This is a genomic window from Streptomyces sp. NBC_01341 (assembly GCF_035946055.1).
In the GTDB taxonomy this organism is placed as follows: Bacteria; Actinomycetota; Actinomycetes; order Streptomycetales; family Streptomycetaceae; genus Streptomyces.
The window spans coordinates 7,088,580-7,319,265 of the sequence record NZ_CP108364.1 but is presented as its reverse complement, the minus strand read 5'-3'; the positions used below and the strand labels follow the sequence as shown (position 1 = coordinate 7,319,265).

168 protein-coding genes, 1 tRNA gene and 21 pseudogenes (1 of these 190 running past the window's edge) are annotated in these 230,686 nt (G+C 69.0%); 80 read left to right on the top strand and 110 right to left on the bottom strand.

The genetic code is table 11. The annotated features are described in order from the left end of the window. Both OG206_RS32050 and OG206_RS32045 read right to left on the bottom strand, forming a co-directional pair. Positions 1–187, bottom strand: partial view of an ATP-grasp domain-containing protein gene (locus OG206_RS32050; RefSeq protein WP_327122075.1) — the 5' portion only. It extends 1,085 nt beyond the left edge of the window; 187 of the gene's 1,272 nt are visible here — the first part of the coding sequence; its start codon is at positions 185–187; its stop codon lies beyond the left edge, outside the window. A 2-nt stretch (positions 188–189) separates the two neighbouring features. Continuing rightward, positions 190–1,374 (bottom strand): hypothetical protein, encoded by a 1,185-nt coding sequence (locus tag OG206_RS32045; protein ID WP_327122074.1) that lies wholly within the window; start codon positions 1,372–1,374, stop codon positions 190–192. A gap of 317 nt (positions 1,375–1,691) precedes the next feature. On the opposite strand from OG206_RS32045, the pseudogene OG206_RS32040 reads away from it, so the two are divergent. Further along, a pseudogene (locus tag OG206_RS32040) lies at positions 1,692–2,605 on the top strand (transposase family protein). Positions 2,606–3,282: 677 nt separating this feature from the next. Here the strand turns inward: OG206_RS32040 and OG206_RS32035 are convergent. Together OG206_RS32035 and OG206_RS32030 are read right to left on the bottom strand one after the other, a co-directional pair. Then, positions 3,283–4,260, bottom strand: coding sequence for an NmrA/HSCARG family protein (locus OG206_RS32035; protein ID WP_327122073.1), 978 nt, complete (start codon positions 4,258–4,260; stop codon positions 3,283–3,285). 521 nt (positions 4,261–4,781) lie between these two features. Continuing rightward, complete coding sequence (locus tag OG206_RS32030; RefSeq protein ID WP_327122072.1) at positions 4,782–5,120, bottom strand: hypothetical protein; 339 nt, start codon at positions 5,118–5,120, stop codon at positions 4,782–4,784. A 368-nt stretch (positions 5,121–5,488) separates the two neighbouring features. Here OG206_RS32030 and OG206_RS32025 point away from each other — a divergent pair, with 368 nt between their 5' ends. Then, positions 5,489–5,974 carry a DUF1877 family protein gene (locus tag OG206_RS32025; protein WP_327122071.1) on the top strand — a complete coding sequence of 162 codons (486 nt, stop codon included), beginning with the start codon at positions 5,489–5,491 and terminating at the stop codon, positions 5,972–5,974. A gap of 18 nt (positions 5,975–5,992) precedes the next feature. On the opposite strand, the gene OG206_RS32020 is transcribed toward OG206_RS32025, so the two are convergent. From OG206_RS32020 to OG206_RS31995, 6 genes and pseudogenes are all read right to left on the bottom strand, one after another. Next, on the bottom strand, positions 5,993–6,868 hold the full coding sequence (locus OG206_RS32020; RefSeq protein ID WP_327122070.1) for an IS5 family transposase: 876 nt from the start codon (positions 6,866–6,868) through the stop codon (positions 5,993–5,995). A gap of 475 nt (positions 6,869–7,343) precedes the next feature. Next, positions 7,344–8,144 (bottom strand): maleylpyruvate isomerase family mycothiol-dependent enzyme, encoded by an 801-nt coding sequence (locus OG206_RS32015; RefSeq protein ID WP_327122069.1) that lies wholly within the window; start codon positions 8,142–8,144, stop codon positions 7,344–7,346. Positions 8,145–8,458: 314 nt separating this feature from the next. Continuing rightward, a complete protein-coding gene (locus OG206_RS32010; RefSeq protein WP_327122068.1) occupies positions 8,459–9,052 on the bottom strand; it encodes a transposase family protein in 594 nt (197 codons plus the stop codon). A 138-nt stretch (positions 9,053–9,190) separates the two neighbouring features. After that, positions 9,191–9,737 (bottom strand): annotated as a pseudogene (locus OG206_RS32005) (GNAT family N-acetyltransferase). Between the two features lie 278 nt (positions 9,738–10,015). Beyond that, a complete protein-coding gene (locus OG206_RS32000; protein WP_327122067.1) occupies positions 10,016–10,153 on the bottom strand; it encodes a transposase in 138 nt (45 codons plus the stop codon). A gap of 64 nt (positions 10,154–10,217) precedes the next feature. Continuing rightward, positions 10,218–10,592, bottom strand: a complete 375-nt coding sequence (locus tag OG206_RS31995) for a TetR/AcrR family transcriptional regulator (protein ID WP_327122066.1) — start codon at positions 10,590–10,592, stop codon at positions 10,218–10,220. Between the two features lie 174 nt (positions 10,593–10,766). On the opposite strand from OG206_RS31995, the gene OG206_RS31990 reads away from it, so the two are divergent. The 4 genes and pseudogenes from OG206_RS31990 (at position 10,767) to OG206_RS31975 (ending at position 14,804) form a co-directional block, all read left to right on the top strand. Then, positions 10,767–11,009 (top strand): hypothetical protein, encoded by a 243-nt coding sequence (locus OG206_RS31990; protein ID WP_327122065.1) that lies wholly within the window; start codon positions 10,767–10,769, stop codon positions 11,007–11,009. A 185-nt stretch (positions 11,010–11,194) separates the two neighbouring features. Beyond that, entirely contained in the window at positions 11,195–11,563 is a 369-nt protein-coding gene (locus OG206_RS31985) for a hypothetical protein (protein ID WP_327122064.1), read from the top strand. A 351-nt stretch (positions 11,564–11,914) separates the two neighbouring features. Continuing rightward, positions 11,915–12,752: pseudogene (locus OG206_RS31980) on the top strand (IS5 family transposase). Positions 12,753–13,375: 623 nt separating this feature from the next. After that, positions 13,376–14,804: pseudogene (locus OG206_RS31975) on the top strand (NF041680 family putative transposase). A gap of 13 nt (positions 14,805–14,817) precedes the next feature. Here OG206_RS31975 and OG206_RS31970 read toward each other — a convergent pair. The 3 genes and pseudogenes from OG206_RS31970 to OG206_RS31960 all read right to left on the bottom strand — a co-directional run bounded on the left by OG206_RS31970 (position 14,818) and on the right by OG206_RS31960 (position 16,593). Next, positions 14,818–15,255, bottom strand: coding sequence for a pyridoxamine 5'-phosphate oxidase family protein (locus OG206_RS31970; protein WP_327122462.1), 438 nt, complete (start codon positions 15,253–15,255; stop codon positions 14,818–14,820). Positions 15,256–15,579: 324 nt separating this feature from the next. Further along, positions 15,580–16,029, bottom strand: a pseudogene (locus OG206_RS32670) (GNAT family N-acetyltransferase); the annotation flags it as partial. 264 nt (positions 16,030–16,293) lie between these two features. After that, positions 16,294–16,593, bottom strand: coding sequence for a hypothetical protein (locus OG206_RS31960; protein WP_327122063.1), 300 nt, complete (start codon positions 16,591–16,593; stop codon positions 16,294–16,296). 211 nt (positions 16,594–16,804) lie between these two features. Here OG206_RS31960 and OG206_RS31955 point away from each other — a divergent pair, with 211 nt between their 5' ends. Further along, positions 16,805–17,503 (top strand): hypothetical protein, encoded by a 699-nt coding sequence (locus tag OG206_RS31955; RefSeq protein WP_327122062.1) that lies wholly within the window; start codon positions 16,805–16,807, stop codon positions 17,501–17,503. 282 nt (positions 17,504–17,785) lie between these two features. On the opposite strand, the gene OG206_RS31950 is transcribed toward OG206_RS31955, so the two are convergent. From OG206_RS31950 to OG206_RS31940, 3 genes and pseudogenes are all read right to left on the bottom strand, one after another. Then, positions 17,786–18,205 carry a DUF6924 domain-containing protein gene (locus tag OG206_RS31950; RefSeq protein WP_327122061.1) on the bottom strand — a complete coding sequence of 140 codons (420 nt, stop codon included), beginning with the start codon at positions 18,203–18,205 and terminating at the stop codon, positions 17,786–17,788. Between the two features lie 111 nt (positions 18,206–18,316). Beyond that, positions 18,317–18,993: pseudogene (locus tag OG206_RS31945) on the bottom strand (ATP-binding protein); the annotation flags it as partial. Between the two features lie 209 nt (positions 18,994–19,202). Next, positions 19,203–19,394, bottom strand: coding sequence for a type II toxin-antitoxin system RelE family toxin (locus tag OG206_RS31940; RefSeq protein ID WP_327122461.1), 192 nt, complete (start codon positions 19,392–19,394; stop codon positions 19,203–19,205). A 135-nt stretch (positions 19,395–19,529) separates the two neighbouring features. Here OG206_RS31940 and OG206_RS31935 point away from each other — a divergent pair, with 135 nt between their 5' ends. Both OG206_RS31935 and OG206_RS31925 read left to right on the top strand, forming a co-directional pair. Beyond that, positions 19,530–19,940, top strand: a complete 411-nt coding sequence (locus tag OG206_RS31935; RefSeq protein WP_327122060.1) for a hypothetical protein — start codon at positions 19,530–19,532, stop codon at positions 19,938–19,940. 1,024 nt (positions 19,941–20,964) lie between these two features. Then, entirely contained in the window at positions 20,965–21,357 is a 393-nt protein-coding gene (locus OG206_RS31925; RefSeq protein ID WP_327122059.1) for a hypothetical protein, read from the top strand. A 256-nt stretch (positions 21,358–21,613) separates the two neighbouring features. Here OG206_RS31925 and OG206_RS31920 read toward each other — a convergent pair whose 3' ends face one another. Together OG206_RS31920 and OG206_RS31915 are read right to left on the bottom strand one after the other, a co-directional pair. After that, positions 21,614–21,823 (bottom strand): hypothetical protein, encoded by a 210-nt coding sequence (locus OG206_RS31920; RefSeq protein WP_327122058.1) that lies wholly within the window; start codon positions 21,821–21,823, stop codon positions 21,614–21,616. A gap of 183 nt (positions 21,824–22,006) precedes the next feature. After that, complete coding sequence (locus OG206_RS31915; RefSeq protein ID WP_327122057.1) at positions 22,007–22,369, bottom strand: hypothetical protein; 363 nt, start codon at positions 22,367–22,369, stop codon at positions 22,007–22,009. A 758-nt stretch (positions 22,370–23,127) separates the two neighbouring features. On the opposite strand from OG206_RS31915, the gene wrbA reads away from it, so the two are divergent. Together wrbA and OG206_RS31905 are read left to right on the top strand one after the other, a co-directional pair. Further along, positions 23,128–23,817, top strand: coding sequence for an NAD(P)H:quinone oxidoreductase (gene wrbA / locus OG206_RS31910; protein WP_327122056.1), 690 nt, complete (start codon positions 23,128–23,130; stop codon positions 23,815–23,817). An 802-nt stretch (positions 23,818–24,619) separates the two neighbouring features. Continuing rightward, positions 24,620–25,337, top strand: a pseudogene (locus tag OG206_RS31905) (hypothetical protein). 447 nt (positions 25,338–25,784) lie between these two features. On the opposite strand, the pseudogene OG206_RS31895 reads toward OG206_RS31905, so the two are convergent. Further along, a pseudogene (locus OG206_RS31895) lies at positions 25,785–26,030 on the bottom strand (transposase); the annotation flags it as partial. Positions 26,031–26,108: 78 nt separating this feature from the next. Continuing rightward, positions 26,109–26,687, bottom strand: a pseudogene (locus tag OG206_RS31890) (IS3 family transposase); the annotation flags it as partial. 325 nt (positions 26,688–27,012) lie between these two features. Here OG206_RS31890 and OG206_RS31885 point away from each other — a divergent pair. Continuing rightward, positions 27,013–27,909, top strand: coding sequence for an LAETG motif-containing sortase-dependent surface protein (locus OG206_RS31885; protein ID WP_327122055.1), 897 nt, complete (start codon positions 27,013–27,015; stop codon positions 27,907–27,909). Between the two features lie 685 nt (positions 27,910–28,594). Here OG206_RS31885 and OG206_RS31880 read toward each other — a convergent pair. Next, positions 28,595–29,029, bottom strand: coding sequence for an Hsp20/alpha crystallin family protein (locus OG206_RS31880; protein WP_327122054.1), 435 nt, complete (start codon positions 29,027–29,029; stop codon positions 28,595–28,597). A gap of 129 nt (positions 29,030–29,158) precedes the next feature. Between OG206_RS31880 and OG206_RS31875 the strand changes: the two genes are divergently transcribed. After that, positions 29,159–29,827, top strand: a complete 669-nt coding sequence (locus OG206_RS31875; protein ID WP_327122053.1) for an HSP18 transcriptional regulator — start codon at positions 29,159–29,161, stop codon at positions 29,825–29,827. Between the two features lie 805 nt (positions 29,828–30,632). On the opposite strand, the gene OG206_RS31870 is transcribed toward OG206_RS31875, so the two are convergent. After that, positions 30,633–30,965: a hypothetical protein gene (locus tag OG206_RS31870; RefSeq protein WP_327122052.1), complete on the bottom strand. Its 333-nt coding sequence runs from the start codon at positions 30,963–30,965 to the stop codon at positions 30,633–30,635. Between the two features lie 418 nt (positions 30,966–31,383). On the opposite strand from OG206_RS31870, the gene OG206_RS31865 reads away from it, so the two are divergent. Then, the gene (locus OG206_RS31865) at positions 31,384–31,752 is read left to right on the top strand and encodes a hypothetical protein (protein WP_327122051.1); all 369 of its coding nucleotides are present in this window, start codon (positions 31,384–31,386) and stop codon (positions 31,750–31,752) included. A gap of 328 nt (positions 31,753–32,080) precedes the next feature. Here OG206_RS31865 and OG206_RS31860 read toward each other — a convergent pair whose 3' ends face one another. After that, the gene (locus OG206_RS31860) at positions 32,081–32,980 is read right to left on the bottom strand and encodes an SDR family oxidoreductase (protein ID WP_327122050.1); all 900 of its coding nucleotides are present in this window, start codon (positions 32,978–32,980) and stop codon (positions 32,081–32,083) included. Between OG206_RS31860 and OG206_RS31855 the strand changes: the two genes are divergently transcribed. The 3 genes and pseudogenes from OG206_RS31855 to OG206_RS31845 form a co-directional block, all read left to right on the top strand. Further along, complete coding sequence (locus tag OG206_RS31855) at positions 32,924–33,622, top strand: hypothetical protein (RefSeq protein ID WP_327122049.1); 699 nt, start codon at positions 32,924–32,926, stop codon at positions 33,620–33,622. The genes OG206_RS31860 and OG206_RS31855 overlap by 57 nt on opposite strands. Positions 33,623–33,659: 37 nt before the next feature. Continuing rightward, positions 33,660–33,767: pseudogene (locus OG206_RS31850) on the top strand (IS630 family transposase); the annotation flags it as partial. A 162-nt stretch (positions 33,768–33,929) separates the two neighbouring features. After that, positions 33,930–34,497: pseudogene (locus OG206_RS31845) on the top strand (IS630 family transposase); the annotation flags it as partial. A gap of 77 nt (positions 34,498–34,574) precedes the next feature. Here OG206_RS31845 and OG206_RS31840 read toward each other — a convergent pair. From OG206_RS31840 to OG206_RS31825, 5 genes and pseudogenes are all read right to left on the bottom strand, one after another. Then, a complete protein-coding gene (locus OG206_RS31840; RefSeq protein WP_442805927.1) occupies positions 34,575–35,000 on the bottom strand; it encodes a DUF6924 domain-containing protein in 426 nt (141 codons plus the stop codon). Positions 35,001–35,103: 103 nt separating this feature from the next. Further along, a pseudogene (locus tag OG206_RS32665) lies at positions 35,104–35,360 on the bottom strand (Tn3 family transposase); the annotation flags it as partial. A 118-nt stretch (positions 35,361–35,478) separates the two neighbouring features. Continuing rightward, a pseudogene (locus OG206_RS31835) lies at positions 35,479–36,078 on the bottom strand (transposase); the annotation flags it as partial. 9 nt (positions 36,079–36,087) lie between these two features. Next, positions 36,088–37,011, bottom strand: coding sequence for an aminoglycoside phosphotransferase family protein (locus OG206_RS31830; protein ID WP_327122047.1), 924 nt, complete (start codon positions 37,009–37,011; stop codon positions 36,088–36,090). Between the two features lie 106 nt (positions 37,012–37,117). Then, positions 37,118–38,194, bottom strand: coding sequence for an alpha/beta fold hydrolase (locus tag OG206_RS31825; RefSeq protein ID WP_327122046.1), 1,077 nt, complete (start codon positions 38,192–38,194; stop codon positions 37,118–37,120). 240 nt (positions 38,195–38,434) lie between these two features. Between OG206_RS31825 and OG206_RS31820 the strand changes: the two are divergent. Then, positions 38,435–39,436, top strand: a pseudogene (locus OG206_RS31820) (IS630 family transposase); the annotation flags it as partial. 19 nt (positions 39,437–39,455) lie between these two features. Here OG206_RS31820 and OG206_RS31815 read toward each other — a convergent pair. Further along, positions 39,456–39,845, bottom strand: coding sequence for a hypothetical protein (locus OG206_RS31815; RefSeq protein ID WP_327122045.1), 390 nt, complete (start codon positions 39,843–39,845; stop codon positions 39,456–39,458). A gap of 236 nt (positions 39,846–40,081) precedes the next feature. On the opposite strand from OG206_RS31815, the pseudogene OG206_RS31810 reads away from it, so the two are divergent. Beyond that, a pseudogene (locus tag OG206_RS31810) lies at positions 40,082–40,305 on the top strand (helix-turn-helix domain-containing protein); the annotation flags it as partial. Between the two features lie 311 nt (positions 40,306–40,616). Here OG206_RS31810 and OG206_RS31805 read toward each other — a convergent pair. Further along, entirely contained in the window at positions 40,617–41,744 is a 1,128-nt protein-coding gene (locus tag OG206_RS31805; protein ID WP_442805978.1) for an NADH:flavin oxidoreductase, read from the bottom strand. A 183-nt stretch (positions 41,745–41,927) separates the two neighbouring features. After that, the gene (locus tag OG206_RS31800; RefSeq protein WP_327122043.1) at positions 41,928–42,557 is read right to left on the bottom strand and encodes an NADPH-dependent F420 reductase; all 630 of its coding nucleotides are present in this window, start codon (positions 42,555–42,557) and stop codon (positions 41,928–41,930) included. A 606-nt stretch (positions 42,558–43,163) separates the two neighbouring features. Between OG206_RS31800 and OG206_RS31795 the strand changes: the two genes are divergently transcribed. The 5 genes from OG206_RS31795 to OG206_RS31780 all read left to right on the top strand — a co-directional run bounded on the left by OG206_RS31795 (position 43,164) and on the right by OG206_RS31780 (position 45,545). After that, the gene (locus OG206_RS31795) at positions 43,164–43,430 is read left to right on the top strand and encodes a TetR/AcrR family transcriptional regulator (protein ID WP_327122042.1); all 267 of its coding nucleotides are present in this window, start codon (positions 43,164–43,166) and stop codon (positions 43,428–43,430) included. Positions 43,431–43,484: 54 nt separating this feature from the next. Beyond that, positions 43,485–43,727, top strand: coding sequence for an SbtR family transcriptional regulator (locus OG206_RS32660; protein WP_442805926.1), 243 nt, complete (start codon positions 43,485–43,487; stop codon positions 43,725–43,727). Positions 43,728–44,178: 451 nt separating this feature from the next. Then, positions 44,179–44,505: a DUF6221 family protein gene (locus OG206_RS31790; protein ID WP_327122041.1), complete on the top strand. Its 327-nt coding sequence runs from the start codon at positions 44,179–44,181 to the stop codon at positions 44,503–44,505. Further along, positions 44,502–44,927, top strand: a complete 426-nt coding sequence (locus tag OG206_RS31785) for a DUF6221 family protein (RefSeq protein WP_327122040.1) — start codon at positions 44,502–44,504, stop codon at positions 44,925–44,927. The genes OG206_RS31790 and OG206_RS31785 overlap by 4 nt, the downstream gene beginning before the upstream one ends. Then, positions 44,928–45,545: an IS3 family transposase gene (locus OG206_RS31780; RefSeq protein WP_327122039.1), complete on the top strand. Its 618-nt coding sequence runs from the start codon at positions 44,928–44,930 to the stop codon at positions 45,543–45,545. Between the two features lie 260 nt (positions 45,546–45,805). Here the strand turns inward: OG206_RS31780 and OG206_RS31775 are convergent, their stop codons facing one another. Together OG206_RS31775 and OG206_RS31770 are read right to left on the bottom strand one after the other, a co-directional pair. After that, complete coding sequence (locus OG206_RS31775) at positions 45,806–46,777, bottom strand: hypothetical protein (RefSeq protein WP_327122038.1); 972 nt, start codon at positions 46,775–46,777, stop codon at positions 45,806–45,808. Positions 46,778–46,930: 153 nt separating this feature from the next. Next, the gene (locus tag OG206_RS31770) at positions 46,931–47,830 is read right to left on the bottom strand and encodes a helix-turn-helix domain-containing protein (protein WP_327122037.1); all 900 of its coding nucleotides are present in this window, start codon (positions 47,828–47,830) and stop codon (positions 46,931–46,933) included. 132 nt (positions 47,831–47,962) lie between these two features. On the opposite strand from OG206_RS31770, the gene OG206_RS31765 reads away from it, so the two are divergent. The 5 genes and pseudogenes from OG206_RS31765 to OG206_RS31745 form a co-directional block, all read left to right on the top strand. Next, a complete protein-coding gene (locus tag OG206_RS31765; protein WP_327122036.1) occupies positions 47,963–48,487 on the top strand; it encodes an SRPBCC family protein in 525 nt (174 codons plus the stop codon). A 2,495-nt stretch (positions 48,488–50,982) separates the two neighbouring features. After that, positions 50,983–52,665, top strand: a complete 1,683-nt coding sequence (locus OG206_RS31760) for an ISAzo13 family transposase (RefSeq protein WP_327122035.1) — start codon at positions 50,983–50,985, stop codon at positions 52,663–52,665. Between the two features lie 277 nt (positions 52,666–52,942). Continuing rightward, on the top strand, positions 52,943–53,341 hold the full coding sequence (locus OG206_RS31755; protein ID WP_327122034.1) for a copper chaperone PCu(A)C: 399 nt from the start codon (positions 52,943–52,945) through the stop codon (positions 53,339–53,341). 28 nt (positions 53,342–53,369) lie between these two features. Next, positions 53,370–53,747: a hypothetical protein gene (locus tag OG206_RS31750; protein ID WP_327122033.1), complete on the top strand. Its 378-nt coding sequence runs from the start codon at positions 53,370–53,372 to the stop codon at positions 53,745–53,747. A 346-nt stretch (positions 53,748–54,093) separates the two neighbouring features. Further along, a pseudogene (locus OG206_RS31745) lies at positions 54,094–54,234 on the top strand (isochorismatase family protein); the annotation flags it as partial. 149 nt (positions 54,235–54,383) lie between these two features. Here OG206_RS31745 and OG206_RS31740 read toward each other — a convergent pair. Further along, positions 54,384–56,354 (bottom strand): discoidin domain-containing protein, encoded by a 1,971-nt coding sequence (locus tag OG206_RS31740; protein ID WP_327122032.1) that lies wholly within the window; start codon positions 56,352–56,354, stop codon positions 54,384–54,386. Positions 56,355–56,614: 260 nt separating this feature from the next. Then, the gene (locus OG206_RS31735) at positions 56,615–57,022 is read right to left on the bottom strand and encodes a DUF6193 family natural product biosynthesis protein (protein WP_327122031.1); all 408 of its coding nucleotides are present in this window, start codon (positions 57,020–57,022) and stop codon (positions 56,615–56,617) included. Positions 57,023–57,088: 66 nt separating this feature from the next. On the opposite strand from OG206_RS31735, the pseudogene OG206_RS31730 reads away from it, so the two are divergent. After that, positions 57,089–57,950: pseudogene (locus OG206_RS31730) on the top strand (IS5 family transposase). Between the two features lie 9 nt (positions 57,951–57,959). Here OG206_RS31730 and OG206_RS31725 read toward each other — a convergent pair. From OG206_RS31725 to OG206_RS31710, 4 genes and pseudogenes are all read right to left on the bottom strand, one after another. After that, positions 57,960–58,112: a hypothetical protein gene (locus tag OG206_RS31725; RefSeq protein ID WP_327122030.1), complete on the bottom strand. Its 153-nt coding sequence runs from the start codon at positions 58,110–58,112 to the stop codon at positions 57,960–57,962. Between the two features lie 434 nt (positions 58,113–58,546). Continuing rightward, positions 58,547–58,933, bottom strand: coding sequence for a hypothetical protein (locus tag OG206_RS31720; RefSeq protein ID WP_327122029.1), 387 nt, complete (start codon positions 58,931–58,933; stop codon positions 58,547–58,549). 482 nt (positions 58,934–59,415) lie between these two features. Further along, complete coding sequence (locus tag OG206_RS31715; RefSeq protein WP_327122028.1) at positions 59,416–60,447, bottom strand: CU044_5270 family protein; 1,032 nt, start codon at positions 60,445–60,447, stop codon at positions 59,416–59,418. 147 nt (positions 60,448–60,594) lie between these two features. Then, positions 60,595–60,765, bottom strand: a pseudogene (locus tag OG206_RS31710) (IS5/IS1182 family transposase); the annotation flags it as partial. A gap of 7 nt (positions 60,766–60,772) precedes the next feature. Between OG206_RS31710 and OG206_RS32655 the strand changes: the two are divergent. Beyond that, positions 60,773–60,973, top strand: coding sequence for a DUF6193 family natural product biosynthesis protein (locus OG206_RS32655; protein ID WP_442805977.1), 201 nt, complete (start codon positions 60,773–60,775; stop codon positions 60,971–60,973). A 403-nt stretch (positions 60,974–61,376) separates the two neighbouring features. On the opposite strand, the gene OG206_RS31705 is transcribed toward OG206_RS32655, so the two are convergent. Continuing rightward, entirely contained in the window at positions 61,377–61,832 is a 456-nt protein-coding gene (locus tag OG206_RS31705) for an SRPBCC family protein (RefSeq protein WP_327122027.1), read from the bottom strand. Positions 61,833–61,938: 106 nt separating this feature from the next. Between OG206_RS31705 and OG206_RS31700 the strand changes: the two genes are divergently transcribed. Genes OG206_RS31700 through OG206_RS31690 form a run of 3 tightly spaced genes read left to right on the top strand, consistent with a single transcriptional unit; the run spans position 61,939 to position 64,015 of the window. Then, entirely contained in the window at positions 61,939–62,814 is an 876-nt protein-coding gene (locus OG206_RS31700) for a hypothetical protein (RefSeq protein ID WP_327122026.1), read from the top strand. Next, positions 62,787–63,533 carry a hypothetical protein gene (locus tag OG206_RS31695; protein WP_327122025.1) on the top strand — a complete coding sequence of 249 codons (747 nt, stop codon included), beginning with the start codon at positions 62,787–62,789 and terminating at the stop codon, positions 63,531–63,533. Before OG206_RS31700 ends, OG206_RS31695 begins: the two co-directional genes overlap by 28 nt. Next, entirely contained in the window at positions 63,530–64,015 is a 486-nt protein-coding gene (locus tag OG206_RS31690; RefSeq protein WP_327122024.1) for a cupin domain-containing protein, read from the top strand. Before OG206_RS31695 ends, OG206_RS31690 begins: the two co-directional genes overlap by 4 nt. A gap of 508 nt (positions 64,016–64,523) precedes the next feature. Here OG206_RS31690 and OG206_RS31685 read toward each other — a convergent pair. The 12 genes from OG206_RS31685 to OG206_RS31630 form a co-directional block, all read right to left on the bottom strand. Continuing rightward, a complete protein-coding gene (locus OG206_RS31685) occupies positions 64,524–64,835 on the bottom strand; it encodes an SCO5918 family protein (RefSeq protein ID WP_327122023.1) in 312 nt (103 codons plus the stop codon). 57 nt (positions 64,836–64,892) lie between these two features. Continuing rightward, positions 64,893–65,297 carry a CBS domain-containing protein gene (locus OG206_RS31680; RefSeq protein ID WP_327122022.1) on the bottom strand — a complete coding sequence of 135 codons (405 nt, stop codon included), beginning with the start codon at positions 65,295–65,297 and terminating at the stop codon, positions 64,893–64,895. Between the two features lie 46 nt (positions 65,298–65,343). Then, positions 65,344–66,840, bottom strand: a complete 1,497-nt coding sequence (locus tag OG206_RS31675; protein ID WP_327122021.1) for a DEAD/DEAH box helicase — start codon at positions 66,838–66,840, stop codon at positions 65,344–65,346. Between the two features lie 294 nt (positions 66,841–67,134). Continuing rightward, positions 67,135–67,338 (bottom strand): cold-shock protein, encoded by a 204-nt coding sequence (locus OG206_RS31670; RefSeq protein ID WP_327122020.1) that lies wholly within the window; start codon positions 67,336–67,338, stop codon positions 67,135–67,137. 554 nt (positions 67,339–67,892) lie between these two features. After that, positions 67,893–68,525, bottom strand: a complete 633-nt coding sequence (locus OG206_RS31665) for a carbonic anhydrase (protein ID WP_327122019.1) — start codon at positions 68,523–68,525, stop codon at positions 67,893–67,895. A 303-nt stretch (positions 68,526–68,828) separates the two neighbouring features. Then, a complete protein-coding gene (locus OG206_RS31660; RefSeq protein WP_327122018.1) occupies positions 68,829–70,106 on the bottom strand; it encodes a cation:proton antiporter in 1,278 nt (425 codons plus the stop codon). 389 nt (positions 70,107–70,495) lie between these two features. Continuing rightward, positions 70,496–71,362, bottom strand: coding sequence for a MurR/RpiR family transcriptional regulator (locus OG206_RS31655; RefSeq protein WP_327122017.1), 867 nt, complete (start codon positions 71,360–71,362; stop codon positions 70,496–70,498). A 127-nt stretch (positions 71,363–71,489) separates the two neighbouring features. Then, positions 71,490–72,782 carry a cyanophycinase gene (locus OG206_RS31650; protein ID WP_327122016.1) on the bottom strand — a complete coding sequence of 431 codons (1,293 nt, stop codon included), beginning with the start codon at positions 72,780–72,782 and terminating at the stop codon, positions 71,490–71,492. Positions 72,783–72,921: 139 nt separating this feature from the next. Continuing rightward, the gene (locus OG206_RS31645; RefSeq protein WP_327122015.1) at positions 72,922–74,136 is read right to left on the bottom strand and encodes a M20 family metallopeptidase; all 1,215 of its coding nucleotides are present in this window, start codon (positions 74,134–74,136) and stop codon (positions 72,922–72,924) included. Then, positions 74,133–74,885 (bottom strand): amino acid ABC transporter ATP-binding protein, encoded by a 753-nt coding sequence (locus OG206_RS31640; protein WP_327122460.1) that lies wholly within the window; start codon positions 74,883–74,885, stop codon positions 74,133–74,135. The genes OG206_RS31645 and OG206_RS31640 overlap by 4 nt, the downstream gene beginning before the upstream one ends. 5 nt (positions 74,886–74,890) lie before the next feature. Beyond that, a complete protein-coding gene (locus OG206_RS31635) occupies positions 74,891–75,850 on the bottom strand; it encodes an amino acid ABC transporter permease (protein WP_327122014.1) in 960 nt (319 codons plus the stop codon). Between the two features lie 2 nt (positions 75,851–75,852). Continuing rightward, positions 75,853–76,806 (bottom strand): ABC transporter substrate-binding protein, encoded by a 954-nt coding sequence (locus tag OG206_RS31630; protein WP_327122013.1) that lies wholly within the window; start codon positions 76,804–76,806, stop codon positions 75,853–75,855. Between the two features lie 334 nt (positions 76,807–77,140). Here OG206_RS31630 and OG206_RS31625 point away from each other — a divergent pair, with 334 nt between their 5' ends. Beyond that, entirely contained in the window at positions 77,141–78,574 is a 1,434-nt protein-coding gene (locus tag OG206_RS31625) for a pre-peptidase C-terminal domain-containing protein (RefSeq protein WP_327122012.1), read from the top strand. Positions 78,575–78,777: 203 nt separating this feature from the next. Here the strand turns inward: OG206_RS31625 and OG206_RS31620 are convergent, their stop codons facing one another. Next, positions 78,778–79,083 carry a hypothetical protein gene (locus tag OG206_RS31620; protein WP_327122011.1) on the bottom strand — a complete coding sequence of 102 codons (306 nt, stop codon included), beginning with the start codon at positions 79,081–79,083 and terminating at the stop codon, positions 78,778–78,780. Between the two features lie 146 nt (positions 79,084–79,229). Here OG206_RS31620 and OG206_RS31615 point away from each other — a divergent pair, with 146 nt between their 5' ends. Continuing rightward, entirely contained in the window at positions 79,230–79,604 is a 375-nt protein-coding gene (locus tag OG206_RS31615) for a hypothetical protein (protein ID WP_327122010.1), read from the top strand. 146 nt (positions 79,605–79,750) lie between these two features. Here the strand turns inward: OG206_RS31615 and OG206_RS31610 are convergent, their stop codons facing one another. From OG206_RS31610 to OG206_RS31600, 3 genes are all read right to left on the bottom strand, one after another. Beyond that, positions 79,751–80,716: a hypothetical protein gene (locus OG206_RS31610; RefSeq protein ID WP_327122009.1), complete on the bottom strand. Its 966-nt coding sequence runs from the start codon at positions 80,714–80,716 to the stop codon at positions 79,751–79,753. Next, positions 80,713–81,303, bottom strand: coding sequence for an RNA polymerase sigma factor (locus OG206_RS31605; RefSeq protein WP_327122008.1), 591 nt, complete (start codon positions 81,301–81,303; stop codon positions 80,713–80,715). Before OG206_RS31605 ends, OG206_RS31610 begins: the two co-directional genes overlap by 4 nt. A gap of 731 nt (positions 81,304–82,034) precedes the next feature. Further along, positions 82,035–85,703, bottom strand: a complete 3,669-nt coding sequence (locus tag OG206_RS31600; protein WP_327122007.1) for a S8 family serine peptidase — start codon at positions 85,701–85,703, stop codon at positions 82,035–82,037. A gap of 1,307 nt (positions 85,704–87,010) precedes the next feature. Here OG206_RS31600 and OG206_RS31590 point away from each other — a divergent pair. Beyond that, the gene (locus OG206_RS31590; RefSeq protein ID WP_327122006.1) at positions 87,011–88,303 is read left to right on the top strand and encodes an alkaline phosphatase; all 1,293 of its coding nucleotides are present in this window, start codon (positions 87,011–87,013) and stop codon (positions 88,301–88,303) included. A gap of 386 nt (positions 88,304–88,689) precedes the next feature. Here the strand turns inward: OG206_RS31590 and OG206_RS31585 are convergent, their stop codons facing one another. After that, on the bottom strand, positions 88,690–89,616 hold the full coding sequence (locus OG206_RS31585) for a LysR family transcriptional regulator (RefSeq protein WP_327122005.1): 927 nt from the start codon (positions 89,614–89,616) through the stop codon (positions 88,690–88,692). A gap of 604 nt (positions 89,617–90,220) precedes the next feature. On the opposite strand from OG206_RS31585, the gene OG206_RS31580 reads away from it, so the two are divergent. From OG206_RS31580 to OG206_RS31570, 3 genes are all read left to right on the top strand, one after another. Next, complete coding sequence (locus OG206_RS31580; RefSeq protein ID WP_327122004.1) at positions 90,221–90,871, top strand: hypothetical protein; 651 nt, start codon at positions 90,221–90,223, stop codon at positions 90,869–90,871. Positions 90,872–90,905: 34 nt separating this feature from the next. Continuing rightward, positions 90,906–91,370: a hypothetical protein gene (locus tag OG206_RS31575; protein ID WP_327122003.1), complete on the top strand. Its 465-nt coding sequence runs from the start codon at positions 90,906–90,908 to the stop codon at positions 91,368–91,370. A gap of 286 nt (positions 91,371–91,656) precedes the next feature. After that, positions 91,657–94,968 (top strand): S8 family serine peptidase, encoded by a 3,312-nt coding sequence (locus tag OG206_RS31570; RefSeq protein ID WP_327122002.1) that lies wholly within the window; start codon positions 91,657–91,659, stop codon positions 94,966–94,968. A gap of 172 nt (positions 94,969–95,140) precedes the next feature. Here the strand turns inward: OG206_RS31570 and OG206_RS31565 are convergent, their stop codons facing one another. The 4 genes from OG206_RS31565 to OG206_RS31550 form a co-directional block, all read right to left on the bottom strand. Next, complete coding sequence (locus OG206_RS31565) at positions 95,141–98,206, bottom strand: alpha-mannosidase (RefSeq protein ID WP_327122001.1); 3,066 nt, start codon at positions 98,204–98,206, stop codon at positions 95,141–95,143. 97 nt (positions 98,207–98,303) lie between these two features. Then, on the bottom strand, positions 98,304–99,287 hold the full coding sequence (locus tag OG206_RS31560) for a LacI family DNA-binding transcriptional regulator (protein ID WP_327122459.1): 984 nt from the start codon (positions 99,285–99,287) through the stop codon (positions 98,304–98,306). Between the two features lie 188 nt (positions 99,288–99,475). Then, complete coding sequence (locus OG206_RS31555; RefSeq protein WP_327122000.1) at positions 99,476–100,480, bottom strand: ROK family protein; 1,005 nt, start codon at positions 100,478–100,480, stop codon at positions 99,476–99,478. Continuing rightward, a complete protein-coding gene (locus OG206_RS31550; protein WP_327121999.1) occupies positions 100,477–102,189 on the bottom strand; it encodes a class I mannose-6-phosphate isomerase in 1,713 nt (570 codons plus the stop codon). The genes OG206_RS31555 and OG206_RS31550 overlap by 4 nt, the downstream gene beginning before the upstream one ends. 286 nt (positions 102,190–102,475) lie before the next feature. On the opposite strand from OG206_RS31550, the gene OG206_RS31545 reads away from it, so the two are divergent. The 5 genes from OG206_RS31545 to OG206_RS31525 are packed head-to-tail and all read left to right on the top strand — an operon-like array spanning position 102,476 to position 110,027. Next, entirely contained in the window at positions 102,476–103,789 is a 1,314-nt protein-coding gene (locus tag OG206_RS31545; RefSeq protein WP_327121998.1) for an ABC transporter substrate-binding protein, read from the top strand. Further along, a complete protein-coding gene (locus tag OG206_RS31540) occupies positions 103,786–104,748 on the top strand; it encodes a carbohydrate ABC transporter permease (protein ID WP_327121997.1) in 963 nt (320 codons plus the stop codon). The genes OG206_RS31545 and OG206_RS31540 overlap by 4 nt, the downstream gene beginning before the upstream one ends. Positions 104,749–104,750: 2 nt before the next feature. Beyond that, a complete protein-coding gene (locus OG206_RS31535) occupies positions 104,751–105,611 on the top strand; it encodes a carbohydrate ABC transporter permease (RefSeq protein ID WP_327121996.1) in 861 nt (286 codons plus the stop codon). 52 nt (positions 105,612–105,663) lie between these two features. Then, a complete protein-coding gene (locus OG206_RS31530) occupies positions 105,664–106,842 on the top strand; it encodes a glycoside hydrolase family 76 protein (RefSeq protein WP_327121995.1) in 1,179 nt (392 codons plus the stop codon). Between the two features lie 56 nt (positions 106,843–106,898). Beyond that, the gene (locus OG206_RS31525) at positions 106,899–110,027 is read left to right on the top strand and encodes an alpha-mannosidase (RefSeq protein ID WP_327121994.1); all 3,129 of its coding nucleotides are present in this window, start codon (positions 106,899–106,901) and stop codon (positions 110,025–110,027) included. A 95-nt stretch (positions 110,028–110,122) separates the two neighbouring features. Here OG206_RS31525 and OG206_RS31520 read toward each other — a convergent pair. Both OG206_RS31520 and OG206_RS31515 read right to left on the bottom strand, forming a co-directional pair. Continuing rightward, positions 110,123–110,299: pseudogene (locus OG206_RS31520) on the bottom strand (MarR family winged helix-turn-helix transcriptional regulator); the annotation flags it as partial. Then, positions 110,298–111,476, bottom strand: coding sequence for a L,D-transpeptidase (locus OG206_RS31515; RefSeq protein ID WP_327122458.1), 1,179 nt, complete (start codon positions 111,474–111,476; stop codon positions 110,298–110,300). The pseudogene OG206_RS31520 and the gene OG206_RS31515, both read right to left, overlap by 2 nt. A gap of 206 nt (positions 111,477–111,682) precedes the next feature. On the opposite strand from OG206_RS31515, the gene OG206_RS31510 reads away from it, so the two are divergent. Genes OG206_RS31510 through OG206_RS31490 form a run of 5 tightly spaced genes read left to right on the top strand, consistent with a single transcriptional unit; the run spans position 111,683 to position 117,401 of the window. Beyond that, positions 111,683–112,855, top strand: a complete 1,173-nt coding sequence (locus OG206_RS31510) for a lipid II:glycine glycyltransferase FemX (RefSeq protein ID WP_327121993.1) — start codon at positions 111,683–111,685, stop codon at positions 112,853–112,855. After that, on the top strand, positions 112,852–114,519 hold the full coding sequence (murJ, locus tag OG206_RS31505; RefSeq protein ID WP_442805925.1) for a murein biosynthesis integral membrane protein MurJ: 1,668 nt from the start codon (positions 112,852–112,854) through the stop codon (positions 114,517–114,519). Before OG206_RS31510 ends, murJ begins: the two co-directional genes overlap by 4 nt. 46 nt (positions 114,520–114,565) lie before the next feature. Beyond that, positions 114,566–115,249 (top strand): response regulator transcription factor, encoded by a 684-nt coding sequence (locus OG206_RS31500; protein ID WP_327121992.1) that lies wholly within the window; start codon positions 114,566–114,568, stop codon positions 115,247–115,249. Further along, positions 115,246–116,769 carry a sensor histidine kinase gene (locus tag OG206_RS31495; RefSeq protein ID WP_442805924.1) on the top strand — a complete coding sequence of 508 codons (1,524 nt, stop codon included), beginning with the start codon at positions 115,246–115,248 and terminating at the stop codon, positions 116,767–116,769. Before OG206_RS31500 ends, OG206_RS31495 begins: the two co-directional genes overlap by 4 nt. Then, complete coding sequence (locus tag OG206_RS31490; protein WP_327121991.1) at positions 116,766–117,401, top strand: hypothetical protein; 636 nt, start codon at positions 116,766–116,768, stop codon at positions 117,399–117,401. Before OG206_RS31495 ends, OG206_RS31490 begins: the two co-directional genes overlap by 4 nt. 291 nt (positions 117,402–117,692) lie before the next feature. Here OG206_RS31490 and OG206_RS31485 read toward each other — a convergent pair whose 3' ends face one another. After that, positions 117,693–120,221 (bottom strand): alkaline phosphatase D family protein, encoded by a 2,529-nt coding sequence (locus OG206_RS31485; RefSeq protein WP_327121990.1) that lies wholly within the window; start codon positions 120,219–120,221, stop codon positions 117,693–117,695. A gap of 333 nt (positions 120,222–120,554) precedes the next feature. On the opposite strand from OG206_RS31485, the gene OG206_RS31480 reads away from it, so the two are divergent. Next, on the top strand, positions 120,555–121,091 hold the full coding sequence (locus tag OG206_RS31480; protein ID WP_327121989.1) for a hypothetical protein: 537 nt from the start codon (positions 120,555–120,557) through the stop codon (positions 121,089–121,091). A 343-nt stretch (positions 121,092–121,434) separates the two neighbouring features. Continuing rightward, on the top strand, positions 121,435–122,346 hold the full coding sequence (locus tag OG206_RS31475; protein WP_327121988.1) for a hypothetical protein: 912 nt from the start codon (positions 121,435–121,437) through the stop codon (positions 122,344–122,346). Positions 122,347–122,510: 164 nt separating this feature from the next. Here OG206_RS31475 and OG206_RS31470 read toward each other — a convergent pair whose 3' ends face one another. From OG206_RS31470 to OG206_RS31455, 4 genes are all read right to left on the bottom strand, one after another. Then, positions 122,511–122,951, bottom strand: coding sequence for a VOC family protein (locus OG206_RS31470; RefSeq protein WP_327121987.1), 441 nt, complete (start codon positions 122,949–122,951; stop codon positions 122,511–122,513). Between the two features lie 350 nt (positions 122,952–123,301). Beyond that, positions 123,302–123,375, bottom strand: a tRNA-Ala gene (locus OG206_RS31465). Between the two features lie 125 nt (positions 123,376–123,500). Further along, complete coding sequence (locus tag OG206_RS31460) at positions 123,501–125,453, bottom strand: APC family permease (RefSeq protein ID WP_327121986.1); 1,953 nt, start codon at positions 125,451–125,453, stop codon at positions 123,501–123,503. Positions 125,454–125,785: 332 nt separating this feature from the next. Then, the gene (locus OG206_RS31455) at positions 125,786–126,466 is read right to left on the bottom strand and encodes an HAD family hydrolase (RefSeq protein WP_327121985.1); all 681 of its coding nucleotides are present in this window, start codon (positions 126,464–126,466) and stop codon (positions 125,786–125,788) included. Positions 126,467–126,998: 532 nt separating this feature from the next. Here OG206_RS31455 and OG206_RS31450 point away from each other — a divergent pair. Both OG206_RS31450 and OG206_RS31445 read left to right on the top strand, forming a co-directional pair. Continuing rightward, complete coding sequence (locus OG206_RS31450) at positions 126,999–127,661, top strand: ScbR family autoregulator-binding transcription factor (RefSeq protein ID WP_327121984.1); 663 nt, start codon at positions 126,999–127,001, stop codon at positions 127,659–127,661. Positions 127,662–127,887: 226 nt separating this feature from the next. After that, positions 127,888–128,259 (top strand): annotated as a pseudogene (locus OG206_RS31445) (antibiotic biosynthesis monooxygenase family protein); the annotation flags it as partial. Between the two features lie 227 nt (positions 128,260–128,486). On the opposite strand, the gene OG206_RS31440 reads toward OG206_RS31445, so the two are convergent. From OG206_RS31440 to OG206_RS31420, 5 genes are all read right to left on the bottom strand, one after another. Further along, positions 128,487–128,777 (bottom strand): hypothetical protein, encoded by a 291-nt coding sequence (locus OG206_RS31440; protein ID WP_327121983.1) that lies wholly within the window; start codon positions 128,775–128,777, stop codon positions 128,487–128,489. 284 nt (positions 128,778–129,061) lie between these two features. Then, positions 129,062–129,943: an alpha/beta fold hydrolase gene (locus OG206_RS31435; RefSeq protein ID WP_327121982.1), complete on the bottom strand. Its 882-nt coding sequence runs from the start codon at positions 129,941–129,943 to the stop codon at positions 129,062–129,064. A 370-nt stretch (positions 129,944–130,313) separates the two neighbouring features. Beyond that, a complete protein-coding gene (locus OG206_RS31430) occupies positions 130,314–131,762 on the bottom strand; it encodes an FtsW/RodA/SpoVE family cell cycle protein (RefSeq protein ID WP_327121981.1) in 1,449 nt (482 codons plus the stop codon). 365 nt (positions 131,763–132,127) lie between these two features. Further along, positions 132,128–132,865 (bottom strand): SRPBCC family protein, encoded by a 738-nt coding sequence (locus tag OG206_RS31425; protein WP_327121980.1) that lies wholly within the window; start codon positions 132,863–132,865, stop codon positions 132,128–132,130. After that, the gene (locus OG206_RS31420; RefSeq protein ID WP_327121979.1) at positions 132,862–133,536 is read right to left on the bottom strand and encodes an ArsR/SmtB family transcription factor; all 675 of its coding nucleotides are present in this window, start codon (positions 133,534–133,536) and stop codon (positions 132,862–132,864) included. The genes OG206_RS31425 and OG206_RS31420 overlap by 4 nt, the downstream gene beginning before the upstream one ends. A gap of 196 nt (positions 133,537–133,732) precedes the next feature. Between OG206_RS31420 and OG206_RS31415 the strand changes: the two genes are divergently transcribed. From OG206_RS31415 to OG206_RS31405, 3 genes are all read left to right on the top strand, one after another. Beyond that, on the top strand, positions 133,733–134,428 hold the full coding sequence (locus OG206_RS31415) for a response regulator transcription factor (protein WP_327121978.1): 696 nt from the start codon (positions 133,733–133,735) through the stop codon (positions 134,426–134,428). After that, the gene (locus OG206_RS31410; protein WP_327121977.1) at positions 134,421–135,542 is read left to right on the top strand and encodes a sensor histidine kinase; all 1,122 of its coding nucleotides are present in this window, start codon (positions 134,421–134,423) and stop codon (positions 135,540–135,542) included. The genes OG206_RS31415 and OG206_RS31410 overlap by 8 nt, the downstream gene beginning before the upstream one ends. A 155-nt stretch (positions 135,543–135,697) precedes the next feature. Beyond that, positions 135,698–136,687 (top strand): endonuclease/exonuclease/phosphatase family protein, encoded by a 990-nt coding sequence (locus OG206_RS31405; RefSeq protein ID WP_442805976.1) that lies wholly within the window; start codon positions 135,698–135,700, stop codon positions 136,685–136,687. Positions 136,688–136,793: 106 nt separating this feature from the next. On the opposite strand, the gene OG206_RS31400 is transcribed toward OG206_RS31405, so the two are convergent. Beyond that, positions 136,794–137,633: a maleylpyruvate isomerase family mycothiol-dependent enzyme gene (locus OG206_RS31400; RefSeq protein WP_327121975.1), complete on the bottom strand. Its 840-nt coding sequence runs from the start codon at positions 137,631–137,633 to the stop codon at positions 136,794–136,796. 267 nt (positions 137,634–137,900) lie between these two features. Further along, a complete protein-coding gene (locus tag OG206_RS31395) occupies positions 137,901–138,530 on the bottom strand; it encodes a YceI family protein (RefSeq protein WP_327121965.1) in 630 nt (209 codons plus the stop codon). Positions 138,531–138,803: 273 nt separating this feature from the next. Here OG206_RS31395 and OG206_RS31390 point away from each other — a divergent pair, with 273 nt between their 5' ends. Further along, a complete protein-coding gene (locus OG206_RS31390) occupies positions 138,804–139,031 on the top strand; it encodes a hypothetical protein (RefSeq protein ID WP_327121974.1) in 228 nt (75 codons plus the stop codon). A gap of 223 nt (positions 139,032–139,254) precedes the next feature. Here OG206_RS31390 and OG206_RS31385 read toward each other — a convergent pair whose 3' ends face one another. Continuing rightward, complete coding sequence (locus OG206_RS31385; RefSeq protein WP_327121973.1) at positions 139,255–140,844, bottom strand: ABC transporter substrate-binding protein; 1,590 nt, start codon at positions 140,842–140,844, stop codon at positions 139,255–139,257. 1,301 nt (positions 140,845–142,145) lie between these two features. Here OG206_RS31385 and OG206_RS31380 point away from each other — a divergent pair. From OG206_RS31380 to OG206_RS31370, 3 genes are all read left to right on the top strand, one after another. Further along, the gene (locus tag OG206_RS31380; RefSeq protein WP_327121972.1) at positions 142,146–146,144 is read left to right on the top strand and encodes a non-ribosomal peptide synthetase; all 3,999 of its coding nucleotides are present in this window, start codon (positions 142,146–142,148) and stop codon (positions 146,142–146,144) included. Further along, positions 146,141–155,467: a non-ribosomal peptide synthetase gene (locus tag OG206_RS31375; protein WP_327121971.1), complete on the top strand. Its 9,327-nt coding sequence runs from the start codon at positions 146,141–146,143 to the stop codon at positions 155,465–155,467. The genes OG206_RS31380 and OG206_RS31375 overlap by 4 nt, the downstream gene beginning before the upstream one ends. 100 nt (positions 155,468–155,567) lie before the next feature. Continuing rightward, the gene (locus OG206_RS31370) at positions 155,568–156,440 is read left to right on the top strand and encodes a TauD/TfdA dioxygenase family protein (protein ID WP_327121970.1); all 873 of its coding nucleotides are present in this window, start codon (positions 155,568–155,570) and stop codon (positions 156,438–156,440) included. A gap of 220 nt (positions 156,441–156,660) precedes the next feature. Here OG206_RS31370 and OG206_RS31365 read toward each other — a convergent pair whose 3' ends face one another. Continuing rightward, the gene (locus OG206_RS31365) at positions 156,661–157,221 is read right to left on the bottom strand and encodes a hypothetical protein (RefSeq protein ID WP_327121969.1); all 561 of its coding nucleotides are present in this window, start codon (positions 157,219–157,221) and stop codon (positions 156,661–156,663) included. 628 nt (positions 157,222–157,849) lie between these two features. Here OG206_RS31365 and OG206_RS31360 point away from each other — a divergent pair. Next, complete coding sequence (locus OG206_RS31360) at positions 157,850–159,055, top strand: glycosyltransferase (protein ID WP_327121968.1); 1,206 nt, start codon at positions 157,850–157,852, stop codon at positions 159,053–159,055. A 1,196-nt stretch (positions 159,056–160,251) separates the two neighbouring features. Here the strand turns inward: OG206_RS31360 and OG206_RS31355 are convergent. The 4 genes from OG206_RS31355 to OG206_RS31340 form a co-directional block, all read right to left on the bottom strand. Further along, positions 160,252–163,833: a phosphodiester glycosidase family protein gene (locus OG206_RS31355; protein ID WP_327121967.1), complete on the bottom strand. Its 3,582-nt coding sequence runs from the start codon at positions 163,831–163,833 to the stop codon at positions 160,252–160,254. Between the two features lie 239 nt (positions 163,834–164,072). Continuing rightward, positions 164,073–164,228 carry a hypothetical protein gene (locus tag OG206_RS31350; RefSeq protein WP_327121966.1) on the bottom strand — a complete coding sequence of 52 codons (156 nt, stop codon included), beginning with the start codon at positions 164,226–164,228 and terminating at the stop codon, positions 164,073–164,075. A gap of 811 nt (positions 164,229–165,039) precedes the next feature. Beyond that, positions 165,040–165,669, bottom strand: a complete 630-nt coding sequence (locus OG206_RS31345) for a YceI family protein (protein WP_327121965.1) — start codon at positions 165,667–165,669, stop codon at positions 165,040–165,042. Positions 165,670–166,025: 356 nt separating this feature from the next. Continuing rightward, complete coding sequence (locus OG206_RS31340) at positions 166,026–166,712, bottom strand: SDR family oxidoreductase (RefSeq protein ID WP_327121964.1); 687 nt, start codon at positions 166,710–166,712, stop codon at positions 166,026–166,028. Positions 166,713–166,824: 112 nt separating this feature from the next. Between OG206_RS31340 and OG206_RS31335 the strand changes: the two genes are divergently transcribed. Then, complete coding sequence (locus OG206_RS31335; RefSeq protein ID WP_327121963.1) at positions 166,825–167,382, top strand: TetR/AcrR family transcriptional regulator; 558 nt, start codon at positions 166,825–166,827, stop codon at positions 167,380–167,382. Between the two features lie 83 nt (positions 167,383–167,465). Here OG206_RS31335 and OG206_RS31330 read toward each other — a convergent pair whose 3' ends face one another. The 3 genes from OG206_RS31330 to OG206_RS31320 form a co-directional block, all read right to left on the bottom strand. Continuing rightward, positions 167,466–169,019 carry an MFS transporter gene (locus OG206_RS31330; RefSeq protein ID WP_327121962.1) on the bottom strand — a complete coding sequence of 518 codons (1,554 nt, stop codon included), beginning with the start codon at positions 169,017–169,019 and terminating at the stop codon, positions 167,466–167,468. 223 nt (positions 169,020–169,242) lie between these two features. Continuing rightward, positions 169,243–169,881, bottom strand: coding sequence for an HAD family hydrolase (locus OG206_RS31325; RefSeq protein ID WP_327121961.1), 639 nt, complete (start codon positions 169,879–169,881; stop codon positions 169,243–169,245). 259 nt (positions 169,882–170,140) lie between these two features. After that, complete coding sequence (locus OG206_RS31320; protein ID WP_327122455.1) at positions 170,141–172,480, bottom strand: M4 family metallopeptidase; 2,340 nt, start codon at positions 172,478–172,480, stop codon at positions 170,141–170,143. A gap of 600 nt (positions 172,481–173,080) precedes the next feature. Between OG206_RS31320 and OG206_RS31315 the strand changes: the two genes are divergently transcribed. Both OG206_RS31315 and OG206_RS31310 read left to right on the top strand, forming a co-directional pair. Further along, the gene (locus OG206_RS31315; protein ID WP_327121960.1) at positions 173,081–177,277 is read left to right on the top strand and encodes a carboxypeptidase regulatory-like domain-containing protein; all 4,197 of its coding nucleotides are present in this window, start codon (positions 173,081–173,083) and stop codon (positions 177,275–177,277) included. Positions 177,278–177,476: 199 nt separating this feature from the next. Beyond that, complete coding sequence (locus OG206_RS31310; protein WP_327121959.1) at positions 177,477–178,469, top strand: endonuclease/exonuclease/phosphatase family protein; 993 nt, start codon at positions 177,477–177,479, stop codon at positions 178,467–178,469. 22 nt (positions 178,470–178,491) lie between these two features. Here OG206_RS31310 and OG206_RS31305 read toward each other — a convergent pair whose 3' ends face one another. Beyond that, entirely contained in the window at positions 178,492–179,118 is a 627-nt protein-coding gene (locus OG206_RS31305; protein WP_327121958.1) for a class I SAM-dependent methyltransferase, read from the bottom strand. Between the two features lie 298 nt (positions 179,119–179,416). Here OG206_RS31305 and OG206_RS31300 point away from each other — a divergent pair. Then, a pseudogene (locus OG206_RS31300) lies at positions 179,417–180,055 on the top strand (lysophospholipid acyltransferase family protein); the annotation flags it as partial. Positions 180,056–180,228: 173 nt separating this feature from the next. On the opposite strand, the gene OG206_RS31295 reads toward OG206_RS31300, so the two are convergent. The 5 genes from OG206_RS31295 to OG206_RS31275 all read right to left on the bottom strand — a co-directional run bounded on the left by OG206_RS31295 (position 180,229) and on the right by OG206_RS31275 (position 184,868). Continuing rightward, positions 180,229–181,092: a hypothetical protein gene (locus OG206_RS31295; RefSeq protein ID WP_327121957.1), complete on the bottom strand. Its 864-nt coding sequence runs from the start codon at positions 181,090–181,092 to the stop codon at positions 180,229–180,231. A gap of 98 nt (positions 181,093–181,190) precedes the next feature. After that, positions 181,191–181,622 carry a hypothetical protein gene (locus tag OG206_RS31290; protein WP_327121956.1) on the bottom strand — a complete coding sequence of 144 codons (432 nt, stop codon included), beginning with the start codon at positions 181,620–181,622 and terminating at the stop codon, positions 181,191–181,193. A gap of 219 nt (positions 181,623–181,841) precedes the next feature. Next, positions 181,842–182,846 carry a helix-turn-helix domain-containing protein gene (locus tag OG206_RS31285; RefSeq protein WP_327121955.1) on the bottom strand — a complete coding sequence of 335 codons (1,005 nt, stop codon included), beginning with the start codon at positions 182,844–182,846 and terminating at the stop codon, positions 181,842–181,844. Between the two features lie 711 nt (positions 182,847–183,557). Further along, the gene (locus tag OG206_RS31280; RefSeq protein ID WP_327121954.1) at positions 183,558–184,280 is read right to left on the bottom strand and encodes a histone protein; all 723 of its coding nucleotides are present in this window, start codon (positions 184,278–184,280) and stop codon (positions 183,558–183,560) included. 336 nt (positions 184,281–184,616) lie between these two features. Then, positions 184,617–184,868 carry a hypothetical protein gene (locus OG206_RS31275; RefSeq protein WP_327121953.1) on the bottom strand — a complete coding sequence of 84 codons (252 nt, stop codon included), beginning with the start codon at positions 184,866–184,868 and terminating at the stop codon, positions 184,617–184,619. Positions 184,869–185,166: 298 nt separating this feature from the next. Here OG206_RS31275 and OG206_RS31270 point away from each other — a divergent pair, with 298 nt between their 5' ends. The 4 genes from OG206_RS31270 (at position 185,167) to OG206_RS31255 (ending at position 187,344) form a co-directional block, all read left to right on the top strand. Continuing rightward, positions 185,167–185,484 carry a hypothetical protein gene (locus tag OG206_RS31270; RefSeq protein ID WP_327121952.1) on the top strand — a complete coding sequence of 106 codons (318 nt, stop codon included), beginning with the start codon at positions 185,167–185,169 and terminating at the stop codon, positions 185,482–185,484. 32 nt (positions 185,485–185,516) lie between these two features. After that, positions 185,517–185,804: a hypothetical protein gene (locus OG206_RS31265; protein WP_327121951.1), complete on the top strand. Its 288-nt coding sequence runs from the start codon at positions 185,517–185,519 to the stop codon at positions 185,802–185,804. A 316-nt stretch (positions 185,805–186,120) separates the two neighbouring features. Further along, the gene (locus tag OG206_RS31260) at positions 186,121–186,396 is read left to right on the top strand and encodes a GlsB/YeaQ/YmgE family stress response membrane protein (protein WP_327121950.1); all 276 of its coding nucleotides are present in this window, start codon (positions 186,121–186,123) and stop codon (positions 186,394–186,396) included. Positions 186,397–186,630: 234 nt separating this feature from the next. Continuing rightward, positions 186,631–187,344 (top strand): SDR family NAD(P)-dependent oxidoreductase, encoded by a 714-nt coding sequence (locus OG206_RS31255; RefSeq protein WP_327121949.1) that lies wholly within the window; start codon positions 186,631–186,633, stop codon positions 187,342–187,344. Positions 187,345–187,375: 31 nt separating this feature from the next. Here OG206_RS31255 and OG206_RS31250 read toward each other — a convergent pair whose 3' ends face one another. Next, positions 187,376–188,071 (bottom strand): type 1 glutamine amidotransferase domain-containing protein, encoded by a 696-nt coding sequence (locus OG206_RS31250; protein WP_327121948.1) that lies wholly within the window; start codon positions 188,069–188,071, stop codon positions 187,376–187,378. A 307-nt stretch (positions 188,072–188,378) separates the two neighbouring features. Between OG206_RS31250 and OG206_RS31245 the strand changes: the two genes are divergently transcribed. From OG206_RS31245 to OG206_RS31235, 3 genes are all read left to right on the top strand, one after another. Beyond that, a complete protein-coding gene (locus OG206_RS31245) occupies positions 188,379–188,936 on the top strand; it encodes a TetR/AcrR family transcriptional regulator (protein WP_327121947.1) in 558 nt (185 codons plus the stop codon). Between the two features lie 158 nt (positions 188,937–189,094). Further along, positions 189,095–192,532, top strand: coding sequence for a multifunctional oxoglutarate decarboxylase/oxoglutarate dehydrogenase thiamine pyrophosphate-binding subunit/dihydrolipoyllysine-residue succinyltransferase subunit (locus OG206_RS31240; RefSeq protein WP_327121946.1), 3,438 nt, complete (start codon positions 189,095–189,097; stop codon positions 192,530–192,532). 324 nt (positions 192,533–192,856) lie between these two features. Continuing rightward, on the top strand, positions 192,857–193,540 hold the full coding sequence (locus tag OG206_RS31235; protein WP_327121945.1) for a hypothetical protein: 684 nt from the start codon (positions 192,857–192,859) through the stop codon (positions 193,538–193,540). Positions 193,541–193,561: 21 nt separating this feature from the next. Here OG206_RS31235 and bla read toward each other — a convergent pair whose 3' ends face one another. After that, on the bottom strand, positions 193,562–194,515 hold the full coding sequence (bla, locus tag OG206_RS31230) for a class A beta-lactamase (protein WP_327121944.1): 954 nt from the start codon (positions 194,513–194,515) through the stop codon (positions 193,562–193,564). A gap of 216 nt (positions 194,516–194,731) precedes the next feature. Next, the gene (locus tag OG206_RS31225) at positions 194,732–195,994 is read right to left on the bottom strand and encodes an amidohydrolase (RefSeq protein ID WP_327121943.1); all 1,263 of its coding nucleotides are present in this window, start codon (positions 195,992–195,994) and stop codon (positions 194,732–194,734) included. A gap of 164 nt (positions 195,995–196,158) precedes the next feature. On the opposite strand from OG206_RS31225, the gene OG206_RS31220 reads away from it, so the two are divergent. Then, positions 196,159–196,329, top strand: coding sequence for a thiazolylpeptide-type bacteriocin (locus tag OG206_RS31220; protein WP_327121942.1), 171 nt, complete (start codon positions 196,159–196,161; stop codon positions 196,327–196,329). A gap of 78 nt (positions 196,330–196,407) precedes the next feature. Here OG206_RS31220 and OG206_RS31215 read toward each other — a convergent pair whose 3' ends face one another. The 11 genes from OG206_RS31215 to OG206_RS31165 form a co-directional block, all read right to left on the bottom strand. Further along, positions 196,408–198,330 carry a TOMM precursor leader peptide-binding protein gene (locus OG206_RS31215; protein WP_327122454.1) on the bottom strand — a complete coding sequence of 641 codons (1,923 nt, stop codon included), beginning with the start codon at positions 198,328–198,330 and terminating at the stop codon, positions 196,408–196,410. 29 nt (positions 198,331–198,359) lie between these two features. Further along, entirely contained in the window at positions 198,360–199,115 is a 756-nt protein-coding gene (locus tag OG206_RS31210) for an ABC transporter permease (RefSeq protein WP_327121941.1), read from the bottom strand. Next, complete coding sequence (locus tag OG206_RS31205; protein ID WP_327121940.1) at positions 199,112–200,089, bottom strand: ABC transporter ATP-binding protein; 978 nt, start codon at positions 200,087–200,089, stop codon at positions 199,112–199,114. Before OG206_RS31205 ends, OG206_RS31210 begins: the two co-directional genes overlap by 4 nt. A 44-nt stretch (positions 200,090–200,133) precedes the next feature. Further along, positions 200,134–201,261, bottom strand: a complete 1,128-nt coding sequence (locus OG206_RS31200; RefSeq protein WP_327121939.1) for a metalloprotease — start codon at positions 201,259–201,261, stop codon at positions 200,134–200,136. Beyond that, the gene (locus tag OG206_RS31195) at positions 201,258–202,400 is read right to left on the bottom strand and encodes a lantibiotic dehydratase C-terminal domain-containing protein (protein ID WP_327121938.1); all 1,143 of its coding nucleotides are present in this window, start codon (positions 202,398–202,400) and stop codon (positions 201,258–201,260) included. The genes OG206_RS31200 and OG206_RS31195 overlap by 4 nt, the downstream gene beginning before the upstream one ends. Further along, positions 202,388–205,159, bottom strand: coding sequence for a lantibiotic dehydratase (locus tag OG206_RS31190; RefSeq protein WP_327121937.1), 2,772 nt, complete (start codon positions 205,157–205,159; stop codon positions 202,388–202,390). The genes OG206_RS31195 and OG206_RS31190 overlap by 13 nt, the downstream gene beginning before the upstream one ends. Positions 205,160–205,171: 12 nt before the next feature. Next, complete coding sequence (locus tag OG206_RS31185) at positions 205,172–206,797, bottom strand: nitroreductase family protein (RefSeq protein WP_327121936.1); 1,626 nt, start codon at positions 206,795–206,797, stop codon at positions 205,172–205,174. 44 nt (positions 206,798–206,841) lie between these two features. Beyond that, positions 206,842–208,767 (bottom strand): TOMM precursor leader peptide-binding protein, encoded by a 1,926-nt coding sequence (locus OG206_RS31180; protein ID WP_327121935.1) that lies wholly within the window; start codon positions 208,765–208,767, stop codon positions 206,842–206,844. Beyond that, positions 208,757–210,997 (bottom strand): TOMM precursor leader peptide-binding protein, encoded by a 2,241-nt coding sequence (locus OG206_RS31175; RefSeq protein WP_327121934.1) that lies wholly within the window; start codon positions 210,995–210,997, stop codon positions 208,757–208,759. Before OG206_RS31175 ends, OG206_RS31180 begins: the two co-directional genes overlap by 11 nt. 172 nt (positions 210,998–211,169) lie before the next feature. Continuing rightward, positions 211,170–213,089: a BTAD domain-containing putative transcriptional regulator gene (locus OG206_RS31170; protein ID WP_327121933.1), complete on the bottom strand. Its 1,920-nt coding sequence runs from the start codon at positions 213,087–213,089 to the stop codon at positions 211,170–211,172. Positions 213,090–213,155: 66 nt separating this feature from the next. After that, positions 213,156–213,407: a hypothetical protein gene (locus tag OG206_RS31165; protein WP_327121932.1), complete on the bottom strand. Its 252-nt coding sequence runs from the start codon at positions 213,405–213,407 to the stop codon at positions 213,156–213,158. A 280-nt stretch (positions 213,408–213,687) separates the two neighbouring features. On the opposite strand from OG206_RS31165, the gene OG206_RS31160 reads away from it, so the two are divergent. Further along, positions 213,688–214,695: a helix-turn-helix domain-containing protein gene (locus OG206_RS31160; protein WP_327121931.1), complete on the top strand. Its 1,008-nt coding sequence runs from the start codon at positions 213,688–213,690 to the stop codon at positions 214,693–214,695. Between the two features lie 74 nt (positions 214,696–214,769). On the opposite strand, the gene OG206_RS31155 is transcribed toward OG206_RS31160, so the two are convergent. Continuing rightward, positions 214,770–215,648 carry a Bax inhibitor-1/YccA family protein gene (locus tag OG206_RS31155; protein ID WP_442805975.1) on the bottom strand — a complete coding sequence of 293 codons (879 nt, stop codon included), beginning with the start codon at positions 215,646–215,648 and terminating at the stop codon, positions 214,770–214,772. Positions 215,649–215,902: 254 nt separating this feature from the next. Between OG206_RS31155 and OG206_RS31150 the strand changes: the two genes are divergently transcribed. Both OG206_RS31150 and OG206_RS31145 read left to right on the top strand, forming a co-directional pair. Next, positions 215,903–216,481, top strand: a complete 579-nt coding sequence (locus OG206_RS31150) for a CGNR zinc finger domain-containing protein (protein ID WP_327121929.1) — start codon at positions 215,903–215,905, stop codon at positions 216,479–216,481. A gap of 250 nt (positions 216,482–216,731) precedes the next feature. Continuing rightward, positions 216,732–216,911 carry a hypothetical protein gene (locus OG206_RS31145; RefSeq protein WP_327121928.1) on the top strand — a complete coding sequence of 60 codons (180 nt, stop codon included), beginning with the start codon at positions 216,732–216,734 and terminating at the stop codon, positions 216,909–216,911. A 798-nt stretch (positions 216,912–217,709) separates the two neighbouring features. Here OG206_RS31145 and OG206_RS31140 read toward each other — a convergent pair. Together OG206_RS31140 and OG206_RS31135 are read right to left on the bottom strand one after the other, a co-directional pair. Then, on the bottom strand, positions 217,710–218,423 hold the full coding sequence (locus tag OG206_RS31140) for a hypothetical protein (RefSeq protein ID WP_327121927.1): 714 nt from the start codon (positions 218,421–218,423) through the stop codon (positions 217,710–217,712). 251 nt (positions 218,424–218,674) lie between these two features. Continuing rightward, positions 218,675–219,097 (bottom strand): organic hydroperoxide resistance protein, encoded by a 423-nt coding sequence (locus OG206_RS31135; RefSeq protein ID WP_327121926.1) that lies wholly within the window; start codon positions 219,095–219,097, stop codon positions 218,675–218,677. Between the two features lie 528 nt (positions 219,098–219,625). Between OG206_RS31135 and OG206_RS31130 the strand changes: the two genes are divergently transcribed. Both OG206_RS31130 and OG206_RS31125 read left to right on the top strand, forming a co-directional pair. Continuing rightward, positions 219,626–220,036 carry a hypothetical protein gene (locus OG206_RS31130; protein WP_327121925.1) on the top strand — a complete coding sequence of 137 codons (411 nt, stop codon included), beginning with the start codon at positions 219,626–219,628 and terminating at the stop codon, positions 220,034–220,036. A 581-nt stretch (positions 220,037–220,617) separates the two neighbouring features. Next, positions 220,618–220,878 carry a hypothetical protein gene (locus tag OG206_RS31125; RefSeq protein WP_327122453.1) on the top strand — a complete coding sequence of 87 codons (261 nt, stop codon included), beginning with the start codon at positions 220,618–220,620 and terminating at the stop codon, positions 220,876–220,878. Between the two features lie 85 nt (positions 220,879–220,963). Here OG206_RS31125 and OG206_RS31120 read toward each other — a convergent pair whose 3' ends face one another. Continuing rightward, entirely contained in the window at positions 220,964–223,201 is a 2,238-nt protein-coding gene (locus tag OG206_RS31120; RefSeq protein WP_327121924.1) for a SpoIIE family protein phosphatase, read from the bottom strand. Between the two features lie 116 nt (positions 223,202–223,317). Next, on the bottom strand, positions 223,318–226,875 hold the full coding sequence (locus OG206_RS31115) for a S8 family peptidase (protein ID WP_327121923.1): 3,558 nt from the start codon (positions 226,873–226,875) through the stop codon (positions 223,318–223,320). Positions 226,876–227,712: 837 nt separating this feature from the next. On the opposite strand from OG206_RS31115, the gene OG206_RS31110 reads away from it, so the two are divergent. Continuing rightward, on the top strand, positions 227,713–228,546 hold the full coding sequence (locus OG206_RS31110) for an SDR family oxidoreductase (RefSeq protein ID WP_327121922.1): 834 nt from the start codon (positions 227,713–227,715) through the stop codon (positions 228,544–228,546). Positions 228,547–228,660: 114 nt separating this feature from the next. On the opposite strand, the gene OG206_RS31105 is transcribed toward OG206_RS31110, so the two are convergent. After that, on the bottom strand, positions 228,661–230,382 hold the full coding sequence (locus tag OG206_RS31105) for a cytochrome c biogenesis protein CcdA (protein ID WP_327121921.1): 1,722 nt from the start codon (positions 230,380–230,382) through the stop codon (positions 228,661–228,663). Positions 230,383–230,686: the final 304 nt, after the last annotated feature.

Here is a 230,686-nt window from a genome sequence, read left to right as displayed (position 1 = left end):
GTTTCTCAAGGTCTCCGTCGTTGACGAGGGTGTGGCTGAATCTGGAGGTGTCAACGGGCAACACCGCCGGCAGAAGCGCGACTGTGCTCCTGACCTGAATGACTTCGCCACCGATCGCGCTGAACGTGTCTGTGTAACGGAAGCTGGTCGCGAAGGGGTCGACAACGGCCACCTGGAAGGCTGACATCGTCACTTGGTCCTTCCGTCCGTCGGCGTCTGTCCGCGTGCTGCGACGCTTCGGCGAGCCTCCAGCAGCCGGTACACCGAGTTGACGAGCACGTTATGCACACTGAAGCCGGACGTGCCGGGATTGTGGTCGTCGAGGATGTCCGCTTCGCCGGTCTGTCGGGCGATTCCCTTCTTGGTGACCACACTCCCGGGCGGGAACGCCTCCGGGATCGTCTTACGGGTGACGCCGAGATGCACCATGCGGAAGTCCGCAAACTTGTCGATGACATCCAGCAACGTAGCGGCGGCGGCGTCGTCAAGCTTCAGCCTTCCGTCGAGAACCGCGTCGACAACGTTGTCTCCCTGACTGGACGCCTCCCGCCATTCCGCGATCAGAGGGCGGGACCAGTCCGGGAAGTAGGCCATGGACTGGTCGAGGTAGACCTCATACTCTGTTGTCGGCGCGAGGAGGACCAGCTCCAGCAGTTGAACACTGGGCATGAAGGCCCCGCTTGCGCCTCGGGGGCCGCCCGGGTGCCCCATGTGGTACTGGCGAAACGAGTTGAACGCGTCCCTGGTGAGCTTGCCGTATTGCGCCATGTACAGCCTGAACTCCTCCAGGCTTCGCAGGACCGCGCCCAGCGTCTCGGCCGCATCCACGCCGTCCGCCTCCTGGAGAAGCGTGCACAGCAGCTCGAAGGCGGACCGCACGGTGGGCTCAGCCAGATGGTGCCCCAGGTAGAAGTCCCGCTCCAACCGGCCGAGCTCTCCCTCGGTGAACACCCTTATGTCGCCGCTCCGGTGCCATTCGCCCGCGTTGACATCGATGAGCAGCTCGTAGCTCATGTGGGGATCGAGAGAGGGAAATCGGGCGCACTGGGCCGCTACAGCATCCGACAGGTGGCGCGGAACTACTTCAGGGCCGCCGGGAAGGAACCCGTTGATCATAAAGAGGAGATCGAGCTGAATCACCTGCGCCACGGCGAGGTCGTCGACGCGGAGAGCGTGCGGCCCAAGTGAGGACAGAAGCTGCCCCTGCTTGTCCGCAAGCTCACGGTACGTCATACGACCCGCAGCAACAGCGCTCAGATCCACCGGCAGACTATCGAGTAAGTAGGAGCGAAGGGGCGACACCATCGAGGCATCAACACTCACCGCATCTCTAGGCGGGTGCCCCAGTCCGGTGAACAGCTGGTCCTTCTTCACTTCTTCTCCAGTATTTCGGACAGGCTCGCCGCGCCACGGGAAGCGGACGTGTCGGCGGCACGTGGTGCGCGCCCCCTCACACCCAGGGAAAGCAAGAGCGCGGACAAGTCACGCCACTGACGCAGCGTCACTTATGAAACGGTGTGAGATGTCCATAGGTTCACGCACCACTGATGTGGCGACGGGCAGCGAGCTGATAGTTAACCGGCCGGTACACCGAGCTGCCCGTGCCGCGCCACTTGGGTTCTCGCGAGCTGGTGCGTGATTGCGGGTGAGGTGTTCTTGCTGGTGGGTGGCATGATCCGGTTGTGGCGATCATGGTCAGTCGGACGGTTCTCGCGCATCAGGTGTTCACGGGGGTCTCCCGGGGCCATCTGGCCTGCCTGGTTGAGGAGTTGGCCGATCCTTGGCAGGCCGTGGTCGAGGGCCGGCGTTACGAAGCTCGCGGCGGGGCCAGGAAGCGTGGGGCAGGAGCGGGTGTCCGGCATCGGCTGGTGTTCGTCGACCGGGTCGTGGCCACACTGATTCATCTGCGGCATGATTTGCCGCATGCAGCGTTGGGGCTGCTGTTCGGCGTCGACCGCTCCACGATCACCCGTGCGATCGGTGAGACACGAGGGCTGCTGGCCGAGCGGGGATGCGCGGTCCCAGACCGGCCCGGCCTGCGGCTGCGGACCCTGGCGGATGTGTTCGCATACGCCAAGGCTGAAGGCATCGCACTGCGGCTGGACGCCACCGAAGTCCAGGTCCGCCGGCCCCCGGCCAGCCGCGGCGGACGCCGTTCCTTCGTCTCGGGGAAGAAGAAGCAGAACACGATGAAGGCCACCGTCATCGCCGACCATCAGGGCCGCACACTCTGGACCGACACCCTGCGACCAGAACGGATGCATGACGCGACCGCCGCACGCAATGAAGACATCGGCACCTGTTTCCAGCACTTCCCGACGTGGAAGTCCTCCTGGACCACGGCTACCTCGGACTCCATCGCGACCACCCCGGCCAAGCGGTCACCCCGCCCAGGAAGGGAAACAAGGTCAGCCCACCCGAGGTCCTCGAAGCCCGCCTACGAGCCCGACACCGGCACTCTTCAAAGCGCATCACCGTCGAACACGCCCTCGCCGACCACAAACGCTGGAAGCAACTGACCCACTGGACCCACCGCCGGGAGAACCTGCCCGCCACCTACCGGGCCATCGCCGGCCTCGTCTCCGACCACAACACCACCGACTGACACAAAGCCCCAGGTCAGGTCAGGCACCCACGTCTCCAACGCAATCACGCACCAGCTCGTAAGAACCTCGGTGGTCTCATCCATGGTCGAGATCATGACAGTTCCCCGCAGAGACGTTCGACACTGCCCACGACCAACCAGTCACAACCACTTTGCCGACCGCCAAATGGCGCACGTTTGTCCGCACTCACCACAGCAGGTCAGAGCGCTGCCGGTTGCCCAGGCTGCCCCGGGAGCGCAGCCTGGAAGTGGTTCCGCACACGGACCAACCAGAGCGGTCCGTGCCCCCCGGTGGGCACGGACCGCTCACCCGTGAGATCGGCTACTCACCACGGCAGGTCAGCGCCGGGTGCGGCCACTCGCCACGGTGCGATCTCTCCGTTCTGTGACAGCGGAGTGAGAGGCGGTGAGGTTCTGTGCGTTGGTGCAGGTCGGTGCCGGTTTCCGAATGGGAGCGCGCTGTCATGGGTGTGAGAGATCGCGGCGATGCCACTGCCACAGGGCGGTATTCCTGCAGGTGGTTCACTGCCACGAAACCGAGAGATCGCAGTCGGTGTCGTGCCCGAGGGGCCGGCCACCCCGGCGGCCCTTCTTGTTCCGGTTGGCGGTCTTCTCCGGGGATGACGGACGGGGAGCAGCCGCGGACCCGACAGGGCCGCTCCCTCGTGGTGCGGCGATCAGGCGTTGAGCGCGCGAAGGGCAGCCCGGTTCTTCCCGATCCAGGTCTCATAGCTTTCCAGCTGGGGGTTGAGGTTGTGGGTCAGCTCGATGTCCCGCAGCTCCGTGTCGTCCGACCTCTCGGCGAGGAACTGAAGTCCGTTGGCGACCGCGACCGCGTGCGGGATGGGCAGACCGCGGAACTCGGGCCAGCTGTAGGGCTGATAGGTGACCTTCTCGCCGACGGCCGCGGAGAGCATCTCGGCGAGCTGTTCGCCGGTGACGTGTTCTGCCGCAATGGACACCGTTTTACCGATCCAGTCACCGGCGGACTTGAAGATGAGGTGCACCGTGCGGCCGATGTCCTGGGCTCCGATCACTGTCATCTTGCGATCAGCGATGGGAATGGAAAGGACCAGCTCGCCGCGCGGGTTGCGGACTGGTCCCATGCCGAGGAAGAGCGTCTCGTAGAAAAACGGCAACCGCAGGTAGGTCGTGGGCACTTGCAGTTCGGCAAAGATCGCGTCTGCCTGGGCCTTCACATCGAAGTGAGGTGCCGTGTAGCCACCCTCGACCCGGGGAACCGTGTCTCCTGTGCCCTCGAAGTGGGGCCGTGTGTCCTCCAGGGTCGACCACACCACGTGGCTGACGCCGGCGGCCTTGGCCGCTCGCGCCGCGTTGGCAGCCTGCTCGAACTCCCTGACGGGTCGGGGCCTGGCCGCTTCCTGTTCGGGAGTCAGCGGGGACCAGAAATCCGTCACGACGAAGGCGCCATGTGCTCCTGCGAAGGCCTGGGCCAGGCTGGACTCACTGTCCAGATCGGCTTCGACGACCTCCACGCCGCGTGCCACGAGATCCTCCGCCGCGCGCGAACTCGAGTCCCTCGTCAGGGCACGCACCACGAACGGGCTGTCCGGATCGGCGAGGACCGCGTCCACCAACCCCCCGCCCTGCTTGCCCGTGGCACCGACCACAGCAATGATCTTCTTGATCTCCACGCGAACTCCATGTAGTTGATTTGGCAAGTACTTTGGCAGTCTACAGGCCGCCACCCACCAGGCAACGGCTCTCGAACGGGAGAATGACATCGCCCGGTCCGCGTCCTCCTCAGCGCTGCGAACGCCGGTCGACTTGCCGAGCGGAAAAGGGCGTTGGGCCGTCGGGCAGTTTGCACAGGACGGCCTCAAAGCCTCTCGGCAAGCCTGTTCCAGCGGACGACCCCAGGTGCGCGCCGCTGCGGTCCAGGGGGAGGCGGCCTGCACCGCTACACACATCGGAGTGCGCTCTCCACGATCGCGTTGATGACGACGTCAGGCTGCAACTCGCGGCAGCCCTCCGTTCCTACGACCTGCTCGCGGCGCCGATAGTGACGGCGCGGACTGCCCGCCTCGATCTTTCTTCATGGTCCACTGACGGAGTCGGCGGACCAACTTGTTGCGGGTGGCGGAGGCTGGACAGGCTGAGGGCCCGAGGCCGACGCGGGCTAGGGCCTGTTTCAAAAGCCCGCTTCGAGTAACGGTCAGTCAGTGGCGAGGGCGTCGGAGAGGCTGACAGCAGGGCGGCCGAGCGTTGCTGTCAGCACGCGCTGCTGGCGCTCAGTCAAAGACGCTATGAAGATCACCGCGTCGGCATTGGCCTGGTCGCACGCCTGAGCTACCTCGCGGACCTTTCCGTAGCTCAGCAGGGTCCGCGAGGAGTAGGGCAGGCTCATCTTCTGAACTCCGCCGTCCGAGACGCCTCGCCGCTGCACGATCTGCACGACCACATGAGCGCCCCGTGCTGCCAGTTCTTGGGCTGCCGAGGTCATGAGGGATTCGAAGTCCTTCTGCTTCGCAGAGAAGTACCCGACCAGCACCACGTCAGCTCCGGCGGCCGTAAGCTGCGAAGACTGGCGTCGCGCTCGCTCCGGTGGCTTGCGGCGAGCAGGGCGCCGGTCGTGCCGTCTGGGCTGATACATGGACCACAGGCTAGAAGCCCGGCCACCTGCAGCGATACCTCGTTTCCGCTGGCCCGGGCCGACCCGGGAGATCAGAGCCATTCGTTGATGACGGCGATGGTGACTGTGGCCTCGTAGCGAACGGTGAGCTTGTCGTACCTAGGCCGTGTACCGAAAGTCCTGCCAGATGGTGCGAGTCGATCTCGACGACACATGGCTGTCAGCGCCCTCAAGTAGATTCTGTCCGTTCGACCCGTCGGGTGGGTCGTCGAGCTGAGGGATTCATCGTCATGAGCATCTACCTGCACTTTCGTGCCGCGGCGGAGTCCGAGATTCGGGACGATCACACCTGGCTCGCCGCGTTCATGTCTGAGGCTTGGGAAAACGACGAAGCCGAGTACGCAGCAGGCATTGCCCACTCGATCAACAAGAGCTGGAACGCTGTCAACGACCTCTATGCCGCGGCCGATGCCCTCTGCACAGACGCCGACGAGCCTTGGACACTGCCGATCTACGGCGGCCGCCCCGTGCCCCACAGCACTGATGCAGACCCCTCCGACCCGCCGCTGATGCTTCTGGAGCCGTCTGGAGTGTCACAGGCCGCGCGTTTCCTTGCGACTGTCTCTTTCGACGATCTGTGGAACGTTGTCGATGCCAGGTTCACTCCCCTCGGCTGGACCAGGCAGGAGCACCTCGAACATCACCGGGACTTGCAAGCGTTCTACGGGCAGGCGGCTTCGGCAGGCCACGCCGTGGTCAAAGCGGTGTGGGCTTGACGCGTGATCACGTGCCGGTCATAGCCATTCGTTGATGGCTGCGACCAGCACAGTCGCCTCGTAGCGGACCGCGAGCTTGTCATACCGCGTGCCGACAGCGCGGTTCCTTTTGAGACGGTTGATGCCGCACTCGACCGCGTGGCGCTCGCGGTAGTCGACCGGGTCGAAATGCGGCGGCCGGCCACCGCGGGAGCCGCGGTTTTGGCGGTTGCGCGCCTGGTCGGCCTTGTCCGGGATCGTGCAGCGGATCCCGCGGCGGCGCAGGTAGGCGCGGTTCTTCCGGGAGGCGTACGCCTTGTCCGCCCGCACCCGGCCGGGGCGGACGCGTGGCCGCCCCGGCCCAATGCGGGGCACTCGGACCTTCTCCAGCACTGGTTCGAACTGCGGTGAGTCCCCGCGCTGTCCTGCCGTGATCACGATCGACATGGGTTTCTGGCCCTGCTCGACTGCCAGGTGGAGCTTGGTGGTGAAACCGCCACGTGATCTTCCCAGCCCGTGATCACGGGGCTCGGTGAAGATGCCGCCCGGCGGCTCCTTCTGCAGGTCGCCCTGCCTGCGGGCCCCGGCCGCATGCTGATGGGCACGGCAGACCGTGGAGTCAACGTTCAAGTCCCACGTGATCGCACCCTGCGTGTCGGCCAGGGACTGGAGACAGGTGAGGATCCGCTGCCAGGTGCCGTTCCGCTGCCATCGGCGGAACAGGTCGTAGACCCGGCTCCACGGTCCGTACTCGATGGGGACGTCCCGCCACGGAACACCGGTCCGGACGCGAAAGCGTATGCCGTCGATCAACCGCCGCCGAGGCCACACGGGCGGCCGACCCGCCCTGGCACCCTTCGGCAACAACGGCTCCAGCACCGCCCACTGCTCGTCCGTGAGATCTCCCCGCCCCATGAACCGTGATCATTCACAGCCCAAGATTCACTTTCGATACACGGCCTAGTGAGCGATCCCGGCGACGAGGCCATTCATGACTGGGGGCGTATGCAAGAGTACTTCCACGAGTTCGTGCTCATTGACCGCTCAGATGGACGGATCACTCTCCTCGTCGCAGCGGACGACTGAGTCAATCGGCATGGCTGCCGTGGAAGGGCGTTCGAGGGATCAGGGGCGGAGCCACAGGCGAAGCGCGGCCAGAGTCACCGTGGGGTGATGGCCTTCCGCTCCCGTCCGGCGTTGAACCGCGTATGATCCACCCTTACGAGCAAGACCTCGGCGCCCTCTACGTGACCCGCGCTCCGGCCCACCTGGACGACGATGTCGCCGCCCTGGCGCTGATCGCGCACTGCCCCGACATCAGCGCCGCCCGCATCACATACGGGCTCGCGTGGCGAAGAACGCGAACAGCAGCTTGCCGGGCCGATACGTCCTACTTAACCTCCGGCTCCCAGGCGCGGAGCAGGTCGAGCAGCCCTGCGTCTCCGTCAACGTGCAAGGAGGCGGCCGGGATACGGTCGTACAAGTAGAGGACCAACTCACTGGCCGTGCCATGGACGGAGGCGCCGGCTACGTCCGAATCCTCGTCGGTCGCGGCAGTGTCCGCGGGGATGCGGGTGACGCGTGCGCCGTCGCCATCGACCGTGAGGCGCCAGGAGCGGCCCTCCGCGGCGTGGAAGGCGAAGGCCGTGGGCTTGTGCGGCCAGGCACTCGGCGTCGCGCAGACGGTGAACAGGAACTCCTCCACACCGTCGAGTGCCACCTCGACCGGCAGCGGTTGCGAGGCGGCCCCGGCGAGCTGGGCGTCGTACGTGTGCACCGCGGTCTCCTGTGCCCGATGCCGGGCGATACCGCCGGAGGTTTGCGGTGACTGCGACGCAGGCCACCACGTCCAGCCACCGCTCTCCGGTCCTGCCTCGCGCAGGGCGCTCACCAGAAGCTGCGTCGACGCGGCCAGCCAGGCCAGCAGGACCTCACGCTCCCGCGGCACTTCCAGAGCGGCGCGCGCAGCGGTGGCCTCGGCCGGGGGAGCGTCGGCGGGCCCCGCGCCGACGATGGCGGCCCAGAAACGGTCTCCCCCACCCAGGTGCTTCACCAGATCGAGCAGCGTCCACCCGGGGCAGGTCGGCACCTGCACATCGAGGCTGGGAGCGGCGGCGACCGCGGAGCGGAAGGCCCCCGACCGTTCGTCGATGAGTCGCAGCAGGTCGGGGAATGCCAGAGTGTTTTGCACGCCGGATGTCTATCACTGCGTCCCGTGCGACCGCACGCGGATTTTCACAGCCGACGCGGCGGGCGCGCGGCACGGGATCCGACAGCTCGTCCTCCAAGCCCCGGCTCCCGTCATCACGAAGGCACTGGGCTACCACGACAAGAAGCCACCCGCCTGGCCACCGAAGCTGGAGGAACCGGGAGCCGATACGCTCCCGGCGACCACACACGGTGATTGCGCCTGAGCTCGGTTCGCCGCTCCACAGGCTCACGAGATTAACGAGCTCGTGCACGGATAGCGGTGGGACGTCGGTGGCGTCGGTGGGGCCTTGGTGCTCACGTCTGCCGAGTCGGGATCCGGTCTGCGGTCTGCTGCTGGGACAGTAGGCCGGCGATCGCTTGGACGGTGTCGTCCATGTGCTCGCGGCGGCCGAGGTGACGGGCCAGCGCCCGCCAGTTCTTCAGGTGGGCGATGCCGTGCTCGACCCGGATGCGGCGTGAGGAATGCGCCTTGCGCTGGCGCTCGTGCATCTCCTCGTACCAGTCCGGGGCATTCTTCTTGAACTTGCGGTGCGGCGGCGTCACGACGCGTCCGCCGGTCTGTGCTCCGAGTCCCTGATAGCCGGCATCGGCAAGGATCTCGACCCCTGCACCGTCGGCCAAGAGCTTGACCAGCCCTAACTCCCGGGCGTGGGTGATGTCCGCGCAGCTTCCGGGCTTGGTCGGGCTGCAGAACAGCAGCCGCCCGTCCCCGTCGGTGAACACCATGGCCTTCACGGCGTTCTGCTTGTTCTTGCCGGAGATGAACCTGTCCCGGTCCTTGCGGCCGACAGCCGGGCGGCGGACACGGATCTCGGTGCCGTCGATGATCCCGGTCTTCGCGGCCTGGCCGAGATGGTCAACAACCTCAGCCAGGGTTCGCAGCCGCACGCCGGGGCTGATGGGGAATAACGCGGCTCTGTCCGCAGTTCCGTGAGCCCGTTCACAACGACCTGTTTTGCCACCGGGAAATAGAACCGCGGGCGCAACGCCCCCGCGGCTGAAACGCGGGGGCGTGGACGGGCGCATTCAGGCGGGCAGCTTCTTCAGCATCACCGCGTACACCGGGGAGTCGGCGAAGGGCTGCTGCTCCCCCACCTTCGCGTAGCCCCACGTCTCGTAGAGCTCTTGCACCTTCGGGTGGGTCACGTCGACCAGGAGTACGGCGAGATCCTCGCTCCGCTCCGTCAGCAGCGTCTCGTGCAGACGGTCCGATATGCCCTGCTTCCGCCACCGCGGGCGCACCATGACCTCCGAGACGGCGAAGGTCATGGTGTGGCCGTCGTCCGGCTCGAACTCCGTGGAGCGCCACCATTCACGCCCCGGCTGCAGCGGGGCGCCGTAGGCGAGGCCGGTCGGTTCGTCCCCGTCGAAAGCGACGACGCAGGCGTAGCCGTCCATTGCGGACCAGTGGTCGACGAACCAGGGAAACCGCTGGTTGAACTCGTTGTCACATGGCATCGGCGTAGGAGTCGGCGTGTACATCGATCAGCATCTCCTTGAAGCCTTCCGGGAGGCTTCCCCGGCTGTAGTGCCGCAGATCGATCACCCTTGTCGTCGTCACGCTCGACTCCATTCAGTTCGCATACGTTCTGCCCAGTCTGTTGGACCTGGCGAGGGGCCCGGCGGCGGGGTTTGAGGGTTGTCGCGGTCGACGGCACTCCGCTGCCGGTCCCGGACTGCCCGGCCAACCTGACGGTATTCACTCGCCAGCGACTCGGCAGCGGGACCTCGGGTTACCCGCAACTGCATCTGACCGCGCTGGTGACCTGCGGGACCAGGTCGGTCCTCGGGGCCGTGTTCGGCCCTGCCACGACCGGCGAAATGGAATACGCCCGCCGCCTGGCCGTGGATCTACGGGCTGGCGTGCTCCTGCTGGGCGACCGGAAATTCCCGGGCGACCGCGGTGACCGTCCTGCCAGAGGAGTCGACGAGCGCGATCGCGTCCCGCTTGAACTCCTCGGTGTACCGCTTCGTGTACTTGTTTCCCACCTCGCACTACTTCCTCTGGAACCTCAGGTCCCAGTCTCCAGGTGTCCACGATCAAGGGGAAGCTTCACCAGAGGGCCTCACCGTCTTCATGAACAGGCAATACCTTGCGGATGGCTTCATGAACGGCGTGCTGGTTCTCGTTGCCCGCCCGCGTCCCTTTCGCCAGTGCCCCGATGACCATGTCCGGGGTACGCAGGGCGAGCATGTCCTCGGCGGCCTGCCGGTAGCCCGACGCCGCCACGCCTTGGTCGACGATCCGGTTCAGGATGTCGCTCTTGCTCCCGACGCTGGCGAACACGGTCTTGGGTGCGACCCCGGCCGCGAAGGCGATGTCGGCAACGGCCACTCGCCCGTAGCCGCGGGCGGCGAACAGCGCCGTCGCCTCGCGAAGGATGAGCTCACGGGTGCGGGCCGCGCCCTGCTCACGCAGCGGGGACATATAAGGGCGCTTGGTCTACATAATCCGATGCTAACACCGTGAATTCATTAGGTAAGGTGTTACCTGAACGTGCTTCGAGGGCCGCTGGCCGTGTGCCGGCGGGATCTGGGCCGCACTGTGCCCAGTCGAAGCCCGCAGCGCCGATCGCCGACGAAAGGCTTGGCCAAAATGGGAATGGACGCTTCGGAACTGGGTCGCGGCCTCTTCCGCATCCTTGAGACGGGTGACCGGGCCCTGGCGGCGGACGTGGTGCACGCGGACTTCCGCAACCGCGAGGCCGCCGTCTCGCCAAGGGCCTGTTCGATCCCCGGGCCGGCCGGCGTGCTCCGCATGGTCGGGTGGCGGCCGACCGGGCGGGCCAAGCGCGCCGCGGAGCTCGTGACTGCGCAAGCCGCCGAGGCCGCCGCCCAGGTGTAGACGTTCCCTCACACCGTCCGGGCGGTCCGGGGCGACCCGGCGAGGATGGAACAGCGTCCCGTGACACAGCGCCGCGACTCACAGAGGTTCCAAGCGCGTGCCCGCAACCGCGACGGCACGCGAGGCAACCTCTTCCCCACCACACCCCACCAAGAGAAGTTCACCCCTACACCGAAAGCAGAGAGATGCACGCCAACAAGAACGATGAAGCCGTCACCGTCGAGACCCCGGGCTACGTGGGCAAGTGGTCGGAGTTGGGCGACATGCACTTCGCCTTCGAGACCTGCACCGCCGGATACAGCATGGACGACCTCCTCACGGCCTTCCCCGACCGCGCCTGCCCCGTCGAGCACTGGGGTTATCTGTTCCGCGGAGAGGTCCGCGTCGAATACACGGACGGAACCGAGGAGTTCCTCACCACGGGGGACGCCTTCCACATCAAGCCGGGCCACCGGCCCTACATGACCGCCGAGACCGAGCTGCTCCAGCTCACCCGCGCCGCCGACCACCAGCACCTGGTGAAGACCTTCAGCGAGGCCGGGCTGCTCGGCTGACAGTGATGATGTTCGTGGTGACGCTGCGGGTGGGTCTGACCCCTCGGCTGACTGACGTCTCGACTGTCCTGTTTGGGATTCGTCGGCCCGCCGGGCGTCACCACGCACACGGCCGGACGGGCGCTGTGACTTTGAAGAGCGTTTTGTCCCGGCGGGGGTGTTTGGTGGGCTCTTGGATGAGTGGAGTGCCTGTGAAGGTTGAGGCTGGCGGTCACTTTCGTGGCACCTGTTGCGGGTGACGACGGTCGAGGGTCCGTTTGAGCCCCTTCGCTCCTGTCTGATCCCAAGACGCCCCCACTCACACCTGTTTGCGCCCTGTGGTGGGATGCCGCTTGACGGAACTATCGAAACATGTCTCGACAGCGGCCGTATCCGAGTGACCTGTCCGATGCCCGATGGGAACTGCTTGAGCCCATTGTGTCGGCCTGGCGGGCCGAGCGGCGAGGGAAGGGCCTGGATATCGGGCGGCCGCCTGAGCACGACCTGCGCCGGATCATGGACGCGGTGTTGTATGTGGACCGGACCGGGATCCCCTGGCGCTATCTTCCCCACGACTTCGCTCCGTGGGAAACCGTCTACGGATACTTCGCCGCCTGGCAGAAGGACGGCGTGTTCGACCAGCTCAACGGCCTGCTCCGCCGACTTGTCCGGGAGGCCACAGGCCGGGACGCCGAACCGAGCGCATACGTCCTGGACGCCCAGAGCATCAAGACGTCCGCCAACGTCCCGGCCACCGGCCAGGGCATCGACGCGGGCAAGAAGATCGCGGGCCGCAAGCGCCATATCGGCGTCGACACCCTCGGCCTCCTCCTCGCGGTCTGGGTCACCGCGGCCAGCGTCTCCGACAACGTCGGCGGGATCCACCTGCTCTCGCGCATCGCCAAGGCCCACCCCAGAATCACCAAGGCATGGGCCGACAGCGGTTATCGAACCAAGGCCGTCGACCACGGCGCCACCCTCGGCATCGACGTCGAAGTCACCCGCCGCGACCCTGGCCAGAAGGGCTTCAAGGTCATCCCCCGGCGCTGGGTCGTCGAGCGGACATTCGGTGGCTCATGAATCACCGCCGCCTCGCCCGCGACTACGAAACCCACCCGCACCGCTCCGAAGCCATGATCGCCTCGCGATGATCGACCTGATGAGTCGCAGGCTCACACGAGAGTCGACTACGAACTGGAAGCACTCATAGCCGCCGAGCCACGCTGACCCGCGCGTCCTTACCCCTCAACGCCTGCGGCCAGCGGCCATCAATGACACCCGCCATATCCCGGCAGGCGCCACAAGCGTTCTCCCGCCCTGGCAGCCCCCAGTAATCCGACGATGACATGCCGGCGACCTGGATTCCGCACAGCGTCCTGTCGAAGATGCCGAAAGCATGGGAGACGTCAGCGGTGAGGCCGTCCGCGACGGCCCGCTCCCAACGCATGCCCACGGGCAAGTACGGCGGCCGCGCAACCTCGAACCACTCGCCACCCACATGGGTGGAGGCGTAGCACCAGGAACAGGACCAGATCTCCTCTTCCCAGACTGTCGGCAGTGTCGGCCATCGCCACATCGCACGTCCACACACATCGCACTCCACGGACGGATCCTCACACGCCGCCGCGCGCGCCCCAACCCGCCTCACAGTGCGCGACATATCAAACACCCCCGCCGGGACAAAACGCTCTTTAAGCTTGTTCTTTTTCTTCCGGCCTCGAACGGTGTCTTGAACTGAGTCGCTCACCTGGGGATTCGCCGGACACGGGGGCGGCCTTCGTCTGACCATGTGCTCCGACCAAGGTGCACGTGACCAAGACGAAGGCCGTGAGGGTGAGTCTGCTGCCTGATGCCGTCCGGAGGGAAGCGTCACGCTTCCGGGAAGAGTTCTACGAGTGTCTGACCGCCCGGCGGGATGAGTCGTTCGAGCTGGTGGACGCGGTGCTGTGTGCGGACGGTGCGGTGAAGTCCCCGGTGGACCTGACGCTGTTGCCCGAACATCGTCGTGGACACGGAGCGATGTACGGCGGCTTGAACCGCGGCCGCATCGACACCGATCGGCTGCGGACGGTGCTGGCCGGGCTGTCGCTGCCGCGTTTCGACGGCGGGCGCCTGGTCCTGGCGGTCGATGTGTCACCGTGGCTCCGCTCGGACGCGCCGTGCTCGGCCGAGCGGCTGTTCTGCCACGTCTACGGCCGTGCGAAGACCGCCTCGCAGTTCATCCCGGGCTGACCCTACTCCTTCGTCGCCGTGCTGGAGCCGGGTGCCACGTCCTGGACCGCGATCCTGGACGCGGTCCGGCTCGGCCCGGCCGACGACGCGACCGCGATCACCGCCGCCCAGCTCCGAGGAGTAGTTGAGCGTCATCGCCGCGGGCCAGTGGCAGGACGGGGACCCGCATATCGTGGTCGTGAGCGATGCAGGCTATGACGTCACCCGTCTGGCCTGGGTCCTGCGCGACCTGCCCGTTGAGCTGGTGGGCCGGGTTCGCTCCGACCGTGTGATGCGTCTGCCGAAGCCGCCGCGGACGCGCGGAGTCAACGGCCGGCCGCCCAAGCACGGCCCGGAGTTCCGCTTCACGAAGCCGGAGACCTGGCCTGAGCCCGAGATCACCACCGTCACCGACACCACCAACTACGGCAAGGCCGAGACCCAGGCGTGGGACCGGGTCCACCCCCGGCTCACCCACCGCTCATCCTGGCTCGATCACGACGGTGAACTCCTGCCGGTCGAGGGGATGTTGATGCGGTTGAAGGTCGAGCATCTGTCGAAGGAACGGGATGCCCCGCCGGTATGGTTGTGGTCTTCCAAGACGGGCGCCACCCCCAACGATGTGGACCGCTTCTGGCAGGCATTTCTCCGCCGCTTCGATCTGGAGCACACCTTCCGCTTCGCGAAACAGACCCTCGGCTGGACCACCCCGAAACTCCGTACTCCCGAAGCGGCGGACCGCTGGACCTGGATCCTGATCGTCGCCCACACCCAGCTCCGGCTCGCACGTCCCCTCGCCGAAGACCTCCGCCGGCCCTGGGAGAAACCCACGAGCTCCGACCGGCTCACTCCGGCCCGGGTCCGCCGGGGGTTCAGGAACATCCGCGCTCACCTCGCCTGCCCGGCCCGTGTTCCCAAACCCCGAGGCGCCGGCCCCGGACGGCCACCCGGCGCCAAGAACAAACACCGAGCACCCCGCTACGACGTCGGCAAGACCGTCAAACGCCCCGAGACCCTCAAGGCCATCGATAGACCCGGCAGGTCCTGGTAGGCAGAGCACGAGATCAGTGAGCGACCGTATAGCTCAGATCGCGGGCTGTCACAGATGAGGGGGACAGCCGCAGCCATACCGTGCCGCGCTCATCAGGATCATCATGCAGGTAGCGGACAAAACGCGAATCCCAGCGTGATTCATCCGCGCCCAGGTAGCGGATCAACTTGCGGCGCCCGCGTGGGACGTCGAAGCCAACAAGTTCGGCCCGGCCACGGGCAATGACCTGGCGAACAAGCCCCGTAGTGATGTCACATACGTCCACCACAAGAGCGATCTGCGGGTCCGCACTCACTCGGTGAAACAGCTTGGTCCAGGGGCCGGTCAGAACCCAGAAGGCACCCTCCTCCCATAGAAACCACACAGGTCGTACGCTCGGCCCGTCGGTAGCGATGCGCGCGGTGAGCGGCTGACTGAGGAAGGCATCGATATCAAAGGGAGCAGGTTCCATGTCTCCATGCTCGATCTTCCACACGCCGCGGAACACCCCGACCTTCGACCTAGGTCGAGCTATCGGTAGATCCTGGTAGATAAAGAACAAGTTAAGCCCCCGTGCCCGCTCCCCACCGACGATCCCGAAGAGCTCCTCGCAGCCAGTGAGCCCGCTCACCGTCACGGGTGGACGCTCGCGCAAGTGCCAATCTTCACGGGAGAGACGGAACCGCTGGGACTCGATGACCTTGCCGTGCATGGCGTCACGCGTGATGCCGTCGGGGCGGTAGCCGAGTTTCAGCGACACGGAAACCGAGGAGAGGTTGTCAGTGAAGGACGTCGATGTCGCCGACGCGGCACCCAGTTCCGCGAACGCGAGGTGCAGCATGGCAACGCGCATCTCGGTCCCAAGTCCCCGACCCTGGTGGTTCAGCCCGATCCACCGCCCGAGACGATCTCTTGGCGGACGCCGAAATCCACGGCTCGCATGTCCTGAACGCCCACGGGGCGCCCCTTCGAAGAAGGCGACGAGTTCCAGCGCCCAGTTCTGCGGCGTCCACCGTCCCAGCCGACTCCAGTGCAGCTGCATGACATGCCGTGCGCGCTCGGCTGGCGGCAGGTCGGTCCAAGGCGTCAAGAAGGGCCGGGCGTTCGGCCCGTGGACGCCCCGCGCGGCGACATCGGCAAGCTCCGCCAACCCGCCTCGGATGGAAGTCGCAACTCCAGACGCGGAGACCGTACGCGTAGGCCTTTCAACGGCCAACGATCGATAAGCACGTCCGCCAGTCTGCACAGATCGTGCCCGGACCACACAACCTTTCCCCCTGGGAATTGGTCCTCAGTAGCAAAAACTGTCGAACCAGCGCTCTTTGCTCCAATCGAAGCAACCCCATCGGTAGCTGAGGGCGCGCCGTGACCACGGACGCGCTGGTGGCGTTGCCTGCCGCCCTGGTACCTGCCCGCGCCTGCGTCAGGCGGGTACCGGGCACCCCCGTCCGCTACATCACGCTCCAACACCAGCCGCGGAGCACTTCGGGTGAGTCTCGATAGGTTCTGTTCAGGCGATGGGCCGGCTCACTGGCTCCTCAGCGGAGTCGTGGACCAACTCGGCAAGCTGAACGAGGTAGTTGTACTTCCCGGTACGCCCCTGTAGACGCAGGAGGTAGGAGCGGTCGGAGCACTGGTAGATCTCGCGGCGGCGGACTTTCCAGCGGGTGTGCGTGTACGTGTGCGCCGCGTGGAGGAGAGCAGCCGTGGCTTCTTCGCTGGTGCCCTCGATTTCCGTGACGGTACGCGCTTCGGTGTTTGCCTCTGCAATACCGCCGACAGGTATGGCCAGCACGATCCATCGGGTCATCGCGCGATCAGTTCCTTCCCCTTCGGCGTCGCACCGCCGCGACCCCGCAGTGCCCAGTGTGACAGTGTGCAGCGGCACTTGGGCAGGAGACGGTGGGCAGCGGAGCGCTCCGGCGGGCCGCCGGAGCCCTGCACGCGAGTATCGGCGCACGCCACCGCCACAGGGCTCCGACATCGGGTTCCTCGACCGGTGCCGGGGCGACGGCCAGCGCGTGCGCGAGAAACGTGACGACACCGGCGTCCTGCTCGGGTACGCGGTGGCGCTGCCCGGCGACCGCGCCGACCGGGGAACCCGCCCGGTCTGGTTCTTCGGAAGCAAGCTGGCCTACGACCTCTTCCTGCCCCGGATCCGCGAGCGTTTCGACCTTCCCGCGGGCCCGGTCGACTGGACGACGGCAGAGGCCCTGATCCGTGAAGCCGCCACCCTCCCGGGCGCCGCGGGACGTGCTCCGGGCGCGGGCGATGTCGCCGCCCTCGGCGACCTGTTGGCCGTCGCGGCCGCGTACTCCCCGGCCCTCGTCCGCGACCGCCTCACCGCCGCGGCCGCAGCGTTCCGAGCAGGCCGCCCGCACCCCGGAGCCCGCACCCTGGAAGGCCGCGCCCGCGCCGACTGGCGTGCCTCCGCCCGCGCCCTGCAGCAGGCGTCCCGCCGGTGGCACGAGGCGACCGAACACCCGCGCAGGCACGCGCGGCCGCCGACGCCACAGTTCTGCTGCGGGAAGCGGCCACCGCTGCCGGCGTCCCCACCCGCACCACACCCCGCACGACGGCCAGGACCACGGCCAGGACGGCGTCGAAGTCGGCGTCGAACCGGACGGCCGTGGCCCGGCGCCCGTCCCGTCCATTACCCGGATGCCCCCGCGTACTGGCCTACTGGCCCGGACCGGCCGGCCCCGCCCCCCACCCACTGATCCCGAAGGAGGACCTGTTCATGGCCACCCCCGCCGTCTCGCGGTTCTGGATCTACAGCCAGCCCGATCTCCGCGACCGGATCCAGCAACTGCGAAGCCTTCGGGCCGACGCGGACACCGTCCGGAACACCGTCACCCGGGCCAGCGACGACGACTCGCTGAGACAACGACTCGTGCTCGCGCACGACCGAATCAGCCGACTGCGCGAGGAGAACCAGCAACTCCGCGATGCCCTCGCACCGCCCACGGCCAGCTTCGGGCAGCCCGTCTCGGCAGCAGCGGTCAGTAGTCAGAACCTCGGTAGATCCATCCCGGATCATCCTCGTCGGCATAGTCGGCGACGTCCAAGTTCGCGATGGTCAGGTTCGCGGAGACCTCGGCGAAAGCAGTCGGCGCGACCCGGACCGTCTGATACGGCGGACTGAACAGGTCGACCATGAGCAGCGCGTGTTCGCCGCCACCCAGCGCGACGGCGTCTGCCACGAACACGTGACACACCTTCGCGTCGTCGTCAGCCGCGTCATCCGCGTCGATCAGCGACTGCACAGTCGCGCCGTCATAGGCCGGATCGCTGACATAGGTCGCTTCGCCCTGTTCGTCTTCCGCATCGATCGCCGCTTTCAACGTCTCCCATGCCGCGTCTTGGCTGAAATCAGTACGCAGGACAAGGCTCGAATCTTCGCGGGGCAGAGGCAGGCTCATGCCGGCATCCTCGCATCGGATGCCGACAACCCGCTCAAGAAGACCGTCAAAGAACAACCGTCCACGACACAAAGATGCAGGTCAACCGCTGAGAACGACCCTCGAAGGTGAGATAAGCGCGGAGAGGTGGGGGTCTGTGAAGGTCTTGGGCCGGCCGCCGAAGGACTCGTTCGAGGCGATGGCGACGCTGTTCTTCTCCTCACGTTCCGTCAGGACCTGGAAGAGAAGTTCGGCGCCGCGGCGGTCCAGTTCCATGTAGCCGAGTTCGTCGATGCATAGCAGGTCGACGCGGCCGTAGCGGGCGATGGTCTTGTTCAGCTGCTTCTCGTCGGCCGCTTCGACCGGCTCGTTCACCAGTTTCGTGGCGAGCGTGTAGCGGACGCGGTAGCCCTTCGTGGCCCGCTTCGGTGCCCAGGGGCGATGAGGATGTGGGACTTGCCGGTGCCGGAGTCGCCGATCAGGCAGAGCGGCTGGCTCTTCTTGATCCATTCGCTGCCGAGGGTGTGGATGGTGGCGGCGGCGATGTTGGAGTTCGCGTCGAAGTCGAAGGCTCGCAGAGACTTCTCCCGCAGGAATCCGGCCGCCTTGATCCGCCTCTCCGAACGGCGACGGGACCGGTCGTCGCACTCGGTCATCAGCAGCTCAGCCAGGAAACCTCGGTAGGTCTTCTCTCCCTTCATCGCCCGGTCGGCGATCTCGGAGAACTCGTTGCGAATCGACGGCAGCCGCAGAAAACGACAGGCGCTGTCGATGGCGGCGTCAGCAGCCTCCTCGGTCAAGCCTCGCACTGCCCCTCCGCGACCGGGGGTAGGAGGGTCACCATCCAGGGCCGGATCGTCGGTCCCGCCCACAAAGACCTGGACTTGGTGGAGTTTCTGCGCCGGGTCCGGTCTGCCCGACTCCGAGCAGTTGCTGAACGATCCGGCCTGGGTGCAGTGGCGCGGTGGTCGGGCTCACCGGTATGAAGCGGCGTAGCCCGCGCGCGGAGGGGTGCCGGTCAGCTGAGGCGGCCGACGTGGATGACGACGATGGTGACGCTTACGTCGGTGATCTCGTAGAGGACCCGGTGGCGGCCCACGTGCATGCGGCGCAGGTCCGGTAACCCGTATTCGGCGCTGCCGGGGAGGTCTGTGGCTGCGCATGAAGGCCGTGCCCCAACAGTCTGCGCGGTGTGCTCATGGCAGGTGATCGTACGGTCAACCCCGAGAAGCCCGGGCAGTGTTGTGGAAGGTAGGGCTCTGCTTCATGGACGCACCTCCTGGGGGATCGGATGCACGGCTGCTCGGCTGCGAAGTGCACACTCGGACCGCTATGGTGACCGGCCATGTCACCGATAGCACGTACCCTGCAGATCGTCCTGATGCTCTCCGGCTTTGCCCTACTCGCCTACGCCGCCCTATGGGACATGGACGACGCCACCGGGTGGCAGTGCCGGGCCACGAAAATGGGACAGGAACCGGTGCAGATCTGCGGCACCGAGGACGGCCTGCACACTCCGATCCTCCTCGGCATGGGCGGACTCGCTCTTGAGATCGCGGGCGTCTCCGTCGTGGTGGGCGCCCGCAAGGAGGTCTCGGCCGAGGCCGCGCCGTCAACCGTCCCGACCTCGTTCGCACCACCGCCCCTTGGTGCGGCGCCCTTCGGCTCAGCGCCCTTCGGATCGGGGCAGACACCCCCTGCGCCCAACCCGTGGCCTTCCCAGGCGCCCCCACAGGCTGGACCCGGACAGCACTGACGGAAGCCGGATAGCGCCGGCGTTGCCGACGCTGTCCCCGTCCGGGAAGAGACTTGGGCCGAAGCGCGATAGGTGTCGCCTTCGGCCTATGCTGACCTGCGGTTTCGACCCGGCAAAGCACGATGGTTGTCACCAGGGCAGCGCGCTGTCTGTCACCAGCAGCGCGCAAACAGGATTGGTGTCACCGGCTCCGGCGTCCGTCGGTTGCCTGAGCTGCGGGCAGACCGGCGGATAGCTTGTCATTTATCCAGTCGGCGGGGCTTGGTGCCCTTCTTGTGATAGGCGGGTCTGGTGTACGCCTCGCCTGTTGCGAGGACCCGTCCCACGTCATGACGGGTTGCCGAACGGCTGTTTCTTGAACCGAGTGGGCGGCCGGGGCCAGGTCGGGAGGGTTTGGGCGCACGCGCCGGCGTCGGGGTCTGACCGTGGTGGCTTCTGAACCCGGTTCAGGCGGGGGTCGTGGTCACCCGCGAAGTGTGCCGCCCGGCCTCGGCGGTCCGGGCCGGTTCACCGGCGGTAGCAGTGGCTTAACCGCTCTGTTCTGGTGAGCTGAAACAACCAGCCTGGCACTGCTGGCCAGGGCCAGAGCACTATCACCGCTGATAGCGGCCTGGCCCCAACCCGCAGCGCCGGACTAGGGATCATGACCGACCGTCGACCGCTCTCGCTGCCCGCCTTCTCCGAGCCCGCTTCCGTACCGCCCAGGCGGATGGGCGCCGGCTGATGCCGGTCGAGCAGGACGCCCAGTTCCGCCAGCCGCCCGGCGAGACCGAGCCCGACCCCGCCGCGGCCCGACGTCCGCCCGCCCCCGGCGGCCTCACCTTCTCAGACCAGGACCGCCATATCTGAGCGCTACCACCACGGGTTGCGCCACGTCCATGACCAGCTCACCACCTAGCCCCACCGCCCGGTGTGCCTCCACCTGGACAGTGGCCGTAGCGGGCCCGGCTCCCGCCTCGGATACCGTGTTCCTCAACGGGGTGCCATAACGGATGTGACGCCCCCCACCGGAGGTAGTCAGCGTATGAGTTCAAAGCGCAGCAAGAATCCAGCCCTGCCCGTACTTGACGACGCATTCCGACTCGCGTCGGTCAAGGACGCCGAAGAGTCCACCCGTGACTTGGCCGCGCGGCTGGCCACCACCGAGCTGCGCCGCGTTTCCCACCCGGGCCGGCTCACCTGGGAGCCCACCGATCAGGCCGAGCCCGTACCGGTCCCGCCGACTGTGGTCGACGGTGACGGGGACCTGTGGCTGCGGGACCGGGGCACCGGCACCTGGACCATGCCCGAGTTCAACCCGAAGGAGTTCCCGGCCCGCTGTGGCGAGGTTCTGACCTGGAACCAGCTTGCCTGCGAGTTCGGCCCGCTGACCGCACTGGCCGACGACCGCCGCATCGGCGGCGGCCGGCGTCGCTGACCGCGCAGCCTTCTGGGATGACCGCGCCCCTAAAGCGCCCGTTACGGGTAGTGGGGAGCTCCAGCTACCCGCCGAGCTCGACAATGGCGGCGAGCAGATGAGCGTGGTTGTGGCGTGCGACGGCCTCGAGCAGCGTGGTGCAGGCCTGGCGCCACCCGATGTCCTCGGTGCGGCCGGCGTCGGTGGACCAGACGGGTAGCGGTCGGCTTTCAGTTGCCGTGCTGAGCGCGCGGCCCAGCTCGCCGATCGACTGCTGTCAGTCGGCCAACTGCCCGTGCACGCCGCCCTGGCCGCTTTCGACGGCGACCGCCGGACCGGCGCCGAAGGCCCGCGCTTCTGCGGCGGACTCGGCAGAGACGTCTTCGTCCAGGTCCTCGAGGGCCTCACGCCGCGGAGCGGCCGCAGCGTCGAAAGCGGCCAGGGCGGCGTGCAGCTCGGCGTCGAGAGCGGCGGGCGAATACGGCAACGGGGTGCTGATGAGGCGTAGTGGGGCCTTGCGTCGGTGTCGACGCATTGCTCGTACACAGCCCAACGAGGCCGCGAGCTCCGTCATCGCCTCCTGGGTGCGCTCGTCGAGGTCCAGGATCCTCGTCCGCGAGCCGCTCGGGATCCTGGACCTCGAGGCGCCACACGGCCCCCTCGAAGTCGTTCAGTCCGTCACGCGCACCGGCCCCCCAGCGCGACAGTGCACCTCGTGCTGTACCCGGCCGACATCCCGCTCCCCTGCGTCCGCGGCGGGCAGCTGGTAGTCGGCGATCTGCTGCTCGGTCACCGCCAGGCGCTCGAAGACGACCTCCGTTCCCGGGGCGTCCACGGCAGCGAACGCGGTGACATCCTCGGCCAGAGCGGAAAACAGGTGGACCCCGCTCGGGTCCGAGTCGAAGACGACGAAAACCCTTACCGCGCGGTTGCCGTCAGCAGCCGCGCGCAGCACAGCTCCCCGTTTCGCCGGCAGCCCGTTGAAGCCGCTGCCCGACCCGACCGGCGCACCGAACGGGTCAGCGACTGCCACCAGCTGTGGAACTTTCCCGGCTGTCTCACAGACGATCTCCAGGCGTACCGGCCGGCCTGCCCGCCGGTCCAGCCGGTAATCCAGCGCGGCCTGGCGCAGCCCAGCCCTGAAGTCCTCAGGTCCGTCGTAGGCGACGGGTTCGGCACGGATTTCGGTGTCGTCACGCAGCGTTTACCACGGATGCGGCCCGAGTGGCGGGCCATCTCGTGGAGCTCCACCGTCTGTTTGCAGGTGCGCTCTTCCTTGACCAGCACACCGTCGGAGATCAGCGAGTACCCGACCTGCCGGATCGTGAGCGGCAGCTGAGCCGCGTACCACTCCAGGATTCCGGTCCACGGCCGCCAGCAGTTCGCACGTGCGGGCCCGGGGCTTCCACTGCGGCTGATTTCCGGGAGGCCGCCGGTCCGGCTTGACAGCGCCTCCCGATTGGCTAGGACGCCAAGGCGTCCCTTTCCAGGATCCCGCCACAGGCCGTGCCGCGGCAACGCCTCCGGGCCAGTGCCGCGCCCTGGCAGGTGCCCCCGCGGTGGTGCGCAGCCACCGCGACCGTGTGCACCACCCGGGCCGCAGGGGGATGAGCGGCAGCCCCGGTCGGCATGCTCGGGCAGCGACCGGGTGTGCTTCGCCACACTCCCCACTGCCCCTTTGACAGATGCCGACTGATCGTCTACTTTTTTATAGACGACCGGTCGTCTTAATCTGAGGCATCGGCCACCCCCTGCGCCTCACCTACCAACAGCGAACGGAAATCGCCAATCATGACCACCCCCGTGAAGCTCGCAATCGTCTACTACTCCTCCACCGGCACCATCACGGAGATTGCCAAGGAACTGCACGACGCCGGCGTCAAGGCCGGTGCCGAGGTCCGCCTGGTCAAGGCGGGCGAACTGGCCCCCCAGGACGCCATCGACTCCAACCCCGCCTGGGCCGCCAACCACGCCGCCACCGCAAATGTTCCCGAGGCCACCCCCGCGGACATCGAATGGGCGGACGCAGTCATTTTCGGCACCCCCACCCGCTTCGGCAACGTCTCGTCCCAGCTCAAGCAGTTCATCGACACCCTCGGCGGACTCTGGGCCGAGGGCCGCCTCACCGACAAGGTCTACAGCGGCTTCGTCTCCTCCGCCACGGCTCACGCCGGCCAGGAGTCGACCCTGCTCGCCCTGTACAACTCCGTCCACCACTTCGGTGGCATCGTCGTCACCCCGGGCTTCACGGATCCGGCCAAGTTCGTCGACGGCAACCCCTACGGCACCTCCCATGTGGACGGCCAGGGAACCAACCCCGTCAACGACACCACCCGCACGGCTGCCCGCATCCAGGCCGAGCGCGTCGTCGCGATGGCCGCGAAACTCAAGGCGTCGGCCGAGGCCGCGTCCCGTGCCGAGGAAGATGCCCACGTCGAGGAGGAGCGCCCGCGGCGCTGGTGGCAGCTCCGGCGCAAGTGACGAAGCGCTGTCCTCCCGGACTCTCCACAGCGAGCAGGCTGCGGGGATCTGGGGACGACCTCCCCGGGGATCAGCCGACGGCAACACGGTCCAGGACCGCGTAGTCGCACGGACCGCAAAGCCCCCGGACCAGAGGGAAGGCGACCACCGACGGCCGTGCCACCCGGGCACGGCCCGAAGATGCTCCGAGATCTGTAACGGCGGGATCCGGGCGGATCTGGCATTCCGTCCTGCCGCCGAGGCGCGACGTACGACCCCAATCTCCGGCGCTGGTGTTCTGCGACCCATGCGGGACACCGGACACCTCTCACCCACCGGTGGACGTGCGGTCAGCATCGCCGCGCTCTGGATTGAGAACATCCCCGTTCTGGAACCCGGCGGGCGAGCCACAGTTCGCCTCTTGCCCCTCACCCCCACCCACTGGACGCCCGGCCAGCAGATCACCATGCACGAGGACCGAACCGCGGCGGCACCACGGTCATCCTGGAAGTTCCTCGTCCTGCCACCGCTAGGCCCTCGGAATGACGTGACTTGCTCGCTCACAGGCTCCCGGCTGGTGCACGTATCTCCGTACTTAATGACCTTGTTCTTTATCTTCCGGCCTCGAACGGTGTCTCGAACTGGGTCGCCCACCTGGGGATTCGCCGGACGTGGTAGCGGCCGTCGCCTGATCATGTGCTCTGGCCAAGGATGAGCTTGCTCCGGGGCAGCGCGGGGACCTGGTCGCCGCTGAGGCGCGGGGCTGCTATGCCCTCGGCGAATCGGGGCTGCCCGGTCCTGGGGATCATGTTTCAGTGAGTCGATGAAGATCTTGGTTTTGGGTGGAACGGCATGGGTCGGCCGCGAGTTGTCGCGGCAGGCAGTTGAACGCGGGCACCGGGTGACGTGTCTGGCCCGCGGTGAGAGTGGAGGCGTCGCGGCCGGCGCGGGGTCGCCTGCGAGGAGGCTGCGGCGGCCGTGCTGGGGGATCGGCTCCTCAAAGCACGGCCGGGCATCATCGGAGGGCCCGGTGACCACAGCGGCCGCTCCGACTACTGGGTCGCCCGCTCGGCCCGCGAGCCGCGCTCCCCGCTGCTGGTGCCGGCCTCTTCGGGACCGGCGACACAGGTGATCGACGCACGGGACCTCGCAGCGTGGCTGCACGACTGCGCGGAGCGAGGGACGACCGGGACATACAAGGTCGGGCCGGCCGTGTCCCTCGGGAAGTGGATCACGCTGTCGCGGGAGATCGGCGGGCACACCGGAGCGGTAGTGAGGTCGGACGACGACTGGCTGCTGGGGCAGAAGGTGCTCCAGGCCATGGGCCCGGAGTCCCTCGCCTTGTGGGTGGCTGATGCGGGCTTCGCCGTTTCGGCGCCCGCAGCGGCGCCGCAGCGACGGTGGCCGGCCTGCGCCATCGCACGCGGGCAGACCTGCTGGAGGACACCCTGCGCTGGGAACGCGAACAGGGCCTGAACCGGCCCCGCCGGGCCGGCCTGAGCGCGGACCGCGAGCAACAACTCCTGCAGGCACTCACGTAGCTCCACGCCGAGGACATTCGCCTGTCGGCGAGGGTGACCAGCCGTCAAGCTGCCACCCCGCCCGCTGTTCCAAGGCAGACGGCACGCGCCGCGCCTCGCACGTGCCGGATACGGGAGAACAAGAGCGGGCTAGAGATTCTTGGCCTGGTCTCTATCTACCGGTCTCGACGAGACCCCATGGCGAGGTCTCGTCGCCCGCCTGGCGGAGATGGTGCAGGAGGTGAGGGCCTGGGCCGCTCGCGCGGCGGGTTCACCACCAAGCTCCACCTGAGCGCGGACGACCGCTGCCGCCCTCTGACCCTGATCGTCACACCAGGCCAGCGGGCGGACTGCACCCAGATCCAACCGGTGCTGGAGAAGATCCGTGTCCCGAAACCCGGCATGCTTCGCCGAACCCCTGCTGACCTGCAGGCTTCGGCGAATGTCCTGCTCATGTACTGCTCGCACTCAACTGATCGTCGCAACACCAGCTTCCTGGAGGGATAGTAGGTGCTCGTTTAGGGCTTCGGCGGGCGTCTTCCATCCGTAGGTCTTGCGGGGTCTGTTGTTAAGGGTGGCGACGACAGCTTGGAGCTCGTCGGCGCTCCAACGCGACAGATCGGTGCCCTTGAGGAAGTACTGCCGCACCAGACCGTTCGCGTTCGTGCCTCGTTGCCAGGGGCTGTGGGGATCAGCGAAGTAGACCTGAAGCCCTGCGTCGAGGCGGAGTTGGACGTGCTGGGTCAGCACTGTGGTGGTGCGGTGCCGGCGGCGCAACCCGACACCTTCGGTCCCGGTCGCCTGCATGGTCCTGGCGGCACGCTCGTGGTTGACCGCCTCACCGTTCGTCTCGCGGAGCTCGTCGGTGATTCTTGGGGCTCCGTAGGTGCCGTCCGATTCCTGGTGCACCGCCCTTGTCCGGGCGGCCAGCCGTGCGTCGGCCGCCTGCCGGGCGGCCCGGTCCGTGACTGTCAGGCGCCAGTCGTAGAAGCTCGAGCAGCTGACACCGAGGACGCTGCAGAGCCGCTTCACGCCGTAGCGGCGCTGTTGGCCAGCGACGCACCGGAAGTGTTTCACCAGCGCATCGCCCCGGCGAAACACTTGGCGGCCTTCCTCGGGCTCTCGCGTTCCTCCTCGAGCTCCCGGACCTTCCTCCGCAAAGCCGCGTTCTCGGCCTCCAGCGGGGTCGGCGGCTGGGCCGCTTCCTGCGTCAGGGTCCCTTTGGACGGCTTGCTCCGGCAGCCCGGCCCAATTATGCAGGGTCTCTGGATTGATCCCCGGATCGGCGGCGAGCGACCTGATCGCCGCATCGGGCCGCGATTCGTACAGCGCGACCGCGTCTGCCTTGAACTCCGGCGGGTAGTTCTTCATGACCACGAGATGTCCGTTCTCAGATCCCCAGGATCCAGTGTCTCGTGTGTCTACTCCGGCAGCTGACGTGCCAACATGTTTTCGCGGGCAGCTTGGACAGGAGACACAAGATCGAGTAAAAGTGGTCTCGAGTTGCTCACTACGGCAGGCCTGGCAACCACTCAGAAACGTCACCTGCCGACTCAACAGCTGTTAAGACCCGGTTCCGTTGCCGGAGTCCGGCACTTCGCCCGTGCGGCTACGTGCGCCAGGCACGCCGAGGGCGTCGAAACAAGATGGGGATCTATTCATGTTTGCAGCACGTCATGGGGTCCTGCGGGCCCTCATGACCACCACCACGGCCGTGCTGGCCGTGACCGCGATAGGCGCGACCACGGCACACGCTGACGGCCACCGGACCCGCGGGTCCGACCACACCAGGTATCAGTCCACCCCGACCGCGGGCAAAAATGACGCCGCCTTCTGCCAGTTCTCGCCCGACGGCGACACCTGGATGTCGGCGGCCGAGTACAGGACCAACGCGCTGAGGACCGGCACCGACGGGACGGTACAGATCGGTGTGCGTGGGATCCGGAGGGATCACCCGTGCACGGTCTCACTCGCCTCCTACGGAGCCCACGGGGCGACCTGGCAGACGTCCGGCAAGCAGGCGTTCCAGGACTTCGACACCGTCACTGTCGGCCGCCACGAGCACGCCACGCTCGACATCACTGTGCCCGCCCCTGAATGCTTCGCTCAGGTCGACCTTTACGTGGGTAACACCAAACACGACGGCAAGAGCGGCGACCTTCCCGAAGGACCCAACCACCCGGTATTCGGCGACAACCTTATCGCCGCCTGGCACGGGGGAACGCGCACCTGCGAGGCCGCGCCCACCAAGCCCCCGGCGACGGCTCCGGCGACGACACCCCCGGCTACGGCTCCGGCGACCACACCGCCCGCCACAGCACCCGCAACCACACCGCCGGCCACGGCCACTGCCCCGGCGACCACGCCGCCGGCCACGACCACGGCTCCGGCGACCACGCCGCCAGCCACTACCCCGGCGTCCTCCACGGCAGCGGCCGCACCAAGCACATCGGACAGTGGAAACGGCTCGCTCGCCCACACCGGCAGCAGCAACGCCGTCCCTGTGGCGGCCGGCACAGCAGCAGTCCTTCTTGCCCTGGGAGGCGGCCTGTTCGTTACCGCACGCCGCCGCAAGGTCGCCCGCGAGCACTGATGACGACCGCCCGGCCCAAGGCGAAACACCTTTGGACTGTTGGCTGAACCGGTGCAGGTTCGCCCCGCTGCGCAGTCGCGCAGCGGGGCGAAGCGCTGTGGGCCCGAAGGGTTGCGGGGCTCATGGTCTGCGACAGCTCGGAAACCGCTACCGGCCCACCTTCAGGACGAAGAGGAAAGGCACACACGCCGGCGGGCACCACGCCGGCAACGGCAGACGCGGCTCCGCTCCGTGGACCCGGAGATCCACGACTCGTGGACCTCCGGGGCATCCGCGAGAACACACTTCGGTCCGGACAGGCGCTGCAGGTGGCGGAGGTCGACGCTGGCGACCCCCAGGACGCCGAACTTGTCGCAGTCGCCGATCGTGTCCGGCAGGTGCGGTGCCTCGAACGCCTCCCCGTTGAGCCACTAGGCCTCGTTGACGAGGAAGGTACGGGGGTGAGGACTCCCCGGGAAGCTTCAGTCCCGGCGACACCCCCAAGGGGTATTCACTGGGTGACTGGATGCCTTTCCCCGTCCCGCGGAGTGCCCAGGAAGGCGGTCCGCGGGTCGGGGCAAGAGCGTACAGCGCAGAGCGCGCGCCGTGGGGTGCGGCCGGCGTGGCGGCCGCACCGTCACGCGCACAGAAAAGTGCTGGGCCGGGCGCCCGAAGGCCACGTTCAGGCGCGGTGAGCAGATCCGGTTCAGGTAGAGATCTGCCGGTGGGTGGCGTCCGCGCGGATGGCGATCTTGCGGGGCTTGGCGCGCTCGGCGATCGGGATGCGCAGGGTGAGGACACCTGCGTCGTAGTCGGCGTGGATGCGTTCGGTATCCAGGGAGTCGGCCAGGACAATCTGCCGGGAGAAGACACCCAGGGGCCGCTCGGAGAGTTCCACCTTCACGGTGTCGGCCTTCGCGACCGGGCGGCGTTCCGCCTTCACGGTCAGCATGTTCCGCTCGACGTCGACGTCGATCGCGTCGGCGCTCACGCCGGGGAGATCGAAGGCGATCACGTAGTCGTCGCCCTCGCGGTAGGCGTCCATCGGCATCACCGACGGCTTTGACCAGGTCCCGTAGGTACCGGACATCTGCTGGACGATCCGGTCCATCTCGCGGAACGGGTCAGTGCGCATCAACATCGCGAAACACCTCCAGTTGGTTCAGGCAGAAACTGCCAATGCGCTTCAACGTGCATCCGTTGTAGCATGTCATCGAAGTGATGACAAGCAAGGAGTCATCGGGAGGATGACATAGCGACGGAGAACCCCATGAACGAATCCGCCCCGCCCACCTCACCCATCCCCTTCCCTGCCGCCGCGGCTGCCCTGGATGCCATCAACCAGTCCGTGAAGGACGCACAGGCTTCCTCCGCCGGGACACCGACAGCCACAGCGCCGCCCACAACCGACTCCGGCCCGCACCCGGCACTGACCGCGCTGCTGATGCTGCGCAACATCCGCGAGGAGCTCGCAGGCTGGGAGAGCGCACTGATCGAAACCGCCCGCGAGCAGGGCGCGAGCTGGGCCGACCTCGCCGCACCCCTCGGCGTCGCCAGCCGGCAGGCTGCCGAACGCCGCTACCTGAGGCTGCGCCCCGGCACCGCCGGGAGCACCGGCGAGGAGCGTGTCCAGGCCACCCGCGACACCCGCGCCGCCGACCGCACCGTCACCGCCTGGGCCCGCGACAATGCCGCCGACCTCCGCCGCCTCGCCGCACAGATCACCGCCCTCACCAACCTCCCCGACAGTGCCGCAGAAGCTGTCGGCGACCTGAACCTGGCCCTCGCCGACAGCGATGCCGCCCGCCTCGTACGACCCTTGACCGGCTTCCGGGCCCACCTGCAACCGGAGGACATTGGCCTCACCGAACGCATCGAGGCCCTGACCCAGCACACCGACCAGCTCCGCCAGCACACCCACGACCGGCGCAGCACGTGAACCGCCGCTCATGGGTCACCCAGGCCAATCGTGCCCAGGGAGGAGGGCCGGCCCCGGCCGGGAACATCCATACGGCCGGGTGAGACCCGGCCCCGCCTCACCGCGTCGAACGCCGAAGCCGGGCTTCGGCGCGGGAAAGCCCTTAGCTGTACAGGAAAGTTGACAATCCGATTGGGGGATTGAGCGCAGTCCACCCTCGTCTCCTGTGGCGGAGCCGGCTCCCGGCGCTGTCAGCGGCGTGCCGCAGGACAGCGGTGTCCTGAGCGCGGACTTGGCCGGTCGGGCCAACTACAGCACTCGGTCACACCGTTGCAACTGTGCGCGATGGTTGACGCTTGGGCGACAGATGGCATGCAGGGCAGCGGGATAGTGAGCGCGCTGCTCGCGCTGGGGCCGACGGCACTGGGAGCGGACCCGTTCGAGCCGCACAATACGGCTGAGCGCCGCCGACCTCGAACGCCGGAACGCCCTCTGGCGAGGTGGTTCTGGCTCGCAGAGTTCTCGGCCCTCAGCTCGCCCGCCACGTGAAGTGCGCGGGTGGGTAGCCACAAGCAGGGCTTTTCTTACCCGTTGGAGTGATCTCACCGCATTCCGATAGGAAGCGGGCGTACGCGTCGGCACGAGGGCGGTGATCGCCATGATCATCCGCACTGCCGAGGAGACGCCGAAACATGTCCAAGCCTGTCGTCAATATCTGGGGTACCTCTGAAGAGGCTTCCTCCGCAGCCGCACCGCCGCCCCCTGGGACACGAAGTGGGACCTGGAGAGCAGGACCACCACCGGGACCGCCTGGATCTTCTGCAGCTCACCCGGTGAGAAGGTGCTCAAGCGTCCGGTCATCATCGCCGACGGCTTCGCCCCCGGCGGGACCAAGGTCGACGATCTGTACGACGGCCTGCAGAACGGCCAGTACCCGTTCGTCTCCACGCTGCGCGAGGCCGGCTTCGACGTCGTACTTCTGGGCTTCGCCGACCGCACCGCCTCCATCCTCGACAACGCCGAAGTCGCGATCCAGTGCATCATGCGGACGATCGCCGAGCGCGAGGGCGAGCACCCACTGACCGTCGGTGGCTTCAGCATGGGAGGGCTGATCACCCGCTACGCCCTGACCAAGCTGGAGCGCCAGCGGATTCGCCACGAAACCGCCACCTACCTCTCCTACGACACCCCGCACCGCGGTGCGGGGCTGCCCCTGGGCGTCCAGGCGTTCGCCCACTACGTGAAGGACAACTGGGGAGGCCCCGGCAAGCCGGTCCTCAACTCCTTCTCCAACCTGGTCAACAGCCCCGCCGCGCGCCAGATGCTGCGCTGGCACCTGGAGAGCGCCACCGGGACGAACCTCGACGTCGCCGGCGGCCAGCACCAGGACCGGACCGACTTCCTGGAAGCCCTGGAGCGGATGGGCGACTGGCCCCAGATTCCCCGCCTGCTCGGCGTCGCCAATGGCACCGGCACCGGGAACAACATCCCCGCCGGCGACTGCGCGATGGAAGCCTGGACCGCAGCTGATCGGTCGGCTCGACGCCCAGGGCACGGGCTCGCAGATCGTCGCCCGAATGGACAAGCCTGGTCAGGAACCGACAGAGATCCGCACGACCGGCTTCCCCGAACTCGGCGGTGCACCTGGCGGACTCTTCCCCAAGGCCCCCGCCTTCAACGACGCCGCCAACTTCGGCATCGCTGCCATGCTCGCCGGCCTCGTCAACAAGACCGAGGCGGAACTCACGCACAACGCCTCCACCTTCGTCCCCACCATCAGCGCAGTGTCCTCAGCCCGCATCGACAACCCCGACGCCCTCTACAGCAAGATCGACCCCCAGCACAGCGACCTCCACGCCTACCACTGCGCCACCACCAACGAAGGCCACACCACCATGACCCGCGAACTCGGCGAGTGGATCGTGAACAAGCTCAAGGAAGCGTGACCCCCGGCCAACCGCCGACGAAATTGATCCCCTCGTGGGGGTTCGGGACCGTACGGTCGCGAACCCCCACGAGGTACGAATGCGCGCCACGTCCGGCCTCACACAGACCGGCGGCTCGCCCTGCGGGCCGAACATCTCGACAGACCGACCCGCGCCCACTGGCCACCACGAGTTCCCCGCGGCTGAGCTGAGCACCACCCACGGACAACTGCCCCACACGTACGGGGCCCACGCGCAGGAGTACCTCACTGAGCACGTGAGCTGACGAGTGGTGCCAACGGTGATGCTCAGTCACAGCCGTGTGTGAGTTGGCTGGTGAGCGGGAGCGCTACTTGCAAGCGGGCATCGCCGGGCTGGGATACGACGAGGGTGCTTCCGTGGCTCTGGTGCGATGGCGCGCCAGGAGCGGTCCAGGCCCGGTCCAGTGCCTCGCCGCTCCAGTCCGCCGCCGGGCCCCGTCAGGCGGCCTCGTACTTGAGGGAGGGACCGAGAAGCAGGCCTCCGCGATCACGAACTCCGATCCGGTGGCGAAGGACGCCTCGTCGGAGCTGAGGAAGAGCAACGCGCGGGTGACGTCGGAGGGCTCACCCAGTCGTGGTATAGCGAATGGTTCGGGGGTGTAGAAGTCCGAAATCGGGACGGCGCTACCGACGGCGGGCTCGGTGATGAACGGCGTGGCGACGACCCCGGGGTGGATGGCGTTGACGCGGATGCCGTCGCGGCCGAGTTCCAGGGCGGCGGTCTTCGTCAGACCTCGGACCGCCCACTTGCCCGCCACATAGGGGGCGTAGAAGGCCGTGCCGCCCATGCCGGAGGTGGAGGCGATGTTGACGATGACACCGCCGCCGTTGCGGCGCAGCGAGGGGACGGCCGCCTTGATGCCGAGGAAGGTGCCGGTGAGGTTGGTGTCGAGGATGCGGTCCCACACGCGCCGGTGGGTGGATTCGACCGGCGCTGCGGGGTTCTGCACTCCAGCGTTGTTGACCAGGACGGATAGCGGGCCGAAGCGCTCCTCGGTCGCCTCGATCGCGGCTCCCCAGGAGTCCTCGTCGGTGACGTCGAGGCGGACGAACAGCGCGCGGTCGCCGAGTTCGGCGTCGAGGGCGCGCCCCCGATCCTCCGAGATGCCGGCGATCACGACGTTGGCGCCCTCGTGGTGGTACGCGCGGATGTGGCACTCGGCGGTGAACTGACCCGGCTCGCCGTCGATCACCAACTGCCCGGCCACGAGGTCCTTGGACGGCTGATCCGGCTCCAGGCATGCGCGGGCTCGGGCGACCTCGCGGCGGCGGACGCCGAGGCCGAAGAGATCGACCGGCTCGCGCACCGCAAGGAAAGGCCGCTCGCCAGGGTGTTCACGTCCTGGTACCGGGCCCTTCGCACCAGCGAGACCGATGGCTGGAGGGCAGCCAGCCCCCGGTACGCGGAACTCCTCGACACGACGGCGAACTGCGGTATGCCCGGCCTCACGCGGGGAGCGGCCGTCCTCGTCGCCCTGGTCCCAATCATGCGAGGCGACGCCCTGCCCGAACCCGAGGTCCTCGCCAGCCTCCACGCCGGTCCCTACCAGCCGTGGCTCGCCCCCCTGATGCTGGCCGCCTCCGGCGCCGCGGAGCAGGCCAGGCAGGCGCTCACCGTTGTTCCCCGCCCTCCGCACGACCTCCTCCAGGAAGCTCTCTGGTGCCTACTCGCCCGGGCGGCGGCGGCCGTGGGGCACGAGCCGGTCCTGCGCCGAGCCCACGACGAACTCCGTGCGGCAGCCGACGAGTCGGCGGGCGCCGGCAGCGGCCTCGTCTCCTTCGGCCCGGTCGCACGCCACCTCCGGGCCATCCGGAGCGCGCTCGACGCGGGCGTCCGGCCCACCGCTTGAGTGGAGACGCACGCAGCCGCCGGATCTGGAAAAATTCGACCTCAAGCCCCACCTGCAGGATTCGTTCAAAATGTCCACCGACCCGCATTTCGTCGCTAAGGTCGTCGACGTCGTCGGCCTGTATCACCACCCGCCCGAGAAGGCTATGGGCTGTCCCGTTATCCCTAATGGATCAGCGCGCGGCGTCAGATGCGGTGCATCGCAGGGCGGAGGGACGTGCGCAGACTGGAGGTATTCGGGCGTTCCGACAACGCGGCGAGGTGCCGTAGCTGTCGTCGCGCGCCCGCCAGGGATTACGGGACAGCCCTTGGTGCTCTGCGTGGACGAGAAGTCCCAGATTCAGGCTATGGACCGCTCTCAGCCGGTCTTGCCGATGATGCCGGGCATGCCCGAACGCCGGACCCAGGACCACTACCGGCCCGGCATCACCAGCTTGTTCGCCGCCTTCAACATCGCTGACGACACGGCCATATCGGCGCTGCACCGCCGCCACCGGGCAATCCAGTTCAAGAAGTTCCTGATCCGGATCGACAAGGCGGTGCCCGCCGAGCTCGAGGTGCACCTGGTGTGTGACAACTACGCCACCCACAACAAGACGTGGCTCGGCAAACACCCACGTTTCCACGTCCACTTCACGCCGACCGGTTCCTGGATGAACCAGGTCGAGCGGTGGTTCGGCCTGCTGACCGACAAGGGTCATCCGCCGGGGCGTCCACCGGTCCGTGAAGGCACTGGAGGACGACATCGCCGCGTGGATCGACACCCGGAACGAGAATCCACGGCCCTTCACCTGGACCGCCGACGAGATACTCAACTCCCTCGCCGGCTGCCTCGCCAAGGTCGGAACCACCAACCAGCAAACAGAGCAGAAATAGCCATCAGGATTTCTGGCGCATCACACTAGATATGCACGCTGGGGTCGTGATCCGTCGCAAACGCCTGTCGCCTCAGATCAGAAGCCCCGGAAGACGCCGTCGTCGTCCGCGGCCTCGACGAATGACTCCCAGTCCATGTTGGCCATGGAGATATTGTTCTCGATGGACCACAGTTCCTCGGCTATGACTCGCAGTTCGCCGTGCTCCTGCTCTATGTCGTCGTCATCCTCGTCGTAGGGCAGGACAGCGAGCAGCGGCATCTCCGGCGTGGTGAGGGCGGTCTTGTCGGCCACGATCAACAAGAAGCCCCCGGCGGGGGCCAGCGAGGTGACCTGCTCGGTCGTCAGCTCGCTGTAGGCAGGATCGTCCACTATGTGGACATGCGCAAGGAAGTCGTCCTCGTTCGGCGTCGTGATTGCCGTGTGGAGGGCTTGCCAAGCTGGCTGGTCGGAAAAGTCAGTGCGGATCAGCAGGGTGTTTTCCGTCTGCGGCAGGCTCTTCAATGGAATTCTCTCTCGGCGAGCGTGTTCGGCGGTGCAACGGGCTGTGACAGCCCGGAAGCGTGCCCTCAGAGGTAACGCTATCCGTCGGGTCTGACAGCACGACTCACTGCTCGCTGCCAGTTCCCGGGTCTCGTGGGGGCCGAAGTCCCCCGGGCAGGTCGGGGAGCTGGAAGGAGTACCGGCCGAGCACGGTCATGTGGTGCCGCGCGAACGGCGAGAGGCGGGCCACATCCTCATCGCGGACGTCGAAGCCGTCCCCGCGCAGCTTGATGACCGGGCTTCCATGTAGCGGGTGTTGAAGAGGACGACGGCGTTCGACGCCCAGAAGCCCTGCTCGGCGACAAGGGCTACGGCTCCAACGCCCACCGCGACGAACTACGCCACCGGCGGATCCTGCCCGTCCACTCCCGCAACGGGTCCCCGGACATCGCGGGCACGGACAAGCTCCGCTACGTCGTGGAACAGGCCTTCGCCCTGCACGCCATCTTGATCCGGCGCCCCCGGACCATTTCGGTCAACACCACGGGCTGAGGTGAGAAGCAGCGGTAGTAGGCGAGTTCACCGGTGGTGCGGTTGCGACGAATCAGGAGCTGGCAGCGGCCCGGCGCCGCCTCGGTGAGATCGATGACGGCCCAGTCGGTGAACCGTTGTCCCTTCGCACCGCGTCCGGCCGAGAGTCTCTGCCAGGCTCGCTTCGGCACCTTCTTCATCAGGGCATCGGCGCGGAAGGTGCTGCACCGGTGGTCCCTTCGGCCGAGCAGGACACCGCAGGGACGTAGCCGATGCCGCGTCCCTCCGGAGCCGTGCGCAGTTTCGGGTGGCCGCCGTAGACCTCGTCCCGGTGACCCAGCCCACGCGGTGTCCGGCGTCCAGGAAACGTTCGATCATCGTGTGGGCCAGTTCCGGATTGGTCGCGAAGACGGTGTCCTCACCGCCCGCTGCCCGGGTCGCATGTCCAGGAGCGCGGGATGCACAGTTCCCGGTCCAGCGCCGCGCGTCCCCGAGCGCCGGCTTAGACGAGGTCGACGAGGTCGACGAGGTGAACGGCGACCTGGGAGTTCTCGATCCGTCCGGCTGTGTACGAGCGTTAGGTGAGCAACTCAGCCAGGCGGTCGGCGAATTCGGTGAGCCAGTCCAGCCGCGGTCCGCTGCGGGCGAGACGAAAACCGTGGCGGCGGCCCCAGATCGAAGCCTGGACGACATGGAACTGGGCCCAACGCTGGACGCGTTCACGGTCGAGTTCCGCGGCCTCGGCGAAGACGTCCAAGACCCGATGGACAGCCTTGCGCAGGTCATCCGCTTCGAGGAGTGCCAGCGCGCGGGACTTCAGCAGTGTGCCGCCGTCGTAGGCGGGATCTCCCACGTATCCCTTGGGGTCGACCGCCAGCCACGGCTCGCGCCCGGCACGCAGGATGTTCCGGGCATGGAGGTCGCCATGGACGAGCGTGTCCGGCTGTACCCGTCCCAGCTCCCGAACGGTCGCCACGGCGGCATCCAGCACCTGACGCGGCAGTGCATGCGTCAGTTCCTCGGCACCCTCGCGCAGCTGCTCCTCCCAGGCATCGGCCTGCTCACGCAGCCGGGGCAGGCCGGGCGGAGCGGAGATGGCCAGGCGTCGATTGAGCCGCCCGGCGACCGTCGCGACCTCGTCGCCGTCCTCGACCTCCGCCAGGGTCGACGGCTGGACCCGCTCCAGGAGCATCGCGAACCTCTCGTCGTCGCGCTCATGCAGCAAGACGGCACCGCACCCGCCCCACGCAACAAACGCGTCCGGCTCATGGACGTTGCCCGGATGCGGAAACGACACCTTCAGCACGGCGCTCTCCCCAGCCCGCCGCCGTACCGGAACGATGACACCGACTCCCCCGTGCATGACCTCGCCATCCGGCACGCACCCCCAGCGCCCCAGCAACTCCGCAACGATCCCGGGCAGCTCGGCGAGCCACGCGGACCCTGCCACCCCCTCGCGGTTGACGGTGCTCTGTGCGAACTCCTCTGGCATCGCGATCATCCCGGCACCCTATGGCTACCAAAACCAAGCCGGCCGCTGCCGCCCGGCAGACCGTCACTACGAAGATCGCGATCTACAGCTGGAGCATTGGGCTCGAGGAGATCGGCTACTTTCCCGATCCCTCAGCTTTAAGAGAGAGACTGTCGGCATCGACGACGGCCTGCGCGAAGGCCTGGGGCGCTTCCTGCGGCACGTTGTGGCCAATGCCCTTGAGAGTTCGATGCGAGTACGGACCGGTGAACTTGTCCCGATAGGCGGAGCCGTTTCCCGGGGGAGTGAAGGGATCCAGTGCACCGTCCAGTGTGACCGTCGGGACCGTGATCACGGGACTTGCCTGAAGCTTTTGCTCGACGGAGGCATAGCGCGGATCGCTCTTCGACAAGCTGAGCCGCCAGCGGTAGTTGTCAATCACGATGGGAACGTAGTCTGGATTGTCGAAGGCGGAGGCGGTGCGATCGAAGGTTGCCTCGTCGAATCCCCAAGTTGGCGAGTTGAACTTCCAAATGAGCCTCGCCAGATCCTTCCTGTTCTGTTCGAGGCCGAGCCGCCCTCGCTCCGTGGCGAAGTAGTACTGGTACCACCATGCCCATTCATTCTTGGGGGGCAATGGCTTCTTATTGGCGGCAAGGTTAGTGATCAGGTAGCCCGTCACGGATACTAGAGCCTTAACCCGCTGAGGCCAGAGCGCTGCGATGATGTCGCCCGTCCGCGACCCCCAGTCGAAACCACCGAGGATCGCCTTATCAATGCCCAAGGCGTCCATGAGGGCGATGATGTCGAGAGCGAACGCAGCCTGCTCCGCCGTCCTTGGCGTCCCGCCCGACAGGAATCGGGTCGTGCCGTGTCCGCGGAAGTACGGGACGATGACGCGGTAGCCCTGCTCCGCGAGCAGCGGCGCGACCTTCTCGTAACTGTGGATATCGTAGGGCCAGCCATGCATCAAGATCACGGCGGGCCCTCGCCGAGGTCCCTGCTCCACGTATCCGACGTTCAGTTCGCCCGCCTTGATTTGCTTCAGCGGACCGAAGGTCGTCTCCTCCCCCGGGGTCTCCTGACCCGGACCGCCGCCAAGGGCACGGCCCGCGTCGGATGTGCCCGTCGCGCAACCGGTGGTGAGGCCGGCGAGAGCCGCCGCCCCTACTCCCGCCCCAAGAGCCGTGCCAAAGGTGCGTCTGTCAATCATATGATTCTCCGAGAACGATGCGCGTCGCATTTCGGGGAGTCCGTTCGCTGACGCAAGGCACCTTTGCCCGCTTCATCGCCCACTCGCCACCGCCAGGGGCGATATTCAGGCCAACGGACCACACCACGTAGCTCGAAGACAGGCCACAACCTGACAGGCCCCACCGCTGCGACGTTGAATAACGGCGTCATGTGGTTCGTCCGCTTTGGCAACCGCTTATTGGTCAGGATCGTGAAGGACCTGTCGTCCGGCGGGAACCGGGCCCCGGCGATCGCGAAGCTGGTCCAGGCCGACGAGGACACCGTCCGCGATGTGATCCACCGGTTCAACGAGATCGGCCTGGCCTGCCTGGACCCTCAGTGAGCGGGAGGCCGTCCCCGCCTGCTCAGTCCTGACGACGAGGACTTCGTCATCCAGACGGCCACCACCCGCCCGACCAAGCTCGGCCAGCCCTTCACTCGCTGGTCCATCCGCAAACTCTCCGCCTACCTGCGCCACGTACACGGCCGTGTGATCCGGATAGGCCGCGAGGCGTTACGGTGCCTGCTCGCCCGTCGCGGCGTCACCTTCCAGCGCACCAAGACCTGGAAGGACTCCACCGATCCTGACCGCGATGCCAAGCTGGACCGGATCGAGCACGTCATGGACCATTTCCCTGACCGCGTCTTCGCATTCGACGAGTTCGGGCCGCTCGGCATACGCCCGACCGGCGGATCCTGCTGGGCCGAGCAGGATCGGCCCGACCGGGTCCCGGCGACCTACCACCGCACCCACGGCGCGACCTACTTCCACGGTTGTTACTCCATCGGCGACGACACCCTCTGGGGTGTCAACCGCCACCGCAAGGGCACCACCAACAGCCTGGCCGCGCTCAGGTCAATCCGCGCCGCTCGCCCCGACGGCGCCCCGATCTACGTGATCATGGACAACCTCTCCGCCCACAAGGGCGCCAAGATCCGCCGGTGGGCGTGGAAGAACAAAGTCGAGCTGTGCTTCACCCCGACGAACGCCTCCTGGGCCAATCCGATCGAGGCGCACTTCGGGCCGCTGCGGCAGTTCACCCTGGCCAACTCGAACCACCCCAATCACACCGTTCAGACCCGCGAGCTGCACGGCCATCTGCGCTGGCGCAATGCCAGCGCCCGCCACCCCGACCTCCTGGCCGCCCAACGCCGCGAACGAGCCCGCATCCCCAGCGAGAAGGGCCTCCGCTGGGGCGGCCGATCGTTGGCCGCGGCCTGAGGCTTCCCGCCATGACGGCCTACTCGGCCATCTCCTCGGGAGAAAGACGAGTGATCTTCTTTCCCGCCTCGGTCTCGACAAGGGTCAACGCGCCAATCCAGTTGCCATCTTCGGGATACTCCCAGTTGGCCGCGTCTTCGAGAATCGCCGGAAGCTGATCACGAGGCACCAGCTCGCCGGGCTGGAAGCCGTTCTTCCCGGCGGGGGAGGTCCACGGCGCGAGTCGGCGGACCTCGATCCACCCGCGATCGATGAGATCGAGCAAGATTCGCGCCAGCTCGTTGACCGGTCGAGACTGGTCGGCTTCGTCGAGATCGCCCCAGACACCAGGCAGGATGTCGATCTCATAGGAATTGACCATGAAGGCTTCTTCAGACTTGGTCAATGTGTCCCACTCTTGCTTGCTCACTCAGCAATCGTCGCAGAGCGGGGGCACGACAGGCTCCCTCCACCGCTGACCAGACCATCCCAACTCGGAGCTCACCCTGACCGCCGGGACCCGGTGAACCTTCGCGGTCACAGCAGGTGTTCCGTCCACGGAGGTTGGGTGCGGCGGCAGTGATCACAGTTTGGGGATCTTGAACGAGTGAGGGCCTTCCGGGTTCGGTGTGGATTGCGACGTCTACACCAGCGCGAAAGGCCCTCATGCCCCACCGTAATGCACCCCTGACCGAGACCGGACGTCTGCGGCAAGGCCCGCTGCGTGGTCGATGACGGATGAGCCCCTGCGCCGGGCGGCCGAGCGGTTCCAGGTCTCGCCAACCGCGGTACAGCGGTGGGCCGGGCGATACCGCAAACTCGGCGAGGCGGGAATGAGCGACCGTCCCAGCCGCCCCCACCACAGCCCCAGGTGCACGCCGACCCGGACCCGGTGATGTTCGCCCCTTGCCGATGTCCAGGCCGAGGTAGGCACCGATATCGCTGGTGGCTATCCCGGCCGTCCCGCGGCACCGATCGCCACATCCATATTGCAAAGAGCCTCCCGGCCTGCGAAGACTTCGGGGACGGCCGGCGCTCAGTTCGTACGCCCGAGAGGCATGTGATCCGGCGGTGCCTGTGGCTGGCGGGTTGCCTTCGGCCGCTGCGGTTTCGGTACCGCAGTCCCGAGCTCACTACGGGCAGCCGGTCCCAGCCCAGGCTGCCCGCGATCGATGGCGTTCGACGCCGCCTTTCGCCGGGATCAGAAAAGTGTCTTCTCCGCCTCGGGTGTGAACGGAAGGAAGCCGTCGACCCGGCTGTCCAGGACCTTCCGTGCCCACTCGTGGTCGACCAGGAGCGCCCGGCCTATTGCTACGAGGTCGAACTCATCCCGCTCCAGCCCTTCGACCAGTGCATCCAGACCGTCGGTCCCCGCGCCGCCCTGCAGGAAGTCGGCGTTGAGGCCGACCGAGCCGACCGTGATGGCTGCCTGCCCGGTGAGCTTCTTGGCCCAGGCTGCGAGGTTCAGGTGAGAGCCTTCGAACGCCGGTTCCCAGTACCGCCGTGTGGATGCGTGGAAAGCTGTGACTCCAGCGTCCACCAGGGGGTCGAGCACCGCCTGCAGTTCGTCCGGGGTGTCGGCGAGGCGGGCATGGAAGTCACTGGCCTTCCACTGCGAGAAGCGGAAAATCACCGGGAAGTCCTTGGAGACCCGCTCGCGGATCGCCTGCACGACTTCGGCGGCGAACCGTGTCCGCTCGACAGCGTTGCCTCCGTACCTGTCCGTGCGCCGATTGGTGAGGGACCAGAGGAACTGATCGATGAGGTATCCGTGCGCGCCGTGGATCTCGATTCCGTCGAAGCCGATCCGCTCGGCCTCCCAGGCCGCTTGAGCGTAGGCGCCGATGACATCGTCGATGTCCGCGCTCGTCATGGCACGACCGCCTCGTTCCACGCCGGTGAGAGTGAGGCCGGACGGTCCGATCGGAGGTGAGTCGGGAAAGGGGGACTGCCCCGGTACCCGCACCATGCCGATGTGCCACAGCTGCGGGACGATGCGCCCGCCCGCAGCGTGCACGGCATCGACCACCCCGGTCCAGCCGGTAAGTTGCTCCTCCCCGAAAAGACGAGGAACAGCTACGTCATCGCCGGCCGACGGGTGGTCGATGTAAGTGCCCTCCGTGATTATCAGGCCCACTCCAGCCGCTGCGCGGCGGGCGTAGTAGGCGGCTACGTCGGCGCCCGGGATCCCGTCAGGTGAGAACGAGCGGGTCATGGGAGACATGACGATCCGGTTGGGGACGGTCAGTCCTCCCAGAGTGAACGGACGGGACAGAGCTTGGGCTGCGGATAGCGCCACTGCGGTACTCCTGTGAAGTTGATGGGTGATGCACGTACTGAGCCGCGGACGGCCGGGCGAGGCCGCGGGGCTTCGGTGGAGCCACCTCGCACCCTGACGATCGGGTTCGCTGCCGGCGGCGTTCTGCCCCCCCTTGCGGTCCTGCGCTCGGCACAACCCGACCAACCTGCTTGTCGCCGGGGCCGGGCATCGACGGACGGTGTCGCTCAGGGCTCACATCTCGATGAGGTTCCTGATGATGAGCGGACCATTGCGGGGGGCGTGCATCTTCCCGCCTTCAACGAGCCCGCCGAGGGCGATCCCCGCGTAGCCGAGCCGTTTCAGGAGCGCACCCACCGACTCGTTCGCAGACTCGTCGTCGCCCGAGTAGAAGAGCACCCTGTTACCTCCGGCGACGCGAGGATCCTCACCGAGCAGTGCGGCGGCGAGGTGGTTGAAGGCCTTGACCACCCTGGCTCCCGGTGCGTGGGATGCCACGATTTCGCTGGACGTGCGACCCCCGAGGTCAGGAGGTGTCTCCCCGGGCGGGGCGTAGTTGTTCGTCGCGTCGATGAGGATCCTGCCCGTCCAGTCGGGCACCTCGGCCAAGGCTTGGGGAACCTGTTGCCAGCCCACGGCCAGGATCACCAGGTCGGCTTCACTCGCTTCCCTGACGGTGCCGGCGCGTACGCGGCCGTCGAACTGTTCCACGTACAGTGCCAGGGACTCCGGCCCCCGGCTGTTGGAGACGGTGATGTTCTCGATGCCTGCTGACGCCAGACGCGCGGTCAGAGACTGACCGATCGCGCCGACGCCGATGATTCCCACGTGCATGTTGCATGTCTCCTTGCGCATTCGCGTCATGTGATTACCGACTCGGGCGTCGACCTGCGCCACGGGTTCGCCGTGTCCTCAGCGGGAGTTCCGCACACTACGAGCGGCCCACATCGGCCCCGACCGTGACGTTGCCCTTCCGGCCCTCCACGCGGCACAAGCGGGCGGCCAGGCTTGTCGCGGACTTCTGGGGCTCGAGAGGTGATTTTCATGCGGGTCAGATCGACGACGCCGTCAGGGAGAACGTCGTGCGGCTTGAAAGGCGCGAGGCGTCTGGGCAGGGCAAAAGAATTCAACTTCGACTCCCTTTTCGCCATGTCGGTGCTGCAGTCGGTTGGCGAGCGCGGTGCACCGTTCAGCGGACAAACGGCAAGCCGATCCCGTGCGGAGGTGTCTGGCGCTTCACCTACGACCGCCCTCCCCCGGGTGGCAGAAGTCAGCGCTGCCGTCCGCGTAACCGATGGCTCCCGTGACCAGCTCTCTTCCGCTACGTCGGTTCATTCTTCGGACGGGTCGCACACCGGTGCGCCGCTCCGTAAGATGACGGCGACCGGAGCGCCGCTCCGGATGGAAACCATAGCGGAGCACCGCTCCGGCAGTCAACGGAGCACCGCTCCGCTTCATGGAAGGTACTACTTGCCGTCGCCCGCGCGCGCCAACGCGCTCAGGATCCGCGATCTGCTACTGGCCGCTTCGGGCGAGGTCATCACCGCACACGGCACCGAGGCGTCGCTGCGGGACATCGCGCGCCGCGCCGGTCCAGGCATCGGCACGCTCTACCGCCACTTCTCCAATCGCGAAGTGCTTCTCGAGACTCTGCTCATTGCCAACTTCGGCGCACTCCGCAAGCGCGCCGAGAGCCTGTTCACGTCGCCCGATGCCGGGGCCGCGTTCTCGACGTGACCGAGAGAGCTGGCTGCCGGATCGGCCACGTACCAGGGGCTGCCGTAGTCGATCATGGAAGCCCTGGCCAACGAGCAATCGGGGCTGCACGATGCCTGCGAACTCACGAAATCGGCCGGCGGCCGACTTCTCGAGCGCGCACAGGAGACGGGTCGGATCCGCCCCGACCTGACGATCCGCGCAGCCATAGCTCGGTCGCGCTCGGCCTCTCCTGGGCAGATCCGCACTCATGCGATCTCGCGGGCCAGGTGGACCACCTGCTCTCCCCCGCTCGGGACGGCCGACACGAATCGATGACGTGGAGCCGCGAACCCTGGAAAGCCCGTGGACGCAGGGCCCGCAGCGCGGGGCCCCCGACACCGCCCTCCGGTGCACGACCCCCGCCGGCCGATGCCGTCCATCGCTCGTGGCCGGCCGGGAGTCAGGCCGTTGCACCGAGCTCTGCTCGAGCGGAGAGCCGACAGGTGCGTGATCCGGTTTGCCGACACGTCATAGGCTCGCCCTGCACTGTCAGGTCGGGTCGGGGGTGTCGGATACTGAAGTTGCTCGCCGCGCAGCACAACGACCACCCTTGCCGCCAAGGGCAACGCTGCCGTGACAGTCGAAGAGATGATTGACCAATTCAGGAGTCCTGCGTGATCGAGACCGACCAGATCTACCAGCCGATCCATGCCGGCCTCGGCATGGAGATTGGCGTGGAGCGGATCAGCCGAGTGCGGGCCAGGCTCAGCGCCTCAAGGAGCTGCGTATGACCGTCGAACTGGTGGCTTTTGTACGGGCTCGTTTCAACGAGGAGCTGGAGAAGGCCCACTTCGCCAGCAATGTGGTGGTCACGCAGCCTGAGCGCTTCGGCGTCGAACCCGAGGACGCCGCCAAGCACGCTCGCTTCTCTGTCGCCGCCGCTGAAGCGCGCCTCGCGTTGCTGGACGACACCGTGGTGCCGTATCTGGGAACCACTGGGCTGGGCGCCCGGAACGCCGAATTTCAGCTTCGGCTGCTTGCCGCGCCCTATGTCGAGCATCAGGACTACCCGCACGACGAGGAATCCGCCGACCAGCCCGGGAGCCCTGCGTGATCGCCGACCTGCTGGTCTTCTTCCATGCTCGTCTGGACGAGCAGGAGGCAGCCGCTGTTGCCGCCGGTGGCACGAGTGAGGGCTGGCAGGCATTGGGGACGGGCGTCTATTCCGCGGCCTCGGTGGACGACGACGTCCCGCCACTGGTCACTGTCGGCCCGGAAGTCGGCGGGTCCGACAAGGACGCCGCCCGCGCCGAACACATCGCCCTGCACGACCCGGCACACGTGTTGCGTGAGGTTGAGGCGACACGGGGCCTGCTGAAGCAGTACACGGCGCCGGAGGCCAGCAAAGGTCTTCCCGGCGCATTCAATCGCTACGCGGCCAGCACGCAACGCATGGCCGTCGAGATGGCAGTGCGGCACCTCGCGCAGGCGCACGCCGACCACCCGGACTATCGGCCCGAGTGGCGCCCCCACTAAGTGCACGAGCACGGCATCCAGGGAGCTCACCGCCGCAGGCGGCGGTCGCTGACCCGGCCGGACAAGAAGGCGAAGCCGGCCCCCGATCTGATCGGCCGCGACTTCCACGCCGAGATCCCCGGCACGAACCTGGTCGGCGACATCACGGCCCTGCCCACCGGCGAGGGCTGGCTCTACCTCGCCTGCTGGCTGGACCTGGCCACTCGCGAGGTCGTCGGCTACTCGATGGCCGACCATCACCGCGCCGACCTCGTCGTCGACGCGCTGAGGATGGCCGCCGGACCCGGCCGTCTCCAGCCCGGCTGCATAGCGCATTCGGACCGCGGCAGCGAATACACCAGCAGCCTCTTCCGCCACCACATAAGCGCGATGGGCCTCCTGCAAAGCTGCGGACGCACCGGCTCCTACTTCGACAATGCCGCTGCGGAGAATTTCTGGGCCCTGCCCACAGAAGAGATCAGCGCCCGCGTCTGGCCCGACCGGGCCACCGCCCGCGCCGAGGTCTTCGACTTCATCGAGACGTTCCACAACCGCCGCCGCCTGGGCAAGCACAAGATCTTCGGCCACCTCACTCCAGCCGAGGCTCGACAGCGGCATCAACACGACCTCGCGGCATAACCATCGAGTGTCCGAGATCATGGGGAAGCTTCAGGAGTAGAACTCACCCCGGAAGCATGACAGTCCCGCAAACGGATCCTGCCGGACAGCATGATGCGACAGACTCATCCCCACGGCCTTCGCGCTGAGCTTGTGTGTTCCGGTCGGATCACATGCTCAGCCGAAGGCCGCCCGCATTTACAGCAGTTACCACTCCGAGTGATCACGTACGACGCACCGTGCGGATCTATAGGTAAAGATCAAGTTAGGCACTGAGGGTTCTACCGGTGGCTCTGCATACGGGCGAGCAGGAGGTTGGGGTCCTTGGCCGTGGTGTAGGCGGCGTTGAGGACGTACACCTCCTTGCCGCGCAGCGCGACGGAGGTGGGGTTCTGCAGCCCGTCGCCGGTGTCCAGAACAGTGGTGTGGGTGCCGTCGGGCCGGATGAGTACGACCTTATTGGGAGCGTTGAGGGTGGCGAGCACCTCGTTGCCGCGGCCGGTGAAGGTGAAGTCGTCGATTCCGGTCAGGCCGGTCGCCTTCACCCGCGGGACACCCGCCCGGCTTCCGGGACGAATCGGGATGCGCACGAGGGTGCCCTTGTCAAGGTTGGTCACCCAGAGTGCGCCGTCGTGCACCTTCGCACCGTTGGCTCCTAGGAAGCCGCTCGCAGCGAGCTCGGGCGCGGTGGACCAAGCGGTGGGCCGGCCTCCGGAAAGGGGGACAGCCCACACGGTGCCGAGTGCCGAGTCGGTGATGTAGAGCTGGTTGCCGTGTGGGTCGAGCGCCAGACCGTTGGGCAGGCCGTTTGCGGGCAGTGCGGCGATGCGCTCCGGTGCCTTGCCGGGGGCCAGCCGCCACAGGCCCGTCAGCTCAGCGGTGCCGGTCGCGTACAGCGCGTACGTGCTTCCGTCCGGAGCCTGGACGATGCCGGTGGTGAGGGGGAATCCGAGGGCGGGAGTCTTGACTCCGCCGTCGGCGGGTGCCGGCAAGGTCGCCAGGATGCGGGTGCTGCCGCCTGGGGCGATCTGGGCGATCTGGCGGCTGCCGGCGAAGGTCACGTTGGCCGTGCCGTCGGGCAGTAGTGCGATGTTCTCGGGCATCTGGCCCGCGGCCAGGTCGAAGTGGTTGGCGATCCGAACGTGGCCCAGGTGCTTCGGGACCGCCAGGGTGGCGTCGGCCGGAAAGGCCACTGCGAGGGTCGCTGCGGCCACCGCCGCGGCTGTTGCGAGCAGACTGATTCGCTTGCGCATGGGTTCCTTCTCTGTTTTCAGGCATGCGGGCATGCCGCAGCCAGGGGTGTGTCGGGAGGTATGCGGAGCCCGACAAGTGGCGGGACGCGGTGCCTGTGCCTGCGCTGAGGGCGTCCTTGGCCGGACAAAGGTCTTGCAGAGGGGCTTCTCAGGTCAGGAGAAGCGGGATTGGGCGTCTGTGCGATCTTGGGCTGTCTCGGTCGGCCCGCTGGCGTGGGCCAGGAGACCGAGGGCTGTCGCGGAGGGGGACCCCGCAGTGGCCGTGACGATCACCACGGTTGGCCCGTCTCCTTGCGGACTCTGCAGTGTCTGCTGGGTGACGGTCAGGATCCCGACCGTGGGATGGTGCATCTCGTAGTCGGCGACGTCGCAGCCCAAAATTCGGTGATCGGCCCACATGGCCGCAAACTCCGGGCTGCGCATGGTCAGTTCGCCAACGAGTCCGGCCAGCAAGGAGTCCTCCGGGTACCGGCCGGCCGTCAGGCGCAGGTTGCCTACCACGGCTCTGGCCTTGGCGAGCCAATCGGTATATAGGTCCCGGGTGTGCGCGTCGAGGAACACCATCCTCGCCATGTTCGGCCGACGGCCCGGTTCAGCGGGGCTGTCCCGGTCGACATGGCCGGCAAACAACGCATGCCCCTGCGTGTTCCAGGCCAGAACGTCACTACGGCGGCCCAGGACGATGGCGGGTGTGCCTTTGAGAGCGGACAGCAACGCGCGGGTAGCTGGTGGAACACGCTCGGGACGGGGGCGAGGGACGCCTTTGCCCCGCTTCGGCGCACCGGCGAGTTCGTGCAGATGGGCCCGCTCGGACTCGTCCAGACGCAGGGCAGTTGCGATCGCGTCGAGTACCTCACGCGAGGCGTTGCGCGACTTACCCTGCTCGAGCCGAGCGTAATAGGGCGCGCTGATGCCTGCGAGCATCGCCAGTTCCTCCCGCCGCAACCCGGGGACCCGGCGCCGCTCGCCGTAACTCTGCAACCCGACATCCTCGGGGTGTAGAAGGCCCCGGCGTGCCTGTAGGAAGTCGGCGAGTTGCCCGTGCTTGTCCATGGAACGAGTATGCGCAGCGCCACCGAGCCCCGCCTCACCCTGCTGGGGTGCGGATCCGTAGGGTCTGGCTGCTCTCCGTACCGTCCCCCACGATGGGCCGTCTGCCCCTATACCGTCTCTTCGGGAGAGCCGATGAACAACACAACACAGAGCGCTGCCCCCGGCCCACGGAATTCACTGGTCGGCCTTGATCTGACGCCCTTCTCCTTCACCAGGCGGTGCTGGGTCGACTTGCTGCCGGCCTCCGTGTATCCACTCATCAGCGACGTGTCATTGATCGAGACGTGGAGCCCGAGCGCCAGAGCAGTGATCTACGAGCCGGGAGACGGACCATGGGTCGGCGCTCGCTTCAACGGCCGCAACCGCCGCGACGGGCGCGAATGGATCACTCACTCCGAAGTGGTGCAGGCCGATCCGGGTTCCGTGTTCGCCTTCGTCGTCGGCGGAGCCGAGCACGGCATCGTTCGCTGGGCCTGGCACTTCTCCAAACAAGGCACCGGCAGCATCGTCCAGCAGAGCTGGCAACTGCTGCGCACCGACCCCGTTCTGGGCGAAACGCCCGAGGAGCTCCATGCCCTCCGGGACCACATGGCCACCAGTGCGGAGACCACCCTGCTCTCTCTGACAGAGTGGATCGCGGGTCACCGCTCCCAATGACGGCGGGTCTACCGCACCCCCATCCCCGAAGGCCTTTCCTGACATCGGGTGCCAAGGATGTGCGGGACATCGCGGGCGCCCCGCACCCCCTTGTCCGGGTGGCTTCCTCTGGGGGGGCGCAGCCTTGCATGCGGCTCACCCGAACACGGGGGCCGTGACCGTGCCGGTCGTACCGCGATCAAGGGGACCGGCCCTCGCCATCCACGGCGAGCCCAGCCAACCCTGGCCCCCGTGCGCCACTCCGCCTGCAGGTGCTGAGCGGTCGCCGCGCGCCCTCGGGCCCGCAAGGGCATGCCCCTGCCCGACCTCCGGGTCCGCCCCGACTGCATGGCGCATCGTAGTGCGGGCCCGTCCAGGGCGTACGGGTGTGGCCAAGCAGTTCGACCTGCCCGAAGTACGCAAGGCAGGGCGGCGGCCGCCACGACCGCAAGAGGTTCACCCCCCGTCGTCCGTGCCGTTGTCGTCCTCGAACTCGCCACCTGATCAATATGGAAAAGGCTGAGTGCTACCCATCGCCGAAATTCCGGCTTGATTCAGGCCGATGCCGCCCCGCGGTGTTTCATAGTTACGAGTTGTGGCGAAACTCCCTGCGCCCATGCCTGTATTCAGAAATCAGTGCATCGGCATTTTCATAGGATGGAGCGGTCTGCGGATTCAAACCCGCCGACTGTCCCCCCTCTTCCTGCCAGGCACTCAACAGCTGCGCTTGCTGTTCCTCAGGAAGATTCTCAACCCAGTTCCGATTCTCCGAAGAAAGTCGTTCCAAAAAGGGGTCCATCGGGAGCGACATCCATGCCCCAATCTCTGCGATCGTATCGATGTCCAGCGGCAGGCCGGACTCTGCGGAGGTAACCGCTGCAACCTTCGCTTTCTCCTCGCTTATCCGGATAGCGACGCGCGCCGTTGCGGTGCTTGAATCACTCCACCAGACCCGGACCTGATCTTCCGGGACGGTGGCTCACCACGAGGCTTGGCCCGTGGCTCAACCTGTGTGGAAGCGTGCCCGCTCTTTGAAGAGCCCGCCAACCTCACTGCTACCGAGCCCGGCGAAAATGCACGGGCGGCATCACCTGTCAGCCCCTCGCGAACGGGCGTACGGCCAGACTGCGGGGAAGGCGATTCATGCCCGGTCGACAGCATCGCCCTGCGAAGTAGCATGACTGGCTTCATCGACGTCCACTGAACTTGATCGGGTGCTCGGGCTGTTCGCCAGACGGTTCCCAGTCTGCGCCGGCATGCGGACAGGCCCCAATCCCCGTGGCGGGACGCAGTACGACCGGGACCTCCGAACCCGGTGGCAGCGGACGGGAATGGCTCGGTCACCGGCCTGCTTTCGGCACGCTTTCCCCGCCGTGCCGACTCGCGCCGAACGGGGCTATGCCTGCTTCCTTGCCGACACCATCCGGGCCGCTTCGAGCGGCACGGACGCGGCGCCGTCCGTACGCGAGATCGGGGCAAGCCCAGATTGCCTTCGACGAACACATCGCCTCCCGACGCCCACTGAACCTGTCCCCTTGAGACCTTGGCTGCACGCGTTCTACGGCGCGGCGAAGACGGACCCTACGCTCCTGAATGCTGAGGCAGTCGTTCGCGGACGTTGCGGCGGGATTTCATGATCCAGCCGAGGTTGCGTTCGGCTTTGCAGCCGACGGGACAGGACGGCGAAGCCCCTCGCCCCGCGGGGCGGACACCATGTTCAAGGTCATGTTCAGGAAGTCGTCGGACCCGTTGATGGGCTGGCCGGCGCATGCGGAGTCGGCCCAGATCTGGGTGACCTGGGGTTGCATGAAACGTTGGCGCCAGAGGAGTTCGCGGGCCGCGTCGCGGTCGGTTAAGTCGGCGGGCGTCACCATGATCATCACGGAGGGGCAACGCGTACCAGCGGGCGAAGTGGCAGTAAGCCGCCTGCCGGCGCGGGGTGGTCAGCGGGCAGGGCCCACCACTTCACTCCATTGTCGACTACGTAGCGGATGGCGACGACGATCTCACGGCGGTGTCACCTCCGGCTCAGGTAGTGTCAGGTCCCGTTCCAGTTGCGGTAACCGAAAGCGGCCGACTGGCGGGTCACAGTCCCGGACGAGCAGTAGGCGTCCAGCTCCCCCCTCGATCGTGTAGCGGCTGGGGCCTTCCGGGCTGACAGTGGCGTTGAAGCGGACGTCGTACTGCGTGTTGCCCCAGCCGTCCTGGCTGAGGTAGGAGACGTGCGCCTGGATCGTTTCGGCGCTCGCCGGAGCGGCCGACGCCATCGGCAGGAGAGCGGCAGCGGCGAACGCCGCCACCAGCCCGGCTACGCGACGGCGGAACGAAGAACGGAGCAGGGAGCAGGTTCCTTCCAGAGAAGCCGCAGGCCATCCGAGCGGCGCCAATATCCAACCTCACTCTACGGCCGACAACAGATAATAAACCCTTAAATCAGCACAAATAGCTAAGGTTCGCACTTAGGGCTTGCCGGGAATCAAGTCGTGGCTTCCAGCTGTCGGCCTCGTTGTTCTGGTATGGGGAGACCGGAGGGGGCCGAGGATGTCCTGGCGGCGAAGTTCCAGGTGTTGTTGCCGTATCTCGATGAGCGTCAGCGTCGGCTGGCCATAGGGGCGGAAGCACTGTCGCTGGGGCACGGTGGGATCAGACTCGTTGCCGCCGCGGCCGGGGTTCGGGAGGGCACAGTCTCGCGCGGAGTGGCCGAACTGGAGTCTGGTCAGGTGTTGTTGGGGCGAGTTCGTCGTCCTGGTGGGGGCCGGAAGAGGGCAGCGGACCTTGATCCCGGGCTGCGGCCGGCTTTGCTTGGGTTGGTCGAGCCCGACGAGCGGGGCGACCCGATGTCGCCGCTGCGGTGGACGACGAAGTCGACCCGGAAGCTGGCAGCGGAGCTGACCCGGCAGGGCCATCGGGTCTCCGCCGACACGGTCGCCGGCCTGCTGCGGGAGGAAGGCTTCAGTCTGCAGGCCAACGCCAAGACCATCGAGGGTGCTCAGCACCCCGACAGGGATGCCCAGTTCCGCTACCTCAACGAGCGGGCACGAGACCACAGGGACGCCGGTGACCCGGTGATCAGTGTGGACAGCAAGAAGAAGGAACTGATCGGCGACTACAAGAACGCCGGGCACGAATGGCAGCCCGCAGGGCAACCCGTCAGGGTCAAGACCCACGACTTCCCAGGCCAGGCCGAGAAGGCGATTCCGTACGGGATCTATGACATGGCAGCGAACACCGGCTGGGTCAGCATCGGCACCGATCACGACACTGCTGCGTTCGCCGTCGCCTCGATCCGACGCTGGTGGCAGGCTCGCGGCCGACACGACTATGCCCGTGCCCGCCGGCTGCTGATCACCGCTGACGGCGGGGGCTCCAACGGCTACCGCACCCGCGGCTGGAAGGTCCACCTCGCCGACCTCGCTGCAGAGACCGGCCTTGAAATCACGGTGTGTCATCTGCCGCCCGGAACCTCTAAGTGGAACAAGATCGAGCACCGGCTGTTCTCCCACATCACCATGAACTGGCGAGGCAGACCCCTGACCAGCCACGAAGTCATGATTCAGACCATCGCCGCGACCACCAGCCGCACCGGTCTCACCGTGCATGCCGAACTCGACAGCGGCGAGTACCCCACCGGCATCCGCGTCAGCGACGACGAGATCGCCGCCCTGCCCATCAACCGCCATCGCTTCCACGGCGACTGGAACTACACCCTCCACCCCCAGCATCCGATGGACACGGCGACCGCCAGCAGCACACCGGGCGAGGCCCTGGCGAGCAGACCGACTCACCTCACGCGGCATTCACTCCAGGACCCGGAACTGACCGGGATGGCCCGCCGACAGCTCAGCGAACTCATCGACTCATTGACACCAGCGATAGAGGACCAACGCGAACAAGTGCTCCGCGCACGCCGGGGCCACGAGCGCCTGGTGGCCCCCGGCACCGGTGCCAAGGCCAAGCTCACCTCAGCCGACCGGGTCCTGGTCACCGTGCTTCACCTGCGAAAACTCGCAACCATGGACCTCCTGGGGCAGCTCTTCAACACCACCGCCATGACCATCAGTCGCGCAGCGAAAGACGTCCGCCCCCTCCTGAAAGCCCACGGCATTCACATCCCTGCCTCGACCGCCCGATTCCGCACACCAGTCGACATCGCGAGGTTCCTCGACCTCGACACGACCAAGATCAAACCGACGTGTTGATTCCCGGCAAGCCCTTAGTTGACACCCGGCATCCCGGCCTGGGCGGAACGCCGTCCGCGGGGCGCGGCGGCACCCGGGATCCGCGCCACCGAGCCGGCACGGTCCGACTCCGCGAGCGAGGCGGGGGCGGCGAGTCCCACCAGATCTGCCGATCATGATCGCGAGGGGCTTCCACCGGATCGGATGACCTTCCGCGCACATCACCATGTGCGATCGAGTGACCACTTAAAGTCGCCATCGGATGGGTCGAGGGACCCTACGGAAGGAAGTCGCATCGATGGCAAGGACGCCCGTCTCCACCGATATCACGGCCGCGCAGAACAGCACGTGGGTCCGCTGGTTGCCCAACGCGCTGCCCGCGGCCGGCTACATCGGGCTGCGAAACTCCGGTGACAAGGACATCAAGGTCACCAAGATCACCAGCCCCGACTACAAGCGGATCTCGGTCTACCAGGCCGTCACCGACTCCGAGGGTTCCAGGATGGTCAAAGTCCCGGACTTCGCCGTTCCCGCCAAGGGTGAGTTCGCGCTCGCGCCGGGCAGCTTCCACCTGATCCTGGAGAAGCCGACCCGCTTGATCACTCCGGGTGACAACGCCCGGGCCATCTTCTTCCTGGACAACGGAACCGTCTTCAAGGTCCGGATGCCTGTCCGCACCTCGCCCGAGCTGTACTGACCCGCCGACGCCACCAGGAGAACCGGACATGAACGCGTACTACCTCGACCTCGGCAACCAGCAGGCCGAAGCCCTCGACTCCGTCACCAAGCTCACCATCACAGGCACCGAAACCGACATCGACTACTTCCTCACCTCCGGATCCAAGGCCCCGGTACCCCTGTGGGGCAACGTCGTCCTCACTCGCGGCGACACCCGCAACCCGGCCACCACCACCTGGGTCGAGGACGTCGAGAACACCGACACCCACCAGGACGTCATTCTCATCGCCGGCGACCCCGCGGCCCCCACCTCCCGCCGCGTCCGCCTCGCCGACGCCTACGCCAGTGCCAGTTACCACCTCGACGAGGACGACGACCCCGACGCCTTCGTCATCAACTTTGCCGACATCTCGATCGAGAAGTAGCAGCGGAGCAGGCCGAACGCCCGTAGAAGGATCACCGGCCCGGCACGGCCACGCCGGCGGAAGGACAACACGGCCCGGCCGCCGAGACGGTCGGCGGCCCTCCCCTGGCGACCGGCCGAGCCAGTGATCCGTTTCGTCAGGTGAACCGGTGCCGCGATCGGGTGATGGAACATCATCGCCCCCTCCGCCCGGCAGGAGGCGGCTGCTGCACGTCCCGTGATGATCTCCCTGCTGCGGCGCGGCCTGCCCGCGCTCGCCACCGTGCCCCTGCTCGCCACGACCGGCCCCGCCGGTGGCGTGATGGTGCCCACCCCGGTGAAGGACCTGCCCTCCCTCGTGCACCCCGGCCGGCTTCGAAGACACCGACGAAGAAGGGACCTCCCTCACCGACTGGCTGCACACCCGCGGAGTGGACCATGTCGACGTGGTAGCCATCGCCACAGACCACTGCGTACGCGCCACGGCCCTGGACGCGGTGAAAGCCGGCGTCCTCGAGAGCCTGCGGAAACGAAGACCACGGCGATCGCGCTCACCGGCCCGGTGACCGAGAACGTGCTCGCCAGACTTCACCCCGCGAGGGTTCGGTCACGCACGGCCGGAACGGGTTGTGTCGCGGCACCTACGCTCGAGGTTCGATCACGCGCCGTACACCCGCAACTCCGAGAGCTGGCCAGCCGGCCAGCCGGTGTTGACGGTGAAGATCAGGCGCAGGTAACGGGTAGTCGCGCCGGTGGGCAGGGTCAGGGTAGCGGTGTTCCCGGTGGATGGGTCGAAGATATACGGGGAGGCGCCGAGCAGGGAGATATAGGACGTGCCGTTGATACTGCCCTGGACCGTGATGGTCTGGGTGCGGGTGGCCCAGGCGGTGGCCGGGGGGAGGGTCAGGACGATGTCGCGGGCGCCGGTGGCGGTGCCCAGGTCGACCTCAAGCCACTGGGGGAAGGCATTGTTGGCACTCTCCCAGTATGTGTGCGGGCTGCCGTCGACCGCGTTACCCGGGCCGTAGGACTGGGTGGAGCCGCTTGCAGTCGTCGGCCGGTGCAGAGCCAGGTTGACGTTGGCGGAGCCGTTGGTGGTCACGCTGACCTGGGGCGACGGCTGCGAGACGGTGCCCGCCGCGTCCACGGCCTGGACGTCGAAGGTGTACGAGGTCGAGGCGGTGAGCCCGGTGACCGTGAACGCGGTGACGTTCGCGGGGGCGGTACCGATCGGGGTGGCCACGCCGTCGGTGATCCGGCGGATGCGGTAACCCGTCACACCCACGTTGTCGGTGGAGGCGGTCCAGACGAGCGCCACGGTGGTATCGGCTACTGCGGTCACCCGGAAGTTCCCCGGGGCGGTCGGCGGTACGGCGTCGCCACCGGGAACCGGCAGGGTGGGCCGGAGAGGGGTGAGGGGGGTCTGGCCCTTCAGCATCCGGCCGCCGTCGCCCGTCAGGCGCAGGTAGTAGTCGGAGGAGCAGGCAATTCCGTCCTCGTCGAGTGCAAGGAAGCCTGAACCGGCCGGTACCGAGGCCTGGGACTCGGCGGTCTTGGCAATCTGGTTGCCCTCGTTGTACTCGTCGAACATGGAGATGTAGACGCTCGGCACCCCGGCCCGGCCCATGTTGTAGAACTGCCGCCACATGAAGTCACCATGAGCGCGCTGGCGTTCGGTAACGCCGCCGGGCAGCACGCACGGCTGGTAGTCGATGCCATGGGCGACGCACTCGGCAAGGTCGGGCACGGTCGCAACGTTGTAGAAGTGGTCGGCTTCTCCCGCGTTGCTGATACGGCCGACCAGCCAGGGCGAGAGCATGTCGAAGGCGTGGTAGACGCCAGAGAACCCCGGCCGGGAGTCCCTGTCACCCGTCCGCCACCAGGTCGGGACGCCGCCGACCACATAACATCCCTGTGATTTAAACCAGTTGATGACATCAAGGCACTGATCCGGAGCGAAGGGGCGCTGGGCGTCGTTGAAGCCGAAGCCCCAGATACAGACCACCGGCTTGCCGTTCTGCTTCGCGTAGGCGGGCGAGGCCGTGTGGGATCGCATCTTGGCGGTCCAGTCGGCCTTGATGTCGCTCTGCATGGTCGTCCAGTCCGAGACGTCATACATGATGTAGAACTTCACGCCCTGGGACTCGGCTGCGCTGCGCACTTTGCCGGCCATTGCGTCGCGGGTCGGGCCCTCACCTCCGGTGGGGTTGAAGCGCTGGAGAGCGGCGGTGTCGATTCCGTACTCCCTCATCCAGCGGAAGTGCAGGTCGACCGTCGACTGGTCGTAGGAGGAGAACAGCGAAGCCGGCTGCCCGTTGCCCAGGTTACTGAAGGCGGTGCGGTAGGTGGTCGGATAGTCACGCACATCGGGCCAGGCGACGATGGCCTTGTTGCTCGTGGACGGTAACTGGCCCCAGTTCTGGGCCCAATGCCACCAGCCGTTGATCGGAGCGCTGTCCCCGGCGCAGGCGAACCATCCCTGGTACCCCACGGTCACCTTGCCGACCACGTCGCCGGGCGGACTCGCCGCGACGGCAGCGCAGGCCGGTGTGGTCTGCCCCAGCCCCACGGCACCTACGACCCCTGCCGCAGTGGCCGCTTGCAGGATCGCACGACGTGTAACACCCATCTGTTTCCTCCGGCTATGACGAACTGGCTGCCGGCCGACTGGATCGTTCATGCCGACGAGGCAAGGCGATGACACGGAAGCGTATTCACAGAGACACAGGGACGCAATAGACCGCGGGGAGATGTGCAAGAAGACGCGGGAATCGAGAAAAAGTTGGGCCTGCCCGTCTGACCACCAGGCTGCGGACGGAGGAACTAGAGCCCCTCTTCAAAGCCGTTTAGAACCGCGATTTCTGCTTCCGCGAGGCCGGTGAGCCCGCCCTACTTGCTGTCTCGTGCCTTCTCGTAAGCGGCCAGTTCCCCCGCATTGCCGATGAAGGCCGGGCCGCAACCTGGCGGCAGGCGATCGATGACCATCGCTACTGCGGCCTGCGCGCTGTCCGTCTCGGCGATCCGAGGGCTGCTCCGATGCGGTCCTTCGACGTAGTACCGGCCGTCTCGCAGCGTGCCGATGTACGGGATGTCCCAGGTGTAATCCATCTCCGTACACCTGCTGAAGTGCAGCTCCCACATACCGGTCCACGGGGAGAGCTGGCGAAGCAGCGGTTCACCATGCGCTACCCGCACGAGCTTTGCAAACGGTTCCAGAAGCGGTGATGCTTCCGGCCGGAACGGTTCGCCGTAAGTACTCAGGACCTTGTGCCAGGCTGCGTCGACGATGTTGGTCATACCGCGATTGTGCGGGGCCCTTTCGGCCTTGTCATCAAAGATCATCCGCCAGTGGATCATGGTCGGATGCAGAGACATGAACTCACCGATCAAGACTGGGATTTACTCGCTCCGCTCATACCCTCGGCCTCGACTGGCCGGCCCAGGGTGGACGACCGGCGGGTCATCAATGGGATGGTGTACAAGATCCGCACGGGCCTGCCGTGGCGTGACCTGCCCGACCGCTACGGGCCGTGGCAAACGGTCTACACCCGCTTCCGCCGCTACGCGTTGAGCGGCGTCTTCACCCAGGCCCTCCAGCAGATCCAGGCCCAAGCCGACGCGGCCGGCGACATCGACTGGCTCGTCCAGATCGACTCCACCATCGTCCGCGCCCACCAGCACGCCGCCGCCACCGGCCGAAAAAGGGGACCCACCGGCCGGACGAACCATACGATCACGCCCTCGGCCGATCCCGAGGAGGACTGACCACCAAGATCCATCTCGCCTGCGACGGGAAAGAACGCCCCCTCGCGATCTTGCTGACACCCGGCCAACGCCACGACAGCATCTGCGCACGCCCCCCTCCTGGAACGCATCCGCGTCCCCCGCGACGGCCCCCGGCCGGTCCCGATCCAGACCTGATCGGGTCATGGCCGACAAGGCTTACAGCTCCCGGGGTTTCCGTGCCTACCTGAGCAAACGCGGTATCACGTGCACCATCCCGGAGAAGAGCGACCAGCGGCGCCACCGACACAACCGAGGCCGCCTCGGCGGAAGGCCACCGGCCTTCGACCGGCAGGTCTACCGCCGACGCAATGTGGTCGAGCGCTGCTTCAACCGCCTCAAGGGCTTCCGAGGCATCGCCACCGGATACGACAAGACCGCCACCTCCTACGAAGCAGCGGTCAGTCTTGCGTCATTCCTGCTGTGGGCAAAATCCGTTTGAAGACGGACCCTAGTCATGGTCGATCCGCCGCATGAGCTCTTCCCTAAGTTGGATGTATCGCTCGCGTGGCATGTCCCAGTTGGCAGGAGCCGGGAGCAGTTCGGCGATCTCCTCGACCTCGATGCGCCAAGTCTCCTGACTGCTGGGGCGGTTGTTAGTCATGTGGTGTCGTCCTTAATGGCACGGCCGCGAGTGCGTCCTCACCCAATACCTCTCCACGGCGGGAGTTCGGTTCCATATTCGTTTCTTCCCGGTCTGTGAGCTGACGACCTCGTGCATGGCTGAGGAAAGCCGTGTTGCGTGTGCGGTCGGCGTTCTGGTCGCCCCGCAGTGACGGGCAGTACGAGTGCCTTCGTGTGGTGGGCTGCTTGTTGGTCGGTAAAGACGAGGGCCCTCCAGTTCTTGAGATGGGCGACGCCTCGTTCGACGGGGATTTAGGTCGAGGAGTGGGCGAAACGGGCATTCTCGTGGTGTGCCATCAGCCCTTCAGATGTTCGAGGTGTCTGCCGCGTCGTTTGCGCGGCGGGGTGACGACCTGGCCGCCGTAGAGTTTGGCCGCCCGGCTCTGATAGCCGGAGTCGGCAAGGATCTGCAGGTCAATTGGTGTCGGCGAGCAGGTTGACCAGGCCGGAGTCACGAGCCTGAGTAAGGTCGGCGACGGAGCCGGCCCGGACCACGCCGCAGAACAGTGGTCGTCCGCGCTGGTCGGTTACGACGAGCGCTTTCGTGGCGTTGATGCGGCTCTTGCCTGAGATGAACCGTCTGCGTCCGCTGCGTTGTGCGCCCAGGCGACGGACTCGGATCTCGGTGGCGTCCGCCAGTGCGGTCTGGTTGGTGGCGCCCAGACAGGTGATCACATCGCCAAGCGTGCGAAGTCGCAGACCGCCCTCGACACGACAGCCCCGGTCGCCGATCAGGGGTCGGATCTCGTCGACCGCACGCGTAATGGTCGACCGGAAAAAACGCCCCGGACCGGTACGCACGAGCGCTAGCGCAAGGCCCACTCCTCACGCCGTATCCGTGTGGAGCACGGCATCGCACACCTGAAGAACTGGCAGGCGCCGGCCCGCCACCTTGGCCGCCGGGAGCACATGGACGTTACCGTCCAAGCCCCGGCCGGCCCGCTGTCCCAACAGCAGACCGCGGACAGCAGGCCGGTCTTCCATACGTGAGCAGCCGAGCCCCACAGAACTCTCCCACGTCCAACCGCTGCCCGTGCGCGAGCTCGTTGGGTCAACTTGCTGGTCCGCGCCAGGTCGGCGCCCAGCGCACGGTACCGATGGGAATGCCTGAACTGTCCGCGGCTTAATGGCAGCCAAGGCCCGACCACCCGGGCCGGCCGGCGCCAAGCCCAGGCAATAGCGACCTCGTCGTAGCAGCGGACCGAAGGGCCGACGGAGTGATCCACAGGCCCTTCGGTTTGGCATGCCATCGGCGTTCGACGGCCATCGTTCTCGGGGCGTTGTCAGCCGGCTGTGTGCGCGAGCGTCTCTCCGGGCTGTTCGACGATCCCGCGCTCCATGACGGCGTCGATGCCGAACAACACGTCGTTCTCCGCATCTCGGGATGCGGCCCCGCCACGGACGAAGTACGCCTGTGAGCCGATATAGGCGAGGGTGTGCTTGTCGAAGATCAGTACGGACCGGGTCGCGGAATCGTCGTCCCTGCGGGTGATGCCCATGCCGTGCCGTCCCGCCGCGTCGACGACGTCGGGGATCCGCGTGATCCCGGGAATGAGGGCGGCAGCTTCGTACAGGGCCGATGTGGTAGCCGTGGGCATTGTCACACTGCTCAGCAGGTCGCCGATCGTCCTGAAGACGGCCTCGTCCTTCGACTCACCCTCCTCGACTTCGGTCTGGTCGTAGAGCAGTTCGCGCATGGCGGCGCGGTCGGTGGGCAGTGAGGCCATCCATGCGTAGGTGGCGTACCAGAGGCCGGGCCGCACTGGGTTCGAAGACGTGCACGGCACCAGTTGACCGGGCATGACGGCGTCCTTGCCGCTTGAGCGGATCCAGCCGGTCAGGGTCGTCGGGCCTGGCTTCTGAGCCGTCCAGATCTCCTCCTTGTGCAATGCACCGAGCATCACCCGGTCGCCGTAGGTCCCCTTGTTCTCGCGCGCCAAGCGCTGCACGTACACGAACTGGTCCTTCTTCACAGGCGCCGCGTCCCTCTCCGTAGCTGCGGTGGCGATGCGGCCGAGAGCGATGGTCGCGCTATTCGCCTGGGCTGGCGCAAAGGCGGCCGACCCGGCTACCGGGGCGGAGCTGTGGTCACCGAGGGAGAACGTGAGGGTCAGGGCACCGACGAGGGCCGCGGACACGGCAGGCAACGCCAGAGCCAGGCCCGGCAGCCTGAAGGGCGACCGGGCCGGCGTCGAGGCGGAGGGGTAGTGGTGATCGTGGTCGAAGCGCTGCATCAGGGTGTCCTTGTGATGGATGTGGCGGCTCGGCGAGTGATCCCGGTGGGCAGGAGCTGCCGACCGATCTCTCCACCTCACCTCGGGCAGAGCCGACCTTCGCGTGCGCGCGCAGGTCGCTCCCCTTCCAATGGGCGAGGCTCCAACTGAGGCCTCACTCCTTTCCTCTCCGCGACCCTCACTCGGTTCCAATCTTTTTCGCCCTCCAGGATCTGCTAGGGTCCGTCTTCAAACGGATTTTGCCCACAGCAGGAATGACGCAAGACTGACCGCTGCTTCGTAGGAGGTGGCGGTCTTGTCGTATCCGGTGGCGATGCCTCGGAAGCCCTTGAGGCGGTTGAAGCAGCGCTCGACCACATTGCGTCGGCGGTAGACCTGCCGGTCGAAGGCCGGTGGCCTTTGGGACATCCCGTACATCGGCACGCTGCGAGATGGCCGGTACTACGTCGAAGGACCGCATCGGAGCAGCCCTCGGATCGCCGAGACGGACAGCGCGCAGGCCGCAGTAGCGATGGTCATCGATCGCCTGCCGCCAGGTTGCGGCCCGGCCTTCATCGGCAATGCGGGGGAACTGGCCGCTTACGAGAAGGCACGAGACAGCAAGTAGGGCGGGCTCACCGGCTTGGCGGAAGCAGAAATCGGGGTTCTAAACGGCTTTGAAGACGGGCCCTAGATGCTGCGGAAGGGGAGTTCGTGGCGGCTCGGCACGTTCGGCATCGCCCGCCCGCACTGCCTCGCCCTCCCCGTCCGGGTGAGCCCCGGCTTCCTGGTCCTGCACACAGCACAAGAAGGCTCCTGCGGCGGATCACTGTCTGGACCCGGGCCAGGGTTCAGCGTTCGTCCTCGAAGCCGTGCACTGAGGGGCCCTTGCCGAGTTCCTCCCCGAGCACCGTGAAATCTCCATCGGAGACGGCCGGGGAGTTCGCCGGACACACGGAACGGCGATATTCGATCGGATTTGATGACTTCTCACCCTTCGACGTTCGAATTATCATCTAGATGATTTCCCGTCAGGGCGCGGCGATCCTTCCAGGCCTGATTTCGGCAGGGCTCAGCGCTGCGATTCCGTTTCGAAATACATCGTTTGCGAATAGGAACCTCAGCCGTGGCCCGTCGGCGGGGTCATGCGGCTCGAACGTCGCCGTCCAGGTGACCTGACAGGAGGCGCCGGCGCCCGATTCGGACACCTCCACAGTCGCGCAGTAATTCTTGACGGGAAATGGACTGGTCAGGAACGCGTACGTGAGTCTGCGCCCCTCGGTGTCACACGAGATCAACTCCTCGCGGACGGCTGCCCCGTCGAGTGTCGTAAGGGCCCTCACCACCCCGCCTCCCGGCCCGGGCATGCTCTCCTGGATGCTGCGGGAGATCAGCGGATGCCATTGCGCGATGTCGCCGAACGCCATAATCCGTCCCCATACGACCGAGGCCGGGCATGCGACATCTCCCTGGACCGTTACCGTCATGCGGTTATCCAATTTTCACACCGACTCTTACGTGTTTTGCGGTTGAGGGCTTCACCCGAGTAGAACAGATCAAGATTCAACGCCGAACGGATCGAGAATTCAACACGTGACCATCCGACGTCCGGACCAGCCCGAGCCGGCGCCCGTAAACGGCCTTGCCTCCTTTGCCTCGACCGCGGTCGCTCTTACCGCCGCCCCCGAGGATGGCCCCCACCTCCTGTACCGCGCGGCCCGGCGCCTGTGTGACGCCGGCGGCCGGAACGTTCTCCTCGGACAAGCCGCGGGCGAGCTCACCGCACACCTCGAACCCGGTCTCCACGCCCGGATGTTCTTCTCCACCGAGATGCGCGGCGAACAAGCCAAAACGTCCCTGCTGCACCTCAACCTGAGACTGTTCACCACCACCGGCACGCCGCCGACCGCCTCCCTGGGGCGCTGGGCGGACGTCTGGCACCGCCAACCCCTCACCGCACAGGAAACGCAGCGGGTGGCGGGCGAGCTACCCCTGATGAGCGCCACCGTCCAGCGGCTGCGTGACGGCAAGCCGCTCGCGGGCTTCGCGCTGATGGTCACCGGGCATTTCCTCACCGACCTGGTCCACTTGGTCGGCTGTCTCGCCGAACTGGGTGCTCCGCTGGAGGCCATGACGGTCCTGCGCAAGGACTACGCCTACCAGTGGAGGCACCGGGTCCACGGCCACCTCGCCGACCTCGGCGTGAGCGTCTGCGACGCGACGGATCCCGAAGCGGTCGCCCGGCACACCGCCTTGGCCCGCAGACAGGGCCTGCGCTGTCTGGCCCTGGACGACGGCGGATACGTGGTACCCGCGCTGCTGGACCAGGCCCGCTCCGGCCGCGGGCCGGACAGTGCGGCCGGCCTCTGGGCCGGGGTGGTCGAGCAGACCATGTCCGGGATCTACAACTTGAAGGCCACGAACACGACCTGCCGTTCCCGGTGTTCTCCGTCGCCCAGTCCAGACTGAAGGGGCGCATCGAGTCGTACTGGATCGCTGAGAAGGCCGTTTCCACAGCGCTGGAGTTGCTGCCCGCGGTGAAGATCGAGGGCCAGCCCGCCCTGGTCATCGGCTACGGCCAGGTAGGCGCACAGATCGCCGTGCTCCTGACACAACGGCGCATGCGGGTCGCGGTCCACGACGCCGATATCCTCCACCTCATCGACGCCCACGAGAGCGGCTACATCACCGCTCGTGAACTCGGCGCGCTCCTCACCGGGCACGCACCACTCATCATTTTCGGAGCCACAGGCCGCACCAGCATGTCCACCCACGAGTTCCAGGCCCTCAAGCGGTCCGTCTGCCTCGCCAGTGTCAGCAGCCGCGACATCGAGTTCGACCTCCCCGCCCTCGCTGCCCTGGCCGCCCCGGCCGAGGCGGCCACCCCCGACCACTTCCGGCGCACCCACCGTCTACCAGGTGGTGTGGACGTCACGGTCCTGGCCGGGGGCCGGCCCGTGAACTTCCACGAGACCGACAGCATCAGCAACCTCCACTCCGACCTCGTGTACGCCGGCATGCTCACCGGCGCCTGCACCATCGCCACCTGGCCCGCCCCCAGGGGGCTGGACCCCGCCTGGGCCGACACCGTCCTGGAGGACTGCGGACTCCTTCAGGACTACTACGAGCGCTACGGGCCGCCCGCCACCCCCGAGACCAGAGTCCCGACCGGAAGCTGCCACCGATGACTGCCCGTCCTGAGACCGCCCGCGTCCTCGACCTCGAGCCCCACCCCGAAGGCGGCTGGTACCGCAGGATCTACACCTCCTCCATTACCGTTCCCCACCCGACCGGCACCGGTCACCGGCCGTTGGTCACCCTTATCCACTACCTGCTGGCACCGGAGGAACGCTCCCAGTGGCACATGGTGGCAAGCGATGAGATCTGGCTCTGGCGCGGCGGAGGCCCCCTGGTTCTGTATGTCAGCCCGCCCGGACCGGCACCGACCGCGGTCACCGAACACCGCCTGGGAGCGCAACGTTCCCCTGGCACCGAGCTGGAGGTGTGTGTGCCGGCCGGCTACTGGCAAAGCGCCCGCCCTGCCGGAGACGGTGAGGTTCTGGTGAGCTGCCTTGTGACACCCGGCTTCGACTTCGCCGACTTCACTCTCCTCACCCCGGCGCAAGGCACCGACTGCCAACGTGCGTCTACGGGGCAGGGGGGTACGTAACGGGATTGCCGCCGCAGCGGGCCGCAATGTCGTACAGGCGGTCCTGCTCGTTATGATCGACGGCGAGCTGCTATAGGTCGGGAACGTTGATCTGGCTGAAGGTTGAGCATCTGTCGAAGGAACGGGCTTCTCCGTCGCTTCGATCTGGAGCACGCCTTCCGCTTCCTGAGCCTGTTCTTAACCTACGTCCGGATCCTGGCAGGTGGCTGGCAGGCCTGGGGTGATCAGTTCAACGGGATGCGCCGACCCTCAGGGTGGTTGCGTACTCAACAGATGGCCCTGTTCTCCGGTCGGTTCCGGGATCCGCGCAGCAGCGAGTACTACTTCATCAGCTCGATCATGGTGTGGTGCCTCACCGACCAAAGTGCACGTGACCACGACGAAGGCCATGAAGGTGAGTCCGAGAGGGCCGGGGTCCGGACACTTCGGTACGCGGTGAGGGTCCGACCGGGGGTGCGCCGGTCGGACCCTCACCGCTGCTTGCTGACGGCTTGCGCCTGCCCGCCGGTCAGGCGGCCGCAGGAGCGCCGAGCATCGCGGATGCGTGCTGCAACGGGTTGAGAGCGCGAGCGGGTGCGGGGGCATGGGAAACGCCGCGGCAGGTAAAGCCGAGCTGGGTCATGGCCCGGAGGACTTCGCCGGCGCTGAAGTCACGGCGGTCCTGGCGTGTGACGATCTGGCCCACCTGTTTGACGGGGTAGGTGCGTCGGCCGATGATCACGGACTCGCCGGGGGCCTGCTCGGGCTTGATGCCCTTCATCGATGCCAGGACGCCGCTCTTGGTCAGGTCGAACGGGAAGCGGGCGATGACACAGCGCATGATGCCTCACAGGGAGAGGGACGGAGAAGGAAGTGGCTCTGGCTCGGTGGGGACGGCTCAGCGGGCAAGGGCGAGGACGCCCAAGGCGCTGCCGTGTTCGTCGACCACGGGCAGGGCTTCGACGTGGCTGGAGCGCATCATGTTCCCGGCTTCGGTCATGGTGGTCACCGGTGAGGTGAACGGTCCGCGGTCGCCGAGGATGTCCCGCAGCCGAACCCTGTCCGTGTAGGCAGAGCCGTCACGGGCGGCTGTGAGCTGAGTGTGTGTGACCAGTCCGGTACACAAGCCGCTGTCGTCGCAGACGAGCAGATGCCCGGTGCGGGCACTGGCCATGACGGACAGGGCCACCTCGACGGTCATGTCGTCACAGACCTGAGGTCCGGCGGTGTCCATGGCTTCGGCCACTGTCCTGCCTACGGTGGTGGCATTCGTTGAGCGGGGCTGCATCTGGACCAGCGTCAAAAGGTGCCTCCTGCAGAGATGGGTGAGTTTCCGCGTCACGGAGTTCTCAGGCCGCAGCGTCGAAGGAGGACCTATGTGCGGTCACGCGCCGGGCCGCGGAGGCGGGGCTCCGCCGGCCGCGTGAGGATGTGCTGCGTTGACGCCGCTCGACCACCGGTGCGGTGATCGTCACAGGAATACCTGAGGGGGCCTGGGCGCCGGTGATGCGGCCGAGTGCCTCTTCGCCGGAGCGGACCTGGGTCGTCTGGGGCACGATGCCGGCGGCGGCCATGAGGCGGGTCATGTCTCGGCGCTGGTTGGGGGTGACAAGGGTGACAACGCTGCCGGACTCCCCTGCCCGCGCGGTTCGGCCGCCGCGGTGGAGGTAGTCCTTGTGGTCGGTCGGCGGGTCGACGTTGACGACGAGGTCGAGGTTGTCGACGTGGATGCCGCGGGCGGCGACGTTCGTGGCCACGAGCACGGTGACGTGCCCGGTCTTGAACTGGGTCAGGGTCCGGGTGCGCTGCGACTGTGCCTTCCCGCCGTGCAGGGCGGCGGCCCTCACACCGCTGGCCAGCAGGTGGTCGGTGAGCTTGTCCACAGCCCGCTTGGTGTCGAGGAACATGATGACCCGGCCTTGGCGAGCGGCGATCTCGGTCGTCGTGCGGTGCTTGTCGGTGCCGTGGACGTGGAGGACGTGGTGCTCCATCGTAGTGACCGCGCCTGCGGACGGGTCGACGGAGTGCACGACCGGGTCCGTGAGGTAGCGCCGGACCAGGCGGTCGACGTTGCGGTCCAGGGTGGCGGAGAACAGCATCCGCTGGCCTTCGGGGCGGACTTGGTCCAGGAGCGCGGTGACCTGGGGCATGAAGCCCATGTCGGCCATCTGGTCGGCCTCGTCCAGGACGGTGATCGCGACCTGGTTCAGCCGGCAGTCACCGCGGTCGATGAGGTCCTTGAGCCGGCCCGGCGTCGCCACGACGACCTCGGCGCCACCGCGCAGGGCGTTAGCCTGCCTGCCGATCGACATTCCGCCGACGACGGTGGCCAGGCGCAGCTTGACCGAGCGGGCGTAGGGGGCCAGGGCGTCGGTCACCTGTTGTGCCAGCTCGCGCGTCGGGACGAGGACCAAGGCCAAGGGCTGGCGGGGCTCGGCGCGCTGACCGGCGGTGCGCGCCAGCAGAGCCAGGCCGAAAGCGAGGGTCTTGCCGGAGCCGGTGCGTCCACGGCCCAGGGCGTCGCGGCCCGCGAGGGTGTTGGGCAGGGTCGCGCCCTGGATCGGGAATGGGACGCTCACGCCCTGCGCGGTCAGCGCAGCGAGCAGTGGGGTGGGCATGTCGAGGTCGGCGAACGCCACGACGGCGGGCAGCGCGGGAGTGACTGTGACCGGCAGTGCGAACTCGCCCTGGACCGCGGCGGGCCGTCGCCCCTGACTGCCCGAACGGCCCGGACCGCCCGAACGGCTCGGGGCGGTCGAGTTGAAACGGCTTCCCCGGCCCGTACCCACGCCGGATTCGGCGGTGCGGCTGCGGGCGGAACGGTTGTTCGTACGTGTGGGGTTCATTCAGAACCTTCCTTGATACGGCACGTATCAAGGATTCCTGCAGCGGAAGAACAGCGCGGGGAATCACAAGAACGGGCCGAGAAGAATGCGAAAGTAGATCAGGTCCGCAGCTGACCCGGAGTGGGGTGCAGACCAAGAAAAATGGGTGACGTCACGTGGACGTGAAATCCAGAACGCCGAAATGGCGAAGCCTCGAGCATCGACATGACTCTGTGCGCTGAGGGTGCGCAGGTGGCACGAGTCCGGCAGGGGCCCGCACCCCGGGGGACGCGGGCCCCAACTGCGAAGTAGGCGTCAGGCGGGGACGATGTTCTCGGCCGTCGGAGACTTCGGGCCCGGCACGATGTCGAAGGTGACCTTCTGGCCTTCGAGCAGCTCGCGGAAGCCCTGGGCGGCGATGTTCGAGAAGTGGGCGAACACGTCAGCGCCGCCACCGTCCTGCTCGATGAAGCCGAAACCCTTGGCCGCGTTGAACCACTTCACAGTGCCGGACGCCATGTCATATCTCCTTCGGGGCAGGTACGCCGGGATCCGTGATGCACGGACGCCGCGTCGCCGCGATGATGCCCCGCCCGGAGAAAACCGGAACCAAGAAAGCTTGCACTGAAACGCCAGCACAGAAGCTTGAAAATTTGGGAACCACAACTGCAACCGAGATCGACAGTAGCATGCCGTAATGGCCTGCGAACGGTAAATAATTCCACTCTGTTGCCTGTGGCAAAAACACTCCCGGCGCGGCGCGTTGAACCCTGACGCCGTGGCCATAGATATTGGCCCACCCCGAGCACAGCGTTGCAGAAGGGTTGCCGTACGCCCGTTACGGCGCAGGGTCTGGGGCGCACGTGTGGCCGGTCACCCCGAGGGAGAGGCCGCTCTCCTGAAGTGTGCGTCCCCTGTTGCCCATGCCCTGCAGGTCGAAGCAGCAACGGCGGCTCACAGGTCGCAGTCGGTGTTCGCCGCAGGGACGGCAAACAGTCCGGGCTCACCCGCAGACACGGCTTCCCGGAGGCCGGCGTCGCGGACCGTCGATCGGTGCGGCCGAAGCTGCCGAGTCATGAGCCTGCCTCCTCCCCTACCGTGATGTCGCCGCGTGACGTGACAAGCCGTGCGCTGCCTTCGGCGAGCTGGTATCCGAGTCCGACGACGGCCACTTCGCCTGCATCGACCTGTTCCGAAAGCAGGCGTGAGCGGTCGAGCATCAGGTCGACCGTGTGGCGGATGTGCTCGTCCACATCGCTCTGGGCGGCGAGTCCGGCCGCACGGGCTGCGAGAATGCTCGGGGTGACGCGTTCGACGACATCGCGGACGAAGCCGCCGAGGGAGAGGCCGTCCTCCACGGCTGCGCGGGCGGCCGCGACGGCGCCGCACGAGTCGTGGCCGAGGACGACGACCAGGCGTGCGCCGAGCACACTGGTCGCGTACTCCACGCTTCCCAGCACTTCCGCACCCAGAACGTGCCCGGCAGTACGGACGACGAAGAGGTCTCCGAGCCCTTGGTCGAAAATGATCTCGGCGGCCAGCCGCGAGTCGGAGCACCCCAGCACCACGGCAAAAGGGTCCTGCCCGGGAGCAAGCTCCGCACGCCGGGCGGCGTCCTGGTTGGGATGCCACGGCATCTCTGCCACAAAGCGCTTGTTGCCGGACATGAGGGACTCGAAGGCCATGGCAGGCGACGTTCTCGGCATAGCGTAAGCATAAGATCCAACCCCCCGTCGGCACACCGAAGGGTGCCTCGCGCGGGCCACACGGGGGCACGGAGGGCGCCGGGCCCGTACCGTGCCTCCTCTCTGCTGACCGGGGCGTTGGATTCCTGTCAGCTCCCTGGATCCCCTGAGGAGAAGCTCCGCGATCCGGACACCCGGTCTCCTGGAGCGGGAACGCCCAGGGCAGTCCTCACCACGGGACGCAACGCAGGGAGGCGCTCTCGCCGTGCGCGCGGCCTGTGATCGTGGAGCAGGAGTAGGGCTCGAAGCGGTGACCCGATCGCCTCACTTGCCGGTTGACAGCATGTTCTCGCGCAGGTCGGGTTCTGTGCCGAGCGTTCTGGCGAACCAGGCGCCGTACCGCTTGCCGAGGAACGGGGCCGAGGCGCCGTGCAGGAGGACGCTCAGGCCCACGGTGATCGCGACGGTGTCGCTGAGCACGGCTGTCCCGGGCAGGTGTTCTTCGAAGGCGAGAAGCCCGAACACCAGCGAGGCCAGGCCGCGGGGGCCGAACCAGCCGACGTAGGCAATGGATGCCGGGCGCAGGCCTGTTCCCACCAGGGCCAGGGCGACGGGCAGCATCCGTACGACGGTGAGGCTGATCAGCGCGTAGACCGCAGTCCGCCAGGTGAGATGTTGAAGGGTGGGTCCCAGGATGACCGCGCCGAAGACAAGGAAGCTGAGAGAGGTGAGCAGGAGTCCGAGGCGCTCGGTGAAGGTCACGCTCCGGAGCGGCTCGGAGTTGTCCTCCTGCGGGGTTGGCCCGGGCAGCGCGCGGCGCAGGCCGGTACCGAGGGCAAGGCCCGCTGCCCAGGCGCCGATGAACCCGCTGCCGTCCACCGCGAGGCACAGTCCGTAGGTGACCGCCGGGACGGCGAGGGCCAGAATCGGCCGCCAGTCGGGGCTGCTCCAGCCCCGGGCTACCGACCAGCGCAGTGCGCGCGCTCCGGCCCATCCGACCAGGAGGCCGATCACGCTGCTCAGCAGCAGTGCCCGTAGGAATGTCTCGACGACGCCTGTCCGGCCGTAGTCCTCCCCGGCTGCGGCCAGGGCCAGCACGAAGAAGGGCAGGGCCAAGCCGTCGTTCAGCCCCGACTCGACCCCCAGCCCACCGCGTACCAGCGCCGGTACCCGTTCGTCGGAGATCGCCTGCTGTCCCAGGGCTGCATCTGTCGGCGCCAGAATGATGGCGACCAGTGCCAGTTCCCACACGCCCAAGCCTGGCAGGAGCGGCCACGCCACGAGCCATCCCAGCACGATGGTGGCCGGCAGCCCCACCACGAGCAGACGCACCGGGAGGAATTCTTCTCGTCGCAGGTCTTGTGTGCGGATGGCGGCCGCATCGGTGAACAGCAGAAGAACCAGCGCACCCTCCAGTAGCGCCCTCGTTACTTCTGGCTCCTTGGCCCGGCTCAGTAGGTCCAGGCCCAGTGGACCGACGGCCAGACCGGCCACTACGAACACCAGCGGCCCGGACGCCGGGGTCGTCGACAATCGGCGTGAGAAAATGCCGTAGCAGGCCAGCGCGCTGCCTGCCACCACCACGGCCCACTGGCTACTCATCGTGCTCCTCACGAAGGCGAAACTGCACACCACAGGTCCCCGGGCGGTCCTGGCGGGGCTCGCCACACCAGCACTGCCACCCACGGCGACCGCCTTGTGACTTTAGGTGAACACGGGTGGTTCGATCTCGTTGGCGATGCCGAAGACGCCACATCACAAGAAGACCAGGGCGAATCCGGTAGCCCAGCGACGCCGGAGCAAGTGGCGCGGCCGGGTGCGCCGCGCGCCTACGACGTGGACGAAGATGACCCGGCGGCGCCGGAGATCGGCTTGCTGGGCCGGCTGCAGGTCAGCGGCAAGGGTCGCCGCCCTGAAGGTCGACGAGACAGGCGAGCCGCTGGTCCAGCAGCGCAAGCAGATCGAGGCGGCGTACGGGGACCAGGCGTCGGTCAGACCAGGCCCACGCGCTGGGCTACGCCCTCGCCGTGCCGCAGGCGCTGGTGTGCGGCCTCGCCCAGCGACGCGATGACCGCCGCAACGACGGTCTCGATGACGGCCATCGTGGGGACGAGACTGTCGTAGGGGGAAGGGGACGTGACCTGGCTCGGCAGGACGACCTCCGCGTGCGCGGTAGCCGGGGAGAGCCAGGTGTCGGTGAACAGGACGACCTTCCCTCCCTGCTCGCGCACGAGCTGGGCCATGGCTACCTTGTCCTTCTCGTAACGGCGGTAGTCGAAGACGACGAGCACATCGCGGCGGGTCAGTGCGGCCAGCACGGCCGTGCGTTCCACGTCGCGGTCCGGCAGAAACATGACATCGTCGCGCAACTGCATCAGATGCAGCCCGAGGTACTGCGCCAGGAGGTGCGTGAACCGCCCGCCGGCGAGGACGATCCGCCGTTTGGGATCCGCCAGAAGCTGGGTGGCCCGGTTGACGTCATGCGGCGGGAGCTCCGCGAGACTCTGGGTGAGCGCCGTGGCGAAGAGCCGGCTGCCGAGCTGCAGCAGCGACTGGTCGTCCTCGTCCCCGAACGTGGTGTGCACGGCGGATTCGTACAGGGAAAGCGGGGACGCGCTGCGCTCGTCGAGTTCGGTACGCAGGGCGGCCTGGAAATCGGGATAGCCTCGGAAGCCGAGGCGTCCGACGAACCGGAGGACGGTCGGCGCGCTGACCGCCGCGCGCTCGGCGATGGTCGCGATCGTCTCGAATCCCGCTGCCGGATAGCCGGCCAGCATGACCCGGCCGACCTTGCGCTCGGCAGGGCTGAGCTCGCCCAGCTTGAGCCGGATCTCGTCGGCGAGCGTGCCAGAAGCCATCGTGAAATTCCCTTCCGGGCCGCGAGGGCCTTGTCGGCGAAGCCTACCGGGCCACCGGCACCCACATGTGCTCGAAGGTCCCCGGGAGTCACCGGCAGGCCCCGGCCGGTTGATCCGCGCTCCGTTGCTATGCGGGGTCGACGGACACATGCATACCGATCAGCGTGGCCGCTTCCGTTCCGTCGCCCGTCAGGGCGGTGAAACGCCGGTCCTTGGCGAACGTCACGGTGAACCGCGGTCCGGACTCGAAGGTGGACGCGGTGGCCTCACGCTGCACGGCCGACGAGGCCAGGGCACGTGCCGTACCCAGGAAGCTGTACGGCACGCCGTCGGCGTTGGCCAGGGAGTAGAACACGTCGTTGTTCTCGGGCACCGCGGTCTGCTCCCGCGGACGCAGGCGCGTTTTGTCCGCGGCGGGACGCACGCGCCAGTGCCGGGGGTCGTAGCGGTCACCGTCGGTGAGGTAGCTGTAGTCGGCCCCGCTCAGTGACCAGCCGGCAGCTCCCTCGCGGGTGCGGGCGTCTCTCAGGTCGAACACGGCGAGGCCCTGAGGACCCACGACCCGCATGCTCTCGACGCGGGAGCCTGCGCGCTCGACGACGAGAGCGGTGTTCTCCTCCAGCGCGTAGACACGCTGATGGCCGGTGTCGGCGGCCAGTCGCAGCGAGCGGCCTTCACGGCCCGACGTACCGGTGTGGGTGTCCAGCAGGCCTGAGCGCAGAAAGCCGAAGCCGCCCTGCGGCAGGTAACCGAGTGTGGACGCGTCCTCGAAGTAGCCCGCACGACTGCCGTCGCGCAGACCTTCGTAGGACTCCCCTCCGGTGATCATGTCGGCACCGGCCATGATCTGGGCTCCCGCGCTCGACCCCGCGACGACCGCCCCGCGCGCGAGCTTGGCACGGATGGCTGCCAGCACCTTGGAGTCGGTGTGGGCCGCGCCGTGCATCAGGCTCGTCACGTAGCGGTACTGGTCGCCGCCGCCGAAGAAGAATCCGGTCATGCCGTTGATCTGCTCGACGAGGCGGTCCGAGTCCGCGGCGGCGACGTGCTCGATGTCGACGGGGATCCACTGTGCGTCGGCCGCGCCGTGCCGGGTGAAGAGGCCGGCGTAGTAGGCGCCGTTGCAGGCGGAGTTCGAGCACGTGGCCGGATCACCGGCGTGGGGGTCCTGGCTCTCCGGCACGGAGGCGGCGGTCAGCACACCGATCCGCGCGTGCCCCTTCCCGCCGGCCCGGTCGATGATCTCGCCGTACACCTGGTCGTTGTCGTCCTTCAGCCCTCCGCCCACCAGGACGAGCGAGCCGGCGGAGCGGTGGTCCGCTGCGGGGTGTGCCATGGCCGTCGGCGCGGCGGCGAGGGCCAGCAGGAGTGCGGTGCTTCCTGCCAGTACGGTACGGCCGGCTCTGTGCGGAACACGCATGAGTGATGCCTCCATGGAGGGGACGGGGAAAAAATGGCCGGAGCCGTGCCGGGGGGGGTGCCCCCGGGCTCCGGCCGGGCCGGGGGGCTTCTGTCGTCCGGACCAAAGCCCCGCGTCCGGTCGGTGGGACAACGCTGGTTCAGTGGTTCCGGCCGTCACCCAGCTCGGCGATCAGTGCGGCGAGAAGGGCGACACGGGGCGCCACCGTGGTCGTGTCCAGCCATTCGTCGGGGCTGTGGTCACCGCCGCCCACCGGACCGAGACCGTCGAGTACGGGGACTCCGGTACCGGCGATGAAATTCGCGTCGCCCACGCCCCCGGTCGCCGCGGCACCGAAGGGGAGGCCCAGTTCGCCGCCGATGTTCTGGGCCGTGCGCAGGATCTGCCGTGAGGCGTCGGTGTCCTCCATGGGGGGGCAAAGGTCGAGTTGCTCGACCCGGACGGTGGTTCCGGCGACGGCGGGGCGTGTGGCGATGTCCTCGATCGCCTGCCGGGCCCGGTGGATGCCCTTGAGCGTGGCCGAGCGGACCTCGACGTGCAGTTCGGCCTTCGGGCAGACGATGTTGGTCCTGGTGCCCGCGTGCACCATGCCCACGTTGACCGTCACCTCGTCCCAGTGGTCGTTGAGCGCCTGGAGGGCGACGGTGAGGTGGGCCGCCGCGAGGGCCGCGTTGGCGCCTCTTTCGGGTTCGATGCCGGCGTGGGCGGCCCGCCCGGTGACGGTGAGCCGGAAGTCGGCCACTCCCTTGCGGGCGATGACGACGTCCCCGTTCTCCCGGGCACACTCCAGGGCCAGGGCGTAGTGCATGTCCCGGGCGACCTCCTCGGTGACGGGGCGGCTCGCCGGTGAGCCGATCTCCTCGTCGGGTACGGCCAGGAACACCAGCTCCGCGTACTGGTCCAGGCCGGCCTCCTCGAGTACGCCCAGCGCGGTGAGCCCGCAGACCAGGCCGCCCTTGTCGTCGCTCACCCCGGGCCCGCGGGCATGCGATCCGGTGAGGCTGAACGGCCTCGCCGCGGCGGTGCCGTCCTCGAAGACCGTGTCCATGTGGGCGGCGAGCAGGATCCTGCGTCCTCCCTCCCGGACCGGCAGCGCGCCGCGCTTCCGACCGATCAGCAGCTCACCGGTTCTGCGGTCGCCCACCGGCGGCAGCCTGATGTGTTGCGTCTCGAAGCCGAGACCGTGCAGCCGCCGGCCGACGAGGGCGCCGACGCGGTCGACACCGGCCGGGCTGTAGGAACCGGAGTCGACCGCGACGAGCTCGGCCAGTGCTTCGAGGTAGTGCGGCTCGCGGGCCTGTGCCAGCGTCAACAGGGCAGCTGTGCGGTGCTGCTGACCGGTGCGGGTGCTCACAGGACCTTCGACAGGAAGCCGCGGGTGCGTTCCTGCTCCGGTGCGACCAGTACCTGCTGGGGGTCTCCCGCCTCGACCACCGTCCCCTCGTCCATGAAGACGGCGGTGTCACCGGCCTCACGCGCGAAACCGATCTCATGGGTGACCACGATCATGGTCATGCCGTCCGCGGCCAGTTGCCGCATCACGTCCAGGACCTCGCCCACCAGTTCCGGGTCGAGGGCGGAAGTCGGCTCGTCGAACAGCATCAGCTTGGGCTTCATCGCGAGCGCTCGCGCGATCGCCACCCGCTGCTGCTGACCGCCCGAGAGCTGCGCCGGGTAGTGCCCGGCCCGGTCGGCGAGACCGACCCGCTCCAGCAGGCGCGTGCCCTCCTCCAGGGCCTGGTCGCGGCTGACGCCGGCCACCCGCACCGGGGCCTCGACCACGTTCTGCAGAGCGGTCAGGTGGGGGAAGAGGTTGAACCGCTGGAAGACCATCCCGATGTCCCGCCGCCTCGTGGCGATTTCACGTTCCCGCAGCTCGTGCAGCCGGTTGCCGTGTCGTCGGTATCCCACCAGTTGGCCGTCGACGGAGAGCTTTCCGCCGTCCACCGTTTCCAGGTGGTTGATGCATCGCAGGAACGTGGACTTGCCCGACCCGGAAGGCCCCAGGAGGCAGCACACCTGTCCCGCCTCCACGGTCAGATCGATTCCCTTGAGGACTTCGAGCTTCCCGAAGTGCTTCCGTACGCCTTGGGCGTGCACCATGGGGTTCATCGGTCCGACTCCTTCTTCCCGCGGCCCGCCGAGGAGGCGCCCGCGAGGATGCGCCGCAGAGGGGATCCGTCTGCGCTGCGTGCGGTCCCCCGGCCGTAACGGCGTTCCATCCATGCCTGCGGGATGCTCAGCAGGCTCACCAGGGCCAGGTACCAGATGCTGGCGACCGCGAGCATCGGAATGACCTGGTAGTTCTGCGCGTACACGTCCTGGATGTTCGACATCAGATCGTGGGCCGCGATCACGGAGACCAGCGCCGTCATCTTGAGCATGTTGATCGTCTCGTTGCCCATCGGCGGGATGATCACCCGCATGGCCTGGGGCAGGACGATTCTGCGCATCGTGAGGACGGGACGCATGCCCAGCGAGTGCGCGGCCTCCGTCTGTCCGATGTCGACCGACTGGATACCGGCGCGCACGATCTCGCTGGCGTACGCGGCCTCGTTGAGGCCGAGGGCCAGGAGGGCGGCCACCGCAGGCGTCAGAAGGGTGTTGGTGTCGGCCTGGACGAACGTGATGTGTGTGAAGGGGATCCCGATCATGACGTTCTTGTAGAGCGCTGCGGCGTATCCCCAGAAGATGATCTGCACCAGCAGGGGCGTGCCGCGGAAGATCCATACGAAGAGCGAGGAGAGCCCGTAGAGCACGGGGTTGGGCGAAAGGCGCATGACCGCGATGACGGTTCCGAGCCCGAGGCCGAGCACCATGGCGGCAATGGTCAGCCAGAGGGTCGTCGCCAGCCCGTCGAAGATGAGGTCGGCGAAGAGGAAGTGGCCGATGACGTCCCAGTGCAGGTTGGCGTTCTTGGCCAGGGAGCCGATCAGCCCGGCGACCGCGGCCACGGCGGCCACGGCGGCGAGCCAGCGGCCGTAGTGCCGGACGGGCACGATCTCGATGCCGGCCGGGGCCGAATCCTCGTGGGTACGGGCGTCGAGGGGGGAGGTGAGGGCGGGCATGGTCAGTCCACCGCCGCGTTCCGGGTCGCTTCCTCGACCGCGATGGAGGCGACACCGTACTTCTCGTAGATCTTGGTGACCGTGCCGTCGTCGAGGAGCGCCTGCAGTGCCTTCTGGACCGCGGTGGTGAGACCGGGGAGCTTCTTGCTGACGGCTATGCCGTTCGGCGAGGCGTTGTAGCCGCCGGGAGCCTGCGGGTCCTCGACGAGGTCGAAGGCCTTGCCGCCGTCCGCCGTCTTCGCCGTCCAGCCCGCGGCCGGCTTGGTCGCCACGTCGGCGACGACCTTGCCCGAGCGCAGCGCCAGCTGGGCGTCGGAGTCCTTCGGGTAGGTGGAGATGCTGATCTTCTTCTTGCCCGCCGCGGTGCACTTCGCCTGCGTCCCGGTGAGCAGCTTCAGCTGGTTCGTGGCGGCCTGCACCCCCACGCGGTTACCGCACAGGTCGGTCAGCGTCGTGATCTTCTTCGGGTTGCCCTCCGCCACGAGGATGCCGGACCCGGACTGGGAGTAGTCGACGAAGTCGACGACCTTCTGCCGCTCCTTGTTGTCCGTGATCGCCGACATGGCGACGTCGAACTTGCCGGCCTGAAGTGCGGGTACGATTCCGTCGAACTTCTGCGGGCTGAAGACGAACTCCACCCCGAGCTTCGCACCGATCGCCTGCCCCAGGTCGTAGTCGAGACCGGTCAGTTCCTTGCTGCCCTCACTGACGAACATCTCGAAGGGCGGGTAGGGGACATCCGTCGCCACCCTCACCTTCCCGGACTTCTTGACACTCTCGGGCAGCGCGTCGTGCAACGCCTCGTCCTTCGTCACCGTGACCCCGGCGACCTTCACCGTTGCGGTCGCCCGGCCCGCCGAGCCGTCGTCCGCGCCGTCGTTGCAGGCGCTCACCGCCATCAGTGCCACGACCACGGTCACAGTTGCCGCGCCGACACGGCGGGGGGATTTCGGCATCACGATCGATCCCTCTCAGAAGTCCTGCGGGGAGGGGACATCCCACCCCTCTGACACGAGAGGAAGCTACAGGACGGCCATCGACACGCCTAGATGTAACGCTGATTACAGTTCCATATATCGTCGGCAACGCGCCACAGGTGCCCAATATCTCCTAGTAGCAGCCGATTTCATGCTCTCATCGAGCCCCACCTCGACAAATTTTGCATTACATCTTCCCCTAACAGGCAACTGCTTGTATGTTCCGCTACTGCCGCTCCCCATCGGTGGGTCGCACGGACCGCACCGGGGAACCGGCCCATCCCCTCATGCCGTCCTGCACTCAGGAGCATCGATGACCGCGCACACGCTGAGCAGACCCCTGACCTCACTCCTCGTGATCATGGCCACCGCGGCCGCGACCCTCGGCGTCACCAGCGAACCCGCTCACGCGGCCGCGGACCGCATACGCCTGGGGAGCGCCTCCGACGCCACCCGGGCGAGCTGGTCGGGCCCCGCGTTCACCATGAACGGCGACGGAGGTGTCGTCGCCGCGTCCATGACCAAGGCCATCGACGCCATCCGCGCCAACACCGGCACCCTGGACGTCGTGGTCCTGGCGGGCTCGGCCCCGTCGGGCAGTCAGACGCCCGAGTGCGACGTGATCACTGGTCTGAGCGGCGTCAACTCCTGCACCACCTGGACCCTCACCGCGGCATCCGACGGCAACAACACCCAGCTGAACACCGACATCCGCAACGCGGAGTTCGTCTACTTCGCGGGTGGCGACCAGTGCCGTTACACGGCCTGGAAGGGCACCGCCCTCCGGGCCTCCGTGCAGTCCGTCGTCGCGAAGGGAGGAGGCTCCGGCGGCGGCAGCGCCGGCCTGCACATCAACAGCTCCATCGTCTACGACGCCTGCACGGCCGGCGCCACGTCGGCGGGCGCCCTCGCCAACCCGTACGACAAGTCCGTCACGTTCACCACCGGCATGTTCGACTGGCCGCACTACGGCGACACCATCAACGACTCCCACTTCGTCGCCCGCGACCGGATGGGCCGGACCATGGCCTTCATCGCACGGGCCGTCAAGGACGGCCTCACCACCCAGGGCAAGGCGTGGGGGGTCGGCATCGACGAGGGCGGCAGCTCGCTGTTCATCGACAAGAACGGGCTCGCGACGCTGAGCGGCGGCAACGCCTACGTGGTGCTCGGCGACCACCAGCCGGAACAGGCCGTCGCCGGGAAGCCGCTGACCTACTCCGACTTCAAGATCTGGCACCTCACCGACGGCGGGACCTTCGACTTCAAGAACCGCCCCACCTGCGGCTACTACAAGCGCAGCGTCACCAACGGCGTCGCGCAGTCCAATCTCTACAACGGCACGCCGGAAACCGGCTGCGGCACTCAGGGAAGCGGATCGACCGTCCAGGAGACCGAGCCTAACGACTCCCGGGCCTCGGCCGACGACGTCTCCGGCCGCGCCCAGCCCCTCACCGTCACGGGTGCGCTGACCACTGCGTCCGACCGCGACTATTTCGCCTTCACCCTGGCCTCGCGGCAGAGGGCCACCGTGACCTGCGCGGTCCCCGACGCGTACGACGCCGACGTCTACCTGCTCGATTCATCGGGCGGAACCGTGGCCCGGTCCGTCAACGACGGCCGCGGCGTGGACGAGTCGGTCTCCTACACCCGCACGGCGTCCGGCAGCGGGACGTACTACCTGGAGCTGGAGTCCTACTCAGGATCGGGTTCGGCCGCCTACAGCTGCGGCCTCACAGTGTCCTGACGTGGCGTCAGGCGTGTTCGGCGGAACGGAACGCTGTCCCCCGCGACACGAAGGAACGGAAAGTCTCGCAAGGTCGGCGGGGGGGTGTGCGGCCCAGAGCCCCAGGGCCGCACACCCCCGGAGAGGCGGCTGAAACGACCGCGAGGCGGTCAGGCAGCGAGCTGCCGACCCTGGTTGTCGCGGTGGCTGCGGGCGGTCAGGGGTCAGGGGTCAGGGTCGACTTCGGGGTGCGTGAACTGCACGGGCTTGCCGAGCGACCGGGCGTAGGCGATTTCGGCGTGGGTGCTGTCTCCGATGTAGTCGCCGACTACGAGCACCTCATCAGCGAGCCGGATCTTCGCCCGGTGCAGATCGTCGAGTCGAACCTTCAGCGCCTCGGCCTCGACAGGATCGGGCCAAGGTTCGTGCGGCGACTTCATGTCACAGCCCGGTTTGACGACAATCTTTCCGTGGGTTGGTTCCTCCGCCTTCTGAACCGGGGGCACCTGCGCGATGTCCGGCTCGGACAAGGGCGGAAGACCAGCGAGAGTGCCGTCGGCGATGTCGGCCAGGCTGGTGAAGTGGACGGCGTACCCCCATCCGTCCGGGGTCCGGTACAGGACGAGGCCGGTCGGCGTTTCGAGGGTGCGCCGGTAAGGCCGCCATTCTGCTCGCCATGCCAGGACGGTACTGCGGACGCACCGGCCATGCGGCGCATCCGGCGTCACCGGGGACGTACGCGGAGGCGATCGTACGCGCGCTCGACGACACCGCGTACGAAGCGTCGACAGCGGTGGCCCTGGCTGGCATCGCCCTGAACGAGCACGATCGTGAGTTCATCGAGCACTGCTGCATCGAGTTGGGTATGAGGGCTGCGGCCGGGAACCAGTTGCTGGGGCTGGCCGGCCTGTGCCTGGGCCACGCGGCCCGCAGATTCGGGCGACTCAGCGAGCGAGCGGTGGCGTCGGCGGAGTCTCTGGCGACCCGTGCTGAGCTGGACGCTTCCGATGTGGACGGACGAGCCACCTCGCCGACCGGCACCTCGCCGTGACCGCGGCACGGGGTACATCGCGGGCGTCCCTCCGATCCTGAGGTCCGACGGGACCGTATCAGAGCTGACGTGCCCTCAGGAGCGTCTCCGGCATCGGTCGCGGCGCACGGCTCGTCGGGGGCCGTGCGCCGTTCATGTGTGGACGATCAGCCGATCTTGTCGGTCAGGCCGACGGACACGTACGTAGCCCTACGTTGATCTTTCTCGCTTCGCCACGGTTCGTTGAGCTGCAGGAGAGTACTGGTCTTCGGGTCGATGATCACCTCAGTGACGCCGACGTCGCCGTGGTAGGCCAGCTTGGTCCCCGTGCGCCCTGCGCTGTCCTTGGCGGTGCCGACGACGCGGACGCCCTGCACCTTGGCCAGTGCCTTGAACAGCCCGGCGCGCAGTGCGGGGCTGGCAGGGGCTACGGCGAGTACGGTGCTCGCCTGTACGAAGCCGAGCGTGCCCGCATCCTCGACCTGTTCTGCTGATGCCTTCGTGGTGCTCAGGATCACCCGCTGCAGCATCAGCGGGTCCGTGCTCAGCCGGTCCAGGCCGTTCCAGTCGTAGTTCTGCGAGCCGAGCCTCCAGCCGGGGAACCGACCCGTGCGGCTGCGATTGCCGTCGAAGGTTTTGCCGGGGACCAGGTAGGTGAGCTCCATGGACCGCGAGATGTACGCGTATGCGTTGAAGGGCGCAGTGTGGATCTTCCAGTAGGTGCCCGCTCCGGCCGGCTGGGTGGCGGCGACCTCGGCGACGTTGTTCAGGAAGATCGATGCCGACTGCGCCTGCGTATTCGCAGGTGCCCCTCCCATAGTCGCAGGCGCCCCTCCAGTGTTCGCGGACGTCACCGCGATGCCGGCCGCGACGGCGGCGGCAGCCAGAAGCGCGACGACCCGGCGGCGCCAGCGCAGCGGCGTCACCACGACGTCCCCCCGCACGTCCCCGCCCGGCGGGGCCTGGGCCGCTTCTTCCCGTACGGCGTCTTCGACTCCCTCCAGCACCCTGGCCAGTACACGCGGCGACGGCGGCTCAACCCATCCCGCCACCTGCAACGCCTCGGCGCCAGGGAAGTCCAGCACTGCCAGCCGCTCCGTCATGCCCGTCTCCTCCATGTCGTGTGTGCTCATGCCAGGTCTCCCGTCACGGCCAGGTCCCGTCCCGCGCGTGGGGCCGGTGCGAGCCGCTCGCGCAATCTGCCCCGCGCCCGGTGCAGCCGCGAGCGGGCCGTCCCGGCCGGGATGCCCACGGCCGCGGCCGCCTCAGCCGGCGTCAGCTGCTCCCAGCTGACCAGGAGCATCACCTCTCGCTCCTCGGCCGGCAGCTCAGCGAGCGCCCGGCGCAGTGCGGGCGCCAGTGCCGCCGCGTCCAGTCGCTGGTCAACCGCCTGCCACGGGTCGGTGGCCTGGGCTCCCGGGAGAGCCTGGGCGCGCACTGTCCGGCGGGCATGGCCCGCCAGGACGTTGCGGGCGACCCCGAACAGCCAGCCTCGCGCAGATCCGCGCGAGGCGTCGAACGTGCGCCGCGCGGCGAAGGCCTGCAACCACACTTCGGCCAGCAGATCGTCCGCCGCGCCCGGCATCCGCCGGGCGAAGTATCCGTGCAGGGCTGTCGAGTACTTCTCGACCAGCGGCGTGAACGCTGCGGGGTCGTCAGCGGCCCTGCAAAGCTGGGCATCGCCGGCGCGGTCGCCCCGCTCCTCGTGTTCCGATGTCACGGAATCTCCGTCTCCGACTGTCGAACGACAGTCTCACCCCGTACTTGTCACCTGCGGCCCAGAGCGTTCGCGCAGCTGATGACTCCGCCTCGCAAACAGGCCCGGAAGGCCACCGCCGCACGCCGGGCAGAGGTCCGGCCAGGATGCGGAGGAAAGCTCTGGAACAGGCCGCGAAGCCGCCTCGCCTCCGCCCCAACCGGAGGCCGCCCCGGAAACGAAGTAGGCACGCAGCGTGCGAGCAGGCACCATGGCTGTGTGAACGAGGAGCAGGTGACCAGCGAATTGATGACGCTGCTCCGCGATGCCGAGTCGGATTCTTGGTCCCGAAGAGCTTCGGCAGGCAGGCTCCTTGCAGCGAGTGCCGGCCATGAGGAAGTCCTGCCGGTCCTTGAACGACTCCTGCTCGACCCTCACGACACGGCAGTCACACAGGAGACGGCCCGCTCCTCGTCGTAGCCGCCGTAGGGGGCCACCCGATGGCCGTGGACGGCCAACGCACCGGCGCCCCGTACGGGGTTCGCCCACGCCCTGACGTGCCGCTCGGGACGGTTGGGGAGTATCTCGACGAGCGAGGATGCGAGCCTCGTCCGGCCGCGTCCCCAGCCCCGACGGCTGTGAGCGGATGGAGCTCAGCAGTGCTCCCCCGTCCGCTGCGAGTGGACCATGGGGATACGGCAGAGCAGCCGGTGTCCCATGCCATCAACGGCGTGGGGCCCGGCTGCTCTCGACGGTCACTTGAGGCCGAAGGCCCGGGTGATGGTCTGGGTGATGCCGCCGCCGTTGCGCTGTTTGGCGGTGGTCCGGATGGACACGTAACCCGCCCGGGAGGGCGCGTTGAGGGTCGTTTGCCAGGTTCCCTTGTTCTCCTTCAGGTCCTGCGGACGCCAGGACGCCCCATCGTCGTAGGAGACCTCGAGCTTGAGGGTGGAGACCGCGTCCTTCGCGGCGTCACTACCGAGGACGACGGGCTTGATGGAGAAGGCCGACTTGCGCTTCGCGCGCCCCGCGGGGTCCAGGTCCGTTCCGTAATCGAGTTGAGCCAACGGGATGGCCTGGTCGTCGGCAGTGCCGGAGAGGAAACTCCATTCGGTGTGCGTGGTGGTGGAGTACGGCATGAAGTCGGTGTTGTTCTTCGTGTCGACGACGAGCCGGTACGGGAGTTCCTGCGGTTCCAGATCACCCACTCCGAAATCAGGCCGTGCCCCGTTCTGCATCAGCAGTTCGTCGTCCTGGTAGAGCGCGAAGCTCCGCGACATCATGCTGGTGTCCCCGCTGTGGGCGGATCCTCCGTCGCCGAAGCCGGCGATCATTCCGCCCATGACGTTCCCGACACGGTGCGGGACCTCGAAGCTCACCATGCGCGGCCGGGTTATGGGGCCGAACCAGTGTTCACTCTGCACGCTGCGCGGGCGGTAGTTCACGACGTCGGTGAAGGTGGACCAGCCGTCGATGGACGCGTACTGCTGCCACTTGACGCCGTTGCCGGCGGAGACCCAGTCGGTACGGTGCCCTTCGGCAACCGGCTCCCTCGGGAACGGCGGTACGCGCGTCATCCCATAGCCGGCATAGGGATAGGCCGCCGGCCAGTACTCGTACGACGGGCTGTCCTCCCGGCTCTCCCTGACCTGCTTGCCGGCGGGCGCGGCGAAGTAGTTGTCGATGCGGGCGAGGCTGCCGGGATCCGTTGCCGCGGAGGGGTCGTCCGGCACGCCGCCACGGTGGTAGTCGGCCAGGTCGTACAAGTACTGCGGTGTGGGATGAGCTTCGACTGCCAGCTTGGTCCCGGACTTTCCTGAGGACAGAATCCTGTCGATCAGGTCCTCGCCCTCGTCCCGGGTAAGCGAGGCGGCCGGGATCGGTCCGGTCGACGTTCCGTCTGCGTCGCCGTACCAGTCGCTGCTGCGGCCGTCGCCGTCGTTGACCACCAGGAGCATCGCCGCACCGGCGGCGCGCGCCGCGGCTGCCTGGCCCGTCGGGTCCACGGCCCCGCCGCTGCGAACGACCACCGCCTTGCCGCGGGCGGACAGGCCGGCGTAGTCCGCGGGCTTGCCGGCACCGGCGAAGATGGCGCGGACCTGCGCGGTGCCGTCCGGGAACTGAGCGGATCCCGGCTGCACCAGCAGGGTGTCGCCGAGGCTGCGTGCGCCGTAGGTGATTTTCAGTGGGGTCTGCTTGGCACGGATGCGGGTGGTGAAGACGAAGCTGCCGTTCCTCACCTTTGCCTTGGTCGGAAGGGCCCACAGGCTGTCGTACTGGGCGGATGGCAGGAGGATCTGGTGCAGAGCCTGCCCGTCGTTGGGTGTGGGCTCACTTGAGGTGAAGGAGCGGAAGAGGTCGATCCTGCTGGTGCTGACTGCGGTGGGCTTGGGGGTGGCCACCTTGACCTGGCGGATGCGCGACCCGTCGAGTTCCACCTGCCGGTCGGACCTCAGGTCGAGTTCGGGAACGGTGAGTACCGCATATCCGAGGGAGTGAGGGCCGTGGCGGCCTTCCACGTCCAGTATGGAGACGACGGTGTAGGAGCCGGGGGCCCAGCGGCTGGTGAGTGTGCCGTCCGAGGCCCACATGATGGTGGTCTTCCCGTCGGCACCCGTGATCTCGACTTCCCCGCTGACGGGCTTGCCGGATCGGTCCTTCAGGTGGACGGTCAGGTCGTACTTCTCGGACTCGACGGAGAGTCCCACGGCCGTGTGCACGGCTCCGGCCGCCGAGCGTGCGGTGACCTGGGCCGCGTACTGGCCCGGCGCGAGGTTCTTCGGGTCCGCCACGAGGTCGACCGTCGAGGTTCCGCGCGCGGGTACCGTGACGCGGTCGGCGAGCGATGTGAACACCCCTGCGGGTGAGTCGCCGCGGTCCACCGAGAGGTGCAACGTGATGGGGCTGTCGGTGGTGTTGGTGTAGGTGATCTTCAGCTTGACCGGCTTCCGCTTCTGGCCCGCCGACCACTTCACGAGTCCCGCGTCCACCGATCCGCTCGCGATCACCTGGTCCCTCAGGTAGGCGGCGGCGACGTCCAGACGACCGGTGCCGGCCTGGTAGGGGGTGTAAGCGGGGGTCGGCGCGCTGGTGCTCATCAGAGCGTCCTTGATCTGCCGGCCGGTCCACTTCGGGTGTTTCTGAGCCAGCAGGGCCGCTGCCCCGGCGACATGAGGAGCCGCCATGGAGGTGCCGCTCTCCGGGCGGTAGTAGCCTTCACCCCCGCCGTTCATGTACTGCGAGCGCGCCGCCAGCACGTCCACGCCGGGAGCTGTCAGATCGGGCTTGAGGGCGTCGTCCATGAGGCGTGGCCCGGCGCTGGAGAACGAGGCGAGTTGGTCGGACGAATCGACCGCGCCAACGGTGAGTGCGGCGTCCGCGGTTCCTGGGGCGCTTACGCTGTGGGCGCTGTTCCCGGAGTTGCCCGCGGCGATGACGAAGAGCGCACCCGTCTCGGCACTCAACTGGTTGACCGACTGGCTCAGGGGGTCGTCTTGGGTGTGCCACGCCGGGGTGCCCAGACTCATGTTGATCACTCTGGCGTGCTCGGTCCGCGCCGCCCACTCCATGCCGGCGATGATCCCCGAGATGGGACCGGTTCCGTTGTCGCCGAGGACCTTGCCCACCAGCAGATCCGCGCCAGGAGCCACACCCCGTTCCGTACCGTGGGAGGCAGCGCCGGTTCCGGCGACGGTGGAGGCGGTGTGCGTTCCATGGCCGTTCCGGTCGATGACGTCCTCACCGCCGACGAAACTGCGGGACGCCACGATGCGCTTGGCGAGGTCCGGGTGGGTGGTGTCCGCCCCGGAGTCCAGCACCGCGACCCGTACCCCGGCGCCCGTGCCCCCCGCCGCCCAAGCCTGCGGTGCACCGATCTGCGCCGTGGTGTCCGCCAGTGCGGCCTCCGCCTTGCCGTCGAGCCACACCTTGTCGACACCGCCGGTGAAGGACGGGGCGGCCACGTCGTCGTCCGGGCTAGGACCGGAACTCGCCTTCGACCGCGAGGCGTCCTGCCCGCTGGTACCGGTGAGGGCCGACCAGAAGGCCGTGGCCTTGGACCGTTGAGCTTCGACGGCCGCTCCGCGGACGGAGGGAAGGCCGAGAGTGGACTTAGCCCCCGGCAGTGCGACAGCGGACGGCGGTCGGTCGTCGGACGCCCCGCTCTTGTGGGCGGACGTACCCTCGGACCGGGTGATGATCAGAGGGAGCACGCCGGTGTGGGCGTCGTCGTAGCCCTGGGCCACCAACTGTGTGACGTTGAAGAGTTGCTTGTCGAGACGGCCGGTGGCGATGTAGGGCATGGCCTCGTCGGGGTACACAAGGGTGTCACCCCCCTCGGTGGCGACGCGCACCGACCCCGTGGCTCCTGGTGCGCGCTCCACGTCCACCGAAGGGCTGGAACCGTTGCCCTGTGTCAATGTCACCTTGTCACCCGTTATCAGCGTCACCGCGATGGGCGCCTGGGGGCCGGCGTGTCCCTCGGGATCCGCGTGGGCACCGGGGGCAGGGGCAGCGCCGTAGGCCGCCGCAGGGGGGATCAGGGTAGCGACAAGCGCAGCGGCAACTGACACTGCGTATCTTCGGTAGGCGGGAAGTCGCACTTTGCCTCCAGAGTCGACGATTGATCGAATCCGACCACCTCTGAACAGGAAATGTAAAGTGCTTGAACTAATGGCTACTTCGGCTGTAACGTCAGGCCAATCTTGGCCACTTCGCACCGGACAGGCACCATGCCAACCGCGTAGACCGTTGGACGGGGCAAGGCACCACAGCAGGTACCAACCCTGCCCAGATGCCCATGACCGCTCACCTTCGTGCGCGATGCTCATGGAGTGCGCGTTCGTGGTGCGACGGTGAATTCCAGGGCACGGCGCTTCTCGAAGAGACCAGAGTGTGACGACCCGAGTGGTTGGTAAGCAGCTGCCGGCTCCGTACGGCGGGTCCGGCCGAGTATCTGCTTGCCCAGGCGGGAGGTGTGCTCGCTGTCGAAGCGCCGCAGGAATGCCTGCCGGAGCACGTCGACGTCGGCCTCACAGGCGTCGGTGCCTGACCACCACAGCATGACCGGCTTTGGGGTGGCGCCGCCGGGCAGGTGCTCGGGTCACGGGCGGATCACGGTGCCCTCGATGCCCGGCAGTGGCCCGAGCTGGTAAATCCAGGCTGAACAACGGGTCAGCCGAGAATGAGGTCGGCCCCCGGCCTGGCAGTGGCCGTCCCGTAGAGACGGGTCGTGGTCACCCTCTGCGCGTCGGGTGTGCCCCAGGGGCACGCTCTACCAGCGATGACGCGGCCTTCGGCGGGCCTGACTCCCCGCCGTGTCGGCCTGGGTGCCGGCAGATGCTGCTGCGGCTGGACGCCCCTTGCACGACTGTCACGGCCGGCACGCGGAAGCCGCCAACTTGGCGGGCCGGCCAGTTTGGCTTCGGACGGTCTGCAGGGCGGGAACGCGCAGACCCGAGTTTCCTGCTCCGGCGGGGACGGGCGAACGTTGGGACGCCTGCCGGACGGGGCGCTCCCCCGCCCTGCCGGGGCCGCCCACGAAGTCCCCCGGCCGAACGCAGGGGGCTCCTGGCTCCGGTGCGGGACGGGCCGCGCCGGGTGTCACAGGAAGCCGGGCCGATGAGGCACCGGCCTCGAGGGCTTCTCCTCCCGGATACCTCCGGTTCACGACGCGTACCGTCCTCACACGTACGTTCTCGTGCGAAAGCTATGCAATTCATGAGGAGCTGTTGTGAACGTACGTGTTCGTAGTGCGCGTTGGGGAGCGCCCGTAGCCGCTGCCGTTGTGGCCGGCCTCGCGACGATGGTGCTCAACCCGACGCTCGGCGCGTCGGCCGCCGCTCCGCAGTCGGCGGCGAAGGCGAAGACCCCCGCGGCCAAGAACGTCATCTTCATCAACGGTGACGGCATGGGCGCCGCGATGCGTGAGGCTGCGAGGCTTCACCTGGCCGGCCTGGAGGGCCAGCTGGCGATGGACCGCCTCACTGCGTCCGGCCAGCTCACCACCACCCCCCGCGACCCGAAGGCGGTCGTGACGGACTCCGCCGCGGCCGCTACCGCGTGGGCCACGGGCGAGAAGACCTACAACGGCGCGATCAGCGTCGACGTCGACGGCAATCCGCTGGCGACCCTCGGCCAGCAGGCCAAGGCGGCCGGCAAGGCCACCGGTCTGGTGACGACCGCGCAGGTCACCGACGCGTCCCCGGCGGCGTTCTTCGCCAACACCGCGGACCGTGGGAAGCAGGACGAGATCGCCCGTCAGTACCTGGACGTCAGCAAGCCCGACGTCATCCTGGGCGGCGGCGAGGACTGGTGGCTGCCGGCCGGTACGCCGGGCGCGTTCAAGGACAACCCCGCCGAGGACGCGTCCGAGGCGAGCAAGGGCACCAAGGGCAACCTGATCAAGAAGGCCCAGAAGGCCGGCTACTCGTACGTCAACAGCGCGAAGGGCCTGAGCAAGGCCAAGAACGGCAAGATCCTCGGGCTGTTCAGCAACGAGGAGATGTTCCAGCAGCGCCCCGAGGGCCAGGGTGACGTCTACAGCCCGGTCGTGGATCTCGGCACCATGACCAGCAAGGCGCTGACCAGCCTGGACAAGAACAAGAAGGGCTTCTTCCTCATGGTCGAGGAGGAGGGAACGGACGAGTTCGCCCACTCCGACAACGGCACCCGCGTCCTTCAGTCGATGCAGCAGCTGGAGAAGGCCGTCGCTGTGGCGCGCGCGTACATCGCGACGCACCCCGACACGCTGCTGGTCGTCACCGGGGACCACGAGACCGGCGGTCTCTCGGTCGAGGACGTCGACGCTGCCGACGAGTCCGGGGACGGCATCTCCGCCGAGGACGGTCCCTTCTCGATCCGCGGCAGTGAGCGTACGTTCACCATGGACTGGACCACCTCGGGCCACACCAGCGTGGATGTGCCGGTGACGGCGAGCGGGCCGCTCTCCGAGGAGTTCTCGGGCAAGCACCCGAACACGTACGTGCACGACGTGCTCAAGCAGGTACTGGCACCGCGTCGCTGAACGAAGTGACTCGCAACGGGCCCCGGGAGCGTTCTCCCGGGGCCCGTTGCCACCACACAGGTGCGATGCCTCACCACGCCGTGGCGCCGATGACCGCCCGGTGGGGGTGGGGTCTTCCACACACCCCCACCGCGCGGTGTTTCGCGCTGCCCACGCGGAGGACGTAGGGACGGGACGACCGGGCGTCTCCGGGCACAGGTGGCGTCGACACCTCCTCCGTCTGGCTCAGCCACATCAGGTTAGCCGCCCAGAACCCCGGCAACGCCAGCAGTTCCTCCCCCGCGACCAGCGGAGCATTTTCGAATCCCTCTACCAGCACAGGCCCAGAATCTCACCCGCTACGACATACGACAGTGACAGCCCGAGCACGGCTCGGTAGCTCTCTTTCACTGGCCGTTGCCGGCCATGCGGGTGACTTCATGCGCAGCATGCCGCACCGCTTTGATGGTTGATTCGGAACGCCGCCGACGCAACCAGGCGACAGCGGATGTGGAGGGCGACAGGTCGGTCACCTTGATGTATCTGATGCCCGGGCGGGGAAAGTATTCACAGGCGGCGGTCGGGAGAAAGCACATTGCCTCCCCGGTGGCCACGGTGTGCAGCAGCGACTCCATGTCGGTGACCACTGGCCCGTATCGGACGCGACTGCCGTCCGGCCGGGGATCAACTGCCCAGAAATCCCACCACATCCGCGGGACCTGCTCGGGAACGTCGACCACCGGAATGCCGGAAAGCTGGGCCAGCGCGAGTTGGGGCAGAGCCGCCAGGGGGTGGTCGGCTGCGAGGCAGGCCACCCGTGGTTCGGTTGCCAGGTGGTGCAGTTCGATGTCGTCCGTCACCGGAGGGCGGAGGAAGACGACATCGACCTCCTGTTGAGCCAGCGCGCCCATGTGATCGCCGAAGCTGAGGTTCACCAAATCAAGGGTCGTTGTCGGGTGGCGCTCTTTGAGCAGGCGCAGGACGCTGCGGGTGTGTGCCATAGCGGCCTCAGCCCCGATGGTTCCCACGATGAGCCGCCTGGACGTCTGTCGCAGCTGTGCGTCGGCGACGCGCCTGAGCCGGTCGACAGCCGCGACAGCCGCACGGGCTTCGGGCAGCAGAGCCCGCCCTTCCTCGGTCAACGTGAGCGCTCGACTCGTACGCTCGACCACACGTACCCCTAAGCGTTTCTCCAGCTCTCTGATCTGCTGACTGAGCGCCGGTTGAGTGATGAACAAGCGCGCGGCGGCATGTCCGAAATGGAGCTCCTCGCTCAACGCGAGATAGAGTCGAAGCTGATGAATACTCGGTTCTTTGGAGCGGGGCGCTCTCATTCCCATGAACCCTTTCGCCGTTCAACATGCAGCCATAATCAACAATTTATCGTTCCGCAGACATCACGTGCTCTGACTTCGGTGACACATCCGCGTCGACCGTGTGACAGTCAATGGGCCGTCTTGATCAGAGTGACGGTGCACACGGGGGACGGTGCAGTGCTCTGTCATCGGTCAGAGGACGGTTGCCGAAGCACCACCGGTTCCCGCCGTGTGGAGCGAGAGTCCCCGCCGGACCGGGGATAGCGACACAGAGGGGGGACCACTACGTATGCCCGCGCGTATTCGCCTGCGCAGAGCCCGTGACCGCCCGGTCCATCGGGCCGCCGGCAACAACATCGGCGCCGGCTCGCGCGCTGAAGACCACCGGGGCTTCCGCCGTGCGGCGTCCTCTGCCGTCCTTGCCGCTCTCGTGTCCGGAGCGGCCCTGTGGACCGCGGCCTGCGCACCGAGTGATTCGGGGGCACCTCGGGCGCAGCAGCTGCCACGAGACCTCACGGTCGATGAGCGGAAGGTATTGGCCCAGGCGGAGAAGATTCTTACGCGGGACTGTATGCGCAGGGCGGGCTTCTCTTTCTGGGTCACACCAGAACTCCCCGAGCCCATGGAGCGTTTGTTCCCGTACGTCATCGACGACAAGCGGTGGGCCGCCGCGAACGGCTACGGCCGTGGCATCCGGGAACGCCGGGACGAACTGGCCCGCAGTGATCCCAACCGCCGCTACTTCGACCGGCTCGCCGAGGACCGCAAGGCCGCCGCGGTCACGGCGCTCAACGGACCGACCGCGGAGGGGCTGGAAGCCGACATCCCCGGGATGGGCAGGGTCGGGCACAGCGACCAAGGGTGCGTCTCCGACGCCCAGCGGGTGCTCTACTCCGATCTGCGGGCCTGGTATCGCGCCAGGAAGGTCACCGACGCCCTGGACCGATCGGCCATGGCGATGGTCGCCGGTGACCCCAGGCTCGTTCCCGTGACCCGGCAGTGGGCCGCCTGCATGCGGGAAGGGGGCCACCCGTACGACATGCCTCAGGAGGCACGTGACCGCTTCGCGCGTCGCCTCGAGGCCGGTGAGTTCACCACGGCTCGGGCCGAGGCCGCGTGTGCGCAGTCATCGGGCCTGGGCGCGACGGTCCGGAAGATGAGCCGCGCGCATCGGGAGGAACTGGAATCACACCATCGCACCGAGGTCGAGGATCGCGCCGTGCTCGAGCACGCGGCGCTCAGCCGGGCCCGCGACATCGTCCGCCGCGGCTGATCAGCCCGAGAGCAGACAACGAGAGGAAACCGACATGAGCAAGCTCGCTTCACTGGCCGGCGTGGTCGCCCTGATGGCGGTGGCAATCGCGGGTCCCACGGCTCAGGCCTCCGAGCCGACACCGAAGGAAGCCCGCACCCTCGGCGTGGCCGCACCCGACGGCAAGCTCCACGTCTGGGAGCACCCCTACCGAGGCGGCGGCCATTGCGCCTGGAGCGGAGCCATCCGCAACTGGGACTATCCGGGCGCCGGTTGCCCCCCGCTGCGCAACCTCGTCTCCTCGGTGGAGAACCGGGGGTACGCCGGCAGCTACGACGACGTCAACCTGTACTACAACGAGGACCAGAGCGGTGTGTACGCGTGTCTCGGCAACGGCGACATGTGGCTGGACCTGACGCTCGGCCGTGAGGTCTTCAGCCACGGCTGGTCGTGGTGGGACGGCTACGGTGAGTCGGTGAACGACAACATTGCCTCGCACGAGTGGACGGACAGTTGCTGACCGTCCACACGTAACTGCCGGGGGCCCGGTACGACCGTGACTGCGGCCCGCACGACCCAGGAAAGGGTGTCGTGCGGGCCGTATTCGCGGGGCCCGGTGACGCAGTGGTGGATTCACACGTCCCACCCACCACACTTGTCACGTATTTCGCAGGAATCAGCCCGTTGACCAGCCTGTTCACCTCGCCCTACGTTGACGCGCGCATCGGCCGTACCACGGCCTGCGCACACCTCCAACACGCTGGGGCGCCCACCGCGTTCCCCGCGACGGACCGGGTGAGGACGACATGCGAAGACGACGAAGAGCACCACTGCCGGCCCTGGTGGCAACTGCCACGCTCCTGGGCCTCTGTGTCAGCCTGCCCACGGCGGCCCCCTCCGCGGCGGACGAACCCGGCGGCCACGCAGAGGTGGTGGCCAAGCCGCCCGCGGAGCGGGAGATCACGCTGGTCACCGGCGACCGGGTCCGGCTGACCGCCGGGGGGACGTACGCCGGGCTGATCCCGGCCAAGGGACGGGAGAAGATACCCACCCAGATACAGAACATGAAGGGGCACACCTACGTGCTCCCCACCGACATCGCCGGTCTGGTCGCCTCCGAGCGCCTGGACCTGAGGCTCTTCGACGTGACGGAACTGAGCCGCCCCGCCTACCGGCACCTGGCGGGCGACGGACTGCCGCTCATCGTCACCTACAACGGCGCGCGTCCGGCGGCTCGAGCCCGGATGGCCGACGACTCCGGCGCGACCGTGCGGGCCGCGCTCGACAGCGTCAACGGCGACGCGCTCACCGTGGGGAAGGAGGGCGCGGCGGGCATCTGGCGCTCCCTCACCGACGAGAACGGCACCCAGCGGTCGCTGGCGCCCGGCGTGCGAAGGGTCAGCCTCGACGGACTGGTGCGTCCCTCCCTGGACATCAGCGTCCCCCAGATCGGCGCGCCCGCTGCCTGGCAGGCCGGCTACGACGGCAAGGGCGTCAAGATCGCGGTCCTGGACACCGGCATCGACACCGGGCACCCCGACGTGGGCCCCAAGGTGACACAGGTGCGGGACTTCACCGGATCACCCGACGCCCTCGACCACTACGGGCACGGAACGCATGTCGCCTCGATCGTCGCGGGCACCGGCGCACAGTCGCAGGGGAAGTACCGCGGTGTGGCGCCCGGAGCCGAACTCATCAGCGGCAAGGTCCTCGACGACAGGGGCTCCGGCGAGGAGTCCGGGATCATCGCAGGTATGGAGTGGGCCGTCGAGCAGGGTGCCACGGTCGTCAACATGTCGTTGAGCGGTAACGACACCCCGGGACTCGACCCCCTGGAAGAGGCGGTGAACCGGCTGTCCGACGACGCGCTCTTCGTCATCGCCGCCGGCAACGCGGGACCGGACGCGTCCACCATCGGCTCGCCGGGCTCGGCCGACGACGCCCTCACCGTGGGAGCGGTGGACAGGACCGATGCCCTGGCCGACTTCTCGTCGCGGGGACCACGCGTTGGCGAGGGTGCGCTCAAGCCCGACCTGACCGCCCCTGGCGTCGACATCACGGCGGCGGGCTCCGCCGGCAGTGTGCTCGACACGCGTCCTGGGACCGGCCATCCCGCTCCGGGCTACTTCCAGATCTCCGGCACCTCCATGGCGACACCGCACGTCGCGGGGGCCGCGGCCGTACTGGCGCAGCAGCACCCGGACTGGACGGGCCGTCAGCTCAAGGCCGCACTCGTCGGCTCGGCCGCGCCGGGCACCTACCGGGTCCTGGACGGCGGCGGCGGCCGGGTGGACGTGGCCGCGGCGATCCGGCAGACCGTGCTGGCCGAACCCGTGTCGCTGAACTTCGGTACCCAGGCCTGGCCGCACGAAGCGGGCGAAGCACCGATCACCAGGACGGTCACCTACCGGAACACGGGCAGCGAGGACGCGACGCTCGACCTCGCGGTCTCCGGCACCGGCCCCGGCGGTGCGCCCGTCCCGGCCGGCTTCTTCACCGTCGGCACCCCGCGGCTCACCGTCCCCGCCGGCGGCACCGCCTCCACCGAGGTCACCGCCCACACCTCAGCGGGCGGCTCCGCGTACGGCGTCTACGACCTTGCCGTCACCGCGACCGGCTCCGGCGCCCCGGTCCGCACCGTGGGCGCGGTGACGTACGAGTCTCCGATGTACGACCTCACCCTGAAGGCCATCGGCCGCGAGGGGCAGAGGCCCGGGCTGTACGCGTGGTCGACCTGGGTGAGCGACGCCACGACCGGCCTGCTCGTCAAGATCGTCAGCGGCGATGACGGCAACGGCAGCGTACGGCTCCCGCAGGGGGACTACTCCGTCACCGGCACCATGCCCGCGGAGCGTTACCGGGGGCACGACTGGTTCAGCGCGCCGAAACTGCGCCTGCGGGCGGACACCACGCTCACCTTCGACGCACGCGAGGCCAAGGAGATCGACGTCGCCCTGCCGGACGCCCCCACGGCCTCCTTCACCACAGGTGCGATCGCGGTGACCACCACGACGAACGGGGTGGAGCGGTCGCTCTACCTGAGCCTGGGCAACTGGGAACTGGGCAACCGCACCCAGCAGGTCGGTCCGCCCGTACCGCCGGGTGAACTGACGTCGTACCTGAACGAACAGTGGAACGCGCCCGGGGCGGAGTACCAGATCGCGCACACCAGGAAGGGCTCCTTCTACACCGGCCACACCCAGCGCGTGAAGCGGTCCGACCTGGCCGAACTGATCGTCAGGCACGGCTCGTCGATCGAGGGCGCCATGCTGCGCAACGAGACCATCCCGGCCAGGGGCGCCACGACGGGCTACACCTACGTCTCTCCCGCGCGGGGTGAGACCAGGGCGTATCTCCAGGGTGGCTACAGCTGGCGGCGGACCTCCCAGTACGCGAGCGGCGGCTGGATCCAGAACACCCTGACCACACCGTTCCGTCACTACACCGCCGGCCGGACCTATCACCAGGACGTCAACATCGGGGTGTTCGGCCCGACGGCGCGGGAGGGCGCGGGCCTGGTTCGTGAGGGCGACGTCCTGACGGGCAGGATCAGTCCCTTCTCCGACGGCGCGGGGAATACCGGCAGCGGCAGGTACGACCCGGAGACCGCGTCCACCACGCTCTTCCGCGACGGAGAGAAGTACGCCGTGGCCGACGACGTCCTGGACTCCGTGAGCTTCACGCTCCCGCCCGGCGAGGCGGACTACCGGCTGGTCACCACCGTCGGCCGGAGCGAGGAGCTGGGCGGCGAGAGGGTGAGCTCCCGGATCAGTGCCGAGTACACCTTCACCTCGTCCCGCACCGAGCGTGCCGTCGCCCTCCCGGCACGCGCCGTCCGATTCGCTCCTGCGCTCGCCGCCGACTCGACCGCGCCCGGCGGAACTGACCTGGTGGTGCCGGTCACGGTCGAGGGCGCCGCCGCGGGCCCAGGGCACAGCCCCCTCCGGGTGTCCGTCTCGTACGACGGTGGTGCGACCTGGGCCGGCAGCACGGTACGGCGGGGAAGGGTCATCGTGCACAATCCGCCGGCCGGGGGCTCGGTCTCCTTCAGGGCGGAGGTCAGGGACCGGAGGGGCACCACGACCCAGACGATCATCGACGCCTACCGCACCAGGTAGGGCACCGCGCGGTGGCATCGGGCGGTGCGCACTGCCGCCGCCCGACGCCACCGCCCGACAGCCCGAGGGGCTCTCTGCCCCGCGGGCCGTCGGGCGGCCGCGCGGGGCACAGGTGACGGGCAGCGCTCCAGCGGGATCGGCCGCCCGCCCAACGACGAACATGCGACTCAGGTCACTGGGCCTGTGGGGTCAGACGCACGGTCACGATCTGGAACGGACGCAGAACCAGTGGAATGCCGTCGGCGGCGGCGGACAGCGACGGCCCCTCTGCCAAGGGCCGTTCGAGCAGGTCGGTCAGCGTGGCGGCGGTGCACGGGAATCCGGCCCGCAGGACCGTTGCTGCCCGACCGCCAAGAGACTCGTAGAGTCGCACGATCACGTCGCCCGAGCGGTCGTCCGCGAGTTTGACCGACTCGATCACCACACCGCTGTGGTCGACTTCGGCCAGCGGAGAGACGACGGCTGAGCCGGCGACCGCACGCTCGGCAAGGTTGAAGTGGTAGCCCTCGCGGACGGCGTCTTCGATGTCCGCACCGATCACCAGGCCGTATCGCAGCCTGTGCTCGCCCTGATCGGTGTCCGGATCGGGGAAGAGCGGGGCGCGCAGGAGTGAGAGCCTGGCCGTGGTCGTGGTGCCACCGTCGGGGCGGACGTCATGGGTGACGTCGTGGCCGTAGGTGGAGTCGTTGACCAGCGCCGCTCCCCAGCCCCGCTCCTCGATGTGAAGGAACCGGTGGGCGCAGATCTCGAAGCGGGCCGCGTCCCAGCTGGTGTTGGAGTGGGTGGGCCGCTGGACGTGCCCGAAGGGGATCTCGCTGGTGGAGGTGACGGCCCGGATGTCCAGGGGGAATGCCGCCTTGAGGATCTTCTCGCGCTCCCGCCAGTCGATGACGGTCTCGATGTCGACTCGCCGGGCGCCCTCCTGCAGGGTGAGGAGTTGGCGGATGCGCGACCGGTTGACGGTCCGTACGACCTCGATGGCGTGGTCGTGCGCCGTGACCTCGTCGGCTTCGGTGAGGTCCTGCACGGTGTTGCGGTAGAAGGCGTCGACGTCCCAGGCGTCCCACTGGTTCGGGAAGTCCTGGTGAAGCTGGAGCAGGTTGCCCGCCGTCCCGGGGGCGAGCGCTTCCCGTCCAGCTGTCAGGTCGTATGCGGACGTGATCAGTCCGCGCGTGTCGACCGTGATCCGCACAAGTCCGTTGTCCAGGACCAGGCCGCTGTCGTGTCCCGGTCGGACGGGCGTCATCCGCAGAGGTGTGGTGCGCGGGGCTGCGGCCAGTGCGGGCACGCCGTCGCGGCTGTGCGGGGCGGCGTTGAAGACGACACTGCCGCCGTCAGGATCGGCCGGACCGGCCAGGGCGCGTTGGGCGGCCCCGATGATGGCGTCGAGTTCGCGCGCGACCTCCCGATGTGCCGCCTCCGTCTCACGGTGTACCCAGGCGATCGAGGAGCCGGGCAGGATGTCATGGAACTGGTGCAGCAGAACCGTCTTCCAGACCCGGTCGAGCACGGCGTACGGATACGGCTCACCGGTTCGCAGAGCCGCGGTCGCCGACCACAGTTCCGCCTCGCGGAGCAGGTGTTCGCTGCGGCGGTTTCCCTGCTTGGTGGCGAGCTGACTGGTGAGCGTGCCGCGGTGGAGTTCCAGGTAGAGCTCGCCGACCCAGACCGGCGCGTCAGGATATTCCTCGTGCGCCTTGGTGAAGAAGTCGGCAGGCCCTTCGATTTCGACCCTCGCGGAGCCCTCCAGACTCGCGAGCCGGTCGGCGCGGGCCAGCATCTCCCGTGTGGGGCCGCCGCCTCCGTCACCGTACCCGAAAGGCACCAGGGAGCGGTTGGCTGCTCCCTTGTCCCGGAAGTTGCGTTCGGTGTGACCGATGTCGGCACCGGACAGGTCACCGTTGTAGGAGTCGACGGGCGGGAAATGACTGAAGACACGGGATCCGTCGATGCCCTCCCACCAGAAGGTGTGGTGCGGGAACGCGTTCGTGGTGTTCCAGGAGATCTTCTGCGTGAGGAACCAGTCGATGCCTGCGAGCTTCATGAGCTGGGGTAGCGCGGCGTTGTAGCCGAAGGTGTCGGGAAGCCACATGTCGCGCGTCTCGACACCGAACTCCTCCAGGTAGAACCGCTTGCCGTGGACGAACTGACGGACCAGCGACTCACCGCCGGACAGATTGGTGTCGGGCTCGACCCACAGACTGCCCGTCGGAAGGAACTGCCCGGTCGCCACCTTCTGCAGCACCCGCGCATAGACCTCAGGGCGTTGTTCCTTGAGCCAGGCCAGTTGCTGAGCCTGAGACATGACGAACCGGAAATCGGGGTGGTCGTCCATCAGCGCGGTCACGTTCGAGACGGTCCGGGCCGCCTTGCGTACGGTCTCACGCACCGGCCACAGCCAAGCCGTGTCGATGTGGGCATGGCCGACGGCTGAGACACGGTGGGCGCCGGCGTGGGCCGGGGCGGCCAGCGTGGGGGCTAGCTCCGCCCTGGCCTGTGCAGCCGTGCCTGCGATGTCCTGGAGGTCGATCGTGTCGAGCGCTGTGCTGATCGCGTGCCGGATCTGGCTACGGCGGGTGGAGTCCTCGGGCAGTTGGTGCATGAGTCCTGAGAGGACGTCGAGGTCCTGGACGAGTTCCCATACGGTCTCGTCGAAGACGGCGAGGTCCATGCGCGTCAGCCGGTAGAGCGGTTCACCAGCGGGTGTCACAGGCCCGTCGGTGCGCAGCCAGGGCGCCACGTCGCCGGCACGGGTGGGGACGAACGGATCGCCCGAGGAGTCGAAGTCGAAGATCAGCGGGTTGGCGGCCGCCTCGATGTGGAACTCGAAGTCTTCGCCACCCTGGGCGTGTTCCGTGATGAGAAGCCAGGTGTTGCGCGGGTTGAGGGCCTTCACCGGGGTGCCGTCGGCACGGTGGACGAGCCCTTCGGCGGAGAACCCGGGCTGTGTGGTGCCGAAGCCGAGGTCGAGCACCGCTTCGACCCGTCGTCCCGCCCAGTCGGTGGGGACTGTTCCGCGGATCCTGAACCAACTGGTGGACCACGCGGGGCCCCAGGGTTCACCGGTCGTGACCGGCTTGTAGGGGCCGGCGATTCCCTCGCTCACGGGGACGGGTTCGCCCTCGACGTGGTGGACGCTCACATCGAGCGGGAGGCTGCGGGCGTGGACTGCGGGCCTGAGCCGCTGGTCGAGTACCCGGGCGAGCCTGCGTTCGGTCAGCGTACGGTCGTCGTGCATGGGGACTCCATAGAGAGTTCCGCGCGAGCTGCGCGGAGTCCGCCCGACGGCCCGTCAGGTGGCTGGATGGCCGGGACGGGCGGACGGCGTGTGGGACTTACGGTCGGTCGGTCCCGTATCGGATGACTTCGGTGGGGACCACGGAACGTCGGGCGGGCAAGGCAGTGGCGGGATCGGCTTTCATGCGGTCGATGAGCATCCGGCCTGCTCTGCGTCCGATCTCGTCGGCGTCGTAGGACGCGATCGTCAACGGGAGCCCGAGGACATCTGCGAGGTCGAAGTCGTCGAAACCCGCCAGAGCCACGGGGACCTCGAGCGTGCGCACTGCCCGGATGGCGCCCTGGGTCAGACGGTTGTTGGTGCAGAAGAGGGCAGTGGGGGCGTCGGTCTCCCTGAGCAGGGCGCCGGCGGCAGCTTCCGCCGTGGCCACGTCGGTCAGTCCGCGGCGGATGTGGCGATCGTCCGGCTCAAGGCCGGCCGCCTCGTGCGCGGCCCAGTAGCCGCGGAAGCGTTCGGCACCGGTGTAGAGGGCTGGGGGGTTGCCCAGGAACCCGATACGCCGGTGTCCGTCCTCGATCAGGCGGCCGGTGGCTGCTTCGGCACCGCCGAAGTCGTCCACCAGGACGCAGTCCGCGTCCATTCCCGCCGGCGGCCGTGAGGCAAGGACGATCGGAGTGCCGCGAAGCGCGGCAGGTGTCAGGTGGCGGTGGCTGCCGCCCGCCGGAACCACGATCATCCCGTCCACCTGACGGGACGCCAGGTCCTCCACGAGTCCGCGCTCCCGGTCCGCCTTCTCCGCGGTGTTGCCCAGCAGGACGCCCAGACCGTGCTCGTCGGCGACCTCCTGGACCCCGAGCGCCAGCCGTGAGTAGAAGGGGTTGGCCAGGTTGGTGACGACCAGACCGATCATCCCGCTGCCGCCGACCCGCAGCCGGCGAGCGGTCTCGTTGCGCCGGTAGCCGAGCGCTTCGACGGCGCTGAGCACCCGCTCCCGGGTGGTCTCACTGACCCGCGGATCGTCCTTGAGCACCCTGGAGACGGTCATCGCACTGACTTCGGCGCGGGCGGCGACGTCACGCATCGTCGGCATGGCGGCGTCGCTCGGTCGGTGCTGCGCCACAGCCGTTCCTTCCATCGTGCCCTCAGGGGTTCCGCGCCGTCGGTCGGCTGCCCGAGCCGCGGGCGCCGCCATTGTAGAGAGTGCCCGGCCCGTTGCGCCGTCCGACCCGGCGGTCGGCCGACGTTCCGGACGGAGGGGCAGCCCCGCGCTCACGGCCGAACCTCACACGGAACTCCGGTCGCCGGGGCCTCGCCCAACGAAGGCCCGCGCCCGGGGGAATGGCGTTGCGCATCGCGCGTCAGGACCCAGTGGGCGGCGCCGATCAAGGGTGCGTCGTCGGGCCGCCGTGCGGTTCGCAGTGCCATCGCCGCGACCACGGCACCGGCTCGTGGTCCTTCGGCTGCGGCCCCGGCGGTGAGCCCGGCGCGCAGAGCGGGACCGATGAGATCCCAGGAGGCCGCCATGGAGCCGCCGACGACCATCACGTCCGGCCGGAAGGCGGCGCACCACGGAGCCAGGGCGCGTCCGAGCGTCGTGAAGCACCCGTTGATCACCGCCGCGGCGTTTCGGTCCGCCGCGCGGGCGAGCTCCGCGATGGTCCGCACGTCCGGGGCTTCGGACGTCTCGTCGAGGCCCGCGGATCGCGCGTACCGCGCGCGTATGGCCTTCCGCGAGACGACCTCTTCCAGCGGCAGCCCGTCGGCGGTGACGCGGTGGGCCCGGCCCTCGGGGGGCACCGCCGGCCCCTCGGTGACGGGCCGGCCGTCCAGCAGGAAGGACGATCCGACGCCGGTCCCCAGGGTGATGCAGACGGCCCGGTGGTGCTGTGCCGCGGCCCCGCTGTGGTGTTCCCCGATGGCGAAGGCATCCGCGTCGTTGAGGAAACTGATGGCCCGGGCGTGCGGGAGCCGGGCCATCAGCTCCGCTCGGACATCGACGCCGTCCAGGGACTCGAATTTGCCGATGCCCCGGAATCTGCCGATGCCGGAGGCGTAGTCGAAGGGGCCGGGTACGGCCACGCCCCAGTGAGCCGGATCGGGCACCGCCGCTCCCCTGGCGGCTTCGGCGAACGAGTCGAGGATCTCCGCGGCTCCGGCGCCGGCGGGCACCGGCCTGCGTACGACCGAGCCGGCGACCGGCAGCCCGGTGGGAGTGTCCACGAGGGCGGCGGTGACGTGGGTGCCGCCGATCTCCAGCACGGGAACCCGTGTCACGACGGTGTCACCAGAGACTTGATGACCTGCACGGGGCGTGATCCGACGGGGTGGAGCCGGTAGCCGCCCACCGACGCCGGAACGGTGAGGGTCTCGGCGAACGCCATGTCGTGGCACCGGCCGTCGGCGGTCTCCAGCACCACGCCGTCACCGGCCGCGACGTTGAGGATGTGGAACCGGCCTTCGGTGTCGTCGTGGGCCGGCTCGGTCCCTTCGAGTACGAACCGGTGGACCGCGTAGAACATCTCGGGCAGGGCGCCCAGGATCTCTTCGCGCCAGCCAGTCCCCTCACGCCTGATGCGCGGCTGCTGGACGAGGTCCTCGACGACCTCCCGGCCGCGCCGCCCGGCGTCGAGGTTCGCGAAGGCATGGCGGTGCGACAACGGCCTCGGTACCCCGGAGCCGGAGCGGCGCAGCCAGTCGTAGAGACGCAGTGAGTAGAGGTAGGGCGTGGCGCTGATCTCCAGTACGAGGTTCCCCGCACCGGACGCGTGCGGAGTGCCAGCCGGGATCATGTACAGCTGACCGGGTTCGGCGGGGAAGGTCTGGATATGGTCCTCGACGCGCAGAGGAGTGCTGTGCGCCGCCGCCGCTTCGACTTCTTTCCGCAGGATGTCCACGTCGGCACTCTGCCGCAGCCCGAGGAGGACCCGGGACCCGGGTTCGCTCGCGGTGACGTAGTAGGTCTCGTGCTGTGTGTAGGGCCAGCCGAAGGTTTCCCGCATGTACTGCTCCTGCGGGTGGCAGTGCAGTGAGAGATTGCCGCCCCCGACGGTGTCGAGGTAGTCGAAGCGGATGGGGAAGGATGTCCCGTAGTTCCGGTGCACCTCCGCGCCGAGGAACTGTTCCGGGTGGAGGACGCAGAGCAGCTGGAAGGGCAGCTCCACCACTGTGCCGGCGTCAGGACCGACGAGGACTCCCGCTTCGGGGGCGATCAGTTCGTACCCGAGGGCCGTGTTGCCGTCGACGGGCTCGAACCCGAGGTTGCCGGAGGCCCACTGGCCGCCCCAGGGGGTGGAGTTGAAATAGGGACGGCTTCGTACGGGCTGCCGCGCGAGGCCGGCGAGGGTGGCGCGGAAGGTCTCGCCGTCCAGGGAGACGGGAGTCCGGGAATCCTGTATGTCGATCCACCGGTCCATGACGGAGGCGAGCGCATCGCGGTGGCGGTCGGAGACCGGCCAGTCGGTGTAGAAGAGGCTGCGGAGTTCGCCCGGCACACCGGGGCGCCCGAGGTTGGCTCCCACAGGAAGAGTCCCGGAGGCAACGGCGCCTTCGGCGTAGCGCTTGGGCAGGTCCGCCCACCAGACCAGATCAGGTGCGCACAGGGCGGCGCCGGGGCCGAACACCAGCAGGACGCCGCTGGCGGGACGCTCGACGGTCAGGGGCCCCTCGAAGAGGTCGGCCATCGCGAACTCGGCGAGCGGGAGGAAGAAGGCGTCCGCCGCGGCGTCGGGGACGCACAGACGCTCGACGGCCGCGGATGACCAGTGCTCCCGTACGTCGAGGGCGTGGACGTCGATGGCACGTGCCCGAAGCGCTGCGGCGAGCTCTCGGGCGGTCAGTTCCCAGTCCAGGGCTGCGGGCCCGTCCAGGGCGAGCACGATCGGCCCGGCGGGCAGGGTCGCGACTGCTTCGTCCCAGCCGGTTGCCACGGGGCCGGCGGCCGGGTAGCGGGGGTTGCGTTCGTAGGGGCGGGGCTCTGAGTGCACAGGTCCTCCAGGAGAGACGATCAGGCGACCGTCAGGATGGTATCGATAACATTTCTGGAGGACAAGGCGTGCTCCTGGCGCGATGCCATAGTCGCAGCTAGAGGCTTGTCATAGACGTCATCTCGTCACGGAGTCTTGTATTGACCCCATGGTGTCGTTAACATCCTGGAAATCCGAACCGCCGATGTACGCGGTGCGGCGAGATCTCGCAGAGGGCCGTAGAGCCCCTCACCCATCACACCCCAGAGCCAGGGATCCCTGCCGGGATCCAGAGGGAAGGGAACCCATGAGATCAATCGGCGGGGCGACCCGATGGTCGTCCCACCCGCTCGGCCGCCGCAGCGTCCTCGCGGGCGTCGCGGCCGGCGGTGCCGCCGTGCTCTCCGGCTGCGCCCGGGGCGACAGCACCGCGGTCGAGCCCGGCACCACCTCGCTCGCCAACGACAACGCCACTTGGGACCAGGGCTACGTCGCTGCCGGACGGGAGCTGAAGAAGCTCACCGGTCACTCCCTGCGGCCGTTGTCCAACCCCAACCCCACGTCGTACAGGCAGGTCACGCAGATCTCCCTGCAGACGACCAAGGCCTCCGACATGATCAAGTGGGCTTCGGGCTACTTCCTCAAGTCGCTGGCCCGCACCGGAGAACTCAGCGACCTCTCCCCCGTCTGGGCGGACTACGAGCGCAGGGGCTGGGTCACGTCGCAGACCCGGGAGGCCATGTCCTACCGCGGCTCCGTGTACGGGATACCGCTCTACGAGTCGTACTACGTGCTCTTCTACAACACCGCCCTCTTTCGCAGGCACGGCCTCCGGGCGCCCGGGACCTGGGAGGAGATGCTGCACAACGCCGAGGTGCTCAAGAAGGCGGGCGTCGTCCCGTTCGTGGCCACCCAGAACGGCAACTGGCCCGCCTACGAGTGGTTCCAGGAACTCGTCAGCAAGGTGGACCCGGACTTCTACACACAGCTGACCAGCGGGACGGCCCGGTACACCGACCCTCAGGCGAGGAAGGCCCTGCAGATCTGGCAGGACTTCATGCGCAAGGGCTGGATGACGGCCGCGGACTTCGACCAGAACAACGGGCCCGCTGCGCTGAAAGCCGGTCGGGTCGGCATGTTCCTGCACGGGTCCTGGCAGTCGCAGGGAATCGCCGCCACCGGCATGAAGCCGGGTATCGACTTCGACGCGTTCGTCATGCCGCCGGTCCAAGCCTCCACGCGCCGTTCCGTCATCACGGAGTCCGGGGTGCTCGCCGTTCCGCGCAAGGCTGCCTCGCACGAGGCCGCGATGGCCAACGCGGCGAACTGGCTCGACCCGAAGGTCCAGAAGGTGTGGACCGACTTCCTCCAGGATGCCTCGGCCAATCCACACTCCCGGCCCGGCAACCCGGTGATAGCCGGCCTCAAGGACCAAGCGCTGCGTGAGCGCTGGACTCTGCTGCCTCGCTACGGCGAGTCGGGCCCGCCGAACCTCATCCAGGGGAACACCGACGACCTCGGGAGCTTCATGACCGGGGCATCCTCCCCCGAGAGCACGCTGCGCAGCATGGCGGGCCGGGCGGCCGAGGAGTGGGCGGCGTGGGAGAGGGACGAGGCATGAGTTCTTCTCTCGACCAGCGTCCTGCCCGCTCCCCCGGGGCCCGCACGCCGTCAGGGCGCGGCCGCCCCGACCATTTCGGACCGGAGCGCCGGAATGCCCGGCGCACGCGTGACCGCTTCTCGGCTGCCGGCTTCCTCGCCCCCGCCGTGCTGCTCGTGAGCGTGCTGCTCCTCCTCCCCTTCGCCACGACCGTCTACCGGAGCCTCTTCGACGACCGGCGTGTCTCGGGCTTCGCCGGACTCGGCAACTACATCCTCTTCCTCGACGACCCGGTGCTCACCCGCTCGATCGAGAACACGTTGATGTGGGTGGCCGGCACGGTCGCGCTCCCGCTCGTGCTCGGCCTCGCCATCGCCGTACTGACCCAGGGCGCCGGCTGGTCCCGCGCCGCCCGGCTGCTCGTCGTCCTTCCCTACGCCCTGTCGGGCTCGGCCGTCGCGGTGGTGTGGAACTTCGTCCTCAACACCGACGGCGCCGCGAACCAGGTCCTCAAGGCGTTCGGCATGGGTTCCCTCGCCCAGGGCTGGCTGCTGGAATGGCCGGGGAACACCCTGGTGATGATCATCGCCAATACCTGGCAGTCGGCGGGCGTCGCGGTCATCCTGTTCCTGGTCGGCCTCCAGACCATCCCGCCCGAGACACTCGAGGCGGCCTCCCTGGACGGTGCGGCGGGCTGGCGGAAGTTCTGGTTCGTGGTTCTGCCCCAGTTGCGGACCGTCTCGGTGATCGTCGTCGGTACGAGCCTGGTCAACGGACTCAAGTCGTTCGACCTGATCTGGGTGCTCACCCAGGGCGGGCCCGGCAGGCAGTCCGAGACCCTCGCCGTCTCGATGTACCAGGAGACGTTCCTCGCCTTGCACCCCGGAGCCGGCGCGGCGGTGGCGGTCGTCCTCACCGCGATCGTGCTCTTCACCTCGTGGCTGTATCTGCGGCGTCAGCTGACCCCGAAAGGCAACTGATCATGCCCACCATCCCCGGCCCGCCCGTCCGTGCACCGCACACGCGGCCCACGCCCGGCCGGATCCTGCGCAACGTGGCCCTGACGTTCATCTCCCTGGTCTGGGCGCTGCCCACCTGGCTGCTGCTGGTCAACGCCTTCGTGCCGGCCGCCGACTACGGCGGAACGCCTCACTGGTGGCCGCACGGTTTCGGTCTCTTCGACAACATGTCGCAAGCCTGGACGAAGGCGGAGCTCGGCCCCGCCATGGGCAACAGCTTGCTCTACGCCGTCACCAGTGCCGCCGCCGCCATCGTCGTGGCGACGACCGCCGCCTTCGCGACCGTCGTCATGCCGGTTCGGCGCAAGACCCTTTGGTTCTGGCTGATCTACTCGGGAACCCTGCTGCCGCTCCAGGTCTTCCTGCGCCCGCTCTTCCTCGCCTACGCCGGCACCGGGCTCTACGACGCCCAGTTCGGGCTGTTCCTGGTGTACGTGGCGATCGCCATCCCGTTCGCCTACTTCATCATGCGCAACTTCGCCCTGACCCTCGCACCGGAGATCATCGAGGCGGCGCGGATGGACGGCGCGTCCTGGTGGAGGATCTTCTGGCAGATTCACGTACCGCTGTCCAGGTCCGCCATGGTGGCCGCCTTCGTCTTCCAGTTCGTCGCCGTCTGGAACGACCTGTTGTTCGGCATCACCTTGTCCACCAGCAGGAACATCCGGCCGGTCATGGCCGCCCTGGCCGAGTTGCAGGGCAACTACTCGAACGTGGGGCCGCCGGTTGTTCTCGGCGGTGCCCTGCTGGTCTCCCTGCCGACCGTCGTCCTGTTCTTCTCCGCACAGCGCTTCTTCGTCAGCAGCCTCAAGCTGCACGGCTGACGGCACCCCGCCACCCCGTCACACTCACACCTCGCTCGAAAGGCAGACCACGGTGAAGTCACCCGTACGTGCCGCGCTGGCCCTCGCCATCCTCTCCGGGGCGCTGTGGGCCGGTCCCGCCTCCGCTGCCGGAAGCGGCCAGAGGGCCGCACCGTCCACCTGGGCCCACCGCGCCGAGGTCACCTACTCCTCACTGCAGCAGCACCTCTACCAGGGGCCGCAGGAGCACGGCCTGTACCTGGAGAAGACACCACGCGGAGAGGGGGAGAACCCCCACTCCTACCTCTGGCCGCTGCGTGAGGCCGCCGCGGCGACCGTCGACATGTCGGAACTGCCGCACGCCGGCTCCCGCTACGACCGTGATGCCGCCGAGCGTTTCACGGCCCTGCGGCTGTACTTCGACCCTCGTGACGACAGGCCCGGATACGACTCCTACCTGCCCGCCCCCCTCGGTCAGGGCGGTGACGTGTTCTACGACGACAACGCCGTCGTCGGGCTCTCCTTCCTCGACCAGTACCGTGCGACCGGAAAGAGGCTCTACCTCGACCGCGCGCGGGAGACCTACACGGTCGTCAGCCGGGGCTGGGACGAGGACCCCGCCAAGCCGTGCCCAGGAGGCATGCATTGGGTCGACTCGCCCGGCAACACCATGCGGGCCGCCAACGTCACGGGACTCTCCGCCCAGCTCGCCGCCGAGCTGTACGCGATAAGCCACGACGACCAGCTCCTCCGGAGCGCGAAGCGGTGGTACGAGTGGAACTGGTCATGTCTGCGGCGCTCACCGGGCCTCTACAACAACAGCCTTGACGACGACGGCACCGTGAACGACGCCCTTTGGTCGTACAACTCCGGCGCGATGATCGGCACCGCCACGACGCTCTACCGCTCGACCGGGGACCGGCGCTACCTCGACCGAGCCGTCGCCGACGCGACGGGCTCACTCTCGTACTGGCGGCAGGACGACCGGCTGCACGACCAGCCTGCGATCTTCAACGCCTTCTACTTCGACAATCTCCGCATCCTGAACGAGGAGCGGCCCGATCCCGCCTATCGAACGGCCGCCGCAACGTACGCCGAGCGGACGTGGAGGGAGAACCGGTCACCGTCCGACGGGCTGTTCCGGTTCCAGCCTTCAGGGGGCGGTGACCACGCCCCGGCCGCCCAGGCCGAGACACTCGAGCAGTCCGCGATGGTCCAGATCTTCGCCGGTCTCGCTTCCGACCCGTCCTGAACCTCCCCCGCCCCGAGCGAACGTGCCGGCACCACACACGAGTGGAGACCTCTCCCATGCCCCGCCCCGAACTTGCCCGTCCCTCCTGGTGGGACTCGAACATGGCCCGAGACATCCTGCGCCGGCGCGCGGTGTCCGCCGAGGGCGACCTCGGCGGACACCGGGTCCAGCTCTCCTGCGAACCGCTCCTGCGCCACGACGGCGCGGGCGGTCTTCTCCAGTCCGTCCGCGTGACAGCGGACAGGCCGCTCACCCGCGCCCGGGTCACCACCGCCACCGGCGGCGCGCTGCGCTGTGACATCGTCTCCGGGCCGGGCACGGACACCCGGCTGCTGGTTCCGGAGGTGGACACTCCCACACCCGTCCTGATCGAGCTGCCTGAGCTCGCTGACGCGGAGAGCGTCGAGCTCCTGCTCACCCCGCAGCGCCACTGGACACTGCACCTGGTCCAGCACGCCCACCTCGACATCGGATACACGGATCCGCAGGGCACCGTGCTGGCCGAAGGACGCACCTACCTCGACTCCCTGCTCGAGCTGTGCCGGACGACCGACGACCGGCCCGACGAGTCGAAGTTCCGCTGGGCGGTGGAAGGCCACTTCAGCTACGAGAACTGGGCGCAGAACCGGCCTCCGCGGCTGGTCGCGGAATTCCTGGACCGGGTGCGCGAGGGTCGCATCGAACTGACGGCGATGCCCTTCAACCTGCACACCGAGACGTGCTCCACCGATGAGCTCCATGAACTTCTGCGCCCGATACGCGAGTTGCGGGAACGCGAAGGGATCGACATCACCACGGCCATGCAGACGGATGTCCCGGGCCAGGTCGTGGGGCTGCCCGATGTCCTCGCCGACAGCGGGATCCGCTACCTGTCGGTCGCGCACAACTGGGCGGGACGCGCGGTGCCGCACCACGTCGGCGGCCAGGACCTGCCTCGCCTGTTCCGCTGGCGGGCTCCGAGCGGCCGCGAGGTCCTGGTGTGGCGTACCGACACACCTCACGGCCTCGCGTACATGGAAGGGTCGATCCTCGGTTTCGACGAATCGTACGACCGTGTCGACGACCTGCTGCCGAACTACCTCTGGGCCATGGCGAACCGCCAGTACCCGCACGAAGGCAAGGGCATCCCGGGATTCCCCGTCCTGGACGAGGAGTTCAAGGGTGACCCCTACCCCTGGGACATCCTGCACCTCCGGGTCCTGGGCAAGTTCGCCGACAACGGGCCGCCGCGCCGCATCATCGCCGACACCGTTCACCGGTGGAACGAGGAGTGGGCCTTCCCCGCACTGCGTACCTCGCGCAACGAGGACTTCTTCGTCGACGCGGAGGAGCGGCTCGGCGACCGGATCGAAACCTACGAGGGCGACTGGACCGACTGGTGGGTCGACGGTGTCGGTGCCGGAGCCGTACCGCTGGCAGCCACCCGCGACGGGCAGGCGGCCCTCGCCGATGCCCAGACCCTCGCCGGCTACGCCGAGATACTCGGGTCCTCGGGCGGTTCAGAGATCGTGCGGGCGGCACCCGAGGTGTACCGCGCCGCGTCCCTGTTCAACGAGCACACCTGGGGTGCCGGTGATCCCTGGACGCACGGCGACCACGGTCATGCCTCGGGCGAGCGCCAATGGCACTGGAAGTACGCCCAGGCCCTGCGGGCCCACGACGGGGCGCACACCTTGCTGGACTCCGCGAGTGCGGCGCTGGGAGAGCGCCTGGCTCCCCGCGAGGGCACGCTCGCCGGCTACCACGTCGTCAACACCTGCAGTTGGGAACGTTCCGAGACGGTCAGGCTCTTCCTCCCCGAGAGCACCGTGCCACTCGCCGACGCGGTTCGGGTCGTCGACTCCCGGGACGACACGGAGCTGGAGGTGACGGAGGAACAGCAGAGCAACGAACTCCACCGGGCAGCCGGCCGGTTCCTGCTGTTCCGGCTGGCGCGCGTCCCAGCACACGGAACGGTTCGGGTGGACATCGAGCCGGCCGGCACCCCTGTGGCCGGCCTGCCCGAACGGGCCGACCGCCCGGCGCCCGGGTCAGTGGTGCTGGAGAACGAGTTTCTTCGCGTCCAGGTCGACCTGGCGTCCGCGTGCATCGGCTCAGTTCTGGACAAACGGACAGGGAGTGAACTGGTCCGGCAGGACGCAACCGTCGGCTTCAACGGATACCTGTACGACGAGTACGCCACGGCCGGCGGATTCAACCACCAGTCCAGCAAGACCACGGCCGACGACTCCATGCACCTGCTGGCCACTCGCAGGACCGCGCCCCCGGCGGCTCTGGTGGAACGTACCTCGGACGCGACCGGCGAGACACTGGTCTACGAGTGCGCCCCGGCCGGCACCCGGCGGCTGCGCGTGCGGGTCCATCTGCCGAAAGCGAGCGCCCGGATCGATCTCGAGAACCGGATCGACAAGTCGGCAACCCTGACGAAGGAGAGCGCCTTCTTCGCCTTCCCCTTCGCGATGCGGTCCCCGCACATCCGTATGGAGGCTACCGGCGGAGTCACCGGGACCGGGCTGCCCACGGTGCCCGGTTCGGCCCGGCACATGCGAGCGGTTCGCCGCTGGGTCAGCCTCCAGGAAGGTACGACGAGCGCGGCGCTGGCCACTCAGGACGCACCCCTGATCCAGGTGGGCGGGATCGCCATTCCCTATGCGCCGTACCCGCAGTCGCTCGCTCAGGACGAGCCGGCAACAGTCTTCTCGTGGGTGCACAACAACATCTGGGACACCAACTTCCCCTCCGAGCAGGCATTTGATCACGTCTTCCGTTACAGCGTCGGGTGGGAGGCCGCACCGGACGTCACCGGTGGAGTGACCGGCATGCGCACAGCGGCCGTCGGCAGCCGCCCCCTGGTCGCGGTACGGGCCAGGGGGCTGGCCGAATCCAGCCCACGCAGCTCCTACGCGTTCCTGGACCTCGACGATCCGCGTGTGCGTGTCGTCGGGCTGACCGTGCCGGAGCCCGGGCGTCTGCTCGTACGGCTGCAGTCGTTCGCGGAGGAACCTGTCACCTGCCGGGTGACTCCGGGCTTCCCCGCCGCCGAGGCGATGTCTGCCGACTATCTCGGCGCCGTGATCGCACCACTGCGCACCGAGGCCGACGGCTCCCTGCAGGTACCGGTGCCTCGTCTCGGCACGACAGCTGTATCCCTGGTGCCGCGGGCAGGGAGCCACGAACTGGACTGAGAGGAGCGTTACGTTCCACCGCGGGTGGTTCTATGCCTGCAGGTGGCAGGGCGGCTCGGGCCGGGGTTCTGGGGGCCGCGTGGAGGGAGGGATGCCTCGGGCAACCCTCCCCCGGCGTCCGTGAGGTGAACGACCATGACCCGCCGGTCGCGGGAGGCGGGCTCACGGGTGAGCAGCCCGGCCTCCTGCACACGGCGCAGGGACTCGGACACGGTGGAGTGGTCGAGACCGGCTTGCTCCAGCAGTTCAGCCTGGGTCCGGCTCTCGCGGTCAGCGCAGCGCGCTCATCTTCTGCCACCGCTCCCACGGCACGTTCCAGTCCCCGAAGCCGTTACCCGGGGCGACCGTCCCCTTGGTGTCCCGGCCCGTGATCTCGAACGGGTCGCCGGGGCGCACCTGACCGTAGAACCAGGCAGCGTCCGCATCGCTCATGCCGATGCAGCCGGAGCTCATGTTGGCCTTGCCGAACCATCGGTGGTTCCACGGTGCGGCGTGCGCGTACATGCCGGACCAGGTGAGCCGCATGGAGTGGTCGACCATCTTGTCGTAGGAGTCGCCGAGGCCGACGGTCTCCGAGTTCATGTTGATCGTGCCTTCCTTGGCCATGAGCACCGCCGTCCCCCTCCAGGAACGCTTGTCGCCGCCGGGCGTGCCACCGGAGACGGGAATGGTGCGGACCGTCCTGCCGTCCCGCTTGAGGGTCAGCAGCTTGCGGTCGAGGTCGACCACGGCGGTCCGGCTCTCCCCGATGCTGAACGTGGTCGTGTAGTCGCGGACGAACCAACCGCCGTCACCGGAATCCGTACCGTTCAGCTCGGCGTGGAGGGTGACCTTCGTACCGGGCTTCCAGTACTCCTTGGGCCTCCAGTCGACCCGGTCCCGGCCGGACCAGTCCTTCATCCAGGCCCACGAACCCTCGGTCCGGCCCGAGGTGGTGATCTTCAGCTGCTTCTCGACCTCGGCTCTGTCGGTGACCGGGTGATCGAATACGAGGGAGACGGGTTGTGCGACGCCGACGGACGTGTTCGTGCCAGGCCGCCAGTCGACCTTGTTGATCTTGTCGGCCCCGGCTGTCGTGAAGACGGACGTGCCCGCGCCCTTCCTGCCGCCCCCGGAGACGGTGGTGGTGGTCACCGTGTACGAGGTGCCCGGTGCCGTCTTCCGCCGGGAAACCCAGCTCGCTCCGTCCGAGGAGATCGTGCCGGTCAACGCGTGGCCGTCGCCGTCGGCGACGGTGACCGAGGTGAGCGCCCCGCCCGCAGCCGTGACCTTCACCGTGCCGCCGGCCCGGACTCCCCGGCCCTCGGGCACGACGGTCACGGTCGCCTCCCGGCCCGGTGTCTCCCCCACACCGCGGTGGCCGGCGCCTCCGGCCGTGGGCACGGATTCGGGTCCCCGCGAACAGGCGGCGAGCGGTGCCATCAGCACCGCGACCGCCGCGATGCACATCCGTATGTGGCTCAACGGAGCCTCCGTCCATGGTCGATCGGTGGGGATGCCGGCGACTTTAGGGCGGAGAAACCGCAGGTGACAGGTGCTGCGGCCATGTGACGACGACCGTAGGGAAACAGTCTTCGTCCGGTCACATCCGGCGCGCGGAACGGTCACGGACCGCTGTGAGTATCGACGGTATTCCGCCCGCAAGGAGGCTCACCTTGTCAGCAATACTCGTGACGGCCGGCCGCGGCCATGAACTGCCGCTGGGACCCGTCACCCCTGCCGTGTACCGCGCGTTCCTGGCTTCCGGGGAAGGCGAGGAGCTGGGCCCCGGTTTCCTTCAGTGCCCGGCCTGGGCGCAGGTCAAGGACGGCTGGCGCGCGCAGCTTGTGGGCTGGGGGCCGGACCAGGAGACCGGCACGCTGTCCGGCGCGGCGCTCATCCTGCTACGCCAACTGCCGGGGACACGGAAGTACTTCGCGTACCTGCCCGAGGGACCGGTCGTCGACTGGGCGGATCCTGGCATCGACGGCTGGCTCGGTCCGTTGCTGCGGCACCTGCGGGCGGCGGGCGCCTTCGCCGTACGGATCGGGCCTTCGCCGGCATACCGACGCTGGAGCGCGACGCGGGTCAAGTCGGCGACGGGGACCGGCCGGCGGCTTTCCGACGTCCTCGCGAGCCACGTCGACCCGCTGGGCGCGGCGGTCGCCGAGCGCCTGCGTGCCAGGGGGTGGCAGAGGTGCGGTGGTGAGGAGGACGGGGACGCTCAGCCGCGTCACGTCTTCCAGGTGCCACTCGCGGGACGCGGGCCGGAAGACCTGTGGGCCGGACTCAACCAGGAGTGGCGACGCAACGTCCGCCGAGCCGAGAAGTCCGGCGTCGAGGTCGTCGTCGGCGGTGCGGCTGACCTGCCCGAGTTCTACCGTCTGCTGCGGATCACCGAGGAGCGCGACGGCTTCCGGCTCGGAAGGTCCCTGGAGTACTACGAACGTCAGTACGCCGCGCTCAACTCTGAGGAGCCCGGCAGGATGAAGCTCTACCTCGCCCGTCACGCAGGTGAGACCCTGGCCGCCCACACGATGGTCCACGTGGGCCGCCGGGTCTGGTACCAGACGGGCGCCTCCGCCGGCCACCGTCGCGAGGTGCGCCCTTCCAACCTGCTGCAGTGGCGCATGCTGCTCGACGCCCGGGCACTGGGCGCCCACGTCTACGACATGCGCGGGGTACCCTCGACCCTCGATCCGGACGACCGTTCCCATGGATTACTGCGCTGGAAACTCGGCACGGGCGGTGAGGTCGTCGAGACGCTGGGCGAGTGGGAGAGACCGTTGGACGGGACGGCCAACCATGCACTGCACCGCGCGTTCCAGGCGTACTTGGCGCGCCGGTGAACGCCCCGGCCTCCACGGCGCCCGCACCCGACGGGACGGTGGGGCCGCGGAACCCGTCGGTCCTGCGCAGTGGCGTGATCATGGCTGCCGGGTCGGTCGTCTCGCGGGCGACCGGGTTCGCACGGTCCGCCGTGATCGCGGCCGCCATCGGAATCGGGCTGACTGCCGACGGGTACGCGGTCGGCAACTCCGTCCCCACCATCGTCTACATGCTGCTCCTGGGTGGTGCCCTCAACGCCGTCTTCGTACCTGAACTGGTCAAGGCCGCCAGGCAGCACGAGGACGGTGGGGCGGCCTACACCGACCGGCTGCTCACCGTCTGCGTGCTCGCCCTGCTCGTGATCACCGGGGCGGCCGTCTGGGGCGCGCCCGCGATCGTCGGCGCGTACACCGACTACACGGGCGAGCAGGCCTCCATGACCGTCGCCTTCGCCCGCTACTGTCTGCCGCAGATCTTCTTCCTCGGGCTGTTCACCCTGTTCGGTCAAGTACTCAACGCACGCGGCCGGTTCGGCGCGATGATGTGGACGCCCGTTCTCAACAACGTCGTCGTGATCGGCGTCTTCGGCGCGTACCTCGCCACCGGTGACGGGGGGTCGCTCACCGAGGCGGAGACCGCGCTGCTCGGCTGGGGCACCACCGTCGGCATCGCCGTCCAGGCCCTGGCCCTGGTGCCCGCCCTGCGCGCGGCCCGCATCGGCTTCCGTCCCCGCTTCGACTGGCGGGGCAGTGGGCTCACGCGACCGCTGCGGTCGGCAGGCTGGCTCGTGCTGCTGGTGCTCACCAACCAGGCGGCGTACTGGGTCACGACCCGGCTGGCTACGGCAGCGGGCCTGCGCGCACATACGGACGGCGTCGACGGGGGTGCCGGTTTCAGCGCGTACAACAACGCCTATCTGCTGTGGGCCGTACCGCACGGCATCATCACGGTGTCACTGGTGACCGCGCTGATGCCCCGGATGAGCGCGGCGGCCGCCGACGGCGACAGGACGGGGGTACGGCGCGACCTGTCGTACTCCCTGCGCACCAGTGCGGTGGCCGTCGTTCCCGCCGCTTGCGCCCTGTTCGCCCTGGCCCAGCCCGTGATGGCGCTCGTGTTCCAGTACGGCGAGACGGACGCGGGTGACATCGCCGTCATGGCGGGCACGCTGATGGCGTTCGCACCGGGGCTGGTCGCCTTCTCGGGGCAGTACGTCCTCAGCCGCACGTTCTACGCCCTGTCCGACACACGCACCCCCTTCCTGCTCAATCTTCTGGTCGCCGGCCTGAACGCGGGCTTGTCCGTGGCCGCGTACGCGCTTCTCCCCTCGCGCTGGGCGGTGACCGGCATCGCCGGGGCGTATTCGCTGGCGCTGTTCGCGGGCTGGGCCGTCACCGCCTTCGTGCTGAACCGCAGGCTCGGGGCGCGGGACACGCGGGCGACGAGTCTGTGGCGCTCCGTCACCGTCGCCGCGCAGGCGCGGCTGTTGCTGGCCGCCGTCCCCGCGACGCTGTTGGGGTATGTCACGGCGCGCTGGGCGGCTCCTTGCGGGACGGCCGCGTCCGCCGGCGCGGGGGCGGTCGCCATCGGCGCCGTCTTCCTGCTGCTGGCCCGCCCCCTACGGCTGACAGGGATCTCCGCGTTCGTCGGGGGCGCGGCCGCCCGCTTCCGCCGAAGGCCATGACCGGTCACACCGCCATCCGTCTCCGGTTCCCAGGGATACTGTGTCCATGTCACGCGTGCTCCTCATCGAAGACGACCCCTCCGTGCGCGAAGGGGTCGAGCTCGGGTTGCGCCGCCGCGGCCACGAGGTGCGGACCGCCGCCACCGGCGAGGCCGGGCTCGCCGTTCTCGGCGAGTTCCGCCCGGATCTGCTGCTGCTCGATCTGATGCTCCCGGGTATGAACGGCGTGCAGGTCTGCCGCCAGGTGCGGGAGGAGAGCCAACTGCCGATCATCATGCTCACCGCGCGCGGCGACGACTTCGACGTTGTCATCGGCCTGGAGGCCGGTGCCGACGACTACATCGTCAAACCCGCACGCACCGAAGTCATCGAGGCTCGTATCCGTGCCGTGCTGCGCAGGATCGAGGCTCCTGGCGGCGGCCGGCCCGCCGTGGAGTTCCACGGCGATCTCGTCGTCGACCGGGCCGGGCTCACGGTGGTGAAGAAGGGGAATCGCGTCGCGCTCGCCCCGTCCGAGATGAAGCTGCTCCTCCACCTGTCCGCCGCACCCGAGCAGGTGTTCAGCCGTCAGCAGTTACTGGAGCACGTGTGGGAGCACAGTTACCACGGCGACGCGCGTCTCGTGGACGCCTGTGTACGGCGGCTGCGCAACAAGATCGAGGACACACCGGGGACGCCGCGCTACATACAGACCCTGCGGGGCTTCGGCTACCGCTTCGGACCGCTGTGAGCGTCCCCGGCGCCCCCTCCTGGCGCGCCGCCTCCTCCGAGCCGCGTGCCGTCCGACGACGTCGGGCGGTTTCATTCGGACTGCGTTCCCGACTCGTCCTGGCGTTCCTGCTGGTGGCCGCGGTCAGCGCGGGCACAACCGCCGCGCTCACCTACCGCGAGGCGCGCAACGCCGTCCTCGCCGGGGCGCAGGACACCGCGATGACGTCCTTCCGCGAACAGGCCGAAACGCTGGCCCCCGCACTGCCGGTGGACCCGGAGATGCTCCGGGAGTCACTCTTCGTCATCGCAGGCAAGGCCAAGCCGCACCCCTGGATCGTGTTCGCCGAGTACGGTTCGCTGCGCGTCTCCTCCGGCACGAGACCCACCTCCTCGGTGGTCACCCCCGAGCTGCGTCGCGTCACCCTGTCCACACCGCAGGGCGGCTTCCAGCGGGTCGTCAGCAACGGCGTTCCCTTCCTCACCATCGGCATCGCCGTCGTGACCAGAACGGGCGTGAGTGACAGCAATCTGCCCACCGGGCTCCTCCTGTTCGCGGTGATGAGGATGACGGACGAACAGGACGATGCCGACGCCCTGCTCCGCGCCGCACGAAACGGGGCCCTGCCCGGCCTCGCCATCGCCCTCGTGCCCGCTCTGATCGCGGCACGCAGTGTGCTGCGCCCGGTGCGCGCGCTGAACAAGGCGGCCCGTTCCATGGGCAGCGGCCGCCTCGACACGCGCATCCAGGTTCGGGGCAGCGACGAACTCGCCGATCTTGCCAGTACGTTCAATGAGTCTGCCGCCCTGCTGGAACGCTCTGTCGACGCGCTGCAACAGGCCGAGGCACGTGCCCGTCGGTTCGCCTCCGACGTCTCGCACGAACTGCGGACTCCTCTCGCCGGAATGCTGGCCGTCACCGAGGTGCTCGACGAGGACGCCGGCGGCCTCGACTCCGACACCGCGCGGGCGGTCCGGCTGATCAGCGCGGAGACCGGCAAACTCGCCGTGCTCGTCGAGGACCTGATGGAGATCTCCCGGTTCGACGCCCGCGCTGCCGAGCTGAACACCGACGAGGTCGATGCCGCGGAAACCGTCCGCAAGTCCCTCCACCACCGGCACTGGGACGACCGCGTCCACACGGAACTGCGCGACGGCATCCGGATCCGGCTCGACCCGCGCCGGTTCGACCTCGTGGTCGCCAATCTGGTCGGCAACGCGCTACGGCACGGGAGCGAGCCCGTCACGGTGCGGCTGGACACGGGTACGGCCGGGGACGGCACGAACGTGCTGATCACAGAAGTCACAGACAACGGTCCTGGCATCCGACCCGAGGTGCTGCCGCACATATTCGACCGGTTCTACAAGGCCGACGCGGCCCGTAGCCGCTCGGCCGGGAGCGGTCTCGGACTCGCGATCACGCAGGAGAACGTACAGCTGCACGGCGGCAGCGTCCGCGCCGCCAACAGACTTGAGGGCGGGGCGGTCTTCACGGTCGAGCTACCGCTGCGTGCCCAACGCGCAGGGGAGGCATCAGAATGAGACAACCACTCCGTCCCGTCGCGGCGGTGACGGCTCTGGCGGGACTCACCGCGTGCGGCATCCAAGGAACGGATGTCATAGGGGCGAGCGGCCCGGCCACCATCGACGTGCTGCCGGCCCGGCAGGTCCGCATGCTGCTCTTCTTCCTCTCCCCCGACGGCACCCTGATGCCGGTGCCCAGGATCGTGGGCGGCGAGGATGCGCCGGGGTTCGGCGAGGAGTACAGCCTCGAGGACGACGACAAACAGGGCTCGGAAGGCCCTGAACGTCCGTCGACCGTGAAGACTGTCGCCGCCCTCGTGGCGGGCCCTCAGGAAGCGGAACGCCGGGCGGGCCTGCACAATGATCCGTCCCTGACCTCCCTGAGCGCCGTCTCCCGTGTTTCACTCTCCGGTGACAGCGTCGACGTCTTCATGGCGGCTCCCCTGAGCGGCCTGACCGGGACGGCCCGACGTCAGCTCGTCTGCACCGTCGCGTATGCCGAGAGCCCGGACGGCAGGGTCAGGGTGACGCTGCGGGGTACGAACGGTGCGCTGGCCCCGGAGCAGTGCGACACATGGACGATTCCGGCACAGACCGAGGCGCCGTCGAAGAAGGAGTCGCCGAGTGTCGCCGCGGTGGATCCGAGCTGAAAGAAGTAGGGCATCCGGCTGGCCGGACCGCTGGCGGCGGCAAGGTGGCCACCCGGCTGTCGCGGAAGGAAACGTTCGCGACCCGGTCACAGTGACCGTGCGGCGAACGTTCCCGCGAACCCGGATCAGCCCCAGCCGTTCACCGCAGCCCCGCTTCCCGACGGCGACTCGGAACCACCACCGTCGTAGACGTGACGCCGTTCGCCGGCAGGGGATGCGAAACGGGTTGCCGGAGCGGGCTACGAGCGCACCCTTCCGTCAACACGACGTGCATGAACCACACTTCGCTCGTCACAGGGTGGCGAGTACCGCGAAGGGGTCCGCAGCGCCACCGTTGTCGACAGCGGCAATCCTGCGGCGAAGCGTGAACGTGGCGTCGGGCTCGATCGTGACCTTGCGCTGGCTCATCACCCAGATACCTGTGGCGTAGGCGGTGAAACCCGGCTCGTCGTAGAGCAGGCCGTATGTCTGGGCATCCGAACCTGTCATGCCGATCCACGGCCGGGTCGGGGTGAAGTCCGCGGGGGCGGACGCGGTGATGGTGCCATGTCCGGCCACCCCGCTGCGCTGGCCTGCCCCGTCGTGGTCGAGTACGTCGCCCAGCCAGAAGGTGCGGGACACCGTGCCGTTGTTGGTGAAGGTGGTCTCGGCCGCGACCCACGGCTCGTCCTGACGGATGGTGAAGGTGGTGGCCACGAGAATGTCCGGTACCTGGGTGCTGACGCCGGTGAACCGGGCAGATGCCTCGGCGCCGTCGGCCGAAAGCACTTCGAAGGCCGTGGATCGTACGGTCAACTGCTGCCAGGCGTTGGTTCCGCGCGGCTGGGCGGTCGAAGCGTAGGGCAGATTCATCCAGTCCAGTTGGTCCAGATGTCCGACGGCCGCGAGGTCCAGCGGCTTGCCCGACGTCACGCCGGACAGCTGAGGGTCCTCCGAGCCCGCTGAGACCGCCATGGCCATCATGCTGTTGGACAGGACGAGGTCGTTGGCCGTCGCTTGGGACTGCGGGCCGGGCACATAGCGGCCGGTAGCCGCGCGTACCGCTGCCTTCCGCAAGGCGATGTCGACCCGGGTCTGGTTGTCGGGGCGCACCGTCACCGCGACGGTCTCCTGCTCGTAGCCGACGCCGTTGACGGTGACCGTGTAGTCGCCAGGTGGCGCGAACGCCAGGAATTCGCCGGTCGCGTCGGTGATGCTGGTACCGAAGGTCGTGCCGTCCGACGTCTTGATCGCGATCTGTACGTTCGGTGCGTTCCGCCCCGTGGCCCGGCTGATCACCCGGCCGACCAGTCCGTCACCCGCGTCGATGCGCCGGGCCCCGGGCCTGCCGTCCTTCACCTCGAACGCGGCGATGGTGTACGCGGGCGAGGCCCCGTCGCCCGCCGCGAGCACGATGCGCAGGTCTGACCGCCATCGATCGGGCGTCACGTCACACATCACGTAGCCGCGATACGTACCGTTGTAGAACCGTACGTGCGGGTTGGCGGGGAGACCCGCGCGGACATCGGCGTCCCAGCCCGCACCCGAGGAGATCGAGGTTCCGACGAACTCGGTGGCAAGGGTCTCGGATGTGGGTACGTCGAAGTCGGCCTTCAGGTCGTTGACCCAGTGGGTGTGCCAGTCACCGCCCAGCACCACAGGGTTCGACGGCCGTTCTCCGGCGATGAAGTCGAGGATGCGGTCGCGGGCGCCCGCGTAGCCGTCCCACTGGTCCAGGTTGACGATCGTGTCAGGTCCCAGGTCGTAGTCGAACTGGGCCATGATGGTCTGCTGAGCGATGACGTTCCAACGGGCCTTTGAGGTGGCCAGGTTATCCAGCAGCCACTTCTCCTGCTCCGGTCCGGTCATCGTGCGCTCCGGGTCCCAGACGTCCGGGGTCTGGGGCTTCCGGCCGTCCCCGTTGGCCTGGTCGGTCCGATACTGCCGCGTGTCGAGCACACTGAACTCGGCGAGCCTGCCGAACTGGACCTTCCGGTACATCAGCGCGTCGGCGCCCTTCGGCTTCTGCTCGGGCCGCATCGGAAGGTGCTCGTAGTAGGCCTGGTAGCCGTTGGCCCGCCGCTCCAGGAACGGGCGGCCGTCACCGGCCGCGCCCTCGATGTCACCGGCGTAGTTGTTCTGTACCTCGTGGTCGTCCCAGGTGAGGATGAACGGAAAGCGGGCATGCACGGCGCGCAGGTCCGGTGAGGTCTTGTAGAGGGCGTGGAGTCGCCGGAACTCGGCCAGACTGCCGCCGGATGTCTCGTATATGTAGTCGCCGAGGTGCAGTACGAAGTCGAGGTCCTGCTGGGCCATGTCGCGGTAGGCGGCGTAGCGGCCCCCCGTCCACGACTGGCAGGATGCGACGGCGAACCGCATGCGGTCCACCCTCTTGCCCGGCGCCGGCATGGTGCGAGTGCGTCCGGTGCGGCTGACCGCTCCGCCGGCTCGGAACCGGTACCAGTACCAGCGGTCCGGTGCGAGGTCCTCGACCACCACATGCACGGTGTGGGCAGCTTCCGGCAGGGCGGAGACGGACCCGCTGCGGATCACCTTCCTGAACGTCTCGTCGCGTGCCACTTCCCACTGCACCTCGACGGGGTCGGCCGGCATGCCACCGGTTTCGGCGTTCAGCGGGTCCGGTGCCAGACGGGTCCACAGCACGACACTGTGATGGTCGGGGTCACCTGAGGCGACACCGAGGGTGAAGGGCACCGTGTCGAGTTCAGCGGCCTGGGCAGCGAGTGCCTCGCTGAGCTGAGTGGTGGTCAGGGCGAGGACAGCACCGCCGGCCAGGCCAAGGAACCTGCGCCTGTCGAGAGTTCTCAAGGGGTTGGTCATGGTGCGTGAGACTGCAACACGAAGATCGCCGACCGGTTGGCCGCGAGGCGAACAGAGCATGTCCGCATGCGGTCGAGATCGGTTTCGTGGATTCCGGCGCGATCCTCCCTCCCGCCTGAGCATCAGGGCCCCGAACAGGCCGGACCTGTGCAAGCAGGCTCCCCACGGCACACCGACACCCATGGGACGCACCGTGCAAGATGACACGAAGGGTGGGAAGATCCAGAAATCGCCGTCAGCCCGATGTCGTGCGCGGGCGTGGCGTCGTGTGCCCTGACATCACACGGGTGACTATATGCGGACACAGTCCCCTCCCCGCACCGAGGCGATGCGATGCCCGACCGCGCCGACCATGCCCGCCGAAGGGGCGTCCTACCGACGTCGGGCTTGCGACACCGACCGACGGAGCAGTCGCTGTTCGGCGGCATCTACGGTCTGGTACTGGCAAGCGCCCTGGTGGCCGCTCTGGATGGAACGGGCGAGGACGCCGATCCTGGACCGGACGCGCTCTGGGTACTGCTCACCGCGCTTGCGGCGGGTGCCGCCCACGGCTACGCGCACGTCATCGCCCAGCGTGCGTCCGCCGACGGGGCGGCCGCCGTCAGCAGACTGCGGTTGGTGCTCGCCGAGTGGCCGCTGGTCGCCGCCGTGCTGCCCACGGTGGCGATACTGCTTGCCGCAGTGGCCGGGTGGTGGTCAGAAGCCACGGCTGCCGACGCAGCCTTGCTGCTCAACACCGTCGCCCTGTTCAGCTGGGGAGCCTGGGCCGCCCGCACCGCCGGGTACGGCCGGCTGTCCTCGTGCCGGGCGGGAGGCATGGACATGCTGATCGGCCTGGCGATCATCATCGCGGATACGCTCATCGAGTAGCCACCTCGGCAGGCAGAGGGCAGCCCCCGGACTCGGCTTGCACGCGCCCTTGCGCAGCACGGTGCTCGGCGTCGGTCCACCGGTCCGTCAGGGTGGCAGCGTCGCGGAGGACAACACCGGGGCGAGCGTTGACTGACGCGGTGCTGGAGCACGTCTTGGACCGACCGGCCGGCCGAGCGGGCCTGGACGTGCCTCTGAGTACCCGATCATCTATTAGGCTGACGTAACAAAGGTAGACATGCCCCTCGGAGGCGGAGAGGTCGCCGACGTGCCGTGGCCGGAACACCGGCACGACCTCGAGAGCTGCTTCCATGCCCGTCCCCGGCAACCCGGAGTCTGAACGGTGCCTCACTCACTGACACCCCGTGACAAGAGGAACCTGCCCGCCGTCAGCGTGCCTCCGCTGATTCGCCTCGACGCGTACGTCGCCGAGGACGGGTCCACAGTGGTCAACGGCCATCTGTTGGAGATGGGAGGCACGCGCCCGGCCAATGAGGCGATTCTGGACGCGGTAGCCATGTTCGCCCGCACCCTCGGTGCACCGGTTGCGGCTACCGTCATCGACCGCAGCGTGCGGCAGGTCGCGCGGCTCCGGGTGTACCCCGATGGGTCCAGCCTGACCATCGCCGACGAGGAGGACCTGCCGCACGGGCGCGAGCGAACCTTCGCGGAGGAGGAGGCGTTTCCTCCGCTCGCCCGCGTCGAGCGGATCATCGAGCACGCCCGACGCCAGGAACTGCACGCGGCGTTCGTCCTCGCCGGGGCACTGCGGGAGCACCTGACGCTCCGCCGGGGCGCGGAGGACGAACTGTCACTGGAGGCCAGGGCGATCGAGGCGTACATCGCCTATCTGCGCGGCGACTACTTGATCTCCACCATCCTCGCGCTGACGGTCGCACGCATCCGTTGCAGCACGGATCTGGACCGAGCCGTGCCCGAGGTCGCCCGTGCCACCGCGGCATGGCAGCGGCTGCGCGACGAGGGACAGGTAGCGACCCGAGGAAGGGAACTGCTCCATATGTGGGAGCGGTTGGCCGCAGGGGGACTGTTGCAGGAGGAGTCCCATCACGCGATGGCCCGGGCCGTCCGGAGCCGGCTGGCACGGGGCGTCGGGCATGCGGAAGAGCCCGCTCCCGCCCCCGCACCGTCGTTGGCTGCGGCTCAGGGCGTGGTCGCCCCCGAGGACCGACCCTTGAAGCCCACCCGGAGGGGACTTCGGCGCTTCACGAGGCGGCCGGCCCGAGCTGACGACTGACAAGCCACCGCGTCCGGGGACCCGGTCCTCTGTTGCTGCCGCCCGGACACGCAGACACCCGGCCCCGATCGAAGCTGAGGGGCAGGAGGATCCTGACGCGGTGCGCCTGGTGGTCGCAGAGACCGCACGGTGCCCAGGGGCCCACGTGGCTCCGCTCGCCGCTCTCACCCCAGTTGCTCGGCGAGCCCCACGATGATGCCTTCCGGGCCGCGGACGTAGCAGAGCAGGTAGCTGTCCTCGAACCGGGCGATCTCCCCGACGAGCTCGCCGCCGTGGGGGCGCAGGCGGGAAACGGTGTCCTCGATGTCGTCGACGGCGAACATGACGCGGTGTGTGCCCAGAATGTTGTGCGGCCGTTGACGCGGCCCGGCGCTGATCGCTGCGGGGCTGCGGTACTTCGCCAACTCGAGCCGACTGTGCCCGTCGGGGGTTCGGACCATCGCAATGTCGCAGTGGACGCCGTCGAGTCCGGTGCACTGGTCGGCGACGAGGCCCTTGACCTCGGCCCTGCCCTCCAGTTCCATGCCGAGCTCCTCGAAGTACGCGACGGCGGCGTCCAAGTCCTCGACGACGATGCCGACGTTGTCCATACGCTGAATCGCCATGCTGGTCTCTCCTTCTCCTCGTGCGGCCGCCGGTAGCCGCTGATATCCCTGGGACGGAGGCGGTGACACGTTCTCGACATCCGCAGACCACCGAACTCCCGAGGATCGGCTCGCCCTCGGCATCGTTACAACAGAACCGAGAGCCGTGCGTCACGGACGAGGATGATTTCGGTGGAAGTTGCCGCTCCCCCGGGGACGATGAGCCGCAGCGTGCCTCCACGTAGATCAACCCGCCGCACCGACCCCGTGTGCCCGAACGCACGCGCCACCGAGGGCCACTCAAGGCCCGAACCGGGCTCGAAGGTCGTGGCCCGCGACCGCGGCCGCGGCCGCGGCCGCGGAGGATGGGACGGGGCCGACCGGATTCGAACCGGCGTCCTCCTACATGCTGTGAAGGCGCGACAACCGCTGCGCTACGAGCCCCGTCCCGCTCGTGATCCTACGAGAGTCGCCGACCTCCCATCGCATGCTCCAGGGCTGCCCGCTCGGGGCGCTGGCCGCCTACCGGCGAAGGTCTCGGTCCTGGAGGCGCCGGGAGCGCTGCTCGGGTCAGTCCAACGGCGGCTTGTGGCCCGACTGGAGCATCCGCAGGGCGCGGGACGCGTCGAACGGCAGGATGGTCACCGCGACGTGGGGCAACTGGCCCAGCGTCCTTGCGATCTTCTCACCCGTACCGCGGTGGAGGAGCTTGCCGAGGATGTTGGCGTACATCCGCCGAGGCACCAGCACCGTCAGGCTGGTGTCCTCGTCCTGCGTGGCGCGGACGGCCAGTTCCCGCATCGCGTGACGCAGTCGGCGGTCCGGGCACGCGACGAGTTCAAGTGCCACCGTTGTCGCGGATGTGGACTCCCAGACCTCGCGGAGGTGTCGTGCGTGGGCCTCGTCGATGGCGAAGTGCACGGCCCGGACCGTGTCGGGTCGCAGTTCATGGGCGTAGCGAAGCGCCTTGAGGGTGGCAAGGTCCAGCGTTTCGACGAGGACGAATACCTGGTGGCGGCGGACGCGCGGGCGGTCTGCGCCGGCGGGCAGCCGCTCGAGTACTGCGGCCTCGTGCCGGTACTCACGGTTGATCCGTACCAGGGCCCAGACGCCGAGCGGGAAGATCACTGCCACCAGCCAGGCACCTTCGGTGAACTTGGTGACCAGGAAGATCAGGACGACGGCCGCGGAGACGACGGCCGCGAGCGCATTGACGACAACCTTCACCCGCCGCAGCGGTTCGCGCCTGCGGAGGTGATGGACGGTGAGGCCGGCTCCCGCCATGGTGAAGGCGGTGAACACCCCGATCGCGTACAAGGCCACCAGTCTGTCCACGCTGGCGCCCGTGGCGAGCAGCAGCGCCAGCGAGACGACCGTGAGCGCGATGATGCCGTTGGAGAACGCGAGCCGGTGGCCGCGACGGGTGAGCATGCGCGGCAGAAACCGGTCTTCCGCGACGAAGCTGGCCAGGAACGGGAAGCCGGTGAAAGGGGTGTTGGCGCCCGTGTAGAGGACCAGCGCCGTCGAGAGCTGGACGAAGACGAGTCCGGTCGTTCCGAGCGTCCCCTGACCGAAGACGAGCCGGGCCTCCTGGGCGATGACGGTCGGTGTGCCGTCGGTGTAGGGGACGGCGTGCGTGTAGTGCGCCAGTGTGGAGACGCCGAGTACCAGGACGGCGAGCACACAGCTCATGGCGATGAGGGTGTGGCGGGCGTTGCGGCCCTGGGGCTCACGGAATGCGGAAATTCCGTTCGAGATCGCCTCGAGGCCGGTGAGGGACGACCCGCCGTTGGCGAAGGAACGCAGGACGATGAAGAGCGAGGCGCCGTAGAGCCATCCCTCCCCCGGGGTCCCCGACGGAACCACGCCCTCGGCCTGCAGGTCGGCGTGGGCCAACCCACCTGTGAGCCCGCGTACGACCGCGACGACAAGGACGAGGCCGATGGCCGTCATGAAGAGGTATGCGGGCAGCGCGAACATGCGGCCCGCCTCGCGCACCCCGCGCAGATTTCCGTAGACCAGCAGGACGATCACCGCCACGGATACGGGCAATTGCAAGTGGTCCAGGCCTGTCCAGCCGTTGCCGGCCAGGTGGGCGAGGGAGATCAGAGCGTTGGTCCCGGCGGACACCTGGACGGCGACCGTGACGATGTAGTCGACGAGCAAGGCCACGGCGGCGATCTGTGCGACGTTCGGCCCGAAGTTCTCCCGGGCCACCACGTAGGAGCCGCCGGCCCGGGTGTAGATGGTGACGACATCGCTGTAGCAGAGCGTCAGGAGCAGCAGAACGAACAGGATGGCACCCGTCACCGGCAGGATCAGGGTGAAGGCGGCGACCCCGACGACGGGCACGAGAACGCGGAGCATCTCCTCGGAGCCGTACGCCGACGAGCTGATGCAGTCGGATGCGAGGACGCCGAGCGCCGTCCGTTTGTCCAGCTTTTCGTCGCTGATGTGCTCAGTGGTGAGCGGCCTGCCGAGCAGGTGCCGCTTTACCCGGTACATCGGGCGGTCGACAGTCATGCGCCCATCAGAACGGTCTCCCGTTGCAGGACCGCGCCGACACCACGGTTGGAACACTCTCATGGAGCCGCTGCCCGTCATCTCCACGGATCCGCCGGCTCGCCGGGCCCCGTGGAGTGTCGGCCACGGCATGGCGCCTTTATGGGAGTGAACACTCTCGGCGCCTCGGCTCGAAGGGTCGGTCATCGGAGGACGACCACCTGAGAAGACTGCGTCCCGAGGCCCGACGAGCAGAGCGCCGGCCGGCGGTAGCCTGGGCAGGGTGGGGCCATCCTCGGTTCTGTGGCGATGGCCCCGGGACGCATAGGCGCGACGGGCGCCCATTCCCGCGCCTACGAACCGATGTGACGGCCTGCCCAGGTCATCAGCTCCGGGGCGGCAAGGCTCTCCACCCAGAGGTCAGCGTGCTTCCTCTCAGGGCCGGTCGGGCTGACACCGATGCCCAGGACTCGCAGTCCCGCGCGTCGGGCCGAATCCATCCCCGTGAGCGAGTCCTCGACCGCGAGTGCCTCCTGAGGGGGAACGCCGCACAACGTCGCGGCGATCCGGTACACGTCCGGCTGAGGTTTGGGACGTGCATCCTCACCGGCGACCACCACGTGGCCGAAGTAGGAGAGCAGTCCGGCACGGTCGAGGCAGGACTCCACCATCGTGCGTGGGCAGTTACTCGCTACGGCGAGGGGAATGTGCTCGGCAGCCAGCCTGACCAGCCTTGCCGCTCCTGGCATCGTGACCGGTTCCTCGTGGACGAGGGCCGTGAAGTTGTCGAGGAGTGCGTCGGTCAGATCGTCGGCGAGGTCGGGCTTCCCGGTCTCCTCGGCCATGAGGGTGCCGCACTCGGCGTAGTGCACGCCCTTCGCGCGTTCGGCGAAACCTGTGGGTGACTTGAGACCGAACGATCGGAACGTGATGCTGCGGGCCTCTTGCCAATGGCGTTCGGTGTCCATGAGCGTGCCGTCGCAGTCGAAGACGATGGCGGACGGGGACCAGTCGAGGATGTAGTGAGCTGTCATGTCTCTGCCGTTCTCAGTGATTACGTCACCAGTTCGGGTCGCAGGCGCACGAAAGCGGGCAGCGACTCAATGGCCGGGCCGCGGATATCGGGATGCGGGACGCTCTTCGAGAGCCTCACCCTGGGGCGCATCCGTACGACGCTGTCCGCCAACCCCGAAAACATCGTGATGGTTACGTTAATTGGGCACAGCAGATTCCCGCAATCACCAATTCGAGTGCATCTGGGCGATCGAATCAGCAGTCGCCCCGCCGGCGCCACAGATCATGAATGGGCGTGCGGCCGACGGAATCCAGTTCCCCGATGCCCCGCCTGGCTGCACTTTCCTGACAGTCGGGCGCGATCCGGTCCGGTTCCGCGCCTCACTACCAGAAACGTTTCTGTTCACAGAATCAGGGGATTGCACGAAACGGGCCGCCCAAGCACACGGTCGAAGAATAATAAAATCCTCGCGCGCCGCGACCACTCCCCCGGAAGACGGCGCAACTCGACTGCGCAAAATTGTCGAACGCACTCTCGAAAGGAGAACGCAAGTGCAGGACAGAGCACGTACGACCCGCAGGGTTCTACTGGAGTCCGCAGCGCATCTTTTTCTCGAACGAGGCTATGTCGGGACCAGCGTCAACGACATAAGCGAGCACTCGGGAAGGACCAGCGGAGCAATCTATTTCCATTACTCCAGCAAGGAGAAACTGGCGCTGGCCGTCGTTCGGGAGCAGTTCGCCACCTGGCCGCAACTCGTCGTCCCCTACTCGACTCCAGGCATTCCGCCTCTGGAGAAGCTGGTGGCACTGAGCTTCGACATCGCCCAGGCCCTGAGTGAGGACACCGTGGCAAGAGCGGGTGCGCGGCTCTGGGCGGAGCGCCGCAGCATCGACGCTGCCGTCCCCACCCCTTTCGACGCCTGGGTGCCCGCGGTGACTCGGCTCCTGGCGGAGGCCAGGGTCCGAGGCGAACTCGCAGAGGGGATCGAGCCGTCAGGAACAGCCGTGACCCTCGTGTGCGCCTTCTTCGGGGTGTGCGCCTTGGCCGAGGACGTACCCGGCGGACTGGACTGGGACGACCGGCTACGGCGTTGGTGGACGCTCATGCTGCACGCACTGCAGCCGGAACCGGAACCCGGCGCTCTGCTCGCCCGCGCGCGGACCCCGCTTCCCGGCCGGCGGGGCGAGCCACTCTCCCTCGGCGTGCGATGAAGACCGCGGTCGAGTCGCACAGGCTGACCAGAAGTGCCACCCCGACGGCACGGCAGCAGCCGAGGCGCGCCCTTCGATCACGGGCATGTCGACCGCACTACTCGGCCCCGGTCACCCGAGTAGTGCGGACAGGTCGCGCGGCTCTCGGCCTTGAAGCAGGATCGAGGCCGTAGTCGTGCCGTCGAGCCGCCGACGCACACGCCGCCGTTGAAGGAGATTCGGGTCGATGAGCACCATCTCCAGCTCCGCGTCAGAACCGCTCACGGGAGAGACGTCGGGCCGTGTCTCGCAGTCCGTCTTCGATGGCTCCGCCCTCCGCGTCATCCTCATGCTGGACGTGAACGACGGGGCCCAGGAGCAATTCCTCGAGACGTACGAGGAACTGCGCAAGCACGTTCAGGCCATTCCCGGACACATCAGTGAGCAACTGTGCCAGTCCATCGAGAACCCTTCCCAGTGGCTCATCACCAGTGAGTGGGAGAGCGCTCCGGCCTTCCTGGGCTGGGTGAGCAGTGAGGAGCACGTGCGCATGGTGAAGCCGTTGCACCGGTGCGCGGGTGCTACCCGGTCGCTTCGATTTCACGTGATCCGGGAGACAGTCGTCTGACGAGCTCGACAGCCTGTCATCGCCTTACGGTCGGCAGGCCCCGAGCGCCCGGACGGGCCGTTCGTGCGGCTCGGGGTTTCGCGAAGCTCGCCCCGGACCGGCCGGGGCCACGTCCGGAACCCACCCGGGCCGACCGCTCATGGAGCGGACAGCCCGGGTGGGCCGGGCAGTCGAGCTCGGCGCGTCGCGCGACCCGATGGTGGGGACGCGCGGCGGTCTCAGTTGCCGATGCCGGAGCTGCCGATGCCGGAGTTTCCGATACCGGAGCTGCCGATACCCGTGTTGCCCAGGCCCGCATTGCCCAGACCCCAGTTGGCGACACCCGCGTTCCCGATGCCGTCGTTGAAGACACCCGCATTCCCGATGCCGTCATTGAAGGCGCCAGAATTGCCGATGCCCGTATTGCCGAAGCCCGAGCTGCCTACGCTGCCGCCCGGCCGGTCGTCGGCGCCGGCCACGCCGGCGCCGCAGACAGCAAGCGCCGCCGCAGCACCGAGTGTGGCCGTCACACGGAGCAGAATTGCACGCATCGTCGCATACCTCCTGTATCGGGGCTCTTTGCTCGCTATCTCTAGCACGCGGTCATCCCGGATTCGAGCATGCTTGGCCGAAGCTGCCGTGTCGCCGCGAGTGCCTCGCGCAACAGAACGGGGAGCTCCCGCCCGAGGGCGGAACGTACAACCGAGCCGTCGTCGACGGCATCGTCGCGGGCCGCCTGTACCCCCGTTGTGCGGCTGAGCTGATTCACGGCGCCGGTCCGCGCGCACGGGGCGCGTGGTGCGGGCGCCCCTGCTCAAGCGGTGTGGGCCGCTACGGCGTCGACGATCCTGGGCCAGAGTTCGCGTGGACGGTCGTGGCCCATGTCTGGAATCAACAGGAGTTCCGCGCCGGGGACCAGCTCCGCGGTCCGTTTGCCTCCACTGGGGTCGATCAGGGTGTCGTCCAAGCCGTGGATCACCAGTGTCGGCACACGCAGTTCTCGCAGTGCGTCCGCGCGTGAACCTCCGAGGACCATCGCACCGAGCTGCCGTCCGGCACCCGCGGGGTAGAAGGAGCGGTCGTAGCTTCGGCCCGCCAGGTCACGCAGTGCGTCCGCGTCGCCGTATCGCTTGGAGGCCCAGACCAGTTCCTTCTCGGCGGCGGCGACGTGTCCCTCTCGATCGGTGGGCTTGGGGCTGGACAGCACCGTCTGGGCTTCCCGGCCGGCCTGGCCGTACTCGCTTTCGCCGGTCGAGGACATCATCGACGTCAAGGTCAGCACTCTCTCCGGAAAGGAGAGCGCCATGGTCTGGGCGATCATTCCTCCCATCGAGCTTCCGACCACGTGGGCGCGTTCGATACCGAGCGCGGTGAGCAGCCCGAAGCCGTCACCGGCCATGTCGTGAAGCCGGTAGGGAGCCATCGCGCGGGCGGCGGAGATGTCGCCCGCGCTCACGGCCGCCATGAACTGGCCTATGTCCACGGGGCGATCGTCGAACTTGGTGGACAGCCCGCTGTCGCGGTTGTCGTACCGGATCACGTATCGGCCTCGGTCAGCCAGCGCTCGACAGAAGTCCTCGTGCCACGCCAGCATCTGCGCGCCGAAACCCATCACAAGCAGGACAGGGGGATCCCCGACGTCTCCGAAGGTCTCGTACGCAATGGCCACCTCGCAGGACACGTCAACGATCGGCATGCGTGGAGCTTGTCATGACCGGCAAGGGATCGCACACAGATACCGCGCGTGCAGAGGGGACCGCCCGTGTCTGCCTTCGGCGGCGGTGCGTCCGGCACACCGGACCGGCGAGAGCCGTCGGACGAGCCGCCCGCGGGCGCGAGAGCTCACGCGGCGGACGGCCACCCGGCTTCGAACAAGGCGAACGAGGTGACGGAGGCGATGACCCCACGTGGGCCGGGAATCGTTGCGTTGCGGTCACACGCTCGCCCGGCCCTGGCTGACGACTCGACCCCTAATCGGGCCGTCCACCGCGAGATACACGAAGCCGCCGTCCTCGACCCACGTCCCTGGCCGACGCCATACGGACGATCCGGCCGGGGCACTCACCTCATGGCCGACCGGACAGTTCCTGGGCGGACGCCTGGTTCAGCTCGACGTCCAGGTCGGGCGACAGGGCCGGCGTGGGGCGGCGCGCGGCATCGCTGATCCGGATCAGAATGCCTACGAGAGCCCAGTTGGCGATGACGGAAGAACCTCCGTACGCCACGAACGGCAGCGTCATTCCGGTCAGCGGGATCAGGCCCATGACGCCGCCCGCGACCACGAAGACCTGGAGCCCGAAAGCACCAGACAGGCCGGCCGCGAGGAGTTTGCCGAACGGGTCGCGCGCGGCGAGCGCCGTGCGTATCCCCCGCTCCACGATCAGGCCGTACACCAGCAGGACCGCCATGACACCGGCAAGGCCCAACTCCTCGGCGAACGTGGCCAGGATGAAGTCGGAGTTGGCGGCGAATCCGATGAGGTCGGAGTTCCCCTGCCCCAGCCCGGTGCCGAGGACGCCTCCCGACCCGAAGGCCCACAACGCCTCCATGGACTGTTCGGAGTGACCCCCCAGTCCCTGTCTGCTGAGGGTGTACTCGCGCATCGGATCCAGCCATGCCTGAACACGCTGCTGGACGTGCGACTCGAATGAGGCGACCCCCACCGCGCCGCCCGCGGCCATGAACAGGCCGAAGACGATCCAGCTGGTCCGCTCGGTGGCCACGTACACCATGACGACGAACATCCCGAAGAACAGCAGCGACGTGCCCAGGTCGGTCTCGAAGACCAGGATCAGGATGGACATCGCCCAGACCACGAGAATGGGCCCGAGGTCGCGGCCACGGGGCAGGTACAGACCCATGAACCGGCGGCTGGCCAGCGCCATCGCGTCCCTCTTCACCATGAGGTACCCGGCGAAGAAGACGGCGATGACGATCTTCACGAACTCCCCCGGTTGCAGGGTGCCCAGCCCGGGGATCTCGATCCAGATCTTCGCCCCGTAGCTGTCGGCGCGCAGGCCCGGCACGAGAGGGAGCACCAACAGGATCATGGACAGGGCCATGGAGATGTAGGTGTAGCGCTGCAGGACACGGTGATCCTTGAGGAGGACGACCACCGCCACGAAGAGCGCCATGCCGAGTGCCGAATTGAGCAGTTGCCGGGGAGAAGCCTCGAAGAACTCGCCGCGCGCCTGGAGCCGTTCGGACTGGTCCAACCGCCAGATGAGCACGAGGCCGAGTCCGTTCAGCAGCGCGGCCAGGGGTAACAGCAGCGGATCCGCGAACGGCGCGAACCGGCGGACCACGAGATGGCCGATACCTGCCAGGAGGCCGATTCCGAGTCCGTAGGCGAGCAGGCCCGCGGGGAGCCCGCCGTCGAGGGCGAGGCCCACGTTCGCGTAGGCGAGCACCGGGATGGCGACCGCCAACGCCAGAAGAGCGAGCTCGGTGTTGCGCCAGTTCCTCACGCCGACTGCGGGCGTGGAGTGCGCCGAGGCGCCGGAATGCCTGCTCATCACTGGATCGGCCTTTCGCTGCTTCTCACGGCTCACCACGCAGCGGCTCCAGCCCTCTGCCCAAGGCGCTGACCGCCCCGGCGCTGATACCGGCGCGGTTATGACATGCCTCAGACGGGAGGCTCCCGTGGTCTGAGGTCATGCCCGCGAAGACACCGAAATCGATCACACGGTTCCCGTCGGCCGGCTACGGGCGACCCTGGCAGCATCTTCCAAGTGAGATCGCGGACCGGAGGCATGGCGCGGATTCACGCCCTTGCGCCACTGCGCGCCGGGCGAAGGGCGGACACGAACCCGATGCACCGCTCACAGAGCACCCGTCACCGGCCCGGCCTTCACGCCGGAACCGGTAACGCCGGCGAGCATCAGGTCAGGAGCCCGTTCAGCCACTGCTGCCAGGCGGCCTCGGCCCCCTCCGTATCCGGTCCGAACAGGTGGTGGAACATGAGCAGGGCACCCGAACCGAAGTGGAAGGTGTAGATCCCGTCAGGGGTACGGACGGCGATCCGCTCGTCGTCCGCCCAGACGACCTCGCCGTCCATGGGCACCAGGCCGGACGGTTCGGCGTGCGCCCGCGCACCGACCGCGACCGGGGCGGACAGCGCCAGCCCGCGGGTGAGGGCCGCACCGACGTCCTGTGCCGTCCTGCCGGGCGTCGGAACCATGGCGAAGACGGGGAAGCCGACCGTCGCGGGAAAGCGGGTCAGGTATTCGCCGAGCGTGTGGAGGTGGAAGGGCCAGCCGCGGCGCAGCGCGTCGTACTCGTCCTGCCAGTCGTCTCCGAGCAGGCCGCTGTGGACCACGCGGAGAACGGTGCTGCCGTGCTCCTTCCCCTCGATCAGGTACTCGAAGGCCATGAAGCGGCCGTCCTCGCCGGGGGAGGTTCGGGTCGCGAGGCGTCTGCCGGGTTCGTAGGCCGTGATCACGGCCTGCTCGCGGTGGCCGGCGATGTCCATCGACGCGACACCACCTTCTCGGGGTTCAACCTCGTTACGGCCCATGAACCAGGAGTCGATGCCAGGGCCTGTGGCGATGGCCTGCCAGACCTCTTCCGGGTTCACCGGCAGGGTCGTCTCCAGCTCGATCTCGAATGGGTGCGTCATGATCGCTTTTCCTGTTCTGCTGACGGTTCTTGTTCGTGCTCCCCCATGGCTCCCGGCAGGAGGCCGGGCTCACCCTTCGGAGCGTCTGGATGGGCTTCGGGGATCTGGTGCACGCCGACGATCACGCGGTTGCGTCGGCCTCCCGGCGCGGATTCGTCGTGGTAGCGGCCGACCAGGGCCGCCATCACCTGAGTGAGCTCCTCGGCGAAGGCCGCCCGGTCGGCCGCCGACGCGAAGCGCACCTCGGCGTCGATCCCGAAGCTCGCGACCCGCCGCTCGGCCCGGGCGGCGCCGGTCAGCAGCATGCCGACCTCCCGCACCAGCCGGGCTCCCAGTGCCAGCAGCCACTGACCGGAGAGCTGGTCGGGGGACCGGGAGGGATCCGGACTGACGGCGGCCAGGGCACTGGGCGAGATCACGTAGGAGGAGGCGGTGGCGCGGTACACCCGCTCGGTGACGTTGCCCTTGCGCCGCTCCTCGGCGAGCTCGACCAGTCCGTGACGCTCCAGCTCCTTCAGGTGGTAGTTGATCTTCTGCCGAGGCAGTCCCAGGCGGGCGGCCAGCATGGCCGCCGACCCGGGCTCGGTCAGAGCAGCGAGGATCCGGGACCGTATCGGGTCCAGGGATGCCACCGCCGCAGCGGGTTCTTCGATCACAGCTACATCCAGCACTCCCTCAGGATCAACCCGACAATAATTTTTGTCAAGACAAAAAATATTGTCGGTGAAGGGAGGCCGGTCGCCTGCCGACAATCCTCCTGGCCTCCCGCGCACGGGAGGAGCCGCCTCGGGGACCGCAGCCCGACGGGCGCCGGCCGTGTTCACTTTCGATACGCGGACGATATGTGGCCGCTCGTAACCTCGAAGCATGCGAGTGTTGATCGTCGAGGACGAGCCCTACATGGCGGAAGCCATCCGCGACGGCCTGCGCCTGGAGGCGATCGCGTCCGACATCGCCGGTGACGGCGACACCGCCTGGGAGCTGCTGAGCACCAACGTCTACGACATCGCCGTCCTCGACCGCGACATCCCGGGCCCTACCGGCGACGAGATCGCCGAACGTATCGTCACGTCCGGCAGCGGCATTCCGATCCTCATGCTCACCGCCGCCGACCGGCTCGACGACAAGGCCTCAGGGTTCGGACTCGGCGCCGACGACTACCTCACCAAGCCGTTCGAGCTCCAGGAGCTCGTACTCAGACTCAGAGCCCTGGACCGCAGGCGTGGGCACAACAGGCCGCCCGTGCGCGAGATCGCGGGCCTGCGACTCGATCCGTTCCGCCGCGAAGTCCATCGCGACGGCAGGCACGTCGCCCTGACCAGGAAGCAGTTCGCGGTACTCGAAGTCCTCGTCGCCGCCGAGGGCGGTGTCGTCAGCGCCGAGGAGCTTCTGGAGCGGGCATGGGATGTGAACGCCGACCCCTTCACCAACGCCGTCCGCATCACGGTCTCGGCCCTGCGTAAACGCCTCGGCGAACCCTGGGTCATCGCCACGGTGTCCGGCGCCGGGTACCGCATCGACGCACATCCGGCTCCCGCTCCCGAGGGAGGGGAGCGTGAATAGGCGGCCCGGGCTCAGCGTCCGCTTCAAACTCACCCTCAGCTACGCCGGGTTCCTCATGATCGCCGGCCTGCTGCTACTCGCGGCGGTGTGGGTCTTTCTCCTGCGCTACGTCCCCGACCGCGCGATGCTCATCAACCCCGACGACAGGCTCCGTGGTGTCTTTCCCGTCCGGTCCGCCCTCCTGGACGTCTTCGCTCCGAGGGCTGCCGCCGTGCTGGCGTTCCTGCTTCTGTTCGGTCTCGTGGGTGGGTGGATTCTCGCCGGCCGCATGCTCGCCCCGCTGACCCGCATCGCGGACGCCACCAGCATGGTCACGAAAGGTTCGCTCTCGCACCGGATCCGGTTGACCGGGCGCAAGGACGAATTCCGTGAACTCGCCGATGCCTTCGACACCATGCTCGCCCGCCTCGAAGATCACGTGGCGGAGCAACGGAGGTTCGCGGCCAACGCCTCCCACGAACTGCGCACCCCGCTGGCCGTCTCGCAGGCGCTGCTCGACGTGGCCCGCAAGGACCCGGCACAGGACCTGAGCAAGGTCATCGCCCGTCTGCACGCAGTCAACGCCCGGGCGATCGACCTGACCGAGGCGCTCCTCGTACTCAGCCGCGCCGATCAGAGGTCCTTCGCCCGAGAAACCGTAGACCTCTCCCTGCTCGCGGAAGAGGCCACCGAGACACTGCTCCCGCTCGCCGGGAAGCGCGGTGTCAGCATCGAGACCTCCGGGGAGATCGCCCAGGCGTTCGGCTCGCAGACTCTCCTGCTGCAGTTGACGACGAACCTCGTACACAACGCGATCGTGCACAACCTGCCCGCCGGAGGAAGGGTATGGGTCAGTACGGCTGTGGGCCCCGGGACCGGGGTGCTCACGGTCGAGAACTGCGGCGAGACACTCTCCACACAATCCGTCTCGACTCTCACCGAGCCCTTCCAGCGGGCCACCGAGCGGCTCCGCAACGACCACGCCGGGGTCGGACTCGGACTGGCCATCGTCAGGAGGATCACCGAGGTGCACGACGGGTCCCTCACCATCACCGCGCGCGCCGAGGGCGGACTCCGAGTCGTCGTTCGCCTGCCCCGACCCCCCGCCCGGCCCCCGAAGGACACCGACCAGTGAGTAAAGCTCTACAAGACGTCGAAGGTTCGCGGGAGCAGAGCGACCCGGGCGAGCGCGCCGCACTCCCGCACACGGCTGCGGCCCGCCGCTCCGACGCCGGCCGCGACGGCAGCACCCGCTCCGGTGCCCGGCCGGCACGTCGCGTTTTTCGGGCGGTGCGAAGTCTCCGCAGACCTGACCCGTGGAAGCGCGGCCTGTGGCTCGCGGCCTCGGCGCTGGCGCTCGGCCTGCTCATGTTGCTGCACGCGGAGATCACGGACCGGGGCGGCACAGGCAGCCTCGTGGAGTCACTCCTGCCGTGGTTCGGTGTGTTCATCCCGGTGATCCTCGCGGGGGCCCTGTGGCGCAGGTCCGCCGTGGCGACGGCGGCGCTGGTGCTGCCGGCCGTGGCGTGGTCGAGCCTGTTCGGAGGACTGTTCCTCGACAAGTCCGCGCCGGGCGGAGACCTCACGGTGGTCAGCCACAACGTCAACGCCGAGAACCCGGACCCGGTGCGCACCGCCCGCGGCCTGGCGGCGTCCGGGGCGGCCTTGCTGGCGCTCGAGGAGCTGACTCCCCGGGCCGCGGTCGCATACGGGAAGGAGCTGGCCGGGACATACCCCTACCACACGGTGCAGGGCACGGTGGGCCTGTGGAGCAAGCTGCCCTTGTCGGATTCCCGGCCGGTCGACGTCCTGCGGGGGAACGTCGGACCGCTCGCCGAGAGCCGGCGCGCAAAGGACCTGCCCGTGGACCCGCCGCGGGCGCTGCGCACGACGGTGGCCACGGACAAGGGGTCGCTGGTGGTCTTCGTGACGCACCTGGGGTCGGTACGGCTGATGCCCCGGCACGGCTTCTGGACGGACTCGCGGGACGTCGGCGCCGCAGCGCTCGCCAAGGCCGTCGCCACCGAGCGGAACGAGCGGGTGGTGGTGCTCGGCGACATGAACGGCACCACCGACGACCGCGTGTTCGACGGGCTCACCTCGCACCTGCGCTCGGTGCAGGAAGCAGCCGGGCAGGGCTTCGGTTTCACTTGGCCGGCGTCGTTCCCGATGGCGCGGATCGACCAGATCCTGGTCCGGGGTGTGGAGCCTCGGAGCTCGTGGGTCCTGCCGGCCACAGGCAGCGATCATCTGCCGGTGGGAGCTCGCCTCAGCTGGTGACGACTTCTGCGGGATCTCCCGAAGGCCGGCAAATCGGGGTCGCGGCCCGGCCGTTCCTGCCGTCCCGGCATGGTGTGCACAGCAGACCGGGCCGCCCTGCTTCGCCCTACGGAGCCTTGAAGTACTGCGGAAACCGCGGCCCCGTCCACGGCTTGCGGCCCCACGCGAAGACCCGTCCCCTGGCCATGGCACCCACTGGCGAGCAGCGGCCGAGCGCCATCAACAGGAAGGTGACCGGCTCGATGGACAGGGTGCAGTCCGGGCGGTCCGGATGATCCTGAGACACGGTCGCCGCCCCATCGGTGAACGTCACGCCGAAACCTCCGCCACCCCACAACCGCACCGCATAGCGGGCATTCAGGCCTGTTGTGGCCGCGGCGTCCGTCACGCGGGGCATGGCCTCGATCATGAAGGGGAGCGTCAGGGTAACCCTTGCCGGGGTCACCCCGTGCGGACGCCTGAGCGCCCGGGCGATGTCGTAGCCGTGGCCCAACATGTGCGTCAGCAGGTACGAGCCGAGGACCGCCCGGTCCATCGGACCCATCGGCGTCATCAGCGTCTCGCCCACGGGGCGTCGAGCCACCGCGTCGACGTACGCGTCGGCCTGCGTCTCTATCATCGCGGCCAGCGGATGCGCTGCCCGCTCACCGAATGCGGCGAGAGCCTGCTCGTTGGCTGCGGCGATACTCTGCGGAGTGCCGTCGCCATGGCGGCGGGACAGCCCGGCGGCCACCTGCGCCATCAGCTCGTTCGCCTGAGCCAGATGTGCGGCCACCTCCCCCAGGGTCCACTCCGAACCCGGCACGGAAGCGCCCATGTCGGGGGCTCCGCGCAACAGCTCCGCGATCTCCTCAGCCGTGGCGCGCACCGCGTCGGCCAGCCCCGCGGGCAGGACATCGGTGTGCGTGCGCTGGGTTTCCCGCCCCTGATCCGCCGTTGCGCTCATGTCGCTGCCGCTCCCGAAACGCCGTACCCGCCAACCGAGCCTCTTGTCTGCGTGTACACAAGAGCAGCCCGGACAGCTTCACGGCAAGGGGCGTCCGCCTGCCGCTTCCGCCCGCACTGGAGACAGCTGCCACGACTCTGCCATGACATGGGGGCACCGCTTCGCCAGGCCCGGGGTGCGGGCTCGGTGGGTGGTGGTCGGTCCCACCACCCTCGGGGAGCACGGCCCGGCAGCTGTGTCCGGGCCGGATCAGATACGTCGGCCGGTTCAGGCCTCCCGGATGGCGGAGATGTCGAAGGTGAGCTTCACCTTGTCGCTGATCAGGACACCGCCACCCTCCAGCGCCGCGTTGTACGTCAGACCCCAGTCACTGCGGCTGATCGTCGCAGAACCATCGAAACCGACACGCACATTACCCATCGGGTCCACGACCTCACCGTTCAGCGTCAGCTCCAGCGCAACCGGCCGGCTCACACCCTTGATCGTCAGATCACCGTTCATCCGGAACGTGTCCTCATCGACCCGCTCCGCACTCGTGCTGCGGTACGTCATCTCCGGGAACTCCTCCACCGCGAAGAAATCACCGTTCAGCAGGTGCTCGTCACGACCGGCCAGAGCCGTGTCGATACTCGCAACCTTGATCACGACCTCCGCCGTCGAAGCCGAAGGCGTCGAACCATCCAGACGCAGCCGCCCGTCATACTCCGTGAAACGCCCACGCATCGTCGTGACCTTCGCATACTTCAACGAGAACCCGATCTCGCTGTGCGTCGAATCGATCACGTAGTCACCCGTCAGATGCGACAGACTCGAACCCGACTCCACCGCAGTCCCCCCAGCCACAGCCGTGGACACAGAAGCGGAAGCAGAAGCGCTCTTACGGTTGAACAGACCCATGACATGCTCCTTCAGAGGGATTGCATTTGGTTTATCTGTCAACCTTTCCCTCCTTCTTGCCATTCCCCCCGGCGTCGGCGCAGCGAGTGACGGCCGTCACCACCTCCCCTTCCCCGCCTCGGCAAGCAGCTCGGCCCACCAGCTCGGGCGCCACTGCTCTTCGCCCGTCGCCCTGCAGGCGCAAGGCGCAAGGCGCAAGGCGCAAGGCGCAACAGAACCAGGTGATCACTGTGGCGATCTCGGGGTAGCCGCTGCCTCAGGAGGTTCATAACCATGAGTGCAGCAACCAAGAAAAGGACCCGGTCCAGGGTGTACCTGTCGCTCGCCACCACCGCTTTCGGTGCGCTGGGCGTCGTCAAGCAAGCCAAGATCGCCCGTGAGGAGAACGACACCCTGCGGCTGGTCGACGCCGCCGTATCGACCGCCAAGGTCGTCACCGGTCTGGCGATCCTCTACCGCGAGCTCAAGCGTCTCGGTGATGACGACGTCCTGCTGGGCTGAAGGAGTCCTGGGCACATGAACAGGTCGGTGCCGAGGCGAGTACCCCGTTTCCCCGGGCGGACCGCGTCACGCGGCCGCCCGGGGAAAGGTATCGGGCGAGCGCGGGATGACCCGTCGGGATGACCGTCGCCGCGCACTTCCCCACACCTGCGACCCTCGCCCCGCGCCCCTCTCGGCTCTCGGCTCTCGGCTGGAGCCGGCTACTCGGTCGCGCTGACAGACGCTACGAGAACTTGCTGATCTCCCAGAAGCGGAAGACAGTCGAGGGGTCCAGGGTCCATTCCAGACCGGACACGTCGTCGTTCGCCACCGCGTACTGCTTGCCCTGCCACAACGGCAGGATCGGCAGGTCCTCCGCCACCTTGTCCTGGAGCTCACCGAAAGCGTCCTGGGTGGTGCCCCGGTCCGCCTGGGCGGCGGTCCCGGGGATGATCCGGCGTGCGATGTCCCCGCTCGCGTAGCCGTTCTGCAGGACGTTGTCCTTACCGAAGAACGGCTGGGTGAAGTTGTCCGGATCGGGGTAGTCAGGGACCCAGCCCTTCACGTAGATGCCGAGCTCACCGGCCTCGATCCGCTTCTCGTACTGCTCGATGGGCAGGGACTTGACCTTCGCGTCGAACAGCCCGCTCTGGTTGAGCTGCTGGGCGATCGCCCGCAGTTCGTTGTCCGTGGCGGGGCCGTAACGGCTCGGCGTGGACCACAGGGTGAGCTTCACCTTCCCGGTGATGCCGGCGCCGCGCAGCGCCTGTTCGGCCTTGGCCGGCTGCGGGCTCCCACCGTACGTGTCGAAGAAGGCGGTGTTGTGGGCCGTGATGCCGGCCGGGACGATCGAGTAGAGCGGGGTGGCTGTGGAGTGGTAGACCTCGCTGACGAGGGCATCGCGATTCACCAGGTACGCGATGGCCTTGCGCACCGAAAGCTTTCCGGCCACCGGGTCGTTCACGTTGAAGACCAGGTGCTGCACCTCGGCACTCGAGCCTTCGACGACGTGGATACCGTTGTCGGCCGCAGCGCTCGATTCCTCAAGTTGTTCGATGTCCTGCGCGGCCAGACCGCGGTAGGCGACGTCGACGTCCCCCTTCTGCAGTGCGGACGCCAGCCCCTTCTGGTCACCCCGGAAGAAGTCGAGGGTGATGCCCGAGTTCTTGGCTCGCGCCGTGCCGCGGTAGCCGGAGTTGACGGAGAAGACGGCCTTCGACTTGTCGAGGGACTTCAGCTCGTAGGGCCCGGACCCTACAGCCTTGCCGTCCTTGCGCAGTTCGTCCGCCGGGTACGCGCTGTGGTCCACGATGGAGCCGGCGCCCGAGGCGATCTTGCTGGGGAAGGTGGCATCGGGGGTGGTGAGCTTGAAGACGACGGTCTGCGGGTCCGGCGCCGTGATCTTTCCGATTCCGGTGAGCAGCGGCGCCGGCCCCGAGGGGTCGTTGATCCTGATCGCCCGCTCGAAGGAGTACTTGACGTCCTCGGAGGTGAGGCTGTCGCCGTTGCTGAAGGTCAGGCCGTCGCGGAGCGTGCACCGGTACACCGTGTTGCCGCTCTCGAACACGCAGGACTTCGCGGCCTCCGGTTCGGGTGTCGAGCCCCCTCGCGGGAAACTGAGCAGGGACTGGAAGACATTGTTGAAGAGCAGCCACGAACCAGGGTCGTAGCCCGAGGCCGGGTCCACGGCCAGGACCTCGTCCGACATCCCCACGACGATGGAGTCACCGTGTCCGGCGGCACCTCCGTGGCTCTGGATGCCGCAGCCACCCAGCAGGACCACCGCGAGGCCGGCCCCGACGGGGGCGCCCGCTCCCCACTTACGCACGTTCACAGAACTGCCTCTTGCTTTCTGACTGGCCGTTCGGGGGCAGTGCCGCTCCTCTGACCTCAGTCCGCGGCCCCTCTTCAGACACACAGAGAGCCCGTTACTTGACGCTACAACTATAGCGTCGAGTCACCACCCCCTGACGCCACACACTCGGACACCCCAGGTCGTGCGCGCAGGAACAGAGCCGGGGTTGCGGTTCGGGCCCCACGACGGAGCCGGCCACCCGCTTCCCCGGCAGGCATCCCCCGCTCGGCGCAGGGGCTGGCACCGCTTCCATCGCCTCACCCGCAGCCGACATGGCGGCTGCGGTCGAAGCCCGGCCGAGATGCGCCGCCCACCGGCCACGACGAACCCACCCTGCCCAACAGGGCATGCACGCGATGTCGGCCGAGGTGACAGCGACCGTGAGCACGCCCAGCTGAACTTCTCGCCCATCCGGCTCCGTGCTCCAACCGGCGGACACGGTCCGACGAACATGACGAAGACGAACAGCAGCGCCAGTCCGACAGTGAGCACCGAGGCGAGGCCCTACGGGTGATCCCGGCGCCCGTCTTGACTCGTGGGCGCCCCTACGCCACCTTCGCGGCACCTGGCCGCCTGCGAGTTCACGCCAGAAGCCGATATGCATCAAGTCGCTGGATATCACCACACACGACACCCTGACGACATCAGAAGTGGAATATATTACTCCTCTTCTGATGTTCCCAAAGGGCGCGACTGACACGGATCAGTTCTTCCACATAACGACATGTGACCCATCGCGTACTTAATGGACCGATGCCGGATAGGCGGTAAAACAACACCGGCCGTCCACCGCCAGGAATCCACTCCCGGGCGATGTGGCGTGGGTCACTGTTGACCATCCAAACGGCGCCCATTTAATATCAGCGGAAATTACCCACCGCCGAGCAGCCGGAAAACAGACACGCCACCGACCGACCCCTGCTTCGCGCGCACCTGCCAAAACTGCATGGAGTCGGCACGAGACGACGGCACCCAGAAGCTACCGTCAGGCCCACTGAACCCGTGAGGATATCGATTCGCAACCCGTAGCGACCTGCCGTACCGGACAAAAATCGGCACATCAAGGGAATCGATCACGCCAGACAGTCGCTCACATTCGCTGCGATACGACTCTGCGGCCTCCATCATGTACTTCGCTTCCAGAAGTACATTCCAGGATTCCTGCTGAATTATTTGAAATAACCCTCTCCACACATGCGCCTGCGCGGTTTCGGAAATGCCGGCCTTTCCGGAACGCAGGAACCGTTTTCGCCGCTTCCTTTTCTAGTGAGGGGTAATCCGTGCTGTCCCCCCGAATTACCGTCAGCCGCCGACGCGGCAGCGCGACATTATCCGCGCCCCTTTCACTGGCGCAGGAGCGCCTTTGGGTCACGGCGCGCATGGAAGGAGCCGCCGGTGCCGCCTACAACGAACCGATGCCCTTCGATATCCGGGGGCCCCTGGACAGGGGCCTGCTTCTCCAGGCGCTGAACCTGCTCGCGGCCCGGCACGAGGCCCTGCGCACCCGACTGGTGCCCTCCGGCGGTTCGGCGCTCCAGGTCGTCGATCCACCGGATTCCGGTTTCCCGGTGGCCTTCGAGGATCTGACGGGGCTGCCGGACGCGGCCGAGCACTTCGCGCGGACACGGATGGAGGTGGAAGGCAGCCCGTTCCGTCTGGGCGAGCAGCCCATGGTGCGCGGCTGTCTGGTGGCGCTCGAACCCGAATACCACGTGCTGCTCCTGACTGCCCATCACATCATTTTCGATGGTTGGTCCCGCACCTTGCTGCTGCGAGAACTGGGCCTGGTGTACACCGCGCTCCGGCACGGTCAGGACGCGTCGCTACCGGAACTGACGTGGCAGTACAGCGACTACACCCGCTGGCAGTGGGACTGGATGTCCGGTGAAGAGCCCACCGCACACGCCGAATACTGGGCCTCCACGTTGACCGGTGCTCCCGCCGTGCTCTCCCTGCCCACGGACCGGCCACGCCCACCGGAGCAGGCTTTCGAGGGTGACCGGGTGCCCGTGATCGTCGAGGAGGACCTGACCGAGGCCCTCCGGGCGCTCGCCGCGGACAACGGTGTCTCCCTCTACGCGACCGTCCTGACCGGCTGGACGCTGCTGCTGTCGCTGCTGTCCGGGCAGGACGACATCGTTGTCGGCGCCCCTACGTCGAACCGGCGCCGCGGGGACGTCGAGGGTCTGATCGGATTCTTCGTCAACACACTCGCTCTGCGTACGGACCTGTCCGGCTCCCCCAGCGTCAGCGACGTACTGGCGCAGGTGAACCAGCGTATCCGCGACGCGCTCAAGCACGTCGACCTGCCCTTCGAGCGGGTCGTGGAGGTGGTCAACCCCCCGCGAAGCCCCGCGTACACGGCGCTGTTCCAGGTCATGTTCGCCTGGGTCCCCTCCATGCGGAGCGAACTGGAACTCCCGGATCTGAAGGTGGAGTTGCGCGAGGACGCCGCTCACGTCCCCGCGAAGTTCGACATGGTCCTCGCCCTGGCCGACGAGGGCGGGTGCCTGGCCGGGGAGATCGACTACGCGGTGGCTCTCTTCGACCGCGACACCGTCGAACGGCACATACGCCAGTTTCTGCGTGTGCTGCGCCTGATGACCGAGCGTCCCGGAGCCGATATCGCCGACCTGACGTTGCTGGACGAGGACGAACAACGCGAACTCCTCGCCACCTTCAGTACCGGGCCCCTCACGGCCGTGCCCGGCGAGCCGGCACCGGCGGGTCTGCTGGAGCGGTTCGCAGCACAGGTACGCGAACGGCCGGAGCAGCTCGCGGTGGTGGCCGGTGACACGGAAGTCGACTACGCGACGCTGGACCGCCGGGCGAGCCGTCTCGCCCGTGCTCTGATCGCCCGCGGTGCCGGACAGGACCGCGTGGTGGGCCTGCACACCGGACGCACAACCGGGCTCGCCGTCGGCGTGCTCGGCATCCTCAAGGCCGGGGCCGCCTATCTGCCCCTCGACCCCGGACAGCCCTCGGAACGGCTCACGGCCATGGTGAGCGACGCCGCACCGGTACTCGTACTGACCGATCAGGCGGACACCTCGGGGGACGACCGGCAGCTGTGGGAGAACCTGGAGAAGGTGGAGGCCGAGGGGGCGCACGACGAATCGCCGGACATCGACACGGACCCCGCCCGGCTCGCCTACGTCATCTACACCTCGGGATCGACCGGTCGCCCCAAAGGTGTGGCGGTGACGCACGGCAGCGTCGTCAACCTCTTCGACCACTGGCGTGAACTCATGGGAGACACTCCGGGTGAGGCGTCATCCGCCTGGTCGAGCATCGGCTTCGACGCGTCGGTGCACGAGCTCCTCTTGCCGTTGACCACCGGAGCGGTGCTGCACCTGGTCCCTGACGACATCCGGGGGGACCCCGGAGCCCTGATGGACTGGCTGCGGGACCGCAAGGTGACCCAGGCGTTCCTGCCTCCGTCCTACGTCCTGTGGATCGACGAGGATCCGGCCGTACGCCTGGCTGGGCTGAGCCTGCGTCAGCTCCTGACCGGGGTGGAGTCCCTGCCCGAGAGCGCCCTGCACCGCATGGGTGAGCTGCTGCCCGGCCTGCGCATCTGCTTCGGATACGGTCCGACCGAGGCGACGCTGTATTCCACCGCCTACACCGACCCACAGCCCCACGAGCGGTCGTGCCCCATCGGGCGGCCGCTGCGGGGCACACGCCTGTACCTGCTCGACGAACGCATGCGCCCAGTCCCGGTCGGGGTTCGCGGTGAGGTCTACATCGGCGGAGCGAGCCTGGCCCGTGGATATCTGAACCGGCCCGACCTCACCGACGAGCGTTTCGGACCCGACCCGTTCGTGCCCGGCGAACGTGTCTACCGCACCGGTGACCTGGCGCGCTGGCTGCCGGACGGCAACGCCGAGTACGCCGGCCGCGGCGACGAGCAGCTCAAACTGCGCGGCTTCCGCATCGAACCGGGCGAGATCGAGGCAGCGCTGCTGGCGGTTCCCGGCGTGCGGGAGGCCGTGGTCATGGCCGACCGCGACGCCCCGGGCGGCCCCCGTCTGGTCGCCGGAGTGGGCTGTGACCCCGAGGCCACGCGGACGGCGTACGAGTGGCGTGCGGCCCTCAGGGACCGCCTGCCGGACTACATGATCCCCGTCGTGGTGGCCGAGTTCCCGCGTCTGCCACTGAACCGCAACGGCAAGGTGGACCGGACGGAGGTGCTGGGTGCGGTGGCACGGGCCCGCTCGGGGCGGGTCAACACGGTCGCGCCCCGCGACGACGTGGAGATGGCGCTGTACCGGATCTGGCGGGGGGTGCTGCTGCACACGGACGTCGGCATCGACGACAACTTCTTCGAACTCGGCGGCACGTCGATCTCGGCGATCAAGATGGCGTCCGCCGTCCAGGAGGAACTCGGTGTGACGCTGCCGGTCCGGGACGTCATGCTGCACCCCACCATCGAGGCGCTCGCCGAGAGGGTGCGCGGCGTCGGCGCCGGAGGCTCACGGCTCGGGGAGTCGAGCAGCCTGGTGGAGTTCCGCGCCGGCAGCGGCGACCGGCGGGTGGTGTGCGTGCATCCCGCCGGCGGTACGGCGTTCTGCTACCTGCCGCTGTCCACGGCGCTGCCCGACGACGTCGGCGTGGTGGGCCTCCAGGCGCCCGGTATCAACCCCGGCGAGGCCACCCTGCCCGGTGTCGAGGCGATGGCCCAGGAGTATCTGCGGCTCGTCGATCCCCGTCACGACGAGGTGCTGGTGCTCTGCGGACTCTCGTACGGCGGGCTGATCGCGTACGAGATGGGACGCCGCCTGGTGGCGGCCGGACACGAGAGGGTGAGCGTGGTCCTGCTCGACACCCACGGCGCGGAGGACGCCGCGCAGCGTGCCGCGATCGCGCCGGTCGGCATGGATGAGTTCCGCGACAAACTGGTGCGCTTCAACGGCATGTACCCGGGCATCGACGACGACCAGGTGGCCCGGTACCTGACCGTCTACAACCACCATCGCGAGACGGCGCGCGACTACGCCGTGCCCGGGTCGCCGGCTCGCGTCGTGCTGTTGCAGGCGACGGCCGTGGAGGACGAGGACGCGGGCGGTGCGGCCGATCGCATGCGTGCGTTCTGGGAGCGCCGCGTCAGCGGTGAGTTCGTCGTCCAGCCCGTGGCCTGCGGCCACTGGGACATGTTGGAGAGCGACGAACTGCCGCGCGTCGCCGGCGTCCTCACCGCCGAACTGGAGCGGGCGGCAACGGGGCCGGGCGTGACCGAGACGCGGCGCACGACACTTTCTGGTACGTCGGAGGCATGATGGAACCCCACGTCGAAACGTCCCCCGCCGATCTGGCGGAGGGCCTGAGCACCCGGGCCGGGATCGCCCTCGGCGTACACCGCCGGGCCCTGCGCACACCGCGGGCGGACGCGGTCGCCGACGGCGACATACGCCTGGACTACGCGACGTTGAACGCTGCCGCGGCCGCGGTGGCCGCCGAACTGGGCCGCCGGGGCGTGACCGCAGGGCAGGCCGTCGCGGTAGCACTGCCACGCTCCTGGCAGCTGGTCTGCGTGATGCTGGGCATCCTTCGGCTGGGTGCGCGGGTGGTGCCGCTGGACACCCAGAGTCCTGGCGAACGCCGTCTTTTCATACTGCGGGATTCCGCCGCGGCCGCCCTGGTGTGCGATGCCACCGAGAGTCTCACCGAGCTTCCGGTGGGTGTGCGGGCGTACACCGTGGACACGTTGCTCCCCGAGGTCCCCGATGCTGCGGCCACCGTGCCGGAACCGCCCGCCACCGGCGATGTGTCCTTTCTGTTCTACACCTCCGGGACGACCGGGCGGCCCAAGGGCGTCGAGGTCCGCGACGCCGGGATCATCCGGCTGGCCCGCCCCGGCTACATCCGCGTCGAGCCCGGCCTGCGCTACTCGTGTCTGGCGAATCCGGCGTTCGACGCGCTGAGCTTCGAGGTCTGGGCACCCTTGCTCACCGGCGGCTGCTGCGTGGTCCTGCGTGACGGGGAGGTACAGACCCCGGAAGGCCTTGCCGCGGCACTGCGGCGCGAGCGGGTGGACACCGTCTTCATCACGACCGCGCTGTTCAACGCGATGGTCATGGCCGTGCCGGACTGCTTCGCCGCGGTCGGCGAGGTGCTGGTGGGCGGTGAGCAGCTCGACTCCCGGGTGATGCGCCGCTGGTACCGGGACAACGCTGACAGCGGCACTCGTCTGTTCAACATCTACGGCCCCACGGAGTGCACCACTTTCGCGCTGTGCCATCCGATTTCCCGGGACTTCGACGGTGACGTGGTGCCGATCGGCCGGCCCCTTCCGCAGACCGGAGCCGTCCTGGTCGTGCCGGGCCAGGAGAGGGTCGCCGCTCCCGGTGAGGTCGCCGAACTCCTGCTGAGTGGCGCAGGGCTCGCGGCCGGGTACCGCAACCTCCCCGAGGAGACCGAGCGCCGCTTCGTGCGGCTCGCGTGGCTCGACGGCGGTGAGGCGAGGTACTACCGCACCGGTGACCTCGTGCGCACCGACGCCGACGGCCTGGTGGAGTACGTCGGACGGACCGACCGTCAGGTCAAGGTCCGCGGCTTCAGGATCGAGCCCGGTGAGGTGGAGCGGCGCGTTCTCTCTCACCCGGCGGTCGGACGGGCACACGTGTGCACACGCCGTTCGGACGAGGCGGGGCCGAACGAACTGCTGGCATTCGTCGTCCTGCAACAGGATGTGGCTTACGAAGAGTTCGAGAGACACCTCGCGGCCCACCTGCCCGCCTACATGCGCCCGCACCGGATCCACCTCGTGGAGGAATTGCCGCTCAACGCCAACGGCAAGGTCGACCAGGCCGCGCTGCTGCGGCAGGCCGGCCGGCCCTGGCGACCGGCCGCCACCGACGGACCGGCGACGACGGAGACGGAGCGCGAGGTCCTCGCGCTCGCCGAGGAGGTTCTGGGGACCACCGGCCTCGGGCTCGGCGACCGGTGGATCGCCAGCGGCGGCGACTCGTTGAAGGCCCTGCGTCTCCGCTTCGCCATCCGGAAGCGGTGGGGCCACGATCTGGCGCAGGCGGTCGTCCTGCACGGCGACCTCGCCGCGGTCGCCCAGGCCGTCGAGTCGACCGGCCCGGCCGGGGAGAGCGCCTTCCCGGCGCCGGTCGTCGCCGGTGCCCGCTCGGCGCAGGCCACGAGTGAGCAGCAGCGGCTGTGGCTTCTGCAGCGCCGTGCACCGGACTCCCGGGCGTACTCCGTCAACCAGGCCTTCCGGGTTGACGGGCCCGTGGACATCATTGCCCTTCGCCGGGCCCTGCGGACTCTGGTGGCACACCATGCGGCGTTGCGAACTGGCTTCGCACTCGGGCCGGACGGCCTGGGCCAGACCGTCGGCGAACCGTACGACCCCTGGCACGAGCCGGGTACGGACCGGCTATGGGACGAGGACGCGGCACAGGCCTTCGCCGGCTCCTTCTTCGCCGACCGCTTCGATCTCGCCGTCCCCCGGATGCTCCGGGTCTGCTGGCTGCCCCATGAGGGGGGCGGAACACTTCTGCTGCACCTGCACCACATCGCCGTCGACGGCTGGTCGCTGAGTATTCTGCTGCGGGATCTGTCCGCCGGTTACGCAGAAGCCACCGGCAAACCGGCCACTCGGCACACGGCACCGGCTCCGACCCCGCTGGACTACGCCGCCTGGCAGAGCGAGTGGTTCGCGACTGCGGCCTACCGGGACCGGCGCGACGAACTCCTGGCCTACTACCAGGCTCTGGAAGAGCCACAGGAAGCGCTGCCCGACCAGCACGCGGAGGCGGTGCCACGGGCTCGGCTCCTGCACACCTCTCTCGACGCCGCCCAGCGGGGCACGCTCGATCTGCTCTGCGCCGAACTCGGGCTGACCCGCTTCCAGGTGCTGCTGAGCGTGTTCTCCGTCAGCGTGTACGGCGTCACCGGACTGGTCCGCCCGCGCATCGCCGCCCCGGTCGCCAACCGCCCGGTGCGCGAGTTCGAGGACAGCGTGGGCATGATGGCGAACACCGTGCTGCTGCCCGTGGCCGTCGCCCCCCGTGAGGACCTGCGCTCGCACCTCGCCCGCACATCGGCCGCTGCCGGTCAGGTGCTTCGTCATCACGAGGTGGCACTGGCCGACGTGCTGACCGGTTGGGAGGGGGTCGGCGACGGCACCCCCTTCGATCTGCTGTTCGTCCTGGAGAACACCGACTTCGGGGCGCTGCGGCTGCCCGGCTGCTTCCAGCGCCCCCTGTGGTGGGCCGCATCGGAGGCCAAGTGCCCGATGACGGTCTCCGTGCTCGAGCACCCGGACGGCATCGACCTGCTGTGGGAGTACGCCGAGGACCGATTCACCGTCGAGGCAGTCGAGGCGATGGCCGAGTTGTTCCGGCGGTGCGTGGACGCGCTCGCGTCCGGTGGCCGCTCCACCCCGCAGGAGCTGATCGCGCCGTACCGGCGGTCCCTGCCGGCGCACGGTCGCGGGCCGGTCCGGGAACCGGGCTTCACCACGATCGCCGAGGGCTTCGCTCGGCAGGTCGCCCGGATCCCTGACGCCCCCGCCGTCCTCACGGCGGACGGCAGCACTCTGAGCTATGCGACGCTCGATGCCCTCGCCACGGCTCTCGCCTCGGAACTGGCAGGCAGTCACCCGATTCCGGCCGACGGCAGCGCTTGCCGGGCCGCTCTGTACCTGAGCCACTCCGTCGAGCACGTGGTGGCCCTGCTGGCGCTGGCGCGGCTGAATGTCACAGCCGTCCCCCTCGACCCCTCCTATCCGCTCGAAGCGCTGCGCCACGTCCTCGAGCGTGTCGACCCCCTGTGTGTCCTGGTCCCCGCGGACGGCGCTCCGGTTCTGGAGACGCTGCTCCCCGACGGCGTGGCGCGGCATCCCGTCCTGCTGACCACCCCGGAGCCGCACCCGGGTGAGGCCCTGGGCGCACTGCCCGCCGGGGGCGCGCACGGCGGCGCCCGGCCGCTGTACACCCTGTTCACTTCCGGCTCCACCGGCGTGCCCAAGGGCGTCCAGATCTCCGACCGCACGCTGTGCGACCTGATCCAGTGGCAGTCCGGCCCCGGCGGCCTGACCGCACCGTCGGCCACCCAGCAGTTCTCGGCGCTGGCGTTCGACGTGTCCTTCCAGGAGATCTTCGGGACGCTGTGCACGGGCGGCAGCCTCCAGCTCGTACGCCCCGAGTGGCGCCAGGACGTCCCCGCGCTGCTGGATCGACTGGAGTCCGCGGGCACCGAGCGGATCTTCATGCCCTACGTGGCCCTGCAACTGCTGGCCGACTACGCGGTCCGCCTGGGCAGGTTCCCCTCCCGGCTGCGCGAGGTGGTCACGGCGGGCGAGCAGCTCGTGTGCACCGACGCCATCCGGCGCTGGTTCGCCGGACTGCCCGGCGCCCGCCTGTTCAACCACTACGGGCCGAGCGAGACGCACGTGGTCAGTGCCCTGTGTCTGGAGGGAGACCCGAGCCGCTGGCCCGAACGGCCGGCCATCGGTCGCCCGGTGGCCGGCGCCGACCTGCGCGTGGTGGACGCCCAGGGCGATCCGGTGCCGTCCATGTGCACCGGCGAGCTGCTGATCGGGGGCAGCATGACCACCCGCTGCTACCTCGGTGAACCCGCTCTCGACGACACGCGCTTCGTCGAGGTACCGGGTGAGGGCCTGTTCTACCGCAGCGGCGATCGGGCGTGGTTCGACAGCGAGGGTCTGCTGCACTACGCGGGCCGGGACGATCAGCAGATCAAGCTGAGCGGTCACCGGCTGGAGCTCGGAGCGGTCGAGGCGGCTCTGCTGCGTCATCCGGCGGTGGTCAATGCCGTCGTCGTGTCGGACGGCGCCGGGCTGACCGCCTGTCTGGAGGTCGGGGACGAGTGCCCGTCCTCCGAGGACCTGACCGCACACCTCTCGTCGCTGCTGCCCTCCTACGTCCGTGTGGACCGCTTCAGACGACTGGAGGGGATCCCGCGCACCCCGAGCGGCAAGCTGGACCGGCGGGCGGCACTTCGGGCACGGGGCGAGGAGATGGGCCGCTCAGCCGTCGTCCGCACCGGCCTCACCGCCGAGGAGGAACGGCTCACCGTCGCCTTCGAGGAGGTCACCGGTGCGACGATCGGACCGGATCAGACCTTCTTCGACGCGGGTGCCTCCAGTCTCACTCTCATGCGTTTCCATCTCCGCTGCACCACAGCGCTCGGCATGCGCTTCGACGTCGCAGATCTGTTCGAGCACGTCACCGTCCGCTCCTTGGCCCGGCGCCTCTCCACCGGCGTCCTCCCCGGCACCCGGACCCCTGCCGCGCCGGCCGGGCCCCGCGCCGGAACCCCGGAACCCGGCGAACCGATCGCGGTCGTCGGCATGGCGGTACGGGTGCCCGGCGCCCCGGACCTGGCGGCGTTCTGGGACCTGGTGGTCTCCGGCGGTACCGGCATCCGGCGCGTCGACGCCCCGGAGGGCGTCATCGGCGCACACAGCACGCTCGACGGGATGCTCGACTTCGACCCGGGCCACTTCGGCATCAGCCCCCAAGAAGCCCGCCTGATGGACCCTCAGCAACGTCACCTGCTGATGGCGTGCGTCCAGGCACTGGCACACGCCGGAATCGCGGACACCGCCGCCGCACGGGTCGGCCTGGTCGCCGGCGCCGGGGAGAACACCTACTTCCAGACCCTGCTCCGCGAAGCCGACCCCGGCCGCCTGCCCGACGGATTCCAGCTCGCGCTGCACCACGAGAAGGACTTCCTGGCCACCAAGGTCGCCTACCACCTCGGGCTGACCGGGCCCGCCTTCAGCGCCCAGACCGCGTGTTCCAGCTCCCTGGTCGCCGTGCATCTCGCGGCCGGCATGCTCCGGCAGGGCGACGCCGACGTGATGCTCGCCGGAGGGGTGCTCGTCGACCCGGGCCTCAGCGGCGGCTACCGCTACCGCCCGCAGCACATCTTCTCCGCGGACGGCGACTGCCGTCCCTTCAGCGACGACGCGACCGGGACGATCGGCGCGAGCGGTGTCGGCGTCGTGGTCCTCAAACCACTGCGGCGGGCACGCCGGGACGGCGACACCGTCTATGCGGTGATCACGGGCTCCGCGATCAACAACGACGGCGCGGAGAAGATGAGTTACACCGCACCGTCCCTGGCCGGGCAGCGCGAGGTGATACGGACCGCACTGGCCCGCGCCGGCCGTACCGGGGCCGACCTCGGCTACGTGGAGGCCCACGGCACCGGTACCCGGCTGGGAGACCCGATCGAAGTGAGCGCGCTCCGGCAGGCGTTCGACGTGGACGAGTCCGGTCGCTGCGCCCTCAGCTCCGTCAAGAGCCAGCTCGGTCACATGGGAGCGGCGGCCGGTGTGGTGGGCCTCGTGCGCGCCGTCCTCGCCGTGCACCACGACACCGTCCCGCCGAACATCAACTTCCGCGCATTCAACCCGGAGATCGGCCCCGACCCCACCCCCTTCTTCGTCCCGACCCGGTCCGCGCCGTGGCCCGGGGGACGCGAACGGGTGGCCGCGGTGAGCAGCTTCGGGATCGGCGGCACCAACGCCCATGTCGTCGTGGAGCAGGACACCGGGACCGGCGCAGCCGTGACACGTGTGGCACCCCTGTGCCTGTGCCTGGTCCTTTCCGCGTCCAGCACGGAGTCGCTGGCCACCGACGCCACCCGGATCGCCGACTACCTGCAACTGCGGCCCGATCGCTTCGAGTCGGTGCTGCGCCACCTGCAGAGCGGACGTGCGGCCCGTGACCTTCGGGTCGCGTCGCCGGTCACCGACGCTGCCTCCGCCGTGCGGTGGCTTCGCGCGGTGGCCGCGGGAGGGATCGCGCACGGTGCCGTGGATCCGGACGCCCCGCCGGTCTCCCCCGCCGACCGCACGGCTGACGCCGTCGCCGAGGCTTGGGCCGCAGGGGCTCCCGTCGACTGGCGGACGGGCCCCGCCCCGGCGCCCTGGGACTTCCCGCCCCCGTCCTTCGCACTCGCGGAGTACGACTTCGACCGCACGCCCCGGACCGCGGTACCGGACCGGCTGCCCAGGGCCGAGTGGCTGCACCAGCCGCACTGGGTCCGGCTCCGCCGTGCCGCCGTCACGGGCACGACCGCGCGGGCCGACCGCGCGTCCGTCGTGGTGGTCGTGGCCTCCGAAAGCACACCGCGGGAGGCGCTCGCGGCGTTCCAGGACGTGGCGTCACGCGTGGTGCGGGTGCACCCGTCCGACGGATTCGTCCGCAGGGGAACCGACACCTTCGACGCCGACCCGGCCGACGCGGCGTCCCTGGGCCTGCTCCTCGACGCGCTGTCCATGGACGGCACCCTGGCCCTGGACGACGTGGAATGGGTGCACGCGCTGCCCTTGGACGTGACGGGCCCGGTCGGTCCCGGCACGCTGCGGCAGGCCCGGCACGCCTGCCTGGACACCAGCGCGGCCCTGGCCCAGGCGCTGTCCGGGCGGACCGGCTCCCCGCGCGTGTGGTGGCTGTCCCACGGCGCCCGGCCCGTGGTGGGCACGGTCCGCAGGCCTGAACTGGCACTCCTGGCCGGGCCGGTCGAGGTCGGCGCCCAGGAGGCCGTTCTGGACGGCCACTGGCTGGACCTCCCCGACCACGACCTGACCCGATGGGGCGGACAGGTGGCCGCGGTCCTCGCCGAAGCACTCCGGGCCGGACGCGCCGGCGATACGGCTCTGCCCAGGCAACTCGCGCTGCGGCAGGGCTACTGGTGGCGGCCGGGCACCGCGCCGGTGGGGGCGCCGTCCGGATCGGAGCCCCCCGTGCCGTCCGGCGGGGAGACGGTCCACCTGGTACTGGGCGGCACGGGTGGCATAGGGCGCGCCATCGCCGCCTGGCTTCTGGAACACACCGGCGGCCGGGTCCTTCTGCTGTCGAGGAGTCCGCGGCTGCCGGCGGAGCTGACCCGCTGGGCCGATCGCGTCGGCCTCGTTCCGGCTGACCTGGCGGCCATGACCGTGCACGAGGTGGCGGCTGCCGTGACCCGCCACACACAGCGGGTGGACGGCGTGTTCCACGCGGCCGGCCTCGGATACGGGGGGCTGCTCGTACGACGCGACGCGAGCGCCATGCGCGAGGCCGCCTCGGTCCGGGAGACTGGCGCGCTCGTACTGGAACACCTGATCGAGTCCTTCCGGCCGGAGATCGCGGTCTACTGCTCCTCGATGTCCGCCCTGCTCGGCGGTGTCGGCCAGAGCGACTACGCGGCCGGCGCGAGCCTCCTCGACGCCTTCGCCCACCACCGCGCCGCAGAGACGGAGAGGACGGTCCGGATAGGCATCGACTGGGACATCTGGAGCGAGACCGGGATGGCGACCCGGGTCCAGAACCCGGACAGCCGCCACCGGGCCCACCTGGAAGTCGGCATGACGGTCGAGGACGGCAAGGCGGTCTTCGGCCATGCCCTGGCCCTGCAGCTGCCGCAGCTCCTCGTCTCCACGACCGGCATCGAGGTCTCCCGCGCGTTCTACGCCCCCTCAGGCGGCGACCGGGCGGAGCCGGTCGGCTCACGGGCCGGACAGGAGCACCGCACGGACGCCGCGACGAATTCACCCGGCCCGGACGGTGCGGCGGAACGAGCCGCCGCCATGACCCGCCTGATCCAGGACCTGCTGGGCGTGGACGAACTGGCCCCGGACGACTCCCTCTACGACCTCGGAGCCGACTCACTGACCCTGATCACCCTGATCGCCCAGATCGAGGACGACTACGGCGTCGAATTCGACCTGGCCTCCTTCAGCTACCGGGTCAGCCTCACCGAGATACTCAAACACGTCGAGGCGGCCGTCGGCCCCGCCGAGCCCGTCGCAGGGGCTGCAAGGGGCACCGGCTCACGTGTCGTCCTCGATGTCTGGCAGGAGGGTACGGGCTCCGCCGTCCTGTGCTTGGTGCACCCCGTGGGCGGGGACATCCAGGCCTACCGTTCGCTGGTGGCAGCCCTGGGCCCCGAACCGACCGTGTGCCTCATCGCCGATCCGGCACTCCGGGACGCCACGATGCCCGCGTGGTCACTGGCCGAACGCGCCCGTCACTACGAGGCAGAGCTGCGCGACCACTTCGGAGGCCCGGACCGCCGGCTCCACCTGGCCGGATGGTCCTTCGGCGCCCGGGTGGCCATGGAGATGGCCGCCCTGGCCGAGTCCGACGGTCGGCCGTTCGAAGCACTCCACCTGCTGGACCCGCCACCGCCGCGGGCGCACGGGCTGGTCGCGTCCTACGACAAGGACGACCTCGAGAAGCTGTTCGCCGCAGAGCTCGGCACCGGCTCGGCGTCGGCGTCGGCGTCGGCTGGGCACGTCCGGGCGTACGCCGAGAGCCTGGCCCGTTGCTGCCGGGCGAACCTGTACAGCCTGGGTGAGCACCAGGTGCGGCCGCTGGCCGTCACCCCCACCCTCCTGTGGCTGGCCGAACGGCCCACGGCGGGTATGCCCGCACCCGGCGATCAGGAGGAGACGAGCCGTCAGTGGAGTGCCTGTCTGCCCTCCTCCGCCGTGCGGCGGTCCCTGCCCACCGACCACTACGGCATCGTCGCGGCGCCGCATGTGCGCACCGTGGCCGAGGCCATCACAGCGATGCTGACGGAACCGGCCACCGCTATGCATCGCAGGCAGGAGCCGGGGCGCGCCCGGTAGACCCGTCCCCGTCCCACCTGATCCACGGCGGCTCGCCCAGAGCAGCGCCATCCTCGCCGACATGCTCGGCCGAGGCTTGTCACCCCTTCTGGAGGATGCAATGGAGTCATACGAACGCGAAGCACTGGAAGCGGTGACCACACGTCCCGTGCACCCCTACCGAACGCTCACGGTGGAGCGGATCACCCCCGTACTGGGTGCGGAGGTCTCGGGCGTCGACCTGTCGAAGGAGCTCCCGGCGGAGCAACTGGACGAGATCCGGACCGCGTTCCGCGATCATCATGTCCTGGTCTTCCGCGATCAGGAGATCACCGTCGAGGACCACAAGCGTTTCGCCGGCGCCTTCGGAGAGCTGCGTCCGGTGAACCCGCCGCCCGAGGAGGGCGACCCCCACATCCTGGAGATCCGGACCACGTCGGCCGCGGCGAACGTGGCGGGCAACGGCTGGCACGCCGACGGCACCGCCGACGCCGAACCGTCGCTCGGGTCGATGCTCTACATCACCGAGATTCCGGAACCCGGCTGCGGCGGTGACACCCTCTTCGCCAACATGCACCTGGCCTACGAGTTACTCTCCCCCGCCATGCGCTCCCTGCTGGACCAGCTCACCGCCGTACACGACGGCGCCCACGCACTGGCGGGTTACACCCCGCCCGCGGACTACGTCATCCCCAAGAGTGAGCACCCGCTCATCGCCCGCCACCCCGAGACCGACCGCAAACTGCTCTACGTCAACAAGGCTTACACCAGTCGCGTCCCGCAGCTCTCCGACCAGGAGAGCAAGGCCCTGCTCGGCATGCTCTTCGACACCATCGCCTGCACGCCGATCCTCCACTGCCGCGTTCGCTGGACACCGGGCACCCTTGTGTTCTGGGACAACCGCTGCGTTCAGCACCACGCGACGTACGACTACTACCCCTACGCACGCTACGGCCGGCGCGTCGCCATCAACGGCGGACCTGTGAAGGGCTGACGGCGCGAACGGAGGAGGCGTCGTGCGCAGAGACCGGTGGGCTCCGCGCACGACGCCTCACGAGTATCCGCTCACGCAAGGGCGGCCTCACCGTGCCGGTGAGGCCGCCTGTTCCTGTGCCCGGGTGCGCCGTTGCCGGCAGACAACTGTCCACCCCGAGAGGTCGGCATCGGCAACGGGCGGGCGCGGCCCGATCCGAGCCGTCCGGTCGGTGCGGGAGTCAGTCCGCGAGGGTGTTGTGGTTGACGATTCCCTCCACCATGTGGGCGACCGCCCCGGTCAGTGGACTGGCCACCCCGCTGCCCACTACGTCGGGAAGCCTGTGTGCCTCGGACTCGGTGACTGCCACCATGCCCCAGAACGCGTTGAAGCCTGAAGGATCCTTCGGCTTGTCGGTAGCCACATCCACTGTCATGACCCCACCCACGTCGGCGACGGCGAGCGCGCCCATCTGCCGCAGCGTGTCGGGGTCGCGCTCCTCGGCAGCCACCACGCTCCACCCGGTCACCTCGGCGTGTCGCAGTGCCGCGACAAGGCTGCCCGCCGTGTCGGCGCCGGTGAGGACGATGTCAGGCAGCACGAGGGCCACTGGCCCTTGCGTCATCGGCAGAGCCGACCTGATCGCTCCGTCGAGACCCGGTTCGATCGTGTCGTCCTGGTGCACGAAGACCAGTTGAAAGGTCTCGGAGTAGCGCGTCAGATAGCGCACGGTGTCGAGCTTGTGCGTGCCGAAGACGACGACCAGACGCACATGAAGTCCACTTTTGGCCAGCTCGACCACTGCTTCCAGACTGCGGTCCAGAATGGTGACCCCGGGAGCCAGACAATGCAGTTCCTTCGGGTACGGCGCCCCGAAACGTGTTCCGAATCCCGCACAGGGCAGGATGACCGAAACATCAGGGACGGGAACGGACGAACCAGGCATCGAGTAGTTCTCCGTATGTGTAGGCGATCGAATACCTTGCACACCTTGCCCGGCAACGGCAGCCCGAGGCCACACCTTCACCCCACAAGGCGGGCCGGCACGCGCCGTTGTCGCTGAGGGTGGCTGCCGCGAAACGCACTGCGGTAACCGCCCGGGGCACCGGGTGCGGGCCGGTGGGGGATCACCGCTGGAGTGATCACCCACAACCCTACCCCGTTGGGGTTGAGTTGGCTCATGAGCGAGACAGGTTCCACCATCCCGGTACGGCGAGGCCGGGAACGGCCTTCCCAAGACACCGACAACAACTCCGATTCCACTGCATTGATGTGTCAGCACAGTGACCCCCCTCAGCAACACATGCGGGCCTAGACTGCTGCCGCACGGTCGTGACGACCGACACATCACCGTCGAACGGCCGCCGTGTGCAGAGCGTGGGCCGGCGCGGCCTCGACGCCTGGAATGACGTAGCGAAAGAGGGCGCGGAATGCGGGTGCTGTTGTCCACATACGGGACGCGTGGCGATGTCCAGCCTCTGATGGCACTCGCGGTGCGATTGCGGACGCTCGGTGTGGAGGTGCGGATGTGCGCCCCGCCGGACGAGGAGTTCGCGGACCGGCTCGCGGACATCGGCGTGCAACTCGTGCCGCTCGGGCCGCCGGTGGGAGAGCTGATGCGGGGTACGAGTCTGCCGTCAGCGGCAGACCTGTCCCGGTACAGAACCGAGATGGTCGCCGCACAGTTCGACACCTTCCCCGCAGCGGCCGATGGATGTGACGCACTGGTGGCGGCCGGCCTGGCACAGATCGCCGCACGGTCCGTGGCCGAGGCTGCGGGCATCCGTTATGTGTACGCCAGCTATGCGGCGGTACACCTGCCGTCCGCGCACCATGCGCCTCCCCCGCGGCCCGGCTGGCCGGAGCCCGGCGTACACGACAACCGGGCACGTTGGGAGCTGGACGCCGGCCACGTGAACGCACAGTTCAGCGAGACTCTCAACAGCCACCGGGCAGCGATCGGTCTGCCCTCGGTGGACAACGTCCGTGACCACGTCCTCACCGACCGGCCGTGGCTGGCCGCCGATCCGGTTCTGGGACCGTGGCGGCGAACGCCGGGCCTCGACGTCGTACACACAGGTGCGTGGAGCCTGCCGGACGAACGGCCGCTCCCGGACGACTTGACGACGTTCCTGGACGCCGGCTCGCCGCCTGTCTACGTGGGGTTCGGCAGCATGCGCCCGTCGCCGGACGTCGTCCGCATGGCTACCGAGGCGATCCGCGCGCGGGGGCACCGCGTGCTCGTCTCCACCGGACCGGCGGACCTGGGGCTGACCGACGACCAGGACGACTGCTTCGAAATCGCCGAGGTCAACCACCAGCGTCTGTTCACCAGGGTGGCCGCCGTGGTGCACCACGGCGGCGCCGGTACCACGTTGACGGCGGCCCGGGCGGGCGCGCCGCAGGTGGTGATACCTCTCCAGCTGTCGGACAACCCGTACTGGGCCGGGCGCGTGGCGGACCTGGACCTCGGCGCGGCGGTGGATGGTCCGCAGCTCACCGCCGCGTCCCTGGACGTCGCGTTCAAGGCGGCCCTAGCACCCGAGACCCGGACGCGGGCAAAGGCTCTGGGAAGCCGGATGCGCACCGACGGAGCGGCGGTGGCCGCCGGCCTCCTGGTCGACGCCCTTCGGTGAGATGGGCGGGCCGGCCGGCCCGGCGGCCTTTGACGGACGGCAGAACGCGTTGGCTCGCCACCGCCCTGCTGCGACGACGCAGCGGGCCGGGGAGGCCCTTCCCCGGGACGGGCGCGGACATCGTGCTCGTCCCATCCCCTGACGGGTCGGGCCTGAGCCCCGGCCGCCCCGTTGCGTCGTCGTACCCGGAACCGCTGCCGCTGGGTGTGTGGCTGTGGCTGTTCTCTCCCCAGGCACACCCGCCGGTCCCTTCCGGGTCGGCCCGGAGGCGTTCCGTCACACGTTGGTACGACTGCCTGCCGTTCGCGAGGCGTGGCTGCGCGCGATCCGCAGGGGCCTCGCACTGACCGCGGGTCCCTTCAGCGTCCGGCCCACTTCGCCTGCCAGACGGCCCTTGCGATCGTGAGCCCGAGGTCCCCGCCTGATACGAGGCGTCAACCCGCAGTGCCCTGAGTAGTGGCATGTTCAGACCACCGGGCGGGCGGTGACCGGCACTGAGGATCTCCTCGTGGACGAGGGAGGCGAACTCCTCCTCCGTGCGGCCCTGCGCCTCCAGCCAGTCGCGCCACTCCTCATCCGTCCGGCGCGGACCGCTCCGCCGCAGCTGCGCGACGGACACCGCCGTCTCCGCTTCCGTGGTGTGCGGCGCGGGAGTGAGGTGCGCCATGAGGTTTCCGGTGACCTGGCGCCGAAGGTTCACGTAGTCCCACGGCCGCAGTCGAACCTCGCCGAGGATCTCGGCGACGCGCAGGAAGGTGCCGTCCCCGTTGTGGACGAGCCCGTCCGCGCATGCCCGGTCGAAGAACACAGTACGCTCGAACGGGAAATCGTCCGGTGATTCCGTCGTCGCACCGGCGCGGTCCTGCCGCATGGCTTCGATCGTCGCGAGGGCGTCCTCCCGCTTGCGGTCCACCGCGCCAGTCATATCCACCTGTGCCCGTTTCGCCCACCTCCGCGCCTGCCCCTCACCTGCCTGCGGAGCCTGCGGACACCCTCCCGCGCCGGCGGCCCGGCTGGCTTTGCGCCACCTCATGCACACGTTCACGGCGTCGCCAGCGGCACTTGGCGCTCCGGCGCGCGGGGCGGCCTCCGAAAGCCCCGAAGGCCACATCTCCTTGCGGCCTTCGGGGCTTTCGGAGGCCGCAAGGAGATGTGGCCAGAGACCGCCCAGGGGCTGTCCCGTAATCCCTGCTGGATCAGCGCGCGGCGTCAGGTGCGGGGCATCGCAAGGCGGAGGAGGGCGTCGGCGCGGAGCGTTGCCGAGTGACGACAACGCCGCGAGGTGCGGGGCCGGGGCACGCGAGCCCAGCGTGATCCGAACGAGAGGTTCTAGGCACCGTGACCGTCCTTTGGGCCGTGACGCCGTTGACGGTCACTCGTAGCACCGCGGTGCCCGGACGAAGGGCGGTGATCAGCCCGGTGACGGGGTCGTAGGAGATGACGGGTGCAGTTCCCCGGCGTGCGACGGCCTCGGCGGCCGCGCCCTTGATCTCGGTGCGGATTCCGGACCAGTCAGCTCCTACCGGCCAGGCAACCGGGACGGTTCGGGTACCGTCCTGGGTGAGGGTGGCCGCCGCATGGCCCCGGACACCGACTGCGATCCGGTCGGGAGCGGTCAGGTTCACGGAGTCGGTGCGGGCGTGCATCTCGGCCTGGAGCCACCGCTGTGAGTCACGCGCAGGCAGATCGAACCGGTCGTCGACACGGCCCTTACGGGGGTCTATGCCCAGCATGGTCCAGCCGGTGAAGCCACCGTTGTCGGGCGTACTGGCTGGGTTCTTACCGGAGTTGCCGTTCACGAGGTAGGGCACACCGTCGACTGTGGTCGCCGCGAACGCCCCTACATGGCCGCTGACAAAGGCAGCGGACTTGTGTGCGTCGACCCGGAAGTCCGCCAGCCACTTCTCGACCAGCTCCGCTTCCTTTCGGTCACCGAGTTGGCTGGCCTTGTCCGGCAGCGGGTCCTGGGTGGGGTGGTGCTCGAACACCACGACGCCGCTCACGGAACGGTCACGTCCGGCTGCCTCCAACTGGTCGTGGAGGAACTGGAGCTGGGCGAATCCGCCGCCGCGGAGGGTGCCGCTGGAGGTGTCGAGGGTGATGAAACGTGTGTGTCGGGCGTCGAAGACGGAGGTGGTGTCGCCGAAGGCGGCTTTGAAGTTGACCGTGGATCCCGGGCCCATCGCTTCATGGTTGCCAGGCACGTAGTGCCACGGGACTTTCCCTCCGGTCAGCGAGTCGAATTCGTTGAGCAGGGTACGGGCGAGAGCGAAGTCGGCGGGTGATCCTTCGTCGACGAGGTCACCGTCGATGACGAGTACGTCGGGCTTGGCCCTGGCGATCTCGGCGAGGGTGCGGCGGGCGGCCTCGACGAGCGGGCTGTTCGGGTCACGAGCGACGAACTGTGCGTCCGACATCACCGCGACTCGAAGCGGCCGGCCGTCGACCGTACCGTCGGTGACGACCACCGGATCGGTGATCTTCGGCCCGGAGGGCAGTTCCACGTCGGGCGCGACCTTGACACGCAGATCGCTGATGGTCACCTCGCCTGTGTAGGAGCGGGCCGCACTGGTCTCCAGCAGACGCACACGCTGCAGTGTCAGGGGGTAGGGGGTGCCTACGGGCACGGGGAACTCGACCTTGCGCCAGCCGGTCCAGGTGATCATGGGCCCGTCGAGATTGGCGGTCACACCGGCGGCCGTACGGTACTGCAGGCGTGGCCACGCGCCGTTGCCGTCACCATTGATCCACATCGTGACCGCCTGCGGCTGGCCCGGAAGTGGAATCGCCTGCGGCGGCACCGCGTATTGCCCGCGGGTGGCCGTCGACTTGGTGAAGTCGTAGCTCAAGCGCAACCCGGATGTGCCGTCGTGTCCGGCGGCCGGGGCGACCGATCCGTCGGGAGCGCGGTCGTTGGCCGATGTCCAGGAGGCCGCGTCGGTGAGGTCCGCGACCGAGTTCTCGGTCAGGCCCACCGTGACAGCAACCCGCGTTGTCATCCGGCCCACGGTGAGGCGCAGAGTGGTGGACGCCGCGTCCTTCAGTCCCCGCAGTGTGAAGGTCGCGTCGCTGGAGGGTTGCAGGGACACCACACCGTCGCCACCGGTGACCTTGACGTCGGACGCGTCGATCGGGGCGTGGTCCCCGAGGGCGTCGTATCCGGTGATGGTCAGCTGGGCGGTGTCCCGGACGCCGTCGAGTGCGATCACGCTGCTGCTCGGAGCAATGCGCACAGCGGGGGCGAGTACGGTCAGTGCGGTCTCTCCGGAAGCTCCGCGGTCGCCGGAGACTTCCACGCGGGTGACGCCGGAACGCACGCCGGTGACGAGAGCGGTTCCGCCCCCGGAAGGCCTGACCGACACCTTGCCGGAGCCCTTCCACCTCAGTCGGCCCACCGGCAGCGGAGCGTACGTCTCGTCATGGGCGAGCGCGCGCACGGTGCGGTGCAGGTGGGGAAACAGCCTGTCGGAGCCGTCCGCTGTCAGTGCGGGCCCGACGCGGAACCCGCGGACCGTGCCGGAGCCGGGTGCAGCGAACAGACCGAGGCCGTTGGCGACCTGGCGCTCCGAGCCGTCCGACGGGCTGCTGATCAGGCCCGTGGCTGCTTCGCCGGGAAGCCGGGCAGCCATCGTGGTCGAGCCGCCGCCGTCCATGTTCAGGGCGTTGGCGGCACCGAGGCCCTTCATGAGGTCGCCGAGTTCGTTGAGGTCCATGCCCCGGCTGTCGGTCTGCTTGCCGTCGATGGCGACCAGGTACATGGTCCGGCCGTCCGCGGAGAAGCCGACGGCCGTACGCGAGGTCGCTGTGACCGTGTCACCCTCGGTGAAGCGCCGGACGGTGCCGTTGTCGACCAGCACCTGGCCGCCGCCGACCGCGACGGCCACCTTGCCGAAGTCCGCTCGTGGCCGGTACGCGACGGACACGGCGTCGCCCACCCGCAGACGTGCCAGGGTGCCGGCACCCGCCTCACGGCCGAGCAGCACGCTGGCACCTGCCGGAACCGGATCCGAGCCGACCGAGGGACGCACTTCGGTGACCTTCCCCCCGCGCAGCCTGACTTCGGTGACTCGTTCCGCGCCCGCTACCGGCTTGGTGCGAGGGGCCGGACCCCATGCGTCGGTGAAGAGTCCGATTCCGTCGCGGGTGAGCTGCGGGGAGTTGACGCCGGAAAGCTTCAGTCGCCCGGTTTCCGGGACGGTGACCTCTCCCTCCAGGAATACCTGGGCCAGCCTGCCGAGCCCGTCCGCACCGATGGCGACGGACTGGGCACGGCCCTCGGTCGCCGAGTTGACCAGGCCGCCCCTGCGGGACACTGCCGTCCCGATGGGGGCGTCGGTGTCGTTCATGTCGAAGTAGTCGCCGTTGATCGCTGCGATCGCACCGGTCCTGGCGGCCTGTTCGGTCACCTTGGATTTGCCGGTGACCGTGCCGGAGGAGATGTGGTCCACCCGCAGCCGGTTCTCAGCGAGGTCGGCGACCAGCACCTGTCCCCGGACCCACCCCTCGGAGCCGAAGCGGTCGAAGCGAGTGAGGTTCAGGCCGGGGGCGACGGGTGTGCGGGTCTCGTCGGTCACGAGCGACTGACCGGGTGTGCTGGGTATCAGGCCGTGGCCCCGCTGCGGCGTGGGCACCGACCTCGGCAGATCGGGGCTGAGCGCCTGAGCGGTCGTCATCATCCCTGCACCGATGCTGAGTGAGGTCGCCAGGGCGAGGACGACGGCGCTGCGCCGCGCTGCGGATCGCGCTCGGGGAAGGCTGGGGTCAAGAGGGAGCGGCACAGGGTGACTTCCTTCGAAGCTGAACGTATATGGGTCAACTCGCAGTGGACGCGTGGTTCATGTCCTCGCGCTGCGTCTCGCATGATCACAAGGGAGGCGTAGCATGAACACCTCTTGACATCCAGCGCGTGAGTGCCGCTCATGCTGTAGAGGGAGACCTGAGCTTCGGGCCCCGAAGTCAGGCTGTGCCCGGCTTCCGTACGCGACGATTCGAGAAGGCAGCAAAGCAGCTGCTTGATTCACTGCGATGGTGCGGTGGATGCGACGCCGCCGCGCAGTGCGCGCATCGCGAGGGCACCGGCGAGGGGCCCGGGCGCGAGCAGGAGGAAGGCGCACTCCTTCTGCACGGTGCGGTGCGCCGCCGTGATCGCGGGCTCCGGGGTCTTCTCGACCACCCTCAGTGAAGTCGCCGACCAGCGTTACGTGGGAACCGCCGTCACCGCCCAGACAGCGATCGGGTTCGCTCTCACCGTCGTCACCATCCGCCGGCCGACGCCGTCGACTGGGGCGAGGAGGACCGCCGCACACGCCGCTGACCAGGAGCACGCCACCGATCCGCATGGTGAGGAACATCGCGATCTCGACCGAGCCGGCAGCCGCTGAGGCGAGCAGGACGCTGCGCCACGGCAGGTACCCCACCCCAGCGATGAGATGGGGGAGCGTTCGGCCCAGGAGGCCATGAGTTTCAGGCCCAGCACCCGGCCACCCGCACGGTGGCCGAGACACACCGCCCCGACTCCGCTCCCGGGGCTGCATCCTGCCGCGCGTTCTCGTTCGCCGCGGCCCGGCTTGCTGTTGACGGCGTGAGCCGACGGCTACGCAGCCGGGCGTCGGCGGAAGGAGTCATGCCCGTACGTTCCGCCCCACGGGGTCGCGGACTGCAGGATGCCCGGATGATCACGGTCGTGGGCGTTCAGGCATGATGCCCGGGTGGGTGAGACGGGCCCTCGACGCGCTTTCGAAGGACGCCGCTGTCGCGCGGTCCGCGCGGCGGCGGAGGACGGCGACATCATCGACACGGAGATCGCCGGAGTGATCCTTATGGATCCGGCAGCTCTCGTCCGCAGCGCCCGGCACCGACGCCAGGCGTCTACTGCCGGGTCGCGCAGGGGGGGTGCGGGCTCGGTGGGTGGTGGTCGGTCCCACCACCCTCGGGGAGCACGGCCCGGCAGCTGTGTCCGGGCCGGATCAGATACGTCGGCCGGTTCAGGCCTCCCGGATGGCGGAGATGTCGAAGGTGAGCTTCACCTTGTCGCTGATCAGGACACCGCCACCCTCCAGCGCCGCGTTGTACGTCAGACCCCAGTCACTGCGGCTGATCGTCGCAGAACCATCGAAACCGACACGCACATTACCCATCGGGTCCACGACCTCACCGTTCAGCGTCAGCTCCAGCGCAACCGGCCGGCTCACACCCTTGATCGTCAGATCACCGTTCATCCGGAACGTGTCCTCATCGACCCGCTCCGCACTCGTGCTGCGGTACGTCATCTCCGGGAACTCCTCCACCGCGAAGAAATCACCGTTCAGCAGGTGCTCGTCACGACCGGCCAGAGCCGTGTCGATACTCGCAACCTTGATCACGACCTCCGCCGTCGAAGCCGAAGGCGTCGAACCATCCAGACGCAGCCGCCCGTCATACTCCGTGAAACGCCCACGCATCGTCGTGACCTTCGCATACTTCAACGAGAACCCGATCTCGCTGTGCGTCGAATCGATCACGTAGTCACCCGTCAGATGCGACAGACTCGAACCCGACTCCACCGCAGTCCCCCCAGCCACAGCCGTGGACACAGAAGCGGAAGCAGAAGCGCTCTTACGGTTGAACAGACCCATGACATGCTCCTTCAGAGGGATTGCATTTGGTTTATCTGTCAACCAGATCGAGCCTCCCGGCCATTCCCCGGGGCGCGCACCTGCTCCGTGACGGCCGTCACTGGATCTCGGGCCACAGGCCCGGCACACCCGCCGTCCACGGCTCCAGCGCCCGAACGCCGACGGAGGGCCCCATGAGGCCGTACACAAGCGGCGCGACAACTTTGCCGAGACCTCGCACGGCGCCGACCCCGTGAGCGAGCACGGGGTCGGCGCAGCTGTGCGGGACAGGGCCCACTCCGGAGAGGAGGCGCTCGTACACCTCGCCCCCGAGGGCCACCCGAGGTGACCAGCGAGAGGCTGGGGCAGAGTGTGCGTTACGCCGCGTTCAGCGACGCGGAAAGGTTCCCCTTGACGGCGCGAGTGGTCTCGTCCGCCAGAATCTCGGACAAGCCCGCTTCGATGCCGTCCAGGGCCTGCCTCGCGACATCCGAGGGATCGGTCTTCTGATCGGCGGGTACGGCCGCGGCCATGTCGGTGTCCATATAGGCCACGTGCAACGCCGAGACGGCGATGCCCCGGGGCTCCAGCTCCTGCCGGGTCGCGTTCGTCAGCGCCCATGCGGCCGCCTTGGTCGCGGCGTAGGACCCGAGGGCAGCCGGGTGCAGCCAGGACAGGACCGACAGGACGTTCAGCACTGCACCTCCGCCGTTGCCCTCGATGACGGGGGCGAACGCCCTGGTCGTGGCAAGTGGCCCGAAGAAGTTCGTCTCCATCTCCAGCCGGACGGCATCCAGGTCGCCCGCAGCCAGAGAGGCGCCGGTGGACATACCGGCGTTGTTGACCAACAACGTCGTGTCGGACGCGGCGCGGGCCGCCGCCTGGATGGATCCCTCGTCCGTCACGTCCACTCGCAGAGGGATGACGCCAGGGAGATCTATCGTCTCGGGCCGGCGGGCCGTCCCGTACACCTTTGCTCCGCGCTCCACGAGCTGGGCGGCCAGGTGCCGCCCCAGACCGCGGTTGGCACCGGTGACGACGACGACAGCGCTCTTCAGTTCCATCTCAGTTCCTTGCCTTGCGGGCCGATCCATCCGCCCGGAGTTTTAGATTACATCTACAATCTAAACACTGGTTTACGATAGATGCCAATCGACATCCGAATGGAGGTGGCTCATGGGCCGCGTATCGCAGGCTCAAGCGGAGGAGAACCGCCGACGGGTCGTGGAGACCGCCTCTCGGCTGTTCCGCGAGCACGGGACCCACGTCAGCGTCGCCGACCTCATGAAGGCGTCCGGCCTGACCCATGGCGGCTTCTACAAGCAGTTCGCCTCGAAAGAGGCACTCGTCAACGAGGCCACCGCCCACGCGTTCAACGAGTTCACCCGGCTCCAGCAGGACAAGGTGGAGCAGTCCGGAACGCGTGGCCCCGCCCAGCGGGCCTTGATCGACAGCTACCTCTCCGTCGAGCACCGCGACAATCCGGCAGAGGGGTGCCCCGTCGCCGCCCTCGCGATCGACATGGCGCGCGAACCCGAAGACCGCGAGGCGAGCCGCATCTTCACCGAGGGGGTGGGTGCGTTCGCCGCGCAGCTCGCCACTGATGACCAGGACGGCATCGCCCGGCTGTGCACCATGTTCGGCGCGCTCGTCCTGGCCCGGGCGACCGAGGGTTCCCCGCTCTCCGAGGACATCCTCGCCGCCGCGCACCGAGCACTGACGGACGCCGACTGACGAGAAGCGCTGTGGCCGCCCGTCACCCCCAAGGCGGAATGGACCGCCCCCTACCCCACCGGCAGGCCTCAAGGCGCGGGACGTCACTCCGCCGCGCGGGCCCGGGGCGACTTGCCGTTGATCATGACCGCGCCGATGAGCGCAGCGGCGAGCAGAATGATCGCAGCCCAGGCGATGGCCACCGTGAAGCCGTGGACAGTGCCGGTGTTCACGATTCTCATTCGTTCGGCCGGGGTCAGACCGCCCTCGCGGGCCGCTGCGGCGAGGTGGCTGGTCAGGTACGTCGCCGTCACGGTGGTCGCGATCGTGTTCAGGAGAGACGTGCCGATGGAACCGCCCACCTGCTGAGCGGTGTTGACGGTTGCCGACGTGACGCCCGAGTCCCTGGCCGGAACCCCGATCGTGGCCGTCGAGATGATGGGCAGGAAGGTCAGTCCGAGCCCGAAGCCCAACAGGACAGTTCCCGGCAGAATGTGCCCGGCATACGTGGAGTCGATGTCGAGGAACGTCAGCGAGAACATGCCGCCGGCACTCAGCAGCAGTCCTGGCACCAGCAGGAGACGTGGCGCCACAAGCGGGAGCAGCCGGGCGGAGATCTGGGTGGAGCCGATGATGATTCCGGCGGACAGCGGCAGGAACGCCAGTCCTGCGCTGAGCGGCGAGTATCCGAGGATGTTCTGCAGGAAGTACGTGAGGAAGAGGAACGCGCCGAACAGGCCGATCGTCGTCATCGCCATCACGAGCATCGAGCCTCCGCGGTTGCGGTCCCGCACGATCCGCAGGGGCAGCAGCGGACCGGATGACCTGGTCTGCCACCAGGCGAACGTGACGAGCAGTGCGACGCCGATGCTCAGCACGGTGAGGACCTCCGTAGAGGTCCATCCGAGTGCCTCGGCCCGGCTGAATCCATACACGATCGCGACGAGGCCCCCGCTTCCGAGGAACGCGCCCAGGATGTCGAGATGCGCGCCCGTGGTTCCTCTGCGGTCCCTGAGCAGTGTCAGCGCTCCGATGACGGTGAGGATGGCGATGGGTACGTTCACATACAGACACCACCGCCAACTGAGCCATTCGGTGAGAATGCCGCCGAGGAGCAGCCCGATGGCGGAGCCGCCACCTGCGATGGCGCTGAAGATGCCGAAGGCTTGAGCGCGTTCTTTACCGCCGGGGAAGGTCGTGGTGAGCAGAGAGAGCGCGGAGGGCGCCAGGAGAGCGGCAAATACTCCCTGGAGCGCGCGGGAGAGGTAGAGCATCTCCTGGCCGCCGGACGCCCCGCCGATCGCGGAGGCGCCGGCGAAGCCGATGAGCCCGATGATGAACGTACGCCTGCGGCCGACGAGGTCGGCGACTCTTCCGCCCAGCAGCAGGAGACCGCCGAAGGCCAGGGTGTACGCGGTGATCACCCACTGGCGGTTCCCGTTGCTGATGCCGAGAGCGCGCTGCGCGGAAGGGAGGGCGATATTGACGATCGTCGCGTCGAGCACCACCATGAGCTGCGCTGTCGCGATGACGGCCAGCGCCCACCAGCGGTGCGGATCGGGTTCGTCCACCTCTGATCCGGTGACCTCGGTCTGCGAGTCGCCCGGTCTGCCGCTCTGCGTCCCGTCAGGCGGGCGGGGGCTCGACGGATCGCTCATCGACGTCATCCTTCGCAGTGGGCCGGTTGACCTGTGCCGCCGTGCCGCATCTGCGCAACACTCAGGACAGAACATCACGAAACAGGCCATTTCTGCGTATCCATGCGTAGGCCAGTGCGGTGGGACCGCGGTCCGCCCACCTCGTCGTGTCCAGCCGAATATCGGGCCGGTCGACAGGACGGCAGGGAACTCGGACGGCGCTCCGACGACCGCGCGACCGACATCAGCCGAGCGGAACACACCCCGCGTCCTGGGCAGCGGAATCCAGATGGGCCGCGATGCGCGCGATCGTTCGGGCGTTGTCCTCGAACAGGAACGCCTGCATGCCCGCCGCTCGGGCCGCCTCGACGTTGACCGCGAAGTCGTCGATGAAGAGGCACCCCTCCGACCGGACTTCCAGGCCGGCGCATATGGCTTCGAAGGCACGTGGGTCGGGCTTCTCGATCCCGATCTCATGCGAGTAGACGATCCGGTCAACCAGTTCGTCGAAGCGGTACAGCGACGTCTCGCGTTCCCGGGCACCGACGAAACTGTTGCTCAGAATGCCCAGCCTGCAAGCGCCACGGAGCGCTCGCACGTACGCGATGAGCTCCTCGTTAGGCGTCCCCAGGTACTCCGTCCAGAGATCGGCCATGAAGGCATGGACCTCGGAGGCATCGAGTCCCAGGCGTCGGGCCACCTGATCGTGTACCTCCTGTTCGGCGATGGTCCCGATGCTTCCCGCCTGCCATACGTCGCCCATACGCTCGTGCACAGTGCCTGGTGGCAGATCCAGCCGCTCCTCCCAGCGTTGCACCCATCCCGTCTCCGGGGTCATCTCCAGCACACCGCCGATGTCGAGAATGACGCAGGTCTCACTCACCCGGACTCCCCTCCTCGTCCCGCCGAGCCACCGAGCACAGACGACTCGCGCATGGAGTCCGTGATCACTGTCGCCCTGCCCTCCTGGACCGGGTCAAGCACCTTCGGAAGTCCGTGACAGCCTTGTTGCGAGCCCAGGCGATCGGATCACGGCTGCGCTTGGTTGTGGGTGGTGGGCGGCGTGGGACGTGGCTCTGACGCCTGCGCGCCGACGGCCCGGGACGACGTGGCGTCGTCCCGGGCCGCGGTCTGAACACGGCTCAGATGGCGCTGACCGTGGTGTCGTCGATGAGGAAGGCGGTCTGGGACACGGAGTCCTCGGTGCCTGTGAACGTGAGAGTGACGGTCTTGCCCGCATAGGCGGTCAGGTCGACCGTCCGCTGGACGTATCCGGTGCTCTTGTCCAGGTTGGACCACGTGCCCAGAGTCGCCGTGCCTGCCTTGACGGTCAGCTTGTCGTAAGCAGCCGACTTCGCGGCTTCATCGGTCGTGACGAGAAGGTGGAAGGTGAGGGTGGCGAACGTACAGGAGGCCGGGATGGTCACCTTCTGGGACAGCGTGTCGGTGTGAGTGGTGCCGTAGCCACCGAGCCAGGCCTTGTAACGACCGGTGCGCGCCGGGGTTTCGGAGCTGCTGTCGATCACGCCGGGGCTCTGCGACCAGGCTGTGGCCCCGCTCTCGAAGCCGGGGTTGGCGAACAGTTGGCTCACGCCGCAGCCGCTGCCTGAGGGCTGTACGGTCCAGGTGAAGCGGGCGGTGGCGACGGTGTTCTTCGAGTCACGCACCGTCAGAGTGACCTGGCTGGTGCCCGCCTTGCTCGGAGTGCCGGAGATCAGCCCGGTGGTGGCGTTGATCGTGAGGCCGGTCGGGAGACCGGTCGCGGAGTTGGTGACACCGGGGTAGATACTGCCGGTGCGGGGCTGGAGGGACACGGGCGTACCCGCCACGCTGTGCTGGTTCCCAGGGTTGGTGACGTACGCCCCGGCGGGGCGGGCGCCGACACCGATCGCCGCCCAGGTGTCCGCGACGATGGTGTAGGTGGAGCTTGCCTGACCCCAGAGATCGGCGGCGGCCTGGAGGGTCTGCACGCGGGCGGCCTGGTATCCGGTGGTGGAGGTGAAACGCTCGGTGAGCGCCTTGTACCAGAGCTTCAGGGCGTTGTCCCGGCCGATGCCGGGTACGGACAGCCCGTCTGCCGTGGGGCTGTCGTAGCTCACTCCGTTGATCGTCTTGGCTCCGCTGCCCTCGGCCAGCAGGTAGAAGAAGTGGTTGGCGGGGCCGGACGAGGAGTGGACTTCGACCTTGTCGAGGCCGCTGAACCAGTAGTCCGGCGACGACCCGTCCTTGCTCGGCCTGTCCATGTATCGCAGCGGCGCACCGTTGGCGAAGAGCTTCTCGGCGATCAGGTAGTCGCCGGGGTCGGCCGGATTGTCGGCGTAGAACTCCACACCGGTGCCCAGGATGTCCGAGGTGGCCTCGTTCAGGCCGCCGGACTCGCCCTCGTAGATCAGGCCGGCCGTGTTGGAGGTGACACCGTGGGTCATCTCGTGCCCGGCTACGTCCAGTTCGGTCAGCGGATGGGTGTCGCCCTCCCCGTCGCCGTAGGTCATGCAGAAGCAGTCGTCGTCCCAGAAGGCGTTGACGTAGTCCGTGCCGAAATGCGTGCGGGACGTCGCGCCGACGCCATCGTTGCGGATTCCCCGGCGCCCGAACTTGTCGTTGTAGAAGTCCCAGGTCGTCTGAGCACCGTAGGCGGCGTCGACACCGGCGGTCTGCACACTGGCGCCGCTGCCGTCGCCCCAGACGTCGTCGTCGTCACGGTAGAGGTTGAGGGTGTCCCCGTGGTTGAGGTCGTACGTCTCATGGCCACCTCGGGTGCTGTCGCTCATGCTGAACGTCTGCCCCGAGGGCGTCGTGGTGAGGTCGACCTGCCCACTGTACTGGCTGTGGCCGATGCCGGTCTGGATGTCCTGGTAATGGCGGATCTCGACACCGCTGGTGGCGTCCGTGATCACGTGCAGACGGCTCGGTGTGCCGTCCTGCTGCGTTCCCTCGACCACCGACTCCCAGGCGAGCTTCGGCTTCCCCTTCGCGGCCCAGATGACGGCGCGGGGCGTGGCGGCGGACGGGTGGACGACACCGTCCTTCCTCGCCGCCCACAGCGCGTAGCGCCTGGCCGAGGCGGCGCTCTTGACGGCCTTGGCGCCGGTCGCCGTGATCGAGGTCCTGGTGGCCATGTCGGTGCCGGTGACAGCGCCGCCCGGGTTCCGGTGGACGATCAGGTCACCGCCCAGGACAGGCATTCCGGAGTATGTGCGCTCGTAATGCGTGTGGGTCGTTCCGTCCCTGTCCTTGCCGACCGACTTGACGACCAGTTGCTCCTTGGCGCCGAGGCGCAACTGGGAAGCCGTGGTTGCCCGCTGGGACCGGGCCCGGGTCAGCAGGGCCGCCCGCTCGGTCGGGGACAACTGGGCCGGCAGCGCACCCGCACGGGGCGCGGGAGCTGCTGTCGGGCGGACGTCTGTACGAGCTGCCGTCACTGCGGTGTGGCTGTCGGCCGAGGCCGGGCCGACGGGAAGGCTGACGGCGATCACAGCCATTCCTGATATGAGGGCGCCTGCGGTGAATCTGGGTGTGCGCACGTATCACTCTCTCTGCGGCCTCCGCCGAGGGTGGCCGGGGCGGTCCGGGCAGATCGCCATGTGTCGCGGACCGCCCGGATGACGTGTGTTGCAAAACTACATGGCTTTGAAACGGGCACAGAGTGACATCTTCCGCTGGTTCGTGTCATGTGGGCATGATCACTTTGGCCGAAAATCGACTCCGGACCCTCACTGTACGTGCGCCATCGCGTGAGACCTCCCCGCGGTCGCCAGTAAACAAAGTGACAGTGCGTCATGTGCGGGTTCCGACTTCCGCGCCACATGACACTTTCCAGCCATTGCACGATCATTGCCATGCTTGCTCTTTCAAGTTTGCCGACCGGGCCTGCATACTCACGGCTGGCAACACGTTCGTACGGGGCGCCGGGACAACGTCGCACCGAGGAGTGTTCGCGCCCAGGAGACTCATCCGGCTGGACGAGTACCTTCGAAGCCGTGAGAGACCGGTGGGCACCGCAATCGAGGGGTGCCACACGCCGGAAGCCTTCCGGAATCGGCTTGACCCGCCCCGCCTGGATTCGAAGGGTCAACTTGTTCATGGAAAGACGTGGGCGTTCCCGCGCCCTGCCGGCGCTGATAGCCGCCGCCTGTCTCGGGGTCCTCGCCGCGGCGCCGACGCCCGCCCTGGGTGCCGGTCCCGCAGCGCGGGCCGGAAGTTCGCTGTCCCCCGGCGACCGGGCCACGATCGACAAAATGATCGCCGACCAGAAGCGCGCGCGGAAGGATGCCGCCGCCTCTTCCGACCGTACGCCGGACAACGTGGACGCGGCGTGCGACGTCCCGAAGTCGGCGCACGAGGCGACCTGCTTCGCGATGCGGGTCACGGACGTCCACGGCGGGAAAGGGCTGCGCGCGGCCTCCGACACGCCGGCGGGTCTGGCGCCAGGCGACCTGCTGAGCGCCTACAACCTTCCCGCCGACGGTGGCGCCGGCGCGACCGTCGCCGTCGTCGCGGCCTACGACAATCCGAAGGCTGCCACCGACCTCGCGCTGTATCGGAAGCAGTTCGGCCTTCCGCCGCTGGAAGAAGGTCAGTTCGTCAAGGTCAACCAGCGCGGCGACGAGGGGGAGTACCCCTCCCCCGAGAGCGGATGGGCCTCGGAGATCGCCCTCGACCTGGACATGGTGTCGGCCGTCGCACCCAAGGCCAAGATCATCCTTGTGGAGGCCGACAGCTCCAGGTTCACCGACCTGGGCGAGAGCGTGAACACGGCGGTCGAGCTTGGTGCGACCTACGTGTCCAACAGCTACGGACTGCCCTACTCCACCACGTCGGGCACCGCTGAGTCCGTCGAGTTCACGGATCTCGCGGAGCGGTATTTCGACCACCCCGGCGTGGCAGTGGTCGCAAGCAGTGGTGACAGCAGCTACGGTGTCACGTTCCCCGCTTCCGCCTCCACTGTCACGTCCGTCGGCGGTACCTCCCTGGTCCGGGACGGGTCCACCACGCGTGGCTGGAACGAGACAGCCTGGGCAGGTGCCGGATCGGGCTGTTCGGCCTTCGCGCCGAAGCCCGCCTACCAGAAAGACACGGGGTGCGAACGGCGTTCGGTCTCCGACGTCTCCGCGGTCGCCGACCCGGAGACCGGCGTCGCCGTCTACAACACGTACGGCACGTACGGCCAGGGCTGGGGTCAGTACGGCGGGACCAGCGCCGCGGCTCCGATCATCGCGGCGACGTACGCGCTGGCCGGCCCGGTGGCGGAGGGGACACAGCCCGCCGGCTACCCCTATGCGAACCCCCGCCTCAACGACATCACCTCGGGTTCCAACGGCTCCTGCTCCCCCGCCTACCTCTGCAACGGCGCCGTGGGCTACGACGGCCCCACCGGCCTCGGTACCCCCAACGGAACGGCGGCCTTCCGTCAGGGGCCGACCGGCACGCTGAGCGGCAAGGTAACCGACGGGGCACACAAGCCGCTGACTGGTCAGCACGTGACGCTGGCCGACAGCGCCGGCCGGCTCGCCTACTCCACGAAGACGGACGGCAACGGCGGATACCGGCTCAACGTCTCGCCCGGGACGTACAAGGCGTCCGTGTCCCTCTTCGGCCACCGGACCGCCACCGGCACCGCCCTCGTTACCGCGAGCAAGGCCGCCAAGGCCGACCTCGCACTCGTGAAGCTCCCCACGCGGAAGGTGTCGGGCAAGCTCGTCGACGGCTCCGGTCAGGGCTGGCCGCTCTATGCGAAGATCACGTTCGACGAGGTGCCCGGCCGGGTGTTCTACACCAACCCCAAGACGGGCGTCTACTCGGTGGATCTGCCGAGCGGAACCACCTACACGCTGCACGCCACGCCGGTCTATCCCGGCTACAAGACGCCGTCGGGCATCAGGATCGCGCTCGGCACGAAGGACGTGCGCCACGACTTCTCCGTCAAGGCCGACGTCACGTCATGCGTGGCCCCTGGCTACGGCTACGCCGCACAGGCCGACTTCGAGGACTGGGGCATCGAACCCCGCTATGGGTGGAGCGCCTCGAACGCCGACGGGACCACCAGCGGCTGGCGGTTCGATCAGCCCGGCACGGCCAATGAGACCGGTGGCACCGGCGGCTTCGCCACGGCCTCTCCCGGAATAGACGGGGACTTGAGCGCCGTCGAGGACACCACCCTGACCTCACCGGCCTTCGATCTGAGCCGGCACACCGATGCCGACCTTCACTTCGACACGACCATGTACGACGCCCTCGAGAACGGCGCCACCTTCGATGCTGCCGTCAGCATCGACGCCGGGCAGACGTGGTCCAGTGTGTTCAAGGAGACCAGCCCGATCGTACGGTCGCACCATGTGACCGTTCCGCTCGATTCGGCGCTCGGCCACACCGACGTCCGGCTGCGCTTCCAGTTCAAGGGCCAGGGGTACTCACAGGTCCAGATCGACAACGTGCTGGTCGGCAAGTGCCAAGCACTCGGCGGCGGGCTGATCACCGGCGTCGTCAAGGATGCGAACACCCAGCGCCCCCTCAACGGCGCCGCGGTGACCGCTACCTGGGCTCCGAAGACGGACCCGTATCGCACCGCCGTCAGCGCGAGGATGCCGGGCGACAACCGGTCCGACGGGTCCTACTGGCTGTACAGCCCGCACGCCGGGCGAGGCTCGATCTCCACTTCGGCACCCCGCTACTCCACCGGCGTGGGCAGGGTCTCCGTCTCCGGCAGGGTGAGCGAGTACAACCCTGCTCTGAACGCCGGGCAGCTGAAGGTGACCTCCGGGAAGGTGGGACTGACCGCGGCCCTGGACGGGAAGGCCAGTCAGGACATCACGCTCACCAACACCGGTCGTAAGCCGCTCACGGTCGCTCTCGCCGAGCAGAGCCGCAACACGGCCGCGAAGGCGTGGACAGCCGCCGAGGACGGACCGTGGCGCGACCTTCCCGGTTACCCCAAGGCGGTCAAGGACAACGTCGTCAGCTCCTACGAGGGCAGCGTCTACTCTGTGGGCGGCTATGCCGGCGCAACCATCTATGCGGACGGTTTCGTCCTGGCCCCCGGCGCCAAGTCCTGGTCGCGCATCGCACGGCTTCCGGAACCGCGCACGGACGCCGCAGGTGCCTTCCTGGACGGCACCCTGTACGTCGTCGGCGGCTACCACTTCGGTGACGAAGGTCTGTCGGTCCCCTCATCCACCACCTTCGCGTACCACCCCCGGAGCAACAGCTGGTCCCGGGTGGCCGACCTTCCGGAGGCATCCGGCTCGGGATCGGCTGCGGTTCTCGACGGGAAGCTCTACTACATAGGCGGGAAGGACGGCTCACTCGACGACACGAAAGCCTCCTATCGCTACGATGCTGCCCGCGACAAGTGGAACCGGATCGCCGACTACCCGATCGCGCTCACACACGGCGGGTGCGGCGGCGTGACCGACGGTCTCGTGTGCTCCGCCGGCGGCTACACCGTGCCGGCCGATGAGTCCGGTTCCGAGAGCCACATCGCATACACGGCCCGCACCTTCACCTACAGCCCCGCGGCGGACGCATGGCGCCGGGTCGCCGACATGCCCTATGCGACGGCAGGGGCTTCCTATGCGGCGGCCGGCGGAAAGCTGCAGGTAGTCGGAGGGCATATATGGGGCGACGGCTACCCCAAGCAATCCCACACGGTTGAGTACGACCCGGTCACGGATGCCTGGACGACCCTGCCCGAGACGCCCCGCTGGACGAACCGGGGAGGACACAGCACCGGCTGCGGACTCATCGATATCGGTGGCCAGGACACGCCGACGGGAATCACCACCACAGGTGCGGCCATCCTGACCGGGACCGACCAGTGCGCCGGCGACGACGTCCACTGGCTGTCCACGAGCTCGACGAAGGTGACCCTGGCACCGGGCCGCTCCACCAAGGTCCGCGTCACGGCGGATGTCCGGACGCTCACCGCTCCGGGCGGCTACGCCGCCGCCCTGTCGATGATCGACGACTCTCCCTACCGGAACGCACCGGTGCCGGTCGCGCTGAAGGCGACCGCTCCCGCCTCGTACGCGGAGATCACCGGCACGGTCACTGCGGGAAGCCGCACCAAGCTCCCCGGCGCAAAGATCGTGCTGTCCCGTGGCGGCAAGGAGCTCGTCACCACCACCACCGACGCCGAGGGTGTGTACCACGTGTGGGTGAAGAGCTCCACGGACAAGACCACGGTCACCGTCACGTATGACGGGTACGCCGCGAGCAGCCAGGAGGTGAAGACCGTCGGCGGCGGCCGGACCACGGCCGATTTCGCCCTGCGGACCCAGTAGCCGGATCAGGTCTGCGGGCGGGCCCGCCGACCGGATGAAGGCGTGTGCCCGGCCGGGCTTTCCGGCCGGGCACACGTGTATGGCCGTGCGCGTGAGGCGCGCAGGTCGACCACGGAACCATGCGTACTGTGCGGACGTCCCCGTACCCGAACCGGTGATCACGACCAACTCGCCGGGCACGACTCAGGAGTGGGGGCGTATGACGGGGAAGGCGCTCGGCCGGCGAGGACAGTCATGGAACATTTCGGCCTGTGTCATCGCGCTTGGCCCACCCGCCACTCTGCTCGTCGTCCGGCTGACGGGGCTCGACGCGACAACACCGGTCGCGGTGCCCATGGTGCTCTTTCCCTACTCGACGGTTCTCTGCGCGGTCGTGCTGGCCATGACGGCAACGGTTCCCGCGCTTCGGTCCCGATGGGCCGTGGTTGTCTCCGCGGCTCTCGTCCTCGCCCACGCCGCGGTGCTGGCACCACGGTTCGTACCTGAGCGTCGGCACGTGCCCGCGCAATCGCCCGAGTTGCGGGTCGCCACCCTCAACACCAACGGCGGCGCAGCGGATCCCCGAGCGGTGGTGGAGCTGGTCCGCACCGAGCGGATCGATGTGCTGGCCGTGGAACAGACGCCTTCGGCAGGCGTGAAGGCCCTCGACGAGGCGGGATTGGGCACGCTGATGCCCTTCCGGGAACTCCACCCCGAATACGACTCCTCGATCTATTCGAGGCGCCCGTTGTCGGACGGTGGCACGACGCACGTCGATACCGCGTGGCCCCAGACCACCACCGAGGTCACGGCCGACGGACGGAGGGTGCACTTCGTCGCTGTTCACACCTACTACCCGTTGGGGGACACCGAACGCTGGGCGCGGGACATGGCCGCCCTGACCGCTGTGGCCCGGCGAAGCCGGCCCGACACCGTGTTTCTGGGCGACTTCAACGCCTCCCTCGACCACGCCTCGATGCGCGACCTGCTCGCGGCCGGCCTCACCGACGTCCATGCCGAACTCGGCCGTGGATGGAGCCGCACATGGCCCGTCGGCCTCGCCTTTGTACCGCCTCTCATCCAGCTGGACCACGTCCTGCACGGCCCGGGCCTGGCGGGGGTTTCCGCGGGCGAGCGCACTGTGCCGGGTACCGATCACCGGGCGGTCGTCGCGGTACTGGCGCTGCTGCCGACGAAGGACCGCGTCACCTGAGCAAGGAGGCTACGGCGACGACTCACACAGCGGGGCGGACATGCACACTGACGGCATACCCACAGCCCGGGCGGTAGGGATCGCCGCCCCAGGACGCGTAGCGCCCGCGCAGGGTCAGACCGGCCGTCGTGCACCAGTGGTCGACCTCTTCGAGGGTCACCGGGGGCTCAGGCAATGGCAGGTGTGCGGCATCCAGCCCCATGCCTGTGACCAGCAGGCCGCCGGGCCGCAACGCGGCTGCCAACTGCCGGATCACGGCTGATTCGGTGCCGGGAGCCAGCAAGGGAATGACGTTTCCGGCGGCGAGTACCAGGTCGAACCCAAGGCTGAGGCCCAGGGCATCCAGCTCGGCCAGGTCACCGAGGAACCACTCCTGTCCAGGTGCCTGGCGGCGGGCGACGGCAAGCATGGAGGAGTCGACGTCCACGCCCGTGCAGTGGTGGCCCAGCTCGGCGAGCCGGATCGCGATGCGACCGGTGCCGCAGCCCGCGTCGAGTACCCGGGAAGCCGGTTTCAGCAGCGCGGCGCAGAAGGCGGCTTCGCCGTGGATGTCCTGGCCGGATTCTGCGAGCCGCGCGAAACGCTGGGCGTACTCCTCCCCGGACTGTCCGCCGGTCAGTTCAGCCCAGCGGTCGCGTTGCCCAGTCATTGTGCATGCCTTCCGGTCAGCCTCGCCCCGCCCGTACGGAGCGGGTGGAGCCCTCGCGAGCCCCTACGAAGGTACACAGCACGGGGACGTTGCTGTTAGCCCACCTCCGTCGCGCCGCGGTGCGGGATCGGCCTGGGCTTCGCCGGTCGGCGAGCCGGAGCTGCCCGCATGCGTGCGGAAGGAGGCCCGGACGCACGTACTCGGCAGCACAGCCCGCTGGATGAGTAGGTCGACTCATGTCCGATCGGTGCCTGCCCAGGACGATGGAGATCAACATCATCGATCCCAGGGGCCCCTCATGCTCAGTCGTATCGCCGACATCCTGGTGCCCACCGTCGGCCGTTTGTCGGTGACCTCCGACCCCGGCGCTCATCTCGCGCCGGGCAGCATCATCGCCGCCAACCACACCTCTCTCGCCGACCCCGCCATCGTGGTCGCGGCCTTGCGCCGCCTCGGAGCCGAGCCGGTCATCATGGCGGCCGCGGGTCTGTGGCGCATCCCGCTCCTCGGTCGCGCGCTCGCACGCGAAGGGCACATCCCCGTCGTCCGCGGGGACCGCCGCGCCGCTGCTTCTCTGGACGCCGCGGCGGAAGCCCTGGAGCGGGGACGACTTGTCCTCATCTACGCCGAGGGCGGTCTGCCTCGCCGCAAGGACGCCGCGGAAGCGCCACCCGGAACGTTCCGAAGCGGCCTGGCCCGGCTTGCCGAGCGCACCGGCGCTCCCGTGGTGCCCGTGGGCCAGGCCGGCGCCCGCCGAGTCACCTCGGGCAGCACGATCAAACAGCTCGGCGGTCTCGTCACAGCGCCGCTGCGCCGACCGGACCTTCATGTGCACATCGGCGCGCCGCTCGAACTGACCGGCAGCCGCGTTCTCAGGACATCGACGGCGCACACCGCCGTGACCACCGCGTGGCGTACGGCCGCCCACCGCCTGGGCGTGGATCTCCGCCTGCACGGGCTCGGCGTCGGCCCGGTGTGCTCGTCGGCCCTGCTCTGCAACGGTAGAAGTTGCCGCAGCGACAACCGCAACCCCGACGAGAGGGGGGTCGGACGGCTGGGCGGGCTGCACAGCGCGGGCCCGACGGGTGCTCGGTATTCCCACGCTGCGGGTCAGGGCGCCGGAAAGACGAGACGCACGCCGTAGCGTTCTCCGGCGCGGTGGAGGGCTGGGAAGAGGACGGTGCGCAGGTCACGGGTCTCGCCCGCGTGGTCGGCGAGGAAGCGTTCCCGCAGCTTTCGGCGGACGGGTTCGCGGACGGCCTCGACGGGGCGCATGCAGTGGGCGTAGGCGGCACCGAGTTCGGTGTTCACGCGGGCCAGGTCGGCTGCGGGGGTGCCCATCAGGCGGCGGTCGACCAGCGCGAAGAAGGCCCTTTGGCCGGCTGCTGCATAGCCCTCACCGGCGAGACAGCCTGGCAGGTCGCGCAGAGCCCGGCCGGCGGCGGCGTCCCGTTTCATCGCCGTGTCCAGCGCTCCGAACCACGCTCTCTGCAGCGGCTGGTAGCCCTTCGCCACCTGCTCTGCGGCGGTCGCCCCCACCGCGCGGCAGCGGTCGATCTCGGCGGCCTCGCCGGGCCGGGCCGGGGCGGGCGCCGCCGGACCCGCAGGGACCTCGGCACTGCGCCCGAACCCGTGCCGGCCGAGAAAGCCGAGGTCAGGCAGGTCGCCGAACGGGATGAACGCCACAGGAACCTCTTCGGTCAGCCCGAATCCACCTGCACGGGCACACTCGGCGGCGGCAGCCCTGGCAACCTGTTGTCCGAAGACGTTCAGGCCCTGGGTCCATCGGGTTTCGGCACCGGTGGCGGGCAGGACCATGCGCGCTGGGTCGTCCGGCAGGGCATGGGTGAGACGCCCGGGCGCTTCCGCGGCGGGCTGTTGTCCGTCGGGCGCGCCGACGGCCGTACTGCACGCGGCGGTGAGCAGCACGGTGGACACGGCAGTGGCGATGCGCGCGAGGGACCTGTTGGGCACGTCCGTCCTTCCTGGAGGTCGCCCCGGGGTGCCGCCGGTCTTCGTGCGCCGCCGGCACCCCAGGAACTCGGGATCAGATGAATCAGCGGATCGTTGGATCAGTGGGTGATCGTGACGGTGTCGCCGCCGCCGTTGTAGCTGGCCACGGTGAACGGCGTGTTGTCGGCGACATCGGTGCACAGCCAGTAGTCGGAGTCGTTCAGGCTGTGGGAGCCGTCCTCGGCGTAGACGTACCCGGCGGCACAGGTGAGCCAGGTCCCGTTCGAGCGGCGCAGGCGGCCCGCGTAGAAGTCGTAGATCGGGGACGCGTTGTTGTAGGAGTACGTCAGGTTGAGGTCGCCGCAGGTGCTGCTGGCTGACTTGTTGCGGATCGTGCCGACGCCGTTGTAGCCGCCCGTGGTCAGCGACGAGGCGGCACAGGCCTGCGCGGAGGCCGACGCCACGGGGGCGAATGCCACACCGGTCGCGGCGGTGACGAGCGCGAGTGCTCCGGCGGCGACGGTGCGGTTGATGCCTGGCCTCTTCAGCATGTGTGTCTCCCCTGTCGGATCGTGACGGGCGCTCGGCGTGCGCCGGGGCCCTTGTGGTGTCGCGGAAAACACTCGCATCGCGGGTCCCGCCCCACCACGACCTTCGAACAGGGTCGAAAGTGCCGTGCCAGGCGGTGGAATGCCCAGTTCCTGTGGGGCTGCGGTGACGGCAGGGGCGCTGAGGCAGCAGATTCCGATGTGGACCGTGACGGGCGGTTCCTACCGATGACCGGATGTCTCCGCGCACGGCACCGGTGCGGGCCCGCGGAGCATCGCCGCGCCGAGAGGCGTGAGGACGTGCAGGACGGTGTTCTGGACGCGGCGGCTGGTGATCAGTCCGGCGTCACGGAGGATCGTCGTGTGGTGCGTGGCCGTGGCGGGCGTCACGCCCAGGGACCGGGCGAGCTCCGAAGTCGTCGCACCGAGGGCGAGGGTGCGCAGCGCGGTGGCTCTGGTCCTGCCCAGCAGTGCGCACAGGGCGAGATCGGGGCGGGCCGGCTCGGGAGGCCGTGCGCCGTGCACGGGGTAGACCAGCACCGGCCGCAGGGTGCCGTCGGCCAGGGACATCGGCAGCTTCCAGCAGAAGTGGGAGGGCACCAGACGCAGTCCGCGGCCTTCGAGGTGGAGGTCGCGGTCCTCGATGTAGTCGACGTGCAGCACGGGCGGACGCCATCGCATGGAGGGCGAGAGGCCGGCGAGCAGTCCGCCGACACCGCTGTCCAGAGTCGCGCGTGCGACCAGCCCTCGCTCGCCCGCGAGCGACTCGCACATGCGGTCGTGATGGGGTGCGATGACGGCGTCGTGGTACGCCCGCATGACTCGGACCAGTTCGTCCCGACTGGCGCGTTCGGCCATCCTGGGCGCCCAGTCCGGGGCGCCGCTGATCCTGGCCAGCAGGTCCATCTCGTGGGCGACGCGGGCGGGCGGGGTGTCGAGGATCGCGGCAAGCCCCCGCTCCAGTCCGTGGGCGGACTCGTGCGGCGTGAGGAAGTCGGGCAGGTAAGGAGCCCTGGGCAGCATCGGCGTGAGCAGGCGGCGTACGGCCGCGCCGAGGCGGGTGCCTGCGAGCGTGGCACGGGTGCTGTGATGCCAGTCGGCGTAGGCCCAGCGGCCTTGCGAGGTCTGGAGCCGCTGGAGGCTGAAGACGATTTCCCACAGTGGATCGGGTGTACTCGCCACCTGGATGCGGGTCAGGTCGCCGGACGTGAAGTGGATACGCAGCAAGGACGTTTCCCCCGTTCGGCAGTCCTCCTGCTGGAGCTGCCGGTCGATGCTCGGGCTCCGCCTCCCTGGACAGCAGATCCTGGGAGCAGGCCGGAGCCGCACCGTCACGGGGACTGCGCAGGTACCGGCTGCCTCCTCGCTCTGTCGTTGCGGACGCGTCACCGCCGCCCGGGCGGAGGCCGGCGGCAGAGGGCTGAGCGCGTTCCGCGCAGGGGGCATCGACTTTCGAGCGACCCGATCGTGCGGCCCGGCTGCTCGGCTCCCCCTCCGTATCAGAACCCCGCGGCCCCTCGATTCTCCTTCCGAGAGGTTCTGACGCCAACTACGACCGCCGGGGCATGGGATCGGTTGCATGACAGCCGAAGATTCTTGTCCGCGACGAAGGCGGCGAGCGTACTGGCGGGGGATGCGCGGCGACGCGTTGGTTTCGTGCGGCGAGCAGGGCAGTCCCCTGGGACCGCCGTAGCACTCCAGCGGCCCGAGGCCGCCGTGATCGGCCTTCCTGCGCGGCACGGTCGAGGCGGTGTCCGGCCTTCGGTCGCCGTCGTGCGGAGGCAGGACGAGGTAGGAGGCGTTGTCCGGCGTCGGACACCGTACGCAGTCGTGAGGCCGGATCCGGCAAGGGCTGCCGCGGTTGCGGAGTGTGGCCGGCGCCGCGCGCTGCGTCGCGGCCGTTCCGGTGCTTTCCTGCGGAGTCCTGGTCGCCTTGGGTTACCTGGGCCCACTGCGTGTTGTGCGTGCCGCTCCGCGTTTGCGCGGAGCCTTCTTCCCGGCCGCCCGGTCGTCCGCCGCCTTACGCGCCATCGCCTTCTTGGCAGGGGGGTTCTTGGGCCCCGGCTTCCTCTGCGCAGCCTTTCGAGCCATTGCCCTCTTCGCAGGAGGGTTCTCCGGCCCGGGTTTCCTGTCGGTGGGCTGCGCGGGTGTCACCCTCGTCGTCCGACGGCGGCGCGGGGGCCGCGATGCCTCGAGTTCTTCGTCCGCCGGCTGCTCTTCAGGCGGCTCGGCCTCCGGCTCCTCGTCTTCGAGTTCCTCGTCTTCGAGTTCCTCGTCCGCCGGTTCCTCTTCCGGCTCCTCGCCGGCGATCTCCTCTTCTTCGGTGTACTCGTCCTCGCGTCCGCCGTCGGGTGCGCCGGTCAGGGCGAGCAAGCGTTGCTGCAGATTCTCGCTCAGGGACGCGACACCTCGATCGGTCGCCTCGGAAAGCGCTCCGCGCCCGGAAGTGAGCAGTTCCTCGCGTACTTGTTCACCGAGCTGAGCGAACTGCGGATTCTCGGCGAGCTTCTGCACCCCGGCGTCGATGAGAGTTTTCGGGTCGAGTGATTTACCGGCAGCCAGGGCGGCGAGGCCCAGAACGAGTTTCCCCTGCCTTGTCCTGCCGATGATGTATCCGGCCGCGAGCGCGGCCACGAGAGTTGCCCTGGTGGTGGTGTCCATAGCAGTGCGCCTCACACTGTTGCGATGGGCGACGGTTTAGCCTGCACACGTCGGCGGTCGGGGGCTTCGCCCCCGTGCCTGTGCATCGGCGGCCCCTCTCCATTGTGCGCGGTGCGCCGGATACGTGCGCAGGAAGAGGGACTGGGGGTCGGCCACGGATTCATTGAATCCACCCCATGCCGGCCGCACGCATGGCGAGGGCCCGGACCCCCGGAATGCGCCCACGGGTCCGGGCCTTGCGTTGCCGGCCGCCGACCGGCCGACCTCGGCGCCGCCGCAGCGCCACAGGAGCCTCGGCTCTGCCCTGATGACGTCCGCGAACACCGGGTCAGTCGGTCAGTTTCCGTGCAGGTACTGGGTGTAGTAGTAGCCGCTCTCCCCCTCGAAGTGCGCCTTCTTCCCCTTGGCGTAGGTGATCCCGTACGGGCCACCGAGGTTCAGGTACTCGCCGGCCGCGCGAGCGCCCTCGATCTTCTGATAGCCGGCACCCTCGGTCACGCCCTCCCAGTCGTTGGCGGCCGCGGGCGCTGCAGCCACGAATCCGGCGGCGGCAACGGTGGCAAGGGTGATCGCAATACGACGAAGCATGGGGCTCCCTCTCAGAAGTGCGCAACGAATGGGGCGAGGCACCAGGCTCTACCTCAGGCCGTGCAACGGAGCCGACGGCGCACTCGCCGGGCGGAGAATGAACCTGATCGGGCGCAGGCCGACGAGCCGACGAACAACAACCGGGCCCATACACGTGGCTCCGGTGAGGGCCGGAAGTGAGCCGGCGATCGCCGCGCGACCGGCTCTCGTTCGCCAGGCGCACGCGCCCACCTGACGTCGAGCCGCGCAGCACACCGCCGTCTCGACGCGGCGGCGATCACGGTTCATGATGTATGTCATGAACACGACTCGCTCGCTCGGCTTCGCCCTGTCCGCCGCCGCTGCCTTCACCGTGGTGGCCTCCGGAACCGCACACGCGGAACCGACGGTGCCCGAGCACGCCGTCATCGTCTGCGACAGTGCGAGTTTCTACGCCAACTACGACAGTTCCTCCGGACCGGCCACCCTGAAGCGGGTCCTGCTGCGTGGCGACAAGGTCGGACACACCCGTGGTGCACACCCCGTCTACAACGGATGGGCTGCCACGTTCGACTTCGGTCCCAACGACTGGGGCTTCGTCCGGCAGGAATGCCTCGGTGGGTACGGATCCTGGTGACCTGATACTCCGACGACGAGAGGACTCTCCCGATGACCAGCCCGAGCAGACTCGGTGCCCTGACACTGGCTCTGACAGCCGCGGTGACAGCCATGACCGCGGGTCCGGCCGCTGCCGCCGACGGCACGGTGGGACAGCGTGAAACCGTCTGCGCCCAGGACCTGTTCGTACGGGTCACCGCCCCCCACGGGGCGTGGATGGGCACGCTGTACCGGGGCCAGACGTTCCTGGTCGAGGAGGGCGGCGGAGAGTGGGTCTACGGATTCGCCTACGGAGACATCAACCGCCGCGGCTGGGTACAGAACGGCTGGTTCTGCTGAGTCTCCCCTCCGGATGCCGGCACCCGGCGCCGCTCCCCCAGTAGCGGGCAGCGGGCAGCGCAATGGTCCAGCACACGTCCTCGCAGCCCACCGGCATGTCTCACGCGCCCGTGTCACAGGACTTCGGGCTGTCTCGTCGCCCTGCCGAGACGCCGCGCGATCACCGTTGTGCCGCACCGGCGATCCGGGGCAAGTGGAGATCGCGATGGCCCGCCGAAGACGCGGCAAAGCGGTTGTGAATGATGTGTTTGGAAACGCCGAAGCGGTAAAGACGGTGCGTTGACACAATCTTTATACGAGAGGTAGGAGACGCATCATGGGCATCCTCGCCTGGATCATCATCGGACTGCTCGCCGGCCTCATCGCCAAGGCGCTGATGCCGGGCAAGGACCCCGGCGGCATCATCATCACGATGCTCATCGGCATCGCGGGAGGCCTCCTCGGCGGCTGGCTCGGCAAGGCCATATTCGGCGTCGACTCCATCGACGGGTTCTTCGACCTCTCCACATGGATCGCGGCCGTCGTCGGCTCGATCATCCTCCTGGCCCTGTACCGGGTCATCACAGGCAACCGACACTCCCGTCGCGCCTGACACGCACTCGCAGGCCGAAAAGGGATCCGCGCACCGGTCGGGTGCGCGGATCCCTTTTCCATAGTGGCGTCGGCGTGCGCCCGGGTGCGGCGCACCCACTCGTCCCCACGCGCTCCTCGCCGTGCGGACGCGGGCCGACGGATTTATCGTGGCCTGGCAGTCACGGGCATGACCTCCGAGGCATGTCGAACTCGTGGTCGCGGCCGTGGAGTTCGGAAACGACAGGAGTCCTTGATGAACGCCACACGGAAAGTCGCCATCATCACGGGTGCTTCGGGGGGCATCGGAGGCGCCCTGGTGAAGGCCTACCGCGCGATGGGGTACGCGGTGACCGCCACCGGCCGTTCCATCCCGGCGTCGAGCGACCCCGGGGTGCTGGCCCTGGCGGCCGACGTGGCCGAGCCGGGTGCCGGCGCGCGGCTGGTAGAAGCGACCCTCGACCGTTTCGGCCGTGTCGACACGCTGGTCAACAGCGCCGGGGTCTTCGTGTCGAAGCCGTTCACCGAGTACACCGACGCGGACTACGATCTGGTCACCGGGGCGAACGTACGCGGTTTCTTCGAGGTGTCGCGCAGCGTGATCTCCGCGATGCTCTCCCGCGATGACGGTGGCCACATCGTGAACATCTCGACCAGCCTCGTCGACAATGCCGATGTCGAGGTCCCCTCGGCGCTCGCGTCCCTGACCAAGGGGGGACTGAACGGGGTCACGAAGTCGCTGGCCATCGAGTACGCCACCCGCGGGATCCGGGTGAACACCGTCGCACTCGGCGTCATCCGGACCCCCATGCACCCGACTGATCCCGACGGCTTCCAGGCGGCGCGCCACCCGGTCCGCCGCATGGGCGAGGTGGACGACGTGGTCCGGGCCGTGCTCTACCTCGAGCAGGCCCCGTTCGTCACCGGCGAGATCTCGCACGTCGACGGCGGCCAGAGCGCGGGGCACTGACGAGGCGCGCGCTCGGCCGCCGCCCAGGTGGTCAGCCGAGAATCTCCAGCATCCGGTTGCCCAGCACGGAGGCCGAGGCGGGATTCTGCCCGGTGACCAGGTTGCGGTCCTCCACCATGTACGGCTCCCACATCGGGCCACGGCTGTACTGGACGCCGATCTTCTCCTTGAGCTCGGTCTCCAGCAGCCACGGCGCCTTGGAGGCCAGGCCGACGCCCTCCTCTTCCTCGTCGGTGAAGCACGTGACCTTGTACCCCTTGAAGGGCGACACGCCGTGGATCCTCGTGGCCAGCAGCGCGGCAGGTGCGTGGCACACGATGAAGAGGGGGTTGCCCGAGGCGAGCTGCGCTGTCAGGAGCCGCCCCGCGTCCGCGTCGTAGGCGAGGTCCGACATCGGACCGTGGCCGCCGGGCATGTAGACCGCGTCGTAGTCCTCGAGGCGGACGTCGGACAGCTTGAGCGGCCGGCGCATCACCTCGGCGTCCCGGATGATGGCCTCCAGATCGAGGGCCGCCTGCTCGCCGCCCGTCATGGACGGACGCAGGCTCATCATGTCCACGTTCGGGGTCGTGCCGCCCGGTGTCGCGACCACGATCTCGTGGCCGGCGTCCGTCAGTTCCTTGTACGGGCTGGCAAACTCCTCGGCCCAGTATCCCGTGGCGTACCTCGTGCCGTCCAGGAGCACCCAGTACGTCGCTCCGCTCACTATGAACAGGATCTTCGCCATCACTCTTGCGCCTCCACTCGGGCCCTTTGGGGTGATTTGACTACCTTTAGCCTATGCGGGTGCCCGTCCGGGCGCATGCGTGACGCGTACCGACGCCCCTACAGCCCAAGCGCGGCGGGGCGAAGACGCAGGACCGGAGGCCGCAGCGCCTGATCGCGAACTCCGCGAACCAAGCGGCAGCAAGCACCCGCATGGGGTCGTCGCCGGGCTCACGCCCGACCGGGACGGGCCTCGCGCCGACCTCTGAAGTTGGGTATTTGACCCCGAGGTCAATAAAAGTGTTACGGTCGTGAGCATGGGAAGGCCAATGACGTTCGATCGTGATGCGGCCGTGGACCGGGCGATGCTCGTGTTCTGGCGACAGGGCTACGCGTCGACCACTCCGCAGGGGCTGGCCGACGCGCTGAGCATCCGCAAAGGAAGCCTGTACAACACGTTCGAGAGCAAGCACAACCTCTTCACCCTGACGCTGCGCCGCTACGGACAGATGCGTGCCCCGACGCTGCGTCGCCTCCGCGAGGAGCAGGGTCCGGTCCACGAAGTGCTGCGCAGCTCCCTGGCGGAGCTGACCGGCGCGGGGTCGCACCGGATGGGCTGCTTCGCGGTGAACTCGGTCAGCGAGCTGGCCGGGCAGGACGAAGGCGTCACCCGGGTCGCGGAGAGTCTGTTCACCGACATCGAGGACGCGTCCCGCGTCGCTCTGGAGCGTGGCCGTACACGTGGCGAATACACGGGCGGCCCCGATGCGGACGAGCAGGCTCGCTCGTTCCTCACCGCCGTGATCGGCCTCAGCGTGCTGTGCAAGGCCGGCACCCCGCCCGACAGGCTCGACCAGATCATCGAGAGCACGCTCCGGTCCATGTGATGACCCTCGCGCCACCGCCCGGCAAGGCGCGCCACCCGGGCATGCCCGCAGCGATGAGACCGGTCGGGCCATAACGGTGGCACGCCCGACCGGTGTGACTCAGGCGTGCCTCGGAACCACAGCAGAGAGGTCCGCTTCGAGGACCGCAGGGAGAGACCATGCCACACGCGCAGTCGACGACATCCGAAGTGCCGCAGGACAAGAGCGGTGCCGACCGGGCGGTGGCCCAGGACAGCGCCGGAGCTCGGACGGACTACACGCCCCTCAAGGGCCCGGCCAAGTCGTTGGCGTCCCACATGGACGCGAGCCTGAGTGTTCCGACCGCCACGAGCGTGCGGGACGTTCCGGCGAAGCTGATGATCGACAACCGGCTCGCCGTCAACGACCACCTCGCCCGCAACCGCGGTGGAAGGGTCAGTTTCACCCATCTCATCGCCTGGGCACTCGTGCGGGCCGCCAAGGACTTCCCCGCCCAGAACGTGGCGTACGGCGAGCGCGACGGCAAGCCCGTCCTGATCCGGCACCCGCACGTGAACTTCGGGATCGCCGTCGACCTGACACGTGCCGACGGCACCCGCATGCTCGTGGTGCCCAACATCAAGCAGGCCGACCGCATGGGCTTCTCCGAGTTCTTCCAGGCATGCGAGGAACTGGTGGCCCGGGCCCGGACCAACCGTCTGACCGCGGACGACTTCGCCGGTACGACACTGTCCCTGACCAACCCCGGCAGCATCGGCACCACGAGCTCGGTCCCCCGCCTGATGACGGGCCAGGGCAGCGTCATCGGCGCCGGCGCACTGGAGTACCCCGCTGCCTACCGGGGCGCCGCGGCGCAGACACTCAATGATCTGGCGATCGGCAAGGTCATCACTCTCACCAGCACCTACGACCACCGCGTCATCCAGGGAGCCGGGTCGGGCGAGTTCCTGCGCCGGGTCCAGCAGCTCCTGCAGGGTGCGGACGACTTCTACGGTGACATCTTCGCCGAGCTGCGGATTCCGTACGAGCCGATCAACTGGGCCCAGGACATCCACGTCGGCCGGCAGAACATGATGGACAGGACTGCCCGGGTACAGCAGCTGATCAACGCGTTCCGGGTGCGCGGGCACCTGATGGCCGACATCGACCCGTTGATCTACCGGCAGCGCTCGCATCCGGACCTCGATCCGGCGAGTCACGGCCTCAGCTTCTGGGACCTGGACCGCGAGTTCGCGACGGAGGACCTCGCGGGCAACGGCAGTCCGATGACGTTGCGCGACATCCTGCGGGTGATGAGGGACGCGTACTGCCGCACCGTGGGCGTCGAGTACATGCATATCCAGGAGCCCGAACAGCGACGCTGGTTCCAGGAACGCCTCGAGGCTCCGTACGTCAAGCCCACGCACGACGAGCAGCTACGGATCCTCGGCAAACTGAACGAGGCCGAGGCGTTCGAAACCTTCCTGCAGACCAAGTACGTCGGCCAGACGCGCTTCAGTCTCGAAGGAGCCGAAGCCGCGATCGCGCTGCTCGACGCGGTGCTGGGGTGCGCCGTCGAGCACGGCATGGACGGCGCAGCCATCGCGATGGCCCACCGCGGCCGGCTGAACGTCCTGACGAACCTCGCCGGGAAGACGTACAGCCAGGTGTTCAGGGAGTTCGACGGCACCGCCGACGGGCAACTCTCCGGAGACGTCAAGTACCACCTCGGCACCGAGGGCAGGTACCGGAGCGGCGACGGCAGGGAGCTGCCCGTCCACCTCGCCGCCAACCCCTCGCACCTGGACGCCGTGGACGCGGTGCTTCTGGGCGTCGTCCGGGCGAAGCAGGACCGCAGCACCGGCCGCCGGTTCGCGACGCTGCCGATCGTGATCCACGGCGACGCCGCCATGGCGGGCCAGGGTGTCGTCAGCGAGACCGTCCAGATGTCCCAGCTGCCCGGGTACGGTGTCGGCGGCGTCATCCGCGTCAACATCAACAACCAGGTGGGCTTCACCACGCTGCCCGTCGACGGGCGCAGTTCGGTGTACGCGACGGACGTCGTCAAGGCGACACAGACACCGGTCTTCCACGTCAACGGCGACGACCCGGAAGCTGTCGTGCGCGTCGCCACCCTGGCCTTCGCCTACCGCGAGCGGTTCCACCGCGACGTCGTGATCGACCTCGTCTCCTACCGCCGGAGAGGCCACAACGAGGCGGACGACCCCTCGATGACGCAGCCCGGGATGTACCGGCGTATCGCGGACAAGGGCAGTGTGAGGACCCTGTACCTGGAGGCACTCACGGGCAGGGGCGACATCACGCACGCCGAGTACGAACAGGCACACCAGGACTTCCAGGCGCGCCTGGAACGGGCGTTCGCGGAGACCAGGGACAGCGGTCCCGACGCGTCGGATACAGCGGATTCCGGTGAGGCGGCGCTGGTGGCGGGGCTCGAGCGGGGCACGCTGCCGTCCGTCGGCAGGCCCCGGCCCGTGACGGCCGCCGCCCTCGCCGCGGTCGGTGAGGCCTTCACGGACCTCCCCGACGGGTTCGCCGTCCACCCCAAGCTGGGGCAGCTCCTCGACAGACGGCAGCGCATGGCTCGGGGCGACGCGCCGGTCGACTGGGCCTTCGCCGAACTCCTCGCGTTCGGCAGCCTGCTCGACGAGGGTCTCCCCGTCCGGCTGGCCGGTCAGGACTCGCGTCGTGGGACGTTCACGCAGCGGCAGGCCGTGCTGCACGACCGGGAGTCCGGTGCACAGTGGCAGCCACTGGCCAGGTTCCGGGGCCAGGACACGGACTTCCACCTGTACGACTCCTGGCTGAGCGAATACGCCGCCATGGGTTTCGAATACGGATACTCCGTCGAGCGGCCGGAGGCGCTGGTCATCTGGGAGGCCCAGTTCGGCGACTTCGTGAACGGGGCGCAGATTGTGGTCGACGAGTTCGTGTCGTCCGCCGAACAGAAGTGGGGCCAGGCCTCATCCGTCACCCTCCTGCTGCCGCACGGCTACGAGGGCAGTGGCCCCGACCACTCCTCCGCGCGCATCGAGCGTTTCCTGCAACTGTGTGCGGAGGAGAACATGACGGTCGCCCAGCCGTCCACGGCCGCGTCGTACTTCCACCTGCTGCGCCGGCAGGCCTACGCCCGCCCGCGCAAGCCCCTTGTGGTGTTCACGCCCAAATCCATGCTCCGCACGAAATCGAGCTTCAGTTCCCTGGACGGGTTGACCGGCGGCACGTTCGAGCCGGTGCTCGACGAACCGGTGCCGCTGGACAGGGACGCGGTGCGGCGTGTGGTTCTCGTGACCGGGAAGCTGTACCACGAACTCGCCGCACACCTGGGCAAGTTCCCGGACCCGGGCATCGCCCTGGTCCGGGTGGAGCAGTTGTATCCACTCCCCCTCGAGGAACTGCGTCGCGTCACCGACTCCTACTCCCGTGCCGAGCTCGTCTGGGCACAGGAGGAGCCCCGGAACCAGGGGGCTTGGACCTTCCTCCTCTCGGAGGCCGCCCCGAGCCTCTCCCGGCCGCTTCGCCTCGTCTCCCGGCCGGCCGCCGCCGCACCCGCCACGGGATCGCACAAGCGCCACACCAAGGAGCAGCAGGAGCTGATCCGTCGGATCCTGGACTGACGCGCGAAACCCGGTCGGGTGCCTGCCGGTGCGCCCGACCGGCGTGTACCGCAGGGCGGCCTGCAGCCCGCCCTGCGCCCTGTGTCAGGATGGCCGGGTCGAAGCCGGTCGTGTCGCCCGCGAACCGCAGGCCGGACGCTCCGGCGGGAAGACAGCGGCTGCTGTCGACCACGCCCATGACCGCACGTATCCGTGCGCGGGTCGCGGTCGCGTCCGGCACCGCGGGACATCGGGCGTCGGACTGCCTTCGGCCTGCCTTTCCCGCCGACCCGGCCGACGCGCACGCGGCCGGCCCGGCGCCCACCGCACCCGAGGAGGAGACCCATGGCGCAGAAGACACCCGACGCCGTCCTCGCCGACAGCTGCAGGTGGGTCGCGCACTCCACGTGGGAGGCGGCCTACCGTGCCGCGCACGACGACGCGCCCGCGGAGTCCGACATCCAGAAGCGTGTGGAGATCCTCGTCCACGACACGGATTTCATCGACCTCGCCCTGCGCGGCAACCAGTGGCGCAACATCAGCCGTCTCCTGGCCGCCTTCGCGGAGGCCGGCACTGCGGGCGACCCGAACGTCGCGACGTTCTACACCCACACCTACTACCTGAGCCCGGGGGAGGAACCGCCGGAGCATCCGGAGCGTTGGAAGGGCAAGTTCACCTTTCCCGCCCCCGAGGCCGCTCCGTCGACGGCGAAGAAGTCGTCGGCGGCGCCCGCCGCCACCGCCCGTGAGTCCGAACGCGAAGCGGCCTACAACGAGCTCCTCGTCGTCGCCGCGAAGCTGGACAGCACCCGTCGGAGCGGCGGCAGGAAGGTGCTGCCGCACGACACCGCGGCCATGCACGCCGTGCGCCTCGCGGCGAGTCTCCTGTGGCCGCGTGTGGACGCCCCCGCCCCGCCGTTCCCGCCCGGACGGACCGACCGTCTCGTGAAGCTGGTCAAGCGATGGCACGACGCGGCGCTGTTCCCGGAGCGGCTGGACCGGGAGGAAGCGGCCGACAGCGCCTCCTGAGGCGGGGCGCCGATTCTCCTGTCACAGCCCTTGCGCGGCGAGCTCGGTGAACGCGACGCGAGCCGCTCGCGCGATGAGCCTGTCCTGCGGCTCCGCTTCGCGGGCGGCCCGCCGGGAGAGCACGGCGAGGGTGACCGGCGGCGAGTCCGGCGGCCACACGACGGCGATGTCGTTGCGCGTGCCGTAGCCGCCCGTGCCGGTCTTGTCGCCCACCACCCAGCCGTCGGGGGTGCCGGCGCGGATCAGTGCGTCGCCGGTCGTGTTGCGCTTGAGCCAGTCGGTCAGCACCGCCCGCTTGTCCGCACCGAGGACGTCGCCGACGACGTCGCCGAGCGCGTAGGCGCGCAGGGCGGTGGCGAGGGCGCGCGGTGTGCTGGTGTCGCGGGGATCGCCGGGTGCCGCCTCACTGAGATCGGTCTCGTAGCGGTCGCAGCGGGTGGTGCGGTCGCCGAGGGCGACCAGTGCGTTCTGCAGGCCGCCGGGGCCGCCGAGTTCCCGGAAGAGGAGATTGGCCGCGGTGTTGTCGCTGTGGCGGACAGCCGCGTCGCACAGCGCTCGCAGGCTGAGTCCTGTGCGCACGTGCTGTTCGGTGACCGGGGAGTTCGCGACGAGGTCACCGGGACCGTACCGTACGCGCCGGTCGAGCCGCTGGAGCGGGTGGGCCTCCAGCAGTGCAGCCGCCAGGAGCGCCTTGCAGGTCGAGGCGTAGGCGAAGCGCTCGTCGGGGCGGTGGGTGACGGAGCGGCCGCTTCCTGTGGCGATCGCGTACACACCCAGCCGGGCACCGAAGTCCCGCTCCAGCTCCCGGAAGGCACGTGCCGTGCGGTGTGCCGTCGCGTCGGACCGCGAGGGCGCGGTCCCGGACGGGAAGGGCGGCGCGGCGGCCGGGGCGGGCGCATCGCACGCCGTCAGCGGGAGAGCCACGAGGCCGGCCAGTGCGGAAAGCGCGGCACGGCGGCTGGGAGGGGTGGGCACGGGGGTCGCGACGTCCTGCCTTCAGGGGGCTGGTGCACGACCGGCGGCCTGTTCGCCCCCGACGGGTCGGGTGGCACGGCGAAGGGCGCATCCGGCATGCTTCTGCCTCGCCAGCGTAGGGCGGACGCGTTCGTCGCCCGCGGACATGACCGCCGTGTCGCGCGTCTCACCCTCCCGGCGGTTCTCCGACGACGTCCCGTGACTCCGCGGCCTGTCTCACCCTGCGGGCAGGCGGTCGCGCGGAACGTCGTCCAGCCGGCTCAGTGCCGCCACCGTCAGCGCCGTGATCGCCGCCGGCAGTGCCGTGCGGACGTCCGGGGCGAAGCGCGGAGAGTGGTTCGGCGGCACGCGGGCCGCTGAGTCGGCCCACTGCCCGCGGCCTGTCGTACCCAGCATCCAGTAGGCCAGAGGGATTCCGGCTTCACCGTGTACGGCCAGGCCCGCGTCGCCGTAGAAGGGGAAGTCCTCGGCCGCCATGGAGGCCGGCCAGGAGATGACGCGTTCCGGGCCGTACAGGGCCGTGTGCGCGGACCGGATCGCCTCCGTCGCGTCCGGATCGACCCGGAGGGACGGGGAGCGGGACAGCGTGGTCAGGTCCGGGTCGCGCGGACACGCGGAGGCCGCGCACTCGGCCCGGACGATGCGGCCCAGGGCCCCCAGGGCCCGGTCCAGGGTTTCGTCGGTGAGCGCGCGCAGGCCGATGCCGAGTTCGGCCGTGTCCGGGACGACGTTGACCGCGGTGCCCGCCCGCACGGTGCCGACGGTGAGCGTGAGCCGGTCCGCCGGGGCGGTCTCGCGGGAGGCGATGGTCTGCAGGCGGCTGATCACGGCCGCCGCTGTGACCACCGGGTCGACCGTGAGGTGCGGCGTCGCGGCGTGGCCGCCCCGCCCGTGCAGGACCACGCTCAGAGCGGCGCTCGCAGCGGCCATCGGGGTGTGCGGGCCGCCGTGGGCGATCATTCCGGCGGGCAGGGGCGCCGCGTGCTGGGCGAGCACGATGTCCGGGCGGCCGCAGCGCGCGTACAAGCCGTCCGCGAGCATCGCGCGGGCCCCCGTGAGCGTCTCCTCGGCCGGCTGGCCGACGACGACCAGGGTGCCGCGCCAGTGGGCGGTGGCACGGGCGAGCAGATCGGCCGCACCCGTCGCGGCGGCCAGATGGAGGTCGTGGCCACAGGCGTGCATGGCACCGTTCCCGCTGGCATACGGCAGGCCGGTCCTCTCGGTCACGGGCAGGGCGTCCAGCTCGGTGCGCAGATACACCCGCGGACCCTCGCCGTTGCGCAGGACTCCCGCGACGCCGTGGCCGCCCATGCCCCGTAGGACGTCGAACCCGGTGGCGGTGAGCCGGTCCGCGAACAGGGCGGCCGTGCGGTTCTCCCGGCCGGAGAGTTCCGGTGTGCGGTGGACGTCCAGGTAGAGGGTGAGTGCCGGGCGGACCACCGGCGCGAGGTGGACGAGGGCGGGGTGGTTCTCGGTCACGGAAATCCTCTGCGGTGGGTCGGCTGTGGGCCCGCTGGCGTCGCGTGCCAGCGATGTGTGAGTGCGGGGCATGCCGAACGGTGAGTGGCCGGCGGTGGAATGGGGTCGTACACCACGCAGGCGGCCTTCCCCACCCCGGCAGGCCCGATCCGGAGGAGACACCCATGGACAAGGACCTGAGCACCCTCGCCGACGAGATCCTGGAGCTCGAGGCCGAGACCTTCGAGATCTCCGACTACTCGGACGCGAGCGAGGTCGTGCTCGCCGGTTCCACCAGCACCAGCTCCACGTCGACGTGCAGCTCCACCACCAGCACCACCTCCTGCTCGGCCTGACCGGACGTCGGTCAGATGGCCCGGCGCCCGGGATCCGCCCACTCGACGGATCCCGGGCTTCGCCGTGCCCGCACGGGTTCACGGAAACGGGTGCGGCACCCTTCGGATCTCGGTGTCCGTCAGGTCCGTCGTACGGTGACCGCCACGCCTCAGGGCAGTGCGCAGCCGGGGCATCAGCAGGGCCCGCTGCCGGTTCCAGCCGAAGTCGATCGGCAGGAGCCCCGGCACCAGGGTGCTGACGGTGCGCAGACCCATGCGCGCCTGTTCCGGGGTGGTCTGGTCGACCGCGATCACGTCGTGACCGGCCCCCACGAGTTCGCCCACGACCGCGTGCACGTCGTCGCGCAGATCCCCCGTGCGAGGACGCGTCGAGGTCTCCCACCGCCGGTAGACGTCGTCGAGACGGCGTACCGCCGGCGGTTCAAGGTAGCTGCGGGCGTGGGCGGCCATCCTGGGCAGCCCGTACAGCTGGGCGTGGTCCTTGAGGTGGCGGACGCGGTGGAAGTCGTCGGCCATGGCCTCCAGTTCTCCGCGGCGCTCCTCGGTCTGCCGGGCCAGGTGCGGGATGTAGGTGAGGACTTCCGAGAGGGCTCCCTCCACCGCGGACCGGGGGTCCAGCGAGGCGGCTGCCGCGAAGGACAGGGAGCCGGGGCCGCCGTCGCGGCGTACGGCGACGGCGGTGGCGACCGGGATCTCCAGGTCGATACGGTTGTCCAGGACATGGACGTCGTAGCCCTGGAGGGCGGCCCGTTCGGCCATGGCGGCGGCGGTGCGGCCGCCCACGGTCGCGAGGTCGATCTCGGTGAGCCGGGCGTTTCCGTACCAGGCGTTCAGGAACGCGTCCCGTTCCACGAGTTCGAGGAGGCCGCCGAGCACCGCCTCCTCCAGGGAGCCGCCGATCGCGCAGCCGTTGGAGCATTCGAAGACGAAGTTGTCGGCCGCCAGCCCCGCGCTGTAGTAGACGAGGCGGGAGGGGACGAGGACCGGGCGCTCGTCGCGCAGGGACCAGCCCCACTCCCAGGGGATGACCCGCTCCGGGTCGAAGGGGTCGACCAGTGGGTCGTCGCGGTACGTACGCGGATCGTAGAACCCGCAGGTGGCGGGGTCCACGGCATCGGCCTTGAGGTCGTTCCAGGAACCGTTGACGGCCATGGTGCGGCCCCGCCGGTGGGTTCCGGCGTAGCGCTCCAGGCCTTCCAGGAAGGCCAGCGTGCGGCTGGTGGAGAAGGCGTTCTCCTGGCCACTCCAGGTCACGTCGTTGAGTCCGGCGTAGCCGCGTACGAAGACACTGCCGGCGACCGGGGCGGTGGTCGGTGAGGTGACGTCCATCCAGGTGCCGCCGCCGAGGGCCCCGCAGACCGGGTTGGCGAGAGCGTGCTCGGGGATCGGATAGGAGGAGGCGGCGCGCAGCCGGTAGGTGCCGGGGTCGGGCTTGAGCCGGGTCTCCAGGGTGAGCGGGCGCGGCCGCGCCGAGGTGGTTCGCGGGGCGCAGTCCGGGCAGAGAGGATCGGCAAGGAGTGGGTACGTCCGTACCTGAAGCGTCATCAGGTCAAGCCGGGACACCTGCGGAAGGACGCGGTCGGCCGGATCGGGGGCGGGCGGCGCGAGGGCCGGGCCGTCGTCCAGCAGCGCGGTGCAGAGAGCGGCGACGGCGTCGTACGCGTACCCGCTGAACAGGGGCCAGGCACCCGCCGGGCGGGGACCGTCCGGGCCTCCCGTCTCCAGGGCGTCGCGTTCCGAGCGGCTGCGGAGCCGCTGCCACCGCAGGGCGAGGCAACGTCCGCAGGCGGGGGCAGTGCCGTCGCCGCCCCAGGGACCGATCAGCACGGCGGAGGCGGTGAGGTGGACGCGCGCGGCGGCCCGCATGTGCGCCCAGGGGTCGGCGGCTCCCCGTCGGCCGAGTGTGGCCGCCGCATCGGTGGCGCCGACGGGGACGACGGGGACGTCCCGGCCCAGGCGCTCGGTCAGGGCCGTGTGGAGCGCGTCGCGTGCCGTCTCCATCGGCCGGGGCAGCGGCCGCGTGGGGGCGCTCACGAGGACCTCGTCCAGCGGAACGTCCTGACGGCGATCAGACCGAGGACGAGGGCGAACACGGCGAGTCCGGCGCAGCCCACAGCGATGTCGGAGCTGTCGCCCCGGCCCGTCAGCGCGTGGGACACCGCGTCGTTGAGGTAGCGCAGCGGCATGACCAGGGAGATCTTCTGCAGCCAGGTGGGCATGGCGTCCAGCGGGAAGAACGATCCCGACAGGAACGCCATGGGCAGCATCAGGAAGTTGGCGACGGCCGCGACCGACTCGGGGGTGTCGGCGAACGAACCGATGATCACGCCGAGCAGCAGGAAGGTGGTGACGCCGAGCACCATCACCGGGATCAGCAACGGCCACCCTGAGGCGGGTTCGAGGCCGAACAGCGGCAGCATCGCCACCCCGACGAACAGCAGCGACTGCACCAGGCCCACCGCCAGCGCGATGACGTAGCGGGATCCGATCACGGCGGACAGAGGGGCCGGGGACATCCGGATCAGCCGCAGGATGTCGTCGGAGCGCCACTGCATCAGCGTGAACGCGATCCCGAACACGGCGGCGTTGGCGACGCCCCAGGACAGCACTCCGGCGGCGGTGTACGAGATGTAGGCCAGGCCGCTCTGCTCGACGGCCTGGCCCCGGAAGATCAGGCCGAAGACGACGAGGAAGAGAAGCGGGAAGGCGAAGGTGAAGAACAGGGTCGTCCTGTCGCGGACCTGCGCGCGGTAGCCCGCTGCGGTCAGTGCGGCGTACGCGCTCATGGCTGGCGCTCCGGGGTGGTCTCGACGGTGGGGCGGGAGGTGTGCGGGCCCTGGGTGACTCGGGCGGTGAGGTCGAGGTAGACGTCCTCCAGGCTGGGGGTGCGGGTCTGTACCCCGTCCAGGCCCACGAGCCGGTCGAGGGCGCTGAGCACGCGGCCCGTGGTGCGGGTCTCCAGGACCAGGGAGCCGCCCTGGACGGTGACCCGGTCGACGCCGGCGACGGCCGCCGCCTTCCGCTCGTCCAGCCGGCCGAGCGGCAGCAGGAGCCGGCTCGGGGCCCGGGAGGCGTCCACGAGGTTGTGCGGACTGTCGGTGACGACGATCCGGCCGTCCACCAGGATGGCGATGCGGTCGCAGAGCTCCTCCGCCTCGTCCAGGTGGTGCGTGGTGTAGACGATGGTGCGGCCCTGCGCCTTCAGGGCGCGCAGTACGTCCCAGAGGTCGCGCCGGGCCTGCGGGTCCAGCGCGGCGGTCGGCTCGTCCAGGAAGATCAGCTCGGGACCGTGGACCAGCGCGGAGGCGATGGCGAGGCGCTGGCGCTGGCCGCCGGAGAGCTTCTCCACCTGGACGTCGCGCTGCCCGGTGAGCCCCACGGAGTCGAGAGCCGCCTCGGCCGCCGCCCGCGAGGCTCCGTAGAGCGCGGCGACGGTACGCAGGTGCTCGCGGGCGGTCTGCCGCACGAAGAAGGCCGAGGACTGGGTCTGTATGCCGATGCGGGGCAGCAGGGCGGTGTTGCGGGGCCACGGGGACTCACCGAAAAGTGCGACGGAGCCCGTGTCGGCGTGGCGCAGCCCTTCCATGATCTCCACCAGGGTGGACTTACCTGCTCCGTTGGGGCCGAGGAGCCCGAAGAACTCGCCCCGGCTGATGTCGAGGGACACGTCGTCGACGGCCTGCCGGTCCCCGTACCGTTTGGAGACCCCCTGCACGTGGACGGTGGCGGGTGTGGGTCGCATGGCCTCTTCCTCACTCATGTGCTGCGTGGTTCCTTCGGTTCGGGGGCGGTCGCGCGGGCCGGTCAGGTGAGCAGCAGGAGCGCCACCGCGCAGGTGCCGGTCACGGCGAGCAGGAGCAGGAGTGCCGACCCGATGCCGTACGCCGTGTAGATCAGCCGGGCGCGGCGGGGGTAGGCGGAGGCCCGCTCCGAGCCGGTCCGGCGCATGGTCAGGTAGGTCCGCGCCTCAGGCGCGAGGTGAGCGGTGCCGAGGAGGTGGCCGAGCATGCGGTAGCCGTCCAAAGGGGGGAGCGGGACGAGGTTGCTCAGCGCCTGGATGCTGCCGAGCAGCAGCAGTCCGGCGAGCAGGAGTCGGGCCGGGTCGCCGCCGGGGAGCGTGGACCACCACACGGCGAACGGCAGCAGCAGGACCAGGTTGACGTACGCGCCGGCCCCGGCGATCACGAGTTTGGCGTGGCGGCCGGGGATGAAGAGGTAGTCGTCGACGGTGCAGTACAGCATCGCGGCCGGGAACCGCCACCGCAGTCCGATCTCGGCGACATGCCCGCCGAAGTGCTGGGCGGCGACGCCGTGGGCCAGTTCGTGGACGGTGATGCTGAACCACAGGAACAGCGCGACGGCCCCCAGGACGACCGGTTGGCGGATCAACTCGACTACGCCGTAGCCGAGTTCACCCGCGTGGAGGGCGAGAACCAGCACCATGGCCAGCACGGCGGCCAGCAGCGGCAGCTGGATCGTGCGGTGCAGCAGGGGGCGCAGCGCCCGGTGCAGCCGCGCGGTGGTCGCGTCGGCGTCGGCGACCATGCGGCGCGTGCCGCGCCAGAAGGTGCCGGCAGGAGCCGGGGAGGGTGCCGGGGACGGCGGGTCGGGGGCGCCGTCCAGCAGCCCGCGTGCGCCGAGGAGGCCCAGGAGCCGGTTCCAGCTCTCCTCGGCGAGGCGGCGGCCGAAGCGGTCGGCGTATTCGGGGGCGAGGTCGTCCAGGTTCCTGGTGCCGTCGAGCCGGGAGATGACGAAGTGCTCCCTCGTCCCGACCTCGGACACGGCTCCGGTCGCGGGGTGCCGGATGAGGTGCACGGTGCGGGGGCCGCGCAGCAGGGGCGGGCCGATCCGGACGCCGGCCCGCAGCACGGGGCGGTAGGCCCGGGCCGCGCTGTGGGCAGCGGGGACGGGTACGCCAGGGGTGACGCTCATGCGCCGGCCGCCTTCGGTGTGCCCGCCCGGACCGGCTCGCGCAGGACCTGGCCGAGCATGTAGGAGAGGTAGGCCTCGTCACGGATGGTCACATGGAGCCTGTTGTTGGTCATGTGCATGTACGGGGACAGGAGCCTGGGCAGCACGGCGGGTACATGGGTGACCGCCTCCAGCGCAATCGCGCCCGCGGGTTCCGCCCGCTCCTGCCCGGCGTCCTCCCGCGCGGGCCCTTCCCGGACCGGGAAGGCCAGGTCACCCCGGGTTGCGAGATCCTCGACGCGGCCCCGCAGTTCGAGGCAGTGCTCCGCCCACCCGCGCAGGAATCGCGGCAGCCGCCCCGGTTCGCCGCTCCGGACGGCGGCCCGGATCTCGGCGAACCGGCTCCCCAGCTGGGGAGCCATCCGGGCGTACGTGGCCTCGTACTCCTCGGAACCGATGAAACCGGTGCCGGGGAAGGCCCGGTGCCAGAAGGCGTAGTAGCTGTCCAGGTAGTCGGCGAGGCGGTCCTCCTCGGGCAGGAAGCAGCTCGCCATCACCATCATCAGCTGGGCGGAGGTGCCGAGCAGCACCGTCCGCAGGTGCAGGTTCATGGTGCGGAAGGCGTCGATGACCAGGTCACTGGAGTGCCGGAAGTGCCATTCGGCGAGTTCGACCCCGGCCGGGCCGCCGTACTTGGCGTACTCCGGGGTGTAGGGCTCGTGCGTGAAGGAGTTGTTCGGCCGCAGGTTCATCCGGCCGTCCGCGCCCATGAAGCGGGCGCGGTCCTCACCGGGGAACTCGATGTCGAACAGCGCGTTGTAGAAGTCTTTCAGGAAGCCCGAGTCGACCTCGTACAGGGCGGGCCGGCTGCGGAGGAAGGCGGTGAGCGCCTCCTCCGCCCGGCGCTTGACCTCGGGAGCGGCTTCGGCCCGGGCAGGGCGCAGCCGGAGGCGGACGTGCGGGCCCTCGAGCCAGTAGTTGATGAAGAAGTGGCCCGCGAGAAGTCCGTCGGCGGTCAGCCCGTCCACCAGCGGGCGGACGCAGTTGACCAGCATCGGCTGGGGGCTGGCGGCGTAGAAGACGTGGAGTGCGATCCACTCCCCCGGAGGCTCGACGGCCGGGGCGGCGGTGGCGGGGCGGGGGGCGGTCAGTTCCGGCATGTGGGGCCGTCCTCGGTGCGGGAGGGGCGGGAGGTGAAGGTCTCTACGGCCAGTTCGGCCACGTGGCGGCCGTGCGCGGAGGTCAGATGCAGCCCTTCCTCGGTGGGCAGCATCTCGCGCAGGACCACCGTGGCGCCCGGCGTCCGGTCGACGAGGGCGTCGAACGCGGTCAGGCAGAGGGGGCTGTCGAAGTCCACGTACAGGGGCTTGGCGCCGGGAGTGCGGCCACTGGTCCCGAGGACCGTGGCGAAGACCTGGTCGGGCAGTCCGTGGGTGCGGCGCCAGCGCTGCCAGTCCAGGTAGGACTGCGCCTCGTCCGCCTCGGGGCGGCGGACGGGGAGGGTGGTGGTGTCGGCCGTCCAGCTGCGGCGGCTGATGACCACGTCACCGTGGGCCACGCGTGGCCGGCGGGTGACGCCGTCCACGGCGGGGGCCTCCGGCACGCCGCCCCAGACGTCGCTCGGCGTCATGGTGCTGGGCGACATCAGCAGCAGGGTGCGGGGGATCTCCGGCAAAGCCACCGGGACGAGGTAGCCGAGGTAGACGGGAATGACCTCGCGGTCCAGCCGGCGCGAGCGCAGCACGAGGCGGTCGGCCGCGTCGTCGTGGACCAGGAGGAGGTCGTCGAGGTGGAGCCGGTCCGCCTCCGGGACGGTGGACGTCTCTCCTGGGCACACGATCTGGTAGTCCGTCATACGGCCGTGCAGGTTCAGGTTGCTGGTGACCGTGCCGCCCGTCACTTCGGCGAACACCGCTCCCCGGGGCTGTCGTTCGCGCAGCTCTTCCCGGAGCCGGGCGGAGAGACCGGGTTCGGCGGGGCCGTCCGTGGCGTCGTAGACGTGGGTGAAGCGGCTGAAGGGGAAGGCGAGTCCGCCGTACGAACGGTTGAGGACGACCAGGGGCCCGTCCGGGCGACCGGGGACGGGGCCGGACACCTGGATGTGGTGGCTTTGTGGCATGAAGTCGGCTGTCATGGTCGAGAGTTGACCGGTGACCGAGGCGAGGAGGTCGTCCGGAAGCTGCACCTCGTCCGCCATCCCGTCCTTGGCCCACAGCTCCCTCATGCCGGCCACGAAGCCGCGGCGGGCGTCGTCCAGGGTCCGCAGCGCGCTCTGGCCGAGCCAGTTCTCCTCCGGGACGTAGGCACCGTCCCGGTCGAAGGCGGTGCGCTTGGAGGTGAACGAGATGTACTGGTCGAAGAAGTCCTCGTGGAAGTCGTGGACCAGCCCGAGCAGGTCGTCGCAGCGTCCGCCGCTCCCGTAGCGGGCGGTGAAGAAGCCGCGCAGGGTGATGCGCTGGGGCAGTGTGATGTCGAACAGGGGCAGGATGCCCTCGACCGCCCGCAGGGCCCGCCCGGTTCCGCCGGCCAGCAGGCCGGGCGGACAGACCATGTCGCTGCCCGCACTCACGTCCTCGTACAACAGGGACTGCGGCAGGGACGGTTCAGCGGCGCCGAGATCCCTCTGCGCCTGAAGAAGACCTTCGCGCAGAGTGTGCAGCAGCGTCCGGCGGGTGGGGACGTCGGCGGCCGGGTACGCCGCGAGGCACGCTGCCGGGCCGTCCAGGCTGTCGGCGGCCGAGTCGGCCCAGGCCACCCCCAGCCCGCGCAGGGCCTCCTGGAAGGAGCGCAGCGGGTCCGGGCTGTGCACGTCGGTGCGCAGCCCAGGCACCCGGACCATGCCGAGCTGGTGGAGCGCCGTGGCGTACCGCTCGCACTCCGGGCGCTCGGCACCGTGCTCGGCGCGGAGCCAGTCGACGAGGTCGCGGTGGCGCAGCCCGTCGCGGCCGGCGAAGAAGGTGAGCAGTCGCTCCAGGGTGCCGCTGGTACGGAGGTAGAACAGCCGGTCGCGTACGGCGTCGAAGGTCACAGCGGCGCTGTCGTCCCCGGCGGTCACCCATTGCCGTACGTAGCGCACGCGGTCCGCGTCGCGGGCCCAGCCCGGGGAGAGCACGACGGGCAGGTCCTGGCGTCGCACCGGGTCGGCCAGGACCAGATCGGCGATCCGGTTCAGGGCGACGACGCTGAGCCGGACGTGACTGGTCCACTCCTCGCCGACCCGCAGGGCGGCGGCGGTGTCGGCAGGGTCGCCGTCGAAGGTACCGGCGGCCACCGCGGTGAGCGTGGAGAAGGGGCTGGTCTTGCACGCGGTGCGGTAGAGGTAGGTGAGCGCGGACCGCTCGATCTTCCGCATCCGGCCGCCCGGTTCGGCCCGCGTATCGCTCAGGTAGCCGTCGAGCCGGGCGTCCAGGGCGGGCGAGGCGAGCAACAACCCCTTGCGGAAGCGGTCGTGGGACAGGTGCGTACGCAACTCGGTCCGTGAGACCTGCAGTTCCTCGGTCAGTACCGCGGCTCCCCGCTCCAGCCGGCCGGCATGGAGTGCCCGCTCGGCGAGCCAGGCCGAGGTGCGGTCCCCGGCGGCCCGGTCGAGACCGGCGACCAGGCGTACGCAGGCCGGGGGGTCGGCGGGCAGTCGGTTGTTGTACACCTGCCGGCGGAGGGCGAGCAGGGCCCGGCGGGCGGTGCCGCCCGCCGCGTCTGCGGCCGGGACCAGCCCGTGCAGGAGGTCGCTCAGCGCGGCACCGTCGCGGGCGAGGCGCTCCTCCCGGTCCAGGATCTCGTCGGCCCATCGCCGGGTGCGGGGGCATCGCAGTCCGTGGACCGCCTCCACGGGCAGTCCGGCGGCCCGGAGCACGAAACGCCTTCCCGGCTCCCACCGGGTGGTCCCGGGGGGAGTGGTGTCGGACGTCAAAAGGGTCATCAGGTCTCCCCGTCAGGCGATCTCGTGGCGGAAGTCGGCGGGCCGGGGCCGTTCGTTTCCGAGGGGCATGATCAGCAGGGGTGCTTCGTCGCCCCCGGCCAGGCCGAGCTTCTCGATGAAGGAGATGTTGTCGAAGCCCAGCGCGACGCCCGCACCGATCCCGAGGGCGGCTGCGGCCACGTAGAACGTCTGGGCCACCGCGCCCGCCGTGCCGACGGCGAGCCGGTAGCCGCGGTCCCCCACCGCGTCCAGGACGGCGGTGGTCCGGACGGTGGGCACGAGCACGGCACCCGCCTGCTCCAGGTTGTAGTTGGCCAGGAAGTAGTTCTCCTGGAGGAAGGCCCCCTGGTGGCCGGCTTCGACGAGGCGCAGTTCGCCCGTGTCCGGGTCGTAGGCGTACGCGCCCGGCTCGATGCCCTCCACATGGTTCACGAAGGCGTAGAGCCGCGCCTGCCGCACAGCGCCGTCGGGGTCGGCGTCGCTCTCCAGCGAGGTCGCCGCGCAAGCCGCGAGGACGGCCGAGAGCTGGGCCGGGGTGAGCGGCCGGCCGGCGTCGAAGCGGCCGAAGCTGCTGCGCCGCCCGCGCAGGGTCCGGCGTACGGGTACGCCGGGGAAGGCCGCGGCGGGCAGGGAGACACGGGTGCCCCCGGCGGGCACGGGGAGGGCGGCGGCCGGGGCGAGCATGCCGGGTGCGGGGCGGTCTGCCGCGTGGGTGGTGGTCGCGGTGTGCATGGCCCGCACGGTCGGGAAGTCCAGGACGGCCCGTGACCGTTCCACGTCCCGGTGCCGCACGGCGGGGTCGGGCCCGGGGACCGCGACCGTCGCCGCCGGTCCTGACGGAGTCGCCCAGCGCAGCGGGACGACGGCGAAGACGGCCTCCTCCTCCCCCGCGGTCCCGAGCAGGCCGTTCAGCCGGGACTCGTCGAACCACAGGACCGGCGCGGTCCGCAGCCCTCGGGCGCCTGCCCAGATCCGCCAGGTCTGGACGAGTGTGCCGAGGTCGGTGGAGACCACGTGGTAGGAGAAGCTGTTGTACTTGAACGTGTTCTGCCAGTACTTGACGCCGAGGATCAGGTACTGGTCGGTCTCCAGCGCGCCGGCGGGCGCGTCCGGGCCGAGCGCCTCACGGATCCGCGCCGAGACGTCACCGGTCAGCAGCCGTTGCACGGCGTGCCGCTGGACGTCGTAGTAGTGGATGCCGGGAGTCAGCGGGCCGGACGGGCCGGCCGCCCAGTAGATGCTGACCGGGTAGAGGCCGCCACCGCCCGCCGTGCCCCGCGACCAGTTGGCGTGGGTGTAGAAGGGCAGACCGGACAGGTCGCTGTTGGCCTGGATGCCGAGGCGGCGGCCGGTCAGCCCGTACGAGTCCTTGAGCATGGCGGAGAGCAGCGGCAGCGTGAACCCCGCCGGGTCGGGAGCCATGGCGGGATCCGGCGCGGGCACGAGGGCCGGGAGGAGGCCGCGGGCCACGGGAACGTCGGGGAGACCGTCGCCGTCGGGCAGGGCGCAGGGTCTCACGCCGGGGTAGAACTTGCCTTTGCGCGGCCCGTCGGACCAGTTGGGCACGAAGTCCGCGGGTTCCATCGGGACGCGGCCCCGGTGCAGGACGGCGTCGGCGTACTCGTGGGCGTAGCCCATGGGGCCGGCCCCCTTTCGAATCGGCGTGCGGTACGGACGGGCCGTCACGGGAACGGGTGCGGTGCGGGATTGAGGCCGGCGGCCCCGAGGACGGTGCGTATCCGGGGCATGCGCCGGGCGCGCTGACGGGACCAGCCGAAGTCGATGGGGACGAGGCCCGGCACCAGGACCTTCACCGTGTGCAGCCCGACCGCGCGCTGCTCGGGCAGGGTCTGGTCGACCACGACGACGTCGTACCCGGCGGCGGTGACGGCGCCGACCGCACGCAGCAGGTCCTCGCGCAGGTCCGTGGAGGCGGGGGCGCCGCCGGCGTCCGGCCACGCCAGGTCCGCGACGGCGAGCGCGGGTTGCGGGGCTTCCTGGCGCAGCAGGAAGTCCGCGTGCCGCCCCATCTCCGGGACACCGTAGGCGAGCGGGTGGTCGTGCAGGGTGGTGAACCGGTCGAAGTCGGCTGCCATGGCGCGCAGCCTGGACTCGTCGCGCCGGGTGCGGCCGACCAGGTTCACCGAGTCGGTCGCTATCTCGCAGAGCGCGGAGTCCAGCGCGGACTCCGGGTCGAGCCCCGCACCGGCCCCGAAGCACATGCGGCCCACTCCCCCGTCGAATCGCTCGGCGACGGCGGTGACGACAGGCACGGGGAAGCTGATCCGGGTGTCGAAGAAACGGGCCCGGTAGCCGTACATGGCGAGCCGGTCCACCATGTGCCGGGTGGCGGGGCGGGCGCTGGTCACGGGGTCGATCTCCCGGAGCGGCACCTGCCCGTACCAGGCGAGCAGGAAGGCGTCGCGCTCCACGACCTCCATCAGTCCGAAGTAGGCCGCCTCCTCGGTGCTGCCGCCGGAGGCACAGCCGTTGGAGCTCTCCTGGACGAAGCGGTTCTCCAGCCCTGGGGCGTGGTAGTAGGCCAGGATCTCGGGGACGGGGCGCGGCTTGGCGTCCCGCAGGGACCAGCCCCACACCCAGGGGATCTCCCGGTCCGGGGTGAAGGGGCGCACCCGGGGGTTGGCGCGGTGGAACTCCTGGGAGTACAGCCCGGTTTCGCGGGGGTCGACGGCGTCGGGACCGAGGTCGTCCAGCGACGCGGTGAGCCGGGTGGTCTTCGCCCGGGCACGCATCCCGGCGTAGCGCTCCAGCCCCTCCAGGACACCGATGCGCTGACTGTGCGCGAAGGTGCCCGCGTGGCCGCCCCAGAAGGTTTCGCGCAGGTACTCCCCGGAGCGGGTGGAGAAGCAGCCGACGGTCGCGGAGGTGGTGGTGGAGGCCACGTCGCAGATGACGGACGGGCCGAGCGCGCCCCAGTGCGGATTGGCGTAGGCGTCGAGGGGCAGCCGGTAGTCCTCGATCCGCCGCACCCGGAAGGTGCCGGGACGGTACTTGGGCGATGCCTGGGGGGCGTGGACGGCGCCCTCGGCGGTGTCCGGTCGGGGCGTCCCGCAGTCGGGGCACTCCGGGTCGGGCACCAGGGGGTGACTGCGTACGGTCATGCCGTCCAGGTCCACCAGATACACCGTGGGGTACGGCCCCGGGTCCGGATCCGCGCAGGCGAGGCCGGCCAGGAGCGCGGCCACGGCGGCCGCGGCGAAGGGCGTGGCGTACGGCCACTCGCCAACCGACCGTGTGCCGGCGCGCAGTTCGAGACCTTCACGCAGCGGCACCGAGCGCACGCCCTGCCATCGGCGGGCCAGACACGTCCCGCAGCCGGCCGCCCGGCCGTCGCTGGGCCGGGGCCCGACCAGCACCTGCCGTCCGTACAGGTGGACGGGCACGGCTCCGCGTTGCGCCGGGGCGGCGTCCTGCGCGGTGTACGCGTCGCGGACGCCGAGCGGAACCACCGTCACCGGGGGCGCGGTGGGAGCGACCTCGCGGAGGGCGCCGTTCAGAGCTTCGGCGAAGCGGCGCGCGGACCCGGCCCGCGCGGTGGTTCCGGGGCGCCCGGGGGTCTCCGCCGGCGCGGAGGTGTCAGCCCGCATCGGTGACAGCCCGGGTGAGCAGGACGCGCACGGTGAAGATGCCGGCGGTGGGCAGGTCGGCAGCGTGCGTGGGTACGACCAGGGCGTCGCGGCCGGCGGCCCGCAAGCGGTCCAGGACGCGGGTCCAGTCCGTGGCAGGGCCGGGCGGCTCCGGCTCGGAGCGGGTGACCGCGATCAGGGCCGCGTCCAGGTCGGGCAGCAGGGGGTCACCCGTGTCGGGTGCGGTGCCGGCCCCGCCCTCGGGGTCGGCCGCGTACTGCGCCTCGCCGAGGAGGTCCCGGACGGCATCGACGACGGCGCCCGCGCGGTCCAGAGCGGCACCGACGGCCCAGCGGGCAGGTCCCGTGGTCCGGGCCAGGACGACGTGGGCGCCCGAGTGGCCCGTTTCGCCGAGGTCGAGCAGTTCCACGGCCGGCCCCATGTGGGCGGCGGAACGGAGGAGGAACCTCACCTCGGGGTCGTTGCCGAGCGCCTCGTGCGGAATCACGGCCACCTCCCCCGCCTGCCTGACGGCCCGGCCCAGTGCGTCATGGGCGAGCGCGGAGAGCAGCCCGCAGGCGGCCGCCTCCGGCAGGTCGGCCCCGGCCCCCGCGCCCGCCCGGGTGGGTTCGAAGCGCCGGTCGGCGTTGTCGCGGCCCAAGGGGCGCACAGCCCCGGCGGGCACCCGCACCTGCTCCTTGGTGACGAGCGAGGTGGCGGAGGTCCAGGCCGTGGGGGCGCCGAAGCCGGTGCCGGAGGCGGTGGTGAGGGCCGCCGGGTCCACGGCGGGCACCGTGTCGTCCAGAGCGGGCGCCGCCGGCACCACGTGCTCGGCGTAGACGGCCGCCGCGGCGTTCAGCGCGCGCAGCCTGGCTCCGGCGGTGTGGTGGACGTCGAAGGCGGTGACAGTGCGCAGGCCGTGCGGGCCCAGGCCGACGGCGACGGCGCCGACCTTCAACGGTGTCTGGGTCAGGGGCTCGTCCGCGTAGTGGGTGAAGACCCCTGTGTGCGGGCGGACCAGCGCGGAGCGGCGCTCCAGCTCGGCCAGCGGGCCCTGGGCGGCGTCGTCGTCCGGAGCGGTGGCGACGGTCGGCAGGAAGGCCGGGCGCGCCGGGGCGGAGGACAGGTCGACCGGCTCCGGGGAGTTCGCGACGGGGGCACAGAACGGGCAGCGGGGATGCGGCAGCAGCGGCTCCGAGGCGACGTCGAACGACGCCATGTCCTGGATGAGCAGCTTGTTGCGGGTCTCGGGCGGGAGCGCCTCGGTGATCAGGCGGAAGACCTCGTAGCCCAGCAGATTGCCGAGCATCGCCGCGAGCGGTCCCGCCGGCTGGGCTCCCGGCGTACCGGTGCCGAGGGCGAGCCCGCTCCACAGATCGGCGGCCTCGGCAGGAGTGCCGGGGGCGCCGAGGCGCAGGGCGGCGCACGCCCAGCAGCCCGTCGACCCGGCCGTCATCACCGGGCCGACCACGGCCCGGGGCCCGAACGTCCAGGCGGGCAGCAGCGTCCGGCCCTCGGGGACGCCTTCCCGCAGCAGGGCGAGCACGGTCGCGGGTACGCCGGGTCCGGCGGCGGCCACCACGACGTCGTACCCCTCGTACGCCGCCCAGCCTGCCGGCCCGGCCGTGGTGTCCGGCAGGGCCGCCAGCTCCACGGGACAGCCCTGGTCGGCGAGTTCGGCCGCTTCACCGAGGACCGTCGCGAACTCCTCCGACGGGGCGCCCCCGGAGCCGTCCAGCAGTGCGTGGGTGACGGCCACGGCGGCACAGCCGTTGCGTATCAGGGACAGCACGCACCAGCGGGCCACCGGGCCCTCGCCCAGGACCGCGACCCGGGTGGCGCGGTAGCGGGCGAACCGGGTGCCTGCGTCGTCGGCGTAATGGTCGATGTAGCCGATCTGCTCGGCGAAGCGGGAGGTGACGGCCCGGGGAACGGCGGGGGCGCCGGCCGGCTCCTCGGCGGGAGGCGGCACCGGACGCGCGAAGCCACGCGCGTAGAGCGCCGCGACGAGTTCGCCCACCATCGCCTTCTGGCGCTCCCCGAAGCCCTGGCAGATCTCCTCCACGCTTCTGCTGCCGTCCAGATGCGGCACCAGGAGGGTGGCGAACCGGTAACCGGACTTGGCGGTGAGCTGGAAACCGCCGTCCGCGTTGTGGAAGATCACCCCGTCGGGCGTCTCGGTGAACAGGACGTCGCGCCGGACTCGCGGCCGGGTACCGGCGGTCTGTGCGTACGGCGTTGTGGTTGCCATGCGTGCGTCACACCTCTTGTTCGGGGGCGGGGCGGTCCGGGGTCAGGACCTTTGCGGTTGTCGTGCCGAGCGCGCGGATCTCGGGCGCTCGGCGGGGGACGGGGCTCGTGACGTGGGGAGTGGCGCGGGGTGTTCGTCGGGCCGGCCGGAGCCGGACAGAGGTCGGGCCGCGTCAACGCAGCGCGGCGGTGCTGCCCACCGAGGGGATCTCCGCACGCCGGGGCGGGCGCACCAGGGCCGTCGGCGCGTCGCTTGTGCCGGGTGCCGTGGCTCGCCGGGCATGCGCCCGGAGCAGGTCGTGCATCCAGAAGGCCCCCGGCCGGCCCTCCTCCAGGAGGCCGGCGTCGAGGAGCCGCTCCATCACCTCCTCCGCCCTGTCCTCCGGGATGCCGAGGACATCGGCTGCCCCGAGGGCGGTCAGCGGACCGTGCGCTCCGGCCCCGAGCCGCAGATGCGCCTCGGCCAGCGCCGGGGGGAGCCGTTCCAGCGCCTCGTCCAGGGTCAGCGGCACCGACATGCGCGGGTCGTCCGCCAGGGTGAGCCGGGCGGGCAGGTCGCGGCGCAGCCAGTCCGCGCAGTCGGCCAGGGGCAACCGGGGCCGGGTGAGCAGGCGGGCGGCGGCAATGCGCAGGGCCAGCGGGTGGTGCCCGCAGACGGAGGCCAGCAGACGGGCGGCCGAGGGCTCGGTCTCGACCCGCTCACGACCGAGTACGGCGGTGAGCAGAGCGAAGGACTCCCCCGGTTCGAGGGCGCCCAGCCGGTGCACGGTGCCGCCGTGCGTGGCGACGAGTGCGGCGAGGCCCATCCGGCTGGTGACGATGGCGGCGCCCCCCGCGTTGGCGGTCAGCAACGCGCGTACCTGGTCGGGGTGGACGACGTCGTCCAGGATCAGCAGGGTCCGGCCGTGCCCGGCGGCCGCTGCGGCGAGCGACCCGCGCAGGTGGTCGGTGGCCTCGCGCACGGGCTTCGGGGTGCCGTCGGGACGGGTGAGCGGGAGCAGGACACAGCCGCCGGGGTAGTGGGCGGCGACCGTGTGGGCGGTGTGCAGGGCGAGCGCGGTCTTGCCGATGCCGGGCGCCCCGGAGAGCACCGCGAAGGGCGGGCGCTCCAGTGGCTCCTGATTGGACGTCAACAAGTGTGCGAGCAAGTGGACTTCACGCTCGCGGCCGGTGAAGAAGGGCACTGTGGGCAGCGGTGCGGGCGCGGTCGCAGCGTCGTCGGTCCGCTCGTCGGGGCGGCCCGCCTCCACGGTGTGGACGCCCGCGTCTCCCCCTGACGTCGGACCGCCGGACGCGGGACCGCCGGTCCGGGAGTCCGGTGCGAGCGAATCCGGCGCACGGCCGGCATCGACGCTGCCGAGATCTTCGCCACGCAGGATCGCGAGTTCGAGCCGCTGGAGGCCGGCCCGCGGGCCGACACCGAGTTCGTCCCGCAGATACCCCTTGATACGGCGGCACTCCGCCAGCGCCTCGCTCTGCCGGCCGGTGCGGTAGAGCGCCAGCATGAGCTGCTCGGCGAACCGCTCGTGGCCCGGGTATACGCGCGTAACCTCCCAAAGATCAACGAGTGTCTCGCGGCAACGACCATGATCCAGTTCGATGTCGCAGACCCGCTCCAGCACCCGTAGCCGCTCCTCCGCGAGCCGGGGCACCTCGTCGCGGTGCAGCAGGTCGGAGGGCACGTTGGCGAGCAGCGGGCCCCGCCACAGCGCGAGTGCCTGGCGCAGGGTGTAGAGCTCGGACTCGTCTCCTGAGGTGCCTGCCCGGTCCACGAGCTGCCGGAAGTGCAGCAGGTCGAGGGTCTCGGCGTCGGCTCTCATGCGGTAACCGCCGGCCACCGCCACGACCGCCTGGTCCTCGATGCCGTACTTGGCGAAGATCCGGCGGAGCCTGAGGACACAGCTCTGCAGCGCGGCCTTGGCGGTGGCCGGCTGTTCCTCACCCCAGACGACCCCGCGCAGGTGCTCGGTGGAGACCACGGAGCCCGGGCGGATGAGCAGCGCGGCCAGCAGCGCGGTCGGCTTGGAGGGCGGCAGGACCACGACTTCCCGCCCGTCGGTGATGCTCAATGGCCCGAGCAGTTGGAATCGCACTCTCGACGCCTCCCCTTCGTACCTCGCCTCGGCCGCATGGCCCGCACGGTGCCGGAGCCTCCCGGCCTACTGCCAGCCGAAGTCGTGCCGGCCCCGGCCGTGCACCGGCGGCCCGGGAGGGGCCGGGGGCCGGACGTGGTCGGAGGCGCCGCCGGGCAGGGACCTCGCGACGGGGGCGGAGGCAGTCCCGGTGGCGGTGGGAGGGGTGGCCGGAGCTCCGGCCGCGGCCTGGGCCGGAACGGCGAGGACGGCGACGGCGAACCCGGCGAGGACGAAGGTTCTGAGTCCCGGACAGGAAGCGCGGTGGAGGCGAGTCATATGAGGAGCCTTCCGACTGTCTGTGGGAAGCGGTCTGCAGCATGGCGAGTTTTGTATGAAGTGATGCAACGGTGAAGGTCGGGCCCGTGGACCGATGAGGCCATGGCCCCTTCCGTCCAGCCCTCGCGGCCCCGGCCGCATTGGCGCGAAGGCCCCCTGCCCGAAGGGGCGCGCCCGTGCCATGATCTCTGCCGAAGCATCATCGGAGAGTCGAAGAGAATCCATCGTGACCTGCGGCGACAACCCCCCGGAGGCGCCTGTCTCCTGGCAAGGAGGGACGATGCTCGGCCCCTTGGGTCTGGACGCCACGGCAGAGGCCGTGTACCGCGCGCTGCTCTGCCATCCTCACGCGACGGCCCCGGAACACTGCAGGCGGCTGGATCTGACGCTGAAGCAGTTTTACCGCGCGCTCGAAGAGTTGACAGATCTCTCGCTCGTCCGACCGGCCGCCGGGGACGACCCCCGCCGCGTCCATGTGGTGAATCCGAAGCTCGCACTGGAGACGCTCCTGGCCCGCCAGCGGGCCGAACTTGCCGCCCGCGAACAGCAGGTACGGGCGGGCGAGGCGGCGGTGGCCGACCTGCTCAGCCGGCTGCCGGCGTCGGACCCTGTCACGGGCGGGCCGCCCGTGGTGCACCTGGACGGTGTGGACCACGTACGGGACTACCTGGCCCGGCTGCACGAGGAGGTGGCGGAGGAGATCCAGACCTTCGCCACGGGTGGAGCGCAGACCGAGGAGAACATGACCGCGTCCCGCCCGCTCAACCAGCGGCTGCTCGGGCGCGGCGTGCGGATGCGCACGGTCTACCTGGACAGCATCCACAACCACGCCCCCACGGTGGCCCATGTGACCTGGCTCGCCTCGCTGGGCGCCGAGGTCCGTACCGCGCCGTCACTGAGTACCCGCATGATCATCGCCGACCACCGTCTGGCGCTGGTGGCGCTGGACGACCAGGATTCCTCACTGGGTGCGCTGGTGGTGAGCGGGCGAGGGCTCATCGCGTCCCTGGAAGCCTTGTTCGACAGCGTCTGGGACCGGGCGGAACCGCTGGGCCGCGAGGAGAAGCAGGAGGACGACGCGCTGACCCGGCAACAGCAGGAGACGCTGCGGCTGCTGGCCCGGGGATATACGGACGAGGCCATAGCCAAGCGGCTCGGGGTGTCCCCCCGCACCGCCCGCCGCATCGCCACGGGCCTGCTCGGGCACCTGGAGGCCCGCAGCCGCTTCCAGGCGGGCGTTCACGCGGCACAGCAGGGCTACCTGCGCACGGGCGGGCCGAAGACGTAGGACGGTCTCGACGAACTGCCGCCGCTCGGCCGGGTGGAGGGTCCGGCGTCTCCGCCTGTGCAGCGAGCCGGCGGTCAGAAGACGTCCTCCTCCCGCATCAGGGTGAGCAGGTTGAGCAGTTCCACGTAGAGCCACACCAGAGTGAGGGTGAGCCCGAAGGCCGCGAGCCAGGCATCTCCCCGGGGCACGCCGTGCTCGACCTCGTCCTCGACCTGCTTGAAGTGCAGGGCCAGGAACGTCGCCGCCAGCACGACGCCGGCGACGCCGAAGGCGATGCCGGGACCGCCACTGCGGAAGCCGAGTCCGTCGTCATCCCCGAAAGCGGAGAACAGGAGATTCGTGACCGTGAGCAGCGCGTAGCCCAGGGCCGCAGCTGCCACGAAGCCGTAGAAGCGACGGGTGACCCGAATCCAGCCGAGTCTGTACGCGATCAGCACTCCGGCGAAGACCGCCATCGTGCCCAGGACGGCCTGGATGACCACGCCGGGGGCGATGTAGGTGGAGACCGTGGCGGAGATGACACCGAGGAACACGCCCTCGAACGCCGCGTACGCAAGGATCAGGGACGGGCTCGGCCTGCGCTTGAAGGCCTGCACCATGGAAAGCGTGAACGCGGCCAGGGCGGCGCCACCGGCGATTCCGTACGACGTGCCGATCCGCATCTGGTCCACCGGAAGCAGGACCCACGACAGGACCGCCGCGAGGACGACCGTCCCGAGCGTCATGGCCGTACGGACGATCACGTCATCCATCGTCATGATTCCGTCGGTGTCCTGCGCGGAGGAGCCGAACCCGGGGCCGTAGGCCGCTCGGGTGCCCTTGCGGAGGTCGATCGTGGCCGACGGCGGCGATGCGACGCTCATCCGGCTTTCCGTGACCGCTGAACGTCCTGGTCCGGCGTCGCTGTAGTCCCAGGTCTTCCACTGCCGGAGGAGCGGATTACTGCTCTTCAGTGATCGTCTTCCTGTGTCCACCATCCGACTGCCTTCTCTGCTCGTTCATCCGCGGTCGCGCCATGCGCTCCTGTACAGTCACACGCAGAACGTCACCAGTCAAGGCGGTGACGCGCGGGGGTGTTCTTGGGCGCGGGGCCGGGCGGCAGTGGCGCGCCGCGCGGCGACCGCGGACCCCCCGCGCGCCGCGCGGCGACCGCGGACCCCGCGATCGGATCCTTGCATCCCCAAATGTCACCATTTAGAGTGGTGACATGATGCATGCGTTCGCAGGAGGTGCCCTGGCCCTCGACTTCGCAGGAACACTGCGCTACCGGCACCGGCCCGATCCCCGCGAAGACATGCACTCCCCCGTAACCCTCGGCGCGTGGTTCCACGAGAGCGGCATCCTGGACCGCGACATCCCGTGCGGGACGGCAGACCTCCACGAGGCCTGGGCACTCCGAGAAGCCGTCTACCACCTGATCCTGGCGAAGATGTCCGGCAGGACCCCGGACCAGGACGCCCTGACGCTCGTCAACGACTACGCCCGTAGGCCCGCACCCGTTCCGCAGCTCACCCCGGATGGACGGCGGCATGTCGTCGACCCGTCCGCCGAGCAGGCCTTCGCCGCCGTCGCCCAGGACACCGTGTCGGTCCTCGGCGGCCCGGAGGCTGCACTGCTCAAGGAATGCGGCAATCCCGAGTGCTCCCAGGTCTACATCGACCGCTCCCGGGGATCACGGCGTGAATGGTGCGCCATGGACCCGTGCGGCAACAAGATCAAAGCCGCGGCATACCGGGCCCGCAAGCGGGTGAGCGCTCTGAAGGCGGCCTCCACACGCTCGCGATAGCCGGAGTTCACGTCCGGCACGCCGGCGCCCGCACACACATCCCGACACCCACTTGACCGGTGACGGAAGGTGGTGCCACTATTGCGTCACCCATTAAACAGGTGACGCGGAGTGTGTGCGCACACCTCCGCACGTGACGACTCACGCCGCTCCTGGACCGGCCGGGTCGCCGGGGCAGCCATCCCCGTCGGGGACAGACAGCCTTCCTGCCTTCCGCGCAGGCGTGCGAGCCCTACAGAGAGGCGTTGTCATGGAGCAGGAACACGCGTCCACGGATGCGGCGCAGCTACGACGCGCCCTGCGGTTTTCGAAGCTGCCGGACCCCATCCGCCTCGAGGACACCGTGGAGGAACGGCCCGCAGCGCCCCACGACGCGGACAGCGGTGCCTACAACTCGGACTGGTGGCTCATACGCATGGGCGGTCTGTAACCACGGGCACCGGCGGGCGGTGCCGCCACCTGCCGGCCCCCACCACCCGAGAGGTGTACGGACTCGGCCGGTCAGCACTCCCGGGACACCGGGCGCACCGCCTCCCCCAGAGCCCGCGCCACGGGGCGCAGCCCGCGTGATACCCCGCTCATGGAACGACACATGACACCCCGAAAGAGATCTTCACGATGATGCGCACGTTCATCCTCAGACTGACTTCGATCGCAGCCGCGGGCGCTGTGGCACTCGGGTGCTTCCTACACGTCTTCTGAACTTGCCGTTCGACCTCGGCGCGAGATGCATCGGGCGAGTGACTCTGTGGGCCGGCAGAGGCGATCGAGGAGAGGGCTGGTGACCACGAACCAGTGGACACTGATACGGCCGTGCTCCTTCTCCAAGATCGGTGGTGCCTCACCCCGGTGGACGTAGCGAAGGTACCGGCGGCGGATCGGTGTTCCGGCTATCAGGAGCACCGGTGAGGCGATGAGGACGGCCGCCGGGACCAGGACTCTCGCGGCGGTGAGCTTCGCCCTCTCCTCGTATCGCATGCGCCCAGTGTGCTGATCCCCACCGTCGCTGTCAGCTTGTTCTGCGCGGTTTGCATGAGGCCCGGTCAGCACAGGTATGGGCGTCGGGCCGGAGCCACGGCGGGACGTCCACGGCCAACGGCGCTCTGTACGGCGGGCTCAACCAGGGGCGGGGCGGCATCGGCCGACCGCGTCGAGCTCTGGCCGGGATGCCGGCCCGGTGGCACTTGAGTGACAACCTCGGCGCCCTCTTCGACCACCAGGAACGGCCTTACGGCGCCCCGTGGCCTCCTCGCTCCACCGTCTCCGCCGCCCGCGCAGCGGTATCGGAAGGGAGAGCGCCGTCGAGCCAGGCGGCCAGAGCGGCAACTGCGGCAGCATCGGCCTCTGCGAGGCGTTCGACGAACGGCAGTGCGCACGCGTCTGCCGGTGCGCCGGTGCGGGCGAGCACCGACAGCAGTGCCGTGCGGGCGTTCGCGGGTGAGGGCGGGCCCACGGGGCCGGGGAAGCCACCGTGTTCGGCGAGAGCCTGCGCAAGCCAGGCGTCGATCCTGTCGCGTCGGCGGGTCCCGCTTCGCGCATCGAGTGCCCGGGGCTCCTCGTCGCCGGTCCCGCTCGCCACCGCGTCTGCGCAGCAGCCGAGTTGACGGGCCGTCGCCTCGGTACCGTCCGCCGTACGGCGGAGGGCCTCGCGCCCCGACTGCGCGACCTCCTGGCGGCGCTGCCCGGCCGCGCGCTCCTCCTGGACGAGCGGGTCGGAACCGGGCATGTAGACGGCTGTGGTGCCGGCGAGCAACTGCTCGATGCGTTCCCATTCGGCGAGCACCGCCGCACCGTGGCCGCCGTCGTCGGCCGCCTCGTCGTGGCACACACCGAAGTGATCGATACGCGCGTCCTCGAGCGCGGTGCGGACGTCCGAGTGGGTCAGGCCCACCGCCCTCCGCGGGACCGAGGCCCTGCCGCGGAGGAATGGCGAGGTGGCCACAGCTTCCCTTTCCGTCATGGCCGCGCCCGTGCCCGGCCGGCCGTCCCCTGCCGCGGGTGCTCCGGCTCGTACGCAGGAAACGCACGCCTGAAATTCCGGAGGAGACCCCTCCCCCGGCGATCCTTTGCCGGCACAGACCCGACGGGTCGACAGGCATTCCCGTCGGCTCGTGCGTGCCCGCAGGTCCCGCACCGGGATGTGACGCCGAGTGGGGGACCTGCGGCTCGTGGCACCGGCCGTTACCCTGTGGGTCAGACGGCGAAGGCGTTGATCGTGACGGGTATGTTGCCGCGGGTCGCCTTGGAGTAAGGGCAGATCTGGTGAGCGGCGTGGGCGAGATCCTCGGCCTCGGCCTGCGTGATGCCCCCGACCGTGAGGTCGAGGACGGCGGCAAGGGAGAAACCGTCGTCGCCGTGGTCCAGCGAAATCTTGGTGTCGATCTCGGTGCTGGTCAGCCGGATCTTGCCCTCCGCGGCCGCGAGACGGACAGCCCCCAGGAAGCAGGCGGACCAGCCCGCCGCGAAGAGCTGCTCGGGATTGGTGGCGCCACCTGCCCCGCCGAGCTCCTTCGGCAGCGACAGACCGGTGTCCAGCAGACCGTCGTCGGATCGGGCGTGGCCGCCGTTGCGGCCCTCGCCGGTGACCTTCACAGCGGCGGTGTACGTGTGCGGCATGAGATGTCCTTCTCGGAGGGGAGACACACGGATCCCGTGCGTCGCGGACCGTTGGACGAGGACGCGGATCGTGCGTCACTCGCTCAAGCGGTGACTTGATCCTCACAGCAATACCGTCACCTGTCAAACAGGTGACGGCAGGATCGCCCGGCCGGCACACCAACCCGGGCCGGCAGGCTCCAGGTCGCCTCACCACGGTCCTTTCGTATCAAAACAGCCCGAATCTGACATAACCGCCATCGGATTCCTAGGCCGTCCTCGTCTGGTTCCCGCCAGCCCCCGCTGCGGAACTCCCTGTTCGGCGTGGACAGTTGTCCGCGCTCCACCCGTCGTGCCGCACAACCCCGGCCACCCCGTTCCGCACTCCTGTCGCGTCACGCCACCCTCGTCCCGCCGATGCCACCGGATGTCGCTCTTGCGACATGTCACCGTTGTGACCTCGGAAAACCGGTGACGTGGCCATCCCGCCCCCAGGAGGTATGGACACCACACGAGCACGGCTTGGACGAGAGGTACCGAACGGATGTCATGGACCGCCTGACGGCGGCGATCTCGGCAGGACTGCTGATGACGATCGGGGCCATACCTCAAGCCTCGGCCGGCACGTCCGGGACCGATGAAGCGCAGACAAGCAGCCGGGGCGCTGCAGTTGCCGTACGACTGCTGACCGGTGACCGGGTGATCCTGACCCCGGGGCCCGACGGACGACGCACCGCTGCGGTCGAACCCGGACCGGGGCGCGAGGGGATCGTCTTCCACACCCAGGAGACGGACGGCTCCCTTTCGGTGCTGCCGTCCGACGCCATGGATCTGGTGACCACCGGAACCCTGGACCGCAGCCTGTTCGACGTGACCTCCCTGATCGCCCAGGGTTACGACGAGGCGCACGCGGACGCCCTGCCGCTGATCGTCTCCGGCACCGCACGCACCGATTGGTGAAGGCGACCGCCGGCTCCCGCAAGTCGGCCGCCACGCTCGCGAAGCGGCTGGCCGGCATGGACGACCCGACGGCGCCTTCGCAGCGGCTGACGCGCATCGGCGCCAGCGCGCTCTACGTCGCGGACAAGGATCTGAGCCGCTTCTGGGCGGCGCCGGCCCCCGCGGGATCGCCCCGGGGGCCCGGGTGGCCTCGACTCCGCGCATGTGACTGGATGCGAAAGTGGCCCCGGTCCTGGACCGGAGCACCGCGCAGATCAACGCACGCTGCGGGTGGCCGCGACCGACGCCACGGGGGCCGGCATCCGTCAGACGGTCCGGCGCGCCTACCTCCACCCGGGGCGGTGACGTCGGACGGACAGCGACCCGGCTGAGGACTGACCCGGAACCGGGTGGATGCCGGCGCCGCGTCGGCGGCGGCATCCACCCGTACATTGCGTTCGAACTCCATGGCCCGGTGGAAGACTTGAGGTGAACGCGGTCACACGCAGACCGTCGTCAGGGGAAGGTGGCTGCTCGTGATCTCCGCCCGTCGTGCGTTCGCACCCTTGCGAAGAGTCCTCACCGCCCATCCGCCCGTCCCCGTGCCCCCGAGGGACCCGGCCCGGCCGCGGCACAACGTCTTCGAAGCCGCCGCGATCTATGTGACCGCGAGCGTCGAGGAGAACCCGGACCGTCTCGACGAGGCGGCTGGGTGGGTCGCACCGGACGCGCTGGCCTTCGGGATCAACGAACTCGCCTGCCGGGCGGTGACCGCCCTGGCCAAGGAACGCGACGAGCCCGTCGAAGTGGTGGCACGCCGACTCCTCGGCCTGCCCGGAGCGGGGCCGGCCCGGCCGGCGTGACATCGCCCGGCCCTGGCCGCACCTGGGCCAACCGACGTACCAGGCAACGGACTTGCCGCACAGCTCGCAGGCGCGCCCTGCACTCTCAGCTGTCCGGGATCAGCACGTCCAGGGAGACCGTCTTGCCCCGGCCGTTCGGGAAGCTCTTCCACCCCTCGGTCAAGGCGTCGACGATGAAGAGGCCACGACCGTGCTCGGCCTGCGAGAGCCCCTCCTCGGAGAGTGACAGCGGCGAGGGGACGGGCGGGTTGCTGGCCGAGTCCCGTACCTCGATCCGGACGCGCTCCGCGAAGACCCGCAGGCGCAGTTCGACGTCGCTGCCGGCGTGGACGAGAGCGTTGGTCACGATCTCGGAGACCACGAGCTGGAGGCCGTCCGCCATTTCGGTGAGTCCCCAGGCTCGCATCCGGTCGTCCACGAAGTCGCGTGCCGTCTTGACGCCGCGCAGGTCGCGACGCTGGATGCGGAGGCTGTCGGTCCGCGGCACCACCTCACCGTCGACGTGTTCGCATCGGGCGAGGAGCAGGACCGCGTCGTCGCGTCGGTACTGGGGTCCCGTCGTGTCGGCGATGAGGTGGTCGGCCAGTTCCTCGAGATCGGGCAGCGCAGCGGGGTCGCCCGAGCCGAGCAGCGCTCTCGCGCCGGCCATGGGGTCGGCCGCGCTCCAGTCGAGCAGTCCGTCGGAGTACAGCATGAGGATCGACTCGGGCACGAGGGTGTGCTCACGCCCCAGGTAACCCGCCTCAGCGGTGACGCCGAGCGGCACGTTGGCGGGCGCGTGCAGGGTGTCGGTGCTTCCGTCGGGCAACAGCACCAGGGGTTCGGGATGCCCGGCCAGCGCCACCTCGGCCATGCCCGCGACCGTGTCCAGGGCGACGACACAGCAGGTGACCAGCAGACCCGCGCCCATGGCCGTGAGGCACCTGCCGGTCCTGTCGATCACCGCCGCCGGCCGGTGGCCTTCGGTCACGTAGGCGACCAGTGCGCTGCGGACCTGTCCCATGACGGCGGCGCTCTCCATGGAATGGCCTTCCACGTCTCCGACGACCAGTACCACCCGGTCGTCCGAAAGCATGATCACGTCGTACCAGTCCCCACCGGCTTCGGAGGTGACGACGGCGGGCCGATAGCGCGCTGCGGTGGTCAGCCTGGCCAGTTCGGAGAGAGTGGGCGGCAGCAGCTGCCTCTGCAGGGTCTCGGCCGCGGCGCGCTGCTGCCTGCCCAGCTCGACGCGTTCCACCGCCGCGCCCAGCGACCCGGCCATCATGTTCAGGATCGCTCTCTCCTCGGGCGGGAAGTCGCGGGTCCGCTCGAACGTCAGGCAGCAGAGGCCCACGACGTCCGCGCCTTCCGCGGGAAGAAGGTCCGTGGCGTGCCTGCTGCCCAGAAGGGGGAGGTAGGCCTCCGTCTGCGACTCGTCCGCCGAAGGGTGGGAGATGAACACAGGACGGTCGCGGACCGACTTCGCCGCAGGCGTCGAGTCGTCGAGGACCGCGCCGTGCAGGTTCCTGGCGATGTCCGACGAGTCTCCGGTGTGTCCGAGGACCCAGAGTCGTCCCTCCCTGGCCGAGACGAGGGCCAGAGCCTGGGCGCGGAAGGGGATCATGACGCAGAATCTGGCCGCCCTGACGATGTGGTCCATGGTCGTGGCCCGGTTCAGCATGTCGGCGAGTCGTCGCATCGGGTAGACGAGGCTCATCCCCGCGGATCCCGGGACGTCGGGGATGCCCCAGCCGGGAGTGCGGTTCTCCGCGTGTGCGCTGAACGCCGGCACGAGCACGGGCATGTGCCCCGGCGTGACGGCGACGCCCTCCTCCGCGAGCGCCGCGAGGTCGAGGGCGAGTTCGTCTGCGATGTCCCGCATCGCCTCGGCATCCGCCTGCGCGCAGCCGCCGTAGGTCTCGAGCCGGAGTACGGTGATGGCGCCGAAGCGGTGGCCCGGCGCTGTGAGGGGGGCCGAGATGGCGACGTACGGGTAGGGCGCCCCGTCGCTGTTATCTACTTCGATCAGATCCGGATCGGCCAGAACCTCGACGTTCCCGGAAGCCAGCGCACGGGCGGAGGCATAGGACGCGTCGAGGGGCATCCGCCCGGGAAGGGTGTACGCCGACGGAGGACTGCCGCCGATCATCGCCGTACGGAGTTGGGTGCCGTCCTCGTCGAGGAGGTACACGACGGCCGTAGCGGCGTTCAGCCGGTGCACCGCACTTTGCAGCGCGCGGTTGAGAACAGCCGCCAGACCACTCTTCCCGGTCTGCGGAAGGTGGTCTCGGCGGTCCGTTCCGACCCCCGCGCTGCTGCCATCGAAGGACCGGCTGCCCATGCGGGAAATTCTAGGCGGCCCCGCGCTTCCGGGCGACCGGTGCGCCGCCGGCCGCGGGCCCGCCCGTGGGGCGGGCCGCACCCGAAGGAGCGGCCCGCCGAATCGGCAGCCGTCGGTCAGCGGAGGCCGAAAGCCCTGGTCACGGACTGGATGACGGTGTTGTGGGCGGCGTCCTGAGCGGTGGCGCGGACCGACACGAAGCGGGCCCTGCGCGGCGCGGCCGGCTCGAAGCGCCCGTCGTGGGTGCGGCGCGCGCGCTGCCAGGTGCGTCCGTCGTCGTAGGAGAAGTCCACCGTGAGGGAGGAGACGGCGCCCGCGCCGGACGCACCCGGCAGGTGGGAGGCGGAGACAGCCAGCTTCGCGCCCCTGCCCGCTCTGCCTGCCGCGTCCGTGTCGATCGCGTAGTCGAGCTGGAGCAGCGGCAGGACGGCAGGACGGTCCGTAGCGGTGGCCGCGGAGGCGAAGGCCCACTCGGTGTGCGTCGTCCCGGAGTACGGGCTCACGGACGCGTCCCTGCTCGCGTCGAGGACCAGCCGGTACGGCCGCCGGTCGGGACGGGGTACCTGGGCCGTGACCGTGGTGTTGTAGGTGGCCTGTGCGAGCTGGTCGGCACCCTGGTAGAGGGTGAGGGTCTGCCGGACGCGCTGGTAGTCCATGGACGCACCGACATGGTCGGAGCCGCCCCATCCGGGGACGTCGAGAGTCATCCAGCTCCCGTCGCGCGTGGGGAGTTTGTAGTTGTTGTTGAGGTGGGGACGCGCGATGGGTCTGAACCACTCCTGGGTGTGCCTGCTGCCCGGCTCATAGGTGTTCCTGGCCTCGGTCTCGTAGAGCAGGCCATCGATGTACGCCTCCTGGCCCCAGCTGTTGCCGGGCCCGGTGGAGACCCAGTCGACGCGCCGGCTGTTCATGGACTCACGTACCGTCAGGCCGATACCCCAGTCCGAGTAGACGGGCCAGTCGAAGCGGAACTCGCCGCCTCCACGTGTCGAGTCGGGACTGTCGAAACTGACGTCCACCCGGGCCAGGTTCCCCGGACCGCCCTGGACGACGAGGCGCTCGGGGATCTCGTTGTGCCACGTCCACATCAGGTCGTAGACGTAGGGGCTGTCCGGCTGGGATCCGACCTTGAGGCGGGCACCGCGGCGGGATGCCTGGCCGACGAGCCTGTCGCCCTCGTCCGTGCTGAGCAGGGCTACGTCGATGGGGGCGGGGCCGTCGACGGCGTAACTGCGGACCTCACGCCCGAGCTGGTCATTGACGACGAGGAGCAGCTTCGCACCGGCGGCGACAGCTGCCGCCGCCTGGTCGGCGTCGCTCACCCTGCCGTTACGGCGTACGACGACAGCCTTGCCGCGCGCGTCGAGGCGCGCGTAGTCCGTCCTCGCCCCGTCCCCGGCGGTGATCAGCGGGAGCGTGTACCTCCCCCGGGGCAGCGGCGTGACGTCGGCCTGGCGCAGGACGTCGGTGTAGTCCGAGGTGGCGGTGGACACGTCGAGCACAGGCTGTTCCTTGCGCCAGCGGGCGCCGAGGTAGAAGTCTCCGTAGGTGACCCTGTCCGTCGTGGGCTGGGCCCAGAGGCTGTCGTAGCCGGTCTGGGTCTCCATGTAGTCGCGCCAGACACCGCCGCCCATCGCCCGGTTGTATTCGAGGCGTTGGTAGGTCGCTTCGGTGCGCTGTGGTGCGGTCATGTCGACTCGGCGCACCTTCGCGGCGTCCATGGTGACGGTGGCGTCGCGGTCGAGCCGCACCTCGGGATCGCCGAGCAGTGCCATGCCCATCGAATGCGCACCGTGCACGCCCTGGACGGCCTTGAACGACAGCACGGAGTAGACGTCCCGGGGCAGGAAGGCCGTCAGCCGGCCGCTGCTGTCCGCGACGTAGAAGTCGGGGTCGTGCCTGCCGGAGCGAAGTACCTCGACGACCCCGGACATGGGCTTCCCCTCGGCGTCCTTGAGGACGACGGTGAGTTTGTGCGCGACATCGCCGAGCGACACCGCGGTGTGGGTGATCACCGTGCCGGCCGGGTCGGCCGCGACCACCTGCCCCGTCCAGCGCCCGTCTCCGTCCGCTGTGGCCCCGTCGATGGTGAGCGTCACCGTCGCGGTGCCGTGTGCGGGCACGACGACACGCGATGCCGACAGGCGGAACAAGCCGTCCGGGGCATGCGGCGCCTCGACGGTCAACGCCAGGGTGACGGCGGTGGCGCCGGTGTTGGTGTACGTCACCGGGCGCTGGACCGCACCGACGCTGCCGGTCGTGACCTGGCCTGCGAACGCCGTCGCCGAAGCGAAGACCTCGGCGTGCAACGCCGAAGGAACGTCGACCCGGCCGCTGCCGGCCTGGAAGGCGTCGTACTCGGGAGTCCGCTTCGAGCTGCTGACCAGAAGGTCCTTCAGCTGTGCACCGCTCAGGCCGGGGTGTGCGGAGGCGAGCAGGGCCGCGGCGCCGGCGACGTGAGGGGTGGCCATGGAGGTGCCGCTCAGTGTCCGGTAGCTGCCGTCGCCTTCAGGGGCGTAGCGGGAGCGCGCCGCCAGCACGTCGACACCGGGACCGGTGATCTCCGGCTTGAGGCCGCCGTCCCCGACGCGTGGGCCCTGGCTGGAGAACGGGGCGACATCGTCGGAGGAGTCGACGGCGCTCACCGTCAGGGCGGCGTCCGCGGCGCCCGGGCCGCCGATGCTGCCGGGCGCCGCGGAGTTGCCCGCGGCAACGACGAACAGGGCTCCTGTCCGGGCGCTCAGGCGGTTGACCGCCTCACTCAGGGGGTCTGTGCCGTCCGAAGGGTCGCTGGACCCCAGGCTCATGTTGATGATTTTCGCGTGTCGGTCCAAAGCGGCCCACTCCATGCCGGCGAGCACCCACGAATCCTGGCCGCTGCCGCTGTCCGAGAGCACTTTGCCGATGTGCAGGCCGGCTCCGCTCGCGACACCCCGCTCCTTCCCGGCCGACGCTGCTCCGGTTCCGGCGATGGTGGATGCGACGTGCGTGCCGTGCCCGTTGCGGTCCGTCACGTCCTCGTCCGGCACGAAGCTGTGCGCGGTCGTGATCCGGTCGGCCAGATCGGGGTGTCCGGTGTCGGCGCCGGTGTCGAGGACGGCGACATCCACTCCCTGTCCGGTGTCGCCGGCCTCCCAGGCACGCGGTGCGCCGATCTGGGCGGTGGTGTCGGCGAGGTCGGCCTTGACGACACCGTCCAGCCAGATCCGGGCGATCCCGGCACCGAAGGCCGGCGCACCGGGGAGCGTGGATTCCTGCGACGACCTGGCGGAGGGAGCCTTGGTGACCGCCTGCCAGAAGTCGGCCGAGCGGGTACGGTCGGTGCTCACGGCCGCGCCGTGGACGCTGCTGAGGGTCCTGGTCCGGCCCGAGCCCGGTAGGTCGGTGGGGCGCAGTCCCGCCGCGGTCTCGGAGTAGGACACGATCAGGGGCAGACGGTCGCGGTGCGCGTCGTCGAATCCGTCCGCCACGAGGTCACTGATGTTGAACAGTCGCCTGTCCAGTGTTCCCGCCGCCACGTAGGCCAGTGCGTCTTCGGGGTAGACGTAGAGGTCGCCGCCTGACTCCATGACGCGCGCCTGGGCGGTGGTACCGGTCGCGCTGCGGACCTCGACCGTGCCGCCCGCGGTCCCGGACCGGTGGGTGGTGACCACGTCGCCGGTGATCAGAGTCACGGAGTGCGCACCCGGAGGCACTTCGTGCCGTGCGCCGGGCACCGGCCGGGCGTCCGGGGGTGCTGCGGATGGATGGGGGATCGCGTCGGCGGGGTTCGCGAGTGTCAGAAGAGCGGCGCCGACGGTGGCGAGCACGCTCCAGCGTCTCGGTGTTGGGCTCAAAGGATTCCCCTGCTGTTCCGAGGGACCGCAGCCCCGCCTGAGGTGGGTGATCGCCTGGGTGGGAGTTGAAGGGGGGCCGGTTGCGTCGAACACACCCACGCGTGCGGTCGCCCTTCCTCGAGATCGGCCGGGGGTTTCCGTCGGCCGAGGTCGCGGTGATGTTCTGCTCCCAGGTGTGCAGAAGATCGTTCTGCCGAACGGTAGGGAAACGAAGGGCTTTTGGACCCTGCGTGACCGTGACGTACATGGGTCATGTCCCAAGGGCGACGCCCTGAGGGGGTGCTCCATCGGGGCGATCGACGCGCCTGATTCAAGGGGACTCGCGCGGCACCGAGCGCACGTGCTCGCGCCCGGTGATGACGGGCCGCAGGAGCGACGTGGCACAGCCGGACGAGCGGGCGCGCCGGTTCGCGCGCCTCGGTGCCTCCGCGCGCCCCCGCCGGAGGGATGACCCCGCCCCGGAATCCCACGAGCATGAACTGCCGCCATCGCTGGGCAGTCGCGACCTCCGCCGCCGACGACGTACCACCCGCGGGACCTCACGACGACGGCACCACTGCGCGCCGGTGGGGCGACTTCGGCCCGCGCCGCCACCTGTACCGGGGCGGCGACGGCACGGCACCCACAGCACCGCCACCCACCATCCGGAACCGCATCAGACATCACGGGGGAACAATGGGACGACGCTGGTTGATCACGGGCTGCTCCTCAGGCCTCGGTCACGCCCTGGCCGGCGCAGCGGCCGGGGCCGGGGACGAGGTGGCGGTCACCGCCCGCAAGACGGCCGACCTGGAGGAGCTCGCCGCCGCCTGGCCCGGCCGCATCACCCCGGTCCCCCTCGAACTGCGTGACGCCGCCTCCTGCGAACAGGCGGTGCGCACCGCGTCCGACCGCCTCGGTGGTATCGACGTCCTCGTCAACAACGCCGGAGTCGGCCTGTTCGGCGCCGTCGAGGAGGTGTCGGACGCGGAATTGCGGGACCAGCTGGAGACCCTGGTCGTCGGCCCCTGGAGACTCACCCGCCTCGTCCTGCCCCTCATGCGGGCCCAGGGGCACGGTCACATCCTCAACGTCTCCTCGGTCGTCGGCCGGACGGCCTTCCCCGGCCTGGCCGCGTACACCGCCGGGAAGCACGCCCTGGAGGGCATGAGCCAGACCCTGGCGTTCGAGGCCGCCCCGCACAACATCCGCGTCACCGTTCTCGAACCGGGCATGTTCGCCACGCGCTACGGCGTCTCGATGAGCGAAGCCGGCCGGCATATCTCCGCCTACGACGGGACGAACCGCGCCATGCTGGAGGGCTCCCGCGGGCTGGCGTCCAACCCCGGGACGGGCCGCCCCGAGGATTTCGCGGCGAAAGTGCTCGGCATCGTGGCCGCAGACGCGCCCACACCCCTGCGGATCCCGGTCGGCGACGACGCGTACGGGTATCTGGAGCACGCCGAAGAGGCGTCCCGCGAGGAACTCGCCGCGGCACGGAAGCTCACGAAGAGCCCGGCCCCGGCCTGACCGCGGACGCGGAACCGCCCGGCCCGACGGACACCGGCCGGCGCTCACGGCCGGATTGCGCCCGGGTCGGGGGACGACCCCGAGGTCGTCCCCTGACCGGAAGCCGGCGGCGTCTCACCCGAAGGTGAAGGAGTACGCCTTGAGACCCGGGGAGAGCGTGAGGGTCACCACCCCGTTCCGCGCGTCATGGCCAGTCGCCAGACGGTAGAGGTTGGGTGCACCAGAAACCTTGTGCGTGGTCTTCCTGCCGTCCACGGTCGCGGTGACGGTGCCGGTCCCGCCCACGTCCAGGTAGACCTCGCGGGCGGAGTAGTTCAGCGTGATTCCGGCGTCGTGGCCACTGGTCACCGACTCCTTGCCCACGTCCCAGCCTCCCGTGAGGGCGTACTGGCCGAGTGCGGGCCTGTCCGCGTAGCTGAAGTCTCGGCGTCCGCCCTCCAGCGGCCCGTTGGCGACAGCATCGCTGCGTCCCACGCCCAGGCCGATCTCAGGCGTCTGAGTCCGGTCGGTGGGGGTGTGGTCCGGCAGGCCCGTGGGCGCCGGCAAGGTCGTGCCGGGGTTCGCCTGGGTCAGCAGCTCCCGGATCAGCTTCTCCCTGTCCGCGTAGCCGCCCTCGCCGACGGCGACGTTTCGCACCTGTCCATCGGCGTCGATCAGGTACTCGGCGGGCCAGGCGACGTTGCTGTAGTTCTGCCAGGTGCTGAAATCGTTGTCCAGAGCGACCGGATACGTGATGCCGAGGCGCTTGGCGCCCGCCTTGACGTTCCCGGCGTCGTGCTCGAAGGCGTACTCGGGGGTGTGGATGCCGACGACCTCCAGACCGTGCCCCTTGTACTTGTCGTACCAGGCGTTGATGTGCTCGCTGGCGCGGTGGCAGTTGATGCAGGAGTACGCCCAGAAGTCGACCAGGACGACCTTGCCCTTGAGCGAGCTCCGGGTCAGCGGTGCACCCTTGGGTGTGTTCAGCCACGACTGGATGCCGGTGAACTCGGGCGCCTCGCCGCAGTCGTGCAGACCGGAGGACGGCTGCTGGACACACTGGCGCAGCTTCTCACTGCCTTCCGAGCCGAGCGCGCCGGTGACGGCGGACCCGGAGATCGCCTTGTTGACGCTGGCCGTGTAGTCGGGGACTGCGCGCTGCAGGGCGTCGGTGACGTTGAAGGTGAGGCCGATGGCCAGGACGACGAAGGTCAGCCCCGCGAAGAACTGGACGCGGCGCTGCCGGCTGCGGAACGCGCGCACGCGCTCCCCGATGCGCTGGCCGGCCAGCGCGAAGAAGGTCAGCGGGATCGCCGTGCCGAGGGCGAACGCGATGGCGAGGGCGACCGTGTCCACGCCGATCCGGTGCGTCGCGCCCGCCACCGTGATGGCAGCGAGTACGGGCCCGGCACAGGGGACGTAGACGGCGCCGAGGGCCAGGCCGAGGAAGAAGCCGCCGCGCGTTCCGCCGACCTGCCGCTGCCCGATGCGGGCGAAGGGGCGTTCCAGCAGGTCCTGCACCCTCGGGAACATCATGGCGACGCCGAGCACGAGCAGCACCACGAGGCCGGCCCACCGGATGATGTCCTGGGGAAGCGGCAGCGCGCTGAGCACCAGCGTCCCGAAGAGCGTGATCAGCGTGAAGCTGACGACGAGTCCGGCTATCACCGCGTACGGCCGCCGGCTGCGGGTCGTGGCCTGTTCCGGCTTTCCTCCCTGGACTCCGCCGGAGAGGAAGACCAGCGGGAGCACGGGGAGGATGCACGGAGAAATAGCGGTGATGAAGCCGCCTATCAGCCCGATGAGGACCAGCGTGATCAAAACTACCTCCGGGCGGGACCGCCGGGTCTTGTTCACCCCGGCGAGGTTCGTGAGCGGAGAGCCGCGGCGTTCGCGGCTTCTCGGACTGCTGTGCGGCCAGCGACACACCGTCGGTGCGTCGGACTCCAGCCGCGAGACGCGCGCCTTGAACCGACGCGGCTTTTCCTGGGCGTGGGCCACCGAAGTGCGGCGGTCGCCTGCCCGGCGACGTCCGCGGCCTCGGTTTCGGGCGACGGGGGCTCAGCGCCCCACGCGACCATGTGAATCAACGAGGCGCCGGCCGGGCACGCCACGCTGGCCGCTCCTCCGACACCTCCCTGAACAGTGACGACTCTGACCT

Bases quoted from the DNA above. Each gene is read 5' to 3' on its own strand.
- OG206_RS32025 (WP_327122071.1), top strand. From the start codon at position 5,489: ATGAGCATCTACCTGCACTTTCGTGCCGCGGCGGAGTCCGAGATTCGG.
- OG206_RS32020 (WP_327122070.1), bottom strand. From the start codon at position 6,868: ATGGGGCGGGGAGATCTCACGGACGAGCAGTGGGCGGTGCTGGAGCCG.
- OG206_RS31995 (WP_327122066.1), bottom strand. From the start codon at position 10,592: ATGTCCCCGCTGCGTGAGCAGGGCGCGGCCCGCACCCGTGAGCTCATC.
- OG206_RS31990 (WP_327122065.1), top strand. From the start codon at position 10,767: ATGGACGCTTCGGAACTGGGTCGCGGCCTCTTCCGCATCCTTGAGACG.
- OG206_RS31985 (WP_327122064.1), top strand. From the start codon at position 11,195: ATGCACGCCAACAAGAACGATGAAGCCGTCACCGTCGAGACCCCGGGC.
- OG206_RS31970 (WP_327122462.1), bottom strand. From the start codon at position 15,255: ATGGAACCTGCTCCCTTTGATATCGATGCCTTCCTCAGTCAGCCGCTC.
- OG206_RS31960 (WP_327122063.1), bottom strand. From the start codon at position 16,593: ATGACCCGATGGATCGTGCTGGCCATACCTGTCGGCGGTATTGCAGAG.
- OG206_RS31950 (WP_327122061.1), bottom strand. From the start codon at position 18,205: ATGAGCCTGCCTCTGCCCCGCGAAGATTCGAGCCTTGTCCTGCGTACT.
- OG206_RS31935 (WP_327122060.1), top strand. From the start codon at position 19,530: ATGTCACCGATAGCACGTACCCTGCAGATCGTCCTGATGCTCTCCGGC.
- OG206_RS31925 (WP_327122059.1), top strand. From the start codon at position 20,965: ATGAGTTCAAAGCGCAGCAAGAATCCAGCCCTGCCCGTACTTGACGAC.
- wrbA (WP_327122056.1), top strand. From the start codon at position 23,128: ATGACCACCCCCGTGAAGCTCGCAATCGTCTACTACTCCTCCACCGGC.
- OG206_RS31885 (WP_327122055.1), top strand. From the start codon at position 27,013: ATGACCACCACCACGGCCGTGCTGGCCGTGACCGCGATAGGCGCGACC.
- OG206_RS31880 (WP_327122054.1), bottom strand. From the start codon at position 29,029: ATGTTGATGCGCACTGACCCGTTCCGCGAGATGGACCGGATCGTCCAG.
- OG206_RS31875 (WP_327122053.1), top strand. From the start codon at position 29,159: ATGAACGAATCCGCCCCGCCCACCTCACCCATCCCCTTCCCTGCCGCC.
- OG206_RS31865 (WP_327122051.1), top strand. From the start codon at position 31,384: ATGGACAAGCCTGGTCAGGAACCGACAGAGATCCGCACGACCGGCTTC.
- OG206_RS31830 (WP_327122047.1), bottom strand. From the start codon at position 37,011: ATGATCGCGATGCCAGAGGAGTTCGCACAGAGCACCGTCAACCGCGAG.
- OG206_RS31825 (WP_327122046.1), bottom strand. From the start codon at position 38,194: ATGATTGACAGACGCACCTTTGGCACGGCTCTTGGGGCGGGAGTAGGG.
- OG206_RS31800 (WP_327122043.1), bottom strand. From the start codon at position 42,557: ATGACGCGAATGCGCAAGGAGACATGCAACATGCACGTGGGAATCATC.
- OG206_RS32660 (WP_442805926.1), top strand. From the start codon at position 43,485: ATGGAAGCCCTGGCCAACGAGCAATCGGGGCTGCACGATGCCTGCGAA.
- OG206_RS31790 (WP_327122041.1), top strand. From the start codon at position 44,179: ATGACCGTCGAACTGGTGGCTTTTGTACGGGCTCGTTTCAACGAGGAG.
- OG206_RS31775 (WP_327122038.1), bottom strand. From the start codon at position 46,777: ATGCGCAAGCGAATCAGTCTGCTCGCAACAGCCGCGGCGGTGGCCGCA.
- OG206_RS31770 (WP_327122037.1), bottom strand. From the start codon at position 47,830: ATGGACAAGCACGGGCAACTCGCCGACTTCCTACAGGCACGCCGGGGC.
- OG206_RS31765 (WP_327122036.1), top strand. From the start codon at position 47,963: ATGAACAACACAACACAGAGCGCTGCCCCCGGCCCACGGAATTCACTG.
- OG206_RS31760 (WP_327122035.1), top strand. From the start codon at position 50,983: ATGGGGAGACCGGAGGGGGCCGAGGATGTCCTGGCGGCGAAGTTCCAG.
- OG206_RS31755 (WP_327122034.1), top strand. From the start codon at position 52,943: ATGGCAAGGACGCCCGTCTCCACCGATATCACGGCCGCGCAGAACAGC.
- OG206_RS31750 (WP_327122033.1), top strand. From the start codon at position 53,370: ATGAACGCGTACTACCTCGACCTCGGCAACCAGCAGGCCGAAGCCCTC.
- OG206_RS31740 (WP_327122032.1), bottom strand. From the start codon at position 56,354: ATGGGTGTTACACGTCGTGCGATCCTGCAAGCGGCCACTGCGGCAGGG.
- OG206_RS31735 (WP_327122031.1), bottom strand. From the start codon at position 57,022: ATGACCAACATCGTCGACGCAGCCTGGCACAAGGTCCTGAGTACTTAC.
- OG206_RS31725 (WP_327122030.1), bottom strand. From the start codon at position 58,112: ATGACTAACAACCGCCCCAGCAGTCAGGAGACTTGGCGCATCGAGGTC.
- OG206_RS31705 (WP_327122027.1), bottom strand. From the start codon at position 61,832: ATGACGGTAACGGTCCAGGGAGATGTCGCATGCCCGGCCTCGGTCGTA.
- OG206_RS31690 (WP_327122024.1), top strand. From the start codon at position 63,530: ATGACTGCCCGTCCTGAGACCGCCCGCGTCCTCGACCTCGAGCCCCAC.
- OG206_RS31685 (WP_327122023.1), bottom strand. From the start codon at position 64,835: ATGCGCTGTGTCATCGCCCGCTTCCCGTTCGACCTGACCAAGAGCGGC.
- OG206_RS31675 (WP_327122021.1), bottom strand. From the start codon at position 66,840: ATGAACCCCACACGTACGAACAACCGTTCCGCCCGCAGCCGCACCGCC.
- OG206_RS31670 (WP_327122020.1), bottom strand. From the start codon at position 67,338: ATGGCGTCCGGCACTGTGAAGTGGTTCAACGCGGCCAAGGGTTTCGGC.
- OG206_RS31665 (WP_327122019.1), bottom strand. From the start codon at position 68,525: ATGCCGAGAACGTCGCCTGCCATGGCCTTCGAGTCCCTCATGTCCGGC.
- OG206_RS31660 (WP_327122018.1), bottom strand. From the start codon at position 70,106: ATGAGTAGCCAGTGGGCCGTGGTGGTGGCAGGCAGCGCGCTGGCCTGC.
- OG206_RS31655 (WP_327122017.1), bottom strand. From the start codon at position 71,362: ATGGCTTCTGGCACGCTCGCCGACGAGATCCGGCTCAAGCTGGGCGAG.
- OG206_RS31650 (WP_327122016.1), bottom strand. From the start codon at position 72,782: ATGCGTGTTCCGCACAGAGCCGGCCGTACCGTACTGGCAGGAAGCACC.
- OG206_RS31640 (WP_327122460.1), bottom strand. From the start codon at position 74,885: ATGGTGCACGCCCAAGGCGTACGGAAGCACTTCGGGAAGCTCGAAGTC.
- OG206_RS31635 (WP_327122014.1), bottom strand. From the start codon at position 75,850: ATGCCCGCCCTCACCTCCCCCCTCGACGCCCGTACCCACGAGGATTCG.
- OG206_RS31630 (WP_327122013.1), bottom strand. From the start codon at position 76,806: ATGCCGAAATCCCCCCGCCGTGTCGGCGCGGCAACTGTGACCGTGGTC.
- OG206_RS31625 (WP_327122012.1), top strand. From the start codon at position 77,141: ATGACCGCGCACACGCTGAGCAGACCCCTGACCTCACTCCTCGTGATC.
- OG206_RS31615 (WP_327122010.1), top strand. From the start codon at position 79,230: ATGCCAGGACGGTACTGCGGACGCACCGGCCATGCGGCGCATCCGGCG.
- OG206_RS31610 (WP_327122009.1), bottom strand. From the start codon at position 80,716: ATGAGCACACACGACATGGAGGAGACGGGCATGACGGAGCGGCTGGCA.
- OG206_RS31585 (WP_327122005.1), bottom strand. From the start codon at position 89,616: ATGAGAGCGCCCCGCTCCAAAGAACCGAGTATTCATCAGCTTCGACTC.
- OG206_RS31580 (WP_327122004.1), top strand. From the start codon at position 90,221: ATGGAGCGTTTGTTCCCGTACGTCATCGACGACAAGCGGTGGGCCGCC.
- OG206_RS31575 (WP_327122003.1), top strand. From the start codon at position 90,906: ATGAGCAAGCTCGCTTCACTGGCCGGCGTGGTCGCCCTGATGGCGGTG.
- OG206_RS31570 (WP_327122002.1), top strand. From the start codon at position 91,657: ATGCGAAGACGACGAAGAGCACCACTGCCGGCCCTGGTGGCAACTGCC.
- OG206_RS31565 (WP_327122001.1), bottom strand. From the start codon at position 98,206: ATGCACGACGACCGTACGCTGACCGAACGCAGGCTCGCCCGGGTACTC.
- OG206_RS31560 (WP_327122459.1), bottom strand. From the start codon at position 99,287: ATGCGTGACGTCGCCGCCCGCGCCGAAGTCAGTGCGATGACCGTCTCC.
- OG206_RS31545 (WP_327121998.1), top strand. From the start codon at position 102,476: ATGAGATCAATCGGCGGGGCGACCCGATGGTCGTCCCACCCGCTCGGC.
- OG206_RS31540 (WP_327121997.1), top strand. From the start codon at position 103,786: ATGAGTTCTTCTCTCGACCAGCGTCCTGCCCGCTCCCCCGGGGCCCGC.
- OG206_RS31535 (WP_327121996.1), top strand. From the start codon at position 104,751: ATGCCCACCATCCCCGGCCCGCCCGTCCGTGCACCGCACACGCGGCCC.
- OG206_RS31525 (WP_327121994.1), top strand. From the start codon at position 106,899: ATGCCCCGCCCCGAACTTGCCCGTCCCTCCTGGTGGGACTCGAACATG.
- OG206_RS31515 (WP_327122458.1), bottom strand. From the start codon at position 111,476: ATGTGCATCGCGGCGGTCGCGGTGCTGATGGCACCGCTCGCCGCCTGT.
- OG206_RS31500 (WP_327121992.1), top strand. From the start codon at position 114,566: ATGTCACGCGTGCTCCTCATCGAAGACGACCCCTCCGTGCGCGAAGGG.
- OG206_RS31490 (WP_327121991.1), top strand. From the start codon at position 116,766: ATGAGACAACCACTCCGTCCCGTCGCGGCGGTGACGGCTCTGGCGGGA.
- OG206_RS31485 (WP_327121990.1), bottom strand. From the start codon at position 120,221: ATGACCAACCCCTTGAGAACTCTCGACAGGCGCAGGTTCCTTGGCCTG.
- OG206_RS31480 (WP_327121989.1), top strand. From the start codon at position 120,555: ATGCCCGACCGCGCCGACCATGCCCGCCGAAGGGGCGTCCTACCGACG.
- OG206_RS31470 (WP_327121987.1), bottom strand. From the start codon at position 122,951: ATGGCGATTCAGCGTATGGACAACGTCGGCATCGTCGTCGAGGACTTG.
- OG206_RS31460 (WP_327121986.1), bottom strand. From the start codon at position 125,453: ATGACTGTCGACCGCCCGATGTACCGGGTAAAGCGGCACCTGCTCGGC.
- OG206_RS31455 (WP_327121985.1), bottom strand. From the start codon at position 126,466: ATGACAGCTCACTACATCCTCGACTGGTCCCCGTCCGCCATCGTCTTC.
- OG206_RS31435 (WP_327121982.1), bottom strand. From the start codon at position 129,943: ATGCCGATCGTTGACGTGTCCTGCGAGGTGGCCATTGCGTACGAGACC.
- OG206_RS31430 (WP_327121981.1), bottom strand. From the start codon at position 131,762: ATGAGCAGGCATTCCGGCGCCTCGGCGCACTCCACGCCCGCAGTCGGC.
- OG206_RS31425 (WP_327121980.1), bottom strand. From the start codon at position 132,865: ATGACGCACCCATTCGAGATCGAGCTGGAGACGACCCTGCCGGTGAAC.
- OG206_RS31415 (WP_327121978.1), top strand. From the start codon at position 133,733: ATGCGAGTGTTGATCGTCGAGGACGAGCCCTACATGGCGGAAGCCATC.
- OG206_RS31400 (WP_327121975.1), bottom strand. From the start codon at position 137,633: ATGAGCGCAACGGCGGATCAGGGGCGGGAAACCCAGCGCACGCACACC.
- OG206_RS31395 (WP_327121965.1), bottom strand. From the start codon at position 138,530: ATGGGTCTGTTCAACCGTAAGAGCGCTTCTGCTTCCGCTTCTGTGTCC.
- OG206_RS31390 (WP_327121974.1), top strand. From the start codon at position 138,804: ATGAGTGCAGCAACCAAGAAAAGGACCCGGTCCAGGGTGTACCTGTCG.
- OG206_RS31375 (WP_327121971.1), top strand. From the start codon at position 146,141: ATGATGGAACCCCACGTCGAAACGTCCCCCGCCGATCTGGCGGAGGGC.
- OG206_RS31370 (WP_327121970.1), top strand. From the start codon at position 155,568: ATGGAGTCATACGAACGCGAAGCACTGGAAGCGGTGACCACACGTCCC.
- OG206_RS31360 (WP_327121968.1), top strand. From the start codon at position 157,850: ATGCGGGTGCTGTTGTCCACATACGGGACGCGTGGCGATGTCCAGCCT.
- OG206_RS31345 (WP_327121965.1), bottom strand. From the start codon at position 165,669: ATGGGTCTGTTCAACCGTAAGAGCGCTTCTGCTTCCGCTTCTGTGTCC.
- OG206_RS31340 (WP_327121964.1), bottom strand. From the start codon at position 166,712: ATGGAACTGAAGAGCGCTGTCGTCGTCGTCACCGGTGCCAACCGCGGT.
- OG206_RS31335 (WP_327121963.1), top strand. From the start codon at position 166,825: ATGGGCCGCGTATCGCAGGCTCAAGCGGAGGAGAACCGCCGACGGGTC.
- OG206_RS31330 (WP_327121962.1), bottom strand. From the start codon at position 169,019: ATGAGCGATCCGTCGAGCCCCCGCCCGCCTGACGGGACGCAGAGCGGC.
- OG206_RS31320 (WP_327122455.1), bottom strand. From the start codon at position 172,480: ATGGCTGTGATCGCCGTCAGCCTTCCCGTCGGCCCGGCCTCGGCCGAC.
- OG206_RS31315 (WP_327121960.1), top strand. From the start codon at position 173,081: ATGGAAAGACGTGGGCGTTCCCGCGCCCTGCCGGCGCTGATAGCCGCC.
- OG206_RS31310 (WP_327121959.1), top strand. From the start codon at position 177,477: ATGACGGGGAAGGCGCTCGGCCGGCGAGGACAGTCATGGAACATTTCG.
- OG206_RS31305 (WP_327121958.1), bottom strand. From the start codon at position 179,118: ATGACTGGGCAACGCGACCGCTGGGCTGAACTGACCGGCGGACAGTCC.
- OG206_RS31290 (WP_327121956.1), bottom strand. From the start codon at position 181,622: ATGCTGAAGAGGCCAGGCATCAACCGCACCGTCGCCGCCGGAGCACTC.
- OG206_RS31280 (WP_327121954.1), bottom strand. From the start codon at position 184,280: ATGGACACCACCACCAGGGCAACTCTCGTGGCCGCGCTCGCGGCCGGA.
- OG206_RS31275 (WP_327121953.1), bottom strand. From the start codon at position 184,868: ATGCTTCGTCGTATTGCGATCACCCTTGCCACCGTTGCCGCCGCCGGA.
- OG206_RS31270 (WP_327121952.1), top strand. From the start codon at position 185,167: ATGAACACGACTCGCTCGCTCGGCTTCGCCCTGTCCGCCGCCGCTGCC.
- OG206_RS31265 (WP_327121951.1), top strand. From the start codon at position 185,517: ATGACCAGCCCGAGCAGACTCGGTGCCCTGACACTGGCTCTGACAGCC.
- OG206_RS31260 (WP_327121950.1), top strand. From the start codon at position 186,121: ATGGGCATCCTCGCCTGGATCATCATCGGACTGCTCGCCGGCCTCATC.
- OG206_RS31255 (WP_327121949.1), top strand. From the start codon at position 186,631: ATGAACGCCACACGGAAAGTCGCCATCATCACGGGTGCTTCGGGGGGC.
- OG206_RS31250 (WP_327121948.1), bottom strand. From the start codon at position 188,071: ATGGCGAAGATCCTGTTCATAGTGAGCGGAGCGACGTACTGGGTGCTC.
- OG206_RS31245 (WP_327121947.1), top strand. From the start codon at position 188,379: ATGACGTTCGATCGTGATGCGGCCGTGGACCGGGCGATGCTCGTGTTC.
- OG206_RS31240 (WP_327121946.1), top strand. From the start codon at position 189,095: ATGCCACACGCGCAGTCGACGACATCCGAAGTGCCGCAGGACAAGAGC.
- OG206_RS31235 (WP_327121945.1), top strand. From the start codon at position 192,857: ATGGCGCAGAAGACACCCGACGCCGTCCTCGCCGACAGCTGCAGGTGG.
- OG206_RS31220 (WP_327121942.1), top strand. From the start codon at position 196,159: ATGGACAAGGACCTGAGCACCCTCGCCGACGAGATCCTGGAGCTCGAG.
- OG206_RS31215 (WP_327122454.1), bottom strand. From the start codon at position 198,330: ATGGAGACGGCACGCGACGCGCTCCACACGGCCCTGACCGAGCGCCTG.
- OG206_RS31210 (WP_327121941.1), bottom strand. From the start codon at position 199,115: ATGAGCGCGTACGCCGCACTGACCGCAGCGGGCTACCGCGCGCAGGTC.
- OG206_RS31205 (WP_327121940.1), bottom strand. From the start codon at position 200,089: ATGAGTGAGGAAGAGGCCATGCGACCCACACCCGCCACCGTCCACGTG.
- OG206_RS31200 (WP_327121939.1), bottom strand. From the start codon at position 201,261: ATGAGCGTCACCCCTGGCGTACCCGTCCCCGCTGCCCACAGCGCGGCC.
- OG206_RS31195 (WP_327121938.1), bottom strand. From the start codon at position 202,400: ATGCCGGAACTGACCGCCCCCCGCCCCGCCACCGCCGCCCCGGCCGTC.
- OG206_RS31190 (WP_327121937.1), bottom strand. From the start codon at position 205,159: ATGACCCTTTTGACGTCCGACACCACTCCCCCCGGGACCACCCGGTGG.
- OG206_RS31185 (WP_327121936.1), bottom strand. From the start codon at position 206,797: ATGGGCTACGCCCACGAGTACGCCGACGCCGTCCTGCACCGGGGCCGC.
- OG206_RS31180 (WP_327121935.1), bottom strand. From the start codon at position 208,767: ATGCGGGCTGACACCTCCGCGCCGGCGGAGACCCCCGGGCGCCCCGGA.
- OG206_RS31175 (WP_327121934.1), bottom strand. From the start codon at position 210,997: ATGGCAACCACAACGCCGTACGCACAGACCGCCGGTACCCGGCCGCGA.
- OG206_RS31165 (WP_327121932.1), bottom strand. From the start codon at position 213,407: ATGACTCGCCTCCACCGCGCTTCCTGTCCGGGACTCAGAACCTTCGTC.
- OG206_RS31160 (WP_327121931.1), top strand. From the start codon at position 213,688: ATGCTCGGCCCCTTGGGTCTGGACGCCACGGCAGAGGCCGTGTACCGC.
- OG206_RS31150 (WP_327121929.1), top strand. From the start codon at position 215,903: ATGATGCATGCGTTCGCAGGAGGTGCCCTGGCCCTCGACTTCGCAGGA.
- OG206_RS31145 (WP_327121928.1), top strand. From the start codon at position 216,732: ATGGAGCAGGAACACGCGTCCACGGATGCGGCGCAGCTACGACGCGCC.
- OG206_RS31135 (WP_327121926.1), bottom strand. From the start codon at position 219,097: ATGCCGCACACGTACACCGCCGCTGTGAAGGTCACCGGCGAGGGCCGC.
- OG206_RS31130 (WP_327121925.1), top strand. From the start codon at position 219,626: ATGGACCGCCTGACGGCGGCGATCTCGGCAGGACTGCTGATGACGATC.
- OG206_RS31120 (WP_327121924.1), bottom strand. From the start codon at position 223,201: ATGGGCAGCCGGTCCTTCGATGGCAGCAGCGCGGGGGTCGGAACGGAC.
- OG206_RS31110 (WP_327121922.1), top strand. From the start codon at position 227,713: ATGGGACGACGCTGGTTGATCACGGGCTGCTCCTCAGGCCTCGGTCAC.